The organism is Streptomyces sp. NPDC050534, assembly GCF_044457745.1.
GTDB lineage: Bacteria > Actinomycetota > Actinomycetes > Streptomycetales > Streptomycetaceae > Streptomyces.
This window is the reverse complement of sequence record NZ_JBITHF010000011.1, coordinates 146,187-369,285: the sequence shown is the minus strand read 5'-3', so window position 1 is coordinate 369,285 and position 223,099 is coordinate 146,187. Positions and strand designations below refer to the sequence as shown.

General features: G+C 71.1%; 217 protein-coding genes, 2 tRNA genes and 4 pseudogenes (2 of these 223 only partly in view). 85 read left to right on the top strand and 138 right to left on the bottom strand.

Annotated elements, in window-relative coordinates; all coding sequences use genetic code 11:
• Nucleotides 1-579, top strand: the final stretch of a protein-coding gene (locus ACIBN2_RS33755) for a SpoIIE family protein phosphatase (RefSeq protein WP_399140165.1). It extends 1,557 nt beyond the left edge of the window; 579 of the gene's 2,136 nt are visible here — the last part of the coding sequence; its start codon lies beyond the left edge, outside the window; it ends in the stop codon at nt 577-579.
• Nucleotides 580-636: 57 nt separating this feature from the next.
• Here the strand turns inward: ACIBN2_RS33755 and ACIBN2_RS33750 are convergent, their stop codons facing one another.
• The 3 genes from ACIBN2_RS33750 to ACIBN2_RS33740 all read right to left on the bottom strand — a co-directional run bounded on the left by ACIBN2_RS33750 (nt 637) and on the right by ACIBN2_RS33740 (nt 5,600).
• The gene (locus ACIBN2_RS33750) at nt 637-1,821 is read right to left on the bottom strand and encodes a type III polyketide synthase (RefSeq protein WP_399140163.1); all 1,185 of its coding nucleotides are present in this window, start codon (nt 1,819-1,821) and stop codon (nt 637-639) included.
• Between the two features lie 291 nt (nt 1,822-2,112).
• Nucleotides 2,113-3,129, bottom strand: a complete 1,017-nt coding sequence (locus ACIBN2_RS33745) for a bacteriocin fulvocin C-related protein (protein ID WP_399140161.1) — start codon at nt 3,127-3,129, stop codon at nt 2,113-2,115.
• 209 nt (nt 3,130-3,338) lie between these two features.
• Nucleotides 3,339-5,600: an ATP-binding protein gene (locus ACIBN2_RS33740; RefSeq protein ID WP_399140159.1), complete on the bottom strand. Its 2,262-nt coding sequence runs from the start codon at nt 5,598-5,600 to the stop codon at nt 3,339-3,341.
• A gap of 208 nt (nt 5,601-5,808) precedes the next feature.
• On the opposite strand from ACIBN2_RS33740, the gene ACIBN2_RS33735 reads away from it, so the two are divergent.
• Both ACIBN2_RS33735 and ACIBN2_RS33730 read left to right on the top strand, forming a co-directional pair.
• Complete coding sequence (locus ACIBN2_RS33735) at nt 5,809-6,114, top strand: hypothetical protein (protein WP_399140158.1); 306 nt, start codon at nt 5,809-5,811, stop codon at nt 6,112-6,114.
• 81 nt (nt 6,115-6,195) lie between these two features.
• Complete coding sequence (locus tag ACIBN2_RS33730; RefSeq protein ID WP_399140156.1) at nt 6,196-6,681, top strand: MarR family winged helix-turn-helix transcriptional regulator; 486 nt, start codon at nt 6,196-6,198, stop codon at nt 6,679-6,681.
• 35 nt (nt 6,682-6,716) lie between these two features.
• On the opposite strand, the gene ACIBN2_RS33725 is transcribed toward ACIBN2_RS33730, so the two are convergent.
• Nucleotides 6,717-7,367, bottom strand: a complete 651-nt coding sequence (locus ACIBN2_RS33725; protein ID WP_399140154.1) for an FMN-dependent NADH-azoreductase — start codon at nt 7,365-7,367, stop codon at nt 6,717-6,719.
• Nucleotides 7,368-7,511: 144 nt separating this feature from the next.
• On the opposite strand from ACIBN2_RS33725, the gene ACIBN2_RS33720 reads away from it, so the two are divergent.
• Both ACIBN2_RS33720 and ACIBN2_RS33715 read left to right on the top strand, forming a co-directional pair.
• On the top strand, nt 7,512-8,180 hold the full coding sequence (locus tag ACIBN2_RS33720) for a nitroreductase (RefSeq protein ID WP_399140153.1): 669 nt from the start codon (nt 7,512-7,514) through the stop codon (nt 8,178-8,180).
• Nucleotides 8,181-8,277: 97 nt separating this feature from the next.
• Nucleotides 8,278-9,006 carry an SDR family oxidoreductase gene (locus ACIBN2_RS33715; RefSeq protein WP_399140151.1) on the top strand — a complete coding sequence of 243 codons (729 nt, stop codon included), beginning with the start codon at nt 8,278-8,280 and terminating at the stop codon, nt 9,004-9,006.
• 131 nt (nt 9,007-9,137) lie between these two features.
• Here the strand turns inward: ACIBN2_RS33715 and ACIBN2_RS33710 are convergent.
• A pseudogene (locus ACIBN2_RS33710) lies at nt 9,138-9,281 on the bottom strand (beta-1,3-glucanase family protein); the annotation flags it as partial.
• Nucleotides 9,282-9,287: 6 nt separating this feature from the next.
• Between ACIBN2_RS33710 and ACIBN2_RS33705 the strand changes: the two are divergent.
• Nucleotides 9,288-11,178: pseudogene (locus tag ACIBN2_RS33705) on the top strand (discoidin domain-containing protein); the annotation flags it as partial.
• 107 nt (nt 11,179-11,285) lie between these two features.
• On the opposite strand, the gene ACIBN2_RS33700 reads toward ACIBN2_RS33705, so the two are convergent.
• A complete protein-coding gene (locus tag ACIBN2_RS33700) occupies nt 11,286-12,239 on the bottom strand; it encodes a hypothetical protein (protein ID WP_399140150.1) in 954 nt (317 codons plus the stop codon).
• A 117-nt stretch (nt 12,240-12,356) separates the two neighbouring features.
• On the opposite strand from ACIBN2_RS33700, the gene ACIBN2_RS33695 reads away from it, so the two are divergent.
• Together ACIBN2_RS33695 and ACIBN2_RS33690 are read left to right on the top strand one after the other, a co-directional pair.
• Complete coding sequence (locus ACIBN2_RS33695) at nt 12,357-13,481, top strand: ABC transporter substrate-binding protein (protein WP_399140148.1); 1,125 nt, start codon at nt 12,357-12,359, stop codon at nt 13,479-13,481.
• A gap of 63 nt (nt 13,482-13,544) precedes the next feature.
• Nucleotides 13,545-13,967: a DUF6003 family protein gene (locus tag ACIBN2_RS33690; protein ID WP_399140146.1), complete on the top strand. Its 423-nt coding sequence runs from the start codon at nt 13,545-13,547 to the stop codon at nt 13,965-13,967.
• 18 nt (nt 13,968-13,985) lie between these two features.
• Here the strand turns inward: ACIBN2_RS33690 and ACIBN2_RS33685 are convergent, their stop codons facing one another.
• Complete coding sequence (locus tag ACIBN2_RS33685) at nt 13,986-15,371, bottom strand: FAD-dependent oxidoreductase (protein WP_399140144.1); 1,386 nt, start codon at nt 15,369-15,371, stop codon at nt 13,986-13,988.
• A 70-nt stretch (nt 15,372-15,441) separates the two neighbouring features.
• Between ACIBN2_RS33685 and ACIBN2_RS33680 the strand changes: the two genes are divergently transcribed.
• Nucleotides 15,442-16,365 carry an AraC family transcriptional regulator gene (locus ACIBN2_RS33680; protein WP_399140142.1) on the top strand — a complete coding sequence of 308 codons (924 nt, stop codon included), beginning with the start codon at nt 15,442-15,444 and terminating at the stop codon, nt 16,363-16,365.
• A gap of 49 nt (nt 16,366-16,414) precedes the next feature.
• Here the strand turns inward: ACIBN2_RS33680 and ACIBN2_RS33675 are convergent, their stop codons facing one another.
• On the bottom strand, nt 16,415-18,304 hold the full coding sequence (locus ACIBN2_RS33675; protein ID WP_399140253.1) for an arabinofuranosidase catalytic domain-containing protein: 1,890 nt from the start codon (nt 18,302-18,304) through the stop codon (nt 16,415-16,417).
• Between the two features lie 191 nt (nt 18,305-18,495).
• Complete coding sequence (locus ACIBN2_RS33670; protein ID WP_399140140.1) at nt 18,496-19,074, bottom strand: TetR/AcrR family transcriptional regulator; 579 nt, start codon at nt 19,072-19,074, stop codon at nt 18,496-18,498.
• Between the two features lie 95 nt (nt 19,075-19,169).
• On the opposite strand from ACIBN2_RS33670, the gene ACIBN2_RS33665 reads away from it, so the two are divergent.
• A complete protein-coding gene (locus tag ACIBN2_RS33665; protein ID WP_399140139.1) occupies nt 19,170-19,910 on the top strand; it encodes an SDR family oxidoreductase in 741 nt (246 codons plus the stop codon).
• Between the two features lie 53 nt (nt 19,911-19,963).
• On the opposite strand, the gene ACIBN2_RS33660 is transcribed toward ACIBN2_RS33665, so the two are convergent.
• Together ACIBN2_RS33660 and ACIBN2_RS33655 are read right to left on the bottom strand one after the other, a co-directional pair.
• Complete coding sequence (locus tag ACIBN2_RS33660) at nt 19,964-20,272, bottom strand: WhiB family transcriptional regulator (protein ID WP_399140137.1); 309 nt, start codon at nt 20,270-20,272, stop codon at nt 19,964-19,966.
• A gap of 204 nt (nt 20,273-20,476) precedes the next feature.
• Nucleotides 20,477-20,785 (bottom strand): hypothetical protein, encoded by a 309-nt coding sequence (locus ACIBN2_RS33655; protein WP_399140255.1) that lies wholly within the window; start codon nt 20,783-20,785, stop codon nt 20,477-20,479.
• Between the two features lie 167 nt (nt 20,786-20,952).
• Between ACIBN2_RS33655 and ACIBN2_RS33650 the strand changes: the two genes are divergently transcribed.
• The gene (locus ACIBN2_RS33650; protein ID WP_399140135.1) at nt 20,953-21,396 is read left to right on the top strand and encodes a DUF485 domain-containing protein; all 444 of its coding nucleotides are present in this window, start codon (nt 20,953-20,955) and stop codon (nt 21,394-21,396) included.
• The gene (locus ACIBN2_RS33645; RefSeq protein ID WP_399140133.1) at nt 21,393-23,003 is read left to right on the top strand and encodes a cation acetate symporter; all 1,611 of its coding nucleotides are present in this window, start codon (nt 21,393-21,395) and stop codon (nt 23,001-23,003) included. The genes ACIBN2_RS33650 and ACIBN2_RS33645 overlap by 4 nt, the downstream gene beginning before the upstream one ends.
• Before the next feature lie 45 nt (nt 23,004-23,048).
• Here the strand turns inward: ACIBN2_RS33645 and ACIBN2_RS33640 are convergent, their stop codons facing one another.
• From ACIBN2_RS33640 to ACIBN2_RS33560, 17 genes are all read right to left on the bottom strand, one after another.
• Nucleotides 23,049-24,227 (bottom strand): hypothetical protein, encoded by a 1,179-nt coding sequence (locus ACIBN2_RS33640; protein ID WP_399140131.1) that lies wholly within the window; start codon nt 24,225-24,227, stop codon nt 23,049-23,051.
• Nucleotides 24,224-25,021 (bottom strand): PP2C family serine/threonine-protein phosphatase, encoded by a 798-nt coding sequence (locus ACIBN2_RS33635; protein ID WP_399140130.1) that lies wholly within the window; start codon nt 25,019-25,021, stop codon nt 24,224-24,226. The genes ACIBN2_RS33640 and ACIBN2_RS33635 overlap by 4 nt, the downstream gene beginning before the upstream one ends.
• A gap of 3 nt (nt 25,022-25,024) precedes the next feature.
• The gene (locus ACIBN2_RS33630) at nt 25,025-25,786 is read right to left on the bottom strand and encodes a hypothetical protein (protein WP_399140128.1); all 762 of its coding nucleotides are present in this window, start codon (nt 25,784-25,786) and stop codon (nt 25,025-25,027) included.
• Nucleotides 25,787-25,810: 24 nt separating this feature from the next.
• Entirely contained in the window at nt 25,811-26,746 is a 936-nt protein-coding gene (locus ACIBN2_RS33625; protein ID WP_399140127.1) for a hypothetical protein, read from the bottom strand.
• A 118-nt stretch (nt 26,747-26,864) separates the two neighbouring features.
• On the bottom strand, nt 26,865-27,221 hold the full coding sequence (locus tag ACIBN2_RS33620; protein ID WP_399140125.1) for a hypothetical protein: 357 nt from the start codon (nt 27,219-27,221) through the stop codon (nt 26,865-26,867).
• A gap of 85 nt (nt 27,222-27,306) precedes the next feature.
• A complete protein-coding gene (locus ACIBN2_RS33615; protein WP_399140123.1) occupies nt 27,307-28,293 on the bottom strand; it encodes a serine/threonine-protein kinase in 987 nt (328 codons plus the stop codon).
• A 96-nt stretch (nt 28,294-28,389) separates the two neighbouring features.
• Entirely contained in the window at nt 28,390-29,169 is a 780-nt protein-coding gene (locus ACIBN2_RS33610; RefSeq protein WP_399140121.1) for an oxidoreductase, read from the bottom strand.
• 226 nt (nt 29,170-29,395) lie between these two features.
• The gene (locus ACIBN2_RS33605; protein WP_399140119.1) at nt 29,396-29,680 is read right to left on the bottom strand and encodes an SHOCT domain-containing protein; all 285 of its coding nucleotides are present in this window, start codon (nt 29,678-29,680) and stop codon (nt 29,396-29,398) included.
• A gap of 70 nt (nt 29,681-29,750) precedes the next feature.
• Nucleotides 29,751-30,212, bottom strand: coding sequence for a DUF6325 family protein (locus ACIBN2_RS33600; RefSeq protein ID WP_399140117.1), 462 nt, complete (start codon nt 30,210-30,212; stop codon nt 29,751-29,753).
• A gap of 79 nt (nt 30,213-30,291) precedes the next feature.
• Nucleotides 30,292-30,630, bottom strand: coding sequence for a carboxymuconolactone decarboxylase family protein (locus ACIBN2_RS33595; RefSeq protein ID WP_399140115.1), 339 nt, complete (start codon nt 30,628-30,630; stop codon nt 30,292-30,294).
• 142 nt (nt 30,631-30,772) lie between these two features.
• Nucleotides 30,773-30,988, bottom strand: coding sequence for a PLD nuclease N-terminal domain-containing protein (locus ACIBN2_RS33590; RefSeq protein WP_399140113.1), 216 nt, complete (start codon nt 30,986-30,988; stop codon nt 30,773-30,775).
• A gap of 24 nt (nt 30,989-31,012) precedes the next feature.
• Nucleotides 31,013-31,639, bottom strand: coding sequence for a DUF3887 domain-containing protein (locus tag ACIBN2_RS33585; protein WP_399140112.1), 627 nt, complete (start codon nt 31,637-31,639; stop codon nt 31,013-31,015).
• A 103-nt stretch (nt 31,640-31,742) separates the two neighbouring features.
• Nucleotides 31,743-32,390, bottom strand: coding sequence for a dihydrofolate reductase family protein (locus ACIBN2_RS33580; protein ID WP_399140111.1), 648 nt, complete (start codon nt 32,388-32,390; stop codon nt 31,743-31,745).
• A gap of 156 nt (nt 32,391-32,546) precedes the next feature.
• Nucleotides 32,547-33,779 carry an MFS transporter gene (locus ACIBN2_RS33575; RefSeq protein ID WP_399140109.1) on the bottom strand — a complete coding sequence of 411 codons (1,233 nt, stop codon included), beginning with the start codon at nt 33,777-33,779 and terminating at the stop codon, nt 32,547-32,549.
• A 258-nt stretch (nt 33,780-34,037) separates the two neighbouring features.
• Nucleotides 34,038-34,838: an inositol monophosphatase family protein gene (locus tag ACIBN2_RS33570; RefSeq protein ID WP_399140108.1), complete on the bottom strand. Its 801-nt coding sequence runs from the start codon at nt 34,836-34,838 to the stop codon at nt 34,038-34,040.
• A 57-nt stretch (nt 34,839-34,895) separates the two neighbouring features.
• Entirely contained in the window at nt 34,896-35,885 is a 990-nt protein-coding gene (locus ACIBN2_RS33565; RefSeq protein WP_399140106.1) for an aldo/keto reductase, read from the bottom strand.
• Nucleotides 35,886-36,105: 220 nt separating this feature from the next.
• Nucleotides 36,106-36,504, bottom strand: a complete 399-nt coding sequence (locus ACIBN2_RS33560; protein WP_399140252.1) for a hypothetical protein — start codon at nt 36,502-36,504, stop codon at nt 36,106-36,108.
• A 182-nt stretch (nt 36,505-36,686) separates the two neighbouring features.
• Here ACIBN2_RS33560 and ACIBN2_RS33555 point away from each other — a divergent pair, with 182 nt between their 5' ends.
• Entirely contained in the window at nt 36,687-37,931 is a 1,245-nt protein-coding gene (locus ACIBN2_RS33555) for a cytochrome P450 (RefSeq protein WP_399140105.1), read from the top strand.
• Here the strand turns inward: ACIBN2_RS33555 and ACIBN2_RS33550 are convergent, their stop codons facing one another.
• From ACIBN2_RS33550 to ACIBN2_RS33530, 5 genes are read right to left on the bottom strand one after another with little or no spacing between them, the layout of a single operon-like run.
• Nucleotides 37,932-39,290 carry a cytochrome P450 gene (locus ACIBN2_RS33550; RefSeq protein ID WP_399140103.1) on the bottom strand — a complete coding sequence of 453 codons (1,359 nt, stop codon included), beginning with the start codon at nt 39,288-39,290 and terminating at the stop codon, nt 37,932-37,934.
• A complete protein-coding gene (locus ACIBN2_RS33545) occupies nt 39,287-39,925 on the bottom strand; it encodes a GTP-binding protein (protein WP_399140101.1) in 639 nt (212 codons plus the stop codon). The genes ACIBN2_RS33550 and ACIBN2_RS33545 overlap by 4 nt, the downstream gene beginning before the upstream one ends.
• Complete coding sequence (locus ACIBN2_RS33540) at nt 39,903-40,259, bottom strand: DUF742 domain-containing protein (RefSeq protein WP_384258682.1); 357 nt, start codon at nt 40,257-40,259, stop codon at nt 39,903-39,905. Before ACIBN2_RS33540 ends, ACIBN2_RS33545 begins: the two co-directional genes overlap by 23 nt.
• Nucleotides 40,256-40,669, bottom strand: a complete 414-nt coding sequence (locus tag ACIBN2_RS33535) for a roadblock/LC7 domain-containing protein (RefSeq protein ID WP_399140100.1) — start codon at nt 40,667-40,669, stop codon at nt 40,256-40,258. The genes ACIBN2_RS33540 and ACIBN2_RS33535 overlap by 4 nt, the downstream gene beginning before the upstream one ends.
• The gene (locus ACIBN2_RS33530; protein WP_399140098.1) at nt 40,666-42,069 is read right to left on the bottom strand and encodes an ATP-binding protein; all 1,404 of its coding nucleotides are present in this window, start codon (nt 42,067-42,069) and stop codon (nt 40,666-40,668) included. The genes ACIBN2_RS33535 and ACIBN2_RS33530 overlap by 4 nt, the downstream gene beginning before the upstream one ends.
• Before the next feature lie 280 nt (nt 42,070-42,349).
• Between ACIBN2_RS33530 and ACIBN2_RS33525 the strand changes: the two genes are divergently transcribed.
• The gene (locus tag ACIBN2_RS33525; protein WP_399140096.1) at nt 42,350-43,306 is read left to right on the top strand and encodes an AraC family transcriptional regulator; all 957 of its coding nucleotides are present in this window, start codon (nt 42,350-42,352) and stop codon (nt 43,304-43,306) included.
• A 33-nt stretch (nt 43,307-43,339) separates the two neighbouring features.
• Here the strand turns inward: ACIBN2_RS33525 and ACIBN2_RS33520 are convergent, their stop codons facing one another.
• The 4 genes from ACIBN2_RS33520 to ACIBN2_RS33505 form a co-directional block, all read right to left on the bottom strand.
• Nucleotides 43,340-43,999: a hypothetical protein gene (locus ACIBN2_RS33520; RefSeq protein ID WP_399140094.1), complete on the bottom strand. Its 660-nt coding sequence runs from the start codon at nt 43,997-43,999 to the stop codon at nt 43,340-43,342.
• 39 nt (nt 44,000-44,038) lie between these two features.
• Entirely contained in the window at nt 44,039-44,419 is a 381-nt protein-coding gene (locus ACIBN2_RS33515) for a hypothetical protein (RefSeq protein WP_399140092.1), read from the bottom strand.
• 296 nt (nt 44,420-44,715) lie between these two features.
• The gene (locus ACIBN2_RS33510) at nt 44,716-45,636 is read right to left on the bottom strand and encodes an NADP-dependent oxidoreductase (protein ID WP_399140090.1); all 921 of its coding nucleotides are present in this window, start codon (nt 45,634-45,636) and stop codon (nt 44,716-44,718) included.
• A 48-nt stretch (nt 45,637-45,684) separates the two neighbouring features.
• A complete protein-coding gene (locus ACIBN2_RS33505; RefSeq protein ID WP_399140088.1) occupies nt 45,685-46,323 on the bottom strand; it encodes an HD domain-containing protein in 639 nt (212 codons plus the stop codon).
• Nucleotides 46,324-46,461: 138 nt separating this feature from the next.
• On the opposite strand from ACIBN2_RS33505, the gene ACIBN2_RS33500 reads away from it, so the two are divergent.
• Nucleotides 46,462-47,430, top strand: coding sequence for a GlxA family transcriptional regulator (locus ACIBN2_RS33500; protein WP_399140086.1), 969 nt, complete (start codon nt 46,462-46,464; stop codon nt 47,428-47,430).
• Nucleotides 47,431-47,445: 15 nt separating this feature from the next.
• Here ACIBN2_RS33500 and ACIBN2_RS33495 read toward each other — a convergent pair whose 3' ends face one another.
• Both ACIBN2_RS33495 and ACIBN2_RS33490 read right to left on the bottom strand, forming a co-directional pair.
• The gene (locus ACIBN2_RS33495; RefSeq protein ID WP_399140084.1) at nt 47,446-48,957 is read right to left on the bottom strand and encodes an MFS transporter; all 1,512 of its coding nucleotides are present in this window, start codon (nt 48,955-48,957) and stop codon (nt 47,446-47,448) included.
• A gap of 40 nt (nt 48,958-48,997) precedes the next feature.
• On the bottom strand, nt 48,998-50,506 hold the full coding sequence (locus tag ACIBN2_RS33490; protein ID WP_399140082.1) for an MFS transporter: 1,509 nt from the start codon (nt 50,504-50,506) through the stop codon (nt 48,998-49,000).
• 404 nt (nt 50,507-50,910) lie between these two features.
• Here ACIBN2_RS33490 and ACIBN2_RS33485 point away from each other — a divergent pair, with 404 nt between their 5' ends.
• Nucleotides 50,911-52,236 (top strand): alpha/beta fold hydrolase, encoded by a 1,326-nt coding sequence (locus tag ACIBN2_RS33485; protein WP_399140080.1) that lies wholly within the window; start codon nt 50,911-50,913, stop codon nt 52,234-52,236.
• Between the two features lie 61 nt (nt 52,237-52,297).
• Here the strand turns inward: ACIBN2_RS33485 and ACIBN2_RS33480 are convergent, their stop codons facing one another.
• Both ACIBN2_RS33480 and ACIBN2_RS33475 read right to left on the bottom strand, forming a co-directional pair.
• Complete coding sequence (locus ACIBN2_RS33480; protein WP_399140078.1) at nt 52,298-52,543, bottom strand: DUF5133 domain-containing protein; 246 nt, start codon at nt 52,541-52,543, stop codon at nt 52,298-52,300.
• 414 nt (nt 52,544-52,957) lie between these two features.
• A complete protein-coding gene (locus tag ACIBN2_RS33475) occupies nt 52,958-53,563 on the bottom strand; it encodes a helix-turn-helix domain-containing protein (protein WP_399140076.1) in 606 nt (201 codons plus the stop codon).
• Nucleotides 53,564-53,647: 84 nt separating this feature from the next.
• On the opposite strand from ACIBN2_RS33475, the gene ACIBN2_RS33470 reads away from it, so the two are divergent.
• Nucleotides 53,648-55,279, top strand: a complete 1,632-nt coding sequence (locus tag ACIBN2_RS33470; RefSeq protein WP_399140074.1) for an MFS transporter — start codon at nt 53,648-53,650, stop codon at nt 55,277-55,279.
• A 215-nt stretch (nt 55,280-55,494) separates the two neighbouring features.
• On the opposite strand, the gene ACIBN2_RS33465 is transcribed toward ACIBN2_RS33470, so the two are convergent.
• The gene (locus ACIBN2_RS33465) at nt 55,495-56,547 is read right to left on the bottom strand and encodes a DUF6745 domain-containing protein (protein ID WP_399140072.1); all 1,053 of its coding nucleotides are present in this window, start codon (nt 56,545-56,547) and stop codon (nt 55,495-55,497) included.
• A 22-nt stretch (nt 56,548-56,569) separates the two neighbouring features.
• Entirely contained in the window at nt 56,570-56,896 is a 327-nt protein-coding gene (locus tag ACIBN2_RS33460) for a hypothetical protein (RefSeq protein ID WP_399140070.1), read from the bottom strand.
• A gap of 170 nt (nt 56,897-57,066) precedes the next feature.
• Between ACIBN2_RS33460 and ACIBN2_RS33455 the strand changes: the two genes are divergently transcribed.
• Genes ACIBN2_RS33455 through ACIBN2_RS33430 form a run of 6 tightly spaced genes read left to right on the top strand, consistent with a single transcriptional unit; the run spans nt 57,067 to nt 62,572 of the window.
• Nucleotides 57,067-58,026, top strand: a complete 960-nt coding sequence (locus ACIBN2_RS33455; RefSeq protein WP_399140069.1) for an STM4015 family protein — start codon at nt 57,067-57,069, stop codon at nt 58,024-58,026.
• A gap of 11 nt (nt 58,027-58,037) precedes the next feature.
• The gene (locus ACIBN2_RS33450; RefSeq protein WP_399140068.1) at nt 58,038-59,186 is read left to right on the top strand and encodes an STM4014 family protein; all 1,149 of its coding nucleotides are present in this window, start codon (nt 58,038-58,040) and stop codon (nt 59,184-59,186) included.
• A 7-nt stretch (nt 59,187-59,193) separates the two neighbouring features.
• Complete coding sequence (locus ACIBN2_RS33445) at nt 59,194-60,009, top strand: STM4013/SEN3800 family hydrolase (RefSeq protein ID WP_399140251.1); 816 nt, start codon at nt 59,194-59,196, stop codon at nt 60,007-60,009.
• Nucleotides 60,006-61,343 carry an STM4012 family radical SAM protein gene (locus ACIBN2_RS33440; protein WP_399140066.1) on the top strand — a complete coding sequence of 446 codons (1,338 nt, stop codon included), beginning with the start codon at nt 60,006-60,008 and terminating at the stop codon, nt 61,341-61,343. Before ACIBN2_RS33445 ends, ACIBN2_RS33440 begins: the two co-directional genes overlap by 4 nt.
• 10 nt (nt 61,344-61,353) lie before the next feature.
• A complete protein-coding gene (locus ACIBN2_RS33435; protein ID WP_399140064.1) occupies nt 61,354-62,214 on the top strand; it encodes an STM4011 family radical SAM protein in 861 nt (286 codons plus the stop codon).
• Nucleotides 62,215-62,218: 4 nt separating this feature from the next.
• Nucleotides 62,219-62,572, top strand: a complete 354-nt coding sequence (locus ACIBN2_RS33430) for a VOC family protein (protein WP_399140062.1) — start codon at nt 62,219-62,221, stop codon at nt 62,570-62,572.
• 67 nt (nt 62,573-62,639) lie between these two features.
• Here the strand turns inward: ACIBN2_RS33430 and ACIBN2_RS33425 are convergent, their stop codons facing one another.
• The 5 genes from ACIBN2_RS33425 to ACIBN2_RS33405 form a co-directional block, all read right to left on the bottom strand.
• Nucleotides 62,640-63,575, bottom strand: coding sequence for an Ig-like domain-containing protein (locus ACIBN2_RS33425; RefSeq protein ID WP_399140250.1), 936 nt, complete (start codon nt 63,573-63,575; stop codon nt 62,640-62,642).
• A gap of 188 nt (nt 63,576-63,763) precedes the next feature.
• Complete coding sequence (locus ACIBN2_RS33420; RefSeq protein ID WP_399140060.1) at nt 63,764-64,588, bottom strand: class I SAM-dependent methyltransferase; 825 nt, start codon at nt 64,586-64,588, stop codon at nt 63,764-63,766.
• Nucleotides 64,589-64,620: 32 nt separating this feature from the next.
• Nucleotides 64,621-64,866: a hypothetical protein gene (locus ACIBN2_RS33415; protein ID WP_399140059.1), complete on the bottom strand. Its 246-nt coding sequence runs from the start codon at nt 64,864-64,866 to the stop codon at nt 64,621-64,623.
• Nucleotides 64,867-64,999: 133 nt separating this feature from the next.
• The gene (locus ACIBN2_RS33410; RefSeq protein ID WP_399140057.1) at nt 65,000-65,968 is read right to left on the bottom strand and encodes a Dyp-type peroxidase; all 969 of its coding nucleotides are present in this window, start codon (nt 65,966-65,968) and stop codon (nt 65,000-65,002) included.
• Nucleotides 65,969-66,100: 132 nt separating this feature from the next.
• Nucleotides 66,101-66,526 carry a MarR family winged helix-turn-helix transcriptional regulator gene (locus ACIBN2_RS33405; RefSeq protein WP_399140056.1) on the bottom strand — a complete coding sequence of 142 codons (426 nt, stop codon included), beginning with the start codon at nt 66,524-66,526 and terminating at the stop codon, nt 66,101-66,103.
• Between the two features lie 63 nt (nt 66,527-66,589).
• Between ACIBN2_RS33405 and ACIBN2_RS33400 the strand changes: the two genes are divergently transcribed.
• Nucleotides 66,590-67,993 carry an MFS transporter gene (locus tag ACIBN2_RS33400; RefSeq protein ID WP_399140054.1) on the top strand — a complete coding sequence of 468 codons (1,404 nt, stop codon included), beginning with the start codon at nt 66,590-66,592 and terminating at the stop codon, nt 67,991-67,993.
• Nucleotides 67,994-68,067: 74 nt separating this feature from the next.
• Here the strand turns inward: ACIBN2_RS33400 and ACIBN2_RS33395 are convergent, their stop codons facing one another.
• The 5 genes from ACIBN2_RS33395 to ACIBN2_RS33375 all read right to left on the bottom strand — a co-directional run bounded on the left by ACIBN2_RS33395 (nt 68,068) and on the right by ACIBN2_RS33375 (nt 74,260).
• Nucleotides 68,068-69,513 carry a cellulose binding domain-containing protein gene (locus ACIBN2_RS33395; protein ID WP_399140052.1) on the bottom strand — a complete coding sequence of 482 codons (1,446 nt, stop codon included), beginning with the start codon at nt 69,511-69,513 and terminating at the stop codon, nt 68,068-68,070.
• A 45-nt stretch (nt 69,514-69,558) separates the two neighbouring features.
• A complete protein-coding gene (locus tag ACIBN2_RS33390; protein ID WP_399140050.1) occupies nt 69,559-71,088 on the bottom strand; it encodes a beta-N-acetylhexosaminidase in 1,530 nt (509 codons plus the stop codon).
• Between the two features lie 42 nt (nt 71,089-71,130).
• Complete coding sequence (locus tag ACIBN2_RS33385) at nt 71,131-71,970, bottom strand: carbohydrate ABC transporter permease (RefSeq protein WP_399140048.1); 840 nt, start codon at nt 71,968-71,970, stop codon at nt 71,131-71,133.
• Nucleotides 71,967-72,959: a carbohydrate ABC transporter permease gene (locus tag ACIBN2_RS33380; RefSeq protein WP_399140046.1), complete on the bottom strand. Its 993-nt coding sequence runs from the start codon at nt 72,957-72,959 to the stop codon at nt 71,967-71,969. Before ACIBN2_RS33380 ends, ACIBN2_RS33385 begins: the two co-directional genes overlap by 4 nt.
• A gap of 68 nt (nt 72,960-73,027) precedes the next feature.
• Nucleotides 73,028-74,260 (bottom strand): extracellular solute-binding protein, encoded by a 1,233-nt coding sequence (locus ACIBN2_RS33375; protein WP_399140044.1) that lies wholly within the window; start codon nt 74,258-74,260, stop codon nt 73,028-73,030.
• A 302-nt stretch (nt 74,261-74,562) separates the two neighbouring features.
• Between ACIBN2_RS33375 and ACIBN2_RS33370 the strand changes: the two genes are divergently transcribed.
• A complete protein-coding gene (locus ACIBN2_RS33370; RefSeq protein WP_399140042.1) occupies nt 74,563-75,375 on the top strand; it encodes a GntR family transcriptional regulator in 813 nt (270 codons plus the stop codon).
• 46 nt (nt 75,376-75,421) lie between these two features.
• Here ACIBN2_RS33370 and ACIBN2_RS33365 read toward each other — a convergent pair whose 3' ends face one another.
• Entirely contained in the window at nt 75,422-76,159 is a 738-nt protein-coding gene (locus ACIBN2_RS33365) for a TetR/AcrR family transcriptional regulator (protein WP_399140040.1), read from the bottom strand.
• Nucleotides 76,160-76,253: 94 nt separating this feature from the next.
• On the opposite strand from ACIBN2_RS33365, the gene ACIBN2_RS33360 reads away from it, so the two are divergent.
• A complete protein-coding gene (locus ACIBN2_RS33360) occupies nt 76,254-77,699 on the top strand; it encodes a DHA2 family efflux MFS transporter permease subunit (protein WP_399140039.1) in 1,446 nt (481 codons plus the stop codon).
• Here ACIBN2_RS33360 and ACIBN2_RS33355 read toward each other — a convergent pair.
• Nucleotides 77,696-78,349: pseudogene (locus ACIBN2_RS33355) on the bottom strand (serine hydrolase domain-containing protein); the annotation flags it as partial. The gene ACIBN2_RS33360 and the pseudogene ACIBN2_RS33355 overlap by 4 nt on opposite strands.
• A 92-nt stretch (nt 78,350-78,441) precedes the next feature.
• Here ACIBN2_RS33355 and ACIBN2_RS33350 point away from each other — a divergent pair.
• Nucleotides 78,442-79,140, top strand: coding sequence for an NAD(P)-dependent oxidoreductase (locus ACIBN2_RS33350; protein ID WP_399140038.1), 699 nt, complete (start codon nt 78,442-78,444; stop codon nt 79,138-79,140).
• 280 nt (nt 79,141-79,420) lie between these two features.
• Here the strand turns inward: ACIBN2_RS33350 and ACIBN2_RS33345 are convergent, their stop codons facing one another.
• The 4 genes from ACIBN2_RS33345 to ACIBN2_RS33330 form a co-directional block, all read right to left on the bottom strand.
• Nucleotides 79,421-80,071 (bottom strand): fasciclin domain-containing protein, encoded by a 651-nt coding sequence (locus ACIBN2_RS33345; RefSeq protein ID WP_399140036.1) that lies wholly within the window; start codon nt 80,069-80,071, stop codon nt 79,421-79,423.
• A gap of 70 nt (nt 80,072-80,141) precedes the next feature.
• Entirely contained in the window at nt 80,142-81,719 is a 1,578-nt protein-coding gene (locus ACIBN2_RS33340; RefSeq protein ID WP_399140248.1) for a molybdopterin-dependent oxidoreductase, read from the bottom strand.
• Between the two features lie 201 nt (nt 81,720-81,920).
• A complete protein-coding gene (locus ACIBN2_RS33335) occupies nt 81,921-82,673 on the bottom strand; it encodes an anti-sigma factor domain-containing protein (protein WP_399140034.1) in 753 nt (250 codons plus the stop codon).
• Nucleotides 82,670-83,254: a sigma-70 family RNA polymerase sigma factor gene (locus ACIBN2_RS33330; protein ID WP_399140032.1), complete on the bottom strand. Its 585-nt coding sequence runs from the start codon at nt 83,252-83,254 to the stop codon at nt 82,670-82,672. The genes ACIBN2_RS33335 and ACIBN2_RS33330 overlap by 4 nt, the downstream gene beginning before the upstream one ends.
• Before the next feature lie 326 nt (nt 83,255-83,580).
• On the opposite strand from ACIBN2_RS33330, the gene ACIBN2_RS33325 reads away from it, so the two are divergent.
• Nucleotides 83,581-84,300 (top strand): S1 family peptidase, encoded by a 720-nt coding sequence (locus ACIBN2_RS33325; protein WP_399140030.1) that lies wholly within the window; start codon nt 83,581-83,583, stop codon nt 84,298-84,300.
• A 65-nt stretch (nt 84,301-84,365) separates the two neighbouring features.
• On the opposite strand, the gene ACIBN2_RS33320 is transcribed toward ACIBN2_RS33325, so the two are convergent.
• Nucleotides 84,366-85,247, bottom strand: a complete 882-nt coding sequence (locus tag ACIBN2_RS33320; protein ID WP_399140029.1) for a LysR family transcriptional regulator — start codon at nt 85,245-85,247, stop codon at nt 84,366-84,368.
• A gap of 83 nt (nt 85,248-85,330) precedes the next feature.
• Here ACIBN2_RS33320 and ACIBN2_RS33315 point away from each other — a divergent pair, with 83 nt between their 5' ends.
• Nucleotides 85,331-86,251: a PhzF family phenazine biosynthesis isomerase gene (locus ACIBN2_RS33315; RefSeq protein ID WP_399140028.1), complete on the top strand. Its 921-nt coding sequence runs from the start codon at nt 85,331-85,333 to the stop codon at nt 86,249-86,251.
• Here ACIBN2_RS33315 and ACIBN2_RS33310 read toward each other — a convergent pair.
• Nucleotides 86,239-87,138: a pirin family protein gene (locus ACIBN2_RS33310; protein WP_399140026.1), complete on the bottom strand. Its 900-nt coding sequence runs from the start codon at nt 87,136-87,138 to the stop codon at nt 86,239-86,241. The genes ACIBN2_RS33315 and ACIBN2_RS33310 overlap by 13 nt on opposite strands.
• Nucleotides 87,139-87,311: 173 nt before the next feature.
• On the opposite strand from ACIBN2_RS33310, the pseudogene ACIBN2_RS33305 reads away from it, so the two are divergent.
• Nucleotides 87,312-87,794: pseudogene (locus tag ACIBN2_RS33305) on the top strand (tannase/feruloyl esterase family alpha/beta hydrolase); the annotation flags it as partial.
• 80 nt (nt 87,795-87,874) lie between these two features.
• On the opposite strand, the gene ACIBN2_RS33300 reads toward ACIBN2_RS33305, so the two are convergent.
• On the bottom strand, nt 87,875-88,090 hold the full coding sequence (locus ACIBN2_RS33300) for a hypothetical protein (RefSeq protein WP_399140024.1): 216 nt from the start codon (nt 88,088-88,090) through the stop codon (nt 87,875-87,877).
• A gap of 76 nt (nt 88,091-88,166) precedes the next feature.
• Entirely contained in the window at nt 88,167-88,565 is a 399-nt protein-coding gene (locus tag ACIBN2_RS33295) for a YybH family protein (RefSeq protein WP_399140022.1), read from the bottom strand.
• Between the two features lie 127 nt (nt 88,566-88,692).
• Here ACIBN2_RS33295 and ACIBN2_RS33290 point away from each other — a divergent pair, with 127 nt between their 5' ends.
• Nucleotides 88,693-89,139, top strand: a complete 447-nt coding sequence (locus tag ACIBN2_RS33290; protein WP_399140021.1) for an SRPBCC family protein — start codon at nt 88,693-88,695, stop codon at nt 89,137-89,139.
• 206 nt (nt 89,140-89,345) lie between these two features.
• A complete protein-coding gene (locus ACIBN2_RS33285) occupies nt 89,346-90,860 on the top strand; it encodes an MFS transporter (protein WP_399140247.1) in 1,515 nt (504 codons plus the stop codon).
• 36 nt (nt 90,861-90,896) lie between these two features.
• On the opposite strand, the gene ACIBN2_RS33280 is transcribed toward ACIBN2_RS33285, so the two are convergent.
• The 6 genes from ACIBN2_RS33280 to ACIBN2_RS33255 all read right to left on the bottom strand — a co-directional run bounded on the left by ACIBN2_RS33280 (nt 90,897) and on the right by ACIBN2_RS33255 (nt 100,222).
• The gene (locus ACIBN2_RS33280) at nt 90,897-91,085 is read right to left on the bottom strand and encodes a hypothetical protein (protein ID WP_399140019.1); all 189 of its coding nucleotides are present in this window, start codon (nt 91,083-91,085) and stop codon (nt 90,897-90,899) included.
• Nucleotides 91,086-91,201: 116 nt separating this feature from the next.
• The gene (locus tag ACIBN2_RS33275) at nt 91,202-93,844 is read right to left on the bottom strand and encodes an alpha-L-rhamnosidase C-terminal domain-containing protein (RefSeq protein WP_399140018.1); all 2,643 of its coding nucleotides are present in this window, start codon (nt 93,842-93,844) and stop codon (nt 91,202-91,204) included.
• Between the two features lie 192 nt (nt 93,845-94,036).
• Nucleotides 94,037-95,599 carry a cellulose binding domain-containing protein gene (locus ACIBN2_RS33270; protein WP_399140017.1) on the bottom strand — a complete coding sequence of 521 codons (1,563 nt, stop codon included), beginning with the start codon at nt 95,597-95,599 and terminating at the stop codon, nt 94,037-94,039.
• Nucleotides 95,600-95,720: 121 nt separating this feature from the next.
• On the bottom strand, nt 95,721-97,199 hold the full coding sequence (locus ACIBN2_RS33265) for an APC family permease (RefSeq protein WP_399140016.1): 1,479 nt from the start codon (nt 97,197-97,199) through the stop codon (nt 95,721-95,723).
• 126 nt (nt 97,200-97,325) lie between these two features.
• Nucleotides 97,326-98,678 carry an aspartate aminotransferase family protein gene (locus ACIBN2_RS33260; RefSeq protein ID WP_399140015.1) on the bottom strand — a complete coding sequence of 451 codons (1,353 nt, stop codon included), beginning with the start codon at nt 98,676-98,678 and terminating at the stop codon, nt 97,326-97,328.
• Nucleotides 98,679-98,749: 71 nt separating this feature from the next.
• Nucleotides 98,750-100,222: an aldehyde dehydrogenase family protein gene (locus ACIBN2_RS33255; RefSeq protein ID WP_399140014.1), complete on the bottom strand. Its 1,473-nt coding sequence runs from the start codon at nt 100,220-100,222 to the stop codon at nt 98,750-98,752.
• A 245-nt stretch (nt 100,223-100,467) separates the two neighbouring features.
• On the opposite strand from ACIBN2_RS33255, the gene ACIBN2_RS33250 reads away from it, so the two are divergent.
• Entirely contained in the window at nt 100,468-101,085 is a 618-nt protein-coding gene (locus ACIBN2_RS33250; protein WP_399140013.1) for a TetR/AcrR family transcriptional regulator, read from the top strand.
• 30 nt (nt 101,086-101,115) lie between these two features.
• Here the strand turns inward: ACIBN2_RS33250 and ACIBN2_RS33245 are convergent, their stop codons facing one another.
• From ACIBN2_RS33245 to ACIBN2_RS33215, 7 genes are read right to left on the bottom strand one after another with little or no spacing between them, the layout of a single operon-like run.
• Nucleotides 101,116-102,045, bottom strand: coding sequence for a LysR family transcriptional regulator (locus tag ACIBN2_RS33245; RefSeq protein WP_399140012.1), 930 nt, complete (start codon nt 102,043-102,045; stop codon nt 101,116-101,118).
• A 57-nt stretch (nt 102,046-102,102) separates the two neighbouring features.
• Nucleotides 102,103-103,449, bottom strand: coding sequence for an MFS transporter (locus tag ACIBN2_RS33240; protein WP_399140010.1), 1,347 nt, complete (start codon nt 103,447-103,449; stop codon nt 102,103-102,105).
• Between the two features lie 47 nt (nt 103,450-103,496).
• Entirely contained in the window at nt 103,497-104,930 is a 1,434-nt protein-coding gene (locus ACIBN2_RS33235) for an aspartate ammonia-lyase (RefSeq protein ID WP_399140008.1), read from the bottom strand.
• Nucleotides 104,927-106,075 (bottom strand): M20 family metallopeptidase, encoded by a 1,149-nt coding sequence (locus tag ACIBN2_RS33230; protein ID WP_399140006.1) that lies wholly within the window; start codon nt 106,073-106,075, stop codon nt 104,927-104,929. The genes ACIBN2_RS33235 and ACIBN2_RS33230 overlap by 4 nt, the downstream gene beginning before the upstream one ends.
• Entirely contained in the window at nt 106,072-106,749 is a 678-nt protein-coding gene (locus ACIBN2_RS33225; RefSeq protein WP_399140005.1) for a DUF1028 domain-containing protein, read from the bottom strand. The genes ACIBN2_RS33230 and ACIBN2_RS33225 overlap by 4 nt, the downstream gene beginning before the upstream one ends.
• Nucleotides 106,746-107,216 (bottom strand): RidA family protein, encoded by a 471-nt coding sequence (locus tag ACIBN2_RS33220; protein WP_399140004.1) that lies wholly within the window; start codon nt 107,214-107,216, stop codon nt 106,746-106,748. The genes ACIBN2_RS33225 and ACIBN2_RS33220 overlap by 4 nt, the downstream gene beginning before the upstream one ends.
• Nucleotides 107,217-107,226: 10 nt before the next feature.
• Nucleotides 107,227-108,513, bottom strand: coding sequence for a flavin-containing monooxygenase (locus ACIBN2_RS33215; RefSeq protein WP_399140002.1), 1,287 nt, complete (start codon nt 108,511-108,513; stop codon nt 107,227-107,229).
• A gap of 231 nt (nt 108,514-108,744) precedes the next feature.
• On the opposite strand from ACIBN2_RS33215, the gene ACIBN2_RS33210 reads away from it, so the two are divergent.
• Nucleotides 108,745-109,293, top strand: a complete 549-nt coding sequence (locus ACIBN2_RS33210; protein WP_399140000.1) for a MarR family winged helix-turn-helix transcriptional regulator — start codon at nt 108,745-108,747, stop codon at nt 109,291-109,293.
• Nucleotides 109,294-109,312: 19 nt separating this feature from the next.
• Here ACIBN2_RS33210 and ACIBN2_RS33205 read toward each other — a convergent pair whose 3' ends face one another.
• The 11 genes from ACIBN2_RS33205 to ACIBN2_RS33155 form a co-directional block, all read right to left on the bottom strand.
• Nucleotides 109,313-110,347, bottom strand: a complete 1,035-nt coding sequence (locus tag ACIBN2_RS33205; protein ID WP_399139998.1) for a Rieske 2Fe-2S domain-containing protein — start codon at nt 110,345-110,347, stop codon at nt 109,313-109,315.
• A 1-nt stretch (nt 110,348) separates the two neighbouring features.
• Complete coding sequence (locus ACIBN2_RS33200; protein ID WP_399139997.1) at nt 110,349-110,573, bottom strand: recombinase-like helix-turn-helix domain-containing protein; 225 nt, start codon at nt 110,571-110,573, stop codon at nt 110,349-110,351.
• Between the two features lie 44 nt (nt 110,574-110,617).
• Nucleotides 110,618-111,565 carry a PDR/VanB family oxidoreductase gene (locus tag ACIBN2_RS33195; protein WP_399139995.1) on the bottom strand — a complete coding sequence of 316 codons (948 nt, stop codon included), beginning with the start codon at nt 111,563-111,565 and terminating at the stop codon, nt 110,618-110,620.
• Nucleotides 111,566-111,579: 14 nt separating this feature from the next.
• Entirely contained in the window at nt 111,580-113,220 is a 1,641-nt protein-coding gene (locus ACIBN2_RS33190; protein WP_399139994.1) for a thiamine pyrophosphate-binding protein, read from the bottom strand.
• A gap of 10 nt (nt 113,221-113,230) precedes the next feature.
• Complete coding sequence (locus ACIBN2_RS33185) at nt 113,231-114,022, bottom strand: SDR family oxidoreductase (protein WP_399139992.1); 792 nt, start codon at nt 114,020-114,022, stop codon at nt 113,231-113,233.
• Nucleotides 114,023-114,116: 94 nt separating this feature from the next.
• Complete coding sequence (locus ACIBN2_RS33180; RefSeq protein WP_399139991.1) at nt 114,117-114,863, bottom strand: SDR family oxidoreductase; 747 nt, start codon at nt 114,861-114,863, stop codon at nt 114,117-114,119.
• A complete protein-coding gene (locus tag ACIBN2_RS33175; RefSeq protein ID WP_393866982.1) occupies nt 114,856-115,377 on the bottom strand; it encodes a cupin domain-containing protein in 522 nt (173 codons plus the stop codon). The genes ACIBN2_RS33180 and ACIBN2_RS33175 overlap by 8 nt, the downstream gene beginning before the upstream one ends.
• A 5-nt stretch (nt 115,378-115,382) precedes the next feature.
• On the bottom strand, nt 115,383-116,186 hold the full coding sequence (locus ACIBN2_RS33170) for an alpha/beta fold hydrolase (protein ID WP_399139990.1): 804 nt from the start codon (nt 116,184-116,186) through the stop codon (nt 115,383-115,385).
• On the bottom strand, nt 116,183-116,980 hold the full coding sequence (locus ACIBN2_RS33165; RefSeq protein ID WP_399139988.1) for an aspartate dehydrogenase domain-containing protein: 798 nt from the start codon (nt 116,978-116,980) through the stop codon (nt 116,183-116,185). Before ACIBN2_RS33165 ends, ACIBN2_RS33170 begins: the two co-directional genes overlap by 4 nt.
• Complete coding sequence (locus ACIBN2_RS33160) at nt 116,977-117,915, bottom strand: VOC family protein (protein ID WP_399139987.1); 939 nt, start codon at nt 117,913-117,915, stop codon at nt 116,977-116,979. The genes ACIBN2_RS33165 and ACIBN2_RS33160 overlap by 4 nt, the downstream gene beginning before the upstream one ends.
• 23 nt (nt 117,916-117,938) lie before the next feature.
• The gene (locus tag ACIBN2_RS33155) at nt 117,939-119,426 is read right to left on the bottom strand and encodes an aldehyde dehydrogenase family protein (protein ID WP_399139986.1); all 1,488 of its coding nucleotides are present in this window, start codon (nt 119,424-119,426) and stop codon (nt 117,939-117,941) included.
• A gap of 374 nt (nt 119,427-119,800) precedes the next feature.
• On the opposite strand from ACIBN2_RS33155, the gene ACIBN2_RS33150 reads away from it, so the two are divergent.
• The 4 genes from ACIBN2_RS33150 (at nt 119,801) to ACIBN2_RS33135 (ending at nt 125,659) form a co-directional block, all read left to right on the top strand.
• On the top strand, nt 119,801-121,201 hold the full coding sequence (locus ACIBN2_RS33150) for an MFS transporter (protein WP_399139984.1): 1,401 nt from the start codon (nt 119,801-119,803) through the stop codon (nt 121,199-121,201).
• A 74-nt stretch (nt 121,202-121,275) separates the two neighbouring features.
• On the top strand, nt 121,276-122,190 hold the full coding sequence (locus ACIBN2_RS33145) for a LysR family transcriptional regulator (protein WP_399139982.1): 915 nt from the start codon (nt 121,276-121,278) through the stop codon (nt 122,188-122,190).
• Nucleotides 122,191-122,417: 227 nt separating this feature from the next.
• Nucleotides 122,418-124,778 (top strand): arylsulfatase, encoded by a 2,361-nt coding sequence (locus ACIBN2_RS33140; RefSeq protein ID WP_399139980.1) that lies wholly within the window; start codon nt 122,418-122,420, stop codon nt 124,776-124,778.
• A gap of 83 nt (nt 124,779-124,861) precedes the next feature.
• Complete coding sequence (locus ACIBN2_RS33135; RefSeq protein ID WP_399139978.1) at nt 124,862-125,659, top strand: formylglycine-generating enzyme family protein; 798 nt, start codon at nt 124,862-124,864, stop codon at nt 125,657-125,659.
• A 47-nt stretch (nt 125,660-125,706) separates the two neighbouring features.
• Here the strand turns inward: ACIBN2_RS33135 and ACIBN2_RS33130 are convergent, their stop codons facing one another.
• Entirely contained in the window at nt 125,707-126,681 is a 975-nt protein-coding gene (locus ACIBN2_RS33130; RefSeq protein ID WP_399139977.1) for an ABC transporter substrate-binding protein, read from the bottom strand.
• 192 nt (nt 126,682-126,873) lie between these two features.
• Nucleotides 126,874-127,809, bottom strand: coding sequence for a LysR substrate-binding domain-containing protein (locus ACIBN2_RS33125; RefSeq protein WP_399139975.1), 936 nt, complete (start codon nt 127,807-127,809; stop codon nt 126,874-126,876).
• A 93-nt stretch (nt 127,810-127,902) separates the two neighbouring features.
• Between ACIBN2_RS33125 and mdlC the strand changes: the two genes are divergently transcribed.
• The 4 genes from mdlC to ACIBN2_RS33105 all read left to right on the top strand — a co-directional run bounded on the left by mdlC (nt 127,903) and on the right by ACIBN2_RS33105 (nt 133,267).
• Entirely contained in the window at nt 127,903-129,483 is a 1,581-nt protein-coding gene (mdlC, locus tag ACIBN2_RS33120; protein WP_399139973.1) for a benzoylformate decarboxylase, read from the top strand.
• Between the two features lie 87 nt (nt 129,484-129,570).
• Nucleotides 129,571-131,025, top strand: a complete 1,455-nt coding sequence (locus ACIBN2_RS33115) for a benzaldehyde dehydrogenase (protein WP_399139971.1) — start codon at nt 129,571-129,573, stop codon at nt 131,023-131,025.
• 54 nt (nt 131,026-131,079) lie between these two features.
• Nucleotides 131,080-132,345 carry an MFS transporter gene (locus ACIBN2_RS33110; protein WP_399139969.1) on the top strand — a complete coding sequence of 422 codons (1,266 nt, stop codon included), beginning with the start codon at nt 131,080-131,082 and terminating at the stop codon, nt 132,343-132,345.
• A 76-nt stretch (nt 132,346-132,421) separates the two neighbouring features.
• Complete coding sequence (locus ACIBN2_RS33105; RefSeq protein ID WP_399139967.1) at nt 132,422-133,267, top strand: class I SAM-dependent methyltransferase; 846 nt, start codon at nt 132,422-132,424, stop codon at nt 133,265-133,267.
• Nucleotides 133,268-133,276: 9 nt separating this feature from the next.
• Here the strand turns inward: ACIBN2_RS33105 and ACIBN2_RS33100 are convergent, their stop codons facing one another.
• Entirely contained in the window at nt 133,277-134,194 is a 918-nt protein-coding gene (locus ACIBN2_RS33100; RefSeq protein ID WP_399139965.1) for a LysR family transcriptional regulator, read from the bottom strand.
• A gap of 128 nt (nt 134,195-134,322) precedes the next feature.
• Here ACIBN2_RS33100 and ACIBN2_RS33095 point away from each other — a divergent pair, with 128 nt between their 5' ends.
• From ACIBN2_RS33095 to ACIBN2_RS33070, 6 genes are all read left to right on the top strand, one after another.
• Nucleotides 134,323-136,026, top strand: coding sequence for an NAD-dependent malic enzyme (locus ACIBN2_RS33095; protein ID WP_399139963.1), 1,704 nt, complete (start codon nt 134,323-134,325; stop codon nt 136,024-136,026).
• A 4-nt stretch (nt 136,027-136,030) separates the two neighbouring features.
• A complete protein-coding gene (locus ACIBN2_RS33090; protein ID WP_399139961.1) occupies nt 136,031-136,807 on the top strand; it encodes a YoaK family protein in 777 nt (258 codons plus the stop codon).
• Between the two features lie 143 nt (nt 136,808-136,950).
• Nucleotides 136,951-137,802: a DMT family transporter gene (locus tag ACIBN2_RS33085; RefSeq protein ID WP_399139959.1), complete on the top strand. Its 852-nt coding sequence runs from the start codon at nt 136,951-136,953 to the stop codon at nt 137,800-137,802.
• 117 nt (nt 137,803-137,919) lie between these two features.
• Nucleotides 137,920-138,480, top strand: coding sequence for a Dps family protein (locus tag ACIBN2_RS33080; protein ID WP_399139957.1), 561 nt, complete (start codon nt 137,920-137,922; stop codon nt 138,478-138,480).
• A gap of 121 nt (nt 138,481-138,601) precedes the next feature.
• Nucleotides 138,602-138,772, top strand: a complete 171-nt coding sequence (locus ACIBN2_RS33075) for a hydrophobic protein (RefSeq protein WP_399139955.1) — start codon at nt 138,602-138,604, stop codon at nt 138,770-138,772.
• Between the two features lie 179 nt (nt 138,773-138,951).
• The gene (locus ACIBN2_RS33070) at nt 138,952-139,836 is read left to right on the top strand and encodes an oxygenase MpaB family protein (protein ID WP_399139954.1); all 885 of its coding nucleotides are present in this window, start codon (nt 138,952-138,954) and stop codon (nt 139,834-139,836) included.
• 1 nt (nt 139,837) lies between these two features.
• On the opposite strand, the gene ACIBN2_RS33065 is transcribed toward ACIBN2_RS33070, so the two are convergent.
• Nucleotides 139,838-140,929, bottom strand: a complete 1,092-nt coding sequence (locus tag ACIBN2_RS33065) for a P1 family peptidase (RefSeq protein ID WP_399139952.1) — start codon at nt 140,927-140,929, stop codon at nt 139,838-139,840.
• 48 nt (nt 140,930-140,977) lie between these two features.
• Entirely contained in the window at nt 140,978-141,421 is a 444-nt protein-coding gene (locus ACIBN2_RS33060) for an ATP-binding protein (protein ID WP_399139950.1), read from the bottom strand.
• 268 nt (nt 141,422-141,689) lie between these two features.
• Here ACIBN2_RS33060 and ACIBN2_RS33055 point away from each other — a divergent pair, with 268 nt between their 5' ends.
• From ACIBN2_RS33055 to ACIBN2_RS33040, 4 genes are all read left to right on the top strand, one after another.
• Entirely contained in the window at nt 141,690-142,013 is a 324-nt protein-coding gene (locus tag ACIBN2_RS33055; protein WP_399139948.1) for an STAS domain-containing protein, read from the top strand.
• 271 nt (nt 142,014-142,284) lie between these two features.
• Complete coding sequence (locus tag ACIBN2_RS33050) at nt 142,285-146,556, top strand: HAMP domain-containing protein (protein ID WP_399139946.1); 4,272 nt, start codon at nt 142,285-142,287, stop codon at nt 146,554-146,556.
• A gap of 73 nt (nt 146,557-146,629) precedes the next feature.
• Nucleotides 146,630-149,116 (top strand): SpoIIE family protein phosphatase, encoded by a 2,487-nt coding sequence (locus tag ACIBN2_RS33045; RefSeq protein WP_399139944.1) that lies wholly within the window; start codon nt 146,630-146,632, stop codon nt 149,114-149,116.
• A gap of 133 nt (nt 149,117-149,249) precedes the next feature.
• Entirely contained in the window at nt 149,250-150,974 is a 1,725-nt protein-coding gene (locus ACIBN2_RS33040; protein ID WP_399139942.1) for a SpoIIE family protein phosphatase, read from the top strand.
• A 45-nt stretch (nt 150,975-151,019) separates the two neighbouring features.
• Here the strand turns inward: ACIBN2_RS33040 and ACIBN2_RS33035 are convergent, their stop codons facing one another.
• From ACIBN2_RS33035 to ACIBN2_RS33010, 6 genes are all read right to left on the bottom strand, one after another.
• Nucleotides 151,020-151,883: an LLM class flavin-dependent oxidoreductase gene (locus ACIBN2_RS33035; RefSeq protein ID WP_399139940.1), complete on the bottom strand. Its 864-nt coding sequence runs from the start codon at nt 151,881-151,883 to the stop codon at nt 151,020-151,022.
• Nucleotides 151,884-151,984: 101 nt separating this feature from the next.
• Nucleotides 151,985-152,425 (bottom strand): SRPBCC domain-containing protein, encoded by a 441-nt coding sequence (locus ACIBN2_RS33030; RefSeq protein ID WP_399139938.1) that lies wholly within the window; start codon nt 152,423-152,425, stop codon nt 151,985-151,987.
• A 53-nt stretch (nt 152,426-152,478) separates the two neighbouring features.
• Complete coding sequence (locus tag ACIBN2_RS33025) at nt 152,479-152,817, bottom strand: ArsR/SmtB family transcription factor (protein ID WP_399139936.1); 339 nt, start codon at nt 152,815-152,817, stop codon at nt 152,479-152,481.
• The gene (locus ACIBN2_RS33020; RefSeq protein ID WP_399139934.1) at nt 152,814-153,278 is read right to left on the bottom strand and encodes an SRPBCC family protein; all 465 of its coding nucleotides are present in this window, start codon (nt 153,276-153,278) and stop codon (nt 152,814-152,816) included. The genes ACIBN2_RS33025 and ACIBN2_RS33020 overlap by 4 nt, the downstream gene beginning before the upstream one ends.
• A gap of 87 nt (nt 153,279-153,365) precedes the next feature.
• A complete protein-coding gene (locus ACIBN2_RS33015) occupies nt 153,366-154,421 on the bottom strand; it encodes an NAD(+)/NADH kinase (protein WP_399139932.1) in 1,056 nt (351 codons plus the stop codon).
• A gap of 865 nt (nt 154,422-155,286) precedes the next feature.
• Complete coding sequence (locus ACIBN2_RS33010; protein ID WP_399139931.1) at nt 155,287-155,724, bottom strand: hypothetical protein; 438 nt, start codon at nt 155,722-155,724, stop codon at nt 155,287-155,289.
• Nucleotides 155,725-155,812: 88 nt separating this feature from the next.
• Between ACIBN2_RS33010 and ACIBN2_RS33005 the strand changes: the two genes are divergently transcribed.
• The 3 genes from ACIBN2_RS33005 to ACIBN2_RS32995 all read left to right on the top strand — a co-directional run bounded on the left by ACIBN2_RS33005 (nt 155,813) and on the right by ACIBN2_RS32995 (nt 157,900).
• Entirely contained in the window at nt 155,813-156,331 is a 519-nt protein-coding gene (locus tag ACIBN2_RS33005) for a PaaI family thioesterase (RefSeq protein WP_399140245.1), read from the top strand.
• 137 nt (nt 156,332-156,468) lie between these two features.
• Nucleotides 156,469-156,813: a DUF2750 domain-containing protein gene (locus ACIBN2_RS33000; RefSeq protein ID WP_399139930.1), complete on the top strand. Its 345-nt coding sequence runs from the start codon at nt 156,469-156,471 to the stop codon at nt 156,811-156,813.
• Nucleotides 156,814-156,964: 151 nt separating this feature from the next.
• Nucleotides 156,965-157,900 (top strand): squalene/phytoene synthase family protein, encoded by a 936-nt coding sequence (locus ACIBN2_RS32995; protein WP_399139928.1) that lies wholly within the window; start codon nt 156,965-156,967, stop codon nt 157,898-157,900.
• Nucleotides 157,901-157,936: 36 nt separating this feature from the next.
• On the opposite strand, the gene ACIBN2_RS32990 is transcribed toward ACIBN2_RS32995, so the two are convergent.
• On the bottom strand, nt 157,937-158,881 hold the full coding sequence (locus ACIBN2_RS32990; protein ID WP_399139926.1) for a DMT family transporter: 945 nt from the start codon (nt 158,879-158,881) through the stop codon (nt 157,937-157,939).
• A 39-nt stretch (nt 158,882-158,920) separates the two neighbouring features.
• Here ACIBN2_RS32990 and ACIBN2_RS32985 point away from each other — a divergent pair, with 39 nt between their 5' ends.
• Nucleotides 158,921-159,427: a MarR family winged helix-turn-helix transcriptional regulator gene (locus ACIBN2_RS32985; RefSeq protein WP_399139924.1), complete on the top strand. Its 507-nt coding sequence runs from the start codon at nt 158,921-158,923 to the stop codon at nt 159,425-159,427.
• A gap of 70 nt (nt 159,428-159,497) precedes the next feature.
• Here the strand turns inward: ACIBN2_RS32985 and ACIBN2_RS32980 are convergent, their stop codons facing one another.
• Entirely contained in the window at nt 159,498-160,172 is a 675-nt protein-coding gene (locus tag ACIBN2_RS32980) for a DUF4232 domain-containing protein (protein WP_399139922.1), read from the bottom strand.
• A gap of 296 nt (nt 160,173-160,468) precedes the next feature.
• Here ACIBN2_RS32980 and ACIBN2_RS32975 point away from each other — a divergent pair, with 296 nt between their 5' ends.
• On the top strand, nt 160,469-161,047 hold the full coding sequence (locus ACIBN2_RS32975; RefSeq protein ID WP_399139921.1) for a hypothetical protein: 579 nt from the start codon (nt 160,469-160,471) through the stop codon (nt 161,045-161,047).
• 40 nt (nt 161,048-161,087) lie between these two features.
• On the opposite strand, the gene ACIBN2_RS32970 is transcribed toward ACIBN2_RS32975, so the two are convergent.
• Together ACIBN2_RS32970 and ACIBN2_RS32965 are read right to left on the bottom strand one after the other, a co-directional pair.
• Entirely contained in the window at nt 161,088-163,736 is a 2,649-nt protein-coding gene (locus tag ACIBN2_RS32970; protein WP_399139919.1) for a glycosyl hydrolase, read from the bottom strand.
• Nucleotides 163,737-163,877: 141 nt separating this feature from the next.
• A complete protein-coding gene (locus ACIBN2_RS32965) occupies nt 163,878-164,540 on the bottom strand; it encodes a class I SAM-dependent methyltransferase (protein ID WP_399139918.1) in 663 nt (220 codons plus the stop codon).
• Between the two features lie 92 nt (nt 164,541-164,632).
• Here ACIBN2_RS32965 and ACIBN2_RS32960 point away from each other — a divergent pair, with 92 nt between their 5' ends.
• Nucleotides 164,633-165,274, top strand: coding sequence for a TetR/AcrR family transcriptional regulator (locus ACIBN2_RS32960; protein WP_399139917.1), 642 nt, complete (start codon nt 164,633-164,635; stop codon nt 165,272-165,274).
• A gap of 113 nt (nt 165,275-165,387) precedes the next feature.
• Here the strand turns inward: ACIBN2_RS32960 and ACIBN2_RS32955 are convergent, their stop codons facing one another.
• The gene (locus ACIBN2_RS32955) at nt 165,388-166,407 is read right to left on the bottom strand and encodes a cation diffusion facilitator family transporter (protein WP_399139915.1); all 1,020 of its coding nucleotides are present in this window, start codon (nt 166,405-166,407) and stop codon (nt 165,388-165,390) included.
• Between the two features lie 312 nt (nt 166,408-166,719).
• Between ACIBN2_RS32955 and ACIBN2_RS32950 the strand changes: the two genes are divergently transcribed.
• Entirely contained in the window at nt 166,720-168,084 is a 1,365-nt protein-coding gene (locus tag ACIBN2_RS32950) for an alkaline phosphatase (RefSeq protein WP_399139914.1), read from the top strand.
• A 59-nt stretch (nt 168,085-168,143) separates the two neighbouring features.
• Here ACIBN2_RS32950 and ACIBN2_RS32945 read toward each other — a convergent pair whose 3' ends face one another.
• The 5 genes from ACIBN2_RS32945 to ACIBN2_RS32925 all read right to left on the bottom strand — a co-directional run bounded on the left by ACIBN2_RS32945 (nt 168,144) and on the right by ACIBN2_RS32925 (nt 174,842).
• A complete protein-coding gene (locus tag ACIBN2_RS32945) occupies nt 168,144-169,619 on the bottom strand; it encodes a glycoside hydrolase family 43 protein (RefSeq protein WP_399139912.1) in 1,476 nt (491 codons plus the stop codon).
• 58 nt (nt 169,620-169,677) lie between these two features.
• Nucleotides 169,678-170,619 (bottom strand): carbohydrate ABC transporter permease, encoded by a 942-nt coding sequence (locus ACIBN2_RS32940; RefSeq protein WP_399139910.1) that lies wholly within the window; start codon nt 170,617-170,619, stop codon nt 169,678-169,680.
• A gap of 1 nt (nt 170,620) precedes the next feature.
• Nucleotides 170,621-171,526 (bottom strand): carbohydrate ABC transporter permease, encoded by a 906-nt coding sequence (locus ACIBN2_RS32935; protein ID WP_399139908.1) that lies wholly within the window; start codon nt 171,524-171,526, stop codon nt 170,621-170,623.
• Nucleotides 171,527-171,559: 33 nt separating this feature from the next.
• Complete coding sequence (locus ACIBN2_RS32930; RefSeq protein WP_399139906.1) at nt 171,560-172,903, bottom strand: ABC transporter substrate-binding protein; 1,344 nt, start codon at nt 172,901-172,903, stop codon at nt 171,560-171,562.
• 115 nt (nt 172,904-173,018) lie between these two features.
• Entirely contained in the window at nt 173,019-174,842 is a 1,824-nt protein-coding gene (locus ACIBN2_RS32925; RefSeq protein WP_399139904.1) for a glycoside hydrolase family 2 protein, read from the bottom strand.
• Nucleotides 174,843-175,074: 232 nt separating this feature from the next.
• Between ACIBN2_RS32925 and ACIBN2_RS32920 the strand changes: the two genes are divergently transcribed.
• Entirely contained in the window at nt 175,075-176,097 is a 1,023-nt protein-coding gene (locus tag ACIBN2_RS32920; protein WP_399139903.1) for a LacI family DNA-binding transcriptional regulator, read from the top strand.
• Nucleotides 176,098-176,119: 22 nt separating this feature from the next.
• Here the strand turns inward: ACIBN2_RS32920 and ACIBN2_RS32915 are convergent, their stop codons facing one another.
• Both ACIBN2_RS32915 and ACIBN2_RS32910 read right to left on the bottom strand, forming a co-directional pair.
• A complete protein-coding gene (locus ACIBN2_RS32915; protein WP_399139902.1) occupies nt 176,120-176,335 on the bottom strand; it encodes a hypothetical protein in 216 nt (71 codons plus the stop codon).
• 129 nt (nt 176,336-176,464) lie between these two features.
• Nucleotides 176,465-177,868 (bottom strand): DHA2 family efflux MFS transporter permease subunit, encoded by a 1,404-nt coding sequence (locus ACIBN2_RS32910; protein ID WP_399139900.1) that lies wholly within the window; start codon nt 177,866-177,868, stop codon nt 176,465-176,467.
• On the opposite strand from ACIBN2_RS32910, the gene ACIBN2_RS32905 reads away from it, so the two are divergent.
• The 4 genes from ACIBN2_RS32905 to ACIBN2_RS32890 all read left to right on the top strand — a co-directional run bounded on the left by ACIBN2_RS32905 (nt 177,767) and on the right by ACIBN2_RS32890 (nt 181,516).
• Nucleotides 177,767-178,903, top strand: coding sequence for a sigma-70 family RNA polymerase sigma factor (locus tag ACIBN2_RS32905; RefSeq protein WP_399140243.1), 1,137 nt, complete (start codon nt 177,767-177,769; stop codon nt 178,901-178,903). The genes ACIBN2_RS32910 and ACIBN2_RS32905 overlap by 102 nt on opposite strands.
• A 196-nt stretch (nt 178,904-179,099) precedes the next feature.
• Nucleotides 179,100-179,840, top strand: a complete 741-nt coding sequence (locus ACIBN2_RS32900; protein ID WP_399139898.1) for an SDR family oxidoreductase — start codon at nt 179,100-179,102, stop codon at nt 179,838-179,840.
• Between the two features lie 20 nt (nt 179,841-179,860).
• The gene (locus ACIBN2_RS32895) at nt 179,861-180,955 is read left to right on the top strand and encodes an RNA polymerase subunit sigma-70 (protein ID WP_399139896.1); all 1,095 of its coding nucleotides are present in this window, start codon (nt 179,861-179,863) and stop codon (nt 180,953-180,955) included.
• 33 nt (nt 180,956-180,988) lie between these two features.
• Nucleotides 180,989-181,516: a GNAT family N-acetyltransferase gene (locus ACIBN2_RS32890; protein ID WP_399139894.1), complete on the top strand. Its 528-nt coding sequence runs from the start codon at nt 180,989-180,991 to the stop codon at nt 181,514-181,516.
• 15 nt (nt 181,517-181,531) lie between these two features.
• On the opposite strand, the gene ACIBN2_RS32885 is transcribed toward ACIBN2_RS32890, so the two are convergent.
• Nucleotides 181,532-182,140: a TetR/AcrR family transcriptional regulator gene (locus ACIBN2_RS32885; RefSeq protein WP_399139892.1), complete on the bottom strand. Its 609-nt coding sequence runs from the start codon at nt 182,138-182,140 to the stop codon at nt 181,532-181,534.
• A gap of 46 nt (nt 182,141-182,186) precedes the next feature.
• Here ACIBN2_RS32885 and ACIBN2_RS32880 point away from each other — a divergent pair, with 46 nt between their 5' ends.
• Nucleotides 182,187-182,651 carry an SRPBCC family protein gene (locus tag ACIBN2_RS32880; RefSeq protein WP_399139890.1) on the top strand — a complete coding sequence of 155 codons (465 nt, stop codon included), beginning with the start codon at nt 182,187-182,189 and terminating at the stop codon, nt 182,649-182,651.
• 21 nt (nt 182,652-182,672) lie between these two features.
• Here ACIBN2_RS32880 and ACIBN2_RS32875 read toward each other — a convergent pair whose 3' ends face one another.
• Entirely contained in the window at nt 182,673-183,521 is an 849-nt protein-coding gene (locus ACIBN2_RS32875; protein WP_399139889.1) for an alpha/beta fold hydrolase, read from the bottom strand.
• 18 nt (nt 183,522-183,539) lie between these two features.
• Nucleotides 183,540-184,031, bottom strand: a complete 492-nt coding sequence (locus ACIBN2_RS32870) for a nitroreductase/quinone reductase family protein (RefSeq protein ID WP_399139887.1) — start codon at nt 184,029-184,031, stop codon at nt 183,540-183,542.
• Between the two features lie 223 nt (nt 184,032-184,254).
• Here ACIBN2_RS32870 and ACIBN2_RS32865 point away from each other — a divergent pair, with 223 nt between their 5' ends.
• Complete coding sequence (locus ACIBN2_RS32865; protein WP_399139885.1) at nt 184,255-184,926, top strand: hypothetical protein; 672 nt, start codon at nt 184,255-184,257, stop codon at nt 184,924-184,926.
• 15 nt (nt 184,927-184,941) lie between these two features.
• Here ACIBN2_RS32865 and ACIBN2_RS32860 read toward each other — a convergent pair whose 3' ends face one another.
• From ACIBN2_RS32860 to ACIBN2_RS32850, 3 genes are read right to left on the bottom strand one after another with little or no spacing between them, the layout of a single operon-like run.
• Entirely contained in the window at nt 184,942-186,525 is a 1,584-nt protein-coding gene (locus tag ACIBN2_RS32860; protein WP_399139884.1) for a helix-turn-helix domain-containing protein, read from the bottom strand.
• Nucleotides 186,522-186,851: a helix-turn-helix domain-containing protein gene (locus tag ACIBN2_RS32855; protein ID WP_399140241.1), complete on the bottom strand. Its 330-nt coding sequence runs from the start codon at nt 186,849-186,851 to the stop codon at nt 186,522-186,524. The genes ACIBN2_RS32860 and ACIBN2_RS32855 overlap by 4 nt, the downstream gene beginning before the upstream one ends.
• Nucleotides 186,852-186,881: 30 nt before the next feature.
• A complete protein-coding gene (locus ACIBN2_RS32850; protein WP_399140240.1) occupies nt 186,882-188,003 on the bottom strand; it encodes an MFS transporter in 1,122 nt (373 codons plus the stop codon).
• 278 nt (nt 188,004-188,281) lie between these two features.
• Here ACIBN2_RS32850 and ACIBN2_RS32845 point away from each other — a divergent pair, with 278 nt between their 5' ends.
• Both ACIBN2_RS32845 and ACIBN2_RS32840 read left to right on the top strand, forming a co-directional pair.
• Nucleotides 188,282-188,944, top strand: coding sequence for an amidohydrolase family protein (locus ACIBN2_RS32845; RefSeq protein WP_399139882.1), 663 nt, complete (start codon nt 188,282-188,284; stop codon nt 188,942-188,944).
• The gene (locus ACIBN2_RS32840; protein WP_399140239.1) at nt 188,833-189,531 is read left to right on the top strand and encodes an amidohydrolase family protein; all 699 of its coding nucleotides are present in this window, start codon (nt 188,833-188,835) and stop codon (nt 189,529-189,531) included. The genes ACIBN2_RS32845 and ACIBN2_RS32840 overlap by 112 nt, the downstream gene beginning before the upstream one ends.
• Here ACIBN2_RS32840 and ACIBN2_RS32835 read toward each other — a convergent pair.
• The 5 genes from ACIBN2_RS32835 to ACIBN2_RS32815 form a co-directional block, all read right to left on the bottom strand.
• Nucleotides 189,509-190,654, bottom strand: coding sequence for an RNA polymerase sigma factor (locus tag ACIBN2_RS32835; protein ID WP_399139881.1), 1,146 nt, complete (start codon nt 190,652-190,654; stop codon nt 189,509-189,511). The genes ACIBN2_RS32840 and ACIBN2_RS32835 overlap by 23 nt on opposite strands.
• 5 nt (nt 190,655-190,659) lie before the next feature.
• A complete protein-coding gene (locus ACIBN2_RS32830) occupies nt 190,660-191,079 on the bottom strand; it encodes a YciI family protein (RefSeq protein WP_399139880.1) in 420 nt (139 codons plus the stop codon).
• Nucleotides 191,080-191,194: 115 nt separating this feature from the next.
• Nucleotides 191,195-191,269, bottom strand: a tRNA-Pro gene (locus tag ACIBN2_RS32825).
• Nucleotides 191,270-191,281: 12 nt separating this feature from the next.
• Nucleotides 191,282-191,353, bottom strand: a tRNA-Glu gene (locus ACIBN2_RS32820).
• Nucleotides 191,354-191,387: 34 nt separating this feature from the next.
• On the bottom strand, nt 191,388-191,714 hold the full coding sequence (locus tag ACIBN2_RS32815; protein WP_399139878.1) for a hypothetical protein: 327 nt from the start codon (nt 191,712-191,714) through the stop codon (nt 191,388-191,390).
• 46 nt (nt 191,715-191,760) lie between these two features.
• Here ACIBN2_RS32815 and ACIBN2_RS32810 point away from each other — a divergent pair, with 46 nt between their 5' ends.
• Both ACIBN2_RS32810 and ACIBN2_RS32805 read left to right on the top strand, forming a co-directional pair.
• Entirely contained in the window at nt 191,761-192,300 is a 540-nt protein-coding gene (locus ACIBN2_RS32810; RefSeq protein WP_399139876.1) for a hypothetical protein, read from the top strand.
• A gap of 50 nt (nt 192,301-192,350) precedes the next feature.
• The gene (locus ACIBN2_RS32805; protein WP_399139875.1) at nt 192,351-192,941 is read left to right on the top strand and encodes an exonuclease domain-containing protein; all 591 of its coding nucleotides are present in this window, start codon (nt 192,351-192,353) and stop codon (nt 192,939-192,941) included.
• A gap of 8 nt (nt 192,942-192,949) precedes the next feature.
• On the opposite strand, the gene ACIBN2_RS32800 is transcribed toward ACIBN2_RS32805, so the two are convergent.
• Nucleotides 192,950-193,273: an antibiotic biosynthesis monooxygenase gene (locus tag ACIBN2_RS32800; protein ID WP_399139874.1), complete on the bottom strand. Its 324-nt coding sequence runs from the start codon at nt 193,271-193,273 to the stop codon at nt 192,950-192,952.
• A gap of 124 nt (nt 193,274-193,397) precedes the next feature.
• Here ACIBN2_RS32800 and pepN point away from each other — a divergent pair, with 124 nt between their 5' ends.
• Entirely contained in the window at nt 193,398-195,833 is a 2,436-nt protein-coding gene (gene pepN, locus ACIBN2_RS32795; protein WP_399139872.1) for an aminopeptidase N, read from the top strand.
• Nucleotides 195,834-195,906: 73 nt separating this feature from the next.
• Here pepN and ACIBN2_RS32790 read toward each other — a convergent pair whose 3' ends face one another.
• Entirely contained in the window at nt 195,907-196,785 is an 879-nt protein-coding gene (locus ACIBN2_RS32790; protein ID WP_399139870.1) for a lysozyme, read from the bottom strand.
• 126 nt (nt 196,786-196,911) lie between these two features.
• On the opposite strand from ACIBN2_RS32790, the gene ACIBN2_RS32785 reads away from it, so the two are divergent.
• Nucleotides 196,912-197,811, top strand: a complete 900-nt coding sequence (locus tag ACIBN2_RS32785; protein ID WP_399139868.1) for a PfkB family carbohydrate kinase — start codon at nt 196,912-196,914, stop codon at nt 197,809-197,811.
• A 120-nt stretch (nt 197,812-197,931) separates the two neighbouring features.
• Here the strand turns inward: ACIBN2_RS32785 and ACIBN2_RS32780 are convergent, their stop codons facing one another.
• Nucleotides 197,932-198,504 carry an ester cyclase gene (locus tag ACIBN2_RS32780; RefSeq protein ID WP_399139866.1) on the bottom strand — a complete coding sequence of 191 codons (573 nt, stop codon included), beginning with the start codon at nt 198,502-198,504 and terminating at the stop codon, nt 197,932-197,934.
• Between the two features lie 82 nt (nt 198,505-198,586).
• Here ACIBN2_RS32780 and ACIBN2_RS32775 point away from each other — a divergent pair, with 82 nt between their 5' ends.
• Nucleotides 198,587-199,198, top strand: a complete 612-nt coding sequence (locus ACIBN2_RS32775; RefSeq protein WP_399139865.1) for a TetR/AcrR family transcriptional regulator — start codon at nt 198,587-198,589, stop codon at nt 199,196-199,198.
• Nucleotides 199,199-199,312: 114 nt separating this feature from the next.
• On the opposite strand, the gene ACIBN2_RS32770 is transcribed toward ACIBN2_RS32775, so the two are convergent.
• The 3 genes from ACIBN2_RS32770 to ACIBN2_RS32760 form a co-directional block, all read right to left on the bottom strand.
• Nucleotides 199,313-199,504 carry a LysR substrate-binding domain-containing protein gene (locus tag ACIBN2_RS32770; RefSeq protein ID WP_399140237.1) on the bottom strand — a complete coding sequence of 64 codons (192 nt, stop codon included), beginning with the start codon at nt 199,502-199,504 and terminating at the stop codon, nt 199,313-199,315.
• A 75-nt stretch (nt 199,505-199,579) separates the two neighbouring features.
• Entirely contained in the window at nt 199,580-200,014 is a 435-nt protein-coding gene (locus tag ACIBN2_RS32765; RefSeq protein WP_399139863.1) for an OsmC family protein, read from the bottom strand.
• A gap of 21 nt (nt 200,015-200,035) precedes the next feature.
• Nucleotides 200,036-201,124, bottom strand: a complete 1,089-nt coding sequence (locus ACIBN2_RS32760) for a PP2C family protein-serine/threonine phosphatase (RefSeq protein WP_399139861.1) — start codon at nt 201,122-201,124, stop codon at nt 200,036-200,038.
• Between the two features lie 298 nt (nt 201,125-201,422).
• Between ACIBN2_RS32760 and ACIBN2_RS32755 the strand changes: the two genes are divergently transcribed.
• Complete coding sequence (locus tag ACIBN2_RS32755; protein ID WP_399139859.1) at nt 201,423-201,845, top strand: ATP-binding protein; 423 nt, start codon at nt 201,423-201,425, stop codon at nt 201,843-201,845.
• 16 nt (nt 201,846-201,861) lie between these two features.
• On the opposite strand, the gene ACIBN2_RS32750 is transcribed toward ACIBN2_RS32755, so the two are convergent.
• Nucleotides 201,862-202,362 (bottom strand): cysteine dioxygenase, encoded by a 501-nt coding sequence (locus ACIBN2_RS32750; protein WP_399139857.1) that lies wholly within the window; start codon nt 202,360-202,362, stop codon nt 201,862-201,864.
• Between the two features lie 23 nt (nt 202,363-202,385).
• The gene (locus ACIBN2_RS32745; protein ID WP_399139855.1) at nt 202,386-203,291 is read right to left on the bottom strand and encodes an amidohydrolase; all 906 of its coding nucleotides are present in this window, start codon (nt 203,289-203,291) and stop codon (nt 202,386-202,388) included.
• A gap of 227 nt (nt 203,292-203,518) precedes the next feature.
• On the opposite strand from ACIBN2_RS32745, the gene ACIBN2_RS32740 reads away from it, so the two are divergent.
• Together ACIBN2_RS32740 and ACIBN2_RS32735 are read left to right on the top strand one after the other, a co-directional pair.
• A complete protein-coding gene (locus tag ACIBN2_RS32740; RefSeq protein WP_399139853.1) occupies nt 203,519-204,523 on the top strand; it encodes a LacI family DNA-binding transcriptional regulator in 1,005 nt (334 codons plus the stop codon).
• Nucleotides 204,524-204,556: 33 nt separating this feature from the next.
• A complete protein-coding gene (locus ACIBN2_RS32735) occupies nt 204,557-205,345 on the top strand; it encodes an SGNH/GDSL hydrolase family protein (RefSeq protein WP_399139851.1) in 789 nt (262 codons plus the stop codon).
• A 49-nt stretch (nt 205,346-205,394) separates the two neighbouring features.
• On the opposite strand, the gene ACIBN2_RS32730 is transcribed toward ACIBN2_RS32735, so the two are convergent.
• Nucleotides 205,395-205,988, bottom strand: a complete 594-nt coding sequence (locus ACIBN2_RS32730; RefSeq protein ID WP_399139849.1) for an anti-sigma factor antagonist — start codon at nt 205,986-205,988, stop codon at nt 205,395-205,397.
• A 218-nt stretch (nt 205,989-206,206) separates the two neighbouring features.
• On the opposite strand from ACIBN2_RS32730, the gene ACIBN2_RS32725 reads away from it, so the two are divergent.
• Complete coding sequence (locus ACIBN2_RS32725) at nt 206,207-206,548, top strand: helix-turn-helix transcriptional regulator (protein WP_399139848.1); 342 nt, start codon at nt 206,207-206,209, stop codon at nt 206,546-206,548.
• Nucleotides 206,549-206,569: 21 nt separating this feature from the next.
• Here ACIBN2_RS32725 and ACIBN2_RS32720 read toward each other — a convergent pair whose 3' ends face one another.
• Nucleotides 206,570-207,814 (bottom strand): PP2C family protein-serine/threonine phosphatase, encoded by a 1,245-nt coding sequence (locus ACIBN2_RS32720; RefSeq protein WP_399139846.1) that lies wholly within the window; start codon nt 207,812-207,814, stop codon nt 206,570-206,572.
• A gap of 187 nt (nt 207,815-208,001) precedes the next feature.
• On the opposite strand from ACIBN2_RS32720, the gene ACIBN2_RS32715 reads away from it, so the two are divergent.
• Nucleotides 208,002-209,216, top strand: a complete 1,215-nt coding sequence (locus ACIBN2_RS32715) for a carbohydrate-binding protein (RefSeq protein WP_399139845.1) — start codon at nt 208,002-208,004, stop codon at nt 209,214-209,216.
• Between the two features lie 34 nt (nt 209,217-209,250).
• Here ACIBN2_RS32715 and ACIBN2_RS32710 read toward each other — a convergent pair whose 3' ends face one another.
• On the bottom strand, nt 209,251-209,931 hold the full coding sequence (locus tag ACIBN2_RS32710) for an alpha/beta fold hydrolase (protein ID WP_399139844.1): 681 nt from the start codon (nt 209,929-209,931) through the stop codon (nt 209,251-209,253).
• Between the two features lie 217 nt (nt 209,932-210,148).
• Between ACIBN2_RS32710 and ACIBN2_RS32705 the strand changes: the two genes are divergently transcribed.
• On the top strand, nt 210,149-210,883 hold the full coding sequence (locus ACIBN2_RS32705) for an FAD binding domain-containing protein (RefSeq protein WP_399139842.1): 735 nt from the start codon (nt 210,149-210,151) through the stop codon (nt 210,881-210,883).
• Between the two features lie 37 nt (nt 210,884-210,920).
• Here the strand turns inward: ACIBN2_RS32705 and ACIBN2_RS32700 are convergent, their stop codons facing one another.
• Entirely contained in the window at nt 210,921-211,661 is a 741-nt protein-coding gene (locus tag ACIBN2_RS32700) for a GntR family transcriptional regulator (protein ID WP_399139840.1), read from the bottom strand.
• Between the two features lie 212 nt (nt 211,662-211,873).
• Between ACIBN2_RS32700 and ACIBN2_RS32695 the strand changes: the two genes are divergently transcribed.
• From ACIBN2_RS32695 to ACIBN2_RS32675, 5 genes are all read left to right on the top strand, one after another.
• Nucleotides 211,874-213,025 carry an ABC transporter substrate-binding protein gene (locus ACIBN2_RS32695; RefSeq protein ID WP_399139838.1) on the top strand — a complete coding sequence of 384 codons (1,152 nt, stop codon included), beginning with the start codon at nt 211,874-211,876 and terminating at the stop codon, nt 213,023-213,025.
• Complete coding sequence (locus ACIBN2_RS32690) at nt 213,022-213,921, top strand: ABC transporter permease (protein ID WP_399139837.1); 900 nt, start codon at nt 213,022-213,024, stop codon at nt 213,919-213,921. Before ACIBN2_RS32695 ends, ACIBN2_RS32690 begins: the two co-directional genes overlap by 4 nt.
• A complete protein-coding gene (locus ACIBN2_RS32685) occupies nt 213,906-214,724 on the top strand; it encodes an ABC transporter permease (protein ID WP_399139835.1) in 819 nt (272 codons plus the stop codon). The genes ACIBN2_RS32690 and ACIBN2_RS32685 overlap by 16 nt, the downstream gene beginning before the upstream one ends.
• Before the next feature lie 3 nt (nt 214,725-214,727).
• Nucleotides 214,728-215,804 carry an ABC transporter ATP-binding protein gene (locus tag ACIBN2_RS32680; RefSeq protein WP_399139833.1) on the top strand — a complete coding sequence of 359 codons (1,077 nt, stop codon included), beginning with the start codon at nt 214,728-214,730 and terminating at the stop codon, nt 215,802-215,804.
• A gap of 83 nt (nt 215,805-215,887) precedes the next feature.
• Nucleotides 215,888-217,357 carry an HAD-IA family hydrolase gene (locus ACIBN2_RS32675; RefSeq protein WP_399139831.1) on the top strand — a complete coding sequence of 490 codons (1,470 nt, stop codon included), beginning with the start codon at nt 215,888-215,890 and terminating at the stop codon, nt 217,355-217,357.
• Between the two features lie 26 nt (nt 217,358-217,383).
• Here the strand turns inward: ACIBN2_RS32675 and ACIBN2_RS32670 are convergent, their stop codons facing one another.
• Complete coding sequence (locus ACIBN2_RS32670) at nt 217,384-217,797, bottom strand: SRPBCC family protein (RefSeq protein ID WP_399139830.1); 414 nt, start codon at nt 217,795-217,797, stop codon at nt 217,384-217,386.
• Between the two features lie 144 nt (nt 217,798-217,941).
• On the opposite strand from ACIBN2_RS32670, the gene ACIBN2_RS32665 reads away from it, so the two are divergent.
• Nucleotides 217,942-218,406, top strand: a complete 465-nt coding sequence (locus tag ACIBN2_RS32665) for a hypothetical protein (RefSeq protein ID WP_399139828.1) — start codon at nt 217,942-217,944, stop codon at nt 218,404-218,406.
• 37 nt (nt 218,407-218,443) lie between these two features.
• On the opposite strand, the gene ACIBN2_RS32660 is transcribed toward ACIBN2_RS32665, so the two are convergent.
• From ACIBN2_RS32660 to ACIBN2_RS32645, 4 genes are all read right to left on the bottom strand, one after another.
• Nucleotides 218,444-219,439: an MASE1 domain-containing protein gene (locus ACIBN2_RS32660; protein ID WP_399139826.1), complete on the bottom strand. Its 996-nt coding sequence runs from the start codon at nt 219,437-219,439 to the stop codon at nt 218,444-218,446.
• A 50-nt stretch (nt 219,440-219,489) separates the two neighbouring features.
• Nucleotides 219,490-220,317 (bottom strand): PP2C family protein-serine/threonine phosphatase, encoded by an 828-nt coding sequence (locus tag ACIBN2_RS32655; protein ID WP_399139824.1) that lies wholly within the window; start codon nt 220,315-220,317, stop codon nt 219,490-219,492.
• Nucleotides 220,318-220,471: 154 nt separating this feature from the next.
• Complete coding sequence (pgm, locus tag ACIBN2_RS32650; protein ID WP_399139823.1) at nt 220,472-222,112, bottom strand: phosphoglucomutase (alpha-D-glucose-1,6-bisphosphate-dependent); 1,641 nt, start codon at nt 222,110-222,112, stop codon at nt 220,472-220,474.
• Between the two features lie 80 nt (nt 222,113-222,192).
• Nucleotides 222,193-223,099, bottom strand: partial view of a serine hydrolase domain-containing protein gene (locus tag ACIBN2_RS32645; protein WP_399139821.1) — the 3' portion only. 284 nt of this gene lie beyond the right edge of the window; 907 of the gene's 1,191 nt are visible here — the last part of the coding sequence; its start codon lies beyond the right edge, outside the window; the stop codon is at nt 222,193-222,195.

Below are 223,099 nucleotides of genomic sequence, written 5' to 3'. Positions count from 1 at the left end.
CTCGCCCTGTACACCGATGGCCTGGTGGAGGATCCGGCGGCCTCCATCGACGACGGCATCGCCCGGCTCAAGCAGGCGGTGCGCCAGGTGCACCCCTGGGACGACCTGCAGCAGACCGCGCGTCGCGTGGTCGCCGATCTCGCCCCGCAAGGTCGGCTGCGCGACGACGTGACGCTGCTGCTCGCCCGTATGACCGGCCGCCGCAGCCGGGACACCGTGACCTGGCGTCTGCCCGCCCGCGAGGACACCGCCGCCCACGCCCGCGCCCTGGCCACGTCCCTCCTACGGCAGTGGCACACCGGCGACCAGGCCCGCGACAGTGCGCTGCTGGTGATCAGCGAACTGGTCACCAACGCCGTCCTCTTCGGCGCCGAGCCTCTGACGGTGCGGCTGGTGAAAGCCGGCGGCCGCCTGACCTGCGAGGTGTGCGACACCGGCAACGGCCGCCCGCGCCTGCGCCACGGCGACGTACTCGACGACAGCGGCCGTGGCCTGCACGTCATCCACAAGCTCACCACGCGCTGGGGGGTGCGCTGGACGAGCACCGGCAAGGCGGTGTGGGCGGAACTGGACGTGTAGCCCCCGACGGTGGTGACCGCTCCTCAAGGCGAGGGAGCGAAGGTGAGGGAGTGGACGTCAAAGCCACTCCCCTTCGACTGCAGTGGCCGTCAGCCCGGGTGCGGCCGCGTACAGGACCGTGCGGCTGCCTGTCTTCTGGCCGGCGTCGTGCGCGCGCCGCAGGATGTCCAGTACGGCCGCACCACCCCGGTTGCCGGTGGTGTAGCTGTCCCGGCTGTAGTCCAGAAGCCCCGTCGGCCATCCGTCGGGCATCGTCTGTTCCATGTACTCCATCACCCGGGTCCCGCCGGGGTGGGCGAGCAGCAGTTCGGGATGCCACGGGTGCGCGTCGTTCTCGTGGCGCGTGCGCAGCCACTTCCACATCTCGGTGACCGTCTCCTGCACGGCGCGCGGTCCGCGCCGGTCCATCACGAAATGTGTGCCGTCGGCCCGCGTGTCCAGCCAGTGCAGGTCAGAGGTTCCGGGGAGGGTGTGGTGCCAGGCGGCGTCCAGCCGCAGGACCGACTCCGTCCTGGGGCGGCCGGTGACCACCGCGGCGACGGCGGTGTCCGCGAACAGCAGGCGGACGATGAGGGATTCCAGCGTGTCGTCGGCGGGCTGGTAGGTGGTGCTCAGCGCCTCAGATATCACCACCAGCACGACCCGGTCGGGGTCCGCGGCGACCAGATCAGCGGCCAGCGCCAACGATCGGGTTCCGGCGATGCACGCCCATTGACTGGCCGGCAGCAGCAGAACGTCGCTCCGCAAGGGGAGCCGGTTGAACAGCGACAGGTCCAGCCCCGGCAGGGCCGGAGTGGTGGAGTGACTGGTGATCAGGCAGTCGACGTCGGCGGTCTCCAGCCCGGCGATCCCAAGGGCCTCGCGGGCTGCGCGCTCGGCGTACGTCTGCACGGCCGCCCAGGCCGGAGCGTTGCGCTCCTCGATGGTCTGCGGCGCCGGTATCGCCTCCAGCGCGGCGATCGCCCGGTCCAGCTCCGCCTCGCCGAACCCACCGCGGGCCAGTGCTTCACGGGCCGGACCGGCGCCCGGAGTTCGCAGTCCGCTCCCGCTGCTGGGTGCGGCGGCCGTCTCCAGCGGCAGCATCCACCCCCGTGAAGTGATCCCCGTGCTCGCGGCGATGCCGTCGATGCGCGGCAGCCACGACGCCTGCGGATGCCGACTTCGCACCTCGGCCAGGATCTGGTCGGTCTTCACGGCATGTTCACCGTGCACTACAGCGGGAGGACACAGATAGGCGCCCATATTCCGCCCCTTTCCCGGCAGACCTTGACGGCCTGAAGTGGCCGAAAACTGCCCAATCGGCAGAGTGGGGTCAAGGCGCCGCAGTAGCACTGTACTTCGCGACGACCGTCCATTGGTTGAATTCACGATGAAGCCATGAAGGGCGCCTGCCCCGGAAATTGCCTTCCTTACGACGATGCCGGTCTTGAAGGGCTGCCGATATCCACGCCCCGGAGATGACGGCACCGGGCCCGGCGGACAGCCCGGACCCGGTGAATCGACAAGCGAAATCGGCCAGTTGAGAATTTCCGCTCAGCGGCAGGTCCCGTCACAGTCCCAGATCCAGAACTTGCCGCAGCCGCCGTCGGAGATGGTGCATCCACCGCCGATGCAGTCGCTGAAGATGCACGCGTCCGAGAACGAACTGCAGGCGCAGTCCTGCGCCAGGGTCTCCGACGGTCCGAGCGTGGCCAGCAGTTGTACGGCCTCCTCCTTGCCGAACGCGGCGATCGCGGACTCGGTCAGATCGCAGTGCTGGGGGCGTGCGAGCGGCCGTCGCTGGAAGGTGGCCGGGTCGGAGGCGGTGTCGCGGGCCCGTGCGAGGACCGTGCTCTGCCGAGCCGTGAGGTGTGGGTGCGCGGTCCGGAATCGGTCGATGTGCTCGACCCACAGATGGCTGCGGGCAGCCGGCGGCAGTGCCGCGTGCACGGCGCGACGGTGGGCCAGGGGCAGGGCGGTCACCTCGGCGTAGCCGGTGGGCAGGCGCTCGGCGTTCGCTTCGACCCATGCGTTGGCCGCCACGGCGTCCTGGCCTTCCGCGAAAGCGGGCGTACCGCCCTTGAACAAGATGGTCGAGGCAACCGCGAGCCCTCCGGCGACGCGCAGGAACTGCGCGCGGCTGGAGCCCGAGCCGGCGTGTGGGCGGTTCTCCTCCCGCGCCTCACCCAGCGCGCGCAGGACGCGGAGCGTGGCTCGCGGGCCCAGTCGTCGCACGAGCCGGAGCGTCATCGACGGGCCTGTCCACGCACGGGCGGACTCACGACGGATTGCGGGCCGCTCCGGCGCGGCAGTGACGTCACCTGTGCCGGTGGTGACCTTGATCAGGGTCGGTGCCCAGGGGGCGTCGGGTCCCAGTGCGCTCGAACGCCAGGCGCGGACATCGGCACGGCCGAGCGCGACCACTTCCAGCTGTCCAGCACAGGCGTTGAACACGATCGAGGACACGGCACGGCACGTCGAGCACGACGCGTCGAAGGCCAGCATCCAGCGGACCTCGGACTCGGACTCGGACTCGGACTCGGCGGAGCCTTGTCCGTCAGTGGTACGCATCTGTGGAATCTCCATTCCCCCATGGAAAGTTGCGGACAGCCGGCCCATACGCATCTCCGTGTTCGCCTCTCTCGCCCGCCCTCCCCGGGGGGACTGGGCAGGCGGGAAGGCCCTCGAGTCCATCTGGCCCGAGCCGGCTGCACCAGCCTGCTGGCGTGCACTACGGGGGAACAGCTCACGAACCGTTCACGTGTGACCGGTTCGGGAGGTCAATGGGCGCTGTCCGGGCTGTGCTCTTCATCGAGGCCGTCGAGCTGTCGCTCCACCTGGTCGGCCTCCTCGTCGCGCCCTTGCTGCCGAAACAGGTCCCGTGCTTCTTGCCACACCGCACGGGCCGGGTCGCGGTGGCCCAGGGCGGCGTGGGCGTGACCGAGTCTCTCGAGTGTGTCGGTGGTCTCGTAGGTGTTGTCGAGGTCGCGGTACAGGCTGATGGCCTGGCGGTAGTGCTGGACGGCATCGTGGTGGCGCCCGCTGTGGTGGTCGATGTAGCCGAGGCTGTCCAGGGTCTGTGCCTGGCCGTTCACGTCCTGGTGGTGCTGGTAGAGCGTGAGAGCGGCCTGGCAGTGCTCGCGGGCGGAGTCGTACTCGCCGAGGCGTGCGGCGTACCAGCCCACGGCGTTGAGGGCGTTGCCTTCCCGGATCGGCTCGTCGAGACCGCGGTAGAGGTCGAGTGCGAGTCTGGCGTGCTCCAGCGCCCGCCGGCCGTCCGGCCAGATGGACGCGAGTGTGTAGTGCGCGTGGGCCTGGAGGGCGCGGTCGTTCTGCTGCTCGCTCAGGGCGAGAGCCTGGTTCAGGGCTTCGATCGCTTCCTCGACGTGTCCGAGCACGATGTGGGCGCGGCCGAGGAGCCGATAGCTGAGGATCTGCGCGTCGGGGTCGGGAAGTCGGCTCGCGGAGTCGACCGCGAGCTGCCATACGGCGAGCTGGTCATGACGGTGTCCTCGCCGGTAGTGGAAGTCGTTCAGCGTCCAGGCCAGTTGCCAGGCCGTGCGGTGCAGGGCGTGTGCGGCGGCGGTGGACTGCGCGGCGAGCAGGTTCTGGTGCTCGGCGTCGAACCACTCCATCGCCGCCGGGATGTCGAGCAGGGGCTGCGGGGCGCAGTCAGCTCCCGGCGGGGCGAGCTCGATGGACTCCCGGTGGGAATCCAGGAGACAGGCGCCGGCGTAGGCCGTGTGCGTGTAGAAGTCGAGCACCCGCCGCAGGGCTGCCTTCCGGGTGCTGTCGGCGAGGTTGCGGGCGGTGGCGGCGTAGCGGCGGATCAGGTCGTGCATGCGGTAGCGGCCGGCGGCGTCCTGGCCGATGAGTGATGCCTGTTCCAGCCTGCGCAGCAGGGCCCTGGTCCGGCTTCGGCCGCGACCGGTGAGGCTGGCGGCGGCAGCGGGGCTGATGTCGGGGCCGGGCGCGATCGCGAGCAGCCCGAACACCTCGGCTTCTTCGTCGGTCAGCGCGTGGTGGGACAACGAGAGCACGGCGGGCAGGCTCGCGGCGGGATCGGCGTCGTCGAGCACGTCGAGTGCGCCGTCGCGCAGTTCGTCGGCGAGATCGGCCAGGGGCAGGCGCGGCTGGGTGTGGGCGCGGCTGGCGATGATGCTCAGCGCCAGCGGGAACCCACCGCACAGTCCGACGAGTTCGGCCGCCGCCGCGGGTTCGGCGTCGACGCGTGCGGAGCCGAGCCGGGCGGCGAGCAGTCCGCGGGCCTCGGCGTCGGTCAGCGTGTCGACGGACAGGTGGCGGGCGCCGTGTCCGGTGATCAGGCCCGACATCCGGTTGCGGCTGGTGACCGCCACGGTGCACGTGTCGCCGCCCGGCAGCAGGGAGGCGATCTGGGCGGTGTTGACAGCGTTGTCGAGCAGCAGCAGCATGCGCTTGTCCGCCACCAGGCTGCGGAACAAGGCCGCTTGGGCATGCGGGGCGACGGGGATGCGGCCCGGCTCGACGCCCAGCGCGTCGAGGAATCCGCGTACCGCCACGGCGGGGTCCATCGGTTCGCTGTCAGGGCTGAAGCCCCGTAGGTCGACGAAGAGTTGTCCGTCCGGGAACCGGTCGGCGTTGCGGTGAGCCCAGTGCAACGCCAGCCACGACTTGCCGACCCCGCCCGCTCCGGCGATCGCGGAGATGATCACGGTGCTCGCCGCACCCGAACGGGATTTCAACGCGGCGTCCAGCCGGTCGAGTTCGCGATGCCGGCCCACGAACGGAGCCGGTGGCGCGGGCAGTTGGCGTGGTACCGGGATAGCCGGGGACTCGGCGGCGCCCGTCGCCGCGGCCAGCAGTCCGTCCAGCTCGGTCGGCCCCAGGTCGAGAGCGGCGGCCAGTTGGCGCACCGACGCGAGCTGCGGGTTGCGCCGTTTACCGGTCTCCATGCCGCGGATCGTGCTGACCGAAACACCGGATCGCTCGGCCAGGGCTTCCTGGGTGAGCCCCGCCCGTAACCTGAACCGCCTGATCGCCGCGGCGAAGACATCTTCCACAGGATCTTCCTACCAGGACGTTCGGCCGTAGGTGAGCTGTTCGGCGCGAGCGGGTCGCCATGAGCATGCTCTGCCGTACGAGTGTGCCTGAACGGCCGTTCTACGATGAGTCGCGAAGGCAGCCGAGCGAGCACACAAGGCCGCAAGCCGGTAGCACCTGCGCAGTTGCCGGAGGCATGATGCGCAGTCACGGCGCAAGGGGGATCGCATGAACTCACACCCGCAGCGAATCCACGGTCGCGGACCGCGTGTTCTCGGCGAACGCAACCAGACAAGCGAAATCGTCGTCAAGTTCGTTGTCCTGGCCGGCCTGTTGTACCTGGTGGTGCGCGTCTTCGAATGGGGCGTATGGATCCCGTTCGCCGGCGCGAGCGTTTACCTGCTCTGGGAAATCAGCCGTATCAACAGCGCTCTCGGTGAACTCGCGCACCGCCCAAACAGGCAATACCACGGGCAGCAGAACTCGGGTCGGGACGAATTTCACGGGACCGATCCCGAGCGGGATGACGGCTGACGGCAGCTGACAGCCGGAACACGATCCTCATGGTTTCAAATGAGACGGTATCGGACGAGTGGACGGCGGTAAACTGGCCATATGCCCGCCGACGCCCCTGACCCCGCCGCCTCCCCGCGCGCGACCGACCGCCCCGGAGACGAGTCGCCTTTCGCGCTCGGCCTGCTTCTGCGCCGGGCGCACTGGCGCGCCGCCGCGGTGATGGGTGAGGCTCTCCGGCCGCTCGGCATCGAGTTGCGGCATTTCGCGGTGCTGATCGTGCTGGTCAACCAAGGGCCCACGATGCAGCGGGACTTGGCGATGGCGACCGGCACCGACAAGGCGGGAGTCATGCGGGTCGTGGACGACCTGGAACGTAAGGGGCTGGCCGTTCGCAAGGCGGTTCCGGGAGACCGGCGGGCGCGGGCGGTGGAGATCACGCCCAAGGGGCTTGAACTCTACGACGCCGCGCATGCGGCGGCCGAACCGTCGACAGCAAGCCTGGTCGGCGAACTGAAGCCCGGCGAGACGGAGTTGCTGACCAATCTGCTGACCCGGTTCGCCCATCCCCCGGAGAACAAGGCGTAAGCACGCCTGACGCACGGCCCCCCCTGCCCCCGCGGTCACACGGCAAGGCGCTCCGCGAGGCCCTTGGCCTTGATGCTCGCCTCCTCGAAGGCGCGCGCACGGGACGCCTCCCAGAGCGGCACCAGTTCGGACATGGCCGGGTTGCGCGGGGCCATGGTGAGTTCGGGGACGATGAAGTCGAGGTCCAGACCCAGGGTGCGCCCGAGGACGGCCTCCAGGTAGTTCTGCACGTACTCGAAGCCCTCGCGCGGGGTGCCCGGCGCATAGGAGCCGCCCCGGCTGGCGACCACGATCGCCGGAGTGCCCTGGGCGGAGGGCTCCTCCCCCGCCGTACGGCCCAACAGCAACACGTTGTCCAGCCACGCTTTCAGGGTCGAGGGGATCGAGTAGTTGTACATCGGTGCGCCGATGAGGACGACGTCCGCCTGCTCCAGTTCCTCGATGAGCCGTACGCGCGCGGCGAACGCGGCGGACTGCTGCGGGGTGCGCTCGGAAGCGACGGTGTAACCGGCCGACCAGGCGTCCGCAGTGATGTGCGGGACGGGGTCGGCGGCCAGGTCGCGGTAGAGGACGGCGCCCCGAGGGTGCTGCTCCTCCCAGACCGCACGGAAGGCGGCCGTGACCGACCTGGACGAGGACGCCTCGCCGGGCAGTACGGACGAGTCGATGTGCAGCAGCGTGGCCATGATCGTTCTCCCAGATGTCACGCCCGCGGCGGCAGCCGGGGCGGTGGTTCGTACCCTCGTTAGTTAAGCACGTGAACGTATTGAATGATACCGTCTCGTTCGCAACGGAAGTGAATGCGTCGAGTACAAGGAAGGCGAGCGATCTTGGACGTCTACGAGGCGGTCACCACCCGCCGAGCCGTGCGGGAGTTCATCGACCGGCCGGTCCCGAGGGAGACCTTGGAGCGCGTCATGACCGCCGCGGCCTGGTCGCCGTCCGGGTCGAACATGCAGCCGTGGCGTGCCTACGTGGTGACCGGTGGGGCGCTGGCCGAGATCAAGAAGCGCGCCGGGGAGCGCCTGGCCGCGGGTGACCCCTGGGACGAGGCCGAATACGAGCAGTACCCGCCGGCACTCAAGTCCCCCTACCGCGAACGCCGATCCGCCTTCGGCGAGCAGCGCTACGGCGCTCTCGGCATTCCGCGAGAGGACCTGGAGGCGCGCCAGCGGGCCGCCTCCGCCAACTGGAACTGTTTCGGCGCCCCCGCCGCCCTGTTCTGCTACATCGACCGTGACATGTGCGCGCCCCAGTGGGCGGACGTCGGCATGTACCTGCAGAGCGTGATGCTGCTGCTGCGCGCCGAGGGGCTGCACAGCTGCCCCCAGATGGCATGGGCGAAGTTCCACGCCAGCGTCGCGGAGGTCCTGTCACCCCCGGACGAGCTGATGCTCTTCTGCGGCATGTCGATCGGATTCGAGGACACCACGGTCGATCCGGCCCGCACAGGCCGGGCGCCGCTCCAGGAGACGGTCACGTTCCTCGACCGTCGCTGACGCCGCCCGTCCCCCGACGGAGTCAGGACGGGCGTTTCCTGCCGCGCCAGCCAGTTTCCCCTATGTCATATTGCGCAAAAACGACGAAAGGCAAGTCATGAAGATCGCAGTCATCGGCGGTACCGGACTGATCGGATCGCAGGTCGTCAAGAAGCTCAACGCCGCCGGGCATCAGGCGGTACCTCACTCGAAGTCCACCGGAGTCGACGTCATCACCGGCGAGGGGCTGGACACGGCGGTCGCGGAAGCCGACGTCGTCGTCAACCTGACCAACTCCCCGACCTTCGACGAAGCCTCCCCGGCCTTCTTCCAGACCTCGATGGACAACCTCCTGGCCGCCGCCCACAAGGCCGGCGCCGGCCACTTCGTCATCCTTTCCATCGTGGGCGCGGACCAGGTGCCGGCGCTGGACTACTACCAGGCCAAGGTCCTCCAGGAGAAGCTGCTCGCGGACGGGCCGGTCCCCTACTCGATCGTGCGGGCCACCCAGTTCATGGAGTTCATGGACGCCGCCATGTCCTGGACCGCCGACGGCGACACCGTCCGGCTGCCCGCCACGCCGATCCAGCCCATCGCCGCCAAGGACGTGGCCGACGCGGTGGCGCAGGTCGCCGTGGGCGCCCCGCTCAACGGCATCCGCAACATCGCCGGCCCCGAGATCTTCACGCTGGACGAGCTGGGCCGCATCACCCTGTCCCACAAGGGCGACCACCGCACGGTCGTCACCGATCCCAGCGCCGGCATGTTCGCCGCCGTCCGCGGCGACGTGCTCACCGACAAGGACGCCCACCTCGCGCCCACCCGGTACACCGACTGGCTCTCCTGACCTCGCACGGAGATCCTCTGGCAGACGACCAGCGTTGTCCGGCGGGTCCGGTCCCACCGAGTTGGTGGGACCCGGCCGGACCCGCCGGTCGGAGCATCAGCGCACGTTCGACGTCCGCGTCATCGCTCCGCCTACCAGCCGACCGCGACCAGCAGCCACTGCGGATCGGCGTGGGAAATGAACGACGACTGCCCCGCCACATCGTCGTACGGGAACCGGTAGGCGAGTTGGTTGATCGCGTTGTCGTGCCAGAACTTGGCGTAGTAGTTCGCCGGTGCCGCCTGTGCAAGGTCGACCTGACCTGGGAGGCCGCCTACGCCAGGGAGTTCCAGATCCGGGCCTCCACCGACGGCCAGCACTGGAGCACGCTCAAGAGCGTCACCGGCGCGAGCGGAGGCACGGTCTCCTGCGACGTCAGCGGCTCCGGCCGGTACGTCCGCATCAACGGCACGGTCCGCGCCACGGGTTACGGCTACTCCCTGTGGGAGGTGGCCGTCCACACCGGGTCCGGCGGCAGCACCACTCCCCCGGTCCAGGGCGGCGGCGACCTGGGGCCGAACGTCATCGTCGTCGACCCCAACACCGCCAACCTGCAGCAGAAGTTCGACGACGTCTTCGCCCAGCAGGAGTCCAGCCAGTTCGGCAGCGGCCGCTACCAGTTCCTGCTCAAGCCCGGCACCTACAACGGCATCAACGCCCAGATCGGCTTCTACACCTCGATCTCCGGGCTCGGCCTCAACCCCGACGACACCCAGATCAACGGTGACGTCACCGTCGACGCGGGCTGGTTCAACGGCAACGCCACGCAGAACTTCTGGCGTTCGGCGGAGAACCTCGCCATCAAGCCGTCCAACGGCACCGACCGCTGGGCCGTGGCCCAGGCCGCGCCCTTCCGCCGCATCCACGTCCAGGGCGGCCTCAACCTGGCCCCGAACGGCTACGGTTGGGCCTCCGGCGGCTACATCGCCGACTCGAAGATCGACGGCACCGTCGGCCCGTACTCCCAGCAGCAGTGGTACACCCGCGACAGCTCGGTCGGCGGCTGGACCAACGGCGCGTGGAACATGACGTTCACCGGTGTCCAGGGCGCCCCGGCGACCAACTTCGACTCGGGTCCGTACACCACCCTCGACACGACGCCCGTCTCGCGGGAGAAGCCGTTCCTCTACCTCGACGGCAGCACCTACAAGGTGTTCGTCCCCGCCAAGCGCACCAACGCGCGTGGCGTGTCCTGGCCGGCGAACGCGGGCACCTCGCTCCCCCTGGACCAGTTCTGCGTCGTCAAGCCGGGCGCCACCGCCGCCACCATCAACCAGGCGCTCGCCCAGGGCCTCAATCTCCTGTTCACGCCCGGGGTCTACCACCTCGACCAGACCATCGACGTGACACGCCCCGACACCGTGGTGCTCGGCCTGGGCCTGGCCACGATCGTGCCGGACAACGGCGTCGACGCCATGCACGTGGCCGACGTCGACGGCGTGCGGCTCGCCGGGTTCCTCATCGACGCGGGCGCCGCCAACTCCGACACCCTGCTGCGGATCGGGCAGCCCGGTGCGAGCGCCGACCACTCCGCCGACCCGACCACCATGCAGGACGTGTTCGTCCGTATCGGCGGGGCCGGCCCCCGGCCTCGCCACCAACGCCGTCGTCGTCAACAGCGACGACGTCGTCATCGACCACACCTGGCTCTGGCGCGCCGACCACGGCGACGGCGTCGGCTGGGACACCAACCGGGCCGACTACGGCCTGCGCGTCAACGGCGACGACGTCCTGGCCACCGGGCTGTTCGTGGAGCACTTCAACAAGCACGACGTCCTGTGGAGCGGCGAACGCGACCGCACGATCTTCTTCCAGAACGAGAAGGCCTACGACGCCCCGAACGCGGCCGCCATCACCCATGACGGCATCGTCGGCTACGCGGCCTACAAGGTCGCCGACACCGTGACCCAGCACGAGGCGTGGGGGCTGGGCAGCTACTGCAACTACACCTCAGATCCGACGATCGTCCAGGCACACGGCTTCCAGGTCCCGGTCACCGCCGGCGTGAAGCTGCACGACGTCCTCGTGATCTCCCTCGGCGGCAAGGGCCAGTACGCCCACGTCGTCAACAACACCGGTGCACCGACATCGGGGACGGAAACCGTGCCGTCGAAGCTGACGTCGTTCCCCTGACCGACGGGACCGGCCACGTCCTGACCAGGTGAACCCCTGCCGGGGCCGCACATCGCGGGTCTCGGCAGGGGGTCGCCCCGGTTCAGGGGGCCGAGGCCCCCACAGGGTCAGGCGTAGTAGTGGATCGTGCCGTGCAGAGCGGGTCCGCCGCCCTCACAGTGCTGTACGAAGGTGGCGGCGAGCGCCTTGACGGCGCCGTCGTCACCGCGGGCCAGCTTGGTCACCGTGAGCTCTCCCGTCACGGTGTTGCAGCCGCGTCCGTTGCCGAACACGTCAAGTCCTGCCACTCCGGCACCGTGGCTGCGCTGGGCCTGGTAGGTGTGCCCGGCCGTGAACTGTTCGCCGTCGGGCGGGGTGAGGAGGGCGGTCCAGTACTCCCGCTTGCCGGAGACGCCGTACTGGACGCCGTCCCCATAGGGCCTGAGCGAGAAGGTGCTGGTGGCGCCCTGATGCGTCTGGGGCGCTCCCTGGCCTATGTAGTCCCCGGGATCGCTCGTGTAGGCGTAGGAGAGAGGGTAGGCGCGGTACTTGAGGACACCCTTGAGGGCGGGGGCGTCGGCGCTCTCGCAGTGCTGGGTGTAGGTGGCGTCCAGGACGGTGATCGCTCCGGACGCGTCGGTCTCGATCTGGTTGACCGAGAACTGCCCGTAGACCTCGTTGCAGCCGCGGCCGTCTCCTGAGACGTCGAGTCCGGGGGCCCGCCCGGTCCGGAACGCGGCGCGCTCCGCGTTGCGGTAGACGCCCGGCCGAAGTTGCTCTCCGCTGGGCGCCGCGAGGTCGACGTCCCACGACTCGTCGGCGGTGCTCACTCTGAACCGCACATACGCCGCGTCGCCGCCGACGCTGACGGTCGCCGTGGACGGCGTGTAGGCGGCGCTGCCGCCCTGACCGATGTAGTCACCGGCCTGGCTGGTGAAGCTGTACTTGGTCACGGCCGCCGGTGCGCCGGTGGCCGCCGATGCCGTTCCGGTCGCCCCGACACTGAGACCGGCCGCCACCACGAGGCCCAATAACGCGCCCAGCAGCGACCGCAGTGAACCTGCGCGTCTGTGCACAGTCACAATCCCCTCCTTGGTGCAGGACACCCCCACTGAGTGCCTGCACCCCCGGTTATAACAAGCGTCACTGACATCGATGTCCCGGTAATGAGTTGCCGGCCGGCGAAGGTCATGGATGCAATGTCCGCCATGGTCAATACGCCGGCATCGCACCCCGTCCCTCAGCGGCCCGACAGCTCCGCCGTTCGGATCGGCGCTCTGGTTCCGCTGACCCGGCCCGGCTGGGTCGAGGCGGGTCAGCACCTGCTCGCTGGACTCGAGTTGGGTGTTCGCGACGTCAACGAATCCGGTGGGGTCCTCGGCAGGCCGGTCGAGCTGGTGGTCCGGGACACCGCCGCCGATCCGCGGAAGGCCGACGCGGCCGTGGAGGAACTTGCCGGTCTGGGCGTGGCCGCTCTGGCCGGGGAGTATCACAGCGTCGTCGCTCGCGCCGCTGCCGCCAAGGCCGATGCCCTCGGGCTGCCGTTCCTCTGCTCGTCGGCGGTTCTCGACGCGCTCACCGAGCAACCGACGGATCGGGTCGCGCGTCTGGCTCCGGCGCAGTCCCACGGCTGGCGGATCTACGGGGATTATCTGCTCGGTGCGGGCCACCGCCGGATCGCCGTAGCGGCCCAGCCGAGTGTCTACTGGGAATCAGGGGCCCGCATTCTGCGGGATCACCTCGCTCCGCGCGGCGGCACCGTCGTCGAGCTCGACATGGGCGCGCTCGCCGCTTCGGCCGTGTGCGACGCGCTCGTCGACCACGGCGCGACGGCCCTCCTGCTGCTGACCGGCCTTCCGGAGCCGGCCGTGTCGATCGTCAGGGCCGTCCGCGGTGACAAGCGCCTAGGCGACATCCTGATGGGCGCTCCGGCAGGGCAGCCGGAGCTGGCCGAATGGGCGGCGCTGCTGGGCGAGGACGGCGCCGGGATCCCGTTCCTGCGCTACCTGCCCGAGCGTCTCGGCCCTCTTGGGACCCGGGTCGAGACCGCCCTGCACGAACGGCTGGGCCGAGCGCCCTCGTTCGTCGCCTTCGAGGGCTACGACACCGTCGCCGTTCTCGCCGATGTGCTGCGCACCGGCGAAGTGGACCGGGAGCGCATCGCCGCGTCGTGGGCGGGAGTTGCGGTCGAGGGCACCCGCGGGCCGATCCGGTTCTCCCGCGCGCCCGGCATCAGTGTCTGGCAGTGGGCGTGGGCACCCGTCCAAGTCGTCGACCGGGACCCGGCGGCACCCGATCGCTTTCGCGTCCTTCGCACCGGCTGAGGCGGCCGATGCCGGGTATCAGGTGCGGCAGACCGAACCGCACTTTGCTGAAGGGCCACGACGATGACCGATGACGCCTACCTCGTCCTGCTGGACGGCACGGCCGCGACGCTGGGCGTGCCTCCCGTGGCCGTCGGAGAACTGGCCTGCATGGAGACCCCCGCGGTCCGAGCGTGGCTCGGCGCTCAGGGTGTCACGGTGACCTCTTCCGAGCTGCGGCTGGTTTCGCCGGAGGAGACGGCGGCCATTCCCGAGGGCGCCGAGCGGCTGCCCGTGCCCCTCGGGGAGGAGGAACTCAGCCGCCTGCGTCACGAGATGGCGCCGCCGAGCGTCGCGCAGCTGGAGCAGGAGTTGCTGGCCTACCGTTCCTGCACCGACGGCCGGGGCGCTCTCCTGACCCGTGCCCTGGCTGCCGGGGTGCCGGCGCACCGCATCGCGGAGCTCACGGGTGAGGACCTTGCCTTCATCAAGGCGGAAGCCCACTAGAAGCCCGCCAGAAGCCCGCTAGCGCACGACCGTGGCAAGGACTTCGTTGAAGGCTTCCGTCGAGCTCGGGTGGGTCCAGATGGCATCGCGCAGGCCGCCGGCCGTCACGCCGGCGCGCATCGCCAGGGCCACGGTGTTGATCAGTTCCTGCGCGTCCACGCTGAGGAGCGCCGCGCCGAGGATCTCGTCGGTCTCGGCGTCCACGACGAACTTCATCATTCCGCGGACGTCGCCCACGATGCTGGCACGCGGCATGGCCATCAGCGCGGCGACGTCCTTGGCCGCCACGCGCACGGACCGCCCGAGGGCGTGTGCCTCCTTCTCCGTCATGCCCACCCGGGCGAGCGGCGGGGTCATGAAGAGGGTGTAGGGAACGGCGACGCGGTCGGCCGTGGACCGCTTGCCGTCGCCGGTGCCCATGATCTGGCCGGCGACGATGCGGTAGTCGTCGAGGGAGATGTAGGTGAACTGCGGTCCGCCGTTCACGTCTCCCACCGCGAAGATGTGCGGACGGCTGGTGCGCAGGTACTCGTCCACTTCGATCGCACCGCGCTCGTCCGTGCGCACGCCGGCGGCCTCCAGGCGTAGTCCGGCGGTGTGTGGCGCACGGCCGGTACCGACGAGGACCGCCTCCGCCTCGACGATGCCCCGTGTCCCGTCACGCGTCTCGTAATGGACGGTGGCAGCGGCGTCGGCGTCGGCGACTTCGGTGACGCGGGCTCCGGTGACGAAGGTGATGCCCTCCTCCCGGAGGATCGTCTCCGCGGCGCGGGCGACGTCTTCGTCTTCCCTGCGCAGGATTCGGTCGCCGCTCTCCAGGACGGTGACGGGAATCTCGTACCGGCTCAGCATCGCCGCGAATTCGATGCCCTGGTAGCCGCCACCGATGACGGCCACACGGCGCGGCATGTCGGCCGAGCGGACCAGGTCCGCGTTGGTGACGAGATGCGCGCTCCCCCGCAAGCCGGGGACGTCCGGGATCACGGGATCGGCCCCGGTGTTGATCACGATGGAGTCCGCGCTGATCTCGAGCCGGTCGGTGCCTGCCACGACCTCGACCCGCTTCTCGTCCAGGAAGGACGCCGTCCCGGTCAGCACGGTGACCGTGTCGAGGGTGTCGAGCATGCGGAAGTTCTTGTCCCGCATGGCCGACGTCATCGAGGCGGTCGACGCGATGGATGCGGCGTACCACGTGCCGGGGTCGACGTCTTCGGGTCTCCTGGAGGCGCGGTGGATGAGCGCCTTGGTCGGTACGCAGGCGATGTTGATGCAGGTTCCGCCGTACAGCAAGGCGTCCTGCTCCACCATCACCACGCGCTTGCCCGCGCGTCCCATGGCGGCCGCGAGCGTCTTGCCGCCCTTGCCGAAGCCGATCACCAGCAGGTCTGCGTGCAGTGCGTCCATGGATCTAGACTCGGCCGAGGCCGGCGATCCCACAAGTCAGAATTGGATCAATTTCCGTCGAGATGGGCTCATGGACGCGATCAGCACCCTCATCCGCATGGCCCGCCTGGAGGCCTCCGTCGACGTGCGCTGCCTTCTGACCGGCAGCCACATCCTGGACAACCCGCCCCGCCCGCCCGGAGAGGTGCCCTTCCACGTGCTGCTGGAGGGGAGTTGCGTGGCCGAGTCGGGCGGACACACCCTCGAACTGTCCGCGGGCGATGTCCTCGTGCTTCCCCGCGCCGGGCAGCACCGCCTGCGCGTGACCGCCCAGGTGCCTCCGGTGCGCGCCGAGCGGCGTGAAGGCGCCTCGGTGACCACCCTGCGCAGCGACGGCGTGCCCTCGGTGGACCTCTTCTGCGGCCACTACGCCTACCGGCCGGGCGCCGGGGCGCTCCTGTTCGACGGGCTCCCCGATGTGCTGCACGCCTCGTTCGGCATGGCCGCGAACTCTCCGCTGCGCCTGCTGGGCGCACTCATGCGCAACGAGGCGTCGATCGACGGTCCCGGCGCCGGCGCACTGCTTGCCTCACTCTGCGAGGCGCTTCTCGCCCTGGCCCTGCGCGAAGGCGGCACCGACGAGCGGCAGACCGCGGCCTTTTCGGGACCGTGGACGGCCGTGGTGGATCCGGGCCTGCAGGCCGTGGTCAACGCCGTGGTCCAGGAGCCGGGCCGGCCATGGACCCTGGCCGGCCTCGCCGGGGTCGCCGGCGTCTCCCGGGCCACCTTGGTGCGCCGTTTCTCCACCGCTACGGGCGTCGGCGTCGCCGAGTTCCTGGCGCGGACACGCATGACGGTGGCGGCGGACCTGCTCACCACCACCGCGCGCGGCCTCGACGACATCGCCGCGAGCGTCGGCTACCGCTCGGCGTCCGCCTTCGGCCGTGCCTTCAGGACCGTCACCGGCACCACACCCGCCCGGCTGCGGCGATCCGCGGCACGGCGCAGCCCTTGAGGAGTCGGTGCCGGGCGGCACCCTGACACCGACTCCCTTTCATACGGCCTTAGTTGAGCGCGAACTTCTGCGCGGCGGCGCCGTTGCAGTCCCAGATCTGCAGCCGCGTCCCGTTGGCGGTGGCGCCATCGGGCGAGTCCAGGCAGCGGCCGGACTGCGGGTTGAGCAGCGAACCGTCGCTCTGCTGCACCCACTTCTGGCCACCCACGCCGTTGCAGTCCCACAACTCGACCTTGGTCCCGTTGGCCGTACCGTTGCCGACGATGTCGAGGCACCGTCCGAGAGTCGACAGCGAGCTGTCGGAGCGGTGGTACCAGTGCTGATCGACCGCCCAGGACTGGCAGTCCCAGAGTTGTACGGCCGCGCCGTTGCCGCCGGTGTCGTCGGCGTCGACGTCCACGCACTTGCCGCCGGGGCCGAGGGCCGGGGCGCCGCCGTTCACCGCGAACTTCTGCGCGGCGGCGCCGTTGCAGTCCCAGATCTGCAGCCGTGTGCCGTTGGCGGTGGCGCCGCTCGGCGAGTCGAGGCAGCGGCCCGACTGCGGGTTACGCAGTGAACCGTCGCTCTGCTGCACCCACTTCTGGCCACCCACACCGTTGCAGTCCCACAACTCGACCTTGGTCCCGTTGGCCGTACCGTTGCCAACGATGTCGAGGCACTTGCCGATGGTGCTGAGGGAGCCGTCGGCGTTGTGCTGCCAGTGCTGGTCCTCGGCGTAGGTCTGGCAGTCCCAGAGCTGTACGGCGGTTCCGTTGCCGCCGGTGTCGTCGGCGGCGGCGTCGACGCACTTGCCGCCGGGTCCGGTGATCGTTCCCTGCGGCCCGTTGGGCACGTCCGTCTCGCCGGAGTAGCCGACGGAGACGGCGTTGGCCTGAACGGCGTTGTCGGCGGCGTCCGTCGGGTAGCCGGCGACCATGACGCCCTCGAAGAAGGTGCCGCGGTTGCGGTTGCTGTTGTCGCCGCCGGTACCGAGGATGATGCCGCCCTCCTGCTGCATGGGCCGGTAGCCGCCGCGTGTGGGCAGGGCGCCGTCCCACCAGGTCGACAGTCCGCCGGACTGCGAGTTGCCGCCCTTGAGGGCGTATCCGGTCTGTCCGTTGTTCTTCAGCACCGCCGTCACATAGGCGCTGTTGTTGCCCAGATTGGCGGTGTTGGAGCCGTTGTCGCCCTGGAACATGCCGTTCTCCATGTCGGCCTCGACCCAGGGTCCCGAGCCGGTGCACGGTGCGAAGTAGCACGTCGTCGCGATGCTCACGGCATCCATGTGGCCGTTGCCGGTGTCCGCCGGTGTGCTTTCCGCGTTGCCGTAGTCGAAACAGCAGTCGGAGCCGACGTGCGTACCGCTGGCCACCATGTAGGCGCCCTCGGGCCGGCCGTTGACGGCTACGCCGGAGGCCACGCCGGTGTAGCGGTAGCCGACGCCCGGCGAGATCCAGATGCCGTACACCTTGTGGCCGCCGGCCGTCACCGCGATCTCACTCGCGTCCGCCCCGCGGTCCGCGCCGCCCGCGGTGCCCGCCGGGCCGGGGAGGAGGTCGTTGTGCCGCGACGTCTGGTCGTAGACCTTCGAGACGCGGCATGTGGTGTTCTGGCAGAAGGTGTCCTGCTGGCCGGCGTTGGCGTAGCCGCCCTGGGACAGCAGGCCGATGTCCGCCTTGCCGCCGTCGGAGGCCCGGGTGACCTGGTAGAGCGGGCCGTTGTAGGACGACAGCAGGGCTCGCGTGGTGCTGTGCGCGGCGACGCACGGGGTGCCGGCGGCTCCGTAGATGTCGCACGGCAGTGAGCCGGCCGCCTGCGACGTCGTGGGCAGGCCGATGAGAAATGCGAGGACGAGTCCCAGTGTGGTCGCCGCGGCGGCCAGGCATCTCGCCGCCCGCCGCGTCACGCGTGGACCGCGTCTTAAAGCCGTCCGGCCGAGCGAACGTATTGATGTATACATGACAACCCTTTCCCGAGTTTCGTTTTCGCGCGCGAATTGCGTCATTGCCCATCCGTGCCGCCTGCAGTCGGCTCGGAAGTTACGCAATCTGTTGATACACGTCAATATTTGTTTCCTTGCTTTGAGTGGGCTTTTGCCCAGTGGTTCGAATGTGTTTGTTTCCGACCCGATTCTGCCGCGATCCTCACGCGTCACTCCGGTCCTCGGCCGCACCCTTCCGCATCCCGGCGGCGAAGGCCGTCGAGGACGACGTTCATCAGGGGCCGCGCCTTCGACCGCCATTCGTCCCGGTCCAGCCGACCGAGGTAGGCGATGAGCAGGAGGACCCCGCGGGCGTCCACGTCACCGCGGAGGGAACCGTCCGCCTTCCCCGCGTCCAGCAGGCGGCCGAGGGCGCCTTCGATGGGGCTCCGGCTGTGGTCGACGAGGTCCTGCCACGCCGACGGTTCCAGCGCCGCCAGCACGCCGTACTTGACCTCGGCATAGTCGATCACGCGGTCGAACCAGTGGCGCAGGGCCTCCACGGGCTCGTACTCCGCCAGCAGCGCGGAGGCGGCGGTCACGAGTTCGTCGACGTCCCGGCGGTAGACCTCGGCGAGCAGCGCTTCGCGGTTGGGGAAGTTCCGGTAGAGCGTTCCCTGTCCTACGCCGGCCCGTTTGGCGATCTCGTTGAGATGCACGTGGTCGGACTCGGCGAGGGCCGCGCGGGCGGCCTCGACGATGCGGGTCCGGTTCTCCATCGCGTCCGTCCGGCGCGCCGACGCACTCATGGGCCTCTCCTGATGGTCCGCCCCTGACAAGTGGACACGTGTCCGGTAGGGTGGACGACTCACCGGACACGTGTCCACTTTACCTGGAGGCAGTCGTGCTCTCACTTCACGACAAGGTCGTCGCCATCACCGGAGCGAGCGGCGGCATCGGCGAAGCCACGGCCCGTCTGCTCGCGGAGCGCGGCGCGACGGTGGTCCTCGCGGCACGCCGCAGCGAGCGCATCGACGCGATAGCGCGGGAGATCCGGGAGGCGGGGGGCCGCGCTGCCAGCTGCGTCGTCGACGTCACCGTCGCCGGGGACCTGCGCCGCCTGGTCGCCACCACCGTCGAGCGGTACGGCCGTATCGACGTACTGGTGAACAACGCCGGCATCGCACCGATCAGCCCACTGGCCGACCTCGACACCGAAGGCTGGTCGGCCATGATCGACGTCAACCTGCGCGGCATGCTGAACGGTGTCGCCGCCACGCTGCCCGTCTTCCGGGAGCAGGGATCGGGCCACCTGGTCAGCATCGTCTCCGTGGCCGGCCTGTCCGTGTCCCCCTCGATGGCCGTCTACGCCGCGACCAAGAACGCGGTCCGCACCGTCCACGAGGGACTGCGCAGGGAGTCCACCGACGGGGTGGTCCGCACGACGGCCATCTCCCCCGGGTACGTCCAGACCGACCTCGCCGACTCCATGGCGGACCCTCGTATCCGCGAGCAGACACGCGAGAACATGGCCGCAATGGGCATCCCCCCGGCGGCAGTTGCCCGCGCGGTCGCCTTCGCCGTCGAACAGCCGGCGGACGTCGAGATCGGCGAGATCAATGTCCGGCCCACCGTGCAGACGTGACGTCCGCTGTCGCGGGTGCACCGAGACGGCCGCCGCCATGGACGCGGCGGGCGTCAACTCGCCTTGAGGGCAACCACCGTGGCGTGCGTGCGGTCGTGCTCCGCGCGGGCCGATGCGAGGAGGCGCTGCCAGGAGGTGACGGTCGGGCGGCGGCGGAGCAGGGCCCGGCGTTCGCGTTCGGTCATGCCTCCCCAGACGCCGTGTTCGATGCGCTGGTCGAGGGCGTAGGCGAGACACTCGGTTCTCACTCCGCAGCCGCCGCACAGTGTCTTGGCGCGGTTCTGCGCGGTGCCTTCGACGAAGAGGTCGTCGGGGTCAGCCGTTCGACACAGCCCCTGTTCGCCCCAGTTGGTGTCCACCATCCGGTGATGCCGTCCTCTCCCCTGGCCTGCATGACGAATTGCCGTTTGCTGAAAGCAACAGGCATATGACATCACGCAGTTGAGGGAAACGTTCATTCATCTGCTGCGAGCGTCACACCTTCGGGTGAGCGGTGATTGCTTTCCACGCGCGGGGGCGCTAAGGGCGCCCCCTACCGGCGACAACCGAGGCCGGCGCGTGGTGCGTCAGCGTCTGCGCCAGTTCCAGCCGCTGCCGATTCCCGCCACGTGCAACGCCAGCGCGGTCAGCCCGAGAAGCATCACATTGGTCGAGGTGAAGGTGTCGTTGGTCGAGATGTCCGCCGCATTGATCAGGAAGGAGATGAAGAACAAGACCGCCGAGAGGATCGCCAGCATGATGTCCGTCCGTTCGTGAAGTCGGTGCGTACCGTGTGCGATCCGGATGCCCGCGACTGAGCCGAACACACGGGCGAGCGAGCCGGAAACCGTCGAATCCCTGGAACAACGGTTGTGGACCGTCGGCACACCTGCCACACCGTCAACATCCGAGGTCAGCGCATGGACCGGGCCTCACCAGGCAGTTCGTGGAAGCCGCTGCGCGCTTCCCGCCGCCCGCATAACGTGCGGAATCCCGAACCGCTCCCCCACGTTCCCCGCGGTCCGCACCTCTTGGGGCCCTCGACCTACCAGGAGATCTTGGGATGTCCTCCGACAGCTCCGACTTACCTTCCGGGTTCTGTCCGGCGCAGCACCGGCCCGCCCGGCACGCCTCCCCCTCCCCAGGTCCGCAGTCGTCCCGCCCGAGTGACGGGCGACGCCCTTTCCGCGCCCGTTCATGGACCGGTCCCCACCGCGATCTGCGACTGCTGCGCCGGGCGAGCCGTCGCCTGCGCCGCGTGGCGACGTTCGCCGCACTCGGCTACTTCGCCGTCTTCCTCACCCTGACCGTCGAGGTCCCCTCGGTCATGACCCGCCCCGCCCCCGGCGGCCTGCCCATCGGGCTGGTGCTCGCACTTGTCCAACTCCCCGTCACCTGGCTGGCGGTGGCCCTCTACGAGTTCATCGCGCGCCGGTACGTCGACCCGCTGGCCCGGCGCGTGCGCCGGCACGCGTACGGCGCCGTCGACGCGGAGCCGCGGTCATGACCGACTTCGACGGCACCGCGCAGTCCTGGTCACTCGTGGCGTTCTGCACGGTCGTCACCCTCACGCTGCTTCTGTGCGTGCTCACCGGCCCCGACCGCGACGACCTCGCCGAGTTCTACACCGGCTACCGCTCCCTGTCGCCCCTGCGCAACGGCCTGGCCATCGCCGGTGACTACATCTCCGCGGCCACCGTGCTCACCGTCGGCGGGATCATCGCGCTCTGCGGTTACGACGGTGTCGTACTGGCCCTGAGCACCTTGCTGTCCCTGCTGCTCCTGATGGTCCTGCTGGCCGAACCCCTGCACCACACCGGCAAATTCACCATGGGCGACGCACTCGGCCGACGGCTGCCCGGCCGCGCCGTGCGCGTCACGGCCTGCGCGGTCACCCTGGCCTCACTGGTGCCGATGATGGTCGTCCAACTCGCGGGCGTGGGGCAGTTGCTCGCGTACGTCCTCGGCTTCTCCGACAGTGCCATGCGGAGCGGCTGCGTCGTCGGGGCCGGAGCACTGATGATCACGTACGCGGCCATCGGGGGGATGCGGGGCACCGCCCTGATCCAGATCCTGAAGACGGTGATGCTGCTGGGCTCGGGGCTGATCGTCGCCACGCTCGTTCTGCACACCTTCGGCTGGAGCCCCCGGAACCTCTTCCAGGCCGCCGCACGGCGCAGCGGGGCAGGCGACGCCTTCCTGCGCTACGGCCTGCAGTTCGCGGGCGGGGCACACAGCGGTCTCGACATGGTCAGCACACAGTGCGCCATCGTGCTGGGGGGCGCCTGTCTGCCGCACGTCACCATGCGCATGTACAGCGCCGGCAGCGCACGCCAGGTGCGGCGCGCGATGAGCTGGGCGGTGTCCACCGTCGCCCTGTTCGTCGCCGTTGTCGTCGTCATCGCCGTCGGCGCCACGGCCCTCATCGGGCGGACCGGCGTCACCGCCGCCGACCCACGGGGCAACACCGCCTATCTGCTGGGCGCGCGTGCCGCGTTCGGGATGCAACTGTCGCATGCGGAAAGCCTGTTGTTCACCGCGGTCACCACAGCGATCTTCCTGACGCTGCTGGCCTCCGTGGCCAGCATGACGCTGGCCTGCGCCAACTCCCTGGCCCACGACGTCGCCGCCACCCGCCGTCCCACGACGCCGCAGCGGGAGACGGCACTGGCGCGTCTGGCCGCCCTGGCCGTGGGCGTCCCGGTGATCCTGCTGGCCGTCGTGGCGCAGCACCGCAGCCTCCAGCCGCTCGCCATCCTGTCGTTCTGCCTGGGCGCCTCCGCCATCGCGCCCGCGCTCGTCTACAGCCTCTTCTGGCGGCGCTACACACGCGCCGGCCTGCTGTGCACACTCATCGGCGGCAGCCTGAGCGTCCTCGTCCTCATCACCGGTACCAGCCTCGTCTCCGGAACTCCCCAATCGGCTTTCCCCGACGCCGACTTCAACTGGTTCCCCTTCACCACCACGGCCCTCGTCTCGGTACCGGCCGGCTTCCTGTGCGGCGTGCTGGGCACACTCCTGTCCCACCGAAGGACGGCCGTACGAGAACGGGACCGTTACGAGGCCGTCGAGCCCCTCCTGCTCGCCGGACCGTCACGGCGCGCGAGCCGATGACGCGACGGCCCGCAACCACCGCCATGTGTCCACAGAACGCTCGCTCTACACAACTCCCGCCACCACCACGACGATCAGCACCAGCACGATCAGCAGGAGCGCCACCTTCAGCAGACCGAACCGGCGGGCCGGCAGTGCGTCCTGCGGGGGCGGAGGCGGGGGCGGCACCACGGCCGGCACCGGTACCGGCCGCGGTGCGTTGAAGACGTCGTGACCGGTGAGCGCGGCCCGGTCGCACCAGGGGCAGGACGGCAGATGGGAGCCGTACGTGTGCAGCGGCCGGGCGGGGCACACCCGTATCCGCGTCCGCTCCCCGTCCAGTGCCCGCAGCCAGGCGTCCGCCGGCGGGCGGGCGGCGGGGGCCCGCACGCCGGGGCCGAACGCGGCGCGGGCCAGGGTGAGCAGGTCGGGCGGAAGCACCGACGGGTCGACCGTGCCGCGTGGCACGGTCACCAGCTCCGGGCGCACCACGTACGAGACGCTGGCGGCGATGTTGTCCTTCACGGTCGACTCGGAGGTGCTCTCGTGCGGCACGCCCCCGAAGGGGTGGTTGCCGGCGGTCAGCAGCTGGTAGACGAGCACGGCCAGGGCGAAGTCGTCGCTTGACCGGTTGGCGGGCGCGCCCGTCTGCCGCTCCGGGGCGGAGTAGTCGGTGGTGTGCATCAGGCACGGGAACGGCTCGCCCGTCGCGGGGTCGGTGAAGGCGATGGAGTCGCAGTCCAGGAAGGTGACGAAGCCGTTGGTGTCGACGACGACGTTGCTGCTGGAGAAGTCGCCGATGACGAGGTTGTCGTAGTGCATGCGCGCGGTCATGAAGGCGAGGTTCCAGGCGACGCCGAGCAGGAAGCGCCAGTCGGCCCGGTCGGGGAAGAGCCTCAGGCGCTGGGCGCGGGTGAACAGGCCCACCAGCTGGACGTGTTCAGGCTCGCCGAAGCGGTGCATGCCGTAGCCGAGGAACTCACCGCCGCTGCCGCGGGCGAGCGCGGTGGGCCAGGCCAGCTCCGGCGGCTGGAAGCAGTTGGTGGGGCGGGCGGCCAGCGGTGACATGGTCAGCATCCGGGCCAGCCGCCGTTCCTGGTCGGGGCCGGGCGGGTCGCGGTAGAGCTTGACGACAGTGCGGTGGTCGCCCTCGACCGGGAAGACGGCCGCCTGGCCGCCGCCCTTCAGCGGCGCCTCGGCGAGCACCACCGGCTTGCCGTCGAGATGGACCACCCGTCGGCTCATGAGCGTGGCCTGCGCACGGCTCGCAGCAGCGTCTTGTCGTCCGCGTTCAGCGCGGTCAGCCGGTCCGACCTGAGCAGCGCGGCGAGGCTGTCGTGCGCGCTGTCGGACACGGGCCCGGGGCCGTCCAGGGAACGGAAGACGGCGTCTGCGAAGGAGGCGTTGGGCGTGGGCGGGCCGTCGGCGGACCGGGAGAGCGCGGCCTGGGCGAGGCCGTCGGTGGACAGCAGGACGCCGTCGATGCCCGCGTCGCACACACAGTCGGTGTGCACCTGGCGGGCCGCGTCCGGCGAGGTGAGGAAGACGGTCTCGTTGCTGTACTCCCCGGTGGCGGGCGGCTGCGGCAGCAGATGGAACTGCCGTCGGCCGTCCTCGCTGCCGGCGCGCAGCACGACGAAGCCGTCACCGACGCTGAGATGGCCCAGCCAGCCCGGCGCGAGCACCACGACGGTGAGCGTGGTCGCGAAGTCCGCGGCGTCCGGGCCGGTGGTGTCCAGGAACACCTTGGTGACGTCGTGGAAGGCGTCCAGCAGCAGGTCGTGCACGCGCTCGCCGGGCGGCGCGTCGACGGCCGCGGCGGCCCGCCGTACGAAGTGCTCGCCGGCCAGGGCGACCGCGAGCCGTGAACCCTCCTCCGAGCGCGGCCGGCTGCCGGCGCCGTCCGCGACGGCCAGGACGGCGAGCGGCCCGGACTCGGTGTGCGCGCACGCGTCCTGGCAGGGTCGGCCGTCCCGGCGGTGCCGGTAGCCCTCGACGCTCATGCCGTGGATCCGCCAGCCGGCGCTGCCCTCGTCCATCGCCTAGCTCTCCCAGGCCGGACGCTGCGTCTTGAACTGGCTGAAGATCTTCTCGAAGACCTCGTCCCCGGCCCCCTTCTGCTCGGCGTTCGCGCTGGCCGACATCATCTGCAGCAGCTCGCGGAACGGGAACCCGTGGATGGTCGCGTTGAACTTCGGCGCGAACGCCCGCAGCACCTGCTCGCCCAGGTCGGTGATGCCGCCGACACCGATCGCGTACAGCCGGAAGCGGCGGGCACCCTGCTCCTCGGCCAGCACCGGCACCAGCCGCTGCCAGGCGTCGGTGCGCCGGCCCTGGGCGTCGGTCGGCAGCCCGTCGGTGACCAGGCAGATCTGCGGGCGGTAGTACTGAAGGCCGGAGGCGCGCAGTTCGGCCTTGCGGGCCGCGACGATGTGCATCGACAGCTCCAGGGCTTCCGTCATCAGGGTCACGCCCGTGGCACCCAGCATCGGCGGCCGGAACTGGTGCGCGGGCACGAACGGGCTCACCGGAGCTCCGGGGGCGAGCAGTTGGGGCCCTCGCCACGCGGCGACGGCCTGGCCGCCGAAGGTGACCACGGCGACCTCGACGCTGTAGCTGAGGGCGACGTCCTCGTGCAGTTCCCGGGTCCATTCCACGAGCGCGTTGTTGAGCGTCTGGATCGGCTGGCCCGCCATGGAGCTGGAGGTGTCCAGGCACAGCACCAGCGGCAGGCGCTGGGCGTTGTTCTCGAACTCGATGTCGGCGTACTCCGCCGGCAGGGTGGGCGGGTATTCGCTGGACATGGCGTCTCCTGGTGCGGCGGTGCTTCAACGGGCGTGGGTCTGCCGTCCGGTGGCGGGCGGGAAGGCGTACAGGAGGTCGGCGTCGCGATCCGGTCCGCCGGTGACGTCGACGCGCGCACCGGGCCCGGGCGGCGCCTGCCCGGGCTGCGCCCACACCGCCCGTCGGAGCACCCGGCCGATCTCGACGTATCCCTGGGGGTGCAGGTCGGTGCGTACGACGGCGGGGCGGGTGGGACCGTTTCGGGCTGCGGGACCACGGCTTTGTGCCGGGGCCGGGACGGTCCTGAGGCGGGTGGTCGGCTCGGCGGTGAGGTCGGGGGCCACGCCCCGGGGAACGCTTCGGGATGCGGCCAGGGCGGGGCGCGGGGCGCGGGAGCGGCGAACCGCGAGGACGAGGGCCGTGAGGAGAATGACGAGCAGAGCGCTCATGCCGTACAGGAGCCAGGTCTTGGCGCCGGTGCCCCGGTCGGCGGGAGTGACGGCGTACATGTACCTCCCCGTCACCTGCTCGGTGGTGATCAGCCGGCTGCCGGGGACCTGAGCCGGTTTGCCGGCAGCGGGCCCCACCACGTCGCACAGATCCTTGTAGGCCCGGGAGCAGGCGCCGGCGCGCTCCAGTTCGGTGACGGTGCCGTGCGACAACCGGTCGATCCTGGCGTCCGGGTCGACGACGCGGCGCCCGGCGAGCACGAGCAGGACCGTTCCACCCTCACCGGTGGAGACCCCGGTCGGCACCAGGACCTCCAGATTGCCCCGGTCCCGCACGGCGCTGCGGACGGCGGCCCGGCGGTCCTTTGCGCTGCCGTCCAGGGACACCACGCGGTCGACCGTGACGGTGACCGTCCCGCCGCCGAGCCGACGGGACCAGCAGGCAAGCCTGGCCGAGAAATCCCCGTCGCACGAGCCGTCGGCCCCGGCCGGCCCCGGCGTCAGCACCGCGAAGAAAATCCCGAGAAGCATGGTGAAACAGAGTGAACGCCTCATGGACAACCCCCCGTGGCCTGAAAAGACCCGTGCCCATAGTGAGGGCAATACGCCCTTACCCGAAAGGGGTTGAGAGCCCTCACGGCCATCACTTCTAAAGCTTGAACACCTGATGGCAACGGGTGAACATCTGCCGCGCCCGTTCCACCCAGTCACTGGCCAGAGCATCGAAGTCCGCCTGGGTGACACGGCAGGTCAGCGGCAGGTTGCACACCCCGGCGAGACAGGGGCGCGGTCCTCGGACGTCCCATACGGAGAGCATCGGATTCAGCTGTTCGGTGTTCCACGCGTTCGACGCGGCGGCGGCGACGGCCAGTTGGTCATGGCGCAGGAAATGACCGTCGGTGACAAAGGCGACGAGGAGCCGTTTGGTGGTCATGAATCTGACCGTGAGGGTACGGCCCGTTTCCTTGAGGTCGAATTGGAGGGACATGGAGTCGGTGTCCGCCACGGCGCGGTAATTCCTGTCGACTCCCCATCTCTGCACCAACTGCCGCCAGTGCGTGCCGATTTCGTGCACGGGTGAGGGCGACGGCTCAGAGGGTGGCACGGCCCACCGCCCGGGCGACCATCTCGTCGGTCAGGCCGGCGTCCAGGAGCGCCTGGGCGTGCAGCAGCAGACAGGAGGGAACGGACACGCTCGCACCGGAGTCGCGGCGGGCGGCCAGTTCACCCACCCGGATCTCGATCGTGCGCCGCACCTTGGGCGGGGGCCACGACGGCGGTGGCCCGCTCTCCTCGATCAGTCCGGCCAGCAGCTCGCCGAGTCCGGGCCGGTCCTCGGGCCGTTTCGCCAGACAGCGCGAGATCAGGGGCCGCAGGCCCTGCGGTACGGCGTCGAGGCGCGGTGGGCCGAACACGACCTGGTAGCGCACCGAGTCCCCCGCCCCGTGCGGCGGCCGGCCCGTCAGGGCGTAGACCAGGACCCCGCCGAGGGAGAAGACGTCGGTGGGCGGGCCGACGGGCCCGCCCTTCATCTGCTCGGGCGACATGAAGGACGGTGTGCCGACGACGAGACCGGCCTGGGTGAGCCCGGGGGAGCCGTCGACGCGGGAGATCCCGAAGTCGATGACGCGCGGCCCGTCCGACGCCAGCAGCACGTTGGCCGGCTTGAGGTCGCGGTGCACGACACCGGCCGCGTGCACCGCCTGCAGCGCCTCGACCAGGAAGGCGCCGAGCCGGCGTGCCTGTTCCTCGGGCAGCGGCCCGTCCGTGCGGACCGCCTCCGCCAGCGACGGGCCGGGGACGTACAGCGTGGCCAGCCACGGCAGTTCGGCGTCGGTGTCGGCGTCGACAACGGCCGCCGTGTACGCGCCGCTGACGACCCGGGCGGCCGCGACCTCGCGGGCGAAGCGTTCGCGGAACTCGGGCTCCGCCGCGAGTTCGGGGCGCACCACCTTCACCGCCACCTCGCGTCCGGCCGGCGACCGCCCGAGATAGACCCAGCCCATGCCGCCGGAGCCCAGCCGCCCCACGATGCGGTACGGCCCCACCTTCATGGGATCGCTGACCGGTGTGCGCATCCCGCTCACCTCATTTCGGGGTTCGTTGCAGGATGTCCCGAGTCTCCCGCGAAATCCCGGTCCGCACAGAGGTGATGCGCGAATTGACGAAAGCGGTCACCAGGTGGGGATCATGCCGCCGTCGATCACGAAATCGCTTCCGGTGATGTTGGCCGAACGGTCACCGGCCAGGAACACGGCCAGTTCCGCCACCTCCCGCGGCTTGGTGAAGCGGCCGGTGAGCATGGACGACTTGGCGCCGGCCACGATGTCCTCGGGCCTGCCGCCCATCGCGGCCGACACCGTGTCGGCCACTCCTCCCCCGCCGAGCCACAGATCCGTCTCCACCGGCCCCGGGCTCACCGTGTTGAGGCGGACGCCCTTGGGACCGACCTCCTTGGAGAGGGCCTTGGAGAAGGCGACGAGGGCGGCCTTGCCCGCGCTGTAGTCGATCACGAGCGGGTCGGGCAGGGTGGCGTTGACCGAGGCGATCGTGACGATGGAGCCACGGCCCCCCTCGAGCATCACCGGCAGGGCGGCTCGCGTGACCCGCACGGCCGCGAGGAGGTTCAGGTCGAGGGTGCGCTGCCACTCCTCGTCGGTCACCGTGAGGAAGCCGCCGGTGCGGGGCGGCGCCGTACCGACGTTGTTGACGAGGATGTCCACGCGTCCCTGCGCGGCCTCGATCAGCCGCTCGGCGGCGGCCGGCTCGCCCAGGTCGACGGGCACCCAGGTCACCGAGCCCCCCTCGACCAGGACGTCCAGCTCCTTCGACGACGTACGGGACCCGGCGACGACGGATGCTCCGGCTTCGGTGAGGGCCTCGGTCACCGCCAGTCCGATGCCCTTGCTCGCGCCCGTGACGACGGCGGTTCTGCCCTGAAGTTCGCTGCCCATGACATCGGCTCCTTGGAAGGGGGCGGGACGCGGCCGACGAACGGCGCGGCCTGGCACCCACGGTGCCAGGCCCGTACCGGCTCCGCAGGGCGAACGGGTCACCCCGCTCACCCCACTGCGTCCGCCCGGCGGGAGTTCGTGCCCCCGCCGCGGCCCGATGTCATGCGCCACCGCGGACGGCGCCTCCACCCGTCGTCGGCGAGGCCCGTTCCACGTCCTTGCGGGATCAGCCGAGGATGCGGCGCTTCTGCTCCTCGAACTCCGCTTCGGTCAGAACGCCTTGCGCCTTCAGCTCGCCCAGCTGCTTGAGCTGCGCGATCTTGTCGTTCATATCGCTTGAGGGCGCGGCGGCAGGCGGCGCCTGCTGGGGAGGTGCCTGCTGCTGCTGTTGTTGTCCACTGTCCTGCTGCGCCCACCGTCCGGCCTGGCGCCGCGAAACGCGGTTCGACACGGCCGTGGCGGTGCCGGCGACGACAGCGGTGCGCGCGACACCGCGAAGCAGTCCGGGCATGTCCACTCATCTCCCAGGGGTGTGTGGCCCGCAGGCACAGGGATACGGTGCCGCGGGCTCGGGTCTCGGATCAGGCGATCGCGGATCCCGCTCCTGACGGCGAGGTCTCGATCGCCTCCAAGGAGGCCAGCAGGGCCTGGACCGGGATGCGTCCGCTCGCCACCATCTGGGCGCCGCCCCGCCTCAGCGCACGGGCCAGCGGCGCCGCCCACAGGTTCTCGTAGACCAGGAGCGCCGCGGAGTTCCCCGGCTGCACCGCGTGGCCGGCTTCCATGATGTCGTCGTCGCCCATCAGGCCGGAGGAGGCTCCTTCGAAGACCGTCAGATCGGCCTCGTCCCCCGCGTCCTTGAGCTCCATGACCGAGACCGTGCCGTCCTCGTCCTTGCGCACGAAGAGAAAGTCGAGAATACGGACGATGCCGCGGTCCACCAGATCGACGAGCAGCGGCAACCCCTCACCCGTCATCCGATTGCCGGGGAACTCGACGACCAGATAGTCGACGGGCCCCATTTCTTCCAGGTCGTCCTTCATGGTCACTCCTGACTTTCGGTACGGGACCGACGGCCGGCGCGGGCCGGTATGCGGCAGCTCACCAGCGCCGGGCCGCGGATCAGTCGCTGTCGTCCAGCAGACCGAACGCCTCGGCGATCTTGCCGGCCGCCGAGACGATACGAGCGCTGCCGACCACCGGGGCGATCGCGATCAGCGTGCCCTGCACCTTCTCCCAGGGAACGCCGCTCTCGGCGGCAGCACCCACGTTGAGCAGATAGCTCGAGGGCGCGGCGTCCGTGGCGACCAGCGCGGCGATCCGCGCCAGCAGATACGTCTCCGTGTCCAGACCGGACCTCTCGAAGGTGTCGAGCTGCATCTGGACCAGCGTTTCGAACACCGGGGCGTCGGCCTCGGCCAGGCTCCCGATATTCCGTTCCGCGGTCGTCTCCCCAGCCATGTCGGCGCTCCTTTCGCTCCCGTCGCCTGCTCATGCTCACGCAACCGGGACGGGGGCGGCATCACCCATGGCGGGTGGTCCGACGGACGCCGCGCACGCAACGCGCGGAAGCCGGTGGCCGGCCGGATCCCCGAACGCGCCGTCACCGCTCTTCGCTGCGGCCGAACCTCAGGTAGGCGATCAGGCCGAAGATGTTCCCGAAGGCGCAGATGGCCAGCCACACCTGGGGCGGGTACTGCCGGGTGCGTCGGTGCCGTGCGATGTCGACCATGCACAGGACGGCGGGGAGGATCGCGATGAGCGGCACGATCGCGACCCACGGAGTGGTCGGGGTCGAGCTGAAGGAGTCGGCCGGCATGGCGGGTCCTCCGGGGACGGTCTTCTACGGGGTTTCGGGCGCCAGGATGAAGATCCCGGCGACCTTCTCGTCGGTGTCGAACGCGACCCGGGCCTTCATGTCGCCGGCCTCGTAACGCAGCGGGATGTCGACGACCGTGTGGTCACCGATCCGGCGGACGAACGGCTCGTCCTCGCCGAAGCCCTCGAAGGCCCCCACCAGGCCGGTGACCGTGGCCAGTCCGTTCAGGCGGGCCTCATCGGTGAACGCCTCCAGGACCTGCGCGTCGAACGACTGCCTGGCTTCGTCCATACGTCCGTCGAGCACGGCCTTGACGATCGTGAGCGCCCGCGGCGCGGCGTCGGCCATGCGCACTGTCTTGTCCATGGGTTCTCCCGTCCGGGGGTCGATGGGCCGGCCGAACCGCTGGAAGGCGGCCTGGCGGGTGACGCCGAGCAGGTCCCCGATCTCCTGCCAGGTGTGGCCGGCGTCCCGGCCCTGCTGCACACAGAGCCTGAGCACCTGCTCCGCCAGCTCGTCGATGCTCTGAGCCCGCCGGACCAGATCGAGGTAGGCGGGCGGCGCCAACGGGCTGCCCAGCGCCTCTGCCAGAACGGAAGCCTGCTGGGCCAGCAGGCCGCTCAGGGCGGCGAGGGACGGTGAGTCGCTCATACGTAAAGGATGCCTTTACGCCTTCTCGGCGTCAAGGCATCCTTTACAGGAGCTGAACCGGCTGGACCGGCCTGGTGGGCGGACCGGCTGGACCGCCGAGCGTTCAGAGTCCCGCTCGGGTGAACGTCATATGCGTGACTCCGCTGGGCGAGGAGACGGCCTCGGCCTCGTAGTCCTTCTCGAGGTCCTCCAGCCCGTCCCACAGGCGCACGCCCCGGCCGAGCAGGATCGGGACGACCACGACGTGCATGTGGTCGATGAGCCTGGCCGCGAGGAAGTCACGGATCACGGTGGCGCCCCCGCCGATGCGTACGTCCTGGCCGCCCGCGGCGTCGCGGGCCGCCTCGAGCGCCTTGGCCGGCTCGGTGTCGAGGAAGTGGAACGTCGTGCCGCCCTCCATCTCGATAGACGGGCGCGTGTGGTGGGTGAGGATGAAGGTCGGTGTGTGGAACGGCGGGTTGGGTCCCCACCATCCCTTCCACTCCGGGTCCTCGTGCCATCCGGGGTGGCCGAACTTCCCGGCGCCCATGATCTCGGCGCCGATCCCGGGGTCGAACCGCCGCGCGAAGGCGTCGTCGACGCCGGTGGTCCCGCCGGGCCGGCCGACCATGTCGTGCCAGAACCGGGTGCTGAACATCCACTGGTGCAGCCGTTCCCCGGCGTGGCCGAACGGCGCGTCGCGGCTCTGCCCCTCACCGGTGGCGAAGCCGTCGAGCGAGATCGAGAAGTTGTGGACGCGTGCGAGTGACATGGCTGGCTGTTCCTCTCCTCGTGCCGGTCCCGCTTCGTGTCGACCGGCTCGGCCGTAGAGCGTCCGGGGCCGCCGGTGCCGGGACGCCCAGTGCCGATTCTTACGTCAACGGGGAGGCGGTGCCCACCGAAGCGGGGCATGACTGCTGCCCCGGTCTCAGTTCGACGTCGCCTCCGTACGGGTCAACTGCCGCTTCGGTGCGCGCAGTAGACGCAGGCCGACCACACCCTGAAGGGTCATCGCGGCGGCGGCCGAGGCGGCGAGCGCGAAGCCACCGCGTGGTCCGAGCGAGTCGATCGCCCAGCCGGAGACGGCCGCGGCGACGGCCGAACCCGCGGCGCTTGCGGAGCCGAGCCAGGAGAACGCCTGGGTCAGGACGGCCCGGTGGACGGTCGACTCGGTGAGCACGGAGAAGAGCGCGAGAAGCGGGGGGATCGTGGCACCGGTCAGCACCACGACCAGGCCCAGCCCGAGCGGTGAGCCGACCGCGAGCAACAGCACCGTGCCGGCCGTCAACGCACCGCTCGCCGCGAGCAGTTGCACGGGCGCTGTCGTTCGCCACCGGCGCAGCCCGTACAGCCAACCGGCCAGCAGTCCGCTGCAGTTGGAGACGGCGAAGACCGGGGCCGCGGCGCCCGGCGCACCGTGCTCCACCACGAAGGCGGTCACCGACACCTGCATGGCGCCGAAGTAGACACCGATGGCGAGGTTGAGGCCCACCAGTACGTGGACCGCACCGCTCAGCAAGGAGTGGTCCTCGCGGGTGTGCGCGGCGCCGTCGCCGGCCGGCGAGGGTGCTGTGCCGCGCTGCGCCGCGAGGATCAGCCCGCCGCCCACCGAAAGGGAGGCGGCCAGCACCGTCCCGGCCATCGGGTGTCCGGCCGCGGCGAGGGCGCTGATCGTCGCCGGGCCCACGAGGTAGCCCACGGCGTTGCCGAGGGACTCCAGCGCGAAGGCGGTGGGCAGTTCCGCCGCGCGATCGGCCCGGAGCAGGTGTGCCCAGCGCGCCGCCGACATGGCGGCGAGCTGGGGGACGCTCGCCCCGGCCTGCGCACCGCCCAGGACCAGAAGGGGAGCGGAGGCGTCGGCGGCGACGAGGGCCACGAGGACCGCCACCGCCGCGGCGTGGGCGAGCAGAGCGGGCGGCAGGACCCGGGTCTGCCCGAAACGGTCCACGAGCCGGGCCAGTTGGGGCGCCCCGACCGCTTCCGCCACCGCGAACGCGCCGCCGGCCAGGCCGGCCGAGGCGAAGCTGCCGGTGCGGCCGTGCACGAGCCAGACGATGCTCAGGCCGGTCATCGCGACGCCGACACGCCCCAGCAAGGCCGGCAGGAAAAAGGCCGCGGCACCCGGGGTGCGCAGCAGGGAACGGTAGTTCGCCGAGGGCACGGCGAGTCCATTTCGCTGCCCGGCGGGACGGCCCACCTGGGTCGTCGGTGCCCGAATGAACCGACCCGTGGTCGCCGCCTGGAACCGTCCAGTTCTGGCACGGAGAGGGGACACGCGCCCCGCACCGACTCCGTCACCGGGCAGAAGTCTCGAAGTGTCGCAGGTGGGTGTGAATCGCGGCCATTCTCCTTCGCCGAAGACCGTGATGTCCATGACGGGCGGCGTCCATCACGGGCGGCGTCCATCACGGCACGGGCACTAGCTTCGGCCGCGCATCATCGACATCAGCAGCCCGTGGGTCTCGTCGTCGGCGGCGGCCACGAGCCCGCGACCCGCCTCGCCGACCGGGGCACCGTCGATCCCGGTGACCACGCAGCCGGCGGCCCGGCACAGGGCGATGCCGGCCGCGAAGTGCACGCTGTCGCACAGGCCGACGCCGTCGGTGACGTACGCGGCGCGCCTGCCGGCGGCGACCCAGGCCAGCGCCAGCGTCGAGGACGCGACGCGCGGCCGGAAGCTTTCGCCGAACTCGGGGCGGGCCAGCAGGTCCACGGCCCGGAATCCGGGCGCACTCGGGAACGGCGGATCCAGGTTGACGTCCACCAGCCGGCTGGCGGGCGTGGGCGCCAGCAGTGCGTCCTCGGCCCCCTCCTGCCGCACCCAGGCACTCTTCCCGTCGGTGAAGAAGACCTCGCCGCCGAACGGGTCGGCCACCGCCGCCGCGCCCTCGCGCAGCGCCACGTTGACGGCCACCAGCTTGGTGCCGACGGCGTAGTTCAGCGTGCCGCACAGGGGATCCACCAGCCACTGGCGCACGGCGTCGGCGGCGCCCTGCCGCCCGCCTTCCTCACCGAGCACCGCGTCATCGGGCCGTGCGGCACGGAGGACGCCGAGGATCGCCTGCTCGGCCGCCACGTCGGCGGCGGTGGCGAAGTCCCCGGCGCCCTTGTCGATGCGGTCGAGCGGCCGGCCGTACATGCCGCGCACCACGTCCGCGCCGGCCAGCGCCCCGGCTATCGCGACAGCGGCATCGTCAGAACCTCCGTAAGAATTGATCACGCCGCGCAGACTACCGAGGTGGGGCCGCCGCTCCCACAGACTTTCCCCGTCGGAGCACTAGCGGTTGACGGAGCGCATGCCCGCCTCGTCGTACCGCTCGCCGGCCGCCTCCGGCAGCTCCGCGTCGATGCGGGCCAGGTCGTCCTTTGTCAGCTCGATGTCGACCGCGCCGGCGTTCTGCTCCAGGTAGGTCCGGCGCTTGGTGCCCGGGATCGGCACCAGGTCCTCGCCCTGGGCCAGCACCCAGGCGATGGCCAGCTGGGCCGGGGTCACGTCCTTCTCGGCGGCGATCTCCCGCACCTTGGCCGCCAGCCGCTGGTTCGCCTCCAGGTTGCTGTCCTGGAAGCGCGGGTTCTGCCGGCGCCAGTCGTTCGCGTCCAGGTCGTCCGGCGAGGTGAACCGCCCGGCGAGGAAGCCGCGGCCGAGCGGCGAGTACGGCACGAAGCCGATGCCCAGTTCCCGGCAGGCGGGCAGCACCTCGGCCTCCACGTCGCGCGACCACAGGGAGTACTCGCTCTGCACGGCGGTGATCGGGTGGACGGCGTGGGCGCGCCGGATGGTCTCCGCGCTCGCCTCGCTCAGCCCGATATGCCGCACGGTTCCCTCGGCGACCAGTTCGCCCAGCGCGCCGACGGTCTCCTCGATGGGCACGTTCGGGTCGACCCGGTGCTGGTAGTACAGGTCGATGTGATCGGTTCCCAGCCGTTGCAGGGAGCCGTGGACCGAGCTGCGGACATGCTCGGCCGAACCGTCCTGCGGGCCGACCGTGCTGATGTCGCCGGGTACGGCGTCGTCCATCCGGTAGTTGAACTTCGTCGCGAGCACGTACTCGTCGCGATGCCCCCGGATCGCCTCGCCGACGAGCGACTCGTTGGTGAGCGGCCCGTACATCTGCGCGGTGTCGAGGAAGTTCATGCCGAGGTCGAGGGCGTGCCGGATGGTCGCGATCCCCTCCTCCTGGTCCGTCGATCCGTAGAAGGCGGACATGCCCATGCACCCGAGGCCGATGGCCGATACCTGGAGGTCCCGCAGACTGCGCTTCCGCATGCCGTGTCCCAGCCTTTCGCTCGTTCGTCGTTCGGGGCGTCATCCGTCCGGTGACGGATTGGGCCGCCCGACGTCCCGTGGCGCACACCGGCCTGCGAGGCCCGTGCACCGCGGCGTTCTCGACGCTACGACCTGAAGCGCACTCCAACGCAAGTCAGCCGCTGCCGCGTACGGGACGTGCCCTGCCCCGGCCGGGCTCAGGGGCAGCCGGGGCAGGTGCTCAGGGTGTGGGACACCAGTCGTGCGAAAGGGAGTCGCGCAGGGCCGAGTGCAGGGCGGGCGCGCTGGTGCATTCGCGGCCGCGGGACGGCGGGACGCGCCAGTGGGGGCCGGGGCCCGTGGTGCGGTGCGGCGGCGGGACCGCCACGTGGCATCCGGCACCGAGCACCTGGACCCCGGGCAGCTGCCAGTCGGCCGCGGAGCCGGGACGGACCAGCCAGTACAGGAGGCGGCCGTAGCCGTCCGTGATGACGGCGCCCGTCTCGTCACCGAGCCGGCGCATGGCCTGCGACCCGAGGTCGAGCGGTACGCGGACGGCGTCCCACCAGCGACCGGCGGGCAGCAGCTGCGCCTCCGTACCGTCCCCCCGCATCCACCGCGGGGACCAGCTGCCCGTCATCACCCTCACCGGCCCTCCCGTCCGACGCGCCAAGCCTAGAGCCGGACGGTGCAACCGAATTGCGGTGACGCGCAAGGAAGTTGTGACGATACGCAGCGGGGGTCGCGGGATCTCGTCCGGCGACGCTACGGCGACGTAGCTTTACCGTTCGTATCCGGAATTCGTACGACTGGGAGGCTGCGATGGGACACCCCGACCCCTTAGTGATCGACCCGACCGGCCGCGACATCCACGGCGAGGCCGCCCGGGTCCGCGACCGCGGGCCGGTGACGGCGGTGGAACTGCCCGACGGCGTCGGGGCGTGGGCCGTCAGCGACCCCGACCTGCTCAGGCGCCTGCTCACCGACCCGCGTGTCTCCAAGGACCCGCGCCGCCACTGGACCCGCTGGATCAACGGCGAAATCGCCCCGGAATGGCCGCTGTTCACCTGGGTGGCGGTGCAGAACATGTTCACCGCGTACGGCGGCGAGCACAAACGCCTGCGCGCCCTGGTCTCCAAGGCGTTCACCGCACGCCGCACCGCCGCGCTCCGGCCCCGCGTCGAGGAGATCACCGCCGGTCTGCTGGACCGGGTCGAGCAGGCCGGGCGGGACGGTCAGGTCGTCGACCTGCGCGAGGGGTTCTGCTACCCGCTGCCGATCCAGGTGATCAGCGAGCTGTTCGGCCTGCCCGAGGACCAGGGCGCCGAACTGCGCGCCGTCGTGGACAGCATCTTCCACACCTCCGCCACACCGGAGGAGGTCACCGACACCTACACCCGCTTCTACGCCGCTCTCGCCAAACTCGTCGCCCTGAAAAGGGAGTCGCCGGGCGACGACCTGACCTCCGCTCTCATCGCGGCACGCGACGACGAGGACGGCACCCGCCTCAGCGAGCAGGAACTCCTCGACACCCTGGTCCTCATGGTCAGCGCGGGCCACGAGACCACGGTCAACCTCATCGACAACGCCATCCACGCACTGCTCACCCACCCCGAGCAGCTCGCGCTCGTCCGCGACGGCCACGCCTCCTGGGACGACGTGATCGAGGAGACGCTGCGCGTCGAGGCACCGGTCGCCAGCCTGCCGCTGCGGTACGCCGTGGAGGACCTGGCGATGGAGGAGTTCGGGGGTCCCGAAGGAGTCGTGATCGGCAAGGGCGAGGCCATCCTGGCCGCATACGCCGCCGCCGGCCGCCACCCCGGCAAGTACGGTGACGACGCGGACCGCTTCGACGTCACCCGCGTCGACAAGGAGCACCTGGCCTTCGGATACGGCGTGCACTTCTGCCTCGGCGCACCGCTGGGGCGGCTGGAGGCCCAGGTCGCGCTCCCGGCCCTCTTCGACCGCTTCCCGGACCTCCGACTCGCCGTGCCTCAGGAGGAGTTGAGGCCGGTGGACTCCTTCATCTCCAACGGCCACAGGTCCCTCCCGGCGTACCTTCGCTGATCACTCGCCGCGCCACCAGGTCCGCACCCGGTCCCACCAGCCGCGCCGCGCCCGCGCCACGGCCGGCGGCGCGGACGGCTGAGCCGGCACGGCCGGGTGCGCCACGGACGGACCGCCGTCGGTGGCGGGCCTGGCGACGGCGGCCGGCGGGAACGTCACGGGCAGCGCGGCCAGCGCCCGGTGGAACGGGCCCGGCCGCCACACCAAGTCGTCGACCGGCACGGCGAGTTCGAGGTCGGGCAGGCGATCGAGGAGCTTCTCCACGGCCGCTGCCGCGATCAGCCGGGCGGGACTCTGCGCCGGACACGTGTGCGGGCCCGCGCTCCACGCCAAGTGGGCTCGGTTCCCGGCGCGTTGGTCGCTGGTGAGCGTGGGGTCGTTGTTCGCCGCGGCGAGCGAGACCACGATCGGATGGCCCGGGTGCAGGGCGATCCCCTCGTACACGACGTCGTGCAGCGCGTAGTGCACGGCGTAGTTGGCCATGGGCGGGTCGTTCCACAGCACCTCGTCGAGGGCGTCCTCCACCGGCAGGCTGCCGCCCGACAAGTCGCCGGCGAAGCGGTCGTCGGACAGCAGCAGCCGCAGACTGTTCGCGATCAGGTTCTGCTGCGGCTCGGTGCCCGCGCCCATGAGCAGGACGAGGTTGTGGACCATCTCCTCGTCGGTCAGCCCGGCCGGGTGGGCCAGCAGCCAGGAGGTCACGTCCTGGCCGGGCTGCCCACGCTTGAGCGCGACGAGGTCGAACAGGGTCGTGGCGAGCAGCTCGTTCGCCTTCTCCGCGTCGACGCCGTCGAAGATCCCGGACATGCCCTGTACGAGCCGTTCCCCGTACTCGGCCGGGCAGCCGAAGAGGTGGTTGAACACCAGCAGGGGCAGCACCTGCGCGTACTCGCCGAGGAGATCGGCCTTGCCCGTGGGCGCGAACCGGTCGATGAGGGTGTCGGCGCTGGTCTCGACGTATCCGCGCAGCGTGTTCGGCTCCACGCGGGCCAGGCTGTCGGTGATCGCGCCGCGCAGCCGGCGGTGCTCGGCGCCGTCGGTCCACAGCGCGTTCGGCCGGTACATCATCATCGGCACGACCGGGCTGTCGGCGGGGACGGTCCCGTCGGCCAGGGCCTGCCAGCGGCGGGGGTCCTTGGAGAAGGTCTCGGGGCTGCGCAGGACGTGCAGGGCGGCGTCGTAGCCGACGGCGAGCCAGGCCTGCACGCCGGGCGCCAGCTCGACCGGGGCGATCGGGCCGGACCGGCGCAGCCGGTCGTAGACGGCGCCCGGGTCGGCGGCGAACCCGGTTCCGTAGAGGGCCTCGTGGGCGGGGCAGCCCGGTGGTGGGGCGGCTGGCCGGGGCGGTTCGGAGGTCACGCGTGCTCCAGTTGGCCGGTGGGAGTCCCGCCGCTCGAGGGGCGGCGGGCAGGAGGGAGGGTCAGGAGGTACTCGACGAGGGCGATCAGCGCCTGGGTGGACGAGACGCGGTCGCGGGCGTCGCAGCGCACGAGGGGGGTCTCGGGCAGCAGGTCGAGGGCCTCGCGGACCTCGTCGAGGTCGTGCCGGGGCGCGTCCTCGAAGTCGTTGAGGGCGACGGCGTAGGGCAGTCCGAGCTCCTCAAGGACGCCCATGACCTCGAAGGACTGGTTCAGTCGCCGGGTGTCGGCCAGCACCAGCGCCCCGAGCGCGCCGCGTGTCATGTCCTGCCAGAGCTGGGTGAAGCGCTGCTGGCCGGGCGTGCCGAAGAGGTAGAGCACCAGACGGTCGTTGAGGGTGAGCCGGCCGAAGTCGAGGGCGACCGTGGTGGTCGTCTTGTCCTTCATGCCCGACAGGTCGTCGACGAGGGCGCCCGCCTCGGTCATGACCTCCTCGGTGCGCAGCGGGCGGATCTCGGACAGCGCGCCGACGTAGGTGGTCTTGCCGACCGCGAAGTGGCCGACGATCAGCAGCTTGACCGCGGTCTGCACGCCGGGCCGCAGATAGCGGTCGTCAGAGGCGGGCGCGGAGCCCATCGAGCACCTCCTGGAGGATTGTGACGTCGGACGGCCGGGCGGCCGGGATCGGTGCGCGGGTGACGATGTGGCCGCTGTCCATCAGGTCGGCGATCAGCACCTTGGCGACGCTGACCGGCAGTGCCAGATGGCCCGCCACCTCGGCGACGGACAGCGCCCCCGGCCGGCACAGCTCCATGAGCCGGCGCTTCTCCGGGCTCAGACCGGTCAGCGGCAGGTCGTCGGCCGCGATCAGCAGGGTGACCAGGTCAAGGGTGTTGCGGGTGGGGTGGGCGCGGCCGTCCGTGACGACGTACGACCGCACCAGCCTGTCGGGGCGGCGCCGCGGGGTCATGCCGGGCTGCCGGCGTCCTGCCGTGCGGGGCTGGTCAGCTCCTTGCCGAGCCGGTCGACCAGCTTGTGCATGCGGTACGTGACCGCTTCCATGTCCACGTCCTCCCCGGTGGAGACCGCGAGGTAGGCGCCCTCGCCGGCGGCGACGAGGAAGACGTAGCCGTGCGCGAACTCGATCAGGGTCTGCCGCCACGGGGTGTGCGGGGCGCCGCAGAACTCGGCGGTGCTGCGGCTGATCGACTGGACACCGGACAGGCCCGCGGCGAGCCGCTCGGCGTCGTCGCGGCCGATGTCCTGGGAGTGGGCGCGGAGCATGCCGTCGGCGGAGAGCAGGATCGCGTGGAGCGCCTCCGGCACCTTCAGCACCTCGTCCAGCATCCAGCCCAACTCGTTGTTGGTGGGCCCGGTCATTCGTCGCTGTTCCCTTCGTCTTCCTGGGTGGTGTGCTGGGCGGCCCGGCCGTGCCGGGTGCCGCGCGCGAAGGCGCCCATGCGCCGGGCGTTCTCCTCGGCCGAGCGGCCGCCGACCTCCTCGGCCGGTGCGTCGATGTGCTCGGGTGCGCTCGTACGGGCGGACCGGCGACGGCGTTTGGGCAGGCCCCCGGGTGTGGTCGGCAGGAGGCCGGTGCTCCCGTCGCCCTGGGTGTCGGCGTCGGGGGCCGGTGAGGTGCGGGGTGCCGCCTCGGCGGTGGACGCGGTGCGCGGCGGGGTGTCGGCCCGGGTCGCCGGGACGGGGGTGGCCGTGTGCTCCGGGGTGCGAGCGGTGGCGTCGGTGGTGCGGGGGGACGGGGCGGCGGCGGGCTCCGGGGCCGGGCGCCGGTGCGTGAGCAGAGCGGACGGCAGGAACACCACGGCGCGTACGCCGCCGTACGGGGAGAGGGTGTCGGCGGAGACGGTGAAGCCGTAGCGCTCGGCGAGGACGCCGATGACGGCGAAGCCGAAGCGGGGCGGGTCGCCGAGTCGCGTGACGTCCACGGGGTGCGTGCCGGACAGCAGCTCGGCGGCGAGTTCGGTCGCCTGGCCGTCCATGCCGACGCCGGCGTCGTCGATCACCACGCAGGCGCCGTTGTGCACGGTCTGCACGGTGACCTCGACCTTGGTGTTGGGCTGCGAATGGCGTGCGGCGTTGTCGAGCAGTTCGGCGACGGTGAGCACGACCGGTTCCACCGCCCTGCTCTCCACCGCGATGTCGACCTCGCCGTTGATGCGGATGCGCCGGTAGTCACGGATGCGGGAGGTGGCGCCGCGCACGACCTCGACGAGTGCGGAGGTGGAGCGCTGGCGGCCCGGCCAGGAACCGCAGAGCACGGCGATGGCCTGTGCGCGGCGGCCGAACTGGGCGTTGGTGTGGTCGATCTCGAGCAGATCGCGCAGCACGTCGGGGTGGTCGTGCCGGTCCTGCATCTCGGAGATGGACACCTGCTGCTCGTTGGCGAGCGCCTGGATGGAGCGCATGGATGCCTTGAGGGAGGCCTTCGCCGACTGGTCGGCGCGCGCCTGTGCGTGCTCGACGGCCTGGGAGAAGCGTTCCAGCACGGCGTCGAGGCATTTCGCGAAGTCCGTCCCGGCGAGGCGGGATTCCAGCAGTCCGGCCGCGGGGACCGGTTGAAGGGTGACGTCCTCGAGGGCGGGCAGCCGGACCGAGACCAGGTGGCGCAGTTCCTCGTCCCGTGCCCTCAGGCCGTCCGACAGTTCGGTGTTCCGTCGGCGCTGCAAGGCGGTGATGCCGCGCTGCCGCACCAGCAGCACGGTGACGGCGCACAGGCCGAGGCCCAGGCACCACATCACCGCCTCCGATATCTGATCGGTCATGAAATCCTCTGTGGCGGGCGTGAGTTGACGGGTCGCCGACGGTAGCGACCCGTACGGTGACGCACTTGCCCACGCGCGCAGAGAAGTTGTCTCCGGACGCATCGGCACCAGGTGTCACGGGGAGCGGCTCCGACTTCCCTTTGGCATATGCCGATGACCATCCGGAGGTGATACGGCGGCGTGCCGTTGCACTAGGCTGCCGCCAAGTGACTCTGGGTGGCCCGAACCGGACCGGTTCCACCCGCAACAACCGTCAGGACACGCCGCGATGGAGGGGACGGTGCCCGCGCGAAGCTACCTCGTGGAGGAGCAGACCACGACAGAAGTGGGTCCGTGCGAAAGGGCCGACTTCTGGAGCGAGCACATCGCGTCCTACCAGTCCCGCATGGGGTACCGGTACACGCGACGCGACAACTTCGAGGGTGAGACGGTCCGTCAGCGCACGGGCACGTATCAGCTGGTCCGGTTCCACTCGGACGAGATCGAGTACCAGCGCACCGCCCAGCAGGTGCGGCAGGACCCCGACGAGGACTACCGGTTACTGGTCTCGCTCAGCGGACGGCTGGTGCTGCGGCAGGACGAGGAGGAGGCGGAGCTCACGCCGGGGACCGGCGGGCTGGTCAGCTTCGGCGCCCCCTTCCAGTGCCTGCAGGACGCGTCCACCCAGGCGTTCATCCTCACCATCCCCACGCGCGAGATCGACGGGCGGCTGAACCGGACGTCGCCGCTCTCGGCCGGAGTGGACCTGACCCGAGGGCTGGGCCGCGTGGTCAGCTCCCTGCTGAACGATCTGTACGAGCAGCGATACGCCCTGACCGACCCGCAGTTCGACGCGGTGTCGGACCGCCTCGTCGACCTGCTGTGCATGCTCGTGGTCGGCGACGACCGCCCCGACATCCCGGGCCATCTCGCCGAGGTCGAGGCGATGGTCCGCCGTTACGTCCGCGACCATGCGGCGGACGCCGGCCTCACCGGCACGTCCATGGCCCGCGCCCTGGGCTGGTCCCTGCGCCAGATCCAGCTCGCCCTCCAGCACGCGGGCACCACTCCCCGCGACCTGATCCGCGAGGAGCGCCTGCGGCTGGTCCGCGACCGCCTCCAGTGCGGCAGCTGCACCCACATGACGATCACGGAACTGGCCTACGCCACGGGCTTCTCCTCGGCCAGCGCGCTGAGCACGGCCTTCCGCCGGCGCTTCGGAGTGAGCCCGCGCGAGATGCGTCCGAGCGCGCGCTGAGCCACGGTGCCGAGTCCCGCGCCGGGCCGTGGTTCACCGCAGATGGGCGGTGTCGATGATCGTGGACTCGGTGTCGGAGCCGGTCACCAGGATGTAGCCGGGGTTGCCGTCGGGGTCCACGAAACAGGTGAGCGCTCCCGTGGTGACCACCGTCTGACGCACCGGATGCTTGGCCACCGCCTCGCGGCAGTCGGACGCCGACGGGAGTTGCTGCGCGTTCCAATCGGCCAGCTTTCCGTTCGTGGCGACCAGGTAGCCCCTCGAGGCATAGATCGCGTCGGTGTTCCTGCCCGCCTTCGCGGGAGGGGTGCGGGAGAAGTCGTAGCCGACGGGTGCGCCCTGGCCGCCGTCCTCCAGGTGAAATCCGCGCACCAGGGCGGTCGACACAGAAGGCGCCGGATCGGACAGCGCGGCATTGGCGGCGAATCCGCCGCCTCCGACGACCGCGAGGGCCGCCACACCGGCGATCACCGGGTGCGCGGACGTCATGGCGAGCAGCGGGCCGATCACGGGGATCGAGAACTTCAGGTGCGTGTTCTTCTGGTTGATCGTGGAGTGGTCGCCCGCGGTGGCCGTCGCCGAGGGGGCGTAGTCCCGCGAGTGGTGCGCTCCTCGCTGCGGGGGAAGGTACGTGTTGTTCTGGATGTTGCCGTCGCCGGCCTGGGCGCCCTTGATCCGGCTGTTCTTCGTCATGTCGGTGCTTTCTTCGGCCCGTTGTGGTCGGTCGGGCGCCTAACCGAACGTGTTGTGCTGGGTGTTGCCGTCCCCGACCTGTACACCCTGTGCTTCCCGGAGATCGATCCGGCCGGCTCCCGCGCGAGTGCCGGCCGGGTCGAGAAGGGCCAGCAGGCGCTGCGCGTGCTCCACGACCTGGGTGTCGACGGCCTCGGTCACGACGAGATCGTGGACCAGATGCCCGGTCGGTCCTGCCGGCCGGCGTTCCAAGGCCCGGATCTGCTCCAGCACTTGGGGGCGGCCCGCAAGCCGTGCGGCCAGCGCCTGCTTCAGTGCCTGATAGGAATCCGTCACGGCTGCGGAAGCGGCACCACCGAAACCCGCTGCCGCGCCCGTGACCAGGGCCTGCACCACCATCGTCGCCGGATCCACCCGCATGCCTCCGCACCGCTTCCTCGGGATCGCGCGAACACGATCAACCGGTGTGACAACATGAGGAAGCTATCCCGGAGACGTCCGCATCATCTGGGTTTGAGGCCAACTGGCAGGTATCGCCCGTTTGATTACCGAACGTCGACGGTGTCTGTCGTTTCGACGCCCACTCGCGCATCGTGGCGCCGGGGCGCCAACTCGCCCCGGCACCACGTTCGTTGGATCACTGCTCGTCGCGCAGCCTGCTCGCCAGAGACGTCAGAGGCGGGCTCCTGTCCGGGCGACCACCGGCATCCGCACCGTCAGTCCTCGGCGACCCTGATGATCGTCCTGCCGGAGACGCGTCGCCCGGGGGCGAAAGCCTCGGCTGCCTCGGACAACGGGCGGACCGCACCGACGCGTACGTCGAGCCGTCCGTCCCTGAGCCGCTGCGCCAGGTCGGCGAGGCGGGCGCGGTCGGGTTCCACGACGAAGAACAGTGCGCGCCCGTCCTTGGGCCGGACGGTGGGTGGCTGGGCGATCGTCACGAGCGTGCCGCCGGCGCGCACGAGCCCGGCGGACCGGTCCAGGATGTCGCCGCCGATCACGTCGAACACCACGTCGACCTCTCCGGCGTCGTCCAGCCGGCCGGTCTCCAGGTCCAGGAAGGCATGCGCACCCAGAGCGAGCACGGTGTCCCGGTCGGCGGCCCGTCCCGTGCCGACCACGCGGGCTCCCGCCTCGACGGCCAGCTGCACCGCGATCGATCCGACGGCGCCCGCGGCCCCGTGGATCATGACGGTCTGACCGCTCATGATCCGTGCGTGGTCGAACAGGCCCTGCCAGGCGGTCAGCCCGGAGATCGGCAGAGCGGCGGCCACCGTGTGGTCGACGTCCGCGGGAAGCGGGGCAAGGTTACGGGCCTCCACGGCGACGTACTCGGCCAGCGAGCCGTTCCGGGCCCAGTCGGTCGGGCCGAAGACCCGCTGGCCGACCGTGAGGCCGGTGGTTCCGAATCCGAGTTCCGCCACGACACCCGAGACCTCGTGCCCGGGCACGCTCGGCGTGCGGTCGCGGCCGGCACGATCGGACCACGTGGCGGGCCAGTCGAGCTCGCCGCGGGTGAATCCCGCGGCGTGCACCCGCACGACGACGTCGTTCTCGGCGGCATGCGGATACGGCAGGTCGGTCAGGGTCAGTCCGGTGACGCCGGCGTCGCGGTCAGATGTGGTGATGGCTCGCATGATTCTTCCTCGGTGTGGTCTTCGATTCGGTCAGGACGCGTCAAGGTGTCAATTCGGCCAGGGCGCGTCATTGATGCGCTGCACCATGCTCGTGCGCCGAAACCCGGGAACGAAGTGTTCCAGCACATCCGCGTTGACGGTCCCGTAGGTGGTGTCCGGACGATTCCTGAGTCCTTGGACGAATTCCTGCAGGAATTCCTTCTTGAATTCCCCGCGTGGATGGGCGGCGACGATCTCGTCCACCTGGCCGCCGTCCAGCCCGTCCAGTCCCCAGCCGATCGCGTCGGTGAGAACCCCGTAGTTCGTGGCGGCCGTCTCCGCACCCATCCTGCCGGGAATCCCCGGCGTCGTGTGCAGCGCGACGGCCGTCCAGACGACCTCGGCCGCGCTCTTCGAGAATCCGCGGTCGAGCAGGAACTTGCGCGCGTGGTCGGCCCCGTCGAGCTCGAAGCGCTGCACCGTGTCGGAGAACGGAGTCGAAAGCCCCGTGTCGTGGAACATGGCGGACAGGTAGAGCAGCTCCGGATCAGGCCGGAGACCGAGCCGCCGCGCATGAAGGGAGCCGAAGAGAAAAACACGCCGGGAATGATGGAAGATGAGAGGCCCGGTCATTTCCCGTAGAAGGCTGGTGGCCTCCGCGACCGCCGTGGTCTCGGGTATTTCCACTCCTGCGACAATGTCCGTCATGGGGTTCACGCTTTCGAAGTACTGGTGCGGAGTAAACGGTGCTGTGCGCCTGTTCTCCACAGTGCCGACCGCATGGCGTTGCCCGCCACCCGGGCCCGGCCATGAACCACTCGAATCCGGACACCAGAGGGACGGGCTGTGAGCGCTGCGCCGCATCGGATCGCGATCCTTGTCTACGACGGGGTCAAAATGCTGGACGTCGCCGGCCCCGCAGACGTGTTCGGGGAAGCGAATCAGCTCGGCGCCGACTACCGGATCGCGCTGCTGTCGGCCACCGGTGCTGACGTCGCCTCGTCGATCGGCGTACGGATCGCCGTCGACGGCAGCCCGGCCTCCCAACCGGACCCTGACACGTTCGTGATCCCGGGCGGGGCCATCTATCCCAGAGCCCCCGTCGCGCGGGACCTGGTCGAGGCCACGAGAGGGCTGGCGGCCCGATCCGGCCGCGTGGCGTCCGTCTGCTCCGGAGCGTTCGTCCTCGGCGCGGCCGGTCTCCTGGACGGCAAGCGGGCGACCACGCACTGGAAGATCGCGCGCGAACTCGCCGACCGGCACCCGGGGATTCGCGTGGAACCCGACGCCCTCCACGTGCGCGACGGCAGCACGTACACCTCGGCGGGTGTCACCGCCGGCATCGACCTGGCACTGGCTCTCGTCGAGGAGGATCACGGTCCTGACCTGAGCCGGGAGGTCGCCCGCGCCCTGGTGGTCTACCTGCAACGCGCGGGCGGCCAGTCACAGTTCTCCGCCCCCCTGCAGGGCCCGCCGCCCCGCTCTCCGGTCCTGCGCACGGTCGTCGACCTGGTGACGGCCGATCCCGCGGGCAACCACTCCCTCGCCGCACTCGCCGGGCATCTTCACGTGAGTTCCCGCCACCTCACGCGGCTGTTCCGGGAGGAGCTGTCCACCACACCGGCCCGCTACGTCGAGTCGATCCGGTTCGACATAGCCAAGGCCTTGCTGGACCAGGGGCACACCGCCACCCAGGCGGCGTCGCTGGCCGGGTTCCCGAGTTACGAGAGCCTCCGACGGGTCTTCGTACGGGAGTTGTCCCTCAGCCCCGCGGCGTACCAGCGCCGCTTCAGCACCGCCCGCCGCAACCGGTAGCGGGACGCCCACCACTCATCCCTGCCGCGAGTGCAGATGGCTGTGCGAGACCTCCGGCGGACACGGGTCACCGTCGCCGCGGCGGTCGCGTCGCCAGTCGTGGACCGCGAGGGCGAGCGAGCCCACGATGGGCGCGGTCCCCAGGCCGACGGCGGTCGCGACGGCGGCGTGGTAGTTGTGGGCGCCGGAGCCCAGTACGACGTAGAAGATGCCGGGCAGTGCGGCCGTGCCCACCGATCCGCCCAGTCGCTGCCCGGTCTGCAGGGCGCCGCCCGCCGCGCCCGCCATCCGCACCGGCACGTCCCGCAGGGTCATGGTGATGTTCGGGGAGATGACACAGCCGCTGCCCAGGCCGCCGACGAACAGGACGGGCACGGTGAGCCAGGCGGCCACATGCGCGGGTGCCAGCAGCAGGATCAGCGCGGTGCCGCCCAGGCCGAGCGTCACGCCGGCCAGGCCGCACACGGTCAGCAGCCTGCCGAACCGGTCCACCAGCCGGCCGGAGGCGGCCGCCGCGCAGGCCGAACCGATCGCGAACGGCGTCACCGCGAGCCCCGAGCGCAGCGGCGAGTAGTCCAGGCCGTTCTGGAAGTACAGCGCGAACACCAGCCACACACCGCTGAAGCCGACGAAGAACAGCGTGCCGAGGGCGGCGCCCACGGCATAGCCGCGCGTGGTCGTCACCAGCCGCGGGTCCAGCAGCGGCTGCCCCTCGCGGGCCGCGACGCGGCGCTCCCAGCGGACGAAGCCGTACAGGAAGGCCGCACTCACCGGGAAGAGCCACCACAGGCGCCGTACGCCACCGGACTCGGCCATCACCAGCGGCAGCATCAGCGCCAGGACTCCGCAGCCGAGCAGGGCGACACCGCCCAGGTCGAGCCGTTCCCGGCGGCCCGGCGTCGCCTTGGGCAGCAGCCGGAAGCCCAGAAACAGGGCGACGGCGCCGACCGGTACGTTGACGTAGAAGATCCATCGCCAGCCCTGAGGGCCGTCGGCGAGGGCGAGGATCAGGCCGCCCACGACCGGGCCCACGGCGCTGGAGATTCCCACGACCGCGCCGAACAGGCCGAAGGCGCGCCCGCGTTCGGCTCCGCGGAACATCTGCTGGATGAGGGCGGAGTTCTGCGGGGCCAGGCATCCCGCGGCGACGCCCTGCGCGAGGCGGGCGACGATCAGGAGCGTGATATTGGGCGCCGCGCCCGCCGCCGCGCTGCACAGGACGAAGGCCGCGAGGGCCAGCAGGAAGATGCGGCGCCTGCCGATCGCGTCACCGATCCGGCCGGCGGTCACCAGGACCAGGGCGAAACTGAGGGCGTAGCCGGTCACGACCCATTGGATGGCGGGCGCCGACGCGTGCAGGTCGCGCTGCATGGAGGGGAGCGCGACGGACACGATCGTCACGTCCAGCAGGCTCATGAAGCCGGCCACCAGCGTGACCCACAGCGCCTTCCATCGCCGGGGGTCGGTTCCTTCCTCCGCCTGTGTCGGCACCGTTCCTCCTTCGCCTGCCCCCGGACCTGATTCCATCAGGGTTTCCGCCCTTTGTCCGGCTTGCCGCGGATGTGCGTCAGAACTTCGGCGCCGGTGCCTGGCTCTCCACCATGCGGGCGGCCTCCTCGTGTGTCGCGACGGACGGCGGCGAGCCGGCCAACGGCCGGCGGGCCGTCTCCCGCATGCAGGCCACCGCGATCACACCGACGACGGAGGCGGCCATGACGTAGAAGGCGGGCATGAGCTCGTTCCCGGTCGCGGAGATCAGCGCGGTGATGACGAAGGGCGTGGTGCCGCCGAACACGGAGACCGCGACGTTGTAGCCGATGGACAGCGAGCCGTAGCGGACCTGGGTCGGGAACAGCGCCGGCAGCGTCGCGGACATGGTGCCGAGCAGGCACACCAGCGACAGTCCCAGCATCAGCATCGCAGCCGACACCGCCACCAGACTGCCCTGCCTGACCAGCCAGAACGCCGGGAGGGACAGCACGAGGAACCCCAGCATGCCGGCCATCAGCAGGGGCTTCCGGCCGAACCTGTCGCTCCACCGGCCCACGTGGTTGACGAGCAGCATCAGCACCACCATGGTGCCGATCAGGATGAGCAGGCCGTGGGTGTCGGAGTAGCCCATCTCGTCCGACAGGTACGTCGGCATGTACGACAGCAGCATGTAGTCGGCGATGTTGTACGCGCCGACGAGGCAGACGCACAGGACGAGCGTCGGCCAGTAGTCACGGAAGATCTTCGCGACGTCCCCGGTGCCGGTCGTCTCGACCGTGGACGCGGCGTCGGAGGCCCGGTGCGGGGAGCCGTCCTCCAGCTTCCGGAAGGCGGGCGTCTCGTCCAGCCGGAGCCGCAGATACAGACCGATCAGCCCGATGGGACCGGCCACCAGGAACGGCACCCGCCAGCCCCACTGCTCCATGGCGCCGCTGTCCAGCACCGAGGTCAGGATCGTCACCAGCCCGGCCGCGCCGACGTATCCGGCGAGGGTTCCCAGCTCGAGGAAGCTGCCGTAGAAACCGCGGCGTCGATCGGGCGCGTACTCGGCGATGAAGGTGGAGGCGCCGCCGTACTCGCCGCCGGTGGAGAACCCCTGGACGAGCCGGAAGAAGATCAGCAGGACCGGGGACCAGAAGCCGATGGTGGCGTACGAGGGGAGCAGGCCGATCGCGAAGGTGCCGAGCGCCATCAGGATCATCGTCAGGGCGAGGACCTGCTTACGGCCGATCCTGTCACCCATCGGGCCGAAGACCACGCCGCCGAGGGGGCGTACGAAGAAGGCCACCGCGAAGGTCGCGAACGACGACAGCAGCTGCACGGTGCCGTTCCCGGACGGGAAGAAGACATGGCCGATGGTGACCGCGAGATAGCTGTAGATCCCGAAGTCGAACCACTCCATGGCGTTGCCGAGCGAGGCCGCCTTCACCGCCCTTTTGACGGCCGCCTCGTCGGTGACGGTGATGTCGGTGCGTCGCAGGGGCGGGTTCCTGCGCCGCCGGACCGCTCTGAACAGGACGCGGTGACGCCTGACCGCCCCCGGGTCCTCCTCGGCGGTGAGGAGACCGGACTCGCTGTCGGTCATGAGCACGCTCCTTTCGGCCCGGCACGGATTGCCGCAAGATCGTCTGCTCGCCGATGGCTCCCGCAAACCGGGTGAGAGGTCGAAGACGGTCACGGCGCCGGACGGAGTACCCAGGCCGAGCGGGCGGGATCCCTTTTCATGATCCGGTTACCGCTGAGCCGGGCGTGGAAGGCCGCTCACGCCCCGTCATATTACTGAAACGTAACCTTCATGGCGCTACCACGGGTAACACCCCCGCAGGTACCGTCCTGACACTTCGTCTAAGAGCGGCACGGGGCGCGGACACGGTGGGACGACCGTGGCCTCGCGCTGTCGGCCCCTCCCCCACCGGCCTGGCCCCACCAGGCCGTCAGCCGACCGAGCCGCAGGTCGAGGCTCGGCCTCCCCGACCCCGGAGGTCCGTCATGCCCGGATCCGCCCGCATACTGGCCGTCGCCGTCACGACGGCCGCATGCCTCGGCGGCACGGCGCTCCCCGCGAGCGCGGTGCCGCAGACCGACACAGTGGTCTCCCGAGGTGTCACGATCCCGGAGTTCTACAACCCGCCCGCCACCCTGCCCGCCGCCGACGGCGCCCTGGTGCGCAGCGAGCCGCTCCCGCTGGCGCTGAGCCTGCCGGGCGTCGGCGGGCCGCTGCCCGGCGCCGCCACCCGCCTGATGTACAAGTCCACCGACTCCGACGGCGAACCGATGGCGGTCACCGGCGCCTACATCGAACCCACCGCCGCCTGGCACGGCCCCGGCGACCGGCCCCTGGTCGCGGTGGCGCCCGGCACCATGGGCCAGGGCGACCAGTGCTCCGCATCCCTCGGCCTGGAACACCCCCTGACCCTCAACGGCCAAACGGTGTCCATCGGTTACGAGGACCTGGCGATCTACCGGCTCCTGGCCAAGGGCATCGCCGTCGTCGTCACCGACTACGCGGGACTGGGCACGACGGACCGGCTGCACACCTACGTCAACCGGGTGGACGAGGGCCACGCGGTGCTCGACGCCGTCCGTGCCGCGCGCTCGCTCAGCGGTACGTCGCTCACGCCCGCCTCACGCGTGGGCCTGTTCGGATACAGCCAAGGCGGCGGCGCCACCGCGTCCGCCGCCGAACTCCAGCCCGCCTACGCTCCCGAGATCACCCTCTCCGGGACCTACGCGGGCGCCCCGCCGGCCGACCTGGTGGAGGTCACCAAGGCGATCGACGGCAGCGAGCTGGCGGGTGCCCTGGGCTGGTCGGTCAACGGGTTCCTGGAGTCCGACCCCGCCCTGAAGCCGATCGCCGACGCCCACCTCAACGCGGCGGGCAAGGCGGCACTCAAGGATCTGTCGACCATGTGCGTGGGCGACGCGCTCTTCTCCTACGGCGGCGCGCACAGCACCAGTTGGACCACCGACGGCCGCACCATCAGCGACATCATCCGGTCCGAGCCCGCCCTGACGGACTTCCTGGACAAGCAGCGCATCGGCACGCTCGAGCCCGCCTCACCGGTACGGCTGGCCACCGGCACCAGCGACAACCTCGTCCCGCACGCACAGGCCCGTCGGCTCGCCGTCGACTGGTGCGCCAAGGGCGCCGACGTGACGTACAAGCCCGTCACCCTGCCGAGCCTGGGCAGCGCACTGATCAACCACTTCGCTCCGCTGCTCGCCGACCAGGGCGACGCCATCGCCTGGCTGGCCGACCGCTTCGACACCGAACCCGCCTCGTCCAACTGCTCCGCGCTGCCCGGCATGTCCTGACCGCAGCGGCGGGCCGACGGGCACACTCACCCGTCGGCCCGCCACAGCAGGGCTCCGGCGACTACGCGGCCAGGGTCTCGGTCTCCTGCGTCATCCCCCCACGGCCGGCGCGGTACTGCTCCATGAGCAGGTCCGCCGTGGTCAAGGCCTGCTCCACGGTGCGGGAGGCGGTCATCACGCACAACGTGTAGGTCACGTCCTCCAGGACGCGGCTGCTGCGGCCGGTAGGACGCACGTCGTGCTCGATCCGCGCCTGGGCGAACTGGGCCAGCACCGCACGCAGTTCCTTCTCCGCCGGCACCATCATGGCGATTCCCCTCTTCAGCACAGCACAGCTCGCGCGTGGGCAGAGGCCACCGCGAGGATCCAGAATTCATCGGTGACGTCCTCGTCACCGGGCGACGCCGAGCGGCGTCGGATACACCCCCAAGTGCCCCGCCGTGCGGGATACATACCTTCACAGGCCAAACATCCGCCGCATGGCGCAACGATGGGCACGGACATCACACCGCGGCCCCGAGGCGATCGAAGCACTCGGGGCCGCGTCTGCGCGTTGTCGGAGTGAAGGGCGGTCGCCTACGCGGCGAAAGGCAATGCAGGGCTTCAGCCGGACGATCTTCCCTGCATGCGATAGGTGAGGCCCGGGGACACTGTCCCCTCCACTCCCACGCCGGTCATAACGCACCCACCCGGCCGGGCATTCCCGCCCGCGGGCCCGCGCTCACCCGCGGGAGCCGTCCGCGTCGTCGCCGCCGCCCGTGCGCCGGCCGTCGCGCTGGTGGCCACGGCGCGCGTCACGGTCGAAGATGCCCAGGATCTCGCACGGGCCGCTGTCGGCACCGATCGCGTGCGGCAGCATCGTCGGGAATTCGGCGGCCTGGTCGGCCTCGACGCGGTAGCGGCGGTTGCCCAGCAGCAGGATCGCGGTGCCGGACAGGACGACGAGCCATTCGCGGCCCGGGTGCGCGCGCATGCGGGCGGGATTGTCCGGCGGCGCCTCGGTGATGCGCTGACGCACGACGCTCATCCCGGGGTCGGCCTTGACGGACCAGCGCATCAGCCCGTGCGCGGCGTCGATCACGGGGCTGGTGACGACGTCGTCGGACGCGGTCTCCACCAGCTGGTCCAGCGACGTGTCCAGTGCGCGGGCGAGGGTGACCAGCTGGTCCAGCGCGAGGCGCCGCTGCCCGTTCTCGATGCGGGAGAGCGTCGACTGACTGACCTTGGCGCGGGTGGCCAGTTCCTCCAGGGACCAGCCCTGCGCCACCCGCAGGGCACGGATGCGTTTGCGTACGAGGCCGTCCAGATCGCCATCATTTTGCGCCATGCGCAAGATTGTATGCCGCATCGGCAAAGCGGAGCTAGCTTCGAGTGCACCGGCCCAGGCCGAGCCCCGTTCGAGAGGAATCCATTGAGTACGAACCAGCCCGCGCCCGCATCCGCACCCGCACCCGCACCCGCACCCGTCGACGGCGCCGAGCACGACGCGGGAGCGCCTGACGCCCGTCAGCTGCGCACCATCCTGATCGCGGTCTGCGTCGCGTTGATGGCGGTCATCGCCTCGGTGTCCGGGCTGAACGTCGCCCAGCCCGACCTGGCCGTCGAGTTCGGCGCCTCGCAGAGCACGATCCTGTGGATCATCAACGTCTACACACTCACGCTGGCCGCGCTGCTGCTGCCGCTCGGCGCCATCGGCGACCGCCTCGGCCGCAAGCCCATGCTGATCACCGGCCTGGCCGTCTTCGGCGTCGCCAGTGCGGTGGCCGGACTCGCCCCATCGGCAGGCGTCATGCTCTGCGCGCGCCTGCTCAGCGGCGTCGGCGCGGCGATGATCATGCCCATCACCCTCGCCGTGATCACGTCCACCTTCCCCGAGGAGGAGCGCGGCACGGCGATCGGCGTCTGGACCGGGGTCGCCGGAGGCGGCGGCATCCTGGGCATGTTCCTCTCGGCCGCCCTCGTGGACGTCGCCAGCTGGCGCTACCTGTTCATCCTGCCCGTCGTGCTGGTCGTCGTGGCACTCGCCATGGCTCTGCGCTCGGTGCCCAACTCTCGCGAGCACTCCGGGCATTCCTTCGACACCGTCGGAGCGCTGGCCTCCGTCCTGGCCGTGGTCGGCCTCATCCTCGCCCTCCAGGAGGGCCCCGAGCGTGGCTGGAGTGCCCCGGCCACCGTGATCGGCCTCGTCGTCGGCATCGTCGGCGCCGTCTGCTTCGTGGCCTGGGAACTGCGCCGCCAGGAAGCCTCCCTGCTGGACGTGCGTCTGTTCCGTGAGCGCGGACTGGCCGGCGGATCGATCACGCTGCTGGTCGTCTTCGGTGTCCAGGCCGGGATCTTCGTGGTCCTCTTCCCGTTCTTCCAGGCCGTCCTGGGCTGGTCGGGACTGCTGTCCACCCTGGCGCTGATGCCCATGGCCGTGGCGATGATGGCGTCCTCCGGGCTCGCCCCCAAGCTGGCCGCGCGCGTCAACGCCCGCACTGCCATGGCCGTGGGCATCGCGCTGGCGGGAGCCGGGCTGGCGCTGATGGCCCTCGTCGTCTCGGCCGACGGCGGATATCTGTCGATCCTGCCCGGCATGCTCGCCATGGGCACCGGTATGGGTCTGTCCATGACGCCGTCCACGGGGGCCATCACCGGCTCCCTGCCGCGTGAGCGCCAGGGTGTCGCCTCGGCCCTGAACGACGTGACCCGCGAGTTCGGTACCGCGCTCGGCGTCGCCCTGCTCGGGTCGCTGCTGTCCGCCGGGTACCGCGGTGCCATCGACGGCAGGCTCGACGGCATCCCCCGGCACACCGCGGACACCGCACGCGAAGGCGTCGCCAACGCCATCGAGGCGGCCCCCGGTGCCGGCTCCCACGCGCGGCAACTGGTGCGCGCCGCACAGCAGTCCTTCGTCGACGGCTGGCAGCAGGCCATGTGGGCGGGTGTGGCGGTCATGGGCGTCCTGTTCGTCTACGTCCTCCTGCGCGGCCCGGCGGACACCACCCCCGCGACCGAGGCCGGCACGGACAAGGAGGCCGCCGAGACGCTGTCGCCCCGGTGACGCCCGCACGCACGGTCCGGCCGGCCCGGGCATCGCCCGGACCGAGCCCGGCCGTGTCCAGCGCGCGGTTCCGGGAACGCGCCCGCCTCAGGTCCCCCGCTCCCGCAAACGCGCCCGCCTCAGGTCCCCCGCTCCCGCAAACGCGCCCGCCTCAGGTCCCCCGCTCCCGCAAACGCGCCCGCCTCAGGTCCCCCGCTCCCGCAAACGCGCCCGCCTCAGGTCTCCCGCTCCGGCGCGTACGCCTCGGCCGACAGCCCGAACGTCCAGGCCACCCCCGCCTTCGCCGTCCGGGTCGACGGCGGTACCCGCAGCCAGTACGTGCGCCGGGTTCCGTCCGGTTCCGGCGTGGAGTTGAGCACCTCCACCATCACCACGGGTTCGTCCTCGACCAGGTCGATCCGCCACAGGGTGCCCGTCTCGTCCTGGTGCACGGGACGGGCGCCCGAGTCGGCGAGATAGCGGTCGTAGCCGTAGTACTCGAGCATCACGCGCCGCAGTTCGGCGTTCTCCTCGGAGCGGATCCGCTCCGGTGTGAGCGTGCGCAGTTCGGCGAGGAAGGCCGCCGGTACCGGCATACCGCGCCAGGCGTGCAGGGCGAAGCCGTCGGGGTAGGCGAGCGCCGGGCCGTCGCCGTTGTCCAGCCGTCCGGCCTCGTCGCGGTGCAGCTCCACGGGCCGCTCCGACAGGACCGCGACGCGGGCATAGGGCCACCACCAGCCCGCACTGCGGCACACCTGGGTCAGTGCCCCGAGCGGACCGTCGTCGGCCGCGAACGCGGCGAGCCACGGCGCGTCGTGCTGTCCGAGCACGGCGTCCAGGAGGAGCAGGCGGACCTCCGCGGCCTCCTTGCCCGTGTCCCGGCCCGCCAGTTCCTCGATGACGCCGGTGCGGATCCGGTCCACGAGCGCCTGGACGGACTCCCACAGCCCTCCCCCGGTCGCCGACCAGTGCGCGGACCAGCCCGCGGCCCCCAACTCGGCGTGCAGCCTGCGTCTTTCACCTGCCCATGGCGCGCTGCGGACCACGTCCCGCACGCTCGGCCCGCGGTCCGCCAGTTCGCGGATCAGGGTGACGGCCGCCGACGGCGAGCCCACCCACACCACACGCTCCGGTTCCGCGAGCCCCGCCAGCCGGTAGGCCCTCCGGACGCCCTCCTCGGCGGCCGTGCGATCGGCGGGACCGGTCGCGCACGCCCACGCGCGCCACGGCCCCGGCTCGCCGGAGGAGCCACTCTCCACCACGGCCGCCTCGACGTCTGTCACGCTCATCTGCCCCTCCACCCGTCGCAGTTCAGTCCGCCACGATCCGTACGGAACCCGGCACGTACTCACGCTGCCGGATCGCCCGGAACCACCCCTTGGGCAGCGCGATCACCGCGTGCTCCTCGTGCACCACCCGGCCGCCCTGGGGAAGGTGCAGCAGGAACGGCCCCAACGGTCCCGCCTCCCGCACCAACTCCCCCGGCCCGACGACCGCGTGGGCATGCCCCGTCACCTCGCCCAGCGCCAGCACCAACCGGCCCCGCCCGTCGCGCCGCTCCCTCGGGGCGTGCGCCACGTGCGCCGGCACCGCCCCCTCCGCGACCGGCACGATCAGCACGTCTCCCTGTCGGTACATGGCTGTCCCCTCACCGCCGGGTGCACCACGCACCGGCCTCATGACCACGACCGTAGGGGCCCCCACTGACAACGCCCCGAATCCCGCCCCGCCGAGGGCTGTTGTCAGTGGCTGTTGGTAGAACTGCGGACATCACAGACCGCACACTCTTTCTCCTCGGGAGCAGCCGCATGACCATCGGTGACCACCTCCACGCGCTGTATCGGCTGCCCGCGCACACGTTCCCGGGACCGGACGGGCGGACGGACGGCCTGCCCGAACCGGACGCCGTCGCCTGGCGGATCACCAGCGACGTGTACGACGCCAACGAGGAGTGGCCGGACGCGTTCGCCCGCTTCTGCGCCGCCGTCGACACCACGCGGGTGCGGGCCCTGATCGTCGGCGCCTGGCAGGAGGCCTACGACACCGACCCGTCCTCGGTCGTCGAGGCCCTGCTCGCCGCCCGGGACCGTTTCCCCGCCCTGCGCGCGCTGTTCCTCGGCGACATGGTGATGGAGGAGTGCGAGATCTCCTGGATCAACCAGACCGACGTCACCCCGCTCCTCGCCGGTTTCCCCGCCCTGGAGGAGTTCGGCGTGCGCGGCGGGTCGGGGCTGGGCTTCACCGCGCTGAGCCACGGCGCCCTGCGCAAACTCGTCGTGGAGACCGGCGGGTTGCCCGTCGAGGTGGTCCGCGGCATCGGCGCGAGTGACCTGCCCGCCCTGGAGCACCTCGACCTGTGGCTCGGCACGCCCGACTACGGCGGCGACAGCGAGGCCGCCGACCTGGAGCCGATCCTGTCGGGCGCGCGGCTGCCGCGACTGCGTCATCTGGCCCTGCGCAACAGTGAGATGCAGGACGCGGTGGCCGCGGCCGTCGCAGCCGCCCCGGTCGTGGACCGCCTCGAGGTGCTCGACCTGTCCATGGGCGTCCTGACCGACGAGGGCGCCGCAGCGCTCCTGAGCGGCCAGCCCCTCACCCATCTGAAGAAGCTCGACCTGCACCACCACTACCTCAGCAAGCCCGTCGAGGACCGCGTGCGGCAGACCCTGGAGCCCGCGGGCGTGGAGGTCGACCTCGACCGCGACGACGCGGAGGAGGACACGGAGGACGACGGCACGGTCTGGCGCTACGTCGCCGTGGGCGAGTGAGCACATCCCCCATGGCTCGACCGGTCCTTCCCGGCGGGCCGCGGTTCGCCGTGGTCGGCAACCCGGAGAACCGCCGGGTGTCGCTCTTCGCGGACGCGGTGCGCGCGGCCGGCCTGCCCGGCCCGCGCGTCGTCGCCTGGACGGACGTCCTGCGCGGCAGGGGAGCCGACTTCGCCCCCGACGAGATCGTGCGGATCGACTCCCCGGGCGAGAATCCCGAGGTCGACCGGATGCTGCGGGACGCACCGGAACCCACCCGGGTCGAGGGTTCGGCCCGCTGGTACTCCGGGTTCACCGCCGCGCTGCGCACCCTGCGCGGCGGCATCCGCCTCGACGACCCCGGCGATCTCGCCGTGCTCTTCGACAAACGCGCCTGCCACGCCGTGCTCGACGCGGCGGGTGTCCCGGTGCCCGCCTCGCCCACCTCGGGCTCCGGCGGCGCACCGGTGCGCGGCTGGGACGACGTACGGACGCTGATGCGCGAGCACCGCATGCCGCGGCTGTTCGTCAAGCCCGCCCACGGGTCGTCGGCGTCGGGAGTCCTGGCCGTCGAGACGGGCGGCGGCGGCCGGATCAGGGCCACCACATCCGTCGAACTCGCCGCGGACGGCGGCCTCCACAACTCCCTCAGAGTGCGCCGCTACGACAGCGAGCGGGACATCGCCGTCATCGTCGACGCGCTCGCGCCCGACGGCCTGCACCTCGAACGCTGGGTGCCCAAGGCATCCCAGCAGGGCCGGGCCGCCGACCTGCGCGTGGTCGTCGTGGCCGGCCGCGCCACCCACGCCGTGGTCCGCACCAGCCGTACGCCCCTGACCAACCTCCACCTCGGCGGCAGCCGCGGCGACCTCGCCGCCGCCCGCGAGGCCGTGGCGGCGGGTGCCCGCTGGTCCGACGTGCTGGAGGTGTGCGAGCGCGCCGCGTCCTGCTTCCCGCGGACCCTGTGCGTCGGCGTGGACCTGCTGCCGGCCGTCGGCTGGCGCAGGGCCTTCGTCGGCGAGGTCAACGCCTTCGGCGACCTGCTGCCCCGTCTGACCGGCCTGCCCGGCAGCGGCGCGGAAGGCCAGGACACCTACGCCGCGCAGGTGGCGGCCGCCCTTCGCGCGGCCGCCCGGCCCGGCCCGCTTCACCCGTACAGAACAGGAACTCCCCATGTCTGAACCCGACATGAACGAGGTCGTCGGCCACCACGACATCCTTCTGGTCACCCTCGACACGCTGCGCCACGACGTGGCCGTCGAGCTGGCGGCCGCCGGGCGCATCCCGAACCTCGCCCGCCATCTCCCCGGCGGCCGCTGGGAGAAGCGCCACGCGCCCGGCAGCTTCACCTACGCGTCGCACCAGGCGATCTTCGCGGGTTTCCTTCCCACCCCGGCCGAACCCGGGCCGCGCCCACGGCTGTTCGCGGCGAGCTTCGCCGGCAGCGAGACCACCGCCGACGGCACATTCGTCTACGACACCCCGGAGTTCGTCTCCGGGCTCGCCAGCGCGGGCTACCGCACCGTCTGCATCGGCGGCGTCGGCTTCTTCAACAAGCAGGGCACGCTCGGCAGCGTGCTGCCCGGTCTCTTCCAAGAGGCGCACTGGGAGCGGGAGTTCGGCGTCACCTCGCCGCACTCCTTCGAGAACCAGGTCGCCCGTGCCGAGAAGGTGGTGAGCGAACTCCCGGCCGAGCAAAGGCTGTTCCTGTTCGTGAACGTCGCCGCCCTGCACCAGCCCAACTGGTTCCACCTGCCCGGCGCGACCCGCGAGGCCGGCGACACCCGCGAGACGCACGCCGCCGCCCTGGAGTACGTCGACCGGCACATCGGCCGCCTCTTCGCCGCCGCGAGCTCCCGGCGCCGCTGCTTCGCGATCGTCTGCTCCGACCACGGCACCGCATACGGCGACGACGGCTACACCGGTCACCGCCTCGGCCACGAGTCCGTGTGGACCGTGCCGTACGCCCACTTCTTCCTCGACCCCGCCGAGGCCGTCCGATGACCACCGCCCAGCTCACCAGCCCGTACCAGCACTACGTGTACGCCTACCCGCACAAGACGGCCTACCGCCGGCTGCCCGACCGGCCCGCGCTGCGGTCCCTGTGGGCGGCGGAGGACAAGAGCGCCCTCTCCCTCTACCTGCACATACCGTTCTGCGAGGTCCGTTGCGGCTTCTGCAACCTCTTCACCCGCATCGGCGCCCCCGACGGCCTGACCGGCGCCTACCTCGACGCCCTTGAGCGGCAGGCGGACGCCGTACGCGAGGCGCTCGGGGACGCGGACCACGTGCGGTTCGCCACCGCCGCGTTCGGCGGCGGCACCCCCACCTTCCTCACCGCGTCCGAGCTGGAACGCCTCTGCGACATCGCGGAGTTCCGCATGGGCGCCGACCTCCGTGCGGTCCCGCTGTCCGTAGAAGCCTCGCCCGCCACGGCCACCGCCGAACGCCTCGCGGTGCTGGCCGGGCGCGGCACCACCCGGCTCAGCCTCGGCGTCCAGAGCTTCGTCGACACCGAGGCCAGGGCCGCCGTACGCCCACAGCGCCGCGCCGACGTCGAGGCCGCACTCGCCCGGATCCGGGACGCCGCCATCCCTGTCCTCAACATCGACCTGATCTACGGCATCGACGGGCAGACCGAGCAGACCTGGCTCCGCTCCCTCGACGCGGCCCTCGCCTGGCAGCCCGAGGAGCTCTACCTCTACCCGCTCTACGTCCGGCCCCTGACCGGCCTCGACCGCCACCGCACCGCTCCCGGCCCCGACCCGGCCTGGGACGCCCGGCGGCTGCGCCTGTACCGCGCGGGCCGCGACCACCTGCTCGCCCGGGGCTACACCCAGCAGTCGATGCGGATGTTCCGCCGGGCCGGCGCCCCGCAGCAGGGCGCCGACGACTACGCCTGCCAGACCGACGGCATGATCGGCCTGGGCTGCGGCGCCCGCTCGTACACGGCCGCACTGCACTACTCCTTCGACTACGCGGTCGGCATGCACGAGATCCGCGGCATCATCGACGACTACGTCGCCACGGCCGACTTCGCGCACGCCGAGGTCGGCTACCGCATGGACGCGCACGAGGCACGCCGCCGCCACCTGCTCCAGTCCCTCCTCCAGGCCGAGGGGCTGCCCGTCGAGGACTACCGTGCCCGCTTCGATGCCGGGCCCTTCGACGACTTCGGCTCGGAACTCCTGCTCCTGGCCGAGCGCGGCTGGCTGACCGACGCCACCTCCACGCACCTGCGACTCACCCCGGAGGGACTCGCCCACTCCGACGCCGTCGGACCCGAGCTGTTCTCCCCCGCCGTCCGGGCCGCCATGGCCGCCTACGAGAGGAAGTGACCGGCCCGCCATGGATCTGACCGTCCTCTATCGCGGCCCGCTCGCCTCCTGCGACTACGACTGCCCGTACTGCCCGTTCGCCAAGCGGCGCGACACGACCGCCCAACTCCGCGCCGACCGCGCCGCCTTGGAGCGCTTCGCGCACTGGGCCACACACAGCGAGGACCAGCTCTCCCTGCTCTTCACGCCGTGGGGCGAGGGCCTCGTCCGGTCCTGGTACCGGCGCACCCTCACGGAACTGTCGCACCTGCCGCACATCCGCCGGGTCGCCATCCAGACCAACCTCAGCTGCCGCACCGACTGGCTCACCGAGGCCGACCTCGACACCCTCGCCCTGTGGTGCACCTACCACCCGGGCCAGACCCCCTACGACCGCTTCCTCGCCAAGTGCCGCGACCTGGCCGAGCGCGAAGTCCGCTTCAGCGTCGGCGTCGTAGGACTGCCCGAACACCTGGAGGCGGCTCGACGGCTACGCGCCGATCTGCCCGGACACGTCTACCTGTGGGTCAACGCCGCCGAGGGCCACACCTACCGGGACGGCGAGGCCGGCGAGTGGACCGCGCTCGATCCCCTCTTCCCGTACAGCCGTCACCCGCACGCGAGCGCCGGCCTGCCCTGCCGCACCGGCGAGTCCGTGATCTCGGTCGACGGCGACGGCACGGTCCGCCGCTGCCACTTCGTCCGCGCCGAACTCGGGAACCTGTACGACGGCTCGTACCGCGCCGCCCTGCTCCCCCGCCGGTGCCCGCTGGCGGTCTGCGACTGCCACATCGGATACGTCCACCTGGAGACCCTGCCGCTGTACGACGTCTTCGCGGGCGGCGTCCTGGAGCGCATCCCCGCCCGGCCCGACGCAGTCCTGGCAGGATGACGGCATGGAACATGTGCTTGGAATCGGCGGGTACTTCCTGCGGGCCGCCGACCCCGCCGCCCTGAGCAAGTGGTACCGCGACTGCCTGGGCCTGGACGCCGACGACAACGGCCTGTGGCGCCAGGACGCCGGTCCGACCGTGTTCGCCGCCTTCGAGTCCGAGACCGACTACTTCGGCTCCCGCGCCCAGCAGACGATGCTCAACTTCCGCGTCCGCGACCTGGACGCGATGCTCGCGCAACTCCGGTCCAAGGGCGCGGACGTCGCCGAGGAGACGCAGGAGATGGACGGCGTCGGGCGATTCGGCTGGGTCACCGACCCGGAGGGCAACCGGATCGAGCTGTGGCAGCCCGTCTGACCACATGCCGCGAGGGGAGGGGCGCCGCAGCTCGTGCTGCGGCGCCCCTCCCCTCGACAGCGGTACTTCACAGCGTGGCGGTCGTCGACTCCCCGGACGCGCTGCCCGTGAGCCACTGGTCCCAGCTCAGGTTGAACGAGGCGAAGCCGTTGTCGGCAGGGGCCTTGGCGCGGGGCGAGCCGGTGATGGTGATGGGGTCGCCCTGCTTGACCTGGCCGTAGAACCACTTGGCGTCCGGCATGGACAGGTGGACGCAGCCGTGCGAGCCGCGGGCGCTGCCGCTGCCCGGGTTCGGGTCACCCGTCGAGTAGTGCACGTACGTGCCGGACTGGGTGAGGTGGACGTCCCAGGGAAGCGTCAGGTCGTAGTAGTTGGGGCTGCCCTTGTCGCAGCTGATGCCGACGCTGCAGGAGGTCATGTGGACCTTCTTCTGCTTGTCGATGACGGCCATGGTGCCGTTCCACGTCGGGTACTCGGCGCTGCCCGCGTTGATCGAGAGGGTGCGCACGGCCTGGCCGTTGCGGGTCACCTTCATGGTGTGGCCGGTCACCGAGACGTCCGCGCGCACGTCGTCGCCGACCTTGAAGGTGTGCGTGTAGGCGTGCACGCCGTAGCGGCCGTTGCCGTTGCTGACGTCCTTCATGTCGGCGTCGATCTTCACCGTCGTACCGGTGGGCCAGTACGTCTTCGGGCGCCAGTCGGCCCGCCGGTCGCCGAACCAGTGCCAGGCACCGGCCACCGGCTGCGAGGCGCTGACCTTCAGGTGCTTCTCGACGGTGGCGCGCGCCTTGGCCGCGACCGGGTTCGTGAAGATCACCGATATCGGCATGGCCACGCCGACCGTGGTCCCCGTCTGCGGGGTTATCGTCTCCAGCAGCATCGGCGGGCCCTTGGGCTTCGTCGGAGACGGCGAGGCGCTCGCGCTCGGCTTCCCCGCCGCCTTTGCGTCGTCCCCGCTCGCCTTGTCACTGCCGCCACCGCAGGCACTCGTACCCACCAGCATCGCGACCGTGACCAGTGCGATCCCTATGCCGCCCTTGCGCCCTCGCACGCCTTGCCCCACTCTCTTGCTTGCTCTCCAGCCCGGATGAACCCTGCTTACCGTCAGAGTGCACCAACGTGGATGGCAGTTTCCCGAAGTGCGTAAAGCATGCGTCAAAAATCAGACAGTGCCCGACCCGGGGCAACGGGTCACGCCGGCCCCTCCGGTCGCCACCCCCACGCGGTGAGCATGCCGGCCGACAGCGCCGCGCATTCGTCCGAATCCAGATAGCGGACCGCCTCGTCGACGGCCGCGTCGTCGACCAGGCCGGTGGCGAGCATCGCCGCCCGGCTCCGCTCCCAGGTGTCCGCCCAGAAGCGGCTGATGGGACTGCCCGGCAGAAGGGGCGGTACATGGATCTCCGCGGCGACGGACGCGAGCCCTGCCCCGTACAGCAGTTGCGGGTACGACAGCGCCGAGGTGGCGTCGGTGCCGATCGTGTCGCGCAGCCCCTGCCACATCGCCCGCATCGCCGCGGTGTACGGCGTGGTGGGCGTACGGTCGCTGGTCAGGTCGACCGCGTCACTGATCACCAGCACCCCGCCGGGCGCGACGAGTTCGGACAGGGCCGTGATCAGTCGTTCGCGCTCGGACAGGTGCATCAGCACGAAGCGCGCGTGGACCAGCCGGAATTGCCCCTGGACGAAGTCCGGGGCGGTGATGTCGGCCTCCAGCACGTCGAGCCGTGGCGTGGGCCGCCTGGCGAGGAAACGAACGTCGCGGTCCACGGCGAGCACGCTCCCGGCACCAGCCTCGTCCAGCAGCCGTCGCGCGATCGTGCCCGTGCCGGCGCCCACCTCGAGGCAGCGCCAACCCGGCCCGACGCCCAGCGCCCGCAGCCGCGCCCAGGTGACGTCGTCGTAGGCGAGGGCGCCGTAGTCGATGCGTTCACCCTCTCCCGCCCGTTCAGGGCGGAAGACGGATTCGCCGTAACGGCCGCCGCCCGGCGCGTTCCCGCGCGGGGCCGGGGTCACGCCGGTTCCATCAGTTCCATGGCCGGATCTGTTCAGACGCTTCCACCACCACCCGTACCGATGAGCCGGCCGACGAAGTCGATGGTGGCGCCGCCGAATCCGAGGAGGCCGCTGCCCATCGCACCGCCAACGGGGGCGGTGCCGCCCGGGGTCGGGGTGATCTCCCGTACGGCGGAAGGGCGGGACGCGGCCGCGGCGGCCGGGCCGACCGTGGTGACGACGGCGGTGACGGCGACGATGGCAGCGGCTGCCGCCCGGGCCAGGGGCTTGAGGTCCATGGTCAGTCTCCTCGAGGAAGCACCGGAATGATGAGCTCTGTGAGGATAGATCCCGATTTCGGCGCATTCTCGGCAACGCGCCCGCACGACCGCACGCCGGTCGCCAGTCGCCGGTCGCCGGGGCGAACTCCGCTCAGATGCCGTTCTCCGCAGCAGGCGGTCCCGGGAGATCGTCGAGGAAGTCCGCCGTGGGGACGTGGAAGAGGGAGCCCGTGAGCGGGGTGGAGAAGTCCAGGATCCGATCGTGCGCGGCGTCCTGCGTGCCCAGGAACATTCGCTCCAGCATCGTCTCCGTGACCGCGGGAGTGCGGGCGTAGCCGATGAAGTAGGTGCCGAACTCGCCTCTGCCCACGGTGCCGAAGGGCATGTTGTCGCGGAGGATCTCGCGTTCCGTGCCGTCGGGTTCGGTGATGCTGGTGAGGGCGACGTGCGAGTCGGCCGGCTTGACGCCGTCGTCGAGCTCGATGTCGTTCAGTTTCCGCCGGCCGATGACGCGCTCCTGCGTTTCGACCGGGAGCGCGTTCCACGCCTCGAGGTCGTGCACGTACTTCTGCACGATGACATAGCTGCCACCGGCGAACTCCGGATCCTCGTCCCCGATCAGGACGGCGGCGCTCGCGGAAGCGCCGGTGGGATTCTCCGTACCGTCGACGAAACCGAGCAGATCGCGTTTGTCGAGGTACTGGAAGCCGTGCACCTCGTCGCGCACGGTCACCGCCCTGCCGAGCCGGGCCATGATCTCCGTGGCGAGCGCGAAGCACAGGTCCAGGCGTGCGGCGCGAATGTGGAAGAGCAGGTCGCCGGGTGTCGACACGGCACGGTGCACCGGGCCGTTCAGCTCGCGGAAGGGGTGCAGTTCCGCGGGGCGGGGCCCGGCGAACAGCCGGTCCCATGCCTGTGAGCCGATACCGGTGACACAGCTGAGCCTGCCTTCGGGCTCCGCAGGGAAGCCCACGGCCCGCTGCAGGGAGGTCACGTCGGACAGCACGTCCCGGGTGACCGTTTCCCCGCCGGGTTCGATGGTGGCGACGAGGAAGATCGACGCGCTGGTGAGAGGGGACAGAACCATCTGCGGCGTCGGTGCCGACGTGTCTTCGGCCATGCGTCCTGCCCTTCCCGATCATCGTCTGCGCTCGATGCCGACTCTAGGAGTCGGCGCCCGGCGCCGCAGCCCGGTTGGTGACGAGCGGCCGCGGGACGCGTCCGGACCCGGCCGACGGTGCGTGACGCAGCATCAGAGCCCGGGCGGTGAAAGCGGCGGTCCGAAGATCTTGTCGAAGACGGGAAGGACCGCCCGCAGCGCCTCACGGTCCTCGGGGGTCAGCGCGGCCATCCGCTCCGCCAGCAGGCCGTTCCGCCTCGCCCGCACGTCCTCGACGAGCTGCCGGCCCGTGGCCGTGATCTCCACGGTGCTGCCCTTGCGGGCGGGCCCGGACCGGCTGACCCAGCCCGCCGACTCCATGCGGTTGACGAGTTGCGTCATGGTCGGCGGCTGCACCCCTTCGGCGTGGGCGAGCTGCCCGACAGTCATCGCACCGCCGCTGAGCAGACTCAGCGCGGACCCCTGCGCGGTGGTGACGGGCAGGTCGGCCGCGTCGCGGCGGACCGCCTGACCGATCCGCAGCAGCCGTTTGCGCGTCTCGTCCGTCAGCTCGTCCATCCCTCAGCAGTCCCCATCGATCGGTGTTTTATAGTTAGGCTACCTATAAAACCTGGGGATGGCATGGCGATACGCGAACACAGCAGCCGCAAGGTCGTGCTCCTGGCGATGTGCCTGGGGCTCATGCTGAGCATGTTCAACTCGACGATGGTGAACGTGGCCCTGCCCGACCTGGGCGCCTCGCTCCACGCCTCGGACACGTCCCTGCAGTGGGTCGCCACGCTCTACACACTGACGTACGCCGCCGCCCTGCTTCTCGGTGGAGCACTCGGAGACCGGTGGGGGCGCCGCACCGCATTCCTGCTCGGCGTCCTCGTCTTCAGCGCCGGGTCCCTGTTGTGCACCGTGGCACCGGACATGGGCCTGCTGCTGGGCGCCAGAGCCGTGCAGGCGCTGGGGGCGGCGATCATGCTCCCGCAGACTCTGTCCATCCTGGTCCACGAGTTCACCGAGCCACGCGAGCGTGCCCGCGCCGTGGGCGCCTGGGCCGGTGTGGCCAGCCTGGGCCTCGCGGCCGGTCCGGTGGTCGGCGGCGCGCTGCTCAGCTTCACGAACTGGCGCGCCGCCTTCGCCCTCACGATGCTGCTCGGGGCGGTCACCTACCTGCTCGGCCGCAGATCGGTCCCGGTGGAGCGGCACGGGCGGCCCGACGGGCACCGGACCCTGGACGTGGCCGGCTCGGCCGGCGCCGCGATCACCCTCGCCGCACTGGTCTTCGCGCTCAGCGAGGGCGAGAACGCCGGCTGGTCCTCCGTACGGGTGCTCGGCACCCTTGCTCTCTCCGCCCTGGCCCTGGCCGGCTTCATAGCCACGCAGCTGAACAAGGGCCGCAACGGCCGCAACCCCTTGATGCCGATGGGCGTCTGGCGAAGCCGCCCGTTCATCGCCGCCAATCTCGGCGGCTTCGCCTACTTCGCGGTCTTCTTCGGGGTGCTGTTCTTCTACAGCCTCGATCTTCAGGACGAGCGCGGCTGTTCGGTCCTGGCCGCCGGGTTCGCCTTCCTGCCCATGACCCTCGTCATGGCTCTGGTCGCCCCGGTCACCGGCAGGCTCATGGTCCGGTACGGCGCCGCTCCCGTGATGATCTCCGGGCTGCTGGTCACCGCTGCCGGATCACTGCTGCTGGCGGCCGCCTCCCATGCCTCGCTCGCGGGTATCGAGTGGCGCCTCGGGCTCGTCGGCGTCGGGTGCGGACTGCTCAGCTCCTCGATCAGCAATCTGGCGGTCTCCAGCGTGCCCGACCGGCTGAGCAACTCCGCCTCCGCCGTGCAGAACACCTTCCGGCAGATCGGCAGCACGCTCGGCGTGGCGGTCCTCGGGATCATCGTCCGCGGCAGCGGCTCAGGATTCGCCGTCGGCCTTCAGGAGGGCATGACCGCCATCGGTGCCTTCCTCGGCGTATGCGCGCTCGTGGCGCTCCTGCTCGTCCGCGGCTCCTCGGGGACACTGCGCACGCGCGGCGCCTGACCGCAGCCGCTACGGCGCCCCCGAACGGCCCGCGCCGGGTCACCTCCGCGACAGACGTGACCCGGCACGAGGTGTCACCCAGTGCTCTGGCTCCCGGGAACCGTGTCCTCGAAGGTGGTGCCCGCGGAGCGGTATGCGTTGATCTTGGCCGTGACCTGGGCCGGGGGCAGGACCTGGTCCTTGACGTGCAGCACGTAGTCGATCTGTTCGTCGTAGGAACGAACCGTGGTGCCGGTCTGGCCGGCGAGGTCGATCAGCCACTGGTTGAAGTTGATCGACATGGGCCGCTCGGGCAGGTCGGCGGCGTCGTGGGTGCCGAAGAGCTCACCGTCGATGTAGTACTTGATGGTGCTGTTGTCGATGGTCAGCAGCAGATCGTGCCAGCCGGCGTAGCTCTGCCGGGACTCGGTGTGCTGGTTGACCGCCTGCCACGGGTCCGGGTCGTAGGTCTCCCACGACGTCGTGTAGAGGATGTTGGACGGCTCGCCCCAGCCGCCGTTGGGCAGGTACTCGAAGTCGTACTCCGAGTAGTCGTCGGCCATCGGGGCCGTGAGGTCGTTGATGGTGAAGAACGTCTGGACGAGGTGGTCGCCGTCGGGCCCGGAGACCGGCGCGTCGGAGAAGTTGACCCGCGCGGCGTAGGTGCCGTTCTTGAACTTCATCGCCTTGGTCACCACTTCGGTCTGCTTGGTGCTCTCCGCGGTGCCGGCGGTCGACGTGCGCAGGTTCATCACGGAGTTGCCTCCCGTGCCGGCGAACGTGACGTTCTCCGGGGACCAGGTGGCACCGGGCACGCCGGGCCCGCCCGAGTTGGAGCGGACGTTCCAGCCGTTCGCCGAGATCTTCGGGTCGCTGGAGTTCGCGTAGTTGAAGTCGTCGAACAGGCTCTGTCCGCCGGCCGGGGGGTCGGTGGGCGGATCGGTCGGCGGGTCGGTCGGGTCGTTGCCCTCGGGCGCCACGCCCCACACGGTGCTGCCCGCCACCTGGGCGGTGACCTTCGACCAGTCCGCGTACGACGTCTGGGAGGCCCCGAAGGAGTAGTCGTCGCTCTGCTTGAGCGGCTGCCAGTCCGAGCGGTAGAACCGCAGCTGCATGTCTCCGGTGTCGGCGCCGGGTGCGAGCGTGCCCGCGCCCGAGGTGAATCCGATGTCCAGGTAACGGTCGGCGGTGGCGGTGGGGTTGGCCGGCGTGCCGAAGGTGCCGGTGATGTTGGCGCAGCCCTTGACCGCCCAGGAGCAGGCGAAGCGGTAACCGGCGCTGCCCGAGTCGGACTTGAAGTAGTAGCGCACCTTCACACTCGAGAGCTGCACGCTTGCGGCGCCGGTGTTCCTGACCTTGATCCAGGGCTCGGACTGGTCCGCCGTGGCGCCGGTGGCGCTGGTGCGGTACTGGACCGTCACGGGTTCACCGGCCGCCCCGGCCGTGCCGGTCAGGGCGGCGAGTCCGCCGGTGGCGGTGGCCATCGCCACGGCCGCGGCAGCGGCGACGCGCCATCTGCTGGAGGTGGTGTGGGGGTTCATCCTGTTCCTTCCGGAAGGGGTCGGGCTGACGGGTTGTGGTGCTGCTCAGGGGTGGCGGCCGACCTTGAGGGCGTCGAGGCGCGCGGTGTGCCCGCGCAGGCGGGCGGCGAAGTCGGCCCATGTGCTCGGGCCGCTCCAGCTGCCGTCGGCCAGCGCGCACAGGCGGGGATAGGTGAGGTATTCGATGCGGTCGGGTGTGGCGGCGTACTCGGTCCACAACTGGGCCTGGGTGCCCAGGACATGGGCGGCCGCCTCCGGGGCGGCGCCCTCGGGCACGGGGTCGTAGCCATGGACGTCCCGCAGCCCTACGACGCCTCCCGGCTGACCCGCCGGTTCGTCGCCGGCGTCGCTCTGCGCATAGTCGAAGTAGGTCGCGCGGTGATACGAGTTGATCACCTCGTGGCCGCGACCGGCGGCGGCGAGGGCGTGCGCGGGGTCGCGCCACGCCATCACCGTGAATCCGTCCGGCAGTTCGGTGCCGGTCTCGGCCCACCCGACGGGCTGCCGCCCGTTGCGGAACAGGAACGCGCCGACCTGGCCGAGGAACCATCGGTGCAGGTGTGCGCTGCTGCTCAGCCCGGTTTCCCGGAGGCGGGCCGACGCGGCCGGACTGCCGGCCCATTCGGTCAGGGGGCATTCGTCCCCGCCGAGGTGGATGTACGGCGAGGGGAAGACGTCCACGACCTCTTCCAGCACGGTGCGGCAGAAGTCGAACACCTCGTCGTGGAGCCCGAGGATGGTGTCGCACACGCCCCACCTGGTCCACACGTCGAGGACGCGGTCGGGGTGGTTGCCCAGGTGCGGGTAGGCGGCCAGGGCGGCCCGCGTGTGGCCGGGCATCTCGATCTCGGGCAGGACGGTGATGCCGCGCGCGGCGGCGTGACTCACCAGTCGGGCAAGGTCTGTTCGTGTGTAGGCGCCGCCGTGCGGCACTCCGTCGAAGCGGTCCCCGGTCGGGCCGGTCATCGACTGGAGGCGACGGCCTCCGATCTCGGTGAGCTTGGGAAGGGCGGCGACGGGCATGCGCCAGCCCTGGTCGTCCGTCAGGTGCAGATGGAAGACATTGATCTTGTGCAGCGCCAGGAGGTCGACGTAGCGCAGCAGATACCGCAGGGGCTGGAAGTGCCGGGCCACGTCGAGCATGGCTCCGCGCCAGGGCCGGTGAGGAAGGTCCGTGATCTCCGCGCAGGGCAGCGCCCAGCTCACGCCGTGCCGGGGTGTGGTCGACAAGGCTTCCACGGGCAGGAGTTGGCGGATGGTCTGCACGCCGCGCAGCAGCCCGGTGACGTCCCCGGCGCGCAGCAGGACGGAGTCCCGGCCGATCGTCAGCCCGTATCCCTCGCCGCCCAGCCCGGTCAGCGCGGAGTCGACGGCGAGCACGAAGGCGCCGTCGGCGGCGGGCTTCAGCGGCAGCCCGGTGGCGGGTGCCAAGGTGGTGCGCAGCAGGTCGGCGGCCGGTTCGGCGCCCTTGCCGACCCGTAGACAGGTGTCTGCGGTGAAGGTGAAGTGGCCTGACTTGAAGCGGGACTTGGTGGGCCTGGGCACAAGGGTGTGCTGCGGCGGAGGTGTGAACACAGCCGTCTCCGAAGGTCGCGTGTGTGAACGGGCGCGGGAGGGTCAGCCTTTGACGGCGCCGACGGCGAAGCCGGAGGTCACATGGCGCTGGAGGAGCAGGAACACGACGAGCGCGGGCAGCGCGAAGAGGGTGGAGGCGGCCATGGTGGCGCCCCAGTCCGTGCCGAAGACGTTCTGGAAGGAGGACAGCCAGACCGGCAGCGTGCGGCTGTCCTGGTGCTTGATGATCAGGAAGTTGGCGTAGGCGAACTCGTTCCAGGCGGTGACGTAGCCGAACAGGGAGGTGGCCATCAGGCCCGGGGCGAGCAGCGGGAAGGTGATGTGGCGGAAGGCGCGCATCCGTGTGCAGCCGTCGACCTGTGCCGCCTCCTCCAGCTCCTGCGGGATGGCGGCGATGAATCCGCGCAGCACCACGATGGTGAACGGCAGGGTCATCATGAAGTAGACCAGCGTCAGGGTGGGCAGCCGGTCGAGCATGCCGGTGTCCCGGGAGATGATGTAGACGGGGATGATCAGCGCCTCCCACGGCGCCATCTGCGCGACGAAGACCATCAGCATGAACTGGCGCCTGCCGCGCCAGCGCATCCGCGCCACCGCGAAGGACGCGCCGAGTGCCACGATCAGGGCGAGCAGGACGGCACTTGCGGTCACGAGGATGCTGTTGCGCCAGAACAGCGCGAATCCGTCGGCGTCGACGGCGGTCCGGAAGTGCTCCAACGTCCAGGTGTGCGGCAGGAATTGGGGGTTGTCGGACTGGATGTCCCGGTTGGGCTTGAACGCCGTGGTGATCATCCAGTAGACGGGGAAGAGGCAGAGCGCGATCGTCACGGTGGCGGCCGCGTGCAGGGGGACGCGGCGCAGACGGGGTCGTAGCGTGCTCACAGGGCCTCGCCCTCCTGGCGGAACATCTGGCGGAAGTAGAGGACGAGGACGCCGGCCATCATCAGAACGGTGACCATCGAGGCCGCGGAGCCCAGGTCGTAGCGCTGGCTGGACAGGGCGGTCTGGACGGCGTAGACGGGCAGGATGGTGGTGGCGTCCCCCGGCCCGCCGTTGGTCATCACCCAGATCTGCACGAACGCCTTGAAGGTCCAGATGACTTCGAGCGAGAGGACCAGCATGAAGATCGGCCGGATCATGGGAAACGTGACGGCGCGGAAGATGCGGCCGGCCGAGGCGCCGTCGATGCGCGCCGACTCGTACAGCTCCGCGGGGACGGTGGTCAGGGACGAGTACAGGGTGATGGCCGCGAAGGGCACCGACTGCCAGACGATCAGCAGGACCAGGATCGTGAAGGCGGCCGGGCCGTGCGCGAACCAGGGGTAGCGGTCGAACGAGGTGAAACCCAGCTGCTTCAGCGACCAGTTGACGATGCCGAACTCCGAGTGGAACAGCCACTGGAAGACCGTGGTGGCGGCGATGACCGGCATGGCCCAGGCCAGGACGAGTGCGCTGAGCAGGGCCAGCCGCCATATGCGGCCGAGCCGTTCGATGAGCAGGGCGACCAGCGTGGCGAGCAGCATGATGAGGACGACGTTGACCGCCATGAACAGGAAGGTGCGGCGCACGACCTGCCAGAACCGCTCGTCGGTCAGGAGCGTCTCGTAGTTGCGCAGTCCCACGAATCGGGCGTGGCCGAGGATGAGTTGACGCAGCTGGAAGTCCTGCAGCGATATCAGGACGGCGCGGGCCAGGGGGTAGGCGAGCAGGTACAGCATGCCCAGGACCGTGGGCGCGGCGAGCAGGTAGGGCCATGCTCCCGCGCCGTGCCGCTGCCGCACGCTCGTGTGGTCCGGCCGGGCGGGGTGCGGCGAGGGCCGGCGGAGCCGGGTTCGGGCGGGCGCCGAGGTGGGTTCCCGGGTGACCGACACGGCGACGTCTCCTCTCGGTGTGCGAAGGGTTGCCGACGCCACGGAGGTGTGGCGCCGGCCGTCACGGCTCAGGAGCTGCCCTTCATGGTGGCGGTGATCGCCGACGACGCCTTGGCCGCCTCGGTCCGGGAGTCGGCGCCCGTGAGCACGGCGGTCATGTAGTCCTTGATGGGGTTCTTCGCCTCCACGGCGGCCCAGCCGCGGGTGTTGGGGGTCGCTCGGCCGACCGCCGCGCCCGCGGCCATGGCGGAGGCTCCCGGGTCGTCGGCGACCGCACCGGCCAGGGTCGTCTTGTTCGGTACGTAGCTCATGGCGGCGGCGAGCTTGCGCTGCCAGGTGTCGCCGGTGAGGTCCTTGACGAACGTGAACGCGGCGTCCTGCTTGCCGGACGCGGCCGGGATGACGAGGTCGGAGCCGCCGATGAACACCGAACCGGGGTGCGCGGCGGTTTTGCCCGGGATCGGGAAGAAGCCGAGCTTGTCCTTGAGTTCGGGGTTGTTCTGGGTGACGACGTTGGCTCCGCCGGGTGAGGAGATGATCTGCGCCACCTGCCCCTTGGCCATGACCTCGGCCTGCGGCGGTTGCGCCTCGTCGGAGTCCTTGGGGCCCTTGCCGAGGGCTTGCAGCTTCTTGTAGAAGTCCATGCCGCGCAGCGCCTGCGGGGTGTCGAGCGTCCCCTTCCAGGTGCCGCCGGACTTGGTGGCGAGGTCGCCGCCCTCGTCCCAGATGAACCCCGCCAGTGCGTACCACATCTGGCCCGGCAGGTAGATGCCCTGTGTGCCGGAGGAGTTGAGCTTCTTCGTGGCCGCGATCCACTGGTCCCGCGTCTTGATGGCGGCCGGGTCGACGCCGGCCTTCTTGAACAGGTCGGTGCGGTAGATCACGACCCGGCTGGCCGCGTAGTAGGGGATGCCGTACTGCTTGCCGTCGTAGGCGCCGGGCTCGGCCAGGCCCTTGAGCCAGTTGCTGCCGCCGAGTTCGCCGAACTTGTCGCTGAGGTCGAGCAGACCGCCGCTCTGGGCGAACTGGGCGACCTGGGTGTTGCCCGTCTCGATGACGTCCGGGGCGTCGTTGCTGGCGAGGGCGGCGGTCACCTTCTCCCCGATGCCGTCCCACTCCTGGACCTGCACCTTCACCTTGATCTGCGGATGGGCCGCCTCGAAACCCTTGACGAACTCCTTCTGGAACTGCGCGGAGACGCTGTCGCGCATGAGCCATACGTCGATCGTCGTGGTACCGCCGGCGGAGTCGCCGGACGATCCGTCGCCGCCGCTGCAGCCGCTGAGGCCTCCAGCGATCATCAGCGCGGACACACCTGCAAGCATGCGGAGCTTCACAGTTCACCCCTGAGAGGAGAGCACCAAATGAACTGACCAGTGAGACAACTGGACAGGTGACCTGTCGATGGTCGATGAAGGTGGCATAGACCAATAGAGGCGTCAACCCCCGGCGCCGGCACCACTTTTGACGACTGATCGCCATCGGACCGACGCGCGGACGACAGAAGGCCAGCTACACTGCACTTGACCAGTGACGGTCAGTGGTAAAGGCTGCGGAGACTGGTCAGGTAAAGTTCATGTACGGCGGGGCGGGAGCGGGCACCATGAAGGCTGGCGAGTCGGGAGCGGTCCTCAAGCGGGAGCGCGTACGGGACCACATCCTTCAGCTCATCGAGTCGCTGCACCCCGGCGACCCCATCCCCTCCGAACGGTCCCTCTGCGCCGACCTGCACGTCTCCCGGCCGACCCTGCGGGCGGCGGTCGACGAACTCGTCGCGGCCGGACTCCTCGTGCGCGAACACGGCCGCGGCATGTTCGTCGCACCCGAGAAGATCACGCAGGAACTCGTCTCCGACTCCCGCGGCATGGCCCTGCCGCAGGCGTCCGGCACCTGGTCGAGCCGTCTGCTGGAGTTCACCACCATCGCGGCCGGCGCCCGGGTGGGCCGCAAACTGAACCTCTCCCCCGCCGCCGACATCGTCTACGCGGCCCGCCTGCGCCTCGTCGACGGCGCCCCGATGGCCATCGAACACCTGCATATCCGGGCGGACTTGGTGCCCGCGCTCACCGCACGGGAGCTGGAGACGGGCGACCTGTACGAGCACCTGCGCGAGCGGCACCGGGTCCGGGTCAGCGACGCCGTGCAGACGATCGAGCCGACCGTCGCCAGCCAGGCCGAGGCCAGACTCCTCGAGGTGCCCCACCTCTCCCCGGCCCTGCTCTTCGAGCGCCTCACCAACGACGCGGGCGGCCGGCCCGTGGAGTACGTCCACTCCGTCTACCGAGGCGACCGCTACCGCATCGTCTCCCGCCTCACCCTGACGTCGGCGTCCGCCGACGGGGCATCCGCTGCGACGGGCGTCGTCCCGGGGATGGCCCCGGGGACGGTCACTCAGTGGGAGGCGACGCCCCGTTGACGAGTTTGTCCGGCGGCACGCGAGGCGCGCGGGGTGGTCACGGATCTCACCGGGCGCCCGGAAGCCCGTCGATCATCACTCCGAGGGTGAAGTCGAAGCGGTCGTGGGTGGTTCCGGCGGTGAGCTCGGCGGCGTAGCGCTTGGTATGGGGGAAGGAGGCGGGCAGCGCGGCGAACCGGCGCAGCAGCTCGTCGCGGCTGACGACCCAGTTGTCGTCGCCCCGGCTGACCCGCCGGTTCACCAGGGAGACCTCGAGGCTGTACGCGTTGACGTAGAGCATCAGTGAGTCGATGGCCCAGGCGGCGACCTGGGGGGCGATGCCTCCGGCGAGCAGGATGGCGAGCATCCCCTCGCTGACGCGCAACGTGTCCAGGTTGGACGGGGCGGCGGCGAAGGCGGCCCGGGAGATGCCCGGGTAGCGCAGGTACTGGTCGCGGAGCTGAGTACAGACGTCGATGATCTGCTCCTGCCAGCCTGCGGGGTCCGGTTCGGGCAGCTCGATCTCGGCGCACAGTCGGCCGATGAGCAACTCGTCGAGATCCTCCTTGTTGACCACGTGGGCGTAGAGGGACGACGGTCCCGTCTCCAGCGCGGTGGCCAGGCGCCGCATCGTCAGAGCTTCGTAGCCCTCCGTCTCCACGATGGCGAACGCGGTACCGATGATGGCGTCGACCGTGATCGGCTTCTTGCGCCCGCCGGACGGTCCGCGCCGGGCCGCGCCGGCGCCCGTGTCCGTGCCGAGCTGATGACGGGCTGCGCGCCGTTCCTGCGGAGTCGGTGACATACGCGCAGTCTAACGAACCTGCGAACAGTGTTCCGCGATACTACGAACAATGTTCGCCTTGTTCAGAACGCCGCTCTGCTGTAGAACAGTGTTCGTGTCTACTGACCAGCGCATATCCCAAGCGCCCACCATCAGCCCGCTGCCCTTGCGCACCGCGTGGCTCGTCCTGGCCGTCGTGGTTCTGGCCGACATCATGGATCTGATCGACTCCAGCATCGCCAACCTCGCCGGCCCGTCCATCCGTGCCGACCTCGACGGAGGCCAGGTCACGGTGCAGTGGGTGCTGAGCGCCTACACCGCCGCCTTCGCACTCGGCCTGGTCACCTCGGGACGGCTCGGCGACCTGCTCGGGCGCCGACGGCTGTTCCTGCTCGGCATGACCGGCTTCACCCTGGCTTCACTGGCCTGCGGTCTCGCCCCCGACGTGGTCTTCCTGATCGTCGCCCGCACCCTCCAGGGCCTGTGCGGGTCGGTCATGATCCCCCAGGGTCTGGCCCTGGTGAAGGTGGTGTTCCCGCCTCAGCACCTGCGCAAGGCGCTGACCCCGGTCGGTCCGCTGATGGGCCTGACCATGGTGGCCGGGCCCATCCTGGCCGGCTGGCTGCTGCACCTGAACCTGTTCGGCAGCCAGTGGCGCTCCATCTTCCTGATCAACGTCCCGTTCGGTGTGATCGCCCTCCTGCTCGGCCGGCGCGTCCTGCCCCGCCACGGCGGAGAGGACCGCGCCGCCCGCCTCGACCTCACCGGCGTGGGTCTGCTCACCGCGGCCTCGGCGCTGCTGATCATTCCGCTCATCCAGGGACGCGAACTCGGCTGGCCCGCCTGGACCTACGGCATGATGGCCGTCGCGGTGGTGCTGCTCGTCCTGTTCGTCGTGTCCCAACGACGCAGCAAGCACCCGGTGATCACTCCGACGCTGTTCCGCAAGCGCAGCTTCGTCGTCGGCCTCGTGATCGTGGCCGGGTTCTACGCATCGCTCAGCGCGTTCGTCCTCGTCATCAACCTGCTGTTGCAGCAGGGCATGCACTGGACCCCGCTGCACACCGGCCTCGCGCTCATCCCCTGGGCCCTCGGCACCGCCGTCGCCGTCCTGCTCGCGGGCGCCGTGCTCGCCGAGAAGCTGGGACGCGCGAGCCTGCATCTCGGCCTGTCCATCGCCGTCGTCGGCCTGCTGACCCTGTGGTGGTCCGTCGCCCACTGGGAGGCCGGCATCACGATCTGGAAGCTGGCGCCCTCGCTGACGCTCACCGGATTCGGCTCCGGCCTCGTGTTCGTCCCGCTCGTCGACTTCATCATCGGCGACGCGACCACCGAGGAAGTCGGCACCGGCGCGGGCCTGCTCAACGCGGTCCAGCAGTTCGCCGGCGCGATCGGCGTCGCCGCCCTCGGCACCGTGTTCTTCGCCCGGGTCGGACACCCGACGGCCCACTCCTGGTTCGCCGCCGCGGAACTGGTCCTCGGCATCGCCGCCGGCCTGAACCTCCTGACCTTCCTGCTGGTGGGGCTGCTGCCCAGGCATGCTCAGCAGGCACACGGCTAGCCCCGGCGCGAGACGATCGCCCCGTCATACACGTTCCCCGGTGTCACGACCGCCGTGATCGCGCGGGCGAGGAGGGTGGATGGCTCCCGGAACTGGTAGCCGGTAGCCGGTCGACAGCGTCTTCAGGCGCTGGGTCTGGGTCTGGGGGCTGAGCAGTTCACCGGTGGCGACGATCTCCGCCAGCGGCGCAGGTCGTTCAGGTTCGAGATCATCGCGCCGGCCGCCCAGGCCCAACTCGGATTCCAGTCCATGGCGTCGGCGACCGCGCCGCTCAGCGTCTGGTCCGTGCAGCCGCGCGGGTGCGGCTCGGGGAACTCCGCCCCGTTCGGGAAGAGGCCGCTGCGCATCTCGGCGAGTTGGCGCAGGGTGATCCGGTGACCGTTCGGCACGCCGTGGACGTAGCGCGAGATCGGGTCGTCCAGCCGGATCCGGTGCCGGTCAATGAGCCCCAGCAGTGCGGTGACCGTGAAGGTCTTGGTCTCGCTGCGGATCCGCAGGTAGAAGTCGGTGGTCATCGGCCTGCAGGTGGCGGTGTCCGCGACGCCGGTCGCACGGACGTAGCTTCCCCTGCCCGGCATTCACAGTCCGACGACGACACGAGGGATGCCCGCCTGCCGGCGGACGTCCTCGATCGCCTTGTCCAGCCGGGAGTGTTGCCTGCGTCTCTCCCGAACGCGGGATGTCACGTTCGCCGCCTTGAACTCCTCCCACTTGACGACATCCGCAGGAGAGGGGAACCCACGTGAAGCTCGTCGTATTCGGGGCGAACGGAGCGACCGGACGGCAGGTCACCGCGCAGGCGATCGCCGAAGGGCACACGGTCACCGCCGTCACACGCAGGCCCGAGGACTTCCCGCTGAGCCATCGGCGACTGACGGTGACCGGCGCCGATGTGCTCGACTCCGCCGCCGTCGAACGCTGCGTCGCCGGGCAGGAAGCGGTGATCTCGACGCTCGGGGTCCCGTTCGGCCGGAACCCGGTCACCGTGTACTCGGAAGGCATCACCCACATCACGCAGGCCATGACGAAACACGGCGTCCGGCGGCTGGTCTGCGTGACCTCCACCGTGCTCTTCGACGTACCGGCACCCGGCGAGACGTTCTTCTTCCGGAAAGTGCTCGAACCGCTCATCGCGCGCACCGTCGGACGCACCGTGTACGACGACATGCGGCGCATGGAGCAGATCGTCCAGGACGGCGATCACGCGTGGACGATCGTCCGGCCCGCCGGACTTTTCGACGCGGAGGCCGTCAGCGGCTACCGGATCGCCACCTCGCGCCTGCCCGGCCGGTTCACCTCCCGCGCCGATCTGGCAGACGCGCTGCTGCGCCAGGTGACCGGCGACGGTCACCTGCGCGCCTTCGTCGACGTCCGCACGTCGGAAGGCGTTCCGAGCATCCTCGACGTCATCCGTAAGGAGGCGTTCGGCAGCAAGGAGTGAAGCCCGGGTCGGCTCCGTGGCCCCGGTGTGTCCCACCACACCCCGCAGGGGCGGGAGTTGGGGAACAGACTCCGGTGGTTGACCGTTCACCTATACGTGGCTACGGAGGGGACAGTGTCCCCGGGCCTCACCCATAGCCCGTGGGGAAGATCGTTCGGCTGAAGCCCCACGGAGCCTTTCGCCGCGAGGCGACCGCCCTCCGTGGATCACCACACAGCGGCCCCGGCTGGCCTCCCCCGTCCAGCCGGGGCTTCGTGTATGCCGTACGGCCGGCCGGAGGTCAGCTGGTGGGCATCAGGACGCTGTCGATGATGTAGACGTTGGCGTTGGCGGTCTTGACGTTGCCGCAGACGACCTTGGCGGACTTGTTGACGGTGTAGGACTCGCCCGAGCCGGACGTGGTGAGCTTCGACTTCTCCAGGGTGGCGAAGGAGCCGTTCTCGAGGTCCTTCGGCGCCAGCTTCTGACCCACCACGTGGTAGGTGAGGATCTTCGTCAGCTGGGCCTTGTCGCTCAGGACCTTGTCCAGCGTCGCCTTCGGGATCTTGGCGAAGGCGTCGTTGGTCGGCGCGAACACCGTGATGTTCTGGGCGTTGTTGAGGGTGTCGACCAGGCCGGCCTTCTTGACGGCGGTGACCAGGGTGGACAGGGCCGGGTTGTTGGAGGCGGCGGTGGCCACCGGGTCCTTGGCCATCCCGTCGAAGGAGCCGGCGCCGCTCTTGGGCACGGACGAACAGGCCGGGCCGAACGGCTGGTCCATCGGCGACGCGCTGCTGCCCATGCCGTTGTCCGCCGCGGCGGAGGACGACTTCGACGAGTCGGCCTTCGCGGAGTCGCCGCTGTTGTCGCTGCAGGCGCTCAGCATGAGCGGAAGCATGGCCGCGGCGGCCAGGGTGACGGCGGTACGGCGCGTGCGGATGCGGGGGTTCATCGTGTTTCTCCTATGGGTTGTTGCAGCGTGAGCTGCTCTTGTGCGGGAGTTGGGGACGGTGGCTCGAGGGTCAGTCGACGGTCACGACCACGGAGTGGTGGCCGCTCGCGCCGTCGGGGATGGTTCGGGTGCGCAGGGCGGTCTGCACCTGGCCGTCGCCGTCCGTGGCGCGGACGGTGAGGGTGTGGCCGCCCTTGGTGGCCCGCCAGGGGAAGGACCACTGGCGCCAGGTGTCACGGGAGTCCTCGGCGGCGAGGCGGGCTTCCTGCCAGGGCCCGTCGTCGACGCGTATCTCGACCTTCCCGATGCCCCGGTGCTGGGCCCAGGCGACGCCGGCGACCATGACCGTGCCGGTTTGCGGGCGGGCGAAGGGCTTGGGCGTGTCGATGCGGGCCTGGGTCTTGATGGGAGCTCGGCGGGACCATTTCCGCCTGACCCAGTACGTGTCGTAGGCGTCGAAGGTGGTGAGTTCGATGTCCTTGATCCACTTGCAGGCGGAGACGTAGCCGTAGAGGCCGGGCACCACCATGCGGACGGGGAAGCCGTGGGCGAAGGGCAGGGGCCCGCCGTTCATGCCGAGGGCGAGAAGCGCGTCGCGGCCGTCCATGACGTCCTCGACCGGGCTGCCGATCGTCATGCCGTCCACCGAGCGGGCCACCAACTGGTCGGCCGGGCCTCCCTTCGACGGTGGTGCCACTCCGCATTCGGTCAGCAGGTCGGCCAGGCGTACGCCGATCCAGCGGGCGTTGCCGACGTAGGGGCCGCCCACCTCGTTCGACACGCAGGTCAGCGTGATGTCCCGCTCGATCAGCTCACGTCGCAGGAGATCGCCGAAGGAGAGGGTGAGCGGGCGGGTGACCCCCTTGCCGTGGATGCGCAGCCGCCAGGTCGTGGCGTCCACCTTGGGCACCACCAGGGCGGTGTCGACCCGGTAGAAGGACGAGTTCGGGGTGACGAAGCGGCTCACGCCCGGGATCCGCAACTGGGCGCCCCTGGGTACCGCGGGAGCGGCGGATGCGGGTGCCGGCAGGACGACCTTGTCGCGGGAGGCGACCGCGTTATGCCCACGGGAGGCGTTCAGCGTCCGTCCCAGCGCACCGGCCCCGGCCGATGCGGCGGCAACGGCCGTCGCGGCGATCACGAAGTCACGGCGGTCCCGGTCCGGTCCGTGCGCACCCTGCTCGGACGGGGTCCGTGGCAGGAGGCGACCGACGAGGAAGTACAGCAGGACGGCTGCCACGACGGCACCCACCACGGAAGGCAAGGCGTCGGACGGGCCGGTCGAGTCGGGGCGGCTGGTCGCCGCGACCGCCCCCACGGCGCCGAACAGGAGAACGCCCGCGGCACCGGTACGGCGGAATCGCAGCGCGACCATTCCCAGTGCCAGTGCGAAAAGCGCGAGGACCGCGAGAATTCCGAGCTGGAGAATCAGTTTGTCGTTCGTGCCGAAATTCCGGATCGCCCAGTCCTTCACCGCGGGCGGCGTGCGATCGATCGCCGCACCACCGACCGCGATGACCGGACCGGCCTGCGGACGCACCGCCGCCGACACGAGTTCGGCAACCGCGAGGGCGGCGAATCCGGCCAGAACGCCGCTCAGCGCTGCCAGGGCCGGCCGCGTCATGTTGCGGCGTCGTCGCGTTTGCATCTCGTCGTCGGTCACGTGGGGAATCCGGCCCTGAAAGGCTCCCGGATTGGTCGGCGGCCCGATCGGATGAATCTTTTTCCCGGACCAATCCGGACCGGCATCGGCTACGGATCATTGAATATTGGGGGTATTCGGCACAGGCCGATTTTGGGCAGGGAATTGCGCCATCGCCACACGTCGGCGGTTCGAAAAGTGGCGCGGTCAGGCGGGGAAGGTCATCAGTGCGAGCGGAGCCGAGGTGGGCTTCTTCGAGCCGCCCGCGGGTTCCACGGTCACGCCCATGCCCGACGCACCGTCGACGGCACCGTGCATCAGGACGGCCTGGTCGCTGCGGCCGGGGTCCATGAGACCGGCGGAGCGCATGGTGCCGTTGTCGTCGAACCACAGTTGGTAGACCTTGCCGCCGGGGGGATGAGCCATCCCGGACACCACGAACACGGCCTTGTCCTGGCTCTCGGAGACGACCACTGTTCCGGTGGCACCGCCGGCCAGTTCGGCGGCCCGGGTCCTGGCGTCCGGGGCGGACAGTACGGCCGCGATCTCATCCGTTCCCTGTTCGGCCCGGTGGGCCTGGCTGAGGGCGTCCTCGGCGCGCTGGTGCTGCCACACCGCCGTGCCGCCCAGCGCGGCCGCCGCCGCGAGGCATGCGGCCAGCGCCCACCGGGACAGCACACGCCCCCGCGGACCCGCGCGCTCGGAGCGGATCGGTGTCGGCCCGCCGGGGGCCTCCTGCCGGACGGTCGTGATCCGGTGCAGCACCTGCTCACGCAACACCGGGCGCGGAGTGACGGAGACGGCGAGCGCGAGGCGGGCTGCGGTGGCGCACAGCTCGGCGGTCTCCTGGGCGCACGGTTCGCAGGCCGCGAGGTGCCGCTCGAACGCGGCGCGCTCCTCGTCGGACAGCGCGTGCAGGGCGTAGGCCCCCGTCATGCGGTGCAGGTCAGCGGTCATCATGCGGTCACCCCCAGGCAGTCGCGCAGCCGGATGAGTCCGTCGCGCAGGCGGGTCTTGACGGTGCCCAGCGGAAGCGCCAGCGCCTCCGCCACCTGGCGATAGGCCAGCCCCCGGTAGTACGCCAGGGTGACCGCCTGGCGCTGGATCTCGGTCAGGGTGCGCAGACAGCGCCGCACCTGTTCCCGCTCCAGTCGCGCCTCGATCTGCTCGGTCACCTCGTCGTACTCGGGCGTGCGGTCCAGCAGCGCGGCCTTGTGGTCGCGGGCGGCCGCGGCCTCCACCGAGCGCACACGGTCCACGGCGCGGCGGTGGGCGAGGGTGAGGATCCAGTTGATGGCCGTCCCCCGGTCGGGGCGGTACCGGGGAGCGGTGCGCCAGACCTCCACGAGAACCTCCTGCGCCACTTCCTCCGACTGCGCCTGATCGCGCAGCACGGCACGGACGGCTCCCAGGACCGGGCTCACGACGGCGTCGTAGACCGAGGCGAAGGCATCCTCGTCGCCCAGCGCCACCAGGCCCACCAGCTCCTGCAGGTCCGGTTCCGTCGCGGGATTTCTGCCGATGTGCACGGCTTCTTTCACGGGGGTCCTCCGTGGTCGGGACATGTCCGGCCGTAATCCGAGGCTGCGGCGCCCGCGGATTGGTCCGGAAGCGAGGAAATCGCAGGTCGAGCCGGACTCGGAGGCGCCGACGGCCCGGGGGCGTGCCCAACTCGGTTTCCGCGACCGATACTTGGCCCCTGAAACCGAACCGCGTGTGCGGCACGTCCTCACCAGCGACCACAGGATGCGAAGCCCGTCCGGGCAGCGCGCCGCACACTCAGGGGGTAGCCGAAGTGCCGTTCCGTTCCGTCAGACCCGCACGTGCCGCGAGGCGCTCCGCCGCCGCCGTCACCGCCGTTCTCACCATGGCCGCGCTCTGGGCCGCCGCCTCTCCCGCGTCGGCGGTGAAGGGCGGTGGTCCGGCCACGACCGACGCCCGACCGTACGCGATGCTGATCGAACTGGACGGCAACCAGTTCTGCGGCGGCACCCTCGTCGCGCCCACCAAGGTGCTCACCGCCGGCCACTGCGTGGAGAACGCCGGAGACGTCTCCGCGCTGCGGGTCATCGGCGGCCGCACCAAGGTGGACAGCACCGGCGGCACCGTACGGAAGGTGGCCTCCTACCGGCTGGACTCCCGCTACACCATGCCCGGTTACGCCTACGACGCCGCCGTGCTCACCCTGGACCGGCCGATGCCCTACCGCACGATCCCGGTGGCGGGCCCGAGGGACGCGGCGCTGGTCGCCGACGGCCGGACGGCGACCGTGCTCGGCTGGGGCCGCACCGGGCCCGGCACCTCCGCCACCCGTCTCAAGCAGGCCAAGCTGGTCCTGTCCCCCGTCGCCGACTGCCGGCCCTACACCGACACGGACACCGACCCCGCAGCGATGCTGTGCGGCATGCCGCGGCCGGGCACCACCGACAGCATCTGCCCCGGCGACTCCGGCGGACCGCTGGTCAGCGGCGGGAAGGTCGTCGGCATCGTGTCGTCCGGCAACAAGTACTGCGACGAGCAGTTCCCGGTGTCGGTCTTCGTCCGCGTCGACTCGGTCGCCGCGGACCTCGGACTCCGCACCTCCTGAGCACGTACGGAGGGACGGCCACGCGGTCGACCGCAGGCGCGCCGGCCCGAGGAGTGCTCCTCGGGCTAGCCCGAGGAGTGCTCCGCCAGCGCCCGGGCGAACGTCTGGGCGGCAGGTGCCGTCCACCGTCTGCGGTGCCGGGCCAGTCGCACCGGGACATCGGCGAATCGGGGGCCGTTGACCCGTGCCAACTGCCCCTGGCGCAAGTGCTCCTGGACGGTCGTGAGCGGCAGCAAGGCCAGTCCCAGTCCGGCGGAGACGCAGGAACGCGCCGCGTCCACGCTGCCGAACCGGGTCAGCCGCGGCCGCGCACCGGGCACGGCGAGCAACCGTCGCTCCAACTCGTCGCTGTAGGAACAACCCTGTTCCAGCAGGAAGAAGTCCTCGGCGGCGAGCTCCGCCCAGTCCGCCGCGTGGGCACGCTCGGCGAGAGAGTGGCGGGGAGCGCAGACGAGCACGAGACGCTCCCGGGCGATCGGCTCGGACGTCACATCGGGGAAGGCGGCTTCCTCCTCCAACAGCAGGGCCAGGTCGAGGCGTCCGGACCGCAGTCCCTCGACGCATCCCGCGGTGCCGGCCGCGTACAGACCGACGTCCAGCTCGGGGTGGCTGGTGCGCAGCGCGGCGATCACACCCGGCAGCCGGCTGGAGCACAGTGACTCGGGAGCGCCGACGGCCACCCGTCCCCCGAGGGCCCCGTCGCCGTCGGCCTGCAACCGCGCCACGGCGTCGAGGACGTCCTCGGCCCTCTCCAGCAGGCGCCGGCCGGACTCGGTGAGCAGCGCCCCCGTGGGCAGGCGATCGAAGAGCCGGGTGCCCAACTCCCTTTCCAGGGAACGGATGTGGACGGTGACCGTGGACTGGGCCAGGTGCAGCTCGGCGGCGGCGGCCGTGAAGCTGCCGGTACGCGCGAGGGTCGTGAAGGTGTGCAGCAGGCGGGTGTCCACGAGGCCAGCCTATGTGATACGCCGATGGGCAGGATCGATATCCATCGTTGGACGCGATCGAAGGAGGGTGGCAGCGTAGAGCCATGACCACCGACGTGAGCGGAACAAGCCCCGTGAACCACCCCGAGCCGGCCTTCCGGACCCTGCGCTACGCGGCCTTCACCCGCGATCCGGCCGGAGGCAATCCGGCCGGAGTCGTGCTCGACGCCTCCCGGCTCGACGATGCCGCGATGCTCGCCGTCGCCGCCGAGGTCGGCTATTCGGAGACGGCCTTCGTCACCGGCGGGGACGAGAGGACGCGCCGGTTCCAGGTGCGCTACTTCAGCCCGCTCGCCGAGGTGGCCTTCTGCGGGCACGCGACCGTCGCCCTCGCTGTCGCCCTCGCCGAACGGCTCGGCCCCGGCGAGATCGTCCTCGACACTGCCGCCGGTGAGATCCCCGTGGCCACCAGGGTGGACGACGAAGGCGCGGTGACGGCCACGCTGACGAGCGTGCCCACCCGTTCACGCCCCGCCTCGGACACCGAACTGGACGCGACGCTCGCCGTCTTGGGCTGGACTCACGGCGACCTGGACCCCGAACTTCCGCCGCACGTGGCGTTCGGCGGCAACGACCACCTGGTGCTGGCCGCCGCCTCCCGAGCTCGGCTGGCGGAGCTGGACTACGACTTCGACGGCCTCGCCGAAGTGATGCTGCGGCACGGCTGGACCACCGTCCACCTGGTGTGGCGGGAGTCGCCGGAGCACTTCCACGCCCGGGACCCGTTCCCCGTCGGCGGAGTCGTGGAGGATCCTGCGACCGGGGCGGCGGCCGCGGCGTTCGGCGGATACCTCCGCACCTTGGGGCTCGTCACCTCCCCGGCCACCTTCACGATCCGCCAAGGAGAGGACATGGGCCGCCCCAGCGACCTGCTGATCGACGTCGACCCGCAGGGCACCCGCACGCGAGTCACAGGACGAGCCGTGCCGATCGTCGACGCCGGTCGCTCTTCTCAGCGGTCGTAGGCGAGCCGGGCCGTCCGGGGCACCGGTCCGAAGGCGCCGGCGTGGAACTCGGTGAACGCCGTGGCGATCTCGTCCTTGCTGTTCATCACGAACGGCCCGCCCAGGGCGACGGGTTCGCGCAGGGGTGTGCCGCTGTAGACCATGACGCGGGCGGGCCGCTCCGGGTCGACGGCAGCCAGTCGCAGTGTGGTCGCCGTCGCGAGACCGATGACCGGGTCGGTGGCCGGGTCGGACCAGCCGGTCTGCCCCGCGTGCAGTTCGCGGCCGCCGACCAGCAGACGGCCGCTCATCACGTGCGCGAACAGGCGTTGCTCGCCGGGGACTTGGAGATCGTACGAGGCACCGGGATCGAGCGTGGCGACCACGCCCTGTACCGGGTGGTGAAGGTCGGCGGCACCGGTGACGCCGCCGACCGTTCCGGCGTGCACGTCCACGAGCAGGCCCGGCGCGCGGAGCCGGGGCATGGCCGCGTCGGTGAGGTCCTGGTACCGCGAGGGCGTCATCTTCTTCGCGGCCGGCAGGTTGAGCCACATCTGGAGCACCTGCGCGTGCTCGTCGCGGTAGGCGAGTTCGCGGTGGATGATCCCGCTCCCCGCGGTCATCCACTGCACTTCGCCGGGCTCCAGCGCCCCGGCGTGGCCGAGGTTGTCTCCGTGTTCGAGGACGCCGTCGACGACGGTGGTGACGGTCTCCAGGCCGCGGTGCGGATGCCACTCGAATCCGGGCGTGGAGAACCAGTCCTCGACCAGCGCGAGGAACGGGTCGGTCAGCGCCGGGTCGGTCGGCACGAAGACCAGGGCCTTGTCGTCGACCTGCGCATCCGGGCCCAGCCGCTGCTTGTCGGTGACGCGAGTCAGGCTCCGCCGACCCGCCGGCGATGTGGTCATGACTGCTCCTCGCGACGGTCGGACGACGCTCACCACCATCTTCCCGCGCCCGCGGTGTGTGGCAAGCGTGCGCAAGGCGGCGTCGGCCGCCGCCGTATGCACCACCGACAGCTGATCCCCTGGCTGATACGAAAGCTGATCCCTTGACTGACGCCGTGTAGAAGTTCAGGAAGGCGGGCGGCAAGCTGATCCTCTGGCACGGCCTCGGTGACCAGCGCATCCCGGCCGTCGGCACGATGGCGTACTACAAGGCCGTACAGAAGGCGATGTGCGGCAGTGCGAAGACCGAGGACTTCGCCCGGCTGTTCCTGCTCCCCGGCGTCGCCCACTGCGGCGGCGGCCAGGGCCCGGACAGCTTCGACGCGCTGACCGCCGTGGTCGACTGGGTCACCCGGGGCAAGGCGCCGGTCAGTCTGCTGACCAGGTCGCTCGACAGCGGCGGAAAGGTCACCGCGAGCCGTCCCGCCTACCCCTTCCCCTACGTCGCCGTGAACACCACGGGCGGCCCGGCCGACGAGGCCGGCAGCTACACCCCGGTGCGGTCCGCGGCGGAGGCCGACCTCACCCTTGACTGGCTCGGTTCCTTCCGCTCCGGCTACGAGACGGTCGGCAACTGGGTCCACGGCACGTGGGTGGTGAGCAAGGGCAGGGCCTGATCCCTCCACCGCGGCACACCGTGTCGGCGGTGGTCCCCCGGTTGCGGCCGGGGGCTGCCGCCGACACGAACCGAGCTGCCTCAGCCGCCACCGCGCTCAAGGACGCGGCGGGCCGCCTCGGCCTCCGCCGCCGGCGGAGACAGCTCGTCCAGGGTGTCGAGCTCGTCGTCCGACGCCAGCTCCTCCTCCCAGGCCGCCGCAAGGCGTTCCCGGTCCTCGCGCGATCTGGCGCCGACGGCCTCCCGGTGCTCCGGATCCAGGGCCGCCAGAAATCGTTCGACCGCGTCCGTCGGCATACGGTGCTCCTTGTCGCATGAAAGAGTGCCGCCCCGCGCCAGCATGGCTGAAGCTCGCGCGGTCGGCCACCCGGCGCTATCCGGTGACTGTGTCGCCATGACGATGGGCCACCCTCCACTCGCCGCCCTCACGGCGGTACACCTGGGTGACCCGCAACGTGTACGTACGCGGCTCTCCGTCGACCGAGACGGAGGTGTGCTCGCGGCCTGCCGTATAGGCCATGTCTCCCCAGACGCCGTACGCCTGGAGTTCGAACTCGTACCACGTGCAGTCGGAGAAGCTCTTCCCGAGGTGGGTGAAGAGCTGGTCGAGCTGCTGCTGACCATGGGCATCGCGCCAGGCCCCCAGGACGCTCACGGGCTCGTCGTGCGACCAGAGCGCCCGGCGCGGGGCCGCGTCGCCGTTGTGCAGCGCGACCTCCGCCTCGTACAGAGCGGTCCTGACCCACGCCAGGAAACCGTCGAGGTCGGTCATGCCTTCATCATGCGCCGGGCTCGCCGTTCGGCGCAGCGCAAGTGAAGATGCGCGGATACGCTGTCGGTGCTCGGCCCATCAGCTTGCACTCAGCCGGAATTCCAGCGCTCACGGCACAGGAGGAATCGTGGCCGGTCAATTCGAGGCGACAGCCGAGATCAACCGCCCCATCGAGGACGTCTTCGCGTTCCTCTCCGAGGGGACGAACGACCCCAAGTTCAGCCCGAGGGTCCAGGCCATCACCAAGACCCCGGAGGGGCCGACTGCGGTCGGCACGGTCTTCACCAGCACGGTCAAGGACGCCGGCATGAAGACCGGCCGGCAGTTCCGGATCACCGAGTTCGAGGCCCCTGGCCGAATCCGCTGGGCGGAGATCTCCAAGAACGTCGTGACGGCGAACGAGGGCGGCTACGACCTCGAATCCACCGGTCCGGGCACGACGAAGGTGCGCATTTTCAACGTTCTCGAAGGCCACGGCGTGGGAAAGCTGCTGGTGGGCTTCGCGCTGAGTGCGGCACGCAAGGACGCGCCCGCGTTCGGACAGCGGATCAAGGCGGCGGTGGAGGCTTCCTGAAGATCATTTGCGCGCCCGCCCGACCGTGATCATGATGCAGGAGAGGTGCAACAGCCCGTCCGGGTTGTTGCACGCGTGAACGACGCTCTTCTGGGCAGCCGTGTCGTCACGCACCGGAAGCCCGACTTCCGGTGCGACGCAGACGATGGGAACCGCTGCGACACGAACGATCGAGCAAGGTGGCGTGCCTGGTGAGTGCGAGCCCCATGGATCCTCGGGACGGCTCTCGTCGCGGGGAGCGACCGCAGACGAGCGTGGCGCACATGCCGCAGCAGGTCCGCGAAGAGCTGACCGGCAGACTCCGTCGCAGCAAGCGCGCCCTGCGCAAGGAGGACATCCAGATCGTCGAGCCGCCGCTGCTACGGCGCGCCGTCGGCGCCTCCGCGCTCGGCAACTGCATGGAATGGTTCGACTTCGGCGTCTACAGCTACCTCGCCGCCACGATCGGCAAGGTCTTCTTCCCCGGAGCCTCGCCCGCCGCCCAGGTCATCTCCTCCTTCGCCACGTTCGCCGCCGCCTTCGTCGTGCGCCCGCTGGGCGGGCTGGTGTTCGGGCCGCTCGGTGACCGGCTCGGCCGGCAGAAGGTGCTCGCCACCACCATGATCATGATGGCGATCGGCACCTTCGCCATCGGCCTCATCCCCAGCTATTCGACCATCGGCATCGCCGCGCCGATCCTGCTGCTGCTCGCCCGCATGGTCCAGGGCTTCTCCACCGGTGGGGAGTACGGCGGCGCCACGACCTTCGTGGCCGAGTACTCCCCCGACCGCCGCCGCGGCTTCCTCTCCAGCTGGCTGGACTTCGGTACGTTCGTCGGCTACGCGCTCGGCTCCGCCCTGGTCACCGTCCTGAACCTCGCCCTGACCGACGACCAGATGCTCGCCTGGGGCTGGCGGATCCCGTTCCTGATCGCGGGACCGCTGGGTGCCATCGGTCTGTACATGCGGCTGAAGCTGGAGGAGTCGCCCGCCTTCCAGCAGCAGCTCGACGACCACGAGAAGAGCCTCGCGCAGTCGTCGGCCGGCAGCGAGTTCAGGACCATCGTGCGGAAACACTGGCCTGGACTGCTCGTCTGCATGGGCCTCGTGCTCCTGTACAACGTCACCAACTACATGGTGACCGGCTATCTGCCCACGTATCAGACCGAGACGCTGAACCGCTCCAGCTCCTCCGCCGACGTGCTGGTGCTCATCGGCATGGTGTGGATCGTCCTGCTGATCACCTTCATCGGCCGCCTCAGCGACCACGTCGGCCGGCGTCCCGTCTATGCGGTCTCGGCGGCAGCGATGATCGTCCTGGCCGTCCCGTCCTTCCAGCTCATCAAGATGCACGGGAGCTGGCCACCGGTCTTCGGCGTTCTGATCCTGTCGACCCTGCTGGCCTGCTTCGCGGCGCCGAGTGCCGCCACACTGCCCGCTCTCTTTCCCACGGCCGTGCGCTACGCGGCCATGGGCATCGGGTTCAACGTCGCGGTGGCGGCTTTCGGCGGCACCACACCCCTGGTCACGGCGGCGCTGGTCAGTGCCACCGGCGACGATCTGATGCCCGCGTACTACCTGATGCTGGCCGGCGTCATCGGGCTGATCACGGTGAAGTTCCTGCCGGAGAGCGCCCAGGTGCCGCTCCACGGTTCCCAGCCGATGGTGGGCTCCGAGGAGGAACAGCGGGAACTCCTCCACACCTCCGAGGAGCTGTACCGCTCGACCCGGCAGAAGGTCTGAGCGCGCGTCACACGCCTCGCGACGCGCCGCGCACGGTCAGGCCGCGTGTTTGCGGCCCTCGGGCGCCGTCGTCGGCCCCGCGTGCGCGTCGCGTCCCTCGCCCGGGATCAGGCTCAGGTGACGGCGCGTGCCCGCGTGCCGGGGGACGGACGGGGCTCCGCTCATCCAGTCCTCGACACGATCCATCAGGAGCAGGACCGCACCCAGTACGGGCAGTACCAACACCGCTATGACGATCACTGCGAATCATCCCCTTCGCGACGCCCCTACTCATCGGGTGCCCGTTTCGGCCCGGAAAACGCCGGCGACGTCGCGTAGGGGGTGACACGTCCTGTCGGCGGTCAGCCTTCGCGTCGGGCGGTGAACCCGTACGTGCCCGCCACCAGGTCCGGGATCGTCACGCGTCCGTCGACGACGGCGGCCTTGCCGGCCGGCGCACGCCGCCCGTCCCACACCACGCGCCCGCGCGACCGCACCGTCAGCCGATGCCCGTCCCCCGGCAGGGAAACCGTCGCCCGCGTCCCCCTCGGAACGTCGACGTCGAGGTGGAAGGCGCTCCCGGAGTTCTGCCAGGCCACGCGCAACGCACCGTGCGGGATGGGCAGTTGGCCCTGTGCCCAGGCGATGTCACCGGGGTTCGGCCGCACCTCCCACGTGGCGTAACCGGGTGATGTGGGCCTGGCGCCCAGCAGTTCGTGGGTCAGCGCCGGCAGGACTCCCGTGGACCAGCCGTGCGCCATGCTGGTGTAGGCGTCCTCGTAGAGAGTTCCGCCGGGGCCGATGCCCTCCCAGTTGGTGATGCCCGGGTCGTGGCTGTCCATCCAGCCGTAGGTGCGCCGGATCTGGTCGAGCGCGGAGTCGGCGCGCCCGGCCATGAAGCGGGCCACGATCTCGGGGTACGACGTGAAGGCGTACACGCGCTGGGAGGCGCCGCCGAAGATCGTGTCGTTGTCCATGAACGCGTTGCCGTACGGGCGTCGCGTCGTGGCGTCGAGATGGGCGAGGGCCGATCCCGCTCGGCCGGCGTCCGCGACACCCGCGGTGACGGCCAGGGCGTTGCCGTCCTGCGCGTGCCGCACGGCACCGGTGGCCGAGTCGAGGTAGGCGCCCGCCGTGTCGTCCCACAGATGCGTGTTGATCGCTTCCGTGACCGCCCCGGCCCGTTGCGACCAGCGCGCCGCGTCCGCGTCGTGCCCCAGCAGCCGGGCGAGTCGGACAGCGTCGCCGAGGGCCTGGACGTACAGGGCGTTGTAGTAGGTGATCCTTCCGGTGCGGCCCAGGAAGGCGTAGTCGCCGTATCCGCCGGTGTTGTTGAGGCCCTTGCTGAGCAGTCCCGTCTCGTCGGTGACGCTCGGGTACCAGGTGTCCAGCACCTTCACCACGTTCGGGTAGTAGCGCGTCGCGTAGGTCCGGTCACCGGTGTAGAGCACGTAGTCCCAGCTGCAGGTGACCCACCACAGCGGATAGTCGAACAGCGGGAGTGCGTAGGAGGAGATGGAGGCCGGCGGGATCCAGCCGTCGGCGCGCTGGTGGTCGGCGAGGTCGGCGAGCACGTTGCGGGCGGCGGCCGCCGTGTCGTCGTGGGTGAGGTACAACGTCCGTGCGGAGACGGCCAGATCACCGACGTACGGGTCGCGGTCGCGCTTGGCGCCGTCGTGCAGGACGAGCTTGCCTTCCAGGGAGGCGGTCCAGGCGTTGCGCGGGTCCACGTCGTCCTGGCGGAAGGTGTCGGTGACGAGTTCGTTGGTGTACGCGGCGCCGTACCAGTAGCGGTTGAGGTCCTCGTCCGAGCAGAGGAACCAGCCGCGATAGGTGCCGGGCGTTCCCACGTAGGCGGTGAAGTCCAGGCTGACGGAGTCGATTTCGACCGTGCCCCAGGGCTGGGCCGCCGGGGCGTCGGCGGCCAGGGCGTCGAGGGTGATGCGCAGGTAGCGGAAGCCGTGCAGGCCGTCGGCGTAGACCTTGCCGTCCGTCTGGAAGCCTTTGTGGTCGGTCCAGTCCGCGCCCTGGACCGGGACGGCGAACTGGTCGGTTCCCTGGCCCGCGCCGCCGGACTGGTCGGAGCGCGTGAAGTCGGAGCGTTCGGTGAGGAATTGGCGTGTCTCGGAGAACGCCAGTCGCACACCCGGCGAGTTGCCGGAGGCCGAGGTGAAGCGGATGCGCGGATACCCTACGACGACCTTGCCGAAGTCGACGGTGACGCTGGGCGGCGCCACCGCCTCCACCGGCTCGGGCCACACCTCGTTGATCCGGGTGAACGCCCCGTGCGGGGTGTCCTGCACGGCGGTGACGCTGATGCGCACCTTGCTCGTCGACACCGGCGCCGAGAAAGGCACCGCCCGCTGGATGACATCGTTGTCGGAGACCGTGGCGACGGTCTTCCAGGCATTGTCGGCCCACACGTCGACGGTGAAGGCCGTCGGCACTCCGTCGCTGTTGGAGACCACCGTGATCCCGGACATCTGCCGGGCCTCGGCCATGGTGATGGTCAGGACGTCCGGGAAGGCGGCGAGCGTGTCGTCGTTCCAGAAGGTGTCGGGGTCGCCGTCGATGGCGTTGGCGGCGTCGTAGGTGCGCGGATGCCCGTCGTTGCCGTTGTTGCCGGCGTGCGCCGTGGACGCCTCGGCCGTGGTGCCGTCCGGCCAGCGTGGTGAGGGAGTCGGCTGCGGGCGGCGCAGCACCGTTCTCGCGCCGCCCGGCTTCAGCAGAGCCTTCGGGTCGCGTACGTCGCCGGTCGAGCCGAGCACGCGCTCGGGGCGCACCGTGCGGGACGCGGGGCCCTGGACGTAGCGCTGCCAGCCGGTGCCGATGCGCGGTGGTTCGGGTGCGCCGGCAGTCGCAGTCTCGGCGCCCGGGGCCGCGGCCACCGGGGCCGTGCCCGCAGGTCCGACCGTAAGGGCCACGGCTCCGGCGCCGGCCGCGATGACCGTGCGGCGGCGGGGGCCAGGCTGTGCGGCGCTCTGCGATGTGCTGGTCGATGTCATGGCATCCCGTCCCTCGAAGGCGAGTTGAAACGTTTCAATGCGCTGGGGCAGGGCGACGCTATCCCAAGAGCCTGGCCTCGTACAGGTATCGCGCACGTCTCGCGGCGCGCCCCTCACCCGCGTTCTCGCCGTCCGGCCGGCCGGACGGCGACATGTCCTGTCGTGTCCGACCGGCCGGAACTCTCGCGCCGATCAGCCGGTGTAGGCCGCGAAGATCTTCGCGAACTCGTAGGGGGACTGCGGGATGTTGGTGCACTGGTACAGCGCGCCGTTGCAGGCGTTGCGGTCCCGGGTCGCCTCCCAGAAGGCGAGTTCGCCCAGATGCCTGCCCTGGGCGAAGGAGACCAACTGCCGGGCGTCGGACTGGTCGTAGACGTGGCCGTCGTCGTTCTGGCCGAGCATCGGCGTCACTCCGACCATCGCCCAGACCTGGGCGTCGGTCCTGCCGGGATACAGCGACTTCAGCTGGGTGAAGGTGCTCTGTGCGGCCTGGACGGCCGCATCCCCGTAGTCGACGCTGCGGTAGTAGTCCATGGCCATCACGTTCACCACGTCGAGGTCGACCCCCGCGTCGCGCGCCGACTGCACCACGTTGAGGCCGTCCGAGGTCAGCCCCTCCGGCAGGACCGGCAGCGTCAGTGAGATACGCAGCCCCGGGTGGGCCTGTTGCAGACGCGCCAGCGCCTGGGAGCGGCGGGCGACGGAGGCCGGGTCGGCGGAGGCCGCGCCCTCGATGTCGAAGTCGACGTACTTCAGGCCGTAGGCGTTCACGACCGCGTTGTACTCGGCATAGAGCGCGTCCACCGAGCTGCACGCCTGGGCCAGTTCGATGCCGCTGGCACCGCCGAAGGAGACCTTGACGTCTCCCCCGGCCGCCCGGATGGCGTCGATCTGGTCCTTGGCCCAACCGTCGCGCGGGTCATAGGCGTTGAACCACATCGCCTTGCAGCCGGAGGCGGTGATGAAGGCCATCGTGTAGTTCTTCACCCCGCTCGACGACGACATGTCGGGCATGCTGGGTGTGGGCCACGCCCCCATGTCGATGTACGGCGCGGTGGCCAGGCCCCCGCTCTGCTGCTGGCCGGCGGAGGTCGTGGCGCTGACGGCGGTGGAGTAACCGGAGACATTGCCCGCGGCGTCGCGGGCGCGGACGCGGAACGAGTAACTCGTGTCGGCAGCAAGCCCGTTGGCCGTGTACGAGGTGCCGGTCACGGTGACGGGCGTGCCGCCGTCACGCGAGACCTCGTACCCGGCGACGGAGCCCGAGTCGTCGGTCGAGGCGTTCCAGCGCACGGTCAGGGAGGAGCCGCTCGCGGAGCCGACGGTGACTCCGGCCGGGGTGCTGGGCGGTGTGGTGTCTCCGCTCGAACCGCCCGTGCAGGAACCGCCGTTGAGTTTGCAGCCGGTAGGTGTGCCGGTGCCGCTGGACACCCACCCGAAGGAGGCGGACGCGCCCGGCGCCAAGGTGCCGTTGTACTCACGGTTCTTGAAGGTGTAGTGGCTGCCGCTCTGAGTGAGCAGCGCGTCCCAGTACGAGCCGACCGTGGTGCCCGGGGGCAGGTCGACCTCGACACTCCAGCTCGACAGCGAGGTGCTGCCGGCGTTCGTGATGGTGTAGGCGCCCTGGTAACCACCGTCCCACGTCGACGTCTTGGCGAAGGTGGCGGTCGGTGTGCCCGCGGCGGAAGCCGATGGGGCCAGGACCAGCAGAAGCAGCCCGGCGAACAGGGCGAGAAGTGCGGACGGTCTTCGCATGTACTGCCTCCACTGGGGGGTGGGCGCCGGGTCGGCGCGTGAAGCGGCAGAGTTGGTCCATACCAATCCTCTGGCATGTACATACTGAGCGACGGACCGGCCGTCAAGCCCTGCGCCCGGGTCAGCTCAGGTCGCGGTGGCGCCGTGCCGCCTTGATACCGATGACTCCGACGAGCAGCAGTGCGGCGACGGTGCCGAGCGTGAACGTCTCGAACGAGGTGCGGGAGACGCCCCAGACGTCGTGGAAGTCGTAGTCGATGCCGAAGAGCCCTTCGAGCACTCCGGGGAACAGCGCGCACCACGAGCCGACGAGGATCCAGGCGTAGGCCAGGCCCGCGCAGGTCATGAAGCCGCGGAGTCCGAAGGGGACACGGTACGGGCGTGGCACGTCGGGCCTGCGCAGCCGGAGCACGACCAGCGCGGGGATGACCACCAGGTAGGACAGCAGCAGGGTGGTGACCGCCACGGTGAGGACCACCGCGAACACGGCGCCGGCGTCGCCGTCGGCGAGCCGCATGGCGGCGAGCATGAACACCGTGGCCACCGCTCCCGAGAACAGGTTCGTGCGCACCGGGGTGCCGAGCCGTGGGTGGAACGCGCCCAGGGCGCGGGTGAAGAAGCCTCCGTCGGCGGCGGCCATGGCCTGCATGCGGTCGCTGACGATCATCCAGGCGCTGCCCTGGGTGAGGAGGGCGAACACGAACAGGACGGCGGTGAGGGTCAGCACCGTGCCCGCGGCCCCGCCGTAGACGCCGAAGACGAGGCGGGCGCCTTCCATGAAGCCGCCGATGCCGGTGACTTGATGCGCGGGTACGACGGCCAGGAGTGCGAGGACGGGCAGCAGGTAGCAGCAGGCGGCGACGGCGGCTGAGCGACCGAGGGCGGCGGGGACGTCGCGCTGGGGGTCGTGCATCTCCTCCCCCGCCGCGTTGGGGGCCTCGAAGCCGACGTACGCGAAGAGCAGGATCGGGACGAGAGCGAGGAAGCCGGCCGTCGTCGGGGTGAAACGGGTGCCGGCCAGGCCCTGGAAGCCGTGCTCCAGGCCGTAGACCACCGCGGTGAGGGTGAACAGGGCGAGGGCGAAGACCTTCGCCGCCGCGCCGGCCGTGGTGATCCACTTGCCGCGGCGCAGGGAGACGACGGCTGTGAGGATGGCGGCCCAGACGAACAGCAGCTTGAAGGTGTAGTCGGCGACGGTGCCCGAGCCGAGGTGGAAGACGAAGCCGTCCCAGGTCTCGGCGGCGAGGAAGACCAGTGAACCGCCCAGCCAGATGGGGTTGGTGACCCAGTACAGCAGCGTCGTCAGCGCCGCCGCCGGGCGGCCGAAGGCGAGCTTGACCCATACGTACGGGCCGCCTTCCTGCGGGAACGCGGCGCCGGTCTCGGCGAACAGCAGGGCGTAGGGGATCAGGAAGAACACGGCGATGACCGCGGTCCACGTGGCGGCCTCGCCGCCGCCGGTGGCGATCTGGCCGACGGTGTCGAAGGAGATGACCGCGGCGATGGCCATGGCGGTGATGTCGAAGCGCTTCAGGCTGCGTTGCAGGGAGGCCGTGGCATGTGGTGCGCGGGACTCTGTGGAGGTCAGGTCGGAGGACACGGGCAGTTCCTAGGGCAGGGAGAGGGGACTGCGGGAAGCGCGTGCGGGCGCGGTGACGGTGTGGGGCCGTGTCGGGTGGAGCTGGGCGGGGAGGCCCGGCGGGGCCGGGCCTCCCCTCTGGAGGTGTCAGGCGGCTCGGATCGCGCCGGTGGGTTCGGTGCGCTCCAGGACGCCGCGGAGGGCGGAGGCGGCTTCCTTCGCCTCGGTCTCGGTCATGATCAGCGGCGGGGACAGCACCAGGCTGTGCGCGGAGTCGCGCACGATCACGCCGGTCTCGCGGCGGATCACGTCGTGCGGCATCCGGTCGGGGTTCAGGGGCAGGGGCGTACGGGTGGCGCGGTCCTGGACCAGTTCGACCGCGAGCATCATGCCGACGGAGCGGATCTCGCCCACGATCGCCAAGTCGCCCAGCTGGGTCTCCAGTTCCGAGTGCAGGAAGGCGCCCAGGCCGGTCGCGCGGGCGAGCAGGCCCTCCTTCTCGATGATGTCGAGGTTGGCGAGGGCGACCGCGGTGGCCACCGGGTGGCCGTTGTAGGTGTAGCCCATGGGGAAGCCGTGCTCGCGCAGGAGGACCTCCGCGACGTGGTCGCCGACCAGGAGGGCGCCGAGCGGGATGTATCCGGAGGTGATGCCCTTGGCGGTGACGATGATGTCCGGGGTGACGCCGAAGTACTGGGCGGCGAACCATTCGCCGACGCGGCCGTAGGCGGTGACCACCTCGTCGAAGATCAGCAGGATGCCGTGCCGGTCGAGGACCTCGCGGACCCGCGGCCAGTAGTCGGCCGGCGGGACGAGCATGCCGCCGACGCCCATGATGGGTTCGCCGATCATCGCGGCGATGTTCTCCGGGCCGATCTCCGCGATGCGCTCCTCCAGTTCGCGGATGAGGAAGTCGGTCGGGTCCTGGCCGCCGTAGAGCTCCGTGCGGTACGGCCACGGCGGGGTGAGGTGGGAGACGTGCGGCATCATCGGGGCGAAGCCCTCGTGGTAGAGGGGGAAGCCGGTGGCCGAGCCGCCGCCGTAGCCGATGCCGTGGTAGGCCTTGCTGCGGGCCAGGATCCAGGTACGGCTGCTCTCGCCACGGCGGTGGTGGTAGTAGCGGGCCATCTTGATGGCCGCCTCGTTGCCCTCGGAGCCGCCGGAGGTGAAGTACACGTGGTTCAGCGGGTCGGGGGCCAACTCGGCTAGGCGGGCGGCGAGTTCGATGGCGCGGTCGTTGGAGAACTCCCAGAAGCTGGTGAAGTACTCGAGCTTCTTCATCTGCTCGTGGGCGATGTCGGCCAGGTCGGTGCGGCCGTGGCCGACCTGGGCGAGCCAGAGGCCGCCGGTGGCGTCGAGGTAGCCGCGCCCCTCGGAGTCGGTGAGGCGGCAGCCGGAGCCCGCCGTCATCACGACGCGCTCGGTGGCGCTGCCCGGCAGGTAGGGGTGGATGATGTGGGCTCGGTCCAGGCGGGCGAGGTCCGCGGCGTCGAGGGTCATGGGTGCTGCGTCCTTTGGGTGGGTGCGGGTTGCGGGTGCGAGGGATGAACCGGGCTTGATCGCACGGCCGTTCAGCCGTAGGCGAGCCAGGTGGTCTTCAGGCCCGTGTACTTGTCGAAGGAGTGCAGGGAGAGGTCGCGGCCGTGGCCGGACTGCTTGAAGCCGCCGAAGGGTGTGAACGGGCTGAGCGCGTCGACGGTGTTGACCGACACCGTGCCCGCGTGCAGGGCGTCGGCGACGCGGTGCGCACGGCTCACGTCCCGGGTCCACACGGAGGCGGCCAGGCCGTAGGCGGAGTCGTTGGCCAGGCGGACGGCCTCGGCCTCGTCGTGGAAGGGCAGCACCGTCAGCACGGGGCCGAACAGTTCCTCCCGTACGAGGGGGGCGTCGGGTGTCAGACCCGTGACGACCGTGGGGTCGAGGTAGGCGCCGTCCCGGTCGGGGCGCGTGCCGCCGCACACGAGTGTGCCGCCCGACGACCGCAGCGCCTCGAGGATGCGCTCGGCCTGGGCCTCGTCGACCAGCGGTCCGAGACGGGTCGCGGGGTCGAGCGGGTCGCCCGGCTGCCAGGTACGGGCGTGCTCGGCGACCTTGGCGGTGAACTCCCCGGCGACGGACGCCTCGACGAGGAGCCGGGTGTTGGCCGAGCACACCTGCCCGGAGTTGTAGGCGAAGCCCCAGGCGGCGCGCTCCGCGGCGGCATCCAGGTCGGCGTCGGCGAAGACCACGTTGGGGCTCTTGCCGCCGGCCTCGGGCCAGACCTGCTTCAGGTTCGACTCCGCCGAGTAGGCGAGGAAGCGCCGGGCGACCGCGGTGGACCCGGTGAAGACCAGGGTGTCCACGTCCGGGTGCAGGCCGAGCGCGCGCCCGGTCGTCTCCCCCGGGCCGGGGACCACGTTCAGCACGCCGTCCGGGAGACCGGCCTCGGCGGCGAGTTCGGCCAGCAGCAGCGCCGACAGCGGTGACTGCTCGGCCGGCTTCAGCACCACGCTGTTGCCCGCGGCCAGGGCGGGCGCCAGCTTCCAACTGGCGATGTCGAGGGGGAAGTTCCACGGAACGACCGCGCCCACGACGCCCAGCGGGGTACGGCGCACCAGGGCCAGGTTGCCGGGCGGTGCCGGGGCGATCTCGTCGTAGAGCTTGTCGACGGCCTCCGCGTACCAGGCGAACACGCCGGCCGCGCCCGGCACGTCCGTGCCGTGGGACTCCGCGATCGGCTTGCCCATGTCGAGGGTGTCGCACAGGGCGAGTTCCTCGCCGTGCTCCTCGATGAGGCGGGCGAGCGCCAGCAGGACCCGCTTGCGCTCGGTGGGCGCGGTACGCGACCAGCGGCCGTCCTCGAAGGAGTCCCGGGCCGCCGCCACGGCCCGGTCGACGTCGGCGGGCGAGCCCGCCGCGACGTGGGCCGTGGTCTTGCCCGTCGCGGGGTTGACGGTGGGAAACCACTGGCCGCCGGCGGGGTCCTGCCACGCTCCGCCGATGAACAGGCGCGTGCGGGGCACTAGGTCGGCGGCGCGCTGCCGCCAGTGGGCGTAGGTCTTCATGCTGTGGCCTTCGATTGCGTCGTGGGACGTGGCGGGCCGGTGCCCGCTCGGATCTCGGGGGCCTGGGCCGTTGTGGGGGCTCCGCCGCGATGCGGCGGGCGCCGTACGGGTGGAGCCGCCCTGCAGCGGGCGCCTCCACGCCGACTTCTTTGAATCGAGATTCAAACAATTGGTGAACCACCCGTCAATGCTCCTGGCGGAAACTTCTTGCAGAATCTGGTGCCGGTAACAGAGAATTAACCACCATGGGCAACGTCGGCAGACCACGCAACCAGACGGCACGCAGGGAGGCCCTCGTCTCCGCCGCGGGCCGGGCCATCGCGGAACGGGGTCTGGAGGGCCTGCGCATCAAGGACATCGCGGACGCGGCGGGCGTCTCCCAGGGCTCGGTGCTGTACTACTACCCGGACCTCGACGACCTGGTGCTGGAGGTGCACCGGGGCGCGGTCGAGGGCTACCTCGCCGCCCGGCAGCGGGCCTACGACGAGGCTCCTGCGCACGATGCCGCCGTGCGGCTGCGGGCCCTGCTGGACAGCGGCCTGCCGGGCGGCCCGGACGACGCCGTGCACGGGCTGCTGTACGAACTGCACCGGCGCGCCGGCCGCAGCCCGGGCCACGCCGAACTGATGACCTCGCTGTTCGCCAGGGAGGTCGCCCTGTACGCGACGGCACTCGAAGTCGGCGCGGCCACCGGCGTGTTCACGCTCGCCGGCACCGCACAGGACCTGGCGCACGGGCTCGTCGCGCTGGAAGACGGCTACGGACTGCACATCATCAGCCACAACGCGGCCCTGCGGCCCGAGAGGATCCGTCAGCTGATCACGGCACATGCGCGTGCGGTGACGGGGTGCGCCGAACTCTAGGGCGACGCACGGCTGTTGACCCCGATTCGTTCAGTCCGTCGCGCTCCGCCTGGCCGCGATCTCCCGCAGCACGTCCATGACCGCCCGGGCACGGGCGGTCTGTGTGACGCCCTCCACCGTGGCGAGGGTCAGTTCCAGCGGCGGGCGCGCGTCCCGCAGTTCCAGCTCGACCACGTCGCCGCCGCCGTAGGTCTGGCTGGTGGCAGGGCGCTGGTTCAGGACCGAGTAGCCGAGTCCTCTGGCCACCATCGACCGCACGGTCTCGTAGCTCTGCGTGCGGTAGCGCACGTCGGGTGCGGTGCCGGCGTCCGCCACCAGGGCGCGGAAGTAGTCACGGCTGTAGGGCAGGTCGAGCAGCACCAGGGGTTCGGCGGCCAGTTCGGCCAGCTCCACCCCGTCCCGGCCCGCCAGCGGGTGGCCGGCCGGGACGATGACGTACGCAGGGAAGCGGGCAATCGTCTCCCCGGCCAGTTCCTGGTCGGCCAGGAGACCGAAGTCGTAGGTCAGGGCGAAGTCGATACGGCCCGCGCGCAGCGTCTGGAGCAGCTGCTCGGTCTCGGCCTCGACGACGTCGATCTCGATGCCCGGGTAGCGCTCGGTGCACTCGCTGAACAGGGCCGGAAGGTAGTACGGGGCGAGGGTGATGAAGCACCCGACGGTCACCGGACCGGACAGGGTCTCCCCGCTGCCGCGTGCCTCGCCCTCGACCTCGCGTGCGCGGGCGAGCAGTTCGCGGGCCTGGTACTGGAGCCGCTCCCCGGCCGGGGTCAGGACCAGCCCGCGCCCCCGGCGGCGGATGAACAGCTGCACCCGCAGGTCATGTTCCAGGTTGTGCACGGCCGAGGACACCGCGGACTGCGCGATGTGCAGCCGGGCCGACGCCGCCGTCATCGATCCACACTCGGCGGCCACGAGGAAGTAGCGGAGCTGTACGAGGGTGAAGCCCACCGGTGACGTCATGTCTGGCCCTTGCCGCTGATGATCCTGTCCGTGCCCGACCTTATGCGGCGGCCGCCGTCACCGCTCGGGCGTCGCCCCGGACACGTCCCCGGGGCGCAGCAGGGTGGAGCCGGCCGTCTCCTTCAGCGACAGGGCCGCGACGAGTCCTCCGGCGGCGGCCACCATCAGATACGGGCCGGGGACCAGAGTGCTGCCGGTCGCGGAGATGAGCACGGTCATCAGATACGGCACCGTCCCGGCGAACAGGGCCGCGGTGAGGTTGTAGGAGATGGACAGGCCGCTCTGCCGGGTGCGGGTGGGGAAGATCTCCGCCGACCAGACCGCGTACGTGCCGAGGATCGCCGCCAGGATCACGCCGAGCAGCAGTCCGGCGATCCAGGTGCCGGCGAGGCCGGTGCGCATGAGGAGGAAGGCGGGAGTGGCGAGGACGAGAAGGGCGGCCGTGGCACCGACGAAGACGGGCTTGCGCCCCACCCGGTCGGACAGCATGCCGAACACCGGGACCAGCACCAGTCCCAGCAGGGAGATCACCGTGGACAGCAGGGCGGCGGTGTCGGCGGAGTGGCCCAGGTCGTCGGTCTCGTAGGTGACCAGGTACGTGAGCACCGCGTAGAAGGGCACGTGCATGGCGGTCATCAGGCCCGCAGCCTGGAACATCTGCTTCTTGTTCGACCGGAACAGCTCCCGTACGGGTCTGCGCGGGAGGGTGTCGCTCGCTTCGAGGGCCCGGTACTCGGGGGTGTCCTCGATCTTGTTGCGGATGATGAAGCCGATGACGCCCAGCGGCGCGGCGACGAGGAAGGGGATGCGCCAGCCCCAGGACGTCAGCTGCCCGTCGTCGAGCCCGGTCGACAGCAGCAGGAAGACGAACGAGCCGGCGAGGAAGCCCAGCAGCGAGCCGACCTCGAGCCAACTGACACCGAACCCGCGGCGGCGGCGCGGCGAGCTCTCGGCGAGGAAGCTCGCCGCGCTGCCGAACTCGCCGCCGGCGGCGAACCCTTGGACGAGGCGCAGGACCACCAGGAGCACCGGGGCGGCCACTCCGATGGAGGCGTAGCCGGGCAGCAGGCCGATGGTCAGGGTCGCGCCGGACATCATGAAGATGACCAGCGAGAGAGTGCGCTTGCGCCCGATCCGGTCGCCGAGCGGGCCGAACACCATGGCACCGACGGGCCTGATCCCGAACGACACGGCGAACACGCCGAAGACCGCGAGCAGTCCGGTGGTGCCGTCCTCGGAGGGGAAGAACACGGTCGCGACCGTGCCGGCGAGATAGGCGTAGGCGGCCCAGTCGAACCAGTGCACGAACACGCCGACGGCTCCTGCGGCAACGCTCCTGCGCAGGGCGACGACGTCGGTGGTCACCCTGTCCTCGGTGGTGACGTCGGTGGAAGAGGTGGGCATACGTGCCTCCTTGGACGGGCGGGTGGAAGGTGCCGCCGACGTTCCCCTCAGGGCGCGGCGCGGCCGGTCAGGGATGCGGGACTAATGAGCACGTGCAGTTGCGCCTCGGTCAGCAGCTCGCGCTCGCGGACCAGGTCGAGCGCCGGTCTGCCGGTGTGATGGGCCTCGAGCGCGAGGGCGCACGCGGTCTCGTATCCGAGGGCGGGGCTGAGCGCGGTGACCAGACCGGTGGAGGCGGCGACCGTCTCCGCGAGCCGGTGCCGGTTGGCCGTGATGCCGCGCACACAGTGCTCGGTGAGTACCGCGATCCCCGCGGCGAGGTGGTCGAGGCCGGCGCCCAGGCTCCGGTAGATGATCGGTTCGAATGCGTTGAGCTGGAGCTGTCCGCCCTCGGCGGCGAGGGTGACGGTCACGTCGTGTCCGATGACCTCGAAGGCGATCTGGTTGACCGCTTCGCAGATGACCGGGTTGACCTTGCCGGGCATGATGGACGAACCCGCCTGGCGTGCGGGCAGGTTGATCTCGCCGAAGCCGGCCTGAGGTCCCGACGACAGCAGCCGAAGGTCGTTGCAGATCTTCGAGAGCTTCACCGCGACGCGCTTGAGGACACCGGACAGCTGGACGAACACCCCGACGTCCTGGGTGGCCTCGATGAGGTCCGGTGCGGACACCAGCGTCGGGATGCCCGTCAGCCGGCGCAGGTGCTCCATCGCGCGCTGCCGGTAGCCCGGGCGGGCGTTCAGGCCGGTGCCGATCGCCGTGCCGCCGAGGTTGAGCTCGTGCAGCAACAGCCGTGCCTCCGCGAGCCGTTGCTCGTCCTCGGCGAGGGTGGCGGCGAACGCCCCGAACTCCTGGCCCAGCGTCATGGGCACCGCGTCCTGCAACTGGGTACGGCCCATCTTCAGTACGTCGGCGAACTCGGCCGCCTTGCCCGTGAACGACTCGCGCAAGCAGGCCATGGCGCACAGCAGTTGGGCGATGTGCGCGTCGAGCGCCAGCTTCACCGCGGTCGGGTAGACATCGTTGGTGCTCTGGCCGAGGTTGACGTGGTCGAGGGGATGCAGGGCGGAGTACTCTCCGCGGCCGTGCCCGATCAGCTCCAGGGCACGATTGGCGATCACCTCGTTGGCGTTCATGTTGGTCGACGTGCCGGCGCCGCCCTGGATGAGGTCCACGACGAACTGCTCGTGCAGCGACCCGTCGCGGATCTCCGTGCACGCGTCGGCGATGGCCCGCGCGTGAGGGCCGTCCAGGGCGCCGAGTTCGGCGTTCGCCAGTGCCGCGGCGTGCTTCACCGCGGCCAGCGCGCGGATCAGATGAGGCCGGGCGGCCACGGTCTCTCCGGTGAGGGGGAAGTTCGCCACCGCCCGGGCGGTGTGCACCCCGTAGTAGGCCGCCACCGGTACGGCGACCTCGCCGAGCATGTCGTGCTCCGTGCGGTGGGCACCGGAGGCAACCGGTGTACCGGTGATCGTGCTCAAGCCGCACCTCTCCCGGTCGTCGCCGTGCCGCGGTCCACGCCCGTCCACGCCAGCGCGATCGCCCCGTCGAGCAGGGCCCGTTGGGACTCTCCGCCCACGCAGAACGCCGCGAACTCGTGCTGGTGGTTCGTGGCGGGCAGGGAACCGATGCCGATGTAGGGATGGATGGCCGGGACCACCTGCGAGACGTTGCCCATGTCGGTGGACGCCCGGTTCATCCGGGCGGCCTGGCCGGGCGGCGCGAACTCGCGCCCCAGTGCGAGAGCGTTGGCACGGTAGTGGCCCAAGGCGGTCTCGTCCGTGCGGAATTCCGCGTACGGCTTGCTCTCCGCCTCGATCTCCAGCTCGCATCCGGTGGCAAGGGCGCCCGCCTCGAAGGCCCGCATGACCCGGGGTTCCAGCTCGGCCAGTTCGGCGAGCGTCTCCGCCCGTACGTACCAGCGCCCGGTCGCGCGCTCGGGGATCGCGTTGGGGGCGTCCCCGGCGTGGGTCACGACGCCGTGCACCCGTGCCGAGCCGGGCAGTTGCTGGCGGAGCAGCCCGATGGCGACCTGGGCCACCGTGAAGGCGTCGGCCGCGTTGATCCCCGCCTCGGGGTAGGCGGCGGCGTGCGCGGACTTCCCCGCGTAGGAGATCTTCGAGTGGCTGACCGCGAAGGGGCGGGCCTCGGCCACGTCGACCGGTGCCGGGTGGACCATCATGGCCAGGTCCACCCCGGCGAACGCGCCCCGGTCCAGCATCTCGACCTTGCCGCCGCCGCCCTCCTCGGCGGGGGTGCCGTAGACCTCGACGGTGAGGCCCGCGTCGTCGGCGACGGCGGCCAGGCCGAGCGCGGCGCCGACCGAACTCGCTGCGATGAGGTTGTGCCCGCAGGCGTGGCCGAGCCCCGGCAGCGCGTCGTACTCGGCGCACAGCGCGATCCGCGTGGGCCCGCTGCCGAACCGGGCGCGGAACGACGTCTCCAGGCCCAAATACGAGGAGGTGACGTCGAATCCGGCACGGTCGAGCAACTCCGGTACGGCCGCGGCGGCCCGGTGTTCCTCCCAGGCCGTCTCCGGGTCGGCGTGCAGCCGTTCGGACAGGGCGATCAGGTCCTCGGCGTGCCGGTCGACCTCGCGCCGGGCGGCCGCCTTCAGTGCCGTCATCGCTGATCGCCCGGGACGCCGTAGAAGGGTGCGGACGCCGGATCGAGACCGCGCCGCACGTAGTCGTCCCGCTGCGGCAGCCACACGGCGAGGAGGTCGGCGAGGCGCTCGACGGGATCGTCCGCCCAGTCCACGCGCAGGTCGGTCACCCGCCAGCCGACGTCCGCGACGACCGCCAGGCCGGCGGAGTGCACGGGTCCTTCCTCGCCACCGGCCGCGGTCGCGGCGCGCAGGGCGGCGACCAGCCGCTCCTCCAGCTCTCCGGTGGCCGAGAGGTAGGTGTCCAGGAGTACGCCGGGGACGTGCTCGCCGGCCAGCATGTTGCCCGCCGCGACAGCTCCGTCGGCGGTGGCCGAGGCGTGCGTGCCGAGCGTCCGAGCGCCGCTGAAGGCGAAGCCGGGACCGGTGCGGCCCAGAACGGTCAACTGCCGGTGATCGACGGTCTCCTTGGTGTCGGGCGCGCCGACGACGTCGGCCAACGCGAGCCGGGCGTCGCCGTGTTCGGCGAGCCGGTCGAGCAGTTTCGTGCCGAGGACCGGGTCGGTGATGTTCTGCGAGGCGGCGGCGCCGACGCCGGGGCGCAGGTGGGCGCACCGTGCGGCGACCGCGGGGCTCGACGAGCTGACCGCGAGACCGAAGCGCTCGCCGTCACGGACCACGAGGGAGAACGTCACGACCGCGCCTCCTGGGGGATCACCGCGATCGCGTCGATCTCGCACAGCCACTCCGGTCGGGCGAGCGCGGACACGACCAGACCGGTGGAGATGGGGTGCACGCCCTTGGTCCAGCGGCCCACCGTGCGGTAGACCGCCTCGCGGTAGCGCGGGTCGACCAGATAGATCGTCAGTTTGACCAGGTGTTCCATGCGGCTGCCGGCCTCTTCGAGCAGCATCCTGATGTTGGCCATCGCCTGCTCGGCCTGGGCCTCGGCGTCTCCGATGCCGACCGACTCGCTGGTGTCGAGGTCCTGGCCGATCTGGCCGCGGACGTAGACGGTGTCGCCGGCCACGACGGCCTGGCAGAGGTCGTTGTCGAGGCTCTGCTCGGGATAGGTGTCCCGGGTGTTGAAGGGCCGGATCCGGGTGTGCCCGCCGGCGACGATCGGGGCCTTCGCCTGGCGGCCCTCGCTCGGGGATGTCATCGTCTGCTCCTCAGTTGTTCCCGGACGCCGGTGTCACGCCGGTCCGGTCGGTGCCGCCGTGGGCGAGGTAGCCCCGCTGGATCGTGATGTGGTCGGCGACGTAGCGGGCGTCGTGCCAGACACCCCAGATGAAGCTCGAACCGCGCCGGGACAGCCAGGGCAGGCCCAGGAAGTAGACGCCGGGCTCGCAGGACACGCCGCGCCGCTGGTCCGGCCGGCCGTTCTCGTCGAACGCGTCGACCTCCAGCCAGGAGTAGTCGGCCGCGAAACCGGTCGCCCAGACGATCGAGGTGACACCGGCCGCGGCCAGGTCGAGTTCCAGGAGGGGGTCGGTCACGCATTCCGGGTCCGGTGCGAGGACGTGCGCCTCCGGCTCCTCGGGGAAGTCGAGCCCGTTGCGCTCGACGTAGGCGTCCGCCGCCTGCAGCAGCGCGAGGTACTTGGCGTCGCCGAGCGCGATGTTCGCGGCGAGATCCGGCGCGAAGCGCAGCACGCCGTCGTCGTACGACGCCGTCATGCCGACCAGCTCGATGCCGGCGGCGGCCAGGGCTCGGAAGTCGACGGTGTGGCCGCCGCGGGCGCCGCTGACCGCGATGGTGACGTGTTCGGCACCCTGGGGAGGCGTCTGGAGGTCCCAGAGCCCGAGCACGCCGAGCCACCAGCAGAAGTCGCGTCCGCGGTACTCGCGGGGCGGACGGTCGTGGGGTCCGACAGAGAGGAGGACGCGGCGGCCGGACCGGCGCAGCTCGTCGGCGATCTGCACCCCCGAGGAGCCGGCGCCGACCACGAGGACCGCGCCCTCGGGCAGTTGCTCCGGGTTGCGGTACCCGCTGGAGTGGATCTGCACGGGGACGGCGCCGCCCGGGACGACGGGCGGGATCACGGGCCGCTGGAACGGTCCGGTCGCGGCCACGACGAAGCGTGCGTCGACGGTGCCCTGCGACGTCTCGACCCGGAAGCCGGGCCGGTCGGTGTGCCTGCGCACCGAGGTGACCTCGACGCCGCACCGGACAGGGGCACCGATCTTCTCGGCGTACGCGACGAAGTAGTCGGCGACCTCCTCCTTCGAGGCGAAGGCGTCGGGCGCGGTGTCGGGGAACTCCAGCCCCGGGAACCGGTCGTGCCACGCAGGACCGTTCGCGACCAGGGAGTCCCACCGCTCCGAACGCCATCGCTCGGCGATGCGGTGCCGTTCCAGGACGATGTGCGGTATGCCGTGGGCGCCCAGGTGCTCGCTCATCGCCACGCCGGCCTGACCCGCACCGACGACGACTACTTCGGTCTCTTCACTCGGCATTTCGCCCTCCACTCAGGCGGCAGTCGATCCCGGTGTCGCATCGACCGGGCTGCCGCGTGAGAAATCCTCGGGCGGGCCGTTGCTTCTGTCCAACAGATGTTTTCGCTGCAGGCGATCTGTTTTGCAGATGCTGCCAGCGGTGCTGGTCGCATGGACGCTGACGGCGTAAGGAGGCGCGCTTTCCCTCAGGGCTAAGATTTCAACACCAGATACATGCCGCGAGGGGATGACATGGCTCAGCGCAGGGCGGCGAAGCGGCCGGACGCCGTTTCGGGGATCGTCGACGACTGGGCGCGTGAGAGGCCCGAGCTCGACACCACACCCCTCGAGGTGCTGGCCCGGCTGCACCGGTCGTATCTGCAGTACCAGTCGCGGATGACGTCGCAGCTCGACGCTCACGGACTGTCGGTGGCCGGGTTCGACGTGCTCACGGCGCTGCGCCGGGCCGGCGCGCCGTACCGGCTGACCGCCGGGCAGCTCGCCGCTTCCGGGCTCATCTCGTCGGCGGGGGTGACCCTGCGCCTGGACCGGCTGGAGAAGGACGGCCTGCTCGTGCGGGAGCGGGACGCCGAGGACCGGCGGGTCGTGTACTCACGGCTGACCGATGCCGGTCTGGACAAGATTGACGAGGTGTTCGCCGCACACCTGGAGAACGAACGCCGGATGCTCGGCGGGCTCTCACCCGCCGAGCGCCGTCAACTGGCCGGTCTGCTCTCCAAGTTGGAGCGTTCGATCGTGGAGTCCGACGACGCCGTGGAGGTCGGCCCGGGTCCAGGCTGACCCGGGCTCGGCGGCGGACTCAGCCGGTGGCGCCGGCGAGCGGCCGCGCCTTCGACTGCTGCTCGGCCTGAGCCCGCAGAAGGCGGCGCAGCCGGACGATGCCGAGGTCGTGCTGGTAGAGGTTCTCGCGCTGGTCGGCGTCCTGCGGCATGGCCTCGAGCATGATCCGGTCCTGCTCCAGGACCTCCCAGTGGCGGGCCTCGATGAGGGTCTTGTAGAGGAAGCGCCAGGTGTCGCGCTGCCAGTCCTGCACCTTGCGGTAGCGCCAGAAGAAGACACCGGTCCGCCCGGCGTCCACCGGGCAGACCATCCCGACGATGCCGAAGGCGCCGCCGGGCCCGGCGGACGGCGGGTACGGGATGGACAGGTCGACCCAGTCGACACCGGTGCGGCACAGCTCGACCCAGTCGAAGTTGACGCCTCGCTGGTCGGTCTTCTCGAAGAAGTAGCCGCGGTCGGTCTCCCGGATGCGGAACTTGGCCGTCGTGTCGCCGGCGAACATCGTGTGGGACTCGTTGTGCAGGAACGCGCCGTGCATCGGGTCGAGCAGGTTCTCCATGGCGAACCGCCACGGCACCTTCCACTCGGCGTAGCAGAGGAAGGCGTCGATGTCGTCGTCGGCCAGGGGCTCGGGAACGGTGAGTTCGACCGGCTCGGGGTGCTCCTCGTCGCCGAAGTAGGCGAGGATCGCACCGCCGGCCTCCCGCACGGGCAGCGAGGTGACGAGGGTCTTGCCCTCCAGGTTGCAGCCGGGCAGGCCGGGCACGGAGGTGACCTTGCCGGTGCCGTCGACCTCTACGCCGTGGTACCAGCAGGCGACCCGGTCGCCGAGGTGCTTGCCGAGCGAGAGCGGGGCGCCGCGGTGCGGGCAGCGGTCGGCGAGCATCGAGAGACCGCCGTCGGACCTGCGGAAGAGCAGCCAGTTCTCGCCCAGGGCGGTCACCTTGCGCATGCCGCCCGGTTCGACGAAGCGGGACGGCACGACGGGGTGCCACCGGTTGCGCAGGCCGTGGGCGTAGATGTGCTCGGCGGTGTCATGGGTGGAAAGCGTCATGTCAGGCTCCCAGGCGGTGCATCTCGGCGCGGAAGGACTCCTCGGTCCAGGGCTCGCCCGTGGGCGTGTGCAGCTGGCGGGAGTTGAGGCCGGCGATCACGTCGGTCAGCTCGTGGCCGTCCTCGGTGAAGATCTCCTCGAGGGTGCGCGCGAGCTTCAGCTCGTACGGGGTGGGCTCGTGGTCGCGGGTCTGGTGGGGGTCCAGGTGGGGCCAGGTCTCGGGCATCGGGTCTCCGTGCGGGTTGGTGGTCCGGGACAGGACGTTCGGGTTCAGAGGTCCAGGACGAGACGGTCGGAGGCGCAGCGCGAGACGCAGATCATCATCGTCTCGCCGGCCGCGTGCTCGGCCTCGGTGAGCAGGAAGTCGCGGTGGTCGGGGGCACCGGCGAGGACGCGGGTCTCGCAGGAGCCGCAGATGCCGTCGCGGCAGGAGGAGTTGACGTTCAGCCCGGCGTTCTCGGCGGCCTCCAGGATGGAGGTGCCGGCGCCGACGCTCAGGGTCACGCCCGACGTACGGCACTCGACTTCGAAGGCGCTGTCGTCTTCGTCGCGCTCGACGACCGGGGCGGCGAACCGCTCGATCCGCAACTGGCCTTCGGGTACGGCCGCTCCGACCGCCGTCAGCAGCGGCTCCGGGCCACAGCAGTAGACCAGCGCGTCGGCGGGGAGGCCCGCGAGGGCGCCCGCCAGGTCGATGTGGCCCTGTTCGTCCTGCGGTACGAGGGTCACGTCGCCGCCGGTCAGTGCGGCGAGCTCGGCGCCGAACGCCATCGACGCGCGCGAACGCCCGCCATGGACCAACCGGTAGGGAATTCCGTCGCGTTGGGCCTTTCGGGTCATCGCCAGAATGGGTGTGATGCCGATGCCACCGGCGATGAAGACGTACGAGGCGGCGGGCTCCAGGGCGAAGTGGTTGCGCGGCCCGGCCACCCGCACAGTGTGGCCGGGCCGCAGGCTGCCGTGCACATGGCGCGAACCGCCGCGCGAGGACGGCTCGTCGAGGATGCCCAGCCTGTACACGCCGGTGTCCGCCGGTTCGCCGCACAGGCTGTACTGCCGTACGTGACCGCCGACGTACAGGTCCAGGTGCGCGCCGGGCGTCCACGCGGGCAGCGGCTTGCCGTCCGGGTGGGTCAGTTCGACGGAGAGGACGCCCTCCGCCTCCCAGGTCATGCGGTGGACCAGGAGGTCGAGCTCCTGCTCCTCGGTGGTACTCATGGTCGTGGGCCTCCTTACGCGGTGGGGATCTTCACGGGCGGGGTGAACGGACTCTTCATCGGGCCGAGCGCGGCGAGGTCCACCTCGACGAGCGTGGGTCCCTCGGCTGCGACGGCGGCCGTGATGACGGCCGCGGCGTCGGCGGCATCGGCGATCCGCGCGTACGACAGGCCGCATGCGGCCGCCAGTTGGGCGAAGTCGGGGGTGAACAGGTCGACGCCGGAGCGGCGTTCGCTGTACTTGTCCTGCATGTTGCGCAGCACCCCGTATCCGCCGTCGTTGAAGACGACGAGGGTCAGGCGCGGTCGTTCCTGGGCCAGGGTGAGCAGTTCACCGAGGTGGACCGCGAGCCCGCCGTCGCCGGCGATGACCACTGTCGGACGGTCCGGGCGGGCGACGGCCGCGCCGATGCCCATGCCCAGCCCCTGGCCGATGCCGCCGCCACGCGGGAAGACGTTGGCGCGCGGATCGTGCATCGGCAGCAGGCGGTTGCCCCAGGAGGAGGACGGGATGGTGACGTCGCGGGCGACGACCGTGCCGGGGGGCAGGGCCTCGGCGAGCGCGTCACAGATGGCCGCCTGGGCGCCGATGTTGTCGTGCAGAGTGGCGCGCACCTCGTCGCGGACGCCGCGGACGCGGGCCGTCCAGTCGGCGTCCGCGCGCCTCGCCGCCTCGGTGAGCTGGGGCAGTACGTCCGCCGCGGCACCGTGCAGGACGTGCCGCGCGGGGTAGACACGGCCGAGGGCGGCGGGGTCGACGTCGATCTGGATGTGCGCGGTGGGCAGTTCGAGTCCGTAGTCGGCGGTCTCGTTGGAGCGGAAGTGGGTGCCTACGGTGACGAGGACGTCGGCGTCCTTCAGCAGCGCGCGGCCGGCGGGGGTGGTGGCGAAGTTGCCGATGACCTGCGCGTGGTCCTCGGGTACGCAGCCGCGCCCGGAGTTGGAGGTGAGCAGACCGGCGCCGGTCGCCTCGACAAGCGCCAGGAGTTCGGGGCGCGCGGTGTTCGCGCCGCCGCCCGCCCAGATCAGCGGCCGCCGGGCCGACTCCAACAGCGCACGGGCGGCGGCGAGTTCGGCGGCCTCGGGCACCGGAGGCACAGCGGTCGTGACCGCCGAACCGTCGTCCTGCTGGGCCGCGTACTGCAGGTCGATCGGCCACTCGACGCTCGCGGGACCACCGGGTGCGGTGAGGGCGGCGAGGGACGCCTCGCGCAGGATGCGCCCCGCGTCCCGGGTGGAGGTGACGGTCGCGGCGTACTTCGACACCGCGGTGAGCATCCCGAGCTGGTCCTTCGTCTCGTGGATGAAGCCCCGCCCGCTGCCGAGATGGGCCGACTCGACCTGTCCGGTGATGTGCAGGACGGCCGTTCCCGAGGACAGGGCCTCGACGAGAGAGCCGGCCGCGTTGCCCGCGCCGGTACCGGTGGAGGTGAGCGCGCAGCCGATGCCGCCTCGCGCACGGCCGTAGGCGTCGGCGGCGTTCACGGCGGTGGCCTCGTGGCGCACCGGGACGAAGCGGAGCCCGGGGTCGGCCTCGATCGCCTCCACCAGCGGGAGGTTGTGCACGGAGACGATGCCGAAGACGGCGTCGACGCCCAGCGAGGTGAGGTGGGCGGCGAGGAGTTCGCCTCCATTGCGGTGGGTCACAGGGATCATGGAGGGCTCCTCAGAGGATGCCGCGGCCGACTCCGCCGCAGACGTCGATGCTGGTTCCGGTGATGTAGGAGGCGCGCGGCGACAGCAGGGAGACGATCGCGTAGGCGACCTCCTCGGCCCGGCCGAGCCGTCCGAGCGCTATGCCCCGGTCGGCGGCGATCCCGGCCTGCCACTCCTCGTAGCCGAGGCCGCTGCCGGCGGCCGCGTGACGGCGGGTCCACTGGCCGGTGTCGATGAGGCCGAGGCAGACGGAGTTGACGCGGATGCCGTCGCTCGCCAGCTCGGTGGCGAGGGACTTGGAGAGGTTGAGGATGCCGGCCCGCGCCGCGCTCGTCGTGATCAGCCGGGTCTCGGGCTGCTTGGCCAGGACGGCGTTGACGTTGACGATCGCGGCGGCGTCCGAGGCGCGCAGATAACTGCGCGAGGCAGCAAGGGGGTTGAGTACGCCCGCGAACTTCAGTTCGAGTTCGTCGCGCCAGTCCTCGGCGGTCGTATCGTCGAGCGGCTTCATACGGGACTGGCCCGCGTTGTTGACGAGCGCGTCGAGGTGCCCGCCGAAGTGCGCGGCCGCGCGCTCGACGAAGTCGCCCACGGCGTCGGCGTCGCGTACGTCGCACACGCCGCGGAACAGCCGGTCGGCGCCGGCGCCCAGGTGAGCGGCCGCCTTGGCGAGCCGGTCGGCGTCGCGGCCGCAGGTGGCGACGTTGGCACCTTCGTCGAGCAGGGCCCGGACCGTGGCCAGGCCGACACCCGAACTGCCGCCGGTGACCAGTACGGTGCGGTCGGCGAGGCCGAGGTCCATGTGAACTCCTTGCAGAGATGGATCGACGCGCAGCCGTGAATCAGCGCGTGGGGGTGGATGAGCGCGCGGAGGTGAATCAGCGCGCGGGGGTGGATCAGTGCATCGTGAAGCCGCCGTTGACGGCGATCACTTGGCCGGTCAGATAGCCGGACTCCGCGCCGAGCAGGAACGCCACCGTCCCGACCAGGTCCTCGGCCCGCTGGGGCCGGGCGACGGCCCGGTTGTGCGCGTACAGCGCGTGCCGTTCGGCGGGGACGGTCTCGGTCGCCTCGACCTCGGTGAGACCCGGCGCGACGGCGTTGACCGTGACGTCCTGGGGACCCAGTTCACGGGCCATCGCCCGGGTCAGCGCGATGACGGCGCCCTTCGAGGCGATGTAGTGGGCGAGCCGGGGCGAGCCGTAAAGGGCGGCGTCCGAGGCGATGTTGACGATGCGTCCGGGACGCGCCATCAGCGGGAGCAGGTGCTTGGCAACGAGCCAGGGCCCGCGCGCGTTGACCGTCATCAGCCGGTCCCACACCTCGACGTCGATGTCCTGGAAGTATTTGCCGCCCACGCCGTTGGCGAGCGCCGCGTTGTTGACCAGTCCGTGGACGGGGCCGCGGGGCGCGAGGTGAGCGGCCAGGGCCTCGACGGAGGCCGGGTCGGCGACGTCCAGGGGGACGAACTCCGCCTCTCCGCCCGCCTCTTGGACGGCCGCGGCCGTCCGCCGGCCCCACTCCTCGTTCAGCTCGGCGACGACGACCCGGTAGCCGTCCGCGCCGGCCCGGCGGGCCATGGCCTCCCCCAGGCCACGGCCCCCACCGGTGACGACGACCGTCCGCGGCTGCTGCTCAGTCACGGGTGATGCCGTACAGCGGCGAGTACTCGGGGTAGGTCGGCACCTGAGGCTTCTGCGTGCCGATGATCACGCAGAAGAGCGCGTCCGTGTCGCCCTCGTTCTTCAGCGAACGGGTCACCCCGGCCGGCACCACGATCATGTCGCGGTAGCCGAGAGTGCGGTACTCGACCTCGTCCGGGCCGCGGTGGACGCCGACGCGGACCTGGCCCTCCAGGACGAAGAAGGCCTCCTCCACGTCGTGGTGGGTGTGGGCCGGGCCCTCGGCGCCGGGCGGCAGCAGCATGTTGGAGAAGGTGAAGCCGCCGGAGGGCAGGATGCGGTTGTCGTTCTCGTGATTGCCGGTGGCGCCGGAGCCGACGTAGCGGATCTGTGCCCGCTTGTACTGCGGGCCGGCCTTCTCCTGGAAGGACAGGGTGCCCCAGTCGGGCTCGCGGGAGCCCTTGGTGGCGATGAGGGCGTCGGTGTACTTGGCGAGGTCGCCGCCGTTGTCGTACTCGGTGGTGGTGATCGGCATGGTGGTCATCCCTTGCTGGTCTCGGGGTTGGTGACGATGTGCAGGTGGGACAGCAGCCAGGCGTTGAAGTGCTCGGGCTGTTCCTGGTTGGCCAGGTGACCGGCGTCCTTGACGATCACGTAGGCGGTCCTGTGCAGACCGCCGGCCAGCACCTGTGAGGCTTCGGGACCGGTGACGCGGTCCTGGTCGCCGCACAGGACGAGGGCGGGCGCGGTGACCCGGGCGAGTTCGCCGCGCAGGTCGGTGGCGGCCATGGACTCGGCCGCGTGCGCGTAGCCGGGCAGGCGGATCGAGCCGGCCATGGTGTCGACGACGCGCTGGACGAGTTCGTACGGCGCCTGCCGGGAGACCAGGCGGGGACCCCGCTGCTCGGCGAAGGCGCGCGGCCCGAGCTGCGCGAGCTCGGCGACGCGGGCGCGCATCCCGGCGGCCTTGCCGGGGCTCGTCCCGGAGCCGGGTGTGGAGTCGGCGACGGCGAGCGAGACGACGAGGTCCGGGTGGCGGGTGGCCAGCCGCAGCGCGATCACGCCGCCCCAGGAGACGCCGAGGACGTGGGCCCGGCCGCCGTGTGCGCGGATCACCGCGGCGGCCGTGTCGGCGTAGTCGTCGAGGCTCAACTCACCGTCGGAGTCAGCCGACTTGGCGTAGCCCGGGGCGTCCCAGGCGAGCACCCGGAAGTCGCGTCCGAGCGCCTCCGTCTGGGGTGCGAAGGCGGCGGAGGACGAGCCGATGCCGTGCAGGCACAGCACGAGCGGCCCGCCGGTGCCCGCCTGCTCCAGGTGGAGCCCGGCGATGTCGTACGCGGTCACAGGATCTGTCCCGAGCGTCCGGCGAGGGCCGCCAGGGAGCGCAGCACCGCGTACGGAACGACCTGGCTGGTGGCCGGGTTGGCGGCGTCCGGCCGGTGGCGTACCTCGAAGCGGTACGAGCCCTGCGGGCCGTTCGCCTCGACGACGTGCGAGGTGTGGACGGCGGCCGGGTCGGCGACCACGCTGACCCGCACCGCGTCGAGGTCTCCCACCGCGAGCGCCACGGAGGCTGCGACATTGGTCGACCTCGGGAACTTGACCGGCACCTCGCGCGCGGTTCCGCGCATCACCTCGAGGGGACCGGTCGCCGACCGCATCGCGGTCAGCAACTCCTCGTCCATCCAAGGCTGTTCAAGGGTCGAGGGCAGCTTGGTGGTGGTCAGCGTGATCTCGCTGAGCGGTCCCATGGCGCGCACCGCCTGGAGCAGGTCGAGTCCGCCGACCGCTCCCCCGGTGAAGTACACCCGCCCGGGCCCGGTGGTCAGCAGCCTCTTCGACAGCTCCTCGTCGGTCAGCGCTCCCGTGGAGGCCACGAGGAGGTCCGTGCCGGAGGCGAGAATGGCCTCGCCCCACCCTCGTACGACGCCCTGGCCGGCGGCCTCGACCATCAAGTCGCAGCGTTCCAGGGCCTGTTCCACGCTCATCTGCGGCGCGAGGGCCGCGTCTCCGAGCGGCCGGTTGTCGACGACGGCCACCAGCTCGGCGCCGGGTACGTCACCGGCGGCGATCGCGCTGCCGACGACCCGGCCGATGGCTCCCCAGCCGATCAGACCGACCTTGCGAACCCTGCTCATGCTGCGACTCCTTCGGCGTCGACGGGCGGGACGACGGGGCTGCCGTCGGGCGTGCCCGCCATGTGGGCGCGGATCAGCTTCGACGGCGGGCCCGCGGTGCCCCAGGTGTCGGACAGTTCGGGCGTCCGCCGCCAGGTCCGGCAGATCCAGGCGTCCTCGACGACCTGCGCGACCTCGGAGGTGTACTCGCACACCAGGCCCGTCGGGTCGGTGAAGTAGGAGAAGGTGTTGTCGCCGGGGCCGTGCCGGCCGGGGCCCCATTCGGGGGTGATCCCGTGGTGCCTGAGCCGGCCGAGTCCGCGCATGAAGTGGTCGAGCGAACTCATCTCGTACGCCACGTGGTTGAGGGAGACCCACGGCGCCCGGTTGAAGGCGATGCAGTGGTGGTCGGCGTTGCAGCGCAGGAACGCCATCTGGTGCTCGGACCAGTCCGAGACGCGCATGCCGAGCACCTCGCGGTAGAAGGCGACGGAGGCGTCGATGTCCGTGGTGTTGAGGACCGCGTGCGTGACGCCGACCGGCAGGGCCTCGTCCCGGCCGCGCGCCGTGACCGCCCAGGTGTCGGCGGACAGTTCGATCAGCCGTCCGTCGAGGTCGTGGAACCGCACCCCGTAACCGCCGCCGACCTGGTCGAGGGGGCCGGGCCCGCCGACGAGGGCGATCCCGCGCGCCTCGAGCCGGCGTGCGGCCTCGTCCACCTCGGCCGGTGTGCCGACGGCGAAGGCGAGCCGGCCCAGGCCGATGGTCTCGGAGCGGGTCAGCTGGAGGGCGTGGTGCTCCGCGCCGGTGCCGCGCAGCCAGCTCGCGCTGTGCCCGGCCTCGACGACCTCCAGGCCCCACACCTCCTCGTAGAAGCCGGCGGCCTCGGCGAAGTTCGGGGTGAGCAGCTCGACCGAGCGCAGCGCGCGCAGCCGTGCGATCGGGGGATGGTTCATGTGAGATCTCCCAGGCGAGTGGGTCAGTTGGCCCAGGGCAGCGGTGCGGAGTCGGTGCCCCAGTACAGGGATTTCTGCCGCTGGTAGGCGCGGATGAGGTCGCGGCCCTTCTCGGTGCCGAGTCCGGAGTCCTTCATCCCGGCGAAGGGTGTGGAGATGGAGAACTGCTTGTACGTGTTGATCCAGACGGTCCCGGCCTCGATCCGCCGCCCGAGCCGCCAGGCGGCGCGCGCGTCCCGGGTCCAGATGCCGCAGGCCAGCCCGAAGTCGGAGGCGTTGGCCTGCGCGACGAGTTCGTCCTCGTCGTCGTAGGGAAGCGCGACGAGCACGGGGCCGAAGATCTCCTCCTGGCAGGTGCGCGCGGAGTTCGGCAGTCCGTCGATCACGGTCGGCAGGTAGTAGGCCCCTTCCGCGTACGCCTCGCCTTCGGGCACGGCGCCCCCGCACAGCACCCGGCCGCCTTCCTCGCGGGCCAGCTCGACGTAGGCCGCGACCGCGTCGCGGTGCCTGTGGTGCACGAGCGGTGCCACCTGAGTGTCGGGGGACGTGCCGGCTCCCACTCTCAACTTCCGTACGCGCTCGACGAGTTCGCCGACGAAGGAGTCGTAGAGAGAGGAGTGCACGAAGAGGCGGGATCCGGCGATGCAGGACTGGCCGCTGGAGGAGAAGATCCCGAACATCACGCCCGCGAGGGCCTGTTCGACGTCCGCGTCCTCGCGGACGATCGTCGGTGACTTGCCGCCGAGTTCGAGCGAGGCGGGGATGAGTTTGTCGGCGGCGGCGTGCGCGATGCCGCGCCCGGTGCCGGTGCCGCCGGTGAAGCCGATCCGCCCGACGAGCGGGTGCCTGACGATCGCGTCGCCCACGATGCTGCCCTTGCCCGGCAGTACGGCCAGCAGCGCGGTCGGCAGCCCGGCCTCGGCGAGGACCTGGTGGACGAGGCGGCCGAAGGCGAGGGAGACCAGCGGCGTCCACTCGGCGGGCTTGAGCAGGACGGCGTTCCCGCCGGCCAGGGCGGGTGCGACCTTCTGCGCGTCGGAGGCGATCGGCGAGTTCCACGGATTGACGGCGCCGACGACGCCGATCGGCTCGTACACGCTCATCGTCACGTACGGGCCGCGGGACGGCGTGAGCGCGTCCTCGGCGGTCTCCAGGGCCGCGGCCGTATACCGGAAGGTGCCGGCGGCGCTCAGCGCGAGGGCGCGGGTCTCACCGAGGGTCTTGCCGGTGTCGGCGGTCTGCAGCGCGGACAGTTGCTCGGCGTGCTCCTCGATCGCGTCGCCGATCCGGTACAGGACGCGCGCCCGCCGGTGGGGCAGGAGGTCCCGCCACTCCGGTGCGGCGGCGGCTTCGGCGGCGGCCCGCGCGGCCTCCTCCACGTCCTCCACCGAGGCGGCGTGGACGGTGGTGAGGACGGCGCCGTCGGCCGGGTTCACGGTGTGGATGGGCAGGCCGCGACCGCGACGCCAGTGGCCCGCGATGAGGATCTCGTCGGCGGGGATGCGCGGCATGGGGACCTCCGGATGAGGGCGGTACGGGAACCTCCGCACGCATCGGGCACTCAGCCCCGACTGCGGTGTCGAAGTACTAGAAATCTAAGGGCTTAACTATTTTGACCGCAAGGGGGTACTGCCGGGGAAATTTTCACGAGGTCAGGGCTAAGGCTTGCCTAACCTCGGAGGACTAGCGGTAGAACTTTAAGCGCTGAGATGTTCAGCGCCTACAAAAATGGGCGACGGCGCAGCCCGCACGGCCCCCATCCCGGCCCGCCGTCCCCGTCCCCGCCCTCACAGCCGCCCGGTACCCGGCTACCGTCGTACCGTCGCGGCCCGAACCCTCCCGTGCGGTCCCGTCCCCAACCGCCGTACGGACCCGGAGGCCATCCATGACGATCGACGCACATCGCGCCGCCGCGCAGCGACCAGGCGACGCACCGGCGCTCGCGGCCGCCATCGGCGCCCGCTTCGAACGCCTGCCCCTGTGCCGCTGGCAGGTGATGGTCCGGCTCATCGTCGGCACCGCCACCTTCTTCGAGGCCTTCGACCAACTGCTGATCGCCTACGCACTCCCCCAGCTGCGCACCGAGTGGAACCTGGACACCGGTCACACCACCGCCCTGATGACCGTCGGCTCGGTCGGCATGCTCGCCGGTGCGCTGGTGTCGGGCCGGCTCGCCGACCGGGTCGGCCGCGTCAAGGTCATCGCAGGCTGTATCGCACTGGCCAGCCTCTGCAATCTGGTGCTGACGCTGTGCACCTCGCCCGAGCCGTTCATGGCGATCCGCTTCGTGCAGGGCATGGCCATCGGCGGCGAGGTGCCCATCGCCGCCACCTTCATCGCGGAGATCACCCGCGCCCACCGGCGGGGCCGCTTCGTGCTCCTCTTCGAGCTGGTCTTCCCCGCCGGCCTCACCGCGGGCGCGCTCGTCGCCTACTGGCTGGTGCCACTGCTGGGCTGGCGCTGGATGTTCGGCCTCGCGGCCCTGCCCGCCGTCCTGTGCCTGGCCGTCCTGCGCTACGTGCCCGAATCGCCGCGCTGGCTCGCCGACCACGGCAGGCACGAGCAGGCTCTCGCCACGATGGCGTCGATCGAGGCCGAGGTCGAGAAGATCACCGGTGCCCCGCTGCCGGACCCGGAGCCGGCGCCGTCGGTCCTGCCGCCCCAGGGCAAGGGCGGCCTGCGCGAGCTGCTGGGCGGCCGCTACCGCAAGCGCATGATCGTCATCGGACTCCTGTGGTTCACCGGCTACTTCGTGAACTACGGCATCACGTCCTGGCTGCCGACGATCTACGGATCCCACTTCCACCTCGACCTGTCGACAGCCCTGCTCTACTCGACCGTGACGAGCTGCGCGGGTCTGCTCGGCTGCCTGATCGTCGCCCTCACCGTCGACCGGGTCGGCCGCCGCGCCACGGTGATCTGGTGCCTCGGAGCCGCGGCCCTCTGCCTGCTCGTCCTGGGCCTGACGGCCGCCGGCACCGCGGCCGGTGTCCTGGTCTGGACGTCCCTGTCCGCGGTCTTCCTCTTCGGCTGCAACATCTGCCTCTACCTCTACACGCCCGAGCTCTTCCCCACCCGGATCCGGGCGCTGGGCGCCAGCATGGGCGGCGCCATGAACCGCCTCGGCATCATCCTCGGACCGATCGTGGTGGGCGCGGTCTACGCGGGCGGCGCGATCGGCACGGTCTTCGTGACGCTGGCGGCCGTGGCCCTGATCGGCTCGCTCACTGCCGCGGCCGGGGCGGAGGAGACGAGCGGGCGGAGCCTGGAGGACATGGCGCCCTGACGGACGCCCCGGCGGCCGTTCCGGTGCGCGGCTGAGGATGGCGGGACACCTGCGCGTAGCGATAGAACCCTTCTATGGAACGCCGCCAGGTCGAATACTTCCTCGCCGTAGCCGCGCACCGCAGCTTCACGAGCGCCGCCCACAGCCTGCATGTGGCGCAGCCGTCCTTGTCGCACGCGATCCGTCTGCTCGAGCGGGAGCTGGGCACCGCACTCTTCCACCGGCTCGGGCGTGGCGTGGCGCTGACGTCGGCGGGCGAGGCCTTCGTGGAGCCGGCCCGGCAGATCATGCGGGACCTGGAGACGGCCCGGTCGGTGGTGCGCACCATCGCCGGGCTGGAGGGAGGCAGGCTCGACATCGTCGCGCCGACGACGCTGGCGGCCGACCCGCTGGCAGAGCTCGCCGGTGACTTCCGCAGGCGGAATCCGGCGATCGACATCGTGATCGTGGAACCGTCCGACGCAGCCGCCGTGGCGGACGTGGTGCGCACCGGCGAGTGCGAGCTGGGGCTGACCGACGTCAGGACGCGCGGCAAGGCCGTCGAGTCCCTGGAACTGTGCCGCCAGGAGGTCCTGGTGGTGGTGCCGCGCTCCGAGCGCTTCCCGCAGGCCGGACCCGTGGCATTCAGCGAGGTCGCCCAGCTGGACCTGGTGGCGACCGCGCCCGGTACGGCGACCCGGGCCCTGATGGACGAGGCTCTCGGCGGCGAGGGCAGAAGCCCGCGCATCGCGGTGGACACCGTGCACCAGGCCGCCGTCGTCCCGCTGGTGCTGGCCGGCGCGGGCGCGACGCTCCTGCCGCGTTCGCTCGCCGAGGACGCGGCCCGGCGCGGAGCCGTGGCGCTCACGACCCGTCCACGCCTGATCCGGCCGGTCTGGCTCCTGTGGCGGGGCGGACCCCTCTCACCCGCCGCTCACGCCTTCATCGACGTGGCCCGGGAGATGTACGCGCAGCAGACGACGGCCGTACCGGCGCAGAGCGAGCGATAGACACCTTCTATCGCTCACGGTGAAAAGTTCTTCGCGTTCAACTCTGCATCTCCATTGCGGATTTCCCGGGAAGGCATTTTCCTCGCCGCTTTATCGATGGCGTCCCTCTGGACACATAGATGTCTCCTACCGCCCATATTCATAATGCGTTCAGGCTGCTCCCGGCCTCCTCGTTGACCGTGCACGGCGCGAAATGCCACGTTTCTCGCACCGTAGAGGAGGACCACATGACCGAGTTCGACGCCGGACGGCACATACTTCCGCGGCCCGAATCCCACCGGCAGCCGACCACCGCGATGGACGTCCACGACCAGGAGGTCCCCTTCACCCCGATCGGCCCGGTCCCACCGCCCGAGAACGCTCCGAACGTGGTGATCGTGCTCGTCGACGACCTCGGCTTCGGAACCTCCAGCGCGTTCGGCGGGCCGTGCGAGATGCCGGCGGCGGAGCGGCTGGCCGCCAACGGGCTGCGCTACACCCGCTTCCACGTGACGGCGCTGTGCTCGCCCACCCGGCAGGCCCTGCTGACCGGGCGCAACCACCACTCGGTCGGCATGGGCGGCACCACGGAGATGACCACGGCGGCCCCCGGGTACAACGGCTTCCGGCCGCGCAGCGCGGCCACCATGGCCCAGATCCTCCAGGGCAACGGCTACAGCACGGCCGCCTTCGGCAAGTGGCACCAGACGCCGCCGCGGGAGATCAGCGCGGTCGGACCGTTCGACCGCTGGCCCACCGGGGAAGGGTTCGACACCTTCTACGGGTTCATGGGCGCCGAGATGAACCACTGGTACCCGCTGCTGTACCAGGGCACCACTCCCGTCGAGCCGGACCGCCGGCCCGAGGACGGCTACCACCTGTCCGAGGACCTCGTGGACCACGCCATCGAATGGGTGCGCACCCAGCGGACGCTGACGCCGGACCGGCCGTTCTTCACCTACCTCGCGCTGGGTGCCGCGCATGCGCCGCTGCACGTGGACCGCGCATGGCAGGAGAAGTACCGCGGACGCTTCGACGACGGCTGGGACCGCCGGCGGGAGGTGACACTGGAACGGCAGAAGGAACTCGGCGTCGTACCCCCGGAGACGGAACTCGCCCCCTGGGCGGAGGGCGTCCCGCACTGGGACGAACTCAGCGACAACCAGCGGCGGTTGTCGGCCCGGTTCATGGAGACGTTCGCCGGATTCACCGAGCACGCCGACGTCCAGGTCGACCGGTTCCTCGACGCGCTGCAGGAGCTCGGCGAGCTGGACAACACCCTCATCCTGTACATCCTGGGCGACAACGGCGCCTCGGGTGAGGGAGGCATCGAGGGCACGATCGTCGAGCACCGCCTCGGTCACGGCGTCGTGGACGACCCGGACGAGATGATCGACCACATCGACGAGATCGGCGGACCGCTCAGCTATCCGATCGCCCCCGCGGGATGGGCACTCGCGCTCAACACCCCCTATCAGTGGACCAAGCAGGTCGCCTCGCACTTCGGCGGTACCCGTGACGGCATGATCCTGCACTGGCCGCGGGGGGTCACCGAACGGGGCGGGCTGCGCCACCAGTTCTCGCATGTGATCGACGTCCTGCCGACGATCCTGGACTGCGCGGGAATCCCGGCGCCGTTCAGTGTGGACGGGGTGCCGCAGCAGCCCATCGAGGGCGCGAGCATGCAGCGCACGCTCACCGACGCACTGGCTCCGGAGCATCGCCGCACCCAGTACTTCGAGATGTGCGGCAACCGGGGCATCTACCACGACGGCTGGATGGCGGTCACCCGGCACGGCATCCCCTGGGAGATGGTGCCGGACAAGGACCGGAGGTTCGCCGACGACGTCTGGGAGCTGTACGACCTGAGCCGGGACTGGAGCCAGGCCCAGGACCTCGCCGCCGAACACCCGCACAGACTGCGGAAGTTGCAGGACCTGTTCCTGATCGAGGCGGCGAAGTACCAGGTCTTCCCGCTGGACGACCGGGTCACCGAGCGGGAGAACCCGGCCATGGCCGGCCGTATCGACCTGCTGGGCGACCGCACCTCGGTCACCTACCGCGCCGGGATGCGGCGCTTCACCGAGGAGACCACGCCCAACGTCAAGAACCGCTCCCACAGCATCACCGCCGACGTCCACCTGCCCGGGACGCCGGCCGAGGGCGTGCTCATCGCCCAGGGCGGACGGTTCGGCGGCTGGACCCTGTACTTCAGCGACGGCAGGCCGGCGTACGCCTACAACTACTTCGGCATGAACCTCTACACCGTGCGCGGCAGCCGGCGCCCGGCACCGGGTCGGCACGAGATCCGGCTCGAGTTCGACTACGACGGCGGAGGACTCGGCATGGGAGGGACCGCCACGCTCCTGGTGGACGGTGAGAAGCACGGCACCGGACGGATCGAGCAGACCATCCCGTACTACTTCTCCTTCGACGAGACGCTCGACGTCGGAGTGGACCTGAGCACTCCGGTGACCGACGACTACCCCGTCCTCGACAACGAGTTCACCGGGACCATCCACACGGTGCGCATCGACCTGGCCGCGGCCGCCACGGACTCCGAGGAGTTCGACGGCGGACTGCACCGTCGCGTCATGGGGGCCCAGTGAACTGCTGTGCGCCGTCCGGCGGTACGGGCGCGGAGCGAGTCGCGCCCGTACCGTCCGCCGCCCACCGGGGGACGCCGGAGGGCATGGTGGCCGTCCCCGCCGGCGAGTTCCTGATGGGCAGCCAGGACGCGCTCGCCTATCCGGCCGACGGGGAGGGCCCGGTGCGCACGGTGTTCGTCGACTCCTTCTGGATCGACGCCCGTACGGTGTCCGGCGCGCAGTTCGCGCGCTTCGCCGCCGACACCGGGTACCGCACCTCGGCCGAGCGGATCGGCTGGTCGTTCGTCTTCGCCGGGCGGCTCCCCGACGACTTCCCGCCGACCCGGGCCGTGGCGGCCGCGCCCTGGTGGCGGCAGGTGCAGGGCGCGGACTGGCGCCGGCCCGACGGCCCGCACTCCACCTGGGAGGACCGTCCGGACCACCCGGTGGTCCACGTCGACTGGGAAGACGCCCGCGCCTACTGCGCCTGGGCCGGCAAGCGACTGCCCACCGAGGCCGAATGGGAACGCGCCGCGCGAGGCGGACTGCACGCCAAGGTGTTCCCCTGGGGCGACGAGCTCGAACCGGGCGGCCGGCGCCGAATGAACGTGTGGCAGGGCGACTTCCCGCAACGGCATCCGACGGCCGACGGCTGGTACGGCACCTGCCCGGTCGACGCCTACGAACCCAACGGCTTCGGCCTGTACAACACGACCGGCAACGTCTGGGAATGGTGCGCCGACCCGTTCCTTCCCGGCGCCGGCCGGCGCGTGGCCAAGGGCGGTTCCTACCTGTGCCACGCCTCGTACTGCCGCCGCTACCGCGTCGCCGCGCGCCAGGGCCTCTTCCCGGACTCGGCGACCGGCAACGTCGGATTCCGCTGCGCCCTGGACCCGGCCTGATCCCGGAGCCCAGGGCGCATCCGCCCCGCCACGTCACCGACTCGGCATCACGTGCCCAGCCAGGTCTTCACCTTGCCCGGGTTCGCCTCGACCCACTTCTTCGCCGCCGCCTGAGGTGACATCTTGTCCACGGCGATGTACTTGGCGACGGTGTTCTGGTCGGTGTTGGTCCACCTGAACTTCCGCACCAGGCCGTAGGCCGGGCTGCCGGACCTGGCGAAACGGGTGCTGACGATCTTGTCGAGGTCGAACACCGGGTAGTCGCAGGCCACCTTCGCCGGATCGGAGTCGCAACCCGCCGTATGCTGGGGCAGGTTGACGTGGACCAGCGGCACTTCCGAGAAGAACCACTGCGGTTCGTAGAAGTAGCCGATCATCCACTTCTTGTTCTTCTCGGCATCCCGGAAGCCCTGGATCAGGGCGGTCTCGCTGCCCGCGTACACCACCTTGAAGTTCAGCTTCAGGTTCTTCGCCAGGGCCGCGTCGTTGGTCTGGTAGGACGGGTCGCCGTCGAGCAACTGCCCCTGGCTGCCCGACTCGGAGGTCTTGAACTTCGACGCGTACCTGTTGAGGTTCTTCCAGTTCACGATGGACGGGTATTTCTTCGCGATCCACGGCGGGATGTACCAGCCGATGATTCCCTTGTTGCCGGTCGCACCGAGGTCGACGGCGGACTTCTGCTGGTCGATGTCCTTCTTCTTCAGGTCGTCGTGACCCCAGTTCTCGAGAATCGCGTCGACCTCGCCCGTCTCGAAGCCCTGCCAGCCGATCTCGGCCTTCAGATCCTTCTTGACGACCTTGCAGCCGAGGTCGCGCTCGGCGACGTACGCGACGACCGCCGCGTCCGCCTCGTAGCCCACCCACGGGCTGACCGCGAGGTTGAACGTGCCGCACCTGCCCGAACTCCCGCCTGCCGCGGCGGAGTCGTCGCCGACCTTCGCCCCGCCGCAGGCGGTCAGGGCGAGACCGAGTACGGCCGTCCCCGCCACCCCGGGACGCCAAAGCCTTGCTCGCGTTGCCATGTTCCTGCTCCTTGTACGGGGGAATTTCTCCGAAGCGGTGCCCGGCAGGAAAATGTCACACGTTATTCTGGGAGCACCTCTGTACGCGGTGCAGTAAAAATGTCAGCCGTGCCGACGCCGGTCAACGAGACCTCTTGGCTCCACCCGAACCGGTTTTGAATGAACGCAATAGAAGCTTTCTATGTGTGCGAATTACGTGCTGCTGCCCGGCGGGAGCTGCGCCGGGCTGACCAGTTCGCCCAGTACCTCCGCCATGAAATGGACCAGCCAGCGCTGCGAAGGGCTGCGTGACGCCTCGTGGCGGGCGTACAGCGCGACTTCGATCGGCTCGGTCTCGAAGGGGAGTTGTACCAGACGCAGGCGATGGGAAGCGGTGAACACCTCACCGACGTACTCGGGGACGATCGCGATGAGATCGGTCCGCTCAAGGACGTAGGGGAGCATCGAGAAGCGTGTGGCCTCGACGGCCACCCGGTCCAGAAGGCCGTACGTGGCGAGCAGGGACCGGGGCACGACGTGGCCGCTGGGCCCGTACACCGTCACGTGATGCTCGGCCGCGAGTTCCGGCAGGGCGACGGACGCGCCGCTGATCCGGGGGTGGTCGGCGGCGACCATGCCGACGTAACGCTCGTGGAAGAGCGGGATGCGGACGGTTCGGTGGGAGGTCAGGACCGGGGTCGCGATGAAGGCGTCGAGTTCGCCGCGGCGCAGCTGGCTCTCGGCGGCGTCGACGTCCAGCGGACGGACGGTGAAGGACACGCGGGGTGCGCGATCCCGGGCCGCGGCCACCAGGCGGGGCAGGAGGGTCGCCTCGCCGAGGTCGGAGAGGGCGACGGTGAAGCGGCCGGACATGCGCTCCGGGTCGAAGCGGTCGCCCTGGCGGGTCGCCGCGTCGATGTCGGCGAGAGCCCGCTGCAGCGGCTCGTAGAGTCGCTGGGCGCCCGCGGTCGGGGTCAGGCCACGGCCCGTGCGGCGGAAGAGCTCGTCGTCGAAATGGCGGCGCAGCTTGCCCAGGCTGTAGCTCACGGTGGGCTGGGTGACGTGCAGGGTCTCGGCGGTCGCCGTGACGCTGCCGGTCTCGTAGAGCAGCACGAAGACGCGGGCGAGATTGAGATCGAAGCTGCTCACATCGATGGAGTCTATATCGCAGCGCGGCAACATCTATTGGTCGGCATGTCGAGCGGTGCCTAGCGTGTCCCGCACCACTCGAGAGGACCGCCTGTGACATCCGTGCGTCGTGTCTGCCATGAGTTCCTCCACCGGCAGGGGCTCACCACCGTCTTCGGCAACCCCGGCTCCAACGAGCTGCCCTTCCTGGCCGGCCTGCCGGACGGGTTCCGGTACGTCCTGGGGCTGCACGAGGGCGCCGTGGTGGGCATGGCCGACGGCTACGCACAGGCCACGGGCCGTCCGGTGCTCGTCAACCTGCACGCCGCCTCCGGCTCCGGCAACGCGATGGGAGCGCTCACCAACGCCGTGGCCGCGCGCACGCCCCTGGTCATCGTGGCGGGCCAGCAGGTGCGGCCGGCCATCGGACCGGAGGCCAACCTCTCCAACGTCGACGCCCCGTCCCTGATGAAGCCACTCGTCGGCTGGGCCGCCGAACCGGCCTGCGCCCAGGACGTGCCCCGCGCGCTCGCGCAGGCCGTCTTCGAGGCCCGGCTCCAGAGCCGGCCGACCTACCTCTCCGTCCCCTACGACGACTGGGCGGCGGACGCGGGCGACAACGCCTCCGCCGTGCTGGACCGGCAGGTGCGGCGCGCGAGTGCGCCCGGCGTCGAGCAGGGCCGCCTCCTGACCGAGGCGGTCGCAGGGGCGCGGCGGCCCGCGCTCGTGCTCGGTGGTGACATCGACGCGGCCGGGCTGTTCGACGACGCGGTACGGCTGGCCGAGCGGCTGGGCGGTCCGGTGTGGGCGGCGCCGTCGCAGTTCCGGCTGCCCTTCCCCAACCGCCATCCGCAGTTCCGGGGCATCCTGCCCGCCGGGATCGAACCCGTCTCCCGCGCCTTCGAGGGCCACGACCTCGTGCTGGTGCTCGGAGCTCCGGTCTTCCGCTACCACGAGTACCTTCCCGGGCGGTATCTGCCCGAGGGCACCCGGCTGATCCAGGTGACGGAGGACGCCTCCGCCGCCGCGCGCGCACCGATGGGCGAGGCGCTGGTGGCCGACCCCGCCGCGGTGATCGAGCTGCTGACGAAGGCGCTCGACGCGCCCGAGCGGCCGGCCGGCGACCACCTGCCCGTGCCCGCACCGCGCACCGCCGAGGGCCCGCGCCTGCACCCGGAGGAGGTCTTCGCGGCCCTGCGCGACGAACTGCCCGCCGACACCGCGTACGTGGTCGAGTCGACCTCGACGAACTCCTCGTGGTGGCGCCAGATGGACCTGCGCCGGCCCGGCTCCTACTACTTCCCGGCCGCCGGCGGGCTCGGCTTCGGCCTGCCCGGCGCGGTCGGGGTCACCCTGGCCCAGCCCGACCGGCCCGTCGTCGGCGTCATAGGGGACGGCTCGGCCAACTACGGCATCACCGCGCTGTGGACGGCCGCGCAGCACCGCCTGCCCGTGACCGTGGTGCTGCTGCGCAACGGCACGTACGGGGCGCTGCGCTGGTTCGGCGACCTCCTCGGTGTGCCGGACGCGCCGGGCATGGACATCCCGGGTCTGGACTTCACCCGCATCGCCGAGGGCTACGGGGTGTCCGCCCAACACGTCGACCGGGTGGAGGAGTTGAGGGCCGTCCTCGCCGAGCGCCCGGACGGCCCCCGGCTGATCCAGGTCGACACGGCGCTCACCACGCCGTCCTGACGACGACGCCACGACGCCCGTGACCGCACGACCGAACGCCCCCTCCTCGGAGAACTCACCACCCCTTGGGTGACGGAAGGGAAATCGATGACACTCCTGGACAGCGCCGTCTGGAGCAAGAAGTTCTTCAGCGACGGCTGGAAGGACGCCACCCGCGAGCAGCCGGTCACCGAGCCGGCGACGGGCTCGCACCTCGGCACCGTGGGCCTGGCCACGGAAGAGGACGTGAACCGCGCCGCCGCCCGGGCCGCAGAGGCACAGCGGGCCTGGGCGGCCACCCCACCGCAGCAGCGGGCGACCGTGCTGCGCCGCGCCGGCGAGCTGTTCACCGAGTACGCCGCCGAGATCGAGGACTGGCTGATCCGCGAGGCCGGATCGGTGCGCTCCAAGGCGGCGTTCGAGGTTCGGCTCGCCATCGGAGAGTGCTTCGAGTGCGCGGGGCTGCCGACGTATCCGCAGGGCGAGGTGCTGACGTCCGAAGAGGCACGCTGGTCGTTCGCGCGGCGCCGTCCCGCAGGCGTGGTGAGCGTGATCGCGCCGTTCAACTTCCCGCTCATCCTCGGTCTGCGCTCGGTGGCGCCCGCGCTGGCCCTCGGCAACGCGGTGCTGCTCAAGCCTGACCCGCGCACCGCGGTCGGCGGCGGGGTCGTCATCGCCCGCGTCTTCGAGGAGGCCGGACTGCCCTCCGGTCTGCTGCACCTGCTCCCCGGCGACGGCTCGGTCGGCCGGGCCGTCGTCGAGGCGCCCGAGGTGCGGGTCGTCTCCTTCACCGGGTCCACGCCGGTCGGGCGGGCGATCGGTGAACAGGCAGGCCGTCTGCTGAAGCGGGCCCACCTCGAACTCGGCGGGAACAACGCGCTGGTGGTGCTGCCGGGAGCGGACGTGCAGAAGGCCGCCTCCGCCGGCGCGTTCGGCTCGTACCTGCACCAGGGCCAGATCTGCATGACGACCGGCCGCCACATCGTGCACGAGTCGCTGCTGGAGGAGTACAGCGCCGTGCTCGCCGCGAAGGCCCGGGCACTGCCCGTCGGCGATCCCGCGCGGGAGGACGTGGCGCTCGGCCCGATCATCGACCGGCGGCAGCTGGAGCGGGTGCACGGCATCGTCACCGACAGCGTCGCGGCGGGCGCGACGCCGGCCGCGGGCGGCGAGATCGTGGGCGCCTGCTACCCGGCCACCGTGCTGACCGGCGTCACCACCGACATGCCGGCGTGGCGCGAGGAGATCTTCGGACCGGTGGCTCCCGTCGTCGGGTTCTCGACGCTCGAGGACGCCGCGCGGATCGTCAACGACTGCGAGTACGGCCTGTCCGTCGGAATCCTCGGCGACGTCGGCACGGCGATGAAGCTCGCCGACCGGATCGACTCCGGCAAGGTCCACATCAACGAGCAGACCGTCAGCGACGAGCCCAACGCCCCCTTCGGCGGGGTCAAGGCGTCCGGCACCGGGTCCCGGTTCGGCGGAGCCGCCGCCAACGTCGAGGCCTTCACCGAGACGCAGTGGGTCACCGTCCGCCCGGACATCACCGACTACCCGTTCTGAACCTCCCCCGTCCCCGCCCAGTCCCCCCGTAGCCGCTCCAGAGGGAACATCACCATGGCATCCATCGCCTCGACCGACACCACGAGCACCGGCACAAGAACCGGCGGCACCGGCCGCAATGTCTGGACCGTGGTCCTGTGCTGGATCACCGTCATGCTCGAGGGCTACGACCTCGTCGTCCTCGGCGCCATCATCCCCACCCTCCTCAAGACCCATCACCTCGGCATGACGGCCGCGGACGCCACCACCGTCGCCACCATGTCGCTCGTCGGCGTCGCCATCGGCGCCGTCGTGGTCGGCCCGCTCGCCGACCGGTTCGGGCGGCGGCTGCTGCTCATCGGCTCGGTGGTGGAGTTCTCCGTCTTCACCCTCCTGGTGCCACTCGCCGGTTCCGTCACGATGTTCGCCGCGCTGCGGCTCGTCGCGGGCATCGGCCTCGGCGCCTGCATGCCGGCGTCGCTGACGATGATGGCCGAGCACATGCCCACCGCACGACGGGCGCGCGCCAGCACGCTGACCATGACCGGCTACCACACCGGCGCGGTGATCACGTCGCTCCTGGCCCTGCAGGTCACCGACAACTGGAAGGTCCTCTTCTACGTCCTCGGCATCGCGGGTCTCGTCATCGCGGCCGTCCAGTGGTTCCGGCTGCCGGAGTCGGAGGCGTTCGTCCGCGCCAAGGAGGCACCCGCGTCCCAGCGCGTGCCGTTCTCCGAACTGCTCAAGCCGGCCTACCTCCGCGCGGGCATCGGCATCTGGGTCGCCTCGTTCATGGGCCTGCTGCTGGTCTACGGCCTCAACACATGGCTGCCCAAGCTCATGAACGAGGCCGGCTACCCCGTCCCCACGGCCGTCACCCAGCTGCTCATCCTCAACGTCGGCGGTGTGGCCGGCCTGATCCTGGGCGGCTACGTCGCCGACCGGCGCGGCATCAAGCTCACCACGCTCGGCTGGTTCGCGGTCTCGGTGGCGATGCTGGCCTGCCTCAGCATCAGGATGCACAGCGACCTGCTGCTGGACGTCGTCGTCTTCCTCACCGGCGTGTTCGTCTTCTCGGCCCAGGTGCTGGTCTACGCCTACGTCACCAACTACTACCCGGCCGCCGTCCGGGGCACAGCCCTCGGCTCCGCCTCCGGCATCGGCCGTATCGGCTCCATCGTCGGCCCCACCATCACCGGCGCCCTGGTCGCCGCCGGCATCGGGCACCCGTGGGGCTTCTACTTCTTCGCCGCAGTGGCGGTCGCGGGCTTCCTCGCCGTGCTCACGCTGCCCGCACGACCCGCCGACCCGTCCGCGGAGGTCACCGAGCCTGCCGTCTGACCCTTGACAAGGGGCGGCACGGGCGCAAACCGCGTCCGTGCCGCCCCTTCTCACGCACCGGGCAAGAATGAGGACCATGCCTGGCACCAGTGACACGAACGACGGGAAGCATCCGGTGGAACTCGGCTCCGTTCAGGAGACGCTGTTCATTCCGCTGGCCGCGCGGGCCCGGGAGACCGTGAAGAAGCGGCCGCTGCTGCGGGATCCGAAGGCCGTCGAGATGATCCGTGACATCGACTACCCGGCCGATAAGTACGGCCCCGGCCCCGGTTCGTCGATCACGGTGCTGCGTACCGCGATCGTGGACTCCTGGGTGCGGGCGTTCCTCGCGGAGCATCCGGCGGGGACGGTCGTCGAGATCGGCACGGGCCTCAACACCCGCTTCGAGCGGGTCGACAACGGCACGGTGCACTGGGTCGACCTCGACCTGCCGGACACCATCGCACTGCGCCGGAAGTTCTTCACGGACACCGAGCGCCGCCGCATGGTCGCCGCGTCGGTGCTGGACGAGGGGTGGCTGAGCACGGTCGAGGAGTACCCCGGGCCCTACTTCTTCGTCGCCGAGGGTGTGCTCGTGTACCTCCCGGAGGACGAGGCGGCCGAGGCGCTCACGCGCATCGCACAGCGGTTCCCCGAGGCCCTGTTGGCCCTCGACACCTATCCTCGCCGGCTGCTGGAGAAGCAGCATCAACAGGCGGTCCAGAAGCAGATGGAGGCCCGCTGGGCCTGGTCCTGCGAGGACCCGCGATCGCTGGAGAGGCTCGGGCTGCGGGTCGTGGAGGCGGCCTCCGTCACCCGGCCGCCCCGTGCCGCGCGAGCTCAACTCCCCCTGCGTTTCCGGACCTTCCTGCCCTTCGCCGACCTGCTGCTGCGCGGGCTGTTCAACATCACGCTCTTCCGGGCCGGTTCGCGACCGGACTGAGGGCCCGCGTCAGGACTCCTCCCCCGGCGCGTGCTCCAGGTCGGCCACCGCCTCGGCCTGCTCCCGCACATGCGCGAGGAACCGGGCCGGGTTCGGGGGCAGCGTGCGCGAGGTCAGCCAGGCGATGCCTATGTCCCTGGCCGCTTCCACATCGGTGACCTGCAGATACGACGGGGCACTGGCCGGCGCGGAGGCGTGCGGGCGTGGCACCAGTGCGACGCCCAGCCCGGCACTGACCAGGCCCCGCAAGGTGGCCACCTCGTCGCCCTCGAAACCGGCGCGGGGCGTGAAACCGGCGGCACGGCACAGTGACTCGGTCACGGAGCGCAGGCCCTGTTCATGCCGCAGCAGGATGAACGGCTCCTCGGCGACCTCCGCCAGCCTGGCCCGCCGCCGCTGGGCCAGCCGGTGTCCGGGCGGCACGGCCAGCCACAGCGGCTCGACCAGCAGGCGCCGCCAGGTGATCAAGGGGTGCCCGGGGTTTCCCGCGGTGAGCAGCAGATCGGCCGTGCCGTCCAGGAGGGTCTCGACGAGTACGGCCTCACTGCCCTGGCGCAGTTCGAACCGGGAGAGCGGGAAGCGTTCCCGGAATCCGGTGATCAGCGGTGGCAGCAGCCAGGTTCCCAGCGAGTGCAGGAAGGCGAGGGGGATCAGGCCCGACTCCGGGGACACGGTCTCGTGGACCGCCCGCAGGCCGCGGTCCAGGTGGTCCAGCGTGGCGTCCGCGTGTTCCTTGAAGGCCCGGCCGGCCGGGGTCAGCCGCAGCACCCGGCCCACCTGCTGGAAGAGCTCGGCGCCCGCCTCGTGCTCCAGACGCCTCAGCGCACGGGACAGCGCCGGCTGCGTCATGTGCGCGTCCGCCGCCGCCCGGGTCACCGTCGCGCCGTCCGCCACGGCGACGAAACACCGCATTACCTGCACCTCCATGCGATCGATGCTACTGAGGCATGGAACGGCACGCATCAAGGCATTGGACGCATGGAATGCACGCCGCGACCCTGGAAGGGACGACAGGACAGCCGGCGGTCCCTGCCCGGACACCTCACGGAGCGACGATGAACACGTACTGGAACGCAGGCGAGAACAGGTTCGAGACCTCGGCGCGCGGCCGGGCCGTACTGGCCGATCCCCGGCTGAACCGAGGCACGGCCTTCACCCAACGAGAACGCCGCGACCTGGGCCTGGACGGACTGATCCCACCCCACGTCCTGGACCTCGACCAGCAGGCCCGGCGCGCCTACGGCCAGTACACGGAGCAGCCCACCGACCTGGCCAAGCACGTCAACCTGTCCGCCCTGCACGACCGCAACGAGGTGCTGTTCTACCGCCTCCTGAGCGACCACCTCTCCGAGATGCTGCCCATCGTCTACACCCCGACGGTCGGCACGGCCATCGAGCGGTACAGCAACGAGTACCGGCGCCCCCGCGGCATCTACCTGTCGGTCGACGCGCCCGAGGACATCGAACGCGCCCTGCTCTCCTCGGGGTTGGCGGCCGGGGACGTCGATCTGATCGTGGCGACCGACGGCGAGGCCATCCTGGGCATCGGCGACTGGGGGGTCGGCGGCATCGACATCTCGGTGGGCAAGCTCGCCGTCTACACCGCCGCGGCGGGCATCGACCCGGCCCGCACCCTGGCCGTCGTCCTCGACGTCGGCACCAACCGCGAGCAACTCCTCGACGACCCGCTCTACTTGGGCAACCGCCACCCCCGCGTGGACACGCGGACGTACGACGCCTTCATCGACCGGTACGTCACCACCGCGGAACGCCTCTTCCCCGACGCGCTGCTGCACTTCGAGGACTTCGGGCCCGCCAACGCCCGCCGCGTCCTGGACCGTTACCGCGGCGAGCACTTCGTCTTCAACGACGACATCCAGGGCACCGGCGCGGTCAACCTCGCCGCGGTCCTGTCCGGCGTACGGGCCAGCGGGATGCCGCTGCCCGAGCACCGCGTCGTGGTCTTCGGTGCCGGTACGGCGGGCATGGGCATCGCCGACCAGCTGCGGGACGCCATGGCCGCGGAGGGCCTGAGCCGCGAGGAGGCCACCGCACGGATCTGGGCCGTGGACCGCCACGGCCTGATCACGGGCGACCAGGAGGGCCTGCGGGACTTCCAACTCCCCTACGCCCGCGCCGCCGAGGAGGTCACCGGATGGCAGCGGGACGAGAAGGCCGGGGGCATCTCCCTGGACGAGGTGATTCGCCGGGTCCGGCCCACCGTCCTGATCGGCACCTCCGGCCAGGGCGGGGCGTTCACCGAGACCCTCGTGCGGGAGATGGCCGCGCACACCGAACGCCCGATCATCCTGCCGATGTCGAACCCGACCCGCCTGGCCGAGGCCGTGCCGTCCGAACTGCTGGACTGGACCGACGGCCGCGCGCTCGTCGCGACCGGCAGTCCGTTCGCGCCGGTCACCAGCGGCGGGGTCACCTACGAGATCGGCCAGGCCAACAACGCGCTGATCTTCCCCGGCCTCGGCCTGGGCGCCGTCGTCGCCCGCGCCACACGGGTCACCGACGCCATGCTGTCCGCCGCGGCCCACGCGGTCGCCGGTCAGGTCGACTCCACCCGGCCCGGCTCCCCCCTCCTGCCGCTCACCACGGAACTGCGCCGGACGTCCGGCGCGGTGGCCGTCGCCGTGGCCCGGACCGCGGCCGAGGACGGCGTCGCCCGGGAGACCGTGGACGACACGATCGAGGAGCGCGTACGCCGGTCGATGTGGGAGCCGGTGTACCGGCCCGTCGTCGGTGTCTGACGGCGTGGAGACACACGGCGCCACGACCGGCGGATCGATCGGCTGCGACGATCGGGAGAGGACCGGAGCGGAGCCGGCTGCGGCCCCGGCCCGCAGAGCGGTCGCCGCCGTACGCCAACACCGCCTCGCCGTACCGCCGTTGCTGCTGCTGACCCTGCTCAGCGGGGTCGTCGACGCGGTCAGCCTCCTCGGCCTGGGCCAGGTGTTCGTGGCGAACATGACCGGCAACCTCGTCCTCGTCGGCCTGGCGCTCGCGGGCGCCGCGCGTTCCTCACCCGCCGGACCACTGACGGCTCTCGGCGGCTTCGTCGCGGGGGCTTTGCTGGTGCGTGCGGTGGCTCCGCGTCATGTGAACCACCGTGCGCTGGTCGGGCTCTGCGCACTGCTGGAGGCCGCCCTGTTCGTCGTGGCCGTGCTGACCTGGTCGTACGACGGCGTTCAGGAGCCCGCGCTGCTGCCGATCGCCCTGTGCGCCGTGGCGCTGGGGATGCAGAACGCCGCGGTCAGGCGGCTCGGCGTCGCGGGGCTCACCACCACGGTCATGACCAGCACGCTGACCGGGCTCATCGCCGGACGCGCGGAGGAACGCACGCCGACGTCGACCTCGCGGCAGACGCTGAGCGTCGTGACGCTGGTCGCCGGCGCCGCGCTCGGGGCGGCCGTCGTCCAAGTGGCCGGTCCCCGCTGGGCGTTGACCACGGTCGCCGCCCTTGCGATCGTCGTCGCGTTCACCCTCCTCGCGCCCGGTCGGCCTGCAGCAGGCTCAAGCCCGGCGGAGTGAGCACGTACGGCACGGTGTCGTGGCGGCCCGGTGTCGTGGCGGCGGCCTTGCCGGCGGAACACCGTCCGCTGCGTAGGCTGAGGGCTGCCAAGGCCTGAGCTGGAAACGGCTGTCGCACCGCCCCCTCCCCTGCGAGGCACCGCATGATCGAGTTGGCCGCGGTCTTCGCCGTCGCGGGCGCCGCCAGCAACGCCGTGGGGACCGCCTTCCAGCGCAAGGCGGCCTCCACCACCAGCAAGGGCGGGCTGCGCCTGCTCGGCGAACTGGTCCGCCGGCCCGCCTGGGTGATCGGCATGTCCGGCGTGATCGGTGCCGCGCTCTTCCAGAGCCTGGCGCTGGTCAACGGCCCCCTCGCGCTCGTGCAGCCGCTGTTCATCCTCGAACTGCCCTTCGCCCTGCTCGTCGCCTCACGGCTGATGCGCCGCCGGCTGCCGGACCCGGGCTGGTGGGGCGTGGCCGCCGTGGTGGCCGGACTGGCTCTGAGCCTCGCCTCCGCCGCCCCGCACGGCGCCGGCGACGAAGCCCCCATGACGCGCTGGATTCCGGTGCTCGGCCTCTGCCTGGGCGCGATGGCCGCGGCCGTCGCCCTGGCCCGGCCGGGGCGCCCGGCGACGCTGCGGGCCGCGCTCCTCGCCGGGGCGGCCGCGATCGGCAACGCCCTGACGGCCGCACTGCTCAAGTCCGCGACCGGAACGTTCGCCGATCACGGCCTGACCGCCTTCCTCACCACCTGGCAGACGTACGGCTTCGCACTGGCCGGTGTGGCCGCGCTGCTCCTGCTGGAGAACTCTCTCCAGGCGGGCCCACTGGTCGCGTCCCAGCCCGCGCTGACCATCGGCGACGCGACGGTCAGCCTGGCGCTGGGCGTCATCCTGTTCGACGAGAAGATCCGCACGGGCTGGTGGCTGGTGCCCGTGCTCCTGGGCGTCGTGCTGATCGTCGCCGGCGTGCTGGTGCTGAGCCGGGCGGTGCAGGTTCTCGGGCTCGGCCGGTGACGCCCCTTTCCGTCGACCCGCCGGGCCGCTCCCGCGACGTCCGCAAATCCACAGGTCTGCCGACGCGCAGGTGGGGCACCTGAACTCCTACCTCACCCCCACGGACAAGGAGTTGCAGTGACGACGACTGACCCCACCCCCAAGTACACGGTGCCGGGCATCGAGCGCGAGGCGGCCGGTCGGCTCATCGACGTCCTCCGGCTGCGGCTGCACGCCCTCAACGACCTCCATCTCACGCTCAAGCACGTGCACTGGAACGTCGTGGGACCCCAGTTCATCGCCGTGCACCAGATGATCGACCCGCAGGTCGAACAGGTGCGTGACATGGCGGACGACGTGGCCGAACGCGTGGCCGCTCTCGGCGGGGTCGCCCAGGGCACCCCCGGCGCCCTGGTCTCCGAACGCACCTGGGACGACTACTCCATCGGCCGCGAGGACGCCATCGCGCACCTCGGTGCCCTCGACCTCGTCTACACCGGGCTCATCGAGGACCTGCGCGCGGCGATCAAGGTCGTAGGGGAGATCGACCCGGCGACGGAGGACCTGCTCATCGGGCAGCTGCGCGACCTCGAGCAGTTCCAGTGGTTCGTCCGCGCCCATCTCGAGAACGCCGGCGGCAGCCTGGCCACGGCCAGGGCCGACACGGAGCTGGACGCCGCCACGGCGGCCAAGGACTGACCCCGCACAAAGAGATCCGAATTCCCGGTCGCGCCCGCGACAAACAACAGAATTTCCGTGCGTGAGGTGCATTTCTCGGGGCACCAGAAACGACGGAAGATACGACGGAGGTGCACAAAGAATGATTCCCTTGCTTCTTGTTCTGCTGCTTGCCCTGATTCTTTTCGGTGCCGGTTTCGCGCTGAAGGCACTGTGGTGGGTCGCGGTCATCGTGGTGGTGCTGTGGCTGCTCGGCTTCGTGGTCCGGCCCGCAGGGCACGGCGGCCGCAAGGGCCGCTGGTACCGCTGGTAGAGGCGGCGCAAAGCACGACGGACGGGTGGGGCCCGCAGGCGCAGCGCCTGCGGGCCCCACCCGTCCGCATACGGCACACCCGGCCCGTACGCACGATCCGGACGCCGCGCGACACTGGACACCGACGGCTCGTGGCGCAACAGCGACGCGACCGACCGAGCAGGAAGGGCCCCGCGCCGATGAGAATCGTCCAGCTTGGAACGTCCGGTCTGTCCGGCCTGCGAGGGCAGCTGGGCAGGGGGCTCTTCACCCGCGTCGCCGGTCCGGACGGGCCGCGCAACCGCGCCCGTATCCACGAGACCCCCGGCCCGCGCTGGTTCGAACCGCAGAGCCCGGTCCGCCGGGTGCACGGAGACGCCTCGATGTTCATCGGCGGGCTCTCCGCGCTGCTGCTGCAGTCCCTCCATCCACTGGCCATGGCGGCCGTGGCGGCCCACTCCGGCTACCGCGGCGACCCCTGGGGCCGGCTTCAGCGCACGAGCACTTTTCTCGCGACGACGACCTACGGAACGGCCGAGCACGCGCGGCAGGCGTGCGAACAGGTCCGGTCGGTCCACGAGCGCATTCACGGATTCACCGCCGAAGGCGACGAATACCACGCCGCCGACCCTCATCTCCTCGGCTGGGTGCACGCGGCCGAGATCGACAGTTTTCTCCGCGCCCATCAGCGCTACGGAACGAATCCCCTTTCCGACGACGGCTGCGACGGTTACATCGCCGACACCGCCCGTATAGCCACCGAATTGGGCGTGGTCGACCCGCCCCGCAATCGCGCGGAACTCGCCGAACTGTTCGCCTCCTACCGACCGGAACTACGCGCCACCGCGCAGGCACGCGAGGCCGCCCGCTTCCTGCTCCTCAACCCGCCCGTCCCCCTCGCCGCCCGCCTTCCCTACGGCGTCCTGGCCGCCAACGCCGTCTCCCTGCTGCCCTCGTGGGCCGCCCGGGAACTGCGGCTCCCCAGGCTCCCGGTCGTCGACGCATGGTGCGTCAGGCCCCTGGGAAGCGCCGTCACCTCCGCGGTCCGCTGGGCGATGGCACCGTCGCGCCCGACGACGTCCTGATCTACGACCCCGGCTGCTCGCCGTCGCGGGCCCCGTCGCCCTGAAGCAGGGCGAGCAGCGGTGCCGCCGGCAGCCGGTGGCGGGTGTGCCCGCGCGGGCCCGTGGTCGTCGTAGCCGTCAGGAGTGCGTTGAGGACGGCCTCCTCGACGGCGTCGAGCACGGCGGTGAACAAGGGGTCGAGGTCGTCGTCGCGGATCATGGCGGGGCCCGCGGGCGTGCCCAGGGGGCGGGTGGCGAAGGCGAGGCCGTAGTCGCCGCTGCCGTGGCCGTAGCCGGCGCCGACCCGGGCCAGGGCGTAGACGGCACGGCGGGCAAGGCGCGTCAACTGGCGCGCGTCCAGCGGGGCGTCGGTCGCGGCCACGACCATGCAGGAACCGGTCTCGGGGGCTGGGCCGGAGGGCGGCAGACCCACGTCGGCGGGAGTGACCGTGCGGCCGCGTACGCGCAGCGTGCCGCCGAAGTTGGCCTGCACCAGCACGCCGAGGGTGTTCTCCCGACCGGCGAGCGGCACGCGCCGCGACGACGTGCCGATGCCGGCCTTGAAACCGAGCGCGGTCAGGCCGGTGCCGCCACCGACGCAGCCCTCGGCGACCGGGCCGTACGACGCCGCGTCGAGCGCGGCGCGCACGTGTTCCTCCCGTACCGGACGCGACCGGATGTCCGACAGGAGACCGTCGTTGCACTCCCCCACCACCGGGTTCACGCTCCGGACCTCCGCGTTCCCGGGCCGCTCCAGGATCCAGCCCACCAGGGCGTCCGCCACCCGGAACGCGGACAGCGTCGAGGTGAGCAGGACGGGGGTCTCGAGCGCGCCGAGTTCGGCGATCTGGGTGGCGCCGATCAGCTTGCCGTAGCCGTTGCCCGCGAACATCCCGGCGGGCAGCGGGCTGCCGGGACCCACCCCGTCCGGCACGATCGCGGTCACCCCGCTGTGCACCCGGGGAGGGCGGATCAGCGTGGTGTGCCCGACCCGGACTCCTGGCACGTCCGTGAGGGCGTTGTGCGGGCCCGTCGGCAGCTCGCCGACGGCGAGCCCGACGGCGCGGGCCCGGTCGCGGGCCGTCGGCGGTGAGTTCGGATCCTGCGCGCGCATGTCCGGCACGGTAGCGGCCCGCTGCCCTTCCACCGGTGAGGGGCGTGCTCAGTCCATGAGGCGCCGTAGCGGATCGCCGGGATCGTCGGCAAGGGCGAGCCTGACCGTGAGGCGCTTGCCCACCGGCTCGCGCCGCGCCTCGAAGCTCTGCACCACCGCCATCACGATCTCCAGACCGTGCTGCCCCACCCGTCCGCTGTCGGCGGCGCGGGCGAAGGGCAGCGTCGGATCGGAGTCCCACACCTCGATCTCCACCTCCGCGCCGGCGATGTGCAGGTGCAGCAGCGCCGGTCCGGGCGCGTACTTGAGCGCGTTGGTGACCAGCTCGCTGACGACCAGTTGCGCCAGGTCCATGGCGCGGGCCGACACGGTCAGCCCGCACTCGGACCTGGCCCGGGTCAGGAAGTCCAGCGTCCGGTTCCGCGCGCCGGAGATGCAGCCGTCGGCCCCGTCCAGGGCGATGGACACGTCGGCTGGTGCGGTATCCGGCATGCGGGAACTCTCCTCGGGCGAGACTGGCGCTCTGCCGGTGATCTGCAATACCCCGTTCATGGGCGCGCGGATACCCCGCAATACGCGCGCTACTCCTGTGCCGCGCCGCACGGGATCGTCCTTGTCGTGCATCGCACCGGGGATCTCGGGGCAATCGTGGCAGCAGAGGGGCGATCGTCGGCACCAGCGACGTGACGCAGCCGGACCGAGTGCGCAGAGGACGCGAGTGGCAGAGAACCGGGAAACAGTGGGTCGTGGCCAGTTGTCCGTGGTCAGAACCGAGAGCGACGGCATCACCGTGCTCAGCCTCCGCGGAGAGGTCGACTACCAGAGCGTGGGCGCCCTGACCCGGGCCGTGCCTGTGGCGGATCCCACTGACGGCCACCGGGTCGTGGTGGACATGAGCAGGGTGACGTTCATGGACAGCAGCGGCGTCAACGCGCTCATCGCCGCTCATCAGGCCATGCAGGGCGCACACGGGTGGCTGCGCCTCGCGGGAGTGCGGGGCGCCGTGCTGCGTACCGTGCAGCTGGTGGGGCTCGACACCCTCGTCAGCTGTCACCCGACCGTAGAGGACGCCATCGCGGACTGACGGCCGCGTAGGCGGTGGCCCGCACCGCCAAACCCGGGTGGGTACCCCTGTCCCGTTCCCTCATGCCACCTTCCCGACCCCTTTTTCTCGCCGGATCGCAGCCCTCGATCCGGGCTTTGGCCGCCGGACGCAACTGGGTTAATCTGCGATCGATTTCTCATCCGGCAACCCCGCCCCCCGCGGGATTGCCGCAGGTGAGCGGGGCTTTACAGCTCCGTCTCGGTTCCGAGTCCCTGGGGTGGGGACTCTGGGGAGCGGAACGAGGGTGCACATGACGGGCAGATCGACGGACGTCCGGGGGCAGGCTCCCGGCGAGCAGGAGCTGCGGCAGCTGCTGGCCGGGCTGACGGCGGTACGGGACGGTGACTTCGGGACCCGGCTGCCGTCCGACGGACCGGGACTGCTCGGCGACATCGCCACGGTCTTCAACGGCATGGTCGACCAGCTGTCCGTGTTCACCTCCGAAGTGACGCGTGTAGCGCGCGAGGTGGGCACCGAGGGCACTCTGGGCGGCCAGGCGGAGGTGCCCGGCGTCTCGGGCACCTGGGCGGACCTGACCGACTCGGTCAACGCCATGGCGGGCAACCTCACCACACAGGTCCGCGACATCGCGCAGGTGGCGACGGCGGTGGCCAAGGGCGACCTGTCGCAGAAGATCGACGTGCCCGCGCGCGGCGAGATCCTTCAGCTGAAGGAGACCGTCAACACGATGGTCGACCAGCTGTCGTCGTTCGCGGCAGAGGTCACCCGCGTCGCCCGCGAGGTGGGCAGCGAGGGCCGGCTCGGCGGACAGGCGCAGGTGCCCGGCGTGGGCGGTGTCTGGCGTGACCTCACCGATTCGGTCAACTTCATGGCCGGCAACCTCACCGCGCAGGTCCGCAACGTCGCCCAGGTGACCACGGCGGTCGCGCAGGGCGACCTCTCCCAGAAGATCACCGTCGACGCCCGCGGCGAGATCCTCGAACTCAAGAACACCATCAACACGATGGTCGACCAGCTCTCCGCCTTCGCCGACGAAGTCACCCGCGTCGCCCGCGAGGTCGGCACCGAAGGACGCCTCGGCGGCCAGGCCGACGTCAAGGGCGTGAAGGGCACCTGGCGCGACCTCACGGACTCCGTGAACTTCATGGGCGGCAACCTCACCGCGCAGGTCCGCAACGTTGCCCAAGTGGCCACCGCGGTCGCGCAGGGCGACCTCTCCCAGAAGATCACCGTCGACGCCCGCGGCGAGATCCTCGAACTCAAGAACACCATCAACACGATGGTCGACCAGCTCTCCGCCTTCGCCGACGAGGTCACCCGCGTCGCCCGCGAGGTCGGCACCGAGGGCAACCTCGGCGGCCAGGCGATCGTGCGGGGCGTGTCGGGGACCTGGAAGGACCTGACCGACAACGTCAACGTGATGGCGTCCAACCTGACCGGGCAGGTCCGCTCGATCGCCCAGGTCGCCACGGCCGTCGCGCGCGGCGACCTCTCGCAGAAGATCACCGTGGAGGCGAAGGGCGAGGTCGCCGCCCTGGCGGACGTCATCAACACGATGGTCGACACGCTGTCCGCGTTCGCCGACGAGGTCACCCGCGTGGCCCGCGAGGTCGGCACCGAAGGACGCCTCGGCGGCCAGGCCCATGTGCCGAACGTGGCCGGCACCTGGAAGGACCTGACGGACAACGTCAACTCCATGGCCAACAACCTCACCGGGCAGGTCCGCAACATCGCCCTGGTGACGACCGCGGTGGCCAACGGCGACCTGTCGAAGAAGATCGACGTCGATGCGCGCGGCGAGATCCTGGAGCTCAAGACCACGATCAACACGATGGTCGACCAGCTGTCGTCGTTCGCGGCAGAGGTCACCCGCGTCGCCCGCGAGGTCGGCAGCGAGGGCCGGCTCGGCGGACAGGCCGAGGTCGAGGGCGTCGAGGGCACCTGGAAGCGGCTGACGGAGAACGTCAACGAACTGGCGGGCAACCTCACCCGGCAGGTCCGCGCGATCGCCGAGGTCGCGAGCGCCGTCGCCGAGGGCGATCTGACGCGCTCGATCAACGTGGAGGCATCCGGCGAGGTCGCCGAGCTCAAGGACAACATCAACTCGATGGTGGAGTCCCTGCGCGAGACCACGCGGGCCAACCAGGAGCAGGACTGGCTCAAGACCAACCTCGCCCGCATCTCCAGCCTGATGCAGGGCCACCGCGACCTGCCCGTCGTCGCCGAGCTGATCATGGACGAGCTCACGCCCCTGGTCGCGGCCCAGTACGGCGCCTTCTACCTCGCCGAGGACACCGAGCGCGGTACCGAGCTGCGGCTGGTGGGCTCGTACGGCAGTCCCGAAGACGCCGAACGGCCCACCCGTATCCGCGTCGGCCACTCCCTCGTCGGCCAGGCGGCGCGCAACCGCCGCCCGGTCACCGTCGAGGAGCTGCCGGTGGGGTACGTCACCATCTCCTCCGGTCTCGGACAGGCGGTGCCCTCCGCCCTGGTGGTGCTGCCCATCGTGGTCGAGGACCAGGTCCTGGGTGTCATCGAGCTGGCCTCGGTGACCCGCTTCACCCAGATCCACCAGGACTTCCTCGCACAGCTGATGCCGACCATCGGCGTCAACCTCAACACCATCGTCGCCAACGTCCGCACCGACGAACTGCTGGACGAGTCGCAGCGCCTGACCGGTGAACTCCAGGCCAGGTCGGAGGAGTTGCAGGTCCAGCAGGACGAACTCCAGCGTTCCAACGCCGAACTGGAGGAGAAGGCGTCCCTGCTGGCCTCGCAGAACCGCGACATCGAGGCCAAGAACCTCCAGATCGAGCAGGCGAGGCAGGAACTGGAGACCCGGGCGCAGCAGCTGGCGCTGGCCTCCAAGTACAAGTCGGAGTTCCTGGCCAACATGAGCCACGAACTGCGCACCCCGCTCAACAGCCTGCTGATCCTGGCCCAGTTGCTGGCCCAGAACCCCTCCCGCAACCTCACCCCGAAGCAGGTCGAGTACGCGGGCATCATCCACTCGGCGGGCTCCGACCTGCTGCAGCTGATCAACGACATCCTGGACCTGTCGAAGGTCGAGGCGGGCAAGATGGACGTCGCTCCCGAGCGGGTCCCGCTGCGCCAGCTCCTGGAGTACGTCGAGGCGACGTTCCGGCCGATGACGACGCAGAAGAGCCTGGACTTCACCGTGGCCACCGCGCCCGGCACCCCTGCCGACCTGCTCACCGACGACTCCCGGCTGCGTCAGATCCTGCGCAACCTGCTGTCGAACGCGGTGAAGTTCACCGAGCAGGGCGGTGTGGAACTGCGGATCGAGCCCGCCGCCGACCGTGAGGTGCCGCCGGGCGTGCACCGCGGCGGACCCGTGGTGGCATTCCGGGTCAAGGACACCGGCATCGGCATCCCGCAGCAGCAACTGGAGACGATCTTCGGGGCGTTCCAGCAGGCGGACGGGACGACCAGCCGCAAGTACGGCGGCACCGGCCTCGGCCTGTCCATCACCCGGGAGATCGCCCATCTGCTGGGCGGTGCCGTGACGGTCGACAGCACCCCGGGCCAGGGCAGCACCTTCACGCTCCATCTGCCGGTGGCGCGGGACGACTTCGAGGAGCTGCTGGACTCGGGCGGCCGTACGGTGGAGCAGCCGCACACCATCCTCGCCTCCGAGGTGGCTCAGACACCCCGGGCGCTCGCCGGTCCCGTGCCGGCACCCGAGCACCGCAGGCGCCGTCTGCTGGTGATCGAGGAGCGTCCGCGCGGTCTGCTCAGCCTCGTCGCGGAGCGTGCCGTCGCGGACATAGCGCAGGGCCACGACGACCCGCACGGGGCGATCGACATCATCACCGCCGTCGGAGCCCAGGAGGCGGCCAGCACGCTGGCGGCCGAACCGTGCCACTGCGTCGTCCTCGAACTCGGCACGCCCGACGACGAGGGCGCGGACTTCCTCACGGCCATGCGCGGCGACTCCGCACTGGCCAGCGTGCCCGTCCTCGTGCACACCGGTCACCGCGTGGACCTGGCCCAGGAGCAGGCACTGCGCTCCCGCGCGGGCGACCGGCCGCTGGACTTCCTCTCCAGCCTGGACGAGCTGCGCGAGCGCATCACGCTGCATCTGTCCGCCGAGCAGCCGGGCGACGTGCTGACGCTGGTGCGCGCGGAGGAGCCGCAGCCGCCCGCGCAGGTCGTGGACGACTCGTTCCTCGGCCGTACGGTCCTGGTGGTGGACGACGACGCCCGCAACCTCTTCGCCCTCAGCGGGGTGCTGGAACTGCACGGCTTCCAGGTCCTGCACGCGGACAACGGCCGCAAGGGCATCGAGATGCTGCTGGGCCACCCGGACATCTGCCTGGTCCTGATGGACGTGATGATGCCGGAGATGGACGGCTACGCGGCCACCGAGGAGATCCGCTCCATGCCTCAGTACGCGGAGCTGCCCATCATCACGGTCACCGCGAAGGCCATGCCGGGCGACCAGGAGAAGAGCCTCGCGGCCGGGGCGAACGACTACATCACCAAGCCCGTGGACACGAGCGACCTGATCGCCCGCGTCGGACGGTGGCTGCCCTCGTGACCGGACTCCACACCGCGCCCACCCGCCGACCTCGTGACGTCCTCGGACGTACCAGCCCAGGAGCTGGCAGACCGTGAGTGATCTCCGTCAACCGCCCGACCCGCAGGCAGCCAAGGCCGCCGTGGGGCCACAGCCCGCGCCCCGGGACGCCGCCCCGTCCGGGCCGGCCGGCCATGCGCCCACGGGCGCGGGTGACCAGGACGGCGTCGAGGAGTCGTCCCCCGTCGGCCGGCTCGCGGCGACCGTGGAGCGGCTGCGCCGCGAGGTGCGGGCGGCGCAGGCCGAGGCGGACGGGCGCGCTCTGATCGAACTGGCCAAGGGCATCCTCGTCGAGCGGCTGGGCTGCGGGCCGGCCCAGGCCGCGCGGCAGCTCGCCGAACTCACCGAGCAGGCGGGGGTCACGCCCCTCGAGTTCGCGGTCGAGGTCATCAACCAGGCCGCGAGCGACCGGCTTTCGGAGGTGACCGCCGCCTTCATCGCGGCCACCGCGGCGCCCGCCGACGCCGCCGGCCCGCCGGACGGCCGCGCCTCCGCCGTGCGGCTGCGGGCCGCGGAGAGCGGTGCGCTGGCGGCCGACGACGCGCAGGCCGTGGCCGACTCCCTGCTGGAACACGCCCTGACGCCGCTGGGCGCGGAGGCGGTGGCCATCTGGGCGCTCGGGGCCGACGGTTCGCTCACCCTGGCGGGCAGCGCCGGGTTCGCCCCCGCCGAGGCCGGACGCTGGCGGCATGTGCCGCCGGGAGTGACCACCGTGGCGCGGCGCGGGCTCGCCGAGCGCACAGGCCAGTGGATCAGGAGCCTGTCCGGGACCGGGCTGCCCTCCATCGGTCAGCACCACCACCCCGACGGCGGCCGGGTCGCCGTACCGGCCGGGGTGGCCGGGCGGATCCACGGCGTGCTGGAGATCGCCTGGCCCGCGCCGCTGGACACCCCTCCCCCGGCGATCGTCCGCCAGATCGAGGCCCTGGCGGAGCTGTGCGCGCACACCTTGGAGACGTACGCCCTGCACCGTCCCGGCGGGGAAGCCGGTCCGCGCGTCCTGCCGGACGTGGCCGAGCTGATGGACCTGGCCGACGGGCTGCACGACCCGGCTCTGGTGCTCGTGCCGCACCTGGACGCCGCCGGGGAGCTCGTCGACTTCCGCATCCTCCACGCCAACGGCCGCTTCCTGGACCCCGCGGGCCGGCCGCGCGGCGTCATCAGCGGCGCCCTGCTGCTGGAGGCGTACCCGCTGGCCGCCGGGCAGAGCGAGCTGTTCGAGCGGACGGAACGCGTCTACGCCACCGGGGAGCCCTACCGCGCCCGCCGGATGCGCCTGACCGCCCTGGTGGACGACGTGCCGCTGGCGGCGGTGGCCGACATCAACATCAGCCGGCACGGCGGCAGCGTCCTGCTCCTCTGGCGTATAGAGGACGAGACGGCCCGGCTGGCGAGCCTGCTCCAGCACGCCCAGCGGCTGGGCCGGATCGGCGGCTTCGAGGAGAACCTCCTCACCGGCGAGATCACCTGGAACGGCCAGCTCTACCACCTCTACGGCAAGCCCGCCTCCAGCGGTCCCGTACGGCTGGAGGAACTGCCCGCGCACGCGCATACCGACGACGCGGTCGCCATCGGCCGGTTCCTGCGCGGCCTGCTCCACCACCGGCGTCCCGCGTCGGCCGCCTTCCGCCTGCAGCGCCCCGACGGCGTCACGCGCCACATCCGCGTGGTGGGCGAACCGGTCCTCGACTCCGACGGCCAGTTGTACGCCGTACGCGGCGCCTACCAGGACATCTCCGCGCACCACTGGACCGAGGTGGCCCTCGCCGCCACCCGCGACCAGCTCGCCCAGAGCGAGCAGCAGTCCAGCGAGCGCAACCGCCTCGCTCTCCAGTTGCAGCACGCCATCATGCCGCCGACGCAGGCCCCGCTGGCGGTGCCCGGACTCCAGGTGGCCGTGCGCTACCGGCCCGCGGAGACCCAGCACCTGGTCGGCGGCGACTGGTACGACGCGGTCGTCCTGCCGTCGCGGCTGGTCCTGCTGTGCGTCGGCGACGTGGCCGGACACGGCATCGAGGCGGCCACCACCATGGTCGTCCTGCGTAACGCGCTGCGCGGCCTCGCCGTGACCGGCGCCGGGCCGGGCCAGCTGCTGTCCTGGCTCAACATGGTGGCCCACCATCTGACCGGCGCCGTCACCGCCACCGCCGTCTGCGGCCTGTACGACCCCGAGCGCAACATCCTGCGATGGGCGCGGGCCGGCCATCTGCCGCCCGTCCTGGTGCGCGGCACGGACGCGGCTCCGCTGCCCCTGGTCGACGGGATGCTGCTGGGCGCGGTCCCGGAGGCCGCCTACCAGGAGCACGAGGTCCAGCTCGCCGTCGGCGACACCCTGCTGATGTACACGGACGGTCTGATCGAGCGCCGTGACCGGTCAGTCCAGGAGTCGCTGGCCCAGCTGCTGACGGCCGCCCGCGCGGTCCAGCCGACGCTGGACCAGCAACTGGACCGGCTGCTGGTGCACAGCAGGTCCGACACCGACGACGACACCTGCATCGTGGGTATCCAGGTGGCACCCTGACGCCCACCCGCCCGATGGGCCACCCGCGCCGCGGGTACCCGTCACAAGGACGTACGGTTCACACTTGAGAGGGCACACGGGAACGGCACGAAGGCGCACACGGCCGGCGGCCCATCGGCGAGGAGGGGAGAACATGACCGGGCGAAAGGATGCACAGGCCGTACGGAAGCGACCTGTGCGGCCGGTCTCCGCCGACCTCGTCGGCGTGCTGGATGCCATCGGGACCGGGGCCTACGTCGTGGACGAGGAGGGCTGCGTCATCGGCGTCAACAGCCGCGCCGAGGAGCTGCTGGGCTTTTCCGCCGACCACCTCGTCGGCCATGACGCGCACGACCTGCTGCACCGCGGGCCCCACGGCCGCCCGCTGCCGCGAACCCAGTGCAGCATGCGGCAGGCGTTCCACGCGGGGCGCACGGCCCAGGCCGAGGAGGACTACTTCGCGCGTGCGGACGGCTCCCTGCTCCGCATCGCCTGGCTGATCACTCCGTACGCCGGCAAGGACGACGACAGCTGCACGCTCGTCGTCTTCCACCCCGTCGAGCCCGCGCCGAAGAGCGGTCCGCCCGAGGGGCCGGTGGCCGCCTCCCTCACCGAACTCGAACGGCTGGCCCTGCTGGCCGAGACCACGACGCAGCTGACCTCGACACTCGACGCCGACGAGACGTTGCGCCGGCTGGTGGGTCTGGTGGTGCCCAGGCTGGCCGACTGGGCGATCGTCGACCTGATCACCGACCGTGACGAGGTGTGGCGCGCCGTCGTGGTGCACGCCGAGGGCGAGACCCTGGTGCACCGTGACGACCTGCAGGGCCCGATGCCGCCGGTCCCGCAGGCGTCGCAGATGCCGCTGTCGAGGGCTCTGCGGGGCGTCGCCTCGACGCTGGCCGGGCGGCAGACCTACGACCGGGCGCCGGATTCCGGCATCGCGGTCGAGCAACGCCATCTGTTCGACGCCACGGGGATGCACTCCGCGGCCATCGCGCCCATCCGCAGCACCCGTGAGGTCCTGGGCGCCCTGACCGCAGGCCGCTCCGAGAACACCGTGCCCTTCGCTCCCGCCGACCTTCCCCTGATCGAGGACATCGCGCGCCGCGCCGGTCTGGCCCTGGACAACGCCCGCCTCTACCAGCGTCAGCGCAAGGTCGCCGAGACCATGCAGAACCATCTGCTGCCGCAGACACCGGGCGTGCCGGGCCTCCGGATGACCGCCCGCTATCTGCCCGCACCCCACGCCTCGCAGGTCGGCGGCGACTGGTACGACGCCTTCCCCCTGGCCGACGGATCGACCGCGCTGGCCATCGGCGACGTGGTCGGCCATGACCTGGAGGCCGCGGCGGGTATGGCGCAGGTGCGCAACATGCTGCGCGCCTACGCCTGGTCCCAGGCCGAGCCGCCCAGCCGGATCGTCGAACGGCTCGACGAGGCGATCCAGCACATCACGGACGTCACGATGGCCACGATGATCTTCGCGCGGATCGAAGCGGCCGACGACGGCACGTGGCACCTGGCCTGGACCAACGCGGGCCATCCACCGCCCTTGCTGATCAGCCAGGACGGCGTGGCCCACTACCTCACCGCCGGCCACGGCCTCCTCCTGGGCACCGGAGCCGGCCGGGAACGTCCCGACGCCACGGCCTCCCTCCCGCCCGGCTCCACCCTCGTCCTGTACACCGACGGCCTCATCGAGGACCCCGGCCAGACCCTCGACGTGGGCCTGGACCGGCTGCGCCGGCACGCCGCCGCCCTGGTCCACCGCCCCCTCACCGCCTTCACCGACCAGTTGCTGCGCCGTGTTCGCCCCGAACGCAACGACGACGACGTGGCTTTGCTGGCACTGCGCATCCCCGCCCGCGGGACGTAGCGGCGCCAACTCCCCGTCAGTCCGCGCCGGTTCCGGTGCCGCCGGTCAGGCGATCGCCTCGGCGAGCAGCTCGATCTGCTCCAGCCCCGAACCGGTCGGGACGAATATGAGCTCGTCGCAGCCGCTCGCCTCGAATGCGGCGACGTAGGACTTGACCATGTCCGGGGTCACCGCGGCGCTTCCGGCGATCTGGCCGGCGACGTCACCGAGGAAGCCGTAGTAGTCCAGGAGATAACCGTCGGCCTGCGCACGGGCGTTGGGCCCGAGGCCGAAGTAGGCCAGTGACAGCTTGCGGGGTGTGCCCGAGCGGCCGGCGTCCCGCCAGGCGGTGTCCACTCCGGCCGCGGCCTGGGCGAACATGTCCGGCGAGCCGCCGCCCATGATCCAGCCGTCGCCCAGCTCGGCCACCCGACGGAAACTGGCCTCGGTCCCGCCGCCCAGGATCAGCTCGGGGCCGCCTTCGCGCACGGTCCTGGGCCCGATCCCGCCGGCGAATCCGCGCTCCTCCCCGGCCCAGACCCGCTTCATCTCCTTGAGCTGCTCCTCGAAGCGGCGCCCTCTGCCCTTGGTGGACAGCCCGCTGGCGGCGAAGTCGTCGTCGCGTCCGCCGAGACCCGCCCCCAGCACGAAACGTCCGCCGGAGATGCGTTCCAGGGAGGCCGCCTGCTTGGCCAGCAGGGCGGCGTTGGTGTGGAGCGGCGCGAGGAGCACGCTCGTCGTCAGACGGATTCTGCTGGTGACGGCGGCGGCCGCGCTGAGGGCGATCAGCTCCTCGTAGCCCTGGTACACCAGCCGGCCGATCGTGCCGAGGGTGCTGAACCCCGCGCCCTCCGCCTGCCGGGCCCAGTCCAGCAGCCTCGCTGGTTCGGTACCGGGAACCGTGTTGGGAAGGCCGATTCCGATGTCCATCCGTTCCTCCGGTCGTTGGCAACTCGCTCAGTGCCCATCATGCGCACAGACAGCGCACGGACGACCGCATTGACGGACGTTCGACCGGGACCGGCCGTCCTCTAGTGCCAGTTGCTGATCTGCACGTCGTGCGGTGCGGGCTCGCCCTTGCCGGTCTCGATCAGCTTCTTCAGGCTCATCAGGAAAGTCGCCCACTTCGTGCTGCAGTGGTACATGAACTCCACGGGCTCCTTCCAGCCTTGGTGCCGGAACAGCACGATCGTGAAACCGTCCTCCTGTTGGAGGTCGAAGTGGACCTGTGTGCCGATCCACTCCTCGGGGCCGTCGACGACCTCCCAGCGCACGTGCTCGGCGGGCCGGGCCTGAAGCACCTTCATGTCGAAGCCGCCGGGCTCGAAGCGGAACCGGATCACTCCCCCGACCTCGGTGTCGCCCTCCGTGTCCTGCGTCCACCAGCCGGACAGGCCCTCGATCGTGGTCAAGGCCGCGTAGACGTCGTCCGGGGTCGATGTGACGCCGATCCTGTGCAGGATGTCCACCATCTCGATATCTCCCTCTCTCGCAGGTACTTGCATGGGTTTTCGTTCGTGCGGGCTCAGCTCTCCCGGGTGCGCTGGATCGTCTCGGCGATCCGCCTGATCCGCTGCAGCCGGGCATCCCAGGCGGACCCGACCGACGCCAACTGCGCGACGGCCCGGGCGAGTTGGGCTTCGTCGACCTCGTAGAGACGCTCGCGTCCGGACGGGGTCACATGGACGAGTCCGACCCGGCCGAGTACGCCGAGGTGCTTGGCGACCGCCTGGCGGGTGACCGGCAGCCGCTCGCTCAGCGTGGTGGCGGTCCCGCCGCCGTCGGCCAGCAGCAGGTCGAGCATCCGCCGCCGGATGGGGTCCCCCACCGCCGACCAGAGGTCGTCGTCGATGGAGGCGGTCACTGCGCCGACACCACTCGGGCGGCATGGGCGACCAGACGGGGCAGGAAGTGGTCCCAGCTCCTCGCGTGGTCGCGGTACGCCTCCTCGAGTACGGCCGCCTCCCAACCCCTCTCCCGAAAGCCCGACTCGGTGAGGCGCAGCAGCGTGCCCGTACCCGAGGGGATCAGGTCGAAGGTGACCAGGAGCGAGTTGCCGGACGTGGCGATCTCGCCGTCGTCGTACACCCACCGGAAGCTGAACCGCCGCGGCGGGTCGGCCTCCACCACCGTGAGGGACTCGACCTTGGCGTCCGGCGCGCTCCGGTCGCCGAACGTGATCCGCCCCGTGCCGCCGGGCACCGGCTCGAACTCCGCCTCGTCCGGCCACCACTCCCGCACGTGTTCGGGCTTGCTGACGACCTCGTAGACCACCTCGGGCGTGGCCTCGATGCGGATCTCCCGCTCGATGCTGCCGTACTCCATACCGTCCCGCCTCCTTTCGCAACCTTTGGTTGCACATCACGGTAGGCCACTCCCCCGCAATACGCAACCATTGGTTGCAGATGCCGGTCAGGGCAGGGGCGGCACGTCGAGACGGCGGACCGCGTTCGGGACGGGCCTGGTGGGCATGAACAGGGGCGGCGCCTCGCCGTCCGCGGCCGTGGCGGGCGCGTCGGTCAGCCGCATGCGCTCGCGCAGGCGCCCGTAGAAGTTGGCGGCGTGGAGCCTGACCAGGCGCAGCGGCTCGGGTGCCGCGGTCACGCCGATCCAGTCCCCGGGGTCGAGGACGCCCCGCGGCTGTCCGTCGACGCTCACCGCGGCGCGCCCGGAGTGGGGCAGCACGCGCAGGGTGATCGGCTCGTCCGCGTTCGCGATCACCGTGCGGTTGAACGCCATGTGCGGGGCGACGGGGGTGAAGACCACCGCTCGCATACGGGGCGACAGCACCGGTCCGCCGGCGGCGAAGCTGTAGGCGGTCGAACCCGTCGGGGTGGCGACGACGACGCCGTCCGCCGAGTACGAGGCCAGGAGCCGGCCGGCGATGTAGACGCCGAGGCTGACCTGGTGGTCCCGTGCCAGCTTCTCCACCACGACGTCGTTGAGGGCGGTGACGTCCAGCGCGATGCCCCCGTCGTCCTGCATCGGGAGTTCGGACTGCGGCGGGGGCGGCGGAAGCGCGGGTCCGTGGCCGTAGCAGAGGAACTGCTCCACGTCCGTGGGAATCTCCAGCAGCTTCGACGCCCGCATGGTGAGGGTCATCCGCTCCTCGCACTCGGACTGCCCGGAGTGCACGGCGTCCAGCGCCCGCTCGACGTCGGCGACGGCGGTCTCGGTCAGGAAGCCGACCTTGCCCAGGTCGACTCCGAGCACCCTGATGTTCTTCTTCGCCGCGATGCGGGCGCCGCGCAGGAAGGTGCCGTCCCCGCCGAGGGTCACGATGAGGTCCGGGCTGCCCGCGGCGCGCACCTCGTCACGACCGCTGCGGCGGCTTCCCTGGCCCTGCCAGACGTCGATGTCGACGCAGCCGACGCCGGTCCGCTCGCACCACTGCCGCACGGTCCGCCCTCCCGCCACCGCCTCGGGACGACCACCGTGCACGACGAGTCCCAACCGGCTGATCGGCATGTCATCTCCCACGCTGCCGTCGGGTCCAGGGCCTGTACGTCATCGTCACAGCTTTCGCCGGGGGTTGCCACGGGGCGGCGTCGGGCTCGGGCTCGAGCACGTCGAACCGCGCGGCCACGTCGTCGGTCCGGCCGGTGCGTTACGCCGCCCTCGATATGTCCACAGTTGTGTCCGTCATTTGTCCGTTGCCGCAAGGAGTCCTCACAGCTTCCGCCGACGGGCGGGTACTTGCGTCGCGATCCCCGGGAAGACTTAACAGCGGCCGCCGCCTGATGTCGGCGATGGCGGCGGCCGCTGTGCGCGAGGGCTCGCGCCGTCCCCTGGCGCGAGGACCCCGCGCGGGAACGTCCTCGCGGCTCCGGGGCCGGGCGGGAGTCAGCCCCTGCTCGAACCGCCGCGAGGACGAAGGCCGGGGCCCGCTGAGGACTCAACAGCGGGACGAGGTGGGCTCCGGCCGTCCGAGGCGTGCGACTCGCTGCCCAAGGACTGGGGACAGCGGAGGAATGGATTCCTCCCTTCCGACAGCCTAGAACGGTCCGGCTGTCCGGCGACAGCCCGCGCATCGGCCCGCGTCGGCCCGCATCGGCCGGGATGCCGACCGGCCGTGTACCACCAGGCGCATCCGCCCCCAGGACCACCGGGGCCTGACCTCCGGCCTGGCGATGTCCCAGGGAGGTACCGGATCGGCGTCCCGGGGAGGTACCTGATCGAGTGGGCTCACCCCGCCCAGGGCCTGCCCCGTCGTCGTACCGTGCCATGGCCGGACCTCCCCGGAACGCCGGGACCCTTCCGTGGGGCGGGCCACGGGTTCCCCGGCCCGGACCGCTGACACGCGGGCCGTGGCTCGAGTTCGGCCGGGCGCCGCTCACGCGGAACGGGAGAGCTGTTCGCGTACCCAGTCAGGGTCGGGATTGACGTACGGCCGGCCCGCCACGAGCACGGTGGGCACGGTCTCGTCGCCGTCGTTGGCCGCCCTCGCCACCGCCGCACCGGCCGGGTCACGCCAGATGTCGACCCAGTACGAACGGCGGGCGTCGCGGCCCAGCCGCATGCGCAGGCGCAGACAGTACGCGCAGCCCGGGCGCCAGAAGACCACCGGCCGGCCGTCGGCCTCACTGCGGCGCTGTGCCTCCAGCGCGCCGACGGACCTCGGGAAGAGCAGCGGAGAATTGACGCCGGCGAACGCCACGAACAGCAGGAGGATCACCGCCGCTGCGCCGGGGTTGCCCGCGAGGATCATCCCCACCGCGGACACCGAGCCGCAGAGCACGAGCACCACCGGCAGGATCCATGCGCGCATCATGGTGACGCAGGCTACCGAGGAGAGGTCAGGCGCCTCCGGGCGGGCCGCCGGCGGACCTGCCGTACGCATCGACGGACCCGCCGTGCACATGGTCGGGACGCGCGGAGGAGAGCACGTGGAAGACCGGGAACAGCGGGGAGATCAGGAACAGCGCGGAGAGCGTGGAGGGCGGGAGCAGGCGAGCGCCGAGGTGTGCAAGCGCGTCCAGGACAGCTTCGACCGGCAGGGGCTGATGACCCACCTCGGCGCCCGGATCACGCACATCGCGCAGGGCCGCGTGCACATCGTGCTGCCGGCCCGCCCCGAAGTGACCCAGCAGCACGGCTACTTCCACGCCGGCGCCACCAGCGCCATCGCGGACAGCGCCGGCGGCTACGCGGCCTACACCCTGTTCCCCGAGAACACCGACGTGCTCACGGTCGAGTACAAGATCAACCTCCTCGCACCGGCCGTCGGCGACCTCATCGAGGCGGTCGGGACGGTCCTGAAGTCCGGACGCACCCTGACCGTCTGCCAGTTGGAGGTGTTCGTCGTGCAGGACAGCCGTCGCAAGCTCGTCGCCAGCGGGCAGCAGACACTGATCCGCGTCGAAGGACCCGAGCGGTGAACCCGCAGCGACCGCCGCGGCGTCCGCGGCGTCTTCGCCTTCGCCCTGACGACTTGTGGCGGCATCCCGGCCGCCGAGGGGGCCTGCCCCAGAACCGCTAACGAAATGAGTGACGGGGAACGCTAGGCTCACGTGGCATGAGTCAGAGCGGCTCGCAAGCGGCAGCATTCTTCCGAGAGGCCGACCAGAGCGGAGTGGTCTGGTTTGTGCGGGATGACAACGGAAGCCCGGCTCCCCTTTCCGCGGACGGCACGCGAAGTCTTCCCTACTGGTCGACCACGGCCCGCGCTCAGAGGGCGGCGAAGATATGGGGGCATGGGCTACGTGTTGAATCCATGTCCCTGGATGCCTGGCGCGAACGCGATCTGCCTGATGCCGCCCGAGAGGGATACATGATCGGCATCAACTGGAGCGGACCGCGCCTCGTCGGCTGGAGCTTCACCCCGGCGGAAGTTCTCAACCGACTCGCAGCGGGTGAATAGCCCACGGCGCCGCTGGGCGAACGCGCGCTCCACAACACAGTGCCTGGTCGACCGACGCCGCACGGCTCCTGGCCCGCACCCCCGCGCGAACCGCGTGCGGATACGCTGAGCGCTGCGTGATCATCGGAAGGGCCCCGGAGCAAGGAGAGATGTGAGCAGCTGGTCGGGCGCTCTGGACCGGTGCGGGATCAGTGATCCCTCTCTGCGCAGGGACTACGGGATGCAGCGCACGCTCGCCCGGCGGTTCGCACCGGCTGAGTACATGGCGGTCCGGCTGCTGCTCCCCGCGCCGCTGCACCCCTCCGTGTTCACCGCGGTCGCCTTCATGCACGAGACGGACGAACGCATCGACAGCGGGGAACCCAGCGCTCGGCAGGCGGCGCTCCGTGCCTGGGACCGGGACGTCACAGCCGCGTTCGAGCGTCAAGGTGCCGTGGAACAGCCCATGTTGAGGGCCTTGGCGGACACCGCTCGGCGGCATCCCGTCCTGGCGGCGCGCGTACGGGCCTTCCTCGACGGCGCGCCGGCCGAGGCCGCCTGGACCGGCTTCGGTTCGGAGAACGACTTCCAGGCTTATGTGGACAGTTACTCCTTGCCCGCCCTGATGCTCACCGCTTCCCTCGTCGAACCACCGTCACCGGCGGACGCGTTGAGCTTCCGGACCGGCTGCCGGACGTTGATCGAGGCCATGCAGCGCATCGACTTCCTGGCGGACCTGCCCGAGGACGTCGCTCAGGGGCGGGTCGGCGTGCCGCGTGACACCCTGGCCCAACACGGCCTCAAGACCGAGGACCTGGCGCGCAGCAGTGGCGATCATCTGCCCGCCGTCGAGCGCCTGGTCGCGGAGCAGGCCGGGCTCGCCGGTGCCGGGCTGGACGGCTGCGGGGACATGCCGGACCTCGCCGAACCCGGGCATCGGCCGTTCCTCGACACCCTGATCGCCGTGCAACGTCTGCGCCTGCGGGCCGTGGAGCGCAAGGGTGCCGCTCTCCTGGCACACGGCGCCCGGCCGGACACCCTCGCGACCCTGCGGCTGCTGATGCGCGCATCCCGCAGCGCTCGCAGGCTGCGGCGTGCCGTCAGGTGAGCAGGCGCTCCCCTGTGCGCGAGGTCCGCTCGCGGCTCACCTGTGGGACACAGTGCCGTCCGTCTCGACCTGCCCCGCCCCGCGCGGGGTCTCGTCCTCGGCCGCGGCCCGTACCGTACGCCGCCGGCCGACACGCCCGCCGGCCGGGCGGCTCAGCAAGATCCCGGTCAACACCAGGGCCAGTCCGCACACTTGCTGCACGGTCAGCACCTCGCCGGCCACGACCGTTCCAAGCAGCACACCGGTCACCGGGTTGAGCAGCCCCACCAGCCCGACGGTCGCCGCGGGGAGGCGGCGCAGTCCTGCGAACCAGGCCGCGAAGGCCAGCGCCGTGGCCACCGTCGTGACGTACCCGAAGGCGAGAGCGGACGAAGCGTCCAGGGCCGGGGGCGCGCCCTCGACGGCGACGGCGAACGGCAGCAGGAGCAGGCCACCGGCGATGAGCTGCCAGGACGTGGAGGCGAGGACGTCGACCTGGTGACTCCAGCGCTTGGCGAGGATGTACCCGAGCGACGACAGCAGCAGGGCGGTGACCGAGGCGAGCACGCCGAGCGCGCTCGCCCGCGTCCCGCCGGTGAGCAGCATGAGACACACGCCCACGATCCCCGCGGCGGAACCCGCGAGATGCCGTGGGGACGGGCGTTCCGAGAGGAGGGGCCAGGCCGTCAGCATCATCACGAGCGGTGACGTCGCCATGATCGTCGAGGCGAGGCTCGTGGGCAGCAGCTGGGCGGCGACGTAGATGAGGACGAAGAACGCGCCCGCGTTGAGGGTGCCCAGGACCAGCGACTTCCACCACCAGGACCCGTACGGGCGCTTGCGCGCGACCGCCAGCAGCAGCACTCCGGCGGGCAGCGCGCGGATCACCCCGCCGTACAGCGGATCTCCCGCGGGGAGGTACTCGTGCGTGACGTAGTAGTTGGTGCCCCAGGCCACGGGAGCGATCGCCGCGACCGCCGTCCACCGCAAGGTAGCTTCCATGGAAGTTAATATAGCTTCCTTGGAAGCTATAGTGAAGTCATGGCTGACGACCTCGACCACGTGGCCCGGATCCAGGCGGAATGGGCTCGCGAGCGCCCGGATCTCGACGTGAGCCCGCAGGGGGTGATCGGCCGCCTGCACCGCCTCGCCGGACTGCTCACCGAGCAACTCTGCGTCGTCTACCGCCGGTTCGGCCTCAGCGAGGGCGAGTTCGACGTCCTGGCGACGCTGCGCCGGGCCGGGGAACCGTTCGAGCGCGCCCCCAGCGAGCTGTCGGAGCACACGATGGTGACGACCGGCGCCATGACCAAGCGGCTCGACCGGCTCGAGCGCGCGGGCCTGGTGAGCCGGCGCCGCTCCGAGGCCGACGGCCGCGGCCGCGTCGTCGCACTGACCGATGCCGGCCGCGATCTGATCGACGCGGCCTTCACGGAGCACATGCGCAACGAACGGCGCCTGCTGGAAGCGCTCGCACCGAAGGAGGCGGCACGGCTCCAGGCGCTCCTCACCACCTGGCTCGGCCGCATGGATCCGCCGCGGACGTGAGGCGGACACCGCCGCGGCAGATGCCGGGCGGCTCGCGCGAACCGCCCGGCATCCCCCGCGAGCGGGCACGTCAGGCCCGGAACGCTCCGAACTTCACGTCCTTCCCGCAGACGTTGAAGATCGCGGCGGAGCCCTTGCCGTCGGTGACCTTCACCGTGCGGCCCACATCCTTGGGCAGGGCGATCTGCACCTTCGAGGCCTGCACCCCGCACGTCTGCCGGGCCGACTCGGTGCCCTCGAAGTTGAGGTCCGTGTAACTGACGCTCGCCGTGGCGGTGGCCCCGGGCGCGACGTCCACGGCGTCGGTCCCCGCGGCGGAGTTGTCGGTCTCGATCGGAGAGCTCTTGCGCTGGTCGTCCTTGGCGACGAGGGTGGTGGCGCCCACGATCGTGCAGGGCTTCGCCGACGTGTTGGTGATCTTCACGGTGCCGGTCGCGGGCTTCGACCGGGTCGCGTGCTGGACGGCCGCGACGAAGGCCGCCTTCGTGGTCCGCGCCGTGCACGCGGCGGTCGTGCCGTGCCCGTCCTTCGCGGAACCGTCGCTCCGGGTCGCGGAGGGAGCTCCGGAGCCGGTGCCCTTCGCGGTCACGCTGGGAGTGGCGCCGCCGTCCTGCGCCGACGCGGTGCTGGACGCGGTGCTGCCGGTGCTGTCGCCACCGGCGGCCTTGTCGTCGTTCTGGCAGGCGGTCAGCGTCAGCCCTGCGGCCAGCACGGCGGCAGCGGCGATGGAGGTGCGGACTCGCATGAGATCTCCTCGTTACCGATCGGTAGGGTCGGCGGGAAAGATGACTTCTACTGACCGATGGTTCAGCAGCCGCGCGTGACAAGGAGCACAGCACCCGGCGGAGAATGGCAGTAACTCCCCTTACGCTCCGCCCCATTGGCAGCAGCGGTGAGCGCCAGGCCGCGCACGGGCGGCACAGGTGTGATCTCGTACGGCGGATAACGGTCGCCGCCACCTCGGCCGTCCACCCGGCGGCGTGGGAACATCCTCCTAGGCGTTCGGTCTTTCAGGCGTCCGAGCGACCGGGAGGTGTCGGTATGCGCTGGTGGGTTGCCGGTTGGGCGGTTGCGGGACTGGTCGTCCTCGCGGCCTGCGGCGGGTCCTCGGGCGGTACGCCGAGTGCGGCATCGTCCCCGGGCCGCTCCGCCGAGCCGTCGAGTGGTGCGCCGACGCACGGTTCCACGACGCCGGTCCCGGCTCCGTCCTCGGTCTCTCCCACCGGTCCGGGCACGCCGAGCGGGTCCGCGCCGGCCGGCGAGCCCTCCTCGGCCGCGGGCGGCTGCGCCGCCGGGCACACCCAGGTCACCGTCTCCCCCGGTGACGCCCCCACACGCCGGTTGTGCGTGCGGCCGGGGACCGTGATCTCGATCGTTCTCGAACCGCGGGCCGACGACCGGCGGTGGACGGCGGTGCACAGTTCCGCACCGGTGTTCGTCGTGGCGTCCGGTTGGCGGCTGGGTCCGGACGGCAGCGCCCACGCCTCGCTGCGGTGCGCGGGCACCCGGGGCGGCGGCGCCAGGATCACGGCGCTCGCGAAGGCTCCGGATGTGGCGGGCGCCGCGCGGGCCGCCTTCACGCTGGACGTGAGTGTCGTGCCGTATCCGAAGGAGGGGTGACCCCGGAAACCGGGATCACCCCTCGTCCATCGGTGGTGCGTCAGCCGTGGTCACGCACCCTGAGCGTGTAGATGCCACGGCCGTGCGTGGCCGCGTACAGGGTGCTTCCGTCCGGGCCGGGCTTCAGCTGGAGCACGGCGACGGCCGGGAGGGAACCGAGGCGCTGCCACTTGGCCTGACCCGGCGCACGGTAGACGACGCCGAGGTCGGTACCGACGGCGAGGCCGCCGTTCGCCGTGACGACCGCGGAGTCGGTCGGCACGTCGGGCAGGTTCGCCGAGATGTCCTTCCAGGTGGTGCCGCCGTCGGTGGACTCGAAGACGTGGCCGAAGCCGGCCCCGGGGCCCTCGGTCCAGTGCCGCGAGAAGCCGTTGACCGCGAGGAAGACGTGGTCGGCGTTCTTCGGGTCGATGGCGAAGCCGCTGAGGTAGCGGTTCGGCACGGTCCCGTTCACGGGCAGGCTGATGTCGTGCCAGCCGGTTCCGTCCGCGTTCCCGACGGAGATGCCGCGCGCGAAGCCCTGCTCGTTGCAGGGACCGCACCAGGCCGCGTAGACCTTGCCGCCCGAGGCCGCGACGGCGGTCGCGGTACGGCCGGCGCCGAAGTCGTGCACGCTCGTCCACTCGCTGCCGCTGCGGATGGCGTAGCCGTGGGACTGCACCCACACGTGACGGCCGCCCGCGACCCAGGCCGAGCTGTTCTTCAGGTCGGCCGCGAGCGGGGCGATGAAGCGGGCCTCACCGGTGGCGTTGTCGGCGGGGGCGACGTTGTACGAGGTCGCCTTGGTCGGGTCGTTGACCCAACTGCCGTCGTTGACCGCGCAGTTCTGGGTCACCTGGACCGAGAGGTAGACGTACTCCTGGGCGATGTTGCAGCCGTTGGCCGGGTCGGTCAGGGTGTCGCCGCCGTCGCCGCCGAAGTTGGAGCCCATCACCTTGTCGTTGCTGCGCAGCATCGACTGGCCGTTGTCCTGCAGACCGCCGGTGACGGACACGCCGTGGTGGTCGAGGTCCTTGCCGATGCCCACCGAGTAGTACTGGAGGGTGTCGATGGAGCCGTCGTTGAGCGAGGCCCAGTCGGTGGCGTGGCCGGAGGAGTCCTGGGCGCCGTTGACCGGGCGCTTGTAGACGCCGCCGTCGTTGCCGACGTAGACGAAGCTCTTGCCGTGGTGGCGGCCGATCGCCACGCCGTGCTGGTCGGGGTGCGTGGTCTGGCTGCAGTCACCGGTCTGCTTGCTCGGGTCGATGCTCCAGCAGGGGAACGGGAAGTTCCAGTACGGGCCCACGGCGGACCAGCCGGCGCCGCCGTCCTTGGACTCGAAGACCTCCTCCAGACCCAGGTACACATGCTTGGGGTTGGCGGGGTCGACGGTCAGGAACTGGTTGTACCAGGCCTGCACACCCGGCATGTAGCCGGCGTCGGTCAGCGCGGAGCCGTCGGCGGCCAGCTGCTTGTAGTCGGCGACCTTCGTCCACGGCCCGAACGGCGACGCGGCGCTGTAGACGCCTTCCAGGTTGCTGTCCGGGTTGGTCGCCAGCTGCTCGGGCGACTGGTCGATGGCGTAGAAGCGCGAACCGTCCGCGGCGTGGGCGAAGGTGACCGTGCCGACGTTGTCCGGGTCGGTCGGCATGTCGCCGAAGCCGCTGCTGATCCGCTGCCAGCTGCCGCCGGTCTTCGTGTAGAAGCCGTTGTAGGTGTCGCCGCTGCGCCAGCCGGCCGCGAGGACCACCTTGGACGGGTCCTTGGGGTCGAAGGCGATGTCGTTGGTGATGTTCTTGTACGCGGCGGAGGGGTCCTTCGCCTTCGAACCACCCGGCAGATAGTCGGGGTTGGGCGCGAACTCCAGCTTCCAGGCACCGCTCAGCTTCTTCGTGGAGTGGCTCCACACGCCTTCACTGGTCGCCGCCCACACCTTGCCGCCACCGAACCGCAGCTGGCGGATGGTGGTGCTCTCCAGCTGGTCGCCGCCGACCCGGCTGCGCGAGGTGAAGGCTCCATGGTGGGGATGGGTCAGCAGGTACACACCGCTGCCGAGATAGGCGTCCGCGTTGGTGTTCGCCTCGCCGGTGCCCAGCCACAGCCGTCCGCCGCCGTCGACGGCGAGTGCGCCGGTGGCCTGCGAGGGCAGGCTGTCGCTGATGGACTGCCAGTGGCCGCCGCCGGAGCGCGAGCGCCACACGCCGCCTCCGGCGCTGCCCGCGTAGACGTAGCCGTCGTCGTCCGCGGCCATCGCGGCCATACGGCCGGTGACATTGCCTGCGCCGCCGCTGGAGTTGGAGTCGATGTCGCGGTAGCGCGGATCATCGGAGTTGTAGGGCAGGTCGGTGATGTCCTGCCAATGGCCGCCGGTGCTCGGCAGCTTGCTCAGGCTCTGCCAGGCGGCACCGTACGCACCGGGTGCGACGACGCCCGGTGCGGTGCGGGCCTCCGCGTACTGGTCCGCGCCCTCGGCTATCTCGTCGGCCTCATTTCCGTCGTCGCCTCCGTCGTCGGCCTTCGCCTTCGCGCTGGGGCTGACGTCGCCCACCGAGTGCTCGCGCTCGGCGGCGAGTTGAGCCTGCGTGCGGGCCCCGAAGGGGCTCGTGTGCCGGCCACCGGGCGCCGCGCCTGCGGGTATCGCGACTAGCCCGGCGGTGGCGGTGATGGCACAGATTGTGAGCCACCGTCTTCTGCGGGTTTGTTCTGGCACCAGATCCTCCCGAACGGGTGTGGATACAACCGTTGCGGGAGACCCGATCACGAGAAGCCGGAAAACATCTGAAACTTGGTCAACTCTTTGTCCGGAACCTGTCACCAACTGGGCGCCGGGCGTCGTTTTCGGCAGGTTCGGCTAACGCCTTCGCGCGGCCTGCACGTAGTACAACCAGGGCCGTACGTCCCCGCGTCCGCGCACCTCGAAACCGGCGTCCGCGATGAAGCCCTCCAGGAGGTCCACGCGGTTGTGCGCCATGGCGTGGGCCGTTCCGCCGTGCACGAGATGGCGGCCGAGCCGGCTCCTGGGTGGCCGGAACTCGACGACGAACAGCCGCCCGCCGGGGCGCACGACACGGTACATCTCGCGCAGCGCCGCGGGACGCAGGTCCTCCGGAAGGTGGTGCAGCATCAGGCTGGTGACGACCGTGTCGTACGAACCGTCCGGCAGATCGAGGGACTCGGCGATCCCTTCGTGGTAGACGCAAGGGGCGCTGCCGGGGCGTGACTTCTTGCGGCGGGCGTACTCCAGGACCGGAGCCGAGGGGTCCACTCCCGTCAACTCGCCGTCCGGGCCGACCCGTTCGGCCATGCGCCGGGTCAGATAGCCGGTGCCGCAGCCCACGTCGAGGACGCGGTCGCCCGGCTCGGCGCCGCTCAGCGCGGCGAGGCGGGTGAAGGCACGGTTGCGGCGGCCGGCGAAGCAGACGTCGCCGCACAGTTCGTAGGCACGAGGGGTCACGATGGTCACGCCGGGGGTGTCCGAGCGCGGCTTGCCCTGCATCAGGCGTCCGAGAGACATGGCCCTCCTCCATAACTTAGTCGGGACTAAGTACTGGCTCATAACTTAGTCGCGACTAAGAAAAACGGCAAGGGCGGCATAGGATGGGCATCGTGACCGAGTCCCGTCCCCGCGCGCGTACGCGGACCCGCCTGCCCGCCGCCGAACGGCGCGCGTCGATCCTCGCCGCCGCGACGGAGGTCTTCTCCGCGACCGGCTATCAGCGCGGCAAGGTCTCCGACATCGCCAAGCGGGTCGGCGTCAGCGAACCGGTGGTCTTCCAGAACTTCGGCTCCAAGGCGGCGCTGTACCGGGCGGCCCTCGACCATGTCACCGACGGCGTCTCCGGCCTGCTGCACCAGGCCGCCGACGCGGGCCGGCCGGTCCCCGAGGTACTGGCGGCCTTCCTCGACCCGGCGCACATGGACCGCTTCCACCAACCCGGCTCGCACGGCTTCCTGTTCGCCGACGCCACCGCCCTGGCCCACGACCCTGACCTCGGCGACGCCCTGCGCCAGGTCCACCAGCACTTCGGTACGACACTCGCCGAGCTGCTGCGGCGCGGGCAGGCGGCCGGAGAGATCCGGGACGACGTCGATCCGGACACGGCCGCGTGGTGGCTGGTCTCGCTACTGGCCGGGCGCTCCTTCCGAGCGGCCGTTATACCGGAACGGGACGCCGTGGAGGCCGAGTTGACGAGGATGGCGTTGGCGGCGCTGCTGCCGGGGGGCACCGCCGGGGGCGGGTCCGCATGACGGGACGGGCAAGGTGCACGGCGGTGCACCCGCGGGCACTTCCCGTGGCGTACGACCGGACCTCCCGCTCCGACGCTGCGTAGCCGCCGCTCCCCGCGCGGCGCGCCCCGGCCTCAGTGCTCGTGCGGTCCGGGCCGGTGAACCGGGCCGTGCGCGTCGTCGCAGTGTTCCGCCGGTTCGGTCGACGGCGTGGTGATCTGGAGCAGTTCCTCGACGCCGGCGTCCTCGCCGAGGTGGTCGACCTGGAGGGTGGCATGGCCGATGTCGTGCTTGGCGCGCAGGAGTTGCTGGAGGTGGCGGCGCACGGCGTGGCAGTCGCCGCCCGGTTCGACCAGGACGTGGGCGGACAGGGCGGGCTCGCCGGAGGTGATGGTCCACACGTGCAGGTCGTGGATCTCGACGACCTGCGGCTGGGACGCCAGTTCGTCGCCGATCGCGTCCGGGTCGAAGCCGACCGGCGCGGCCTCCAGGAAGATCCGTCCGGAGTCGCGCACCAGCCCGTAACCGGCCTTGAACATCAGGGCGACCACGGCGAGGGTGGCGATGGCGTCGGCGCGTGCGAACCCGGTCAGCACGACGATCAGCGCCGCGATCGCGGTGCCGATGAAGGCGAACAGGTCGTTGAGGATGTGCTGGTAGGCGCCCTCGACGTTCAGTGAGGTCCGGTTGGCTTTCGAGATGCACCACGCGGCCGCGACGTTGACCACGATGCCGACGAGCGCGGTGGCCAGCATCAGACCGCCCGCGACCTCGGGCGGGCTGATGAGCCGGCGCACCGCCTCGTACGCCAGCCAGGACCCGAGGAGCAGCAGGGTCAGGCCGTTGGCCTGGGCGGAGAGGATCTCCGCGCGCTTGAGGCCGTAGGTGAAGCCGCCGCGGGCCGGGCGGGCGGAGAGCCGCATCGCGATCAGCGCGAGCACGATCGAGGCGGCGTCGGTGAGCATGTGCGCCGCGTCCGAGATCAGCGCCAGGGAACTGGCGATGATGCCGACGACGACCTCGGCCGCCATGAACACCGTGATCAGGGTGAGGGCGATCGCCAGCCAGCGGCGGTCGGCATCCGCCGAGACGCCGTGGGAGTGCCCTGCGTGCCCTCCGCCGCCATGGGCATGCCCGTGATCGTGATCGTCCATGTATGACGCCTTCCCCCTCGCATCCGCTGCCCGGACCTGAAGTCAAACGCACGGTGGGGGCAATCGCCAAAGGCTGCATCGGTGACCGTTGTCATCACCGTTAAGTCGGCCCTGAACTGCGAAAACGTCGCGCCGCGCGAGCCGGGAGCCGGTCGCCCCTGCAAAGCCCCGCAGGACCTCCATGCGTGTCATGTCCTGGATGCACACACAAGACCATTCATTTACCCTCCCTTTGCCGGTGCCTGGTGATGTGGCGGTCGTTGGTCACCGCATGCGTATGCGGGACACCGGACGCTTCAAGGAGCCTCATCCATGCCCAGACTCACCCGCCGTCACCTCACGATCGCCACCGCCGTCGTCGCGGCGACCTCCGCGGCCGTGGCCTTCACGACCGTCGCCGGCGCCTTCGACGGCGCTCAGCACGCGAAGAACGCGATCCAGGGCGGGAAGGCCAAGAACGTCATCCTGCTCATCGGTGACGGCATGGGCGACTCGGAGATCACCCTCGCCCGCGACTACACGGTCGGCGCGAACGGCCGCCTGAACATGGACGAGTTCCCGCTCACCGGCGCGTACACGACGTACGCGGTGCACAAGGACGGCACGCCGGACTACGTCACCGACTCCGCCGCCAGCGGCACCGGCTGGGCCACCGGCGTGAAGACGGTCAACGGCCGTATCTCCAAGACCCCGGGCAGCGACAAGGCGGTCCGCACCATCCTGGAGCTGGCGCAGAAGAACGGTTACGCCACGGGCAGCGTGACGACCTCCGAGCTGACCGACGCCACCCCGGCCGTGCTCGCCTCGCACGTCACCGACCGTGGCTGCCAGGGCCCGGCCGACATGGCGAACTGCCCCACCGACACCATCGCGGCCGGCGGGCCCGGCTCGATCGCCGAGCAGTCCGTGAACCACAAGGTCGACGTCCTCCTCGGCGGCGGCAAGCAGCGCTTCGACCAGAAGGTCACGGACGGCGCGTACAAGGGCCTGACCGTCTCCCAGCAGGCGCAGAAGCTCGGCTACCAGGTCGTCACCGACAGCGCCGGCCTGAAGCGCGTGAAGTCCGGCAAGCCGGTGCTCGGCCTGTTCGCCTCCGGCAACGTGCCCGTCGAATGGACCGGCAAGGCGGCCGCGGTCGGCGGAACCGACGCGCAGCGATGCGTGACCTCGAACCCGAACCGGCCGTCGACGACGCCGAGCCTCGCGGACTCCGCCACCAAGGCGATCCAGCTGCTGGAGGCCAAGCAGCAGGCCAAGCACTCCAAGCAGGGCTTCTTCCTGCAGATCGAGGGTGCCTCGATCGACAAGCAGGACCACGCCGCCGACCCTTGCGGCCAGATCGGCGAGACCGCCGCCTTCGACCGCGCGGTGAAGGTCGCCCGCGCCTACGCGGCCAAGCACCCGGACACCCTCGTGGTCACCACCGCCGATCACGGCCACACCAGCCAGATCGTCCCGCTGGAGGCCACCCCGCCCGGTCTGTCCTCGACGCTCGTCACCGACGAGGGCCAGCAGCTGAAGGTCAACTACTCGACCAACACCCCGGGCCGGTCGCAGGAGCACACGGGCACGGAGGTCCGCATCGCGGCCCAGGGCCCGCTGGCGTACCGCGTCCTCGGCATCACCAACCAGACCGACCTGTTCACCACGATCCGCGAGGCCCTGCGCCTGCACTGACGTCGACGACGTGAACGAGGGGGAGGCCGCCGGGCGGTCTCCCCCTCGCGCTCAAGCGGTCACTTGGTGTAGACCTCCGCCCGGTCCACGCTCACGAAGGCCGCCTGCGACGTGGCGTTGTGCTCGCCGGTCACCCGTACCCGCAGGGTGTGCCGGCCGTACGGCAGTTTCGGGCTGATGTACTGCACGGTCTCCCCCGTGCGGATCGCGCCGTAGAAGTCGACGCGCTGTTCGGTGCCGCCGTCGACGCTGAGGGCGGCGATGCCGTTGCCGGTGTCGCGGACGGAGAGCAGGGCGATGCGGGTGCCGGTGAAGGTGAAGGTCGCGGTGTCGCCCGCCTGGTCGATCCAGTGGTCGTCGCCCCAGAAGCACTGGGTGGCGCAGCCGGTGCCGGAGTTCCAGGTGCCGGTGTAGCTCAGGGTGCCGTCACCGCTGGAGCGACCGTCGTCGTTGATCCAGTAGGTGCCCGAGCCAGGGTCGCCCGAAGGCAGGTCCTGCGTGGCGCCCATGGCCAGTGGCCGGCCGAGGTCCGGGCTGCCGTCCGCGTTCCAGGTGATCTTCTGGGCGCGGGTGGTGCGGTCGGTGTAGGTGTACGCCGAGGTCGACTTGGCGTGGTAGACGATCCAGTCCTCCGTGCCGTCGGGCGAGCGGAAGAAGGCGTGGTGGCCGGGGCCGTAGACGCCGTGGTCGTCGGCTCGGGAGAAGACCGGGCCGGAGTGCTGCTGCCAGTTGGCGGGCACCAGCGGATCGGCGCCGTTCGCCAGGGACATCATCCAGACCTGGTAGTCGGGCTTGCCGGTGTCGCAGGTCGAATACGTCATCCAGGTACGGCCGTTGCGGTTGAGGAACTCGGGCCCCTCGCGGACCTCGTCGCAGCCACCCGCGGCGTTGATCGCGACCGCGTCGCCGGAGACCGTGTAGGGGTTGGACATCGGGGCGATGTTGATGCCGTTGTGCTGGTACTGGTTGATGCCGGCGTAGGCGAGGTAGAGGCGGCCGTCGTGCTGCAGGATGCCCGGGTCGATCGCGAAGTCGGAGGCGTGGTTGGGCGGGGCCAGCTTCGCCTTGAAGTGGTAGGGGCCGGCCGGGTCGTCGCGGTCGGACTCCAGGACGTAGACGCGGTGGTGGTCGTCGGTGCCGTCGTCGGCCGTGTAGTAGAGGTACCAGCGGTCGCCGAATCGGTAGAACTCCGGTGCCCACAGGTGCTGGTCGCGGGAGGCGTCGGTGTCCGTCCACACGGTGACGGGGTCGGCGGTCAGCAGGGTGCCGAGCGAGGGCGAGCGCCACATGCGGATGCTGTCGCCCTGGGTCGTGGTGAGGTAGTAGTTCCCGTTCCAGTACGTCATGAACGGGTCCGGGCCGGTGTTGAGCGGGTTGCGGAAGGTCCCCGCCGCTGCCGCCGTCCTGGCGGGCTTCGCCGCGGCCGTGGGCACCGCGGGTCCGGCCGCGGCCGGCGAGACGGCCACGAGACCGAGCAGCACGGCCAGCAGGGACAGGACGGCCGTGAGGGGGGTGATGCGCGGTCGTACACGCATGGACGGCTCCTTTACATCGTTGTAGTCAAGAGCACGGTTCGCGAGTGTCCCAGCGTCCTCACTGACCGCCCAGACCGGTTGTGGCCACGGACTTGACGATGTGCCGCTGGAAGAACACGAAGACCACGACGAGCGGCAGGGCCGCCAGGACGGCGGAGGCCATCGTCTGGGCGTACTGGATGCCGTAGGCGTCCTTCACCGAGGTGATGCCGACCGGCAGGGTCATCAGGTTCGGGTCTGACGTCGAGACGAACGGCCACAGGAAGTTGTTCCAGGCCCCGATGAACACGAAGATCGCCACGGCCGCGAGCATGGGCCGGGACAGCGGCAGCAGCACGGACCAGAAGATCCGCCAGTGCCCCGCGCCGTCGATACGGGCCGCCTCCTCCAACTCGTCGGGCAGCGAGTCGAAGTGCTTCTTCAGGATGAACACCATCACGGGCGCCACGGTCTGCGGCAGGATCACCGCCGCGTAGGTGTCGACCAGGTGCAGGGTGAGCATCTGCTGGAACCACGGCACGATCAGTACCTGCGGCGGCACCAGCACGGCGGCCACGGTGACCACGAACAGCCAGCGCCGTCCGGGGAACCGGGTGCGGGAGAAGGCGTATCCGGCCATCGCCGAGACCAGCACGGTGATCACCGTCACGGCGGCCGAGATGAGCAGGCTGTTGAGCATCCACAGCGGCAGGTCGCCGCGCTCCCACACGGTGCTGAAGCCGTGCAGGGTGAAGCCGTGCCGGGGCCAGAGCCAGTGCGCCGGATCGCTGGCGTCGGCTTCCGACTTGAACGCGGTCAGCAGCGCCCACGACATCGGCAGCAGCCACACCACCGCCAGCACGGTCAGGGCGGCGAGGGCCAGCACACGGCTGAGCCGGCTCTCGCCGAGGGTCAGGTTCGTCCGCCCGGCCCTGGCGCGGCGGGTGACTCTCAACTCCCGTACGGGACCCGCTGCTTGCTTGGTCGGGCCGGTGCGGACGGGCAGCTCGGTGGAGGTCATGTCACTTCTCCCGGCGGCGGAGGGCGGCGTACTGGAGGGCGGAGGCGATCAGGACGAGGGCGAAGAAGATGTAGCTGATCGCGGAGGCGTAACCGAGCCGGTAGCCGGTGAAGCCGACGTCGTAGACGTACTCGACGACCGGGCGGGTGGAGCCGTTCGGGCCGCCCTTGGTGAGCAGGTAGACCTGGTCGAAGACCTTCAGGGAGGCCAGGATCTGCAGCACGGTGATCACGACGGTGATGCGGGAGAGCTGCGGCAGGGTGATCGAGAACAGCCGCCGCCAGGCACCCGCGCCGTCGATCGCGGCCGCCTCGTAGAGGTGATCCGGGACGGCCTGCAACGCGGCCAGGTAGAGCAGGAAGTTGAAGCCGACCGTCCACCACAGCGTGGTCAGGGCGATGGCCCAGATGGCCACCGACTCGTCGCTGAGCCAGGCCACTTGGCCGAGGCCGGCCACGTCGAGGAGGTGGTTGTAGAGGCCGAGATCGGGCTGGTACAGCCACATCCACAGCAGACTGACGACGCCGACGGGCAGCAGGTACGGGGCGAAGTAGGCCAGCCGCCACACCCATTGGCCGGGAAGGCCGGTGTGCACGAGCAGGGCCAGGACCAGCGCGACCAGGACCAGCGGCACGGTCGAGATGAGGGTGAAGACGACGGTGTGGCCGAGCGAGCGCCACATCTCGGCGTCCTTGAACGCCTCGGTGAAGTTGTCGACGCCTATGAAGCCGGGGGCGTGGGCCGACAGGGAGGTGTCCGTCAGGCTCATCCACAGGCCCTGGGCCAGCGGCCAGAGCATGAAGAGGGCGAACAGGACGAGGAAGGGCAGCGCGAACAGCAGGCCGGGCGGGACCGCTCGGCGCACGGGCGTGGCCCCGGAGCGGGGCGCGGCATGCGGAGAGGACATCGTTGTACTCCTGGGCGAGGTGTGCGCGGACGGTCAGGCCGGGCTGGGCTTGGCGAGGAAGGAGTTGAGGCGCCGCACCATCGCGCGCGCGGCGCGGTCGGGGGCGAGGCCGTCGAGCAGGGCCTGCTGCAGGACCTGGGACATGGCGTTCTGGAAGTCGGAGCCGGCGCCGGCGAACCACACCGCCGGGTCGAGGACGACGTGGTCCTGGGCCTGGGCGTAGTGGGACTGGGGCGTGAGCCGGTGGTAGGCGGCGGTGCGGGTGACCGGCCCGTAGGCGGGGATGTGTCCCGCGGTGGCCCAGATCTGGCCCGCCTTGAGCAGGGCCGCGACGGCGCGATGGGTGCGGCGGCGGTGCTCGGGGTCGGGATTCGGATGGTGGGGCAGTACGAAGGAGTGCGAGTCCGCGTAGACCGCGGGGGTGCCGAACACGGTCGGAAACGGGGCCGCGTTCACCTTCGCGTCGGCGGCGCGGAATGTGCCGAGCTCCCACTCGCCGGACAGGATCATCGCGGTCTGCCGGTTGGAGAAGGCGGCGATGGCCGAGGCGTAGTCGAGGTGACCCGGGTTGACCTTGCCGTCGACCAGCTTGGCCATGAAGGCGATGACCTCGGCCATACGGTCGACGTCGACCTTGGCCGGCCCGCCCTCGGGCAGCTCGAAGGCGCCGCCGGTCTGCTTGTAGAGGCCGTAGAACAGCCGCCAGCCCTGGGCGGTGTCGGTGACGTAGCCGAAGGCGATGCCCTGCTTGCCGGAGGCCTTGGCGAGCTCCTTGCCGGCGGCCAGGAAGCGGTCGGGTGAGGAGAACGCCTCCGCGTCGAGCGTTCCGTCCTTGGTGAGCAGGCCCGCCTTGGCGGCCGGTTCGGGGTGGAAGAAGACGATGAAGGGGTGGGTGTCCAGCGGGACGGCGTAGGTGTGTCCGCGGTACTGGGTGCGCGACCACACGGCGTCGGTGAAGTCGTCGCGGTGCACGCCGTATTCGGCGAGCTGGTCGAGGTCCCACGGGTCGAGCAGCCCGGTGGGCGCGTAGCCGGCCAGCCGGGACATGTGCGAGACGGCGACGTCGGGGCCGCGTCCGCCGACGGAGGCCATGGCGAGCTTCGTGTAGTACGGCGTCCCCCACTCCAGGACGGTGCGCTCGATGTGCGTGCCCGGCATGTCGGGGCCCGCGGCGCGCACCATGTCGTTGAGCAGGCCGCCGTCGGCCCCGCTGAACAGGTCCCACAGGCGGACGGTCGAGGCGTCGGCGGCCTGCGCGGACCCGCAGCCGCTGAGCGCGCCGGCGCCCAGGACCGCCGCCCCCGAGGCGAGCGCGGTCTTCAGAAGGCGGCGTCGGCTCGGGCCGGGTGGACCGACTGGTGCGGGTGTGCCGGTCATGGTGCTCCTTTCCACGGGCGGCGGTGCACGAAGATCGTGACTCACGCACCGCCGCCTCACGGTCTTACATCGATGTAAATTTCGGGCAGGAGTTTCTGCCGTGCTTGAGCTGGTGCTAGGGGGTGCCCTCGTAGGCCGCCGGACGCGTCTGGGCCCGGTGCAGGCGTGCGATGTCGAGCTTCTCGGAGCGGTCGAAGCGGTAGACGCCGTTGCGCTCCTGGAAGACGTCGGTGAGCTGGGTGTAGCAGTAGCCGAACATGTCGGGGTCGTCGAGCAGCACGCCCGTCAGGCCGGCGAAACGATCGGCGAACTCCTCCTCTGTGTACGGCCGTTCGCCGTATCCCCAGGATGCGTCGCGCTGGTCGCCCGCCGCGGCGGCGGCCTCGGGGTCCCACCAGATGCCGCCGAACTCGCTGCAGAAGTACGGCTGTCCGCGGTACGGCACCGACCACGGACGGCCGTCGGGGGCGGTGTTGACGTACGGGCGGTCCTCGGAGAGCCCGGCCATCGCCTTGGCGAACGCGGCCGGGTCCTGCTCGTAGCAGTGCGAGTCGTAGACGTCCGTCTCCGCGACGCGGTGGGCGTAGCCGGAGGCGTCGACGACCGGGCGGGTGGCGTCGGCCTGCTTGGTGGCCAGGAACATGGCGTGGGTGACGTCGTCGAGCCGGGTGATGCGGTCGTGCAGCGGCTGGTACGTCTCGTTCAGCGGGCACCAGCCGACGATCGAGGGGTGCGAGTAGTCCCGCTCCAGGGCCTCCAGCCACTGGGTGACGTACGAGGCGTCGGGCCGCTGGTTGTCGTCGCGGGCGCCCGTCTCGCAGCCCCAGTCGCCGAACTCGCCCCAGACCAGGTAGCCGAGCCGGTCGGCGTGGTGGAGGTAGCGCTCCTCGAAGACCTTCTGGTGCAGGCGGGCGCCGTTGAAGCCGGCGCGCAGGCCCAGTTCGATGTCGCGGACGAGGTCGGCGTCGGTGGGCGCCGTCATCAGGCCTTCGGGGTAGTAGCCCTGGTCGAGGACGAGGCGCTGGAAGACGGGTTCGCCGTTGAGCAGCAGGCGTTTGCCCTGGACGGAGACCGAGCGCAGACCGGCGTAGGAGTCCACCACGTCCACGATCTGCCCATCGGCGTCGAGGAGTTGGAGCCTGAGGTCGTACAGGTGCGGGTCCGTGGGTGACCACGGGCGCAGCCGGCCGGCGGGCACGGTGAGCACCAGTCGGGGCGCGAGGTCGAGGTCCGCGCGGGTCTCGGCGGTGAGGATGTCGCCCTGCTCGTCGGCGAGCGTGGCGCGCACCCGGTGGCCCGGGAGGTTGGCCGTCAGCGGCAGTTCCAGGTGGAAGGAGCCGGAGGCCAGGTCGGGGGTGATGCGCGGGCGCCTGAGTGCGGCGGCCCGCGGGACCGGCTCCAGCCACACGGTCTGCCAGATGCCGGTCGTACGGGTGTAATGGCAGTGGGAGTTGGCGTACCAGGTGGACTGCTTGCCGCGGGCCTGGGTGCCGTGCCGGCTGTCACGGGCCCGTACGACGATCGTCACCTCCCGCCCGGCCACGGCGACTTCGCCGAGGTCGGCGGTGAACGGGGTGAAGCCGCCACGGTGCCGGGCCACTTCGACACCGTCGGCCCACACGGTCGTGTCGTGGTCCACGGCGCCGAAGTGCAGCAGGACGCGGGAGTCCGTCCAGGTGTCCGGGACGGTCACCGTGCGCCGGTACCACACGGCCTCCAGGAAGTCGGTCTCGCCGATCCCGGAGAGCGTCGACTCCGGGCAGAACGGGACCACGATGCGGTCCGTGAGCTCGCGTTCACGCAGGCCGCGCTCGAGCCCGGTGTCGGACCGGTCGATCTCGAACTGCCACTCGCCGTTGAGGTTGAGCCAGGCCTCGCGCACGAACTGGGGCCTGGGGTACTCCGGGCGGGGCTGGTCCGAGGGACGGGGGAAGGACATGGGTCTCCTTGCGCCTTGAGGTGGTGCTGGGGCTCGCGCCGGGCGACGGTGCCGAGGCTCGGGGCCCTGAAGCGGTGCGGGCTTGCGCCGTGAAGCGGGTGCAGGGGTGCTGCGGGGGTGCTGCGGCGCTATGTCACCATGGCGATTACATCGTTGTAAATGGTTCGGCGAGAACCGGTCCGGCCCGCAACCGATTTCTTTACGGTCGGTACGATCACGGGCAGGCGGAAGGATGAACAGCGTGGCGGCCAGACCCAGGATCAAGGACGTGGCGGAGTACGCGGGCGTCTCGCCCAAGACCGTCTCCAACGTGATCAACAACTTCGAGCACGTCTCGGAGCGGACCCGCGCCGCCGTCCAGGAGGCGATCGACGCCCTCGGCTACCGGGTCAACATCGCCGGACGCCAGCTGCGCCAGGGCCGCACCGGCATGATCACCCTCGCCGTTCCCGAGCTCGACGTGGCCTACTTCTCCGAGCTGGCCAAGCATGTGATGGCCGAGGCCGACGCCCGCGGGCAGACGGTGCTGATCCATCAGACCGGCGCCGTGCGCGAGCGGGAACTGGCCGCGCTGCACGGCTTCGACGCCCAGTTCTCCGACGGCGTCATCCTCAGCCCGCTCGCCCTCAGCCCGCGCGACCTCGCCACCCGGGACCGGCGCCTGCCGGTGGTGCTGCTCGGCGAACGCCCGGCCGAGGGCGGCACCGACCACGTCGGCATCGACAACGTGCGGGCCGCCCGCGAGGCCACCGAGCACCTGCTGTCCCGCGGCCGCCGCCGCATCGCCGTCATCGGCGGCGCCGTTCGCGGCCGCCAGGGCACCGACCGGCTGCGCACCGACGGCTACCGCCAGGCCATGGAGGCGGCCGGCCTGCCGTTCGAGCCGGACCTGGTGCTCCCGGTGGAGGCCTACCACTGGCAGGACGGTGCCCGGGCGGCGGCCGCGCTGATGGAGCGCCGCCCGCACCCGGACGCGCTGCTGTGCCTGAACGACCACCTGGCCCTGGGCGCGCTGCGCGCCCTGCACGAGCGCGGTCACTCCGTACCGGGCGACCTCGACGTGATCGGCTTCGACGACATCGAGGCCTCCCGGTTCAGCGTGCCCAGCCTGACCACCGTCGCCCCGGACAAGCGGGAGATCGCGCGGGCCGCCGTATCCCTGCTCCTGGAGCGGATCGACGCACCGGATGCCGTGGCGCTGCGTGACGAGATCGTCGGGTACCGGGTCATCGTCCGGGAGAGTACGGGGGGTTGAGAGCCGCGCGTGCCCGCGGCGCTCAGGGGCCCCACACGTCCGCGCCGCCGCCCCGCCACTCGATGAGCGCGGAGCGGGCGACGTCCATCTCGTCCCAGTCCTGCAGGCCGGCCTCCTGGACGAAGGCGGCGACGTCGAGGAGTCCGTAGGCCAGGCCGACGAAGTGGTCGCCGATGCGGACGCGGCGGCCGCCGTCTTCGGTGGGCGGGTAGATGACGACGGGCTGGTCAGTGGCCATGATCCAAGCGTGCGGCCCGGGCGGGCCGAGCGCATTCGGGGGCGCCCTTGGAGCTCGCGCCGGCGCGGACGCCCTCGGGGCTTTGCCGGTCAGCGGTTCGTCGTCAGTACGGGCTCGGGGTCTTGCCGGTCAGCGGTTCGTCGTCAGTACGGGCTCGGCGGGCGAGGAGGACGGGGTGGCCCTCGGGCGCCCCGGGATGGCCAGGGCGACGGCCGCTCCGGCCAGGGACAGCGCGCCGCTGACGGCGATCGCCGCGGCGAATCCGTCGGTGAAGGCCGCCGGTCCCGCGTAGCCGCCGGACCTGCTGAACACCAGGGCCAGTACGGCGACCCCGAAGACCCCGCCGAGCTGCCGGCCGGTGTTGAAGACGCCGGACGCCTTGCCGATCTGCTCGGGGGCGACCGCGTTGAGCACGGCCGTCTGGGTGGCCGGCATCGCCATGCTCACGCCGGTTCCGGCGACGAGCATCGGACCGATCAGCTGCCAGTACGGCGCGGACGGTGTGGCGGCGAGCGCGAGCCAGCCCATCCCGGCCGACTGCAGGGCCAGCCCGAGCGCCGCGAGCCGCCGCGCTCCGACGCGGGGCGTCAGCCGTCCCGCCCAGGGCGCCACGACGGTCACCGCCGCCGTCCAGGCCAGCAGGTGCAGCCCGGACGCCAGCGGCCGGTCGCCGCGCCCCGTCTGGAAGAACTGCGCCGCGAAGAACAAGGCCCCGTAGAGCGAGGCGTAGAGGAACACCCCGGCGGCGTTGCCCGCGCCGAAACCGGGGAGCCGGAAGAGGCCCAGCGGCACCATGGGCCGCTCGGCGACGCGCTGCCAGGCGACGAACGCGACGGCGCAGACGGCACCCGCGCTCAGCGTCACGACCACTTCCAGGCTGCCCCATCCGGCCGCGTTCGAGCGGATCAGCCCCCACACCAGGCCGAACGCGGCACCCGTGACCAGCACCAGCCCGCCGCCGTCAACCGGGCCCGCGACGCCCCGGCTCTCCGGGACCCGGCGCAGCACCAGCGGGATGACGGTCAGGCCGATCGGCAGGTTCAGCCAGAAGATCCACTGCCAGGCGAGCCCCTGCGTCACGGCCCCGCCCACCACCGGGCCGCCGACCACCGCGAGCCCGGTCAGGCCGGCGAACAGTCCCAGCGCCCGCGGCCGCTCGGGCGGCGGATAGGCGGCGCTGAGCAACGCCATCGCCAGCGGCATCACCAGTGCCGCACCGGCACCCTGCGCGGCCCGTGCCGCGATCAGCCAGCCCACACCCGGCGCGAGCGCGCACGCGGCGGAGGCCGCCGTGAACAGCGCCAGCCCGGCGGTGAAGATCCGCCGGCGCCCGAACCGGTCGCCCAGCACGGCCCCGGTCATCAGCAGGACGGCGAAGCTCAGGCTGTAGGCGTTCACCGTCCACTCGAGTTGTTCGATCGACGTGCCCAGATCCAGCCGGATCCGGCTCAGCGCCGTGGTCACCACCGTGGCGTCGAGCGCCACCATCACCGAGGCCGCGGAGGCGAGCCCCAGAACCCATTTTCTGTCCATGCCCGTACCGACCGGCCGCCCGCCGCGATTGGCCGGGCCCGGTCCGACGAATTCCGGCGGCCCGAGCGGTCTGCACAAGAAAGGGAGGAAAATAGCGTGACCGTGATCGAACAGCAGCATGACGAGTTCGTCCGCCTGACCGGGCCGCTGAGGCGTGAACTGCTGACCCACTGCTACCGGATGCTGGGGTCGGTGCAGGACGCCGAGGACCTGGTGCAGGAGACCTATCTACGGGCCTGGCGGTCCTACGGCGACTTCGAGGGGCGCTCCTCGTTGCGCACCTGGCTGTACCGGATCGCCACCAACGCCTGCCTCAACGCCCTGCGGCACGGCAGCCGCCGGGTGCTGCCCGCCGGCCTGGGCGCCCCCGCCTCCGACCCGATCCCGCTGGGCGGGAGGGACACGGAGATCTCCTGGCTGGAGCCGATGCCCGACGAGCGCGCCGATCCCGCGGCCATCGTGGCCGGGCGGACCGGTCTGCGGCTGGCGCTCATCGCCGCCCTCCAGCACCTGCCGCCGCAGCAGCGGACGGTGCTCATCCTGCGGGACGTGCTGGCCTGGTCGGCGGAGGAGGCGGCCGACGTGCTCGGCGTCTCCCCGGCCGCGGTGCACAGCACGCTCCAGCGCGCCCGGGCCCGGCTGGAGCGGCTGGCCCCGGCCATCGACGAGATCACCGAGCCGGCCGAGCAGGAGCAGCGTGAGCTGCTCGACCGCTACGCCGACGCCTTCACACGGGCCGACATCCCCGCGCTCACCCGGCTGCTCACGGAGGACGCGGTCTGGCAGATGCCGCCCAACCCGGCCTGGTTCGCCGGTCGCGACCAGGTCGTCCGGCTGCTCTGGGCCCGTATGCCCGGCCGGCGCTTCCACCTGGTCCCGCTGCGGGCCAACGGCCAGCCCGGCTTCGCGAAGTACGTCGACGGCCATGCCTTCAGCGTCGACGTCCTCACCCTGCGCGGCCCGGCGATCGCCGAGGTCACGGCGTTCCATGACGCCGATCTCGTACGGCGGTTCGGGCTGCCGTCGCGGGTCTGAGGAGCGGCCGGGAACCGGCCTGACGACCTTCGACGGGACTGAGGACCTTCGACGAGCCTGACGACCTTCGACAGGGGGTGTGACCCACGTCACTCCCTCTCCGTCGGGCGAGGCGACGGTTTTCCCGGCGGCGGCTGGTCTTGATACCTGACCGCACCCGACTGAACGAACGAGACCACCGCCCAAGGAGCATCTGATGTCCGATCCCCTCCGCACAGCCGTCGTCACCGGAGCCGGCCGCGGCTTCGGGCGTGCGATCAGCGCCGCGCTCGTCGCCGCGGGCACCCGCGTCGTCGGCATCGCCCGCACCGAGCGGGACCTGCGCGCCGTACGCGACGAACTCGGCGACGGCTTCACACCCGTGACCGCCGACGCCACCGACGAATCCGTGGCGCAGCAGGTCGTCTGCGACCACCGTCCCGCTCTGCTGGTCCTCAACGCCGGGGCCACTCCGCACATGGCGCCCCTGCACGAACAGACCTGGGAGACCTTCAGCCGCAACTGGCACACCGACACCCGGCACGCCTTCGCCTGGACCCGGGCGGCGCTACGGCAGCCACTGGCACCGGGCAGCGTGGTCGTCACCCTCTCCAGCGGCGCCGTCCTGGCCGGATCGCCGCTCAGCGGCGGCTACGCCGGCGCCAAGGCGGCCATCCGGTACCTGACCGGATACGCGGCGGAGGAGTCCCGCCGGTCCGGGCTGGACATCCGCTTCGTCACCCTGCTTCCGCAGCTGACCCCGGCGACCGCGCTCGGCTCGGCCGCAGTCGCGGGTTACGCCGCACGGCAGGGCGTCGACCGGGAGTCCTTCGTCGCGGGCCTGCAGCCGGTACTCACCCCGGAGCAGGTCGCCAAGGCCGTCACCGACCTCGCCGGCGACCCCGGCAGCGCGCCCGAATACCGGATCAGCGGCGCCGGCCTGCGCCCGCTCGGATGACCACACCCGAGGAAGTCACCATGCCGGCATCGGACGAATTCGCCTCTCTCACCGAGCCGTTCCGACCGGAACTGCTCGCGCACTGCTACCGCCTGCTCGGTTCGATCCACGACGCCGAGGACCTGGTGCAGGAGACCTATCTGCGCGCGTGGCGCGCGTACGACCGCTTCGAGGGCCGTTCCACCCTTCGCCGCTGGCTGTACAAGATCGCCACCATGGCCTGCCTCACGGCGTTGGAGACCCGCGGGCGGCGCCCCCTTCCCTCGGGACTGGGCGCCCCGGCCGAGGACCACCGGGTGGCCATGGCCGATCGCGAGCCGTCGGTGGCATGGCTCCAGCCGGCGCCGGACGCGCTGCTCGGCGCCGACGACCCCGCGACGACCGTGGCCGCGCGCAGTGGAGTGCGGCTCGCCTTCATCGCCGCGCTCCAGTTCCTGCCCGCCCGGCAGCGGGCCGTGCTGACCATGCGCGACGTGCTGGCGTTCAGGACGGCCGAGGTCGCCGAGATGCTGGACACGACCCCCGCGGCCGTGGACAGCGCGCTGCGCCGCGCCCGGACCCGGCTGGCCGAGGCGGGACCGGTCGAGGACGACCTCTCCGAACCCGACGAGGAGGCCCGCCGCGTCCTCCTCGACGGCTACGTCGACGCCTTCACCCGGTCCGACCCCGAGGCGCTCGTCCAACTGCTCAGAGCCGACGTCGAGATGGAGATGCCGCCGATCCCGACCTGGTTCACCGGACGGCACGCGGTGGCCGGATTCCTGGCCCATCGGGTGATGCGCCCGGGCCTGTGGCGGTTGTCGCCCACCCGGGCCAACGGCCGACCCGCCTTCGTCGTCCACCAGCACACGGGCGACGGCCACTTCACGGCGTACGGCGTCCAGGTCCTGACGCTGACCGGTTCCCGGATCGCCCGCATCACGGCGTTCAACGACCCGCTCCTGGTGCCGACGTTCGAGTCGATGACGCGAGCACGGGGAGCCGTCGTCGGCACCATGTCCGTGAACGCCTTCGCTCCCTTGCCGCTCATCCCGGCCGACTCGGTCGTGCGGCACTCCATGGGCCTCGGCCGAGGTGTCCCCCCAGCATCCCGGGCCGATGCCGCACCCACCTAGATCAATTGCCTCGCAGCACCTAGCCTGGGCCACGTGCCTGATCACGTTCACCTGCGCCCCATCGCCGAGAAGGACCTCGACCTGCTCGAGCGCCTCCACGAGGACAGCGCCGAGGCCGGCGAGCTGGGCTTCTTCGGATACCGCAATCCCGGCGTACTCCGTCGGCAATGGGCCGACCAAGGATTCATCTCCGCCGAGGGCGGACGCCTGACCGTCGCGGGGGACGACAACCGATTCGTCGGCGAAGTGCAGTGGCATCAGGTCTATCAGGGCCCGAAGTCGCCCTGCTGGAACATCGGCATTTCCCTGCTGACCGCCGAGCGCGGCAAGGGCTACGGCAAGCAGGCACAGCGCCGGCTCGTCGAGTACCTCTTCGCCCACACACAGGTCAACCGGATCGAGGCCGGCACCGAAATCGTGAACATCCCAGAGCAACGGGCCCTGGAATGGGCGGGCTTCACCCGCGAGGGAGTGCTCCGGGGCGCCTGTTTCCGGGACGGGAGATGGCGCGACATGGTGATGTACTCCGTGCTGCGCGCCGAGGTGATCGGCGAGGTGTAGCAGGGCCGCACCCCGTCAGTCCGAGCCGTAGTACAGCCGGAGGAACTCCTCCATGGCCGCGTCGACGCCGGCGCGGTCACCGGTGGCGAGCAGGTCGAGCAGGAGGCCGCGGACCGTGGCGAGGCCCAGCCTGGCGCGGTTCCGGGCCGCGACCGGGTCCGCCCCGGCGGCGACCTCGGCGGCCACGAGTGGCTCCAGCCAGTCCGACACGAGTCCGTCGAGGATGGGCACGGCCTCGGGGCGGCCCCGCATTGCGTGGCCGTAGATCTCGAAGAACAGCCTTTCCTGACCGGCCAGTCGGGGATCCGTGAGCTGCCGCCACAGCAGCCGCGCGGCGTCGGCGGGTGAGAGGCCGGGCTCCATGCGCAGTCGGGACAGCAGCTCACGCTGGCGTCGTTCCGACGTCCGGACGATCTCGACGAGCAGCTGCTCCTTGGAACCGAAGTAGTGGATCAGCATGCGGTGACTGACCCCGATCGCGGCGCCCAGGCGGCGCAGGCTGAGGTCCGCGATGCCGTGGGCCGCCACGTACTCGACGGCCGCGTCCACCAGTTGTGCGCGCCGGTCCCCCTCCGCGCGACGCACGGCCCGGCCCTCGGAATGCGTGTCCTCCGTGCTCACCACGTCGCGAGTGTACCAATCGGTACACGCCGCATGTACCGTGTGGTACATGAAGCCTGTCACCGTGTCGACCGACGTGCCGCAGACGCCCGAGCAGGTCTACGGCTTCCTCGATGTCATGGCGCACCACGAGCGGTTCACCGACCACTACCTGACCGACTGGCGCTGCAGCGGCCCCGACCGCGGTATCGGCTCGCGCGCCACGGTCACCGCGGCGCTGGGTGGCACGAAGACCGAGGTCGCCATCGAGGTCGTCGAGGCCGACGCGCCGCGGCGCATCGTCGAGCGCAACGTCAGCGCGGCGGGCCGGCGCCTGGCCCACGGCACCTACACGGTCGAGCCGCTGCGAACCGGCGGCAGCCGCGTCTCGTTCACCTACGCCTGGGACCGCGCCCCGCTCGCCGACCGGGTGCTGGCTCCCGCCGTACGTGCGGTGATGCGGAGCGCGAACCGTACGGTCATGCGTCGCCTGGCCACGGAGTTGGACCGCCACGCGTCCACCGCCGGGTCCTGACGGCGACGCGCCAAGAGTCCGTCAGGGCGTGACGCGTTCCGCGAGCCATTCGAGGGCGTTCACGCCGTCGCCGAGCACGGAGATGTGTCCGGCAGCCGGGACCAACCGCAGCTCCGCCGAGGGGCATTGGCCTGCGAGCCACCGGCTGTGCGAGCTCGGCACGACGCGGTCGCTCTCGCCGTGCAGGAGGAGAACCGGCGCCTTGACCTGTCCGGGGTCGAATCCCCAAGGGGCGACGTACGCCAGGTCGTCGTCGATCAGCGCGGCCGGGTGACCCGCCTCCAGGGCGGGACCGACCACATCGCCGATCCAGGACCACTCACCGGACAGTGCCGCGTGATCGGCCGGAGTGAACATCTCCGGGTCGTACTCGGCCGACGCCTCACGGGCCTCCTTCGCCGCGCGCCCCTCGGCGGCGGCCTCCAGGGAGGCCAGGCTGGAGTCCGACATGCCCGCGAACCAGTCGAGCCCCTCGGCGCCGAACGGAGCCAGTCCCGCCACCCCGACCACGGCGAGAACACGATCGGGCAGCAGGGCGCCGCAGGCCAGGGCGTGCGGAGCGCCACCGGAATGGCCCATGACCGCGAACCGTTCGATGCCCAACTCATCGGCGACAGCGGCCACATCGGCCGCGGCCGAGGCGATGTCGCGGCCGGGCCGGGGCGTGGACCCGCCGTAGCCGGGCCTGTCGTACGACACCCAGCGGATGCCGAGCCGGTCGGACACCGGGAAGAGCGGCTCGGGCGGGGCTCCGATGTTCGGCGTGCCGTGGTGCCAGAAGACGACGGGGCGGCCGTCGGAGTCGTCCGCGCCGGTGTCGTAGACGTGCAGCCCGCGCCCGTCGCCCAGCTCCAGATCGGTCTCTCTCACGCCGCCGCCTCCAGACACTCACCCGGCTTGCTGCCCGGCGCCCTGGGTCCCGGGTTCCAGGATCACCACCGCGGTCTCGGACGACCTTAGCGCCGCGAAGGCGTCCAGGTTGGTGTCGATCTCGCGCCAGCGGGCCCAGAGGCGCGTCCGCTCGTCGCCCGTCGCCGCGCGACCTCGCACCTGGCGCCGTCCGCCGACCAAATCCACCGTGGCGTCCGGATGTGCCTGCAGGTTGAGCCACCATGCGGGCTCGGCCTCGCCCCATCCGTTCATGGCCAACGTGACCAGCCTCGGGCCGTCTTCGACGTACGCGACGATGACGCTCCGCCGCTGTCCGGTGCGACGCCCTGTGGTGGTCAGGCGCAGCGTGCCCCACTTGCCGGGACGCGGCCGCCACAGGCCGACCCGGCCGCCGAAGACACGGTAGATGCCCCGGTGCACGTGCCAGGCCAGCCGGATGAACCAGCGTGGCGGAAGTCGCGGTGCCTTCTTCTCCTGCTCGACCGACATGGCCGCCTCCCCGGACGCTGTGCCATTCATGTCAATTCGAAGCGCGGTAAAGGAATTTGACTGATCATCAATTACACAATCAACTACAACTTTACCGGTTCTTGGTGTAGCCGGGCCATCTTTTACGTGAGCCTCGTGGGCATCAGGCGGTGACCACAGCCCCGCCACAATCAGGGTGCTCCGTGGTCACCGTCCCCCCACGTACGGTTGAAAGGCACCAAAGATGACAGTGATACGCGCACTGCGGTACGGCGGCCGTGTTCTGGCGCTGACGGCGACCGCGCTCGGCACCATCGCGGCGGCCGTGCCCGCCGCGGCCGAGGACCAGCCCACCTCCGAGCAGATCATGGCCGACTGCGCCTCCGGAGGCGGCAAGTGCAGCTTCAACTCGCCGCAGCTCGGCGAGGCTTACCTCGGCCGGCCGCGCCAGGTCTCCGAACTGCTCTACAACTGCACGTCGTCGCCCGCCTCACAGTCGCTGTCGTGGGCCGACACCGTGGGCTCCTCCCACTCGGTGGGCGGCTCGATCACCGTCGGCGGCGGCATCGAGGGCATCATCACCGCCAGCGTGACCGCGACGTACAACTACACCTGGCAGAGCTCGCACACGGAGACCAGTTCCTACACGGTGACCGTGCAGCCGGGAGAGGTCGGCTGGATCTCCCGCGCCCAGGTGATGCAGCAGATATCCGGCACCTGGCAGACCCACTACGACGACCCCAAGTGGGGCCACTACTACTGGTTCGTGCCCGACGTGGTCACCGGTCCCGCCGCCAACGGCACGGACGGCAAGCACAACGCGGTCGTGGCCGACTCCCGCAAGATGACGGCCGCCGAGAAGAAGCTCTGCTCCTCCGGCTCCACCGAGGACAAACTCTTCACCCGCGGCCGCTGATCCGGCCCGCCGGCATCAGGCGGTCGGGCCGGCGCCGACGCTGTACACGTCCTTGACCTTCACCTCGGTCACGCCACGGCCCTCGGGGAACACCGCTCGCCAGTCACCGATGACGTGCAATTCGTCGGTGCCCATCGCGCGCACCACCAACAGGCCCTGGTCATAGGCCCGGTGGGCCTTCCACCACAGGTTCGCGAAGGCCTGGGAGCGGATGAGGTGCATCCAGTCGGTGCGGTACAGCTCGCGGTTGTAGTTCGACTCCCCCAGCGTGGAGACGAACTTCGAGTACATCGCCTTGACGTACTCGAGCGTCACCTCGTCGTCGGCCGCGATCGCCCGGTCGCGGGCGTCCTTGAGCGCGACGCGGAACTTCTCCAGCAGGCCCTCCGTTGCCCCGGAGGTCCACGACTCGTGGATCTCCGGGGGGTCGCACAGGCCGTACTTCGGGCCCGACACCCGCAGCAGCAGGCGCAGCGTCGGTTCCGTCACCCAGAGCGGGCCCGGCTCGTCGCGACTGCCGATCGGGTTGGGCAGATGAGCCTCGTGGTCCCATGCGGGCGGGGTGATCAGGTGAACGCCGGAGCGCCGGCGGTCGTGGTGGTCGCCGGTGGAGTGTTCCAGTTGGCCGAGCGGGAGATGGGTCTTGAGGGCGCTCAGATAGGCGCCGTTGACGTCGAGTGCGGTCACCTCGTGTTCCCCGGGCGGCAGTTCGGGCCTGCTCCACTTGGGCCGGGCCTCCCAGATCTGGTCGGCGCCGCGGGAGGTCTCCTTCTGCAGGACGTCCGGCAGCCAGGGATGCGCGATCACGTCGTAGCGCCCGCCCTTGCGGCTGTGGTCCAGCAGCGCCATCGCGTCCGGGATCGCGCGTTTCACCAGCGCCCTGGTCGCCGCCTCGACGTCGCCGGCGTGCTCGGCGAGCGCCGCCGCGACGGCGGAGCCGATCGGGTCGGGGCTGTCCGCGGTCTGCATACGACGGCCGACGGGCACGACCTTGACCCCGACGCGCTCCGGCTGATGCCGCCTGTCCGCAGGCGCCGGCTCCCGGTTCTCCGTGCCCGGCGCGGGTGCCTGCGGCCGCGCGGGTCCGGCCTTGCCGCACTCGGTGGGTTCCAAGTGCTGCGGAAATCCGGCGACTTGGTGACGGGCGGGCTGCCCGCACAGCACGCACGGCTGGGGTGCGGCGAGCACGTCGACGTCGTCGTCCTGGCCGACGCTCCGCGTGGTGTCCGTGTCCGTGTCGGTGTTGGCGTCGGTGTCGGCGTCCGTGCCCGGAACCGCCTGCGTCGCCCGGACGTCCTCGTCGGACCCTTCGGCCGCCGCCTCGGCCGACGCCCCTGCCTCGGCCGACGCCGCCTCGGCCGCCAGTTTGGTCCGTGCTCCCTCCAGGAAGTACGCGTATTTCTCCCGGACTTCCCCGCTCGGGTCCCGTCCCGACTCCCAGCCGCCGACCGTGGACGGCCCGACGCCCAGGACCTGTGCGACTTGAGCCCGCGAGAGGTTGAGCTCTTCACGCAGGGCGCGCCGCTCCGCCACGGACGGCAGCGGGACCTCCTTTCTGGCCCCGGCGAGCAGTGCGTCGATCGCGTCGAAGTCGGTCATGCCGCACCTCCGTCCCGCACGCCTACTGCCTTGCCCTGCACGGTGGTTGAGGGGGCTGCGCCGGCTTGACGGCCGGGCGCGCGGCGGCGTCGCGTGGGCAGTGCCTCGGTGGCCCGGGTGGGGCCCGCCAGAAGGTCGAGTACGTCGATGCCGTAGTGCGCGGCCACCGTCTCGCAGTCGGTCAGGCTCCAGGTCGCGGTGCCCGACTGGCGACGGCTCACCTGGGCCTGGCTCACTCCCAAGGTGGCGGCGAGTTCGGTCTGGGACTCGCCGGTCGCGTGCAGGAGTGCCGCCACGGCGGATCGCACGCGCTCCTCAAGATTCATACCCACGAGGCGCAAGTTACCACGCAGAGCTCATGCTCTATGCGTTTGACGCATGACGTGTGCCCCGCAGAGCAGCACCGCGCCGGCCGCCGAGGTCGACAGCCCGCCCGCGAGGAAAGCCGCCCGTACGTCCACGAGCGTCAGAACCAGACCGCCGAGTGCCGCGCCCGCCGCGATACCGGCGTTGTACGCACCGGAGTTCGCCGCGAGGGCGATGTCCGTGCGACCGGGCGCACAGCGCAGCATCTCGTTCTGGGTGGTCATGAACACCGGCCCGAGCGCGCCGCCCATCAGCATCAGGAACAGCACGGTCGCGACGGGCTCGGAGCCGGCCACGTACAGCCCGAGCATGCCCACGGCCTGCGTGGCCACGGCGGCGGACAGCGCGGCGCGCGGGAAGCGGTCGAGGAGCACCCCGGTGGCGCTCACCCCGGCCAGGCAGGCGGCGCCGAACGCCACGAACAGCATGGTGACCCCGCCCGCGGAGAACCCGCTCACGTCGTCCAGGAACTTCGCGAGGTAGGTGAACCCCGTGAAGGCACCCGTGGCGGACAGCGTCCCGGCGGCCAGCACGGTCGCGAAGCGGCGGTGGTCGGGATCGGTGCCGTAGGCGGCGGGCTCCTCTTCCGGGCGCGAGGTCGGCAGCAGCAGGGCGATGGTCACGAGGGAGACGGAGCCCAGGACCGCCAGCAGGGCGACCGGCGTCTGCCAGCCGTTCTGCCGGCCCAGCCAGGTCCCGGCGGGAACCCCGAGCACGAGCGCGAGCGAACCCGCGACGGACAGCGCCCCGATCACCCGCCCGCGGACCTCGGGCGGGAACAGGCCCACCGCGACCGGTCCCATCACGGCCCAGAACAGAGCCTGGGCGAGCGCGGTCAGCAGACGCGCGCCGAGCAGCTGCCAGTAGGAGGTCGCCAGCGCCGCAACCAGACTCGACACCACGAGCGCGGCCAGCAGTGCGGTGAGCACGTGGCGCCTGGGCACGGCCCGTACGGCATGGGCGATCGGCACGGACGTGAGGGCCACCGTCACGCCGTAACCGGTGACCAGAAGGCCGACCGCCGACACCGCGACCCGAAGGCTGTCCGAGATGAGCTGGAGGAGGCCGACCGGGAGGTTCTCGGCGGTGTTGAAGGTGAAGGCGGCCAGCATCAGGGCCCCCAGCACCGCCGATCTCCGCCACGGGGCCGGTTGCCGCCCGAGCGCACGGCCGGTCCCGGTCCCCGGCCGCCGCGCCTGCTCGATGACACCGCCCATGCACCTACCTCACCGGGCTCACCGACCTCGCCGCAACCGATTTCATCGGCGCCTGCTCCCCCTGCCCCACCGGGCCGGAAAGCCAAGCCCGACCCGGGTCAGCCCTGCCCGGGCCCCCGCGACTGGGTAGGGACCGGCATGACACGGCGGCGAGTGAAGGACGAGGGGCGAGCGTGACCAGGACTCTGCTGAGCGGCGGCCGGGTGTTCGACGGGACCGGGGCCGTGGTCGCGGACGGCGACATAGTCGTCGAGGACGGCAAGATCCTCGACGTGGGCACGGGACTCGACGGCGACGAGCGGATCGACGTCACCGGGCTCACCGTGCTGCCCGGATTCATCGACTGTCACGTCCACACGACCTTCTCCGGGTGGATGGGCGACCGGCTCGCCCATCGGCCGTTCTCCTACGGCTACTTCGAGGCGGTGCGCAATCTGGCCCGCACCCTGGACTGCGGCATCACCACCGTGCGCGACGCGGGCGGCGCCGACCTCGGGATGCGGCAGGCCGTGGAGGACGGGCTGATCGAGGGGCCACGGCTGCGCATCGCGATCACCATCCTCAGCCAGACCGGCGGGCACAACGACGGCCTGCTGCCCTCCGGGGCCTGCGTCCCTCTCTTCCCGCCGCACGCCGGCCGGCCGGACGGTGTCGTGGACGGTCCGGAAGAGATGCGCAAACGCGCCCGCGAGATCATCCGCGCGGGCGCCGACGTGCTCAAGGTCTGCACCTCGGGCGGGGTTCTCTCACCCCGCGACAACCCGCGCCACGCCCACTTCCGCCCGACGAACTGGACGCCCTGGTCGCCGAGGCGTCCTCGGCCGGGCTGCCGGTGATGGCCCATGCGCAAGCCACCGACGGCATCAAGAACGCCGTCCGGGCGGGCATCCGCTCCGTCGAGCACGGCATCTTCCTCGACGACGAGGCGATCGCGATGATGCTGGACGCCGGCACCTGGCTGGTTCCCACGCTGCTCGCCCCGATCGCGGCGCTGGAGGCCGTGGAGGCGGGCGTCGGCCTGCCGGACAGCGTCGCCGCCAAGGCGCGCGAGGTGATCGACGTCCACCGGGAGTCCTTCGCCCGCGCGGTACGGGCGGGCGTACGGATCGCCATGGGCACGGACTCGGGCGTCGCCCCGCACGGCCGCAACCTGGAGGAGTTCGCGCTGATGACGGCAGGCGGCATGAAGCCCGCCGCCGTGCTCGCGGCCACCACCTCCTCCGCGGCCGCCCTCCTCGGCCTCGCCGACACGACGGGAGCCGTCGCCCCCGGCAAACGGGCCGACCTGGTCGTGGTGGACGGCGACCCGTACGACTTCACCGGGCTGAAGGAGCGAATCCGCGCGGTCTACCAGGACGGACGGTGCGTGCGGGGCGCGGGCGCCGGGGAGGGCCGTACCGTCAGCGGCTCCGGCGCGAGTTGAGCCGGGCCGCCTGCCGCGTCAGATGGTCGCGTTCGGCGAGGTCGAGTGCCTTCTGGGCCGCCTCGGCGTACAGCCGTGCGGCCGTGTCCAGGTCGCCGTCACGCTCGTGGAGGTGAGCTGCCACCGCCGTATAGCGGGGCAGTGAGGTGTCCAGTTCGGCGAGCGCGGCGAGACCGGCGCGCGGTCCGTCGGCCTCTCCGACGGCGACCGCGCGGTTGAGGCGGACGACGGGGCTGTCGGTGAGGCGGGCGAGTTCGTCGTACCACTCGACGATCTGCACCCAGTCGGTCTCCTCGGCGGTGAGCGCGTCGGCGTGCAGGGCGGCGATGGCGGCCTGTGCCTGGAACTCGCCCAGCCGGTCGCGGGCGAGGGCGGCCTGGAGGATCTCGACGCCCTCGGCGATCGCCTTCGTGTCCCACCGATCGCGGTCCTGCTCGGCGAGCGGCACCAGGCTGCCGTCGGGCGCGGTCCGGGCGGCGCGCCGGGCGTGGTGCAGCAGCATGAGGGCGAGCAGCCCCGCCACCTCGGGGTGGTCGATCGCGGCGGCGAGTTGCCGGGTCAGCCGGATGGCTTCGGCGGCGAGGTCGACGTCGCCGGAGTAGCCCTCGTTGAAGACCAGGTAGAGGACGCGCAGCACGGTGGCGACGTCGCCCGGCTGGTCGAACCGCACGCCGGAGACGGTGCGCTTGGCCCGGCTGATGCGCTGCGCCATGGTCGCCTCGGGCACCAGGTAGGCCTGGGCGATCTGCCGGGTGGTCAGCCCGCCGACCGCGCGCAGCGTGAGTGCCACCGCGGACGACGGGGTCAGGGAAGGGTGGGCGCAGAGGAAGTAGAGCTGGAGCGTGTCGTCCGCGCCGGGGGCGGGGCCGGGCGCCGGTTCCTCGTCGACGCGGTCCTCACGCCTGCGGCGGGCGGAGTCCGCACGGGTCGCGTCGAGGAACTTGCGCCAGGCCACCGTGATGAGCCAGCCCTTCGGGTCCCGCGGCGGGTCGTCCGGCCAGACGCGGACCGCCTCGACCAGGGCGTCCTGCACCGCGTCCTCGGCCGCCGCGAAGTCGGCTCCGCGGCGGACGAGGACGGCGAGCACGCTCGGCGTGAGGCTCCTGAGCAGGACCTCGTTCATCTGCGTCACTTGAAATGGCAGTCCGTGATCGTGTGCGACGCGGTCAGGAAGGGGCGCAGCTCCAGCCACTCGTGGATCGGCTTCCCGCCCGCCCCGGGGGCCGCCGACAGTTCCCCGGCCAGTTCCACCGCGCGCTCCTCGCTGTCGACGTCGATGATCATCCACCCGGCGATGAGGTCCTTGGTCTCCGCGAACGGCCCATCGGTGACCGGCGGACGCCCCTCGCCGTCGTACCGGACGAAGGTCCCCTCGGGGGCCAGCGCCTGGCTGTCGACGTACTCGCCGGTCTTCTCGAGCCGGGCCGCGAAGTCGTTCATGTACTGCACGTGAGCGGAGATCTCCTCCGGCGTCCACTGCGCCATGGGGACGTCGTTCACCGCGGCCGGGGCGCCGCGGTAGTGCTTGAGCAGCAGGTACTTGGCCATCGTGATCCTCCTCGCTGGTGCGACCCATTGTGGTCGCGTTCACTGCAGGGACGGAGCAGGCCCACGGTTCTCGACATCGCCGCCGAGATTTTTCCGAACCGGTCCGGACGACACATGGGCACCGGGGCAGGATTCGAACCTACGTCCACCCGGTCCCGAGCCGGGCGCTCCACCGCAGAGCTTCCCGGTGCCCATGAGCCGCCGACGAGGGCAGGGCTCGAACCTGCGTCCAGCCGGTTGAGAGCCGGCCGCTCCACCGCTGAGCTACCTCGTCGGGTCCCGATCCTCCCCACCGCCCGGCGGGGAGGTCAACGGATTTCCGCCGCCGCGGGCCGCAGCGGCTTGCTGGAGAAGAACCCCGCCGACCGCAGCACCGACGCCAGCATCGGATCGGCAACGCTCACGCCGTGCACCAGCTCGGGCGTGGCCCGGAAAGGCACCACGTGCAGCACCCGCCGAGCGCGTGTCCAGCCACCGCGCTCCGCATCGACCCCGTGGCGTCGGCACACCTGCTCGACGAGCCACTGCGGGCACTCCGCCTCACCACGCAACACGTGCCAGGGCAGGGGTAGTTCGGCCCACACGTCGGTGTCCGGGTGCAGCCCCCCGCCCACCTGCCGGTGCCAGGCGGCCACGTCCGCAGCGACGAGCAGCGCCTATACACAGTCCGACGAGATCAGCGTGCTGGTCACGGACTTCGCCGGTGAGCAGAGCGAGCCGTGGTTCGGCGGCGTCACGGCCAAGTGGCTCAGCGTCTCGGCCTCGTTGGCGACGGCGGTCCTCAACGAGCGCCGGCCCGGGCGGCGCGCGCTCTTCGACGCTCGCGTGTTCACCCTTTCCGATCCCGTCGAGGTGGCGAACTACTTCGTGTGGCGGCAACGCGACGCCGTGCGCAACTCCATCAGCATGGCGGCGCGGACCCACTTCTCCCACCGGCGCCTCAACGGCGTCTCCACGAACGGCATGCAGGAGCTGCTGTGGTCCGAGGCCGGCGTGAACTGGAACGACTACCCCGTCGGCTGCAGGCGCGGCCGCGTCGCCGTACGCCGTACCGGCGGGCGCCCGGTGGAGTACGTCGACAGACGAACCGGCGAGACCGTACGCACCACGGCGATCCGTTCCCGGTGGGAGACCACGCCGGCCCCGCGCTTCGACACCGAGCCCGATGCGTGGCTCGCGGGGACGATTCCCGCACTTCCGGCGCTGACGAGAGGAGGATGAACCTCAGCCGTCAAGCGCACAGTTGACAATCCAGCCAGAGGTGAGCCGTCTTGCGTACGTTCGTTCTGTTCGATCTCGAATTCACGACCTGGCCGGGGGCGCTGGAGCAGGACTGGTCGGCGGCGGGGCAGCTTCGGGAGATCGTGCAGATCGGGGCACTGCGCCTGCGGGAGGACTTCTCCGTCGCCGAGGAGTACGAGGCACTGGTCCGGCCCGTGGTCAATCCGCGGCTGTCGGCGTACTTCACCGAGCTCACCGGAATCGACCAGGAGACCGTGGACCGGGACGGGCTCTCCCCGGCCGAGGCACTCGGTGAATTCCTGGGCTTCTGCCGGGGTCGATCAGTGCTCTCCTACGGCAACGACATGGTCGTGCTCGGGGAGAACGTAGGCTGGGCGCGTGCCCGGGGAGAGGACGTCAAGAACGGTTACCTCGGCGCCCATTTCCTCAATGTCCGGCCCTGGATCAACGCCGTCGCGCCGGTGACCTCGTCCGCCAACGTGGGGCGCCTCTGGCAGATGCTCGGGCTCCCCAAGCCTGCGGCCGGGCAGGAGCATTCGGCTCTCTTCGACTGCTACTCCTTCGCCGCGGCCCTCACGCATCTGTGCGGCACTGGGGCGACCCTGCCGGATGGGATCTGACAGCGGGCTCAGTCCTGCTGCTCGCGGCGGTCCAGGACCTCGTAGTGTGCCGATCGCTCGTCGAAGTCCGCGAGCACTTCCCGTGCCGCCGCGGGCACGTGCGCCGTCTCGTAGTCCTCACCCGTGAACGACCGGACGGACGCGAGGGATTCGAACCACATGATGGTCATGAACTCCACGTCGTCCTCCCGCTCGCGCCGCACCAGGTCGATCGAGAGGAAGCCCGGGATGCGCCGCTCCTCGATTCCCGGGATCACCTCACCGCGGACGATGCGCTCGTAGGCGTCGGCGTTCTCCGTGGTGGTCCATCCCCGCCATACCCGACAGATCATGCCGCGAGTCTAGTTCGCGGCCTGCCCGCGCACGCTGCTCCGGGACATGCCCCTCGAAAAACCCCTGCGGACTCCGCCGTCCTGCGTCTTAGGCTTGCGCCCGCTGTCCGAAGAGGGAGAACGCATGGGGATCCGAAGCCTGACCCGCACCGAGGCCGAGCGCCGGGCGGCGCTGCTGACCGTCGAGCGGTACGACGTGGACATCGACTTCACCGCCCTGCCCGACGGCCCCGAGGTCCGCTGCGTCTCCACCGTGGCCTTCACCTGTCACGAACCGGGCGCGGAGACCTTCGTGGACTGCGCGGCACAGGTGGTCGGCGCGACGCTGAACGGCAAGCCGGTGTCCCCCACCGGCGACGGCCGCATCCCGCTGCCCGGCCTCACCGAGCACAACGTTCTACGCGTGGAGAGCGTCCAGGCGGACACCGCCACGGGCGAGGGCGTGCACAAGGCCGTCGACCCCGCGGACGGCGAGGTCTACGTGTGGACCAGCTTCGAGCCGGACGAGGCCCGGTTCGTGTGGGCCTGCTTCGACCAGCCCGACCTCAAGGCGCCGCACGCCTTCACGGTCACGGCCCCGTCCGCGTGGATCGTCACGAGCAACTCCGGTGACCCGCGTGTCGAGGACCTGGGCCCGGCCCGCCGCTGGGTCTTCCCCGACACTCCGCCACTGGCCGTCTACAACACCGTGGTCAACGCGGGCCCCTTCCACGAGCTGCGCCGCGAGGCCGACGGCCACGACCTCGGCCTCTTCGCCCGCCGTTCCCTCGCCGACGTCCTCGATCGCGACGCCGACGAGATCTTCACCCTCACCCGCCAGGGTCTCGCCTTCTACGGCGAGGCCTTCGCGATGCCCTTCCCGCAGCGCAAGTACGACCAGGTGTTCATGCCGGAGTTCGGCGGCGCGATGGAGAACTACGGCTGTGTGACCTGGTCGGACGGCTTCCTGCAGCGAGCGACGCCGACGCCCGCCGAGCGGGAGCTGCTGGCCGTGGTGCTGCTGCACGAGATGGCGCACATGTGGTTCGGCAACATCGTGACTATGCGCTGGTGGGACGACCTCTGGCTGAACGAGGCGTTCGCGGAGTTCGCCTGCCACTGGGCCGCCGAGGGCGCCACCCGGTACACCGACGCCTGGGCGGGCCATCTGGTCGGCGACAAGCTCAAGGCGTATCTGGCCGACCAGGGCCCGGCGTCGCACCCGATCCACCAGCCCATCCACGACGTCGCCCAGGCCGCGTCGATCTTCGACAACATCACGTATCCCAAGGGCGCCTCCGTCCTCCAGCAGCTCATGACATACGTGGGTGAGGAGCACTTCCGGGCCGGCATGGCCGCCTACTTCGCCCGGCATGCCTGGGGCAACACGACTCTGCAGGACCTGATCGACGCCCTCGCGAAGGCCGGCGGGCGGGACCTGGACACCTGGCGCACGGCATGGCTCGCGACGGCCGGCACCGACCGCTTCACCGTCGAGCGCGACGGCGAGCAGGTCACCCTGGTCGCCGCCGGAACTCCGCGTCCGCAGGTGCTCGCGGTGGGCGCCTACCGCCACCGGGGCCAGGCACTGGAGCGTTCGGCGCTGGTGCGCGTGGAGGTGACGCGGACCCGTACCGAACTCACCGGTCTCCCGGCCGGCGCGGACGTCCTGCTGATCAACGACGACGACCTCACCTTCGCCACCGCCCGCCCCGACGCCGCCACGCGAGACGCCCTCCTCGCCACGGCCGCGCAACTGCCCACGGCCATCTCCCGGGGCGTGGCCGCCGCCACCGTCTGGGACATGCTGACGACCGGCGAGGCCACGGCGGTGGAGGCCGGGCGGTGCATCACCGGGATCCTGGCGGCCGAGACGTCCGACGCGGTGATCGAGCCGTATCTGGCACTCGCCTCCGACATCGCCGAGCTGTGGGCACCGCCCGGCGAGCGTCCCGCCCTGACCGCGGCGGTGGCGGCCACCTGCCGTCGCCTCGCCTCCGACCCGGGCCGCCGGCAGGTCGCGCTGCGCGGGCTGGCCCGTACCGCGACCATCGCGGACGACCTCGCCTGGTTGCGCGAACAGGCGGGCGACGACGTCGACTTGCACTGGCGCGCGCTGGTCCGCGAGGCGGAGCTCGGCGGTGACGTCGCGTCCGAAGCGGCCCGTCTGCTCGAACGGGATCCCGACCCCGACGCCTGGATCCGCGCCCTGACCGTACGAGCCGCCCGGCCCGACGCCGACGCCAAGGCGGAGGTCTGGCAGAAGGTCGTCGTGGAGCGGGCCGTCCCCGTGCACGCGGTCGGCCAGGTCACGACCGCCTTCTGGCGCCCCGCCCAGGAGACCCTTCTGGCCCCGTACGCCCAGCACTACCTGGAGGCGATTCCCCGCCTGGACCAGGGCGGCATGATCCTGGCGATGGTCTTCACCAACCGCCTCTTCCCGCCGCACGCCATCGACGACGCCTACGTCGAGGCCGCCCGGCGCGCCGCCGGCGACGCGGCTCCGGTGGTCCGCAAGACGCTCCTCGAGCGTTCGGACGCCGTCCGCCGGATGCTTGCCTCCCGCAGCCGTACGGCCTGATCGGGCACGGGTCGCGACCGGCCTTCCGTGCCGCCGTCGTCACCGACGGCGGCACGGAAGGCCGCGCGCGCCGTCAACCGGTCGCGAACTTGCGGAGCTTGTCCACTGTGTCGTAGAAGCGGTCGTGGTCGCCCACGTGCGGACCGGACGAGGTGTACTGCCACATCGTGTACGACTTCCAGCCCGCGGGGAGCGTCCCCGCCGAAGAGGCGTAGCTGGCGATCCAGAGGGGGTTGGTGGCACCGAAGCCCTTGTAGTTGCCCGTGCAGTCGGACCACCAGGCCGTCGCCGTGTAGATGACGGCGTCGCGCTGGGTGCGTGCCTTGTAGCGCTTCAGGAAGTCGCCGATCCAGGTGACCATGGCGCTCTTGGACATGCCGTAGCAGGCGTCGCCGTAGGGGTTCCATTCGATGTCGAGTGCACCGGGCAGCGTCTTGCCGTCCGCGGTCCAGCCGCCGCCGTGCGCGATGAAGTAGTCGGCCTGTGCGGTACCGCTGGTGGTGTCGGGTGTGGCGAAGTGGTACGCGCCGCGGACCATCCCGGCTCCGTAGGAGCCGTCGTACTGCTGGGTGAAGTAGGGGTTGGTGTAGTAGGTGCCCTCGGTGGCCTTCGTGTAGGCCCACCGGACGCCGCTGCTCCACAGGGTGGGCCAGGCGACGTCGCCCTGGTAGCTGGCGACGTCGACGCCCTCGGCCTGGGTCACACGCGGGGCCGGGGGCGCGTCGGGCACCATGCCGGTGCCCTCGTGGGCCCGGACCCCGATGCCCATGTAGGCGCTGCCGCGCACCGGGACGGGGACAGGGACGGGTTGGGGCTCGGGGGTCACGTCATCGGCTGCCGCGAGCGTGGCCGGCAGTCCGGACAGGGAGAGGAGGAGGCCGGCCAGGGCGGCGACGAGACGCAGTCGTGGGCGGCCATGCTGGGGATATATGGGGCTTCGCACGCAACCCATCTGACCCCCGAGCGTTCCGGACCGCACGTCAAGTACCGCCCAAAGAAGGCATTCCGGCTCCGGCATGTTGTCTTTTTCCGGCGGTTCGTACACTGACCGCAGGTGGGGGCGAGGAGGTGCCGGCACGTGGAGCCGACGGGGAAAGAACGCCCTGAAGGACTGTTCGTCGGCCTGTGCACGCTGGACGTCATCCAGCTCGTGGACCGTGTGCCCGCCGCCGACGAGAAGCTGACGGCTCGTGAGCAGGTCGTCGCCGCGGGCGGCCCGGCGGCCAACGCCGCCGCCGCGTTCGGCCACCTGGGGGGCGCGGCCAACTTGCTCACCGCGGTCGGTTCCCATCCGCTCGGACGGGCGGCCACTGCGGACCTGGAGCGGCTGGGCGTGACCGTCACGGATCTGGCGGCCGACTCACCGGAGCCGCCCGCCGTGTCCTCCATTCTGGTGACCGCGTCCAGCGGGGAACGCGCCGTCGCCTCCACCAACGCCGCCGGCGTTCGGCTCAGCCCGCCCGGCACCCTCGACACCTTGGTGGCGGCCTGCGACATCGTCGAGTTCGACGGCCATCACATGGAGCTGGCGCTGGCCACCGCGCGGGCCGCCCGGGCCGCCGGCCGGACGACCGTTCTGGACGCGGGCAGCTGGAAGGAAGGGACCCAGGACTTGCTGCCGTTCATCGACGTGGTCGTCTGCTCGGCCGACTTCCGTCCGCCGGGCGTGGACACGGTGGCGGGCACCTTGCGGTTTCTGCGAAGCCATGGGGTCACGTGGTCGGCGGTCAGCCGCGGAGGGCGGCCCGTCGTGTGGGCGGGCCCCGACGGCGAGGGCACGGTGGAGGTGCCCGCGGTGCGGGTGGCGGACACGCTGGGGGCGGGTGACTTCCTGCACGGCGCCCTCGCCCACCACCTCGCCACCACCCAGGGGCGACTGACGCCGGAGGGCTTCGCCGGAGCGCTCCGCGGCGCGGCGGCGGTGGCCGCGCAGTCATGCACCTCGTTCGGCACCCGGGCCTGGATGCGGGAGGGCTGAGACCGCTTCTGGGCCTGCGTGCGGGAGGGGCGGCACCCAAGGGGGCCTGCATCCGGGTGCGGTGGCATCGCGGGCGGGCCTGCATCCGGGTCCGGCGACCCCGCACCCGCCCCGCCCGGCTCAGCGGTGCCGACCCGGACCGTCCTGCGCGAGGGCGGCCGCCCTCGCGGCCTCTGCCGACACCTGGGTGGCGGCGCGCCCGGCTCTGCCCGTCACCTTCCAGGCGAGCATGCGCAGGGCGGTGGCCGGGGCCGGCGGGAAGACGCCCAGTTGGCCCAGCATGCCGATGTCGTCGCGTACGGCCTCGTGGCCGACGACCTTGCCGTCGCGCAGGTCGAGCACGTGGATCTGCTCGCAGTCGACGGCACGGCCGGTCGGCGGTACGGCCTGGTCGAGTGCGCCGTCCTGGAAGCGGACGAAGGGCCCTGTGTGGCGGCCATGCATGCGCAGCCGTATCCAGACCTGTCCGTCGTTGCGGGCGACACCGAGCACGGGGAAGCGCAGGTCGCTGAAGGCGGACCGCATCCACGCACTCGACGCGAGCACGCCCGCCGGCCCGGGAAGCGCGCAGGCCGCGGGCGACACGGCCGACTCACGGTTGCGGAAGTCCTCGTGCACGACCTCTGCCGCGAGTGCCGGATCTCCGGTCTCGAGAATCCGGAAGAGGCCGTGGGCCAGGTCGGTGGCGTCCATGCCCATTGCGTTGATCCCTTTCGACGGTCGACGTATTGAGGTTATAGCACGCCTAATGAATTCATCGCCTTACGATGACGGCATGCCGTCCAAGCGCCGCTACGTCTCCCCTCTGCGCGAGCAGTCCGCCGCGCGGACACACGCGCTGATCCTCGATCGGGCCACGGAGCTGTTCGCCGAGCGCGGCTACGGCCGGGTGACCGTCGCCGACATCGCCGCGGCGGCCGGCGTCGCCTCGAAGACCGTCTTCGCGAGCGTCGGAAGCAAGAGCGACATCCTGAACCGGATCGTGGACCGCGGCGTGTCCGCCTCCGGACACGAGCAGGCCATGAAGGACCTGCTCGAACTGCGCACACCGGAATCGGTCCTGAAGGCGCTGGCTCACGGCACGCGCGTCGGCAACGAGGATCAGTTCGCCGTGCACGAGGCCATCCGCAAGGCACTGCCCGTCCACGAGGACGGCGAGGCGTTGTGGGAGCGGGCGACCGCGGCGTACCGCGAGGCGCTCGACACCGCCGCGCGCCATCTGCACACGCTGACCCCGTCGCCCTCCCACTCGGTGCAGGAGACGGCCGACCTTCTGTGGTTCTGGTTCGGCCCCTCCGGCTGGCGGACGCTCGTGGTGGAGAGCGGCTGGTCATGGGACCGCGCCGAGGACGTGCTCCACCACACCGCGGTCACCACGCTTCGCTGACGCGGCAGTTGAGCGTGTGGTTGACATTTCAAACCAGGGACGGCTCCGGCTCATCCACTCCATGGATGAGCCGGATACGGGATTCGGATCGCGCGGAGAATGGTGACCGGGCCGTCACGGGCCCTCTCCCACCACGGTCGAGGACACCGCGACGCCCTCGTGACGCAACTGCTCCAGGCGCAATGGGATGTTGGGCGGCGGCCCCTTGGCCAGGGGATGGTCGGGCGGGAGTACCAGGACCAGCGGATCCCGGGACAGCGGATGCGCGGCGAGCTGCGGCGGAAGGGGGTACGCGCCGCTCCACAGGGCGGCGGCCGCCAGGCGGGCCTGACCCTGGCTCAGGCGTACGCACGGCGCGCGTACTCCGGAGCGACCGCTGCGTCAGACGTCCTCGACCGTCGCCTTCACGGGCGTGCCGACCTCGATGGTGCGGCTGACCGTGCACAGGCGGTCGTGGGAGGTCTTGACCGCGCGGGGAAGGATGGCCCGGGCGCGCTCCGCGCCCTCTCCGCCGGGGAAGACGACGGTGAAGGTGACCGCGAGGTCGGTCATCCGGTTGCCGAGGTCGTCGTTGACCTTGTTGCCGGTCACCTTGACGGAGAAGCCGGCGGGCTCGGCGTGGCGGCTGGTGGCGAGGTCGACGTCGACCGCCGTGCAGCCGCCGATCGCGGCGAGCAGCAGCTCGACCGGGGTGAACTCGGTGTCCGGTCCGGAACCACTGCCGAAGCGGATGGTGCCGCCGCGCGTGTTCGTGGCGACGAAGTGTCCGGTGCTGGATCGCTCGACGGTGACAGAGCGCAGGGAGTCTTCGGTCATGCCGACGACACTAACGCCGCGTCACAGGTCCCCGCCGGATTCACCGGCCGTATGACCGTGGTAGCGGAGCAGGAGCATCGCCGCGTCGTCGTGGGGCGGGCCCGAGGTGTGCCGGACCAGGTCCTCGCGCAGGGTGTCCAGCGCGCCCTGGGCGTCGGCGTCCTTGAGGAGGACGGCCCGCTCGCCGAGCGGGTAGAAGTCGCCGTGCCGGTCGCGCGCCTCACTCACGCCGTCGGTGTACAGCAGCAGTTGCTCCCCCGGCGCGAAGCCGACGGAGAACGGCTTGGGGCCGCCTTCGGAATGCAGGCCGAGGCCGAGAGGCGGAGCGTAGGCCGGCGGCTGCGGGAAGTGGGCGGTGCCGTCCTCGCGGACGACCATCGGCGGCGGGTGGCCGTAGTTGAGGAAGAGGACCTCGTGCCGGGTACCGACCTCGGCGAGGACGGCGGTGACGAACTTCTCCCCCTCCAGCACACGGGCCAGGCTGCGCTCCAGGCGCTCGCCCAGGCCGACCAGGTCGGGCTCGTCGTGCGCCGCCTCCCGGAACGCGCCGAGCACCACGGCGGCCGTCTCGACGGCGGCCAGCCCCTTGCCCTGCACGTCGCCCACGATCATCCGCACGCCGTGCGGTGAGGAGACCACCTCGTACAGATCACCGCCGATACGCGCCTCGGCGACGGCCGAGGTGTACGACACCGCCGCCTGCAGCGGTCCGGCCGTCAGCGGCACCGGCCGCAGCAGCACGCGCTGGGCCACCTCCGCGATCGAGCGCACGCTGGCGAGTTCGGCCTCCTGGCGTCCGCGCATCACGGCGGCGGCGATGCCCGCGCAGGTCACCCCCACCACCGACACCATCGCCATGAAGCCGCGGCGCTCCTGGAACAGCCCGTCGTACAGGCCGAGTACGACGCACAACAGCAGGGCGGCCAGGCCGAACCACGCCGTACGGCGCCATCCTCCGACCAGTCCGGCGAAGGCCGGGCCGAGCGAGGCGAGCGGCAGGAATCCCAGCCCGGGCACGGTGAGGACGTCCGAGAGCGCGACCACCGCCATCACCACCGCGGGCAGCCAGAGCAGCAGCGTGTGACTGCGCTGCGCCTTCTGTGCGGCCATGACGTGCTCCTCGGTGCCCGGCACCCGGGAGCCGCCTTCCGCGGGGGCCCCTCTTTCACCCTCGGACCCTCCACAGACTGCCAGGTGGCCCGCGGCGGCGGCCCGGAGCTTTACCCAATTGAGTCCCAGGGGCTGATATTTCCCGACCCGTACTCCTGCGAATACGGCCGTCAAGGGTTGCCGATCAAGGGCGCAGGGCATCAGCAGTGGGCAGGACCGGCCGCGCGAGATGCCGCGGCCCCCGGTGGGCGGACCGACCGCGGGGAACCGGGTGTCCTAGGAGGGGATGTGATCCGCCATGCGTACGCAGAGGCGTACCCATGGACGTTCCGTACGAGTGGAGTATCTGCTGCTCGACGAGGCCGCGTCGGCAGGCCGGGCACGAGGGCTCACCTCGAAGTTCCTTGCCCGCTCCCGTATGCGGACGGGGACGAGACCCGCGCAGATCGACGACGTGAAGCTCGTCGTGTCCGAACTGGTCACCAACGCCACCCAGCACGGCCGCAGCGCCTGCCGGCTCAGGCTGCACGTCTCCGAGGAGCGCGTGACGGTCGAGGTCTACGACGACAGCCCGCTCCCGCCGCGGGTACGGCCGTTCACCGCCGACGGTGAGCACGGACGCGGGCTGGCCATGGTGCGCTGCCTGGCGCAGCGTCTGGACGTCTCGGCGGTGACCGGGGGCGGCAAGCGGGTGCGCGCGGTCCTGGCCCTGCCGTCCTAGAAACACGGTTCCCGCGTCAGGCGGCCGGCGTGTCCAGCGGCCTCAGTTCGTCCGCGTACGACACGGAGAGGCGGCGCATCAGACCGTCGGCGGCGATGTCGTACTGGCCGAGGCGCCACAGCGGCGGCGAGTAGGCGTGGATCGACACGGCGTCGTCGGTCGCGCCGGTGAGCCGGTGGATGTGCTCCGGGCCGAAGCAGAAGGACTCCCCCGCCTCGAAGGTGACGGAGCAGTGGCTTCCGCCGATGCGCGGCGTGGACTCGTTGAGTGCCCCCTGGACGACGGTGACGGCGCCGCCGGAGGTGTCGTGGTCGTGCCAGCCGGTGTCGTTCTGCCGGGTCCAGCACAGCAGCCAGATGTCGACGTAGGCGTCCCGGTGCAGGGACGCGTAGTGCCGCTTGCTGTCGGAAAAGGCCACGTGGGGCCGCCAGACGCCCGGGCGGGCGGCGAGATCGGTCACGAGTGCCTGGAGTTCGCGCTTCTCGAGGGTCCGCTCGGGCAGGGACTCGTACGTCATGAGTGGCTCCTTTCTCGGCTGCGTCACGCGTGCGGCACGGGGGTGCGGCCGTGCAGCAGGCGGGCGGGGTTGGCGGTGCGCAGGGCGTGGACGGCGGCGTCCGCGCCGAGGTCGGGGATCACGAGTGGTGCGTAGGGGAGGTCGCTGCCGCTGACGACCACGTCGATGCCCGCCTCGCGGACGAGGGCGTCGACGGCTCGGGTGCCGTAGGACGAGGTGTCGTAGAAGACGTCGAAGTCGATCTCGCCGCGGCCGCCGCCGCGGGCGGCGAGCCGTTCGCCGTGCAGCGGCGCGAGGCCCGCGAGCGCGGCGAAGCAGACGCGCAGCTGCGGGTGGCGGGCGCGGCCGAAGGCGCGGAACGCGAACCAGGACGCGTGCATCTGCTGCACGTACGGGACCAGGGCCGGCCACCACGGCGGGCTGCCCGCGGCGGGCGGGGCCGCGCCGGGGTGGACGAAGAGCGGCTTGTCGTGCCGCGTGAGGACGTCGAGGAGGGGCGCGCATCGGGCCCAGCCCGCCGCGTCGAGGATTGCTGTGGCCGGGAGTTGGAGGCCCACGCAGCCGCGGCGGAGTTCGCGCTCCACGGCGTCGGGGTCCGGTGCCGAGAGGCAGCAGGCGGCCCAGACGCCGAAGGGTGCCGGGAGGGCGAGGGCGCCGTCGTGGAACGCGGCCAGGAGCGGGGCGGCCTCGGCGGGCGGCAGCTGCTCGATGCCGAGCGGGCTGGAGAGGGACACCAGGGCCAGGTCGAGTCCGTCGGTGGCGGCGAGGCGGGTGCGGGCGGCGACGTCGTGTGACGCCGGGTCGACGCGGTAGGGCGGTTCGCCGGCCAGGTGCAGGGTCCAGCCGTCGAGGTGCGGGGGCGCCGTGCGCGAGCGCAGCAGCTCGACGAGGGCGGGCGGCCAGATGTGCTGATGGACGTCGGTGGACACGCGGGACGTTCCTCGGGACGGGCAGGCGTGGGACAGTCGGAGGGTTTTTGTTAAGCGTTTCACTTATACGGTTAACTTAACCGCTTAACAAGAGGGTGTGTCAAGGGTCCTGACGGGATCGGGCCGGGAGCGGGCCGGAATGCGGTCGCCACATGAGCCCCGCTGCCGAGGGGCGTTCGGCGGGCCTTGCGCCCCCGAGGCGCATGCGTCCGGGTAGGCTTCCCGGCATGGCCAGGCCCAACAAGCGCACCACCCTCCGGGAGGTGGCCGAGGCCACGGGCCTCTCCACCGCAGCCGTCTCCTACGCCCTGCGCGGCAAGCACGTCTCCAAGGAGACCGAGGAGCGGGTACGCAGGGCCGCGGCCGAACTCGGTTACGAGGCCGACCCCATCGCCCGCGCCCTCGCCAGCGGCCGCACCAGCATGGTCGGCGTCCTCGCGGGGGACCTTCGGGACCTGTGGCTCCAGCAGCTGATGGCGGCCATCGGCCGCGAACTGCTCGCCGGCGACCGCTACGCGCTGATCCTGGACGCGGGCGGCGACCCCGACCGTGAACTCGCCCTCGCCAAGCGGCTGCGCGACCAGCGCGTCGACGCGCTCCTGGTCTCCCCCGTCAACCCCGCGGCGGAGGGCTGGTCCGCGATCGCCGACGCCCTGCCGGTGGTCGCCGTCGGCGACTCGCTGAGCCGGGCGCGCACGGCCGGCCAGGTCATCTTCGACAACCGCGCGGGCATCGACGCCGTACTGGAGTATCTGCACTCGCTCGGGCACCGCCGGGTCACCGTGCTGACTCCGACCCGCCCGAGCACACCGGACCGGCCGGCCGACGTGTACGTGGGCGAGGCGGCCGACCGGCTCGGACTGCGGGTGGAACTGGTGCCCTGTCCACAGGAGTTGAGCGAGGCCACGGCCGTGGCGCGCGGTGTTCTGCAGAGCGCGCACTCGCCGACCGCCGTGTTCTGCTTCTCGGACTCCCTGGCGTACGGCGTGTACGCGGCCGCTGCCGAGGACTCGCTGGAGGTGGGCCGGGACGTCTCCGTGGTGGGCTTCGACGACCACCCGGTGTCGCGGGTGCTGACGCCGCCGCTCACCACGGTGGACTGGGGTCTGAGCGAGATCGCGGCGGAGGCCGCCCGGCTGACCGTCGCGGCCATCGAGGGCAAGCGGGTGCGCAAGAAACGGGTGCTGTGCGCTCCGCGGATGAGGGAGCGCGGCTCCACCGTGCGCGCCTGAACGCCGGATGAACCGAAGATAGACTTGCGCGGCATGACCGCCCCGCACCCGTATCTGCGCTACGTCGCGATCGGCGACAGTCTCACCGAGGGCATCGGCGATCCCAGTCCGGCGGGCGGGCACCGCGGCTGGGCCGACCGGTTCGCCGAGATCCTGGCGCGGTCGCAGCCCGGCCTCACCTACGCCAACCTCGCCGTGCGCGGCAAGACCAGCGGGCAGATCAGGGCGGATCAACTCGGCCCCGCCCTCGCGCTCCAGCCCGACCTGGTGACGGTGACGGCGGGCATGAACGATGTCGTACGGCGGCGCTACGACCCGGAGGCCGTCGCCGCCAACATCGAGGAGCTGTTCGCCCGCCTGACCGCGGCGGGCGCGCACGTCGCCACGATGACCTTCCCGGACCTGGGCAAGATCTCGCCGGTGGCCCGTCGGGTGCGGCCCCGCATCCTCGACCTCAACGCCCGGCTGCGTGTCGTCGCGGCCCGCCACGGCGTCGACGTACTGGACCTCTTCCCGCATCCGTTCACGGCCGACCCTCGCCTGTGGAGCGACGACCGTCTGCACGCGAGCCCGATCGGCCATGCCCGCATCTCCGCCGGCATGGCGCACACGTTCGGCGTCCCGGGCCACGAAGACTGGTCCGAGCCGCTGCCCGGACGTATCCCCGTCCCCGTCCTCAAGGCACTTGGCGCCGACGTCCGTTGGGCCGTCGACCATGTCGGCCCCTGGGTGTGGCGGCGGCTGCGCGGCCATGTTCCCGGCGACGGCTTCACCGCGAAGCGGCCGGTGCCGCGGCCGGTGACGGTGCGGCAGGCGGGCTGAAGCGCCCGACGGGCCGTCGTCGGCGTTCCTGACGGGCCGTCGTCGCGTTCTAGGCGCCGGGGTTGCCGTGCTGCTCCACCGCCGAGGCCACGTGGTCGGCCAGGGACGCGGGCAGGACCTCGCCGTGCGCGGTCCGCAGCAGGGCGTCGGCGATCGCGTGCAGTTTGGTGTTGCTGTCCTGGGAGGCGGTCACCAGGACCTGCCACGACTGGTCGGGGGTCAGGCGGAACGACGCCATGAGCATGCCCCGCGCCAGGTCGATCTTGGCGTGACTGTCCAGCGCACGGCGCAACTGCGCGTCCTCGGCCGCGAGTTCGCCGTCGGTGGAGCCCTGCTCCGCCGGCCCGGCAGCGAAGAGCGGGAAGGTACCGGAGAGGGCGAGCAGGCGCCGCACCGCCGGACTGCCGGCGCGCAGGACGAGGCACTTGGACTCCTCGTGGGCGCGATGGCGCACCCGCAGCAGGACGTTGAGAGCGGAGCAGTCGCAGAAGTCCACGCCGGCGAGATCCAGTTCCAGGCCGCCGGTGGCGTGATCGAGCGCGTCACTCAGCGTCTTCTGCAGCAACTGATCGCTGTCCAGGTCGAGATCACCGGACACGGTGACCACCAGCCGGTCTCCGGCCGTGTCGACACTGAAGGTCACCGCTTCCGGCGTCAGCGATCGCCGGAAGGCGGTGCCACACTCCGAACAGTCCCCCTCGTCCGGGGGAAGAACCGCGTGGTGGGACATTTCAGGCTCCCGCACATACCGCCACCAGGACCACTTACCAGCATCACCTCACCGGCCTTTCGCGTCAACCAATACACGAAACGTGATACGTCCTTTGTAATACGTGAATCTGGATCCCTATGCTGGGGCGCATGGAGCAAGCGCCGGAACCGCATGCAGGCTGGACCTTCTTGACCAATCACTCCCGGGTGCTGGCCGCCATCGCCGAGGACCGCACCACCCGCGTCCGCGACATCGCCGCCCGCTGCCGGCTCACCGAGCGGGCCGTGCAGAAGATCATCGCGGACCTCGAGGAGAGCGGATACCTCACCCATGTCCGGGAGGGCCGCTCGAACGTCTACCGAATCGCCCCCGGCACCATCCTGCGCCATCCCGCGGACGCGCCGGCCACCGTCGGGGAACTGCTGGCCATCCTGGCGCATCACGAGTCCACCCGCCCTTCTCCGGCGCCCGGAGACCATGACGGCTCCTGACCCGCCGGGGCGCCCCGCCCCTCAGCGGCTCCCGGTGCAGCGCGGGCGGGCCGCCAGGACCGCGACGTCGTCCTCGGCGTGCAAGGCGTCCAGGCGAGTGAGGACGGTGTCGAGGATGTCGTCGAGTCCGCCCCCGGGAGTGAAGCGGATCCCGGTGAGCCGGTCCAGGGACAGGTCGATGTCCTCACCCCGGCGCTCGACGAGGCCGTCGGTGAACATCAGCAGGGTCTGCGTCTCGTCCAGGACGTGGGTGGCGGGCTCGTAGCCACCGATCCCGGTGCCCAGGGGCGGCCCGACCGGGACCGGAAGCGCCGACGTCCCGCCGTCGCCGCCGACCACCGCGGGCGGCAGATGACCGGCGCCGGAGAGGGTCATCCGGCCACGCACCGGGTCGACCCGGGCGACCAGGCAGGTGGCCGGTCTGCGGTCCGGTTCACGCGCGGCGATGTCGTCGAGCCGGCGCAGGATGCGGTGCGGCGGCAGGTCGGCGGCGGCGAGGGAGCGCAGGTCGGAGCGGTAGGAGGCCATGTCGACGGCGGCCTCCACGCCGTGCCCCATGACGTCGCCGACGACCAGCAGGGTGCGGCCGAAGTGCAGCCGCACCGTCTCGCACCAGTCGCCCCCGACCACGGCTCGCTTGCCGGCCGGCAGATACCGGATGGCCACGTCGAGGTTCGGGTGCGGCCGTCCGGGCTCGGCACGCAGGGCGCGCTGCAGGTCCCCGGCGGTCCGGCTCACCCCGGCGTACTCGCGGGCGTGCCGGATGTGCGACGCGGCGCATTCCGTCAGGAGGCCGAGGAGATCCGCGTCGGCGTCCGCGAAGGGCGTGCCTGGCCGGGCGCACACGAGAATGCCGTAGCGGTGCTCGCCGGTGGCCAGCGGTACGCAGAGCGCGTGGCGGGCGCGGCCGGGCGGCGGGTGGGACATGCGCCGTTGCGTTCGTCCGCCGAGCGCGGAACGCGCCATGTCGTGGGCCACGGCCGTGGCCCAGCGGGCGTCCGGCAGAGCGCCGGGGTCTCCGGCGATCGCCTCGTAACCCCTGACGGTCGCCCCGTCGGCCCGCACCACCGCCGCCGAGCAACGCAAGCGGCCGGCGACGGCCCGGGTCAGTTCGGCGCAGGTGGTGGGCTCGTCGAGTGTCGTCCCGATTCCGGCCAGCAGCCTTCGCAGCACGCCGGCCGGGACCGACGTGTCGTCCCCCTGCCTGGCCACGTCGCCCGCCGCGGACCTGCGGATCGAGCGGATCAGCCGTGCGACACCCAGCACGTACAAATCCTGACAAAGTGCAGGGTTGTGCGCACCATGCGCGGAGCGGGCCGCGGCGGGCTACGCCGTGAAGGTAAAAGAAGTCTATGGTCCAGACCAAAACGGTGTTTGGTCTAGTCCAACCCATGGACGCCGGTCCTGGGCGGCAGGAAGCTGAGGCACTCCCCCACCCCACCGGAGGCACACCGTGAGACGTCTTCGCGCATGTCTGGGCGCGGCAGCGGCAGTTGGACTCACCGCAGCGGGCACCACAGCGCTGATAGCAGGACATGCCTCGGGCGCCACCAGCGCGCTCGACAACCGCTGGTACGCGGCGGCTCCGTATCTGATGCCGCTGGACAACGACCCGCCGGACGCGGGCGCCATCATGGACGCCACCGGCCTGAAGGCATTCCAGCTCGCCTTCGTCCTCGCCCCCAACGGCGGCGGCTGCTCGCCCACTTGGGGCGGCACCGCCCCTGTCTCCTCGGACACCGCCGTGCAGTCCGTCATCAACACCATCCGCGGCAAGGGTGGCGACGTGTCCGTCTCCATCGGCGGCTACGGAGGCACGAAGCTCGGTCAGGCGTGCTCGGACGCGGCGGCCACGGCTGCGGCGTACCAGCAGGTCATCACCAAGTACGGCCTGCACGCCATCGACTTCGACCTGGAGGAGCCGGAGTACGAGAACACCGCGGCCATCAAGAACGAGATCGGCGCCGCGAAGATCCTCCAGCAGAACAACCCCGGTCTGTACGTCTCCGTCACGACGGCCGGCACCGCCGACGGCACGGGCTGGTTCGGCAAGCAGATGCTGCTGGAGGCCAAGTCGCAGGGCTTCACGCCCAACAACTTCTCCATCATGCCGTTCGACGGCGGCTTCAACGGAGCGGCCTCGCAGACCAGCGCACTCACCAACTTCAACTCGATCCTGCAGTCGACGTTCGGCTGGGACCAGGCGACGGCCTACGCGCACGAGGGCTTCTCCGGCATGAACGGGCGCAGCGACACGGGCGAGATCTTCTCCCAGGCGGACTTCCAGACCGTGCTCGACTACGCCACCGGCCACAACATGGACCGCTTCACCTTCTGGTCGCTGAACCGGGACCGCCAGTGCAGTCCGCCGGACAACGGCGGCCGCACGTCCGGGACTTGCTCCAGCGTGGCGCAGAACTCCTGGGACTTCGCGAAGTACTCGGTGAAGTTCGCGGGCGCCACACCGCCGTCCACGACTCCGACCCCCACCCCCACGCCCACCCCCACGCCCACCTCCTGCAAGACCGCCTGGAGTTCGGGCTCCGTCTACACCGCCGGTGACGAGGTCTCGTACAACAAGCACAACTGGAAAGCCAAGTGGTGGACCCAGAACGAGACACCGGCCGCCACCGACTGGGGTCCCTGGCAGGACGAGGGGGCGTGCTGACGCCGGACCGTCGGGCCCGCGGTGCCGTTCGCCGTCACAGGTGAACGGCACCCTCGGCCGCACACGCTTCTGCCGTCAACCCATCGGCGCCCGGGTCCACTTGGAGCATCTGGCCGATGATCTCGGTGGTGGCGCGATGCCAGTCACCGATGCGGCGGAGCATCGCGTGGTCTCCGCCCCCGACCACCACCATGCCGGCCTCGGCCCCGGCGTCCCGGGCCCTGCGCACGTAGTCCGCCGATTCGGCCGGAGGGGTCACACGGTCCTGGTCGCCGTGCAGTACCACCAGGCGCACTCCGTCGAGGTGGCGGGCGGAGTCCTGGGGCGGACACCACGGCGCCAGCGCCAGCACGCCCCGCACGAGCGGGTGCGCCGCACTGCGCAGCGCCGCTCTGCCTCCCATCGAGTGCCCTACGAGGATGGTGGGCGCGTCGCCCACCCGTCGCCGGAGTTCGTCGAGTGCCCGTAGGGCGTCGGCGGCGGGATCGCCGTCGTTCCAGCCGCGGTGCCGGTAGCGGACCCGTCCGAGCAGAACGTCCCCGGGTGCGGCCACCGCCGCGGCGCGCAGGACCGGGTGCATGCGGAGCGCGGCCAGTTGCCAGGGGCGCGCCACCCGGTGGCTCAGCTCCGAACCACCGTGCAGGGTGATGATCGCCGCGGACGCCGCTCCACGCGGCGCATGCCGCACGGTCAGCGCGGACTCGGTCCCCTGCACTGCTTCAGCATGTCCCACCGCGACGGCACCCCTCTCATTCGGACTCCCATCCTCCCCCGAGGACCCCGGACGGCGAACCCTGAGGGGGCGCACGGTGTAGATCAATGAGCCCTGTACGCGCCTCCAGGCGGGTGAGGAAAATGCGCCGTGTCCGCGGGTTCACGCCCCGGACCCGCGCACCTCAGCTCCAGCCCGTCGAGAAAGCAGGTCCGCTCCCGTGCTGCTACGTCTGCCCGAGTCCGTGTCCGAAGCGCAGGAGTGCATCGCCGAAGGAGCCGTCCCCATCGGCGGGGCGACGCTGATCTGGGCCGGCTGGCAACGCGACGGGTTCCCCCAGCGGGCCATGTCGCTGCGCAACCTGCCCGAGGCCAATGTGATCACGCGTGGGAGGCTGGGCGCCGCCGTGGTGCTGGGCCGTGTCGACGAGCGCGTGCCCGAGGTCCTGCACCGGGCGGCGGCCACGGTCGGCACGGGCGCCGTACGCCGGACGGCCACCGTCGGCGGCAACATCGTGGGCAGCACGCTGCGCTGCCTGCTGCCGGCCGCCCTGGTGCTCGACGCACGGGCGACGGTGCTCGACCGCGACCGCGTCTTCGAGACCGACCTCGCCGAGCTGCTCGCCAAACACCACCTCCTGCTCAGCCTGCACTGGCGTGAGCCGGTCGTCAGCGGTTACCGAAAGCTGCCCGCCGAGGCGGGCGGTCCGCCGCCGCTGGTCGTCGCCGCAGCGGTGCACACCGACGACGACGGGCTCGGCCGCCTGCACGTCGCCGTCCGCGACGGCTACGACGTCCTCTCGGACGACGTCCCCTGCGGCACGGGCAGCGACGAGGCGATCGGCGCCCTGGGCGCCACCTCGGTCGGCACGCTCCACTCCACGGCCTGGCAGGTCGTGCGTGGCCATGTCACCGATCTGCTGAGCCGTCCGGTGGGCCGGCAGCCGGAGCGGTGAACAGGCCTGACGCAGAGGGGGGTTGGCGTTCGGCTGCTCACTCCGCCGTCTTGCGCGCCAGGGCGTTGTTGTCCATCGAGTTGTGCACGCTGAAGCTCACCGCGTCCGAGCGGTAGCGGTCGTCCGACCACTCCACCGGGCGCCCTTCGCGGGTGGTGGTGACGCGGCGGACGCGGAGCAGGGGGCTGGTGCGGCGGACGCCGAGCAGCTCGGCGTCCTGCGCGCCCGCCGCGACCGCGTCGATGACGTGCTCACCGTAGGCGAAGACCAGACCCGTGCTGTCGTAGAGCAGTTGGGTGACGGACGCGGCGTCCGGGTCGAGCTTCTCGACGGCGGGTGAGATCCAGTCGGCATAGACGGTGCGCTCGAGCAGGACCGGTTCGCCGTCCAGGCCGCGGACCCGCAGGACATGCAACACCGTTGCCCCCTGGGGCAGTTGGAGCCGTGTGGCGTCCTGCGCGGTGGCCGGCAGGTACTCCTGCGCCACCACATGCCCGGTCGCCTCCCGGCCCATGGCCCGTGCCCACTGGGCGAAACTGCGCAGTTCGGCGAAGCTCTGGCTGCGGCGGCTGGCCAGGACGACCCGGCGGGCGCCCTGCCGGGAGCCGATCAGACCCTCGGCCGTCAGTGCGGCGACGGCCTGGCGGACGGTGCCGCGCGAAACGCCGTAGTGGGCGGCGAGCTCGGTCTCGGAGGGCAGCCTGCTGCCGACCACGTACTCCTCGCGGTCGATCGCCCGCCGCAGTGCGCCGGCGATCTCCTCGTGTCGCGTCCCCACCGTTCCCCTCCGAGTCTGCATCTGTGCACAGCGTGATCAGCGTAGACGAGACCCCGGTGCGATCGCGCTTTCCTCTGATTGTGCAGGGAATCGGGGGTAAAGATTTCGCCACAGTTTACGGAAGCGATACCGCGGACCGCCTTACTGAGGCCAACTTGTTCAGACAAGTTCTCACCCTCCTGCGTCCCCTGCGCCCCCTTTCTGGAGTCACCGTGTCCCAGCCGAGAACCGTCGCACTGAGCGGCGCGCTCGCCGTCGTCGCCGCGCTCGCCCTGAGCGCCTGCGGCGCCGCTCCCGACAACGCCTCGACCACCGCCGACGGCAAGAACGCCGCCACGGCCACCTCCGCGGCCGACTTCGGCGGGCTCGACGCCCTGGTGAAGGCCGCCAAGAAGGAAGGCACGCTGCACGCCATCGCGCTGCCCCGCGACTGGGCCAACTACGGCGCCCTCATCGACGGGTTCACCAAGAAGTACGGCATCAAGATCCAGGTGGAGAACCCCGACGGCTCCAGCCAGGACGAGATCAACGCCGTGACCTCCCGCAAGGGCCAGGACCGCACCCCTGACGTCCTGGACCTCGGCAGCTCGTTCGCGCTCAGCGCCGCCCAGCAGGGCCTGCTCGCGCCGTACAAGGTGGCATCCTTCGCCGACATCCCGACCGCGCAGAAGGACCCGCAGGCCCGCTGGTACAACGACTACGGCGGCTACATCTCCATCGGCTGCGACGCCAAGCGCGTCAAGACCTGCCCGACCACCTTCGCCGACCTGCTCAAGCCGCAGTACAAGGGGCAGGTCGCGCTCAACGGCAACCCCACCAAGTCGGGTTCGGCCTTCGGCGGCGTGTACGCGGCGGCCCTCGCGAGCGGCGGCTCCTTCGACGACATCCAGCCCGGCCTCGACTTCTTCGCCAAGCTGAAGAAGAACGGCAACTACACGCCCGTCGAGTCGACTCCGGCGACCGTCGAGAAGGGCGAGACGCCGATCAGCATCGACTGGGACTACCTCAACGCCGGTTACGCCGACGAGTTCAAGTCCAAGGGCGTCGACTGGAAGGTGTCGGTGCCGTCCGACGGCAAGTTCTCGCAGTACTACTCGCAGGCCGTCAACAAGGACGCCCCGCACCCGGCGGCCGCGCGCCTGTGGCAGGAGTACCTGTACAGCACCGAGGGCCAGAACCTGTGGCTGGCCGGCTACGCCCGTCCGGCCCTGATGACGGCCATGGACAAGGCCGGCACGCTCGACAAGACCGCCGCCGCCAAGCTCCCGAAGGTGTCCGGCACGCCCTCCTTCCCGACCGAGGCCCAGCAGAGCAAGGCCAAGACGGTCATCGCGCAGGGCTGGGGCAAGGCCGTCTCCGGATGACGGCCACCCTCACGCGGGCCGACGTGGTGACCGCCGCTTCCCCGAAGCGGCGGCGCCCCGCCGGCGGCTGGCTCGCCGTCGTCCCGCTACTGCTGTTCACCGCGATCGCCTTCGGGGTCCCGGCGATCGCCATGCTGAACGGCGCCTTCACGGTCAAGGACCAGACCACGGGCGCCGGTTCGTACAGCGCGGCGAACCTGACCACCTCGCTGCACGGCGCGTATCTGACCGCGCTGGTCGGCAGTGTCAAGCTGTCCGCGGTCTCCGCCGGCATCGCGGCCGTGCTCGGGCTGCCGCTCGCACAGGTCGTGGTCACCTCACGGTTCCGTGCGCTGCGCGAGGCCGTGCTCACCGCGTCCGGGGTGCTCGCCAACTTCGGCGGTGTCCCGCTGGCCTTCGCGTTCGTGGCGACGCTCGGCAACGCCGGTGTGCTGACACGGCACTTGGGCCTCGCCGACAAGGGCTGGAGCCTCTACAGCTTCTGGGGCCTGGTCATCGTGTACCTGTACTTCCTCATCCCGCTGATGGTGCTCACCATCACGCCGGCCCTGGAGGGCCTGCGCGCGCAGTGGCGTGAGGCGGCGCAGAACAACGGGGCCACCGCCGTGCAGTACTGGCGGCACGTCGCCCTGCCCGTCCTGCTGCCGTCGCTGCTCGGCGGGCTGGTGCTGCTCTTCGGCAGCGCGTTCGCCGCGTACGCCACCGCCGCGGCCATGGTGGGCAGTTCGGTCCCGCTGGTCACCCTGCAGATCGCCGACGCCATCTCCGGCAACGTGCTGGTCGGGCAGGAGAACGTGGCGCTCGCCCTCAGCCTCGACATGGTCCTGGTCGCGGGCCTGGTGATGGCCGTGTATCTGCCCCTGCAACGACGGAGCGCGCGATGGCTCGACGCCTGAACCCGTGGCGGTGGGTCGTCCTCGGCCTCGCCGCCCTGTACTTCCTCGTCCCGCTCGCCGCGTCCGTGGTCTTCACCGTCGACGTGCCGGGGCAGGGCGTCACCTTCGACGCCTACCGCGAGATCGTCTCCACCGGCGGCTTCGGCTCCAGTCTGCTGCTGTCGCTCGAACTCGCCCTGGCCACCATCGCGTTGGTCCTGCTCCTGATGGTGCCCGCCATGGTCGCGCTCAGGCTCGGCGCGCCCCGGCTGCGGCCCGTGGTGGAGGTGGTGTGCTCGCTGCCGCTGGTCGTGCCGCCGATCGCCTTCGTCGCCGGCATCTCCACGGTGCTGAAGTGGGGCCCCGAGTACCTCTCGCGCACCCCGCTCTTCGAGACCTTCGTGGCCGTCCAGAACCCGAGTTTCCCGTTCGTGCTCGTCCTCGCGTACGTCGTGATGGCGCTGCCGTTCGTCTACCGGGCGCTGGATTCCGGACTGCGCGCCATCGACGTGCGCACCCTCGTCGAGGCCGCCCGCAGCTGCGGTGCCCCCTGGCCGCAGGCCCTGCTGCGGGCGGTACTGCCCAACCTGCGCGGGGCCCTGCTCAACGCCGCCTTCCTCACACTCGCGCTGGTCCTCGGCGAGTTCACCGTGGCCCAGCTGCTCGGCTTCCAGCCGTTCGCGGTGTGGATCTACAGCGTCGGCGGCTCACAGGCCCAGCTGTCCGTCGCCGTGTCCGTCCTGAGCCTGCTCGTCACTTGGGCCCTGCTCCTCGCGCTCGCCGGTGTCGGCGGGCGGAACCGTACCGCTTCGTCCCGGGGATGAACCATGACCGCCACCACGCTTGAGAAGACGTCCGTCGACAAGGCCGCCACGGTCGAATTCCGCGGGCTGCGCCGGGAGTTCGGGGCGACCGTCGCCCTCGACGGGCTCGACCTGACAGTGCAGCCCGGCGAGTTCCTGGCCCTGCTCGGCCCCTCCGGCTGCGGGAAGACGACCGCGCTGCGCATGCTCGCCGGGTTCGAGCATCCCGACTCCGGCGAGGTACTGGTCGACGGCGAGGACGTCACCCGGGTGCCGGCCCACCGCCGTGACGCCGGGATGGTGTTCCAGTCGTACAGCCTCTTCCCGCATCTGAACGCACTCGACAACGTCGCCTTCGGGCTGCGGATGCGGAAGGTGGGCGCGGCCGAACGCCGTTCCCGGGCGGCCGGGTTGCTGGACCTGGTCGGGCTCGCCGACAAGGGCGACCGGTTTCCGCACCAGCTCTCCGGCGGCCAGCAGCAGCGCATCGCGCTCGCCCGCGCCCTCGCCCTGCGCCCCCGCGTCCTGCTGCTGGACGAGCCGCTGTCCGCGCTGGACGCCAAGGTGCGGCTCACGCTGCGCGAGGAGATCCGCCGGCTCCAGCAGGAACTCGGCATCACCACGCTGTTCGTGACACACGATCAGGAAGAGGCGCTGTCGGTGGCCGACCGGGTCGCCGTGATGCGGGCCGGCCGGCTCGAACAGTGCGCCGAACCGGCCGAGTTGTACGGTCGTCCCGCCACCGCCTTCGTCGCGGAGTTCGTCGGCACGATGAGCCGGATTCCCGGACTGCTGTCCGGCTCCACCGTGGAGGTCCTGGGCCTCAGGCTCCCCGCCGAGGGCACCCTCCCTCCGGCGTCCGAGGTGGACGTGCTGGTGCGGCCCGAGGCCGTACAGGTCACCGCGGACGGCACCGGCGACGCCCAGGTGATCGCCACCGCGTTCCTCGGCGCGGCCACCCGCCTCACCGTGCGTCTGGCCGACGGCACCGAGGTGAAGGCCGACCTGCCCACGCACGAGGCCGCCGCTCTGGGCGCCGGAGCGGCCGTACGGGTGTCGCTGCCCGAGCGGCCGGTGCTGGTCGCCGAACGCGTGGCGTGACCCGCCCGAGAATCCTCGCCAGGCACCCCCCACACGCCCCACACGCCCACACGCCCCACACGCCCCACACGAAAGAAGTGACCGTGACCCGACCCCCGCTCCAGGCCGTCCTGTTCGACATGGACGGCACGCTCGTCGACACCGAGCGCCTGTGGTGGGAGGCGGTGCACCAGGTGGCGTCACACCTCGGGCGGCCGCTGACCGACGCCGACCGGCCTGAGGTGCTCGGCCGGCCGGTCGAGTACACCGCGGCCTGGCTGGGCCGGATCACGGCCGAGCCGGCCGCGCGCCTGGCGGACCGGCTGCACCAGGAGTTCACCGACCGCGTCCGCACCGGCATCGAGCCGCGCCCCGGCGCAATCGCCCTCCTCGACGCCCTCGCCCGCGAAGGCGTTCCCACCGCCCTGGTCACCGCCTCGCCCCGCACCGTCACCGACGACGTCCTGACCGTGCTGGGCGCCGACCGCTTCCGGGTCTGCGTCACCGCGGACGACACGGCTCGGACCAAGCCCGCCCCCGACCCCTATCTCGCCGCGTGCCGGGCCCTCGACGTCGACCCCGCCCGTTGCGTGGCCGTCGAGGACACCCCCACCGGCGTCAGCTCCGCCGAGGCCGCCGGCTGCACGGTGCTCGCGGTGCCGTCGCTGGCGCCGATCGACCCGGCACCGGGCCGGACGGTCGTGCGGAGCCTCGAGGAGGTGACCCCCGAGCGGCTGCGCTCCCTGGTCCGGCAGCCCCGGCTGCGCGTCATGAGCTGGAACCTCTGGTACGGCGGCACGAAGGTCGACGACCACCGAGCCAAGCAGCTCAAGGTCATCCTGGACACCGAGGCCGACGTCGTGGCGCTCCAGGAGACCGCCGGCACCTCGGCCGCGGAACTCGCCGACGCGCTCGGCTGGCACCACCACCAGGCAGGCGAGAACCTCGGCATCGTCAGCCGCCATCCCATCACGGCCCGCCTCGGCGACCCGGACGTCGGCTTCTACGGAGCGGCAGGCGCCCGTATCCGCGTCGACGCCACGCACGAGGTGGACGTATGGACGGCCCATCTCCACTACACGCCGTACGGACCCTACGAGGCGGCCTTCGACGGGCTCGGGCCCACCGAGCTGATCGCCCATGAAGCCGTACGGCTGGAGCAGATGCGGGAGGCATTGCGGCGGATCGCGGAGTCCGCGGACGCGGCGACTCCGGTGGTCCTCACCGGTGACTTCAACTGCCCCTCCCACCTGGACCGCCCCGACGTGGCATGGCCCGTGACGCGGGCGGCCGAGGAGGCCGGCCTGCGCGACTCCTACCGGGAGGCGCACCCCGATCCGGACCGCGCACCGGGCCACACCTGGTCACCGGTGCACACATGGAACGAGGACGACCGTGCCCGCCGGGAGCCGCAGGACCGTATCGACTACGTCCTGCACAACGGCCTCGGCCTGGAGGTCGTCGACTCCCGGACCGTCGTCACCGGCACCCCGCGCGACTGGCCGGACGTGGCCGGGAACGACTGGCCGTCGGACCACGCGGCGGTTCTGACGACCTTCGCCCTCAGGATCTGACGACGCTTTCGCCGTTCGGCGCGGTGTCAGCCGCCCACGTTGTCCACCCGCAGCCGCACCTGTTCCTCCAGGCGCTCCAGGCTCCTGTCGAGTGCTTCCTGCACCGCCGTCTCCCCGGGGTCGTGCTCGTCGTCCAGGAAGGACAGGTGCACCGTGACCTCGCTGGCGCCGCTGTCGATGCCGGCGACCTGGAGGTGGCCGGTGTAGACGCCGTCGTGGCGGGCGCCCCATTCCAGCCGCATTTGGTCCGGGCGGGGGCGCAGGAAGGCGGGCGTGTCGTGGTCCGTCCGGTCCTCGTGGACGGTGACGGCGGGCGGGTGCTCGGCGTGCACGTGCAGTTCGTCCGGCAGCCAGCTCTCCAGTTGGCCGACGTTCGCGGCCTGGTCGAAGACGTGCTCGGGCAGTGCGGGCATGGCTCGGGAACGTTCGTATTCGGTCATCGTTCCTCGTCCCTCGACGGGTGGCGTACACGGCGACGCGTGCCCTTTTTGCCGGTCTTGAATCAGTTGCTCCGTCCGAGTGGTGGATCCACGCGGGCGGTCGTAGCGTCGTAGCGTCGGTACGTGACGACTGGGGGAAGCACCATGCGCAGGTATGCACTGAGGACCGCGGTGACCGTCCTGTTCGCCGCCTCGCTCGCGGCGGCGGCGGGAGCGCCCTCGTCCGCCCGGCCGACGGCGGCACCGGCCGCGCACGAGGCCCGGCCACCCCGGACTCCCGTGCTCGTCGACTGTCTGTGGCACCCGAAGGTGCGCCCCGCCTCCTTCATCCTCGCCTGCGGTGACGGCAACAGCCGCCTGGTCTCGCTGCACTGGTCCCAGTGGGGTGCGCGCGCGGCGCGCGCCGAGGGCGTCAACCTCGTCAACGACTGCAAGCCCTACTGCGCGGCGGGCCGGTTCCACTCCTACCGGGTGGTCGTCCGCCTCGACCACGTCAAGCCCTGGAAGAAGCACCCCCGGGTGCCGCACTACGGCCGGATGACGCTGACGTACGAGGGCCGCACGCCGGCGCACTTCCCGAAGACGGTGACGTATCCCCTTTGGGACTGAGTGCTTCGTGTGGGACCGAGTCCTTCACCGGGTGCCGTCACAGGCGGTCGTCCGCGTCCCTGGGCGGCCCGACCTGCGGCTTCTCCCCCGCGGTGAGGTGTTCCAGGACCTCGACGAGTTCCTGGCATGCCTGTTCCACCGAGCGTCTGGTGTTGAGCTGCTCGATGATCACGGCGGAGAGGAGCAGGGCGGTCAGGGCCATCGTTCCGTTGAAGGCCTGGAGCTTGATCATCACTTCGATGCGGGTCATCCGTGCGAACGGCCCCACCTCGTCCGTCGCCGCGACGGTGGCCATGACGGAGGCGAAGAGCGCGCACAGCATGCTGCCCGCGAGCTGGAAGCGCAGGGCCGCCCAGATCAGCAGCGGATAGACGAGGAACAGCATGCTCACGTCGCTGTGGCTGGCGAAGGGCACGACGAGCAGAGCGGCGAGGGCCAGGCCCACGGCCTCCTTCCACCGGGGTGCGCGCAGACGGCCGCGCGCCTCGTACAGCACCAGCAGGACCGGCGTGACGATCAGGACGCCCATCGCGTCGCCGGCCCACCAGGCCGACCAGACGACCCAGAAGCCGTCCGAGGCGAGCTTGCCGGTCAGGACCAGCAGTCCGGCGCCGACGGTCGCGCTGATCAGCGTCGCCGTGAAGGCCCCCAGGAACACGAGGGCGAAGCCGTCACGCAGCCGGGCGAGGTCGGTGCGGAAGCCCGCCTTGCGCAGCAGGTAGTACGCGCAGACGGGAGCAGCGGTGTTGCCCACCAGGGTGCCGATCACGGCGGGCTGGAGGGAGCTGATGGACATGACGACGAAGAGGGCGCCGAGCGCGATTCCCGGCCAGGCGCGCAGCCCGAACAGGAGCAGGCAGGCGACCGCGACGCCCGTGGGCGGCCAGATGGGGGTGACGACGGCGTGCTCCACGACGAGCTGCCGCAGCAGCCCGAGCCGGCCGGCTGTGTAGTAGCAGGCGGCGACTACCAGCGTCTGGAGGGCGAAGACGGCCGGCCGCCGCAGATCCTGGAAAGCCACCACAGCTGCCATCAGACACCGAGGCGGCCCGGACGGCGAGGCGAACGTGGCCGCGCCCGGCCCTACGGCTCAACGATCGGCCCGTCGTGGCCGACGACCAGCACGGCCGCGTCGTCCTCGTGGCCGACGCTCGCGGCCACCTTCATCACACCCTCGGCGAGCGCGTCGGGCTCCATGCCGGCGACCGCGGCGATGCCCGCGAGCCGTACGACCTGCTGGAGGCCGTCCTCGACGGACAGCGACGGTCCTTCGACGACACCGTCGGTGAGCATGACGAACACGCCGCCCGTGGTGAGCCGGTACCGGGTCACCGGGTAGTGCGTGCCGACCTGGATGCCGAGGGGCGGTCCGCCCTCGTCCTCGGCGATGCCGGACTTGCCGTCGGCCGTGGCCCAGATGTGGGGGATGTGCCCGGCCCGTGCGCTCTCCAGCACTCCGGTGGCCGGGTCGAGCCTTATGAAGGTGCAGGTGGCGAAGAGGTCGGTGCCGAGGGTCAGGAGCAGGTCGTTGGTCCGGGAGAGGAGTTCGCCGGGCTCGCTGGTGACGGAGGCGAGCGCACGCAGGCCGACGCGGACCTGGCCCATGAAGGCGGCCGCCTCGATGTTGTGGCCCTGGACGTCGCCGATGGACAGCCCGATACGGCCGTCCGGCATCGCGAAGGCGTCGTACCAGTCGCCGCCCACGTTGAGGCCGTGACAGGCCGGCACGTAGCGGACGGCGAGGTGGAAGCCTTTCGCCTTCGGCATGTCCCGGGGCAGCATGCCGCGCTGGAGGGCCAGGGCCAGCTCCACCTGGGAGCGCTGCAGCTCGGCGAGCTCGCGCGCCTGGGCGGTCAGCGACCCGAGTCTGGCGAGCAGTTCGTCGCCGTGCTCTGCGCGGGCGAGGGACATCGATCACTCCGGCGGGGCCGTGGGCCATGGCCTCTTCAGGGCATAACGCGCAATTACGCGTTTAAGTGGATGATAGCGACATAACGCGGGACACAGGCCGCTGCAGGGCTCCGCCGGTCACCTCGCCGCGGCCTGTGCCTCCCGTATCGGCGACTCAGCCGCCGAGCGCCGCCATCACCACGTCCCTGGCCTCCTCCTGCACCTGCCTCAGGTGGTCGGCGCCGCGGAAGGACTCGGCGTAGATCTTGTACACGTCCTCGGTGCCCGAGGGCCGGGCGGCGAACCAGGCGTTCTCGGTGCTCACCTTGATGCCGCCGATGGGCGCGCCGTTGCCCGGCGCCTCGGTGAGCACCCCGGTGACCGCCTCTCCGGCCAGCGTGTCCGCGGTGACCTGTGCGGGTGAGAGCTTGGCGAGCAGCGCCTTCTCCTCACGCGTCGCGGGTGCGTCGATGCGCGCGTAGGCGGGTTCGCCGAACCGGGCGGTCATGGCGGCGTAATGCTCCGACGGCGTCTTGCCGGTGACCGCGATGATCTCGGACGCGAGCAGCGCCAGGATGATGCCATCCTTGTCGGTGGTCCACACCGAGCCGTCCCGGCGCAGGAAGGACGCCCCGGCGGACTCCTCGCCGCCGAAGCCGATGGAGCCGCCGACCAGTCCGTCCACGAACCACTTGAACCCCACGGGCACCTCGACCAGCCGGCGCCCGAGGTCGGCGGCGACGCGGTCGATCATGCCTGAGGAAACCAGGGTCTTGCCGATCCCGGCGTCCGCGGGCCACTGCGTGCGGTGGGCGTACAGGTAGGAGATGGCCGTGGCCAGGTAGTGGTTGGGGTTCATCAGTCCCGCGTCCGGGGTGACGATGCCGTGCCGGTCGGCGTCGGCGTCGTTGCCGGTGGCGACCTGGAAGCGGTCGCGCTGCTCGATGAGGGAGGCCATCGCGTAGGGCGAGGAGCAGTCCATCCGGATCTTGCCGTCCCAGTCGAGCGTCATGAACCGCCAGGTGGGATCGGCGAGCGGGTTGACCACGGTCAGGTCGAGCCGGTGCTGTTCGGCGATACGGCCCCAGTAGGCCACCGACGCCCCGCCCAGCGGGTCCGCGCCGATCCGGACGCCTGCGGCGCGGACCGCGTCCAGGTCCAGCACGTTCGGCAGGTCGGCGACGTAGGCCCCGAGATAGTCGTGGCGGCGGGTCGTCTCGGCGGCGAGCGCGCGGGTGTACGGGATGCGCCGTACGTCCTTCAGACCGCCCGCGATGATCTCGTTGGCCCGGTCCTGGATCCAGGAGGTGGCGTCGGAGCCGGCCGGTCCGCCGCTCGGCGGGTTGTACTTGAAGCCCCCGTCCGCGGGCGGGTTGTGCGAGGGGGTGACCACTACGCCGTCGGCGAGGCCGGAGGTGCGGCCCCGGTTGTGGGTGAGGATGGCGTGCGAGACCGCGGGCGTGGGCGTGTAGCCGTCGGCGCTGTCGATGAGCACGGTCACGCCGTTGGCCGCGAACACCTCCAGCGCGGTGACCCGCGCGGGCTCGGACAGGGCGTGGGTGTCGGCGCCGAGGAAGAGCGGGCCGTCGGTGCCCTGCTGGTCCCGGTACTCGCAGATCGCCTGGCTGGTCGCGGCGATGTGGTCCTCGTTGAACGCGGTCGTCAGGGACGATCCGCGGTGCCCCGACGTGCCGAACGCCACCCGCTGGCCCGGGTCGGCCGGGTCCGGGTGCAGTGCGTAGTACGCCGTGACCAGCCGGGCGACGTCGACGAGGTCCTCGGGGGCGGCCGGCTTGCCCGCTCGCTCGTGCTGCATGTGCCCGCTCCTCCACATGGGTTGACCAAAACGCTTGCCGCCCCATCTTCGCTCGTCACGGGGCGGACAGCGAGAGCGGGTCAGTGCCCGGAACGCGAGAGCAGCGCGCAGACGAAGTTCTCCTGAACGGCACGCAGGCGGCTCAACAGGTCGGGGTTCTGCGACGCGTTGATCTGCGTGGTGACGGAGAAGGTCAGTGAACGGCGGCCGTCGGGGGTGGCGGCGATCAGCTGGGTGTAGCCCAGGGTGTTGCCGGTGTGCCCCAGCACCACGCCGCACCGGGTGGCGTACCGGAAGAGGGCGAGACCGGCCATGTTCTCGCCGGGACCGGCGGGTTCGGACGCGCCGGGGATCCAGCGCCGCTGCTCGCGCACGAGGTTTCTCCCGTAGAGCGCGCCGCCGACGTAGCCGCTGACGAAGCGCGTCATGTCGGCCGGCGTGGAGATGATCCCTCCCGACGCCCAGGAGCCGGAGGCGCCGATGACCTCGCTGACGTCCTCCGGCGGCGGCGGGGTCGTGTCGTAGCCGTGCAGATAGGGCTCGGGCATCCGGTAGCCCTGCGGAAGGCTCGTGGCACGCAGGCCGAGCGGCCGGTACACGAGGGTGCGCAGCAGTTGCTCGTACGGGGTGCCGGTGGCGGCCTCCGCCATCAGCGCCACGGCGATGTTGTCGGAGTTGGAGTAGCGGTACTGGCTGCCCGGCGGGAAGTTGAGCGGCTGGTCGGCCACGAAGTCGAGGAGGCGTCGGGAGTCGAAGTGGTGGTGCGGGTCGGCGGAGATGATGTCCCGGAACGCGGAGGACATCGAGTAGTCCGGCAGACCGCTGGTGTGGTTGAGCAGTTGCCTCAGCGTCACGCGGTGCCAGGCCGTGGGCAGCTGCGGCAGCCGTTGGCCCAGCGTCTCGTCCAGACGCAGCGCGTGCCGGTCGACCAGGCTCAGCGCCACCGCCCCGCTGAACGCCTTCGCCGTGCTGGCGATGCGCATGTGG

Excerpts from the sequence above, each read along its gene's own strand:
- ACIBN2_RS33750 (WP_399140163.1), bottom strand. The coding sequence starts at position 1,821 with ATGGGCGCCTATCTGTGTCCTCCCGCTGTAGTGCACGGTGAACATGCC.
- ACIBN2_RS33745 (WP_399140161.1), bottom strand. The coding sequence starts at position 3,129 with ATGCGTACCACTGACGGACAAGGCTCCGCCGAGTCCGAGTCCGAGTCC.
- ACIBN2_RS33735 (WP_399140158.1), top strand. The coding sequence starts at position 5,809 with ATGAACTCACACCCGCAGCGAATCCACGGTCGCGGACCGCGTGTTCTC.
- ACIBN2_RS33730 (WP_399140156.1), top strand. The coding sequence starts at position 6,196 with ATGCCCGCCGACGCCCCTGACCCCGCCGCCTCCCCGCGCGCGACCGAC.
- ACIBN2_RS33725 (WP_399140154.1), bottom strand. The coding sequence starts at position 7,367 with ATGGCCACGCTGCTGCACATCGACTCGTCCGTACTGCCCGGCGAGGCG.
- ACIBN2_RS33715 (WP_399140151.1), top strand. The coding sequence starts at position 8,278 with ATGAAGATCGCAGTCATCGGCGGTACCGGACTGATCGGATCGCAGGTC.
- ACIBN2_RS33695 (WP_399140148.1), top strand. The coding sequence starts at position 12,357 with ATGTCCGCCATGGTCAATACGCCGGCATCGCACCCCGTCCCTCAGCGG.
- ACIBN2_RS33690 (WP_399140146.1), top strand. The coding sequence starts at position 13,545 with ATGACCGATGACGCCTACCTCGTCCTGCTGGACGGCACGGCCGCGACG.
- ACIBN2_RS33685 (WP_399140144.1), bottom strand. The coding sequence starts at position 15,371 with ATGGACGCACTGCACGCAGACCTGCTGGTGATCGGCTTCGGCAAGGGC.
- ACIBN2_RS33680 (WP_399140142.1), top strand. The coding sequence starts at position 15,442 with ATGGACGCGATCAGCACCCTCATCCGCATGGCCCGCCTGGAGGCCTCC.
- ACIBN2_RS33675 (WP_399140253.1), bottom strand. The coding sequence starts at position 18,304 with ATGTATACATCAATACGTTCGCTCGGCCGGACGGCTTTAAGACGCGGT.
- ACIBN2_RS33670 (WP_399140140.1), bottom strand. The coding sequence starts at position 19,074 with ATGAGTGCGTCGGCGCGCCGGACGGACGCGATGGAGAACCGGACCCGC.
- ACIBN2_RS33660 (WP_399140137.1), bottom strand. The coding sequence starts at position 20,272 with ATGGTGGACACCAACTGGGGCGAACAGGGGCTGTGTCGAACGGCTGAC.
- ACIBN2_RS33650 (WP_399140135.1), top strand. The coding sequence starts at position 20,953 with ATGTCCTCCGACAGCTCCGACTTACCTTCCGGGTTCTGTCCGGCGCAG.
- ACIBN2_RS33645 (WP_399140133.1), top strand. The coding sequence starts at position 21,393 with ATGACCGACTTCGACGGCACCGCGCAGTCCTGGTCACTCGTGGCGTTC.
- ACIBN2_RS33640 (WP_399140131.1), bottom strand. The coding sequence starts at position 24,227 with ATGAGCCGACGGGTGGTCCATCTCGACGGCAAGCCGGTGGTGCTCGCC.
- ACIBN2_RS33635 (WP_399140130.1), bottom strand. The coding sequence starts at position 25,021 with ATGGACGAGGGCAGCGCCGGCTGGCGGATCCACGGCATGAGCGTCGAG.
- ACIBN2_RS33630 (WP_399140128.1), bottom strand. The coding sequence starts at position 25,786 with ATGTCCAGCGAATACCCGCCCACCCTGCCGGCGGAGTACGCCGACATC.
- ACIBN2_RS33625 (WP_399140127.1), bottom strand. The coding sequence starts at position 26,746 with ATGCTTCTCGGGATTTTCTTCGCGGTGCTGACGCCGGGGCCGGCCGGG.
- ACIBN2_RS33615 (WP_399140123.1), bottom strand. The coding sequence starts at position 28,293 with ATGCGCACACCGGTCAGCGATCCCATGAAGGTGGGGCCGTACCGCATC.
- ACIBN2_RS33610 (WP_399140121.1), bottom strand. The coding sequence starts at position 29,169 with ATGGGCAGCGAACTTCAGGGCAGAACCGCCGTCGTCACGGGCGCGAGC.
- ACIBN2_RS33605 (WP_399140119.1), bottom strand. The coding sequence starts at position 29,680 with ATGCCCGGACTGCTTCGCGGTGTCGCGCGCACCGCTGTCGTCGCCGGC.
- ACIBN2_RS33600 (WP_399140117.1), bottom strand. The coding sequence starts at position 30,212 with ATGAAGGACGACCTGGAAGAAATGGGGCCCGTCGACTATCTGGTCGTC.
- ACIBN2_RS33595 (WP_399140115.1), bottom strand. The coding sequence starts at position 30,630 with ATGGCTGGGGAGACGACCGCGGAACGGAATATCGGGAGCCTGGCCGAG.
- ACIBN2_RS33590 (WP_399140113.1), bottom strand. The coding sequence starts at position 30,988 with ATGCCGGCCGACTCCTTCAGCTCGACCCCGACCACTCCGTGGGTCGCG.
- ACIBN2_RS33585 (WP_399140112.1), bottom strand. The coding sequence starts at position 31,639 with ATGAGCGACTCACCGTCCCTCGCCGCCCTGAGCGGCCTGCTGGCCCAG.
- ACIBN2_RS33580 (WP_399140111.1), bottom strand. The coding sequence starts at position 32,390 with ATGTCACTCGCACGCGTCCACAACTTCTCGATCTCGCTCGACGGCTTC.
- ACIBN2_RS33565 (WP_399140106.1), bottom strand. The coding sequence starts at position 35,885 with ATGCGGAAGCGCAGTCTGCGGGACCTCCAGGTATCGGCCATCGGCCTC.
- ACIBN2_RS33560 (WP_399140252.1), bottom strand. The coding sequence starts at position 36,504 with ATGACGGGCAGCTGGTCCCCGCGGTGGATGCGGGGGGACGGTACGGAG.
- ACIBN2_RS33555 (WP_399140105.1), top strand. The coding sequence starts at position 36,687 with ATGGGACACCCCGACCCCTTAGTGATCGACCCGACCGGCCGCGACATC.
- ACIBN2_RS33545 (WP_399140101.1), bottom strand. The coding sequence starts at position 39,925 with ATGGGCTCCGCGCCCGCCTCTGACGACCGCTATCTGCGGCCCGGCGTG.
- ACIBN2_RS33540 (WP_384258682.1), bottom strand. The coding sequence starts at position 40,259 with ATGACCCCGCGGCGCCGCCCCGACAGGCTGGTGCGGTCGTACGTCGTC.
- ACIBN2_RS33535 (WP_399140100.1), bottom strand. The coding sequence starts at position 40,669 with ATGACCGGGCCCACCAACAACGAGTTGGGCTGGATGCTGGACGAGGTG.
- ACIBN2_RS33530 (WP_399140098.1), bottom strand. The coding sequence starts at position 42,069 with ATGACCGATCAGATATCGGAGGCGGTGATGTGGTGCCTGGGCCTCGGC.
- ACIBN2_RS33520 (WP_399140094.1), bottom strand. The coding sequence starts at position 43,999 with ATGACGAAGAACAGCCGGATCAAGGGCGCCCAGGCCGGCGACGGCAAC.
- ACIBN2_RS33515 (WP_399140092.1), bottom strand. The coding sequence starts at position 44,419 with ATGCGGGTGGATCCGGCGACGATGGTGGTGCAGGCCCTGGTCACGGGC.
- ACIBN2_RS33510 (WP_399140090.1), bottom strand. The coding sequence starts at position 45,636 with ATGCGAGCCATCACCACATCTGACCGCGACGCCGGCGTCACCGGACTG.
- ACIBN2_RS33505 (WP_399140088.1), bottom strand. The coding sequence starts at position 46,323 with ATGACGGACATTGTCGCAGGAGTGGAAATACCCGAGACCACGGCGGTC.
- ACIBN2_RS33495 (WP_399140084.1), bottom strand. The coding sequence starts at position 48,957 with ATGGAATCAGGTCCGGGGGCAGGCGAAGGAGGAACGGTGCCGACACAG.
- ACIBN2_RS33490 (WP_399140082.1), bottom strand. The coding sequence starts at position 50,506 with ATGACCGACAGCGAGTCCGGTCTCCTCACCGCCGAGGAGGACCCGGGG.
- ACIBN2_RS33485 (WP_399140080.1), top strand. The coding sequence starts at position 50,911 with ATGCCCGGATCCGCCCGCATACTGGCCGTCGCCGTCACGACGGCCGCA.
- ACIBN2_RS33480 (WP_399140078.1), bottom strand. The coding sequence starts at position 52,543 with ATGATGGTGCCGGCGGAGAAGGAACTGCGTGCGGTGCTGGCCCAGTTC.
- ACIBN2_RS33475 (WP_399140076.1), bottom strand. The coding sequence starts at position 53,563 with ATGGCGCAAAATGATGGCGATCTGGACGGCCTCGTACGCAAACGCATC.
- ACIBN2_RS33465 (WP_399140072.1), bottom strand. The coding sequence starts at position 56,547 with ATGAGCGTGACAGACGTCGAGGCGGCCGTGGTGGAGAGTGGCTCCTCC.
- ACIBN2_RS33460 (WP_399140070.1), bottom strand. The coding sequence starts at position 56,896 with ATGTACCGACAGGGAGACGTGCTGATCGTGCCGGTCGCGGAGGGGGCG.
- ACIBN2_RS33455 (WP_399140069.1), top strand. The coding sequence starts at position 57,067 with ATGACCATCGGTGACCACCTCCACGCGCTGTATCGGCTGCCCGCGCAC.
- ACIBN2_RS33450 (WP_399140068.1), top strand. The coding sequence starts at position 58,038 with ATGGCTCGACCGGTCCTTCCCGGCGGGCCGCGGTTCGCCGTGGTCGGC.
- ACIBN2_RS33445 (WP_399140251.1), top strand. The coding sequence starts at position 59,194 with ATGAACGAGGTCGTCGGCCACCACGACATCCTTCTGGTCACCCTCGAC.
- ACIBN2_RS33440 (WP_399140066.1), top strand. The coding sequence starts at position 60,006 with ATGACCACCGCCCAGCTCACCAGCCCGTACCAGCACTACGTGTACGCC.
- ACIBN2_RS33435 (WP_399140064.1), top strand. The coding sequence starts at position 61,354 with ATGGATCTGACCGTCCTCTATCGCGGCCCGCTCGCCTCCTGCGACTAC.
- ACIBN2_RS33430 (WP_399140062.1), top strand. The coding sequence starts at position 62,219 with ATGGAACATGTGCTTGGAATCGGCGGGTACTTCCTGCGGGCCGCCGAC.
- ACIBN2_RS33425 (WP_399140250.1), bottom strand. The coding sequence starts at position 63,575 with ATGCTGGTGGGTACGAGTGCCTGCGGTGGCGGCAGTGACAAGGCGAGC.
- ACIBN2_RS33415 (WP_399140059.1), bottom strand. The coding sequence starts at position 64,866 with ATGGACCTCAAGCCCCTGGCCCGGGCGGCAGCCGCTGCCATCGTCGCC.
- ACIBN2_RS33410 (WP_399140057.1), bottom strand. The coding sequence starts at position 65,968 with ATGGCCGAAGACACGTCGGCACCGACGCCGCAGATGGTTCTGTCCCCT.
- ACIBN2_RS33405 (WP_399140056.1), bottom strand. The coding sequence starts at position 66,526 with ATGGACGAGCTGACGGACGAGACGCGCAAACGGCTGCTGCGGATCGGT.
- ACIBN2_RS33400 (WP_399140054.1), top strand. The coding sequence starts at position 66,590 with ATGGCGATACGCGAACACAGCAGCCGCAAGGTCGTGCTCCTGGCGATG.
- ACIBN2_RS33395 (WP_399140052.1), bottom strand. The coding sequence starts at position 69,513 with ATGAACCCCCACACCACCTCCAGCAGATGGCGCGTCGCCGCTGCCGCG.
- ACIBN2_RS33375 (WP_399140044.1), bottom strand. The coding sequence starts at position 74,260 with ATGATCGCTGGAGGCCTCAGCGGCTGCAGCGGCGGCGACGGATCGTCC.
- ACIBN2_RS33370 (WP_399140042.1), top strand. The coding sequence starts at position 74,563 with ATGAAGGCTGGCGAGTCGGGAGCGGTCCTCAAGCGGGAGCGCGTACGG.
- ACIBN2_RS33365 (WP_399140040.1), bottom strand. The coding sequence starts at position 76,159 with ATGTCACCGACTCCGCAGGAACGGCGCGCAGCCCGTCATCAGCTCGGC.
- ACIBN2_RS33345 (WP_399140036.1), bottom strand. The coding sequence starts at position 80,071 with ATGAACCCCCGCATCCGCACGCGCCGTACCGCCGTCACCCTGGCCGCC.
- ACIBN2_RS33340 (WP_399140248.1), bottom strand. The coding sequence starts at position 81,719 with ATGCAAACGCGACGACGCCGCAACATGACGCGGCCGGCCCTGGCAGCG.
- ACIBN2_RS33335 (WP_399140034.1), bottom strand. The coding sequence starts at position 82,673 with ATGATGACCGCTGACCTGCACCGCATGACGGGGGCCTACGCCCTGCAC.
- ACIBN2_RS33325 (WP_399140030.1), top strand. The coding sequence starts at position 83,581 with ATGGCCGCGCTCTGGGCCGCCGCCTCTCCCGCGTCGGCGGTGAAGGGC.
- ACIBN2_RS33315 (WP_399140028.1), top strand. The coding sequence starts at position 85,331 with ATGACCACCGACGTGAGCGGAACAAGCCCCGTGAACCACCCCGAGCCG.
- ACIBN2_RS33310 (WP_399140026.1), bottom strand. The coding sequence starts at position 87,138 with ATGACCACATCGCCGGCGGGTCGGCGGAGCCTGACTCGCGTCACCGAC.
- ACIBN2_RS33300 (WP_399140024.1), bottom strand. The coding sequence starts at position 88,090 with ATGCCGACGGACGCGGTCGAACGATTTCTGGCGGCCCTGGATCCGGAG.
- ACIBN2_RS33295 (WP_399140022.1), bottom strand. The coding sequence starts at position 88,565 with ATGACCGACCTCGACGGTTTCCTGGCGTGGGTCAGGACCGCTCTGTAC.
- ACIBN2_RS33285 (WP_399140247.1), top strand. The coding sequence starts at position 89,346 with ATGGATCCTCGGGACGGCTCTCGTCGCGGGGAGCGACCGCAGACGAGC.
- ACIBN2_RS33275 (WP_399140018.1), bottom strand. The coding sequence starts at position 93,844 with ATGACATCGACCAGCACATCGCAGAGCGCCGCACAGCCTGGCCCCCGC.
- ACIBN2_RS33270 (WP_399140017.1), bottom strand. The coding sequence starts at position 95,599 with ATGCGAAGACCGTCCGCACTTCTCGCCCTGTTCGCCGGGCTGCTTCTG.
- ACIBN2_RS33260 (WP_399140015.1), bottom strand. The coding sequence starts at position 98,678 with ATGACCCTCGACGCCGCGGACCTCGCCCGCCTGGACCGAGCCCACATC.
- ACIBN2_RS33255 (WP_399140014.1), bottom strand. The coding sequence starts at position 100,222 with ATGAAGACCTACGCCCACTGGCGGCAGCGCGCCGCCGACCTAGTGCCC.
- ACIBN2_RS33250 (WP_399140013.1), top strand. The coding sequence starts at position 100,468 with ATGGGCAACGTCGGCAGACCACGCAACCAGACGGCACGCAGGGAGGCC.
- ACIBN2_RS33245 (WP_399140012.1), bottom strand. The coding sequence starts at position 102,045 with ATGACGTCACCGGTGGGCTTCACCCTCGTACAGCTCCGCTACTTCCTC.
- ACIBN2_RS33240 (WP_399140010.1), bottom strand. The coding sequence starts at position 103,449 with ATGCCCACCTCTTCCACCGACGTCACCACCGAGGACAGGGTGACCACC.
- ACIBN2_RS33230 (WP_399140006.1), bottom strand. The coding sequence starts at position 106,075 with ATGACGGCACTGAAGGCGGCCGCCCGGCGCGAGGTCGACCGGCACGCC.
- ACIBN2_RS33220 (WP_399140004.1), bottom strand. The coding sequence starts at position 107,216 with ATGACATCCCCGAGCGAGGGCCGCCAGGCGAAGGCCCCGATCGTCGCC.
- ACIBN2_RS33215 (WP_399140002.1), bottom strand. The coding sequence starts at position 108,513 with ATGCCGAGTGAAGAGACCGAAGTAGTCGTCGTCGGTGCGGGTCAGGCC.
- ACIBN2_RS33210 (WP_399140000.1), top strand. The coding sequence starts at position 108,745 with ATGGCTCAGCGCAGGGCGGCGAAGCGGCCGGACGCCGTTTCGGGGATC.
- ACIBN2_RS33205 (WP_399139998.1), bottom strand. The coding sequence starts at position 110,347 with ATGACGCTTTCCACCCATGACACCGCCGAGCACATCTACGCCCACGGC.
- ACIBN2_RS33200 (WP_399139997.1), bottom strand. The coding sequence starts at position 110,573 with ATGCCCGAGACCTGGCCCCACCTGGACCCCCACCAGACCCGCGACCAC.
- ACIBN2_RS33195 (WP_399139995.1), bottom strand. The coding sequence starts at position 111,565 with ATGAGTACCACCGAGGAGCAGGAGCTCGACCTCCTGGTCCACCGCATG.
- ACIBN2_RS33190 (WP_399139994.1), bottom strand. The coding sequence starts at position 113,220 with ATGATCCCTGTGACCCACCGCAATGGAGGCGAACTCCTCGCCGCCCAC.
- ACIBN2_RS33185 (WP_399139992.1), bottom strand. The coding sequence starts at position 114,022 with ATGGACCTCGGCCTCGCCGACCGCACCGTACTGGTCACCGGCGGCAGT.
- ACIBN2_RS33175 (WP_393866982.1), bottom strand. The coding sequence starts at position 115,377 with ATGCCGATCACCACCACCGAGTACGACAACGGCGGCGACCTCGCCAAG.
- ACIBN2_RS33165 (WP_399139988.1), bottom strand. The coding sequence starts at position 116,980 with ATGAGCAGGGTTCGCAAGGTCGGTCTGATCGGCTGGGGAGCCATCGGC.
- ACIBN2_RS33160 (WP_399139987.1), bottom strand. The coding sequence starts at position 117,915 with ATGAACCATCCCCCGATCGCACGGCTGCGCGCGCTGCGCTCGGTCGAG.
- ACIBN2_RS33155 (WP_399139986.1), bottom strand. The coding sequence starts at position 119,426 with ATGCCGCGCATCCCCGCCGACGAGATCCTCATCGCGGGCCACTGGCGT.
- ACIBN2_RS33150 (WP_399139984.1), top strand. The coding sequence starts at position 119,801 with ATGACGATCGACGCACATCGCGCCGCCGCGCAGCGACCAGGCGACGCA.
- ACIBN2_RS33145 (WP_399139982.1), top strand. The coding sequence starts at position 121,276 with ATGGAACGCCGCCAGGTCGAATACTTCCTCGCCGTAGCCGCGCACCGC.
- ACIBN2_RS33140 (WP_399139980.1), top strand. The coding sequence starts at position 122,418 with ATGACCGAGTTCGACGCCGGACGGCACATACTTCCGCGGCCCGAATCC.
- ACIBN2_RS33135 (WP_399139978.1), top strand. The coding sequence starts at position 124,862 with ATGGTGGCCGTCCCCGCCGGCGAGTTCCTGATGGGCAGCCAGGACGCG.
- ACIBN2_RS33130 (WP_399139977.1), bottom strand. The coding sequence starts at position 126,681 with ATGGCAACGCGAGCAAGGCTTTGGCGTCCCGGGGTGGCGGGGACGGCC.
- ACIBN2_RS33115 (WP_399139971.1), top strand. The coding sequence starts at position 129,571 with ATGACACTCCTGGACAGCGCCGTCTGGAGCAAGAAGTTCTTCAGCGAC.
- ACIBN2_RS33110 (WP_399139969.1), top strand. The coding sequence starts at position 131,080 with ATGGCATCCATCGCCTCGACCGACACCACGAGCACCGGCACAAGAACC.
- ACIBN2_RS33105 (WP_399139967.1), top strand. The coding sequence starts at position 132,422 with ATGCCTGGCACCAGTGACACGAACGACGGGAAGCATCCGGTGGAACTC.
- ACIBN2_RS33100 (WP_399139965.1), bottom strand. The coding sequence starts at position 134,194 with ATGGAGGTGCAGGTAATGCGGTGTTTCGTCGCCGTGGCGGACGGCGCG.
- ACIBN2_RS33095 (WP_399139963.1), top strand. The coding sequence starts at position 134,323 with ATGAACACGTACTGGAACGCAGGCGAGAACAGGTTCGAGACCTCGGCG.
- ACIBN2_RS33085 (WP_399139959.1), top strand. The coding sequence starts at position 136,951 with ATGATCGAGTTGGCCGCGGTCTTCGCCGTCGCGGGCGCCGCCAGCAAC.
- ACIBN2_RS33075 (WP_399139955.1), top strand. The coding sequence starts at position 138,602 with ATGATTCCCTTGCTTCTTGTTCTGCTGCTTGCCCTGATTCTTTTCGGT.
- ACIBN2_RS33070 (WP_399139954.1), top strand. The coding sequence starts at position 138,952 with ATGAGAATCGTCCAGCTTGGAACGTCCGGTCTGTCCGGCCTGCGAGGG.
- ACIBN2_RS33065 (WP_399139952.1), bottom strand. The coding sequence starts at position 140,929 with ATGCGCGCGCAGGATCCGAACTCACCGCCGACGGCCCGCGACCGGGCC.
- ACIBN2_RS33060 (WP_399139950.1), bottom strand. The coding sequence starts at position 141,421 with ATGCCGGATACCGCACCAGCCGACGTGTCCATCGCCCTGGACGGGGCC.
- ACIBN2_RS33050 (WP_399139946.1), top strand. The coding sequence starts at position 142,285 with ATGACGGGCAGATCGACGGACGTCCGGGGGCAGGCTCCCGGCGAGCAG.
- ACIBN2_RS33040 (WP_399139942.1), top strand. The coding sequence starts at position 149,250 with ATGACCGGGCGAAAGGATGCACAGGCCGTACGGAAGCGACCTGTGCGG.
- ACIBN2_RS33035 (WP_399139940.1), bottom strand. The coding sequence starts at position 151,883 with ATGGACATCGGAATCGGCCTTCCCAACACGGTTCCCGGTACCGAACCA.
- ACIBN2_RS33030 (WP_399139938.1), bottom strand. The coding sequence starts at position 152,425 with ATGGTGGACATCCTGCACAGGATCGGCGTCACATCGACCCCGGACGAC.
- ACIBN2_RS33020 (WP_399139934.1), bottom strand. The coding sequence starts at position 153,278 with ATGGAGTACGGCAGCATCGAGCGGGAGATCCGCATCGAGGCCACGCCC.
- ACIBN2_RS33015 (WP_399139932.1), bottom strand. The coding sequence starts at position 154,421 with ATGCCGATCAGCCGGTTGGGACTCGTCGTGCACGGTGGTCGTCCCGAG.
- ACIBN2_RS33010 (WP_399139931.1), bottom strand. The coding sequence starts at position 155,724 with ATGATGCGCGCATGGATCCTGCCGGTGGTGCTCGTGCTCTGCGGCTCG.
- ACIBN2_RS33005 (WP_399140245.1), top strand. The coding sequence starts at position 155,813 with ATGGTCGGGACGCGCGGAGGAGAGCACGTGGAAGACCGGGAACAGCGG.
- ACIBN2_RS33000 (WP_399139930.1), top strand. The coding sequence starts at position 156,469 with ATGAGTCAGAGCGGCTCGCAAGCGGCAGCATTCTTCCGAGAGGCCGAC.
- ACIBN2_RS32990 (WP_399139926.1), bottom strand. The coding sequence starts at position 158,881 with ATGGAAGCTACCTTGCGGTGGACGGCGGTCGCGGCGATCGCTCCCGTG.
- ACIBN2_RS32985 (WP_399139924.1), top strand. The coding sequence starts at position 158,921 with ATGGCTGACGACCTCGACCACGTGGCCCGGATCCAGGCGGAATGGGCT.
- ACIBN2_RS32980 (WP_399139922.1), bottom strand. The coding sequence starts at position 160,172 with ATGCGAGTCCGCACCTCCATCGCCGCTGCCGCCGTGCTGGCCGCAGGG.
- ACIBN2_RS32975 (WP_399139921.1), top strand. The coding sequence starts at position 160,469 with ATGCGCTGGTGGGTTGCCGGTTGGGCGGTTGCGGGACTGGTCGTCCTC.
- ACIBN2_RS32965 (WP_399139918.1), bottom strand. The coding sequence starts at position 164,540 with ATGTCTCTCGGACGCCTGATGCAGGGCAAGCCGCGCTCGGACACCCCC.
- ACIBN2_RS32955 (WP_399139915.1), bottom strand. The coding sequence starts at position 166,407 with ATGGACGATCACGATCACGGGCATGCCCATGGCGGCGGAGGGCACGCA.
- ACIBN2_RS32950 (WP_399139914.1), top strand. The coding sequence starts at position 166,720 with ATGCCCAGACTCACCCGCCGTCACCTCACGATCGCCACCGCCGTCGTC.
- ACIBN2_RS32945 (WP_399139912.1), bottom strand. The coding sequence starts at position 169,619 with ATGCGTGTACGACCGCGCATCACCCCCCTCACGGCCGTCCTGTCCCTG.
- ACIBN2_RS32940 (WP_399139910.1), bottom strand. The coding sequence starts at position 170,619 with ATGACCTCCACCGAGCTGCCCGTCCGCACCGGCCCGACCAAGCAAGCA.
- ACIBN2_RS32935 (WP_399139908.1), bottom strand. The coding sequence starts at position 171,526 with ATGTCCTCTCCGCATGCCGCGCCCCGCTCCGGGGCCACGCCCGTGCGC.
- ACIBN2_RS32930 (WP_399139906.1), bottom strand. The coding sequence starts at position 172,903 with ATGACCGGCACACCCGCACCAGTCGGTCCACCCGGCCCGAGCCGACGC.
- ACIBN2_RS32925 (WP_399139904.1), bottom strand. The coding sequence starts at position 174,842 with ATGTCCTTCCCCCGTCCCTCGGACCAGCCCCGCCCGGAGTACCCCAGG.
- ACIBN2_RS32920 (WP_399139903.1), top strand. The coding sequence starts at position 175,075 with ATGAACAGCGTGGCGGCCAGACCCAGGATCAAGGACGTGGCGGAGTAC.
- ACIBN2_RS32915 (WP_399139902.1), bottom strand. The coding sequence starts at position 176,335 with ATGGCCACTGACCAGCCCGTCGTCATCTACCCGCCCACCGAAGACGGC.
- ACIBN2_RS32910 (WP_399139900.1), bottom strand. The coding sequence starts at position 177,868 with ATGGACAGAAAATGGGTTCTGGGGCTCGCCTCCGCGGCCTCGGTGATG.
- ACIBN2_RS32900 (WP_399139898.1), top strand. The coding sequence starts at position 179,100 with ATGTCCGATCCCCTCCGCACAGCCGTCGTCACCGGAGCCGGCCGCGGC.
- ACIBN2_RS32895 (WP_399139896.1), top strand. The coding sequence starts at position 179,861 with ATGCCGGCATCGGACGAATTCGCCTCTCTCACCGAGCCGTTCCGACCG.
- ACIBN2_RS32880 (WP_399139890.1), top strand. The coding sequence starts at position 182,187 with ATGAAGCCTGTCACCGTGTCGACCGACGTGCCGCAGACGCCCGAGCAG.
- ACIBN2_RS32870 (WP_399139887.1), bottom strand. The coding sequence starts at position 184,031 with ATGTCGGTCGAGCAGGAGAAGAAGGCACCGCGACTTCCGCCACGCTGG.
- ACIBN2_RS32865 (WP_399139885.1), top strand. The coding sequence starts at position 184,255 with ATGACAGTGATACGCGCACTGCGGTACGGCGGCCGTGTTCTGGCGCTG.
- ACIBN2_RS32860 (WP_399139884.1), bottom strand. The coding sequence starts at position 186,525 with ATGACCGACTTCGACGCGATCGACGCACTGCTCGCCGGGGCCAGAAAG.
- ACIBN2_RS32855 (WP_399140241.1), bottom strand. The coding sequence starts at position 186,851 with ATGAATCTTGAGGAGCGCGTGCGATCCGCCGTGGCGGCACTCCTGCAC.
- ACIBN2_RS32850 (WP_399140240.1), bottom strand. The coding sequence starts at position 188,003 with ATGCTGGCCGCCTTCACCTTCAACACCGCCGAGAACCTCCCGGTCGGC.
- ACIBN2_RS32835 (WP_399139881.1), bottom strand. The coding sequence starts at position 190,654 with ATGAACGAGGTCCTGCTCAGGAGCCTCACGCCGAGCGTGCTCGCCGTC.
- ACIBN2_RS32830 (WP_399139880.1), bottom strand. The coding sequence starts at position 191,079 with ATGGCCAAGTACCTGCTGCTCAAGCACTACCGCGGCGCCCCGGCCGCG.
- ACIBN2_RS32800 (WP_399139874.1), bottom strand. The coding sequence starts at position 193,273 with ATGATCTGTCGGGTATGGCGGGGATGGACCACCACGGAGAACGCCGAC.
- pepN (WP_399139872.1), top strand. The coding sequence starts at position 193,398 with ATGGGGATCCGAAGCCTGACCCGCACCGAGGCCGAGCGCCGGGCGGCG.
- ACIBN2_RS32790 (WP_399139870.1), bottom strand. The coding sequence starts at position 196,785 with ATGGGTTGCGTGCGAAGCCCCATATATCCCCAGCATGGCCGCCCACGA.
- ACIBN2_RS32780 (WP_399139866.1), bottom strand. The coding sequence starts at position 198,504 with ATGGACGCCACCGACCTGGCCCACGGCCTCTTCCGGATTCTCGAGACC.
- ACIBN2_RS32775 (WP_399139865.1), top strand. The coding sequence starts at position 198,587 with ATGCCGTCCAAGCGCCGCTACGTCTCCCCTCTGCGCGAGCAGTCCGCC.
- ACIBN2_RS32765 (WP_399139863.1), bottom strand. The coding sequence starts at position 200,014 with ATGACCGAAGACTCCCTGCGCTCTGTCACCGTCGAGCGATCCAGCACC.
- ACIBN2_RS32760 (WP_399139861.1), bottom strand. The coding sequence starts at position 201,124 with ATGGCCGCACAGAAGGCGCAGCGCAGTCACACGCTGCTGCTCTGGCTG.
- ACIBN2_RS32755 (WP_399139859.1), top strand. The coding sequence starts at position 201,423 with ATGCGTACGCAGAGGCGTACCCATGGACGTTCCGTACGAGTGGAGTAT.
- ACIBN2_RS32750 (WP_399139857.1), bottom strand. The coding sequence starts at position 202,362 with ATGACGTACGAGTCCCTGCCCGAGCGGACCCTCGAGAAGCGCGAACTC.
- ACIBN2_RS32740 (WP_399139853.1), top strand. The coding sequence starts at position 203,519 with ATGGCCAGGCCCAACAAGCGCACCACCCTCCGGGAGGTGGCCGAGGCC.
- ACIBN2_RS32735 (WP_399139851.1), top strand. The coding sequence starts at position 204,557 with ATGACCGCCCCGCACCCGTATCTGCGCTACGTCGCGATCGGCGACAGT.
- ACIBN2_RS32725 (WP_399139848.1), top strand. The coding sequence starts at position 206,207 with ATGGAGCAAGCGCCGGAACCGCATGCAGGCTGGACCTTCTTGACCAAT.
- ACIBN2_RS32690 (WP_399139837.1), top strand. The coding sequence starts at position 213,022 with ATGACGGCCACCCTCACGCGGGCCGACGTGGTGACCGCCGCTTCCCCG.
- ACIBN2_RS32685 (WP_399139835.1), top strand. The coding sequence starts at position 213,906 with ATGGCTCGACGCCTGAACCCGTGGCGGTGGGTCGTCCTCGGCCTCGCC.
- ACIBN2_RS32680 (WP_399139833.1), top strand. The coding sequence starts at position 214,728 with ATGACCGCCACCACGCTTGAGAAGACGTCCGTCGACAAGGCCGCCACG.
- ACIBN2_RS32670 (WP_399139830.1), bottom strand. The coding sequence starts at position 217,797 with ATGACCGAATACGAACGTTCCCGAGCCATGCCCGCACTGCCCGAGCAC.
- ACIBN2_RS32665 (WP_399139828.1), top strand. The coding sequence starts at position 217,942 with ATGCGCAGGTATGCACTGAGGACCGCGGTGACCGTCCTGTTCGCCGCC.
- ACIBN2_RS32660 (WP_399139826.1), bottom strand. The coding sequence starts at position 219,439 with ATGGCAGCTGTGGTGGCTTTCCAGGATCTGCGGCGGCCGGCCGTCTTC.
- ACIBN2_RS32655 (WP_399139824.1), bottom strand. The coding sequence starts at position 220,317 with ATGTCCCTCGCCCGCGCAGAGCACGGCGACGAACTGCTCGCCAGACTC.
- pgm (WP_399139823.1), bottom strand. The coding sequence starts at position 222,112 with ATGCAGCACGAGCGAGCGGGCAAGCCGGCCGCCCCCGAGGACCTCGTC.